The sequence below is a fragment of the Psychrobacter sp. DAB_AL32B genome, from assembly GCF_002224105.1.
Taxonomy (GTDB): Bacteria; Pseudomonadota; Gammaproteobacteria; order Pseudomonadales; family Moraxellaceae; genus Psychrobacter.
This window is the reverse complement of the sequence record NZ_NEXU01000017.1, coordinates 1-193226: the sequence shown is the minus strand read 5'-3', so window position 1 is coordinate 193226 and position 193226 is coordinate 1. Positions and strand designations below refer to the sequence as shown.

The window sequence follows — 193226 nt, the reverse complement described above, 5'->3', positions numbered from 1 at the left end:
TTATCTTGGCATTAATTTAGGTTTTTTCTCATTTTTATGATTCGGCTACGTTATCTGCTAACTTCTTATCAACTTAAATAAACCCTAGACTGGCAAAATTAGAGTAAAGAAAGCGCAAGATGCGAGAAACAAAGTTAATCTTGAAACAATTTGAAATAACTATTTAAAATCAGGGATTTACGGGTGTTAAGGACAGGTTAGAGTAAGCTTAAGTAGCATAAACTCACAAAGCACGTCTATATACTCAACAGATATAATATAAATGATTGCTATACTTATTCATAAGTTAAGAAGATAAAAAATCTTTAAAGTCTGTCAAAAGCATTAATGGTAAAAAAATATTAACGTTAAAAATAGAAATAAAATAAATAATTGTAAGAGAGGTATTTGATTTGGCTAAATTAGCAAAATTACATCGGTCACAGAATAATAAAATGATAGCTGGCGTGATGGGTGGCATTGCAGAATATGTCGGTTGGTCACCAACGTGGGTCAGGTTGCTATTCTTCATTGTCTCAACCTTAAGTGCAGCAGTACCGGGTATTTTAATCTACATTATCTTATGGATCATTATGCCGAAAGCAAACAGTCAGTCTTATCAGTGATTTCGTAATTAGTAATAGCTTTGATAAAAAATTCTTAGCAAAACAGATTTAATGTAAAAATTTTTAATAAGAAATAGCCGTTCCCCAAAAAACAAAAAGCCTGACTAATCAGGATACCAAGACATACTTTTCCTCCTGCCCAAATGCTCGCGCATTTGGGTATTTTTTTATCTATTGCTTTAATGGCTTTTATTGCATCAGTTTGCTTGTCAATAAGCCTTATTAGTGAATATTTCTGTCCACGAGATAAATTTAGTTCATGTAAATATAGATAAAATAGTCAATTTTTAGTAAGGTGAGCAGGCAAATAGCATCGTTGCCAAATAGGCTATACGAGTGCTATCAAAGATTTATTTATTAATACTAATTCACAGTGGTTTTGCTATGACACTTCAAACTATGATACCCGAAACTATGACATCCCAAGCGACAACCCCGATGATACAAGACAAAGATCCTCAACCGATGACGTTTCAAGATTTAATCATGACTTTGCAGAATTATTGGGCCGACAAGGGCTGCGTTATCTTGCAGCCTTATGATATGGAAGTTGGCGCGGGTACTTTTCATACCGCGACGTTTCTGCGCTCATTAGGTCCTGAGCGCTGGAATGCCGCTTACGTGCAGCCGTCACGTCGCCCAACGGACGGTCGTTATGGCGATAACCCAAACCGCTTGCAACATTACTATCAGTTTCAAGTAGTACTCAAACCTAATCCACCCAATATCCAAGAGCTATATTTAGGCTCACTTGAAGCCATAGGTATCGATCCATTGGTGCATGATGTGCGCTTCGTTGAAGACAACTGGGAGTCACCAACGCTTGGTGCATGGGGTCTGGGTTGGGAGATTTGGCTAAACGGTATGGAAGTGACTCAGTTTACTTACTTCCAGCAAGTGGGCGGTCTTGAGTGTTATCCAGTCACGGGCGAGATTACTTATGGTCTTGAGCGCCTAGCCATGTATGTGCAAGGTGTCGATAGCGTTTATGATTTGGTTTGGGCAGATGGTGAGTTTGGACGTGTTACTTATGGCGATGTCTTTCATCAAAACGAAGTTGAACAGTCTACCTATAACTTTGAACATGCCGATGTACCAATGATGGGACAGATGTTTGACTTTTATGAGCAGCAAGCGGATAAGTTAGTTGCTGAAGGTTTACCACTACCAGCCTATGAGATGGTGCTAAAAGCCTCACATGCCTTTAACTTACTTGATGCCCGCGGTGCGATTTCAGTGACCGAACGTCAGCGCTTTATCCTACGCGTACGTACGCTGGCTCGTAAAGTGGCCATTGGTTATGTCGAAGCACGCGCCAAGCTAGGCTTCCCACTGGCGGACGAGGCACATCGCCAAGCGGCGCTTGATAAGTATTTGCCAAAAGAAGACGTTGCAACTGAAAGTACAGACCACAACCAATCTACTAATAACCATAAATAGGAGCATCCCATGAGTACTATTTTATTTGAATTGGGGTGTGAAGAGCTACCTCCAAAAAGCTTAAAAATTTTACGCGATTCATTACAGCAAAGCTTCATTATACAATCAGCTGCAGCTAACATTACCTTTGATAGTATCAAAGCTTTTGCGGCACCGCGTCGTTTGGCGATTCAGATTCAAGGTATTGCTGATAAGCAGCCTGACCGTACTGAGGAAAAACGAGGGCCTGCGATTAAAGCAGCGTTTGATGCGGATGGTAATCCGACCCGCGCTGCGATGGGCTTTGCTAAAGGCTTGGGCATTGAAGCCAGCGAGCTGACGACTATCAATACCGATAAAGGCGACTACGTCGGTTATGTGCAAACCATTGAGGGGCAGGCGACTATTGAGCTGCTTCCTGCAATCTTTCAAACCGCACTTGATAACCTACCAATCGCTAAGCGTATGCGTTCGGGCGCCAGCCGCAATGAGTTCGTCCGTCCGGTACAGTGGGCAGTCTTGATGCAAGATGATGCTGTCATTGATGCTACTATCCAAGGACATCAGACCGGTAATCAAACGCGTGGGCATCGTTTCCATAGCCCTGATTACTATACTATCGCTCACGCCAATGATTATGAGCAACTTCTTGATGGCTTAAAAGTGGTGGTGGATTTTGATAAGCGTCAAATGCTGATTAAAAACCAAGTCAAAGCATTGGCAGATGAGGTTAATTCAGACGCGATTGTGCCACAAAGTTTGCTAGATGAAGTCACTGCCTTGGTTGATTTTCCAATTGCGCTACGTGCAAGCTTTGAGCCGCGCTTTTTACAAGTACCACAAGAAGCGCTTATCTCTACCATGCAAGCGGATCAAAAGTATTTTTGCTTGACGGATAAAGCCGGTACGCTACAGCCTTACTTTATTTTTATTACCAATATTGAATCTAAAGACCCCAATCAAATTATTGAAGGTAATGAGAAGGTTGTACGTCCGCGTTTGGCTGATGCTGAGTTTTTCTTCTTACAAGATCAAAAACAGCCATTATTTGCGCTAACAGAAAGCCTCAAAACTCGTGTATTCCAAGATAAGCTGGGTACTATTTGGGAAAAATCTGAGCGTATTGCTAAGCTTGCTGCTTTTATCGCTGCGTTAATGCAGCAGCAAGGACAGCAGATTGATATCGATGAGACAGTACGTGCAGCGATATTATCTAAGGCGGATTTGGCAAGTTCATTGGTCGGTGAGTATCCAGAGCTTCAAGGTATCGCGGGTACCTATTATGCCCGTCTAAATAATGAGCCTGAAGCGGTAGCAGCAAGTTTAGAAGAACAATATTTGCCCAAATTTAGCGGTGATGTATTACCGAAAACGCCGATTGGTATCTGTCTAGCGTTGGCAGATCGCTTAGATACGCTAGTGGGTATTTTTGCTATTGACCAAGCGCCTACTGGTTCAAAAGATCCCTTTAGCTTACGTCGTTCAGCGATTGGCATTCTACGTATTTTAATTGAAAAGCAATTGCCAATTAACTTGGTTGCCTTAGTTGAGCAAGCTATTAAAAACTATAGTACTGCTGACGGTAGCAAGATTACTAAGATGGGCGATACCTTTACCCAAGTATTGGCATTTTTAAACTCTCGCTATCGGGCGATGTATACCGAGCAGGGTGTCAGCGTTGATACCATTCAAGCAGTACAAGCCATTAATCCACACATGCCGCTTGATTTTGATCAGCGTATTCGTGCAGTACAAGCGTTTAGCGAGCTGCCACAAGCTTCAATGTTAGCTGATTCTAACAAACGTGTTGCCAATATTTTAGCTAAATCTGAAGGAGTAGTCGCCGATCAGGTTGACGCGTTGCTATTAACCGAGGACGCCGAAAAAGCGCTATATGAGGCTGTGCAACAAGCGCAGTCGAATGTCACGCCGTTACTTGAAACTGCCAACTATACGAAAATCTTGCAAACCTTGGTCAGCTTAGATGCGCCATTGACGCAGTTTTTTGCCGATGTGATGGTGAATAGTGAAGACGCGGCACTCAAAGCCAATCGCTTAGCGTTGCTTAAACAAGTACGTGCTTTATTTTTGACGGTGGCGGATATTAGTGAGCTGCAGTTATAATATTGTCAGCATAATTGCTAAATAATTTATTTTTTTAAAATGAAAACTGGCTCAATGTGGCCAGTTTTTTATGTGATTATTCTGAAGCGTTGAGTTTATAATGTATTCAGCCATATTTGAAGGAGCACTGCCGTGTTAGCCGTTATCATTGTAATCATCATTATCTGGATGGTAATGTGGGGGTTTTATAAGTTTATGTACCCACGTGCGCCCAAAAGCATGATGCCAAAAAAAGGCGATGTGATCACACTGCGTCAGTGCGATTTTTGTGGCAATAGCTTAGCTGAATATCGCGGTGTGCTTGAGAGCAATCCAAGCTTGGCTGTAGATAGTGAGAGCATTAGCAATAATAGCAACGTTGAAGATAACAAGGCGCTATTCTTTTGCAACTATGAGCACCAAGCAGATTTTCATGCGGGAAGGGTTTATAACTCAGATGTATAAATAATTATTTTACTGCTCGTAGCTAAAAAAGCGCTTAGTTTATTAAAGCTAAGCGCTTTCCTGTTTAATATATTGGGATCAACTTAATAGCAGTATTGACCTATAAGATAGAATGGGCGTCTTTTATAACTTTATTCAGCAATGCTTCAGATTGCTTGTTTTGCTGTAAACGGTCTTCTTCATTTCTTTTATTAGTCTGAATTTTCTCATGTAAATTTAAGCAGCATAGTACTAGTAAGCTTTCTTGGCTAAGACTCGGGGCATTTCTTCTGAGATTTAGCACGTAATCATTGATATAAAAAACCGCGGCACGCAATTCTTCTTCTTCATGTACTGGACAATAAATCGGATAGGTTACACCGGCAATTGCAATATCCACTTTTTTGACTTGTGGTTCAGGGGCGCTAGTGACTTTAGCCGCAGGTTTGGCAGCGTCACCTTGTGTGTTTGAATTATTTGAAACGACATTTTGTGATTTAAGCTCAGTCGTTTGTGCTTGGTTACTTTTTACTTGGCTCTCTTGCGGCTGTTTTTCTATAGATTTGGACTGGTTATCGGTCATGATAAATCCTACAATGTCTGGTCAGTAAAGTGGGTCATATAAGATATGACAGTGAATATCGTGCTAGCTTTATAGGCAAAAAACGATGCTGAATTGCTGTTGATTTAAGCTATCACTAACCTTCTGCTTGATCGATACGGGTTAAGCGCTGTAATACTACCTGCGTACGCTCAGCTGCCAATTCGTTTTTCTTTTTCAAATCACTATTTTGTTGTTTAATATCACTGTTTTGCTGTTTTAATTCATTATTATGTTGCTGCAGCTCACTATTTTGTTGTTGCAATTGGCTAATCTGCTTTTGTAGCTTATCTTGCTCTTCACCAATCATGTGGTGTGCTTCTGCTAGGTTTTGGTAGCGCTTATCGAGATCGTTTAATTGTTTTTTGGTACCATCGCGTTCTGTATAGCTGCTATCGAGTTTGGTTTTTAAGGCGGTAAGTTCTTGTGGATCGGTAAGGGGTTGTTGCTTGAGGCTGCTAAGTTCAGCACTGACAAGCTGATACTGTTTTTTGATGTCGAGTATCATTTTTTCTAATATTCTAAGTTGGTCATACATAGTCAGTTTTTATCCTTAACAAGTAAGCGTAAATGAATTTTGTTGTCTGCGTTTAATAATGCCATAGGTGACCGCATAATATCTATACCAACAAAGTAATTACCAGCATTGGGCTTAATCTCTTTATTTTTATTAGCCGCAGCCTTGTCGATGACATCGTGCTGCGTTTATTTTTATTTTATAAGCAATCATTAACAACCAACTATTAGGGCATCTATTATGAATGACAATATCTCTGGCTGGAATACGTGGCTAAAGGCGTTTGACGACTGGACTGATGTGTCTATCAGTGAGGTACATGGTCTAATGACAGGGCTGATGACCGCCTGCAATGCGCCTGACGAGCAGGTATGGGCAAAAGTATTTGAGGAGTTGAGTTTTGCGCCACTACCTGACGAAGCATTGACCTTGCTGACTGAAGAAGCAGAAGATACAGTGTTTCAGTTAAAAGACAAAGAAGATGCTTATTCTTATACGCCGCTTGTACCTGACGATGAACATGACTTATACGAGCGCGTGATGGCTCTGAAACAGTGGGCTAATGGTTTTATGACAGGCTTTGGTATTACTGATTGCGGTCTAAGTAGCGAAGAGAATGAGATGTTATCGGATTTGGCCAAAATTGGTGGAATTCGTCTAGAAGATGATGAAGATTTTGAAGGCGGCGAAGAGTCTTATCTTTATATTTATGAGTTTGCGCGTATGGTTCCAGTAAGTTTTGCCACTCGTCAACGTAAGCCGGTCAAAGATATTGCGCTGATCGCTGGACTTGCTATCGATGCCAAAACCACTAAAGAGCTACAAGCAGAAGGTAAGCTGCCAAAACCGATGCCACCAGTGATTGATATCATGAATCAAAATAATCCATCGTAAATGAAATGCATCATAAATGCTTCGATGCAATGCAAGATGGTGCGACGCAAGATAATGCGCCGCAATGTGGTGTAATATAAAGTGCAATAGGAACTGTGATTTACCATAAGGTGATAAAAGGAGATTGTGATGATAACTGACAATGATATGCAACATCTGCGTCGCTGCGTTGAGCTTGCCACCGAAGCTTTAGAGGCAGGTGATGAGCCATTTGGTAGCGTACTGGTCGATGGCGAGGGTCATGCATTACGCGAAGATCGTAACCGTGCCAATACGGTTGATGCAACGTATCACCCTGAGATTGCCGTCGCTCAATGGGCGGCAAAAAATATGACTGCCGATGCGCGTGCGCAAGCAGTGGTTTATACTTCCGGTGAGCATTGCGCTATGTGCTCAGCGGCTCATGCGTGGGCAGGGCTTGGTCGCATTGTTTATGTTAGTTCCTCAAAACAGTTGGGCGAGTGGATGAAGGAGATGGGTGTTAAATCCTCGTCACCGATCAATACTTTGTCTATTCAAGAAGTTGCGCCTGATGTCCCTGTTGAAGGTCCGATTGCCGGATTAGATGCAGAAGTAAAGGCGCTGCAACAACGCTCATTCCAAAAAGACTCATTCCAAAAAAACTGAGGTCTTTTTATTTTGTATCGTGATAAGGATATCTCATGACTGTCGCAACTCACAATAACGATAAAAAACAAGCTATGTTTAATGCTGATTATCCTAAAAACAGCATTGACTGGCTAACAAGGCTTATTGCCTTTGATACGGTTAGTCGCCATTCAAATTTGGCGTTAATTGAAGACGTGCAACGCTATTGTGAGCAATTAGGCTTAACAGTAGATTTGACCTTTAATAACGCCAAAAACAAAGCCAATTTATTCGTGACAGTACCAGCAGGGAAAAATGCGGATAAAGTAAATAACGGTCTTGTGCTATCTGGTCATACTGACGTGGTGCCAGTCGATGGTCAGGATTGGACATCAGAGCCATTTAGCGCAACGATACGTGATGACAAGCTATACGGGCGCGGTGCTTGTGATATGAAAGGTTTTATCGCTTGTGCTTTGACGCTGTTGCCAAAAGCGGTACAGCTATCGAATAGTGGTCAGCTACGTCGTCCTCTGCATTTGGCATTGTCATTCGATGAAGAAGTTGGCTGTTTGGGCGCGCCATTAATTTTGGCAGACTTAAAGGTACGCGGTATTACACCGGATTATTGTATCGTTGGTGAGCCGACCAATATGGCGATGGTGGTGGCGCATAAAGGTATTGCCGTCTACCGTTGCCGCGTGCATGGCAAATCTGCGCATTCATCACTGACAGCGACAGGGGTTAATGCTATCAGCTATGCCAGCCGTTTGGTGGGCTATGTTGATGAGTTGGCAGATGAATTAAGCCAGCGTCTTGATAATGATGTGCTGTTTGATGTGCCTTATTCGACATTATCTGTAGGAACGATACAAGGCGGTACAGCGACTAATATTGTGCCTAATTTATGTGAGTTTACCTTTGATTATCGCAATCTACCGCATATGACACAGGACGATATCCTCGCACCGATTCAAGCAAAAGTTGCAGAATTAACAGCACAAATGCAAGCACGCGCACCAGAAACCGGTATTGAACTGATGCAAGAGGAAAGCGTGCCAGCAATGACTGATAACGACAGTGGCGAGCTACAAGCGCTAATAGCCGCACTGACGGGGGATGATAAACGTCACAAAGTTGCCTATGCAACCGAGGGTGGACAATTTACCAATAGTGGTATTCCAACCATTATCTGTGGCCCTGGCAGTATTGAGCAGGCACATAAAGCCGATGAATATGTTGCGTTAAATGAGATTGAGCGCTGCGATAGTTTTTTACAGCGTCTATTAGCAAGTTGTACGGTGGAGAAATAAACTGCGCTTTCTCGGTATTAGTTGATATAAAATACACCGTCTTTATGGCGGTGTTTATTTTTTCGTGTAGTCAGTTAATTTTAAATAAAAAAGTAGGGGTTAGTTGATGTCTTGGCATCTGTTTGCGGTATTTTTTGCAAGTACGTTTTTTATCTCAGCGACTCCCGGTCCGAATATGCTACTGGCATTTCAGTATGGTCTTAATTATGGCGTCAAGCGCACCTTATGGACGCTGGCAGGTCTAAGCCTTGGGTTATTTATCCTGTTACTATCGACGCTATTGGGATTGGATGTTATCAGTCGGCAGTCGCCGTGGTTATTGACGGTCATTAAAACAGTAGGTGCCATCTACCTTATTTATTTGGGTATTTCATCGTGGCGTGATAATGCCGCTAACAACAGTTTAATGGATGATGCCAGTGTAATGAGCGCAATGAATGCGGAGGTTAGCGCAGAACTGGCAACGAGCTCTAATCGCCCTGATAATATCCAGCAACCTGATAAACTTAAGCCGCGCTCACTCTCTAGTGCAGCGGTTAGGGCAGCGCCTAGCGATTGGATGCTGTTTCGGACGGGTATGTGGGTGTCACTATCCAATCCGAAGGCGATTTTATTTTTTGCGGCCTTTTTTCCTAAATTTATCAATTTCAGTGCGCCGCTATGGCCACAATATATCATGCTAACGTTAGGGCTGTTTTTAAGTGAGACGATTTGGCAACTTATCTATACGATTGGCGGCAAAAAGCTGGCAGGTTGGTTGGATGTTGGCGAGCGTTTAGCTTGGCTTAATCGTGGTTGCGGGGTGATATTTATCTTAATTGCCGCGGCTTTATTGGCTGACGTCATCGCAAGCTTAATATAAAAGAGTGTTTATCTTAAAATGAGCTTAAAACAATTGTTCAAATCATTTAAAAGTCCTATAATTAACCATTTTTTTATTTAATGAGCTTTACTTTCATTAAAGCTGCTTTTTGCCCCAGTTATTTTCAAATCAGCCCAGTACAGCCTAAAAATTGACTACTACGTTATCCTTGATGCCATTATTACCGATGATTGAGCCAATCATTTTGCATAAAGCGTAAATGGTTTTAGTTCATTCAACTTTATTGCGACTTAATAATAATATGACTATTAAAGAAAGATTAACGACTTATGGATATTTTATCCTGATCAACTCTATTTTCGCTATTTTTATCGCCTTACGATACTTAAGGTTTTTACCTGAAGTACCGAGTGATATGCTAGGACTATTGTTTTTAGTCCTTTCGACATTCTCACATATGGTTGCTTTGACGGCTATTGTGAGCCTTATTCTGCTTCCCTTTTTCTTTTTACCTTATGGTTGGATACGCCGAATAATCGTTGCGACATTAGCATCGTTAATATTGGTTTATCTATTTATTGATACTGCTGTATTCGCAAGCTATCGCTTTCATATCAATCCTGCAATGTTAGATTTGATATTCGCAGGACAAATTGTTAGCTTATCTGTAGCGACCTGGCTAATGGTCATAGGTGCTGTGGTATTGGTATTTGCTATAGAATTAGGTGTTTTATATGCAATTGATGAAAGAAAGATTAGATTGCCAGCAAAAACAGGGCGTATTTTTAGCATTTCAGCAGTAACAGCTCTATTGCTAAGTCATCTAATCCATATTTGGGCCGCAGCGCACGCTTACCAATCAGTGACCCAGCTTAAACGCTATCTACCACTGTTCTATCCAATGACTTCTAATAGTTTAATGACTAAATATGGCTGGATTGATGAGGAAGCTTTAGAAAAGCAAAAATTGATGACTATGCAAAAACAAGGAGATTTTAAATTTCCATTACAACCATTGCAAACGCAAGTCGTAGCAAATCCTCCGAACATTGTCTTTTTAGTTATAGATTCTTGGCGAGCAGATACTTTTAATGCAGAAAACACCCCAAATCTTTGGAATTTTTCTCAAAATGGTACAATTTTTCAAAACCATCTATCAACAGGAAACGCAACGCGAGCAGGGATTTTTGGTTTTTTTTATGGTATTCCATCGACGTACTGGCACAGTGCAATAGATAATAAAACAAGCCCTGTTTTTATCGATCGTATGCAAGATTTAGATTACCCGTTAGGTATATTCGCATCTGCGCAACTACATAATCCTGAGTTTGACCAAACCGTGTTTTTAAAAGTGCCTAATCTTCGCAAAGAGTCCAAAGGCAGTACAGCGGTTGAGCGCGACCAAAATATTACAGAAGAATGGTTAAACTGGTTTGGACAAAGAGACCGCTTAAAGCCTTCATTTTCATTTTTATTTTACGATTCACCACATAGCTATGACTTCCCTAAAGACTATCCTCATCGCTATGAGCCAATGTTATCTGAAGTCAATTATTTAAAGTTAAATAATAAAACTGATCCTCAACCATTAATGAATCGTTATAAAACGAGCGTACATTTTGTCGACAGTCTTGCTAAGCAAGTATTAGATGAATTGAATGCCTCAGGAGAGATGGAAAACACTATCGTCATTATTACAGGTGACCATGGCGAAGAGATAAATGATAATAAGCAGAACTATTGGGGACATAACAGTAATTTTTCAAACCCTCAAATACACGTTCCTTTTGTTATCGTTGGTAAAAACGTGCCTACAAATGTCGATGGCTGGAATAACTACTTCACGAGCCATCAAGATGTTGTACCAACACTATTACAGAACTATCTTGGAGTGAAAAATCCAATACAAGACTATTCTATGGGAGTGGATTTATTGGGTAAGCCTGTTGATCGTGATTGGTTGCTTTCTTCTAGCTATAGCAAATACGCTGTAGTTGCTCATCAGGATATTATGGAGGTTGGCTCTGCAGGACAATTTTCATACATTGATAAGGAGTATAAGCCATTGAAAGAGGAACCCGATTACGCACTATTAAAGCAAGCAATGGAGCAAATTAGTCGTTTTAGTAAATAAGTTACGATAGTAGTCTCACCAATAAATAAGGGTAGTTTCAAATAAAGGTTAACTGCTAAAAATTTTATGCTGATAGAGAAATTCAATCAGGTTGCTTGCGATTAACTCTATTTATACGCTGTCTCAGGTTTGAAGAATTACTAAAAGGTGTTGTAAATAAAGCTTTTAAATAAGCATAAAAAAAGCCGTTCACTATTGAATAGCGAACGGCTTTTTTATTTACTCAAGATTATTTTCTAACGGTTATGCCAATATTTCGATTAGCTCGCCTTTTACCATATGCGGACTAACAAAGTCAGTCACGCGCACGCTGACGATTTTGCCAAGTAACTCGTCCATTTTATCAACATCATAAGGGAACATCACGGTACGAGTATTATCCGCCGTACCGATTAAGCAGTCAGGATGACGATTGGCGACTTGCTCAACCAAGACGCGGGTCGTAGTGCCAACCATCTCATGGGTTTTAGCAAGCGTTGAGTCGATAATCACTTGTTGAAATTCAGCCAAGCGCTCTTTCTTAGTTTTGAAGCTCACATCGTCTGGCAGTTCTGCCGCTGGCGTACCCGGACGCTTAGAATAAATAAAGCTGTATGAGTGATCGAAGTTTAGCTCTTTTGCCAAATTCAACGTCGCTTGAAAATCTTCATCGGTCTCCCCCGGGAAGCCAATGATAAAATCGCTCGATAAGTAAATATCAGGTCGAATGGCTTTAAGTTTATTAATCTGATTAATATAAACATCAATGGTATGGTTACGTTTCATCGCCGCCAAGATAGCGTTTGAGCCGCTCTGAACGGGCAGATGCAGGTGTGATACCAATTCTGGCAATTGTGCATAGGCATCAATGATGTCATCGGTGAATTCTAGCGGGTGACTGGTGGTGTAGCGAATACGCTCAACGCCATCGACGTGAGAGACATAGTGCAATAGCTCAGCGAAGCGGCAAATACTACCATCGTCTTTTTCGCCGCGATAGCCATTGACGTTTTGACCAAGTAGATTGATTTCACGCACACCTTGTTCGGCTAAGCTGTCGATTTCAGCCAATACATCATCAAGTGGGCGCGATAATTCTTCACCGCGAGTATAAGGCACCACGCAAAACGAGCAATACTTCGAGCAGCCCTCCATGATAGAAACAAAAGCTTTATAACCTTCTACTCTTGGCTCTGGTAAAAAATCAAACTTTTCGATACTTGGGAAAGATACATCCACAGTACCAATACGATTTTTAGGTGCAATCTCGCGTTGCTCATGTGATTGGTCATATAGCTCTGGCAAACGGTGTAAAGTTTGTGGACCAAAAACCATGTCAACATAAGGCGCGCGTTTTTGGATGTTGTCGCCTTCTTGTGAAGCGACACAGCCGCCAACGCCGATGACGAGGTCAGGACGTTTTTCTTTCAGTTTACGCCAGCGACCCAATTCTGAAAAGACTTTTTCTTGGGCTTTTTCGCGAATGGAGCAGGTATTCATCAGCAGTACATCGGCTTCATCGATATCATGGGTCACTTCCATGCCGTGTGAATCGCCAAGGACATCGAGCATTTTGCCCGAGTCATAGACATTCATCTGACAGCCTTGGGTGGTGATAAATACTTTTTTAGTTGCTGATTTTACCGGTGCTTCGGCTGAACTTGGTTCTTTGAGTGCAGTGACGGCAGGCGCAATAGCAGTGATGTCAGCGACAGCAGCGTCATCGAGGCGAGGATTGAATACAGTAACACTCATAAGGATAAGTCCATGATTGACTAAAAATATAGCGGGGTAGGCGATTAACAGGTGGCGTATTTTATCACAACCCCACGTCAATGTGAAAAATTAGCGTGTGCTAGTAATGATAATGGTAATAGATTATTTATAATAGTATCAATTGCTTATCGAGCATTATTTGGCTATAACTGGTATCAGTAATAATGAACAATGATTAATGCTCGATAACACCTCTGTGTTACACAGTGCTATCCAGTTTATTAATGAAAAGTAAAGCTTATGGTTGAAAGTGCAACGAGTATAGTATGATGAATGCAATCCTATCAGCACTATTCAATAAATTGCGATTCAAACCGTTTTAGAAAAATTATTTAAGACACATTACTTAGATGAATTATTTAGACATATTATAAAGAGAGTCAGTATGACAAAGCCGCAGGTTGCTCCTGGTATCATGGATAAGAATGCTCATCATCAAAATTATACGCCCGAACGGTTTAAAAAAACCGGGCTCAGAACCAGTGCGCTGAGTTTGGCGACAGCGGTAGGAGCGTTAGGATTTTCGCAACTTGCTTGCGCAGAATTGACATGGGGCGATAGTAGTACATACCAACAAGAAGGCAAGTATCAAGTAGAAAGCTACCAGCCTGAGAGCTATAAGCCTGACGGTTACACACAAAATAACGCTCAACAAAACAGCTCGCCACAAAATAGCGGTTATCAGCCAGACAATGGAGTGGGTTCATTCACTGCGGCGGCAATTGCGGCAGAACGCGGCGATGTTAATGCGCTTTATAATTATGAGCAAGCAATGAGTGGCGGCTTGTTTGCCATGTATCCAACTTACTGGCGGATGAATCTGGATCTTAATTCGCAAAGCTCAGCGGCCGTATCGCAGTTTGTACGCCAATATCCGGATACAGTGATGGCGGAAAAGCTGGTTGCTGATTTTGCTGAAACCAAAGCTGGGTCAAATGATTATGCCTCAGTACGGCAAGTTGCGAATCTAATTACCAACGCCGATGACAGTGAACGCTGTGCCGTTGCGTTGGGATTCAATAACGGCGGCGATACCATGCGCGCCATGGCAGCGAAGTCTGATGTGTGGCTGACGACCAAAAAGCAGCCTGCTCTATGTGATCAGTTGGCGCTAGAGATGAATAACAACGCGCTGATTAGTAATCAAGACCGTACCTCCCGTCTTAAACGTATGCTACGTAAAGGTAAGACCGGCGATATTATGGCGTTGTCTTCACGTTTGGGCACGCCTATTCCTTATTCGTCATTGAGTGAAATCCAACTAAGCCCATCGTCATTCTTCAGTCGTTTTGCCAGTGAGCCTGCTAGCCAAAACAATCAATATTTGTACTTGTATGCCATAGGGCGTATAGCAGAAAAGTCTTATCGTGAGGCCGCGCTACAGTTAGATTTTGATATCAAACAAGACGATCAGCGTTCAGCTAAATTATTGACGGATGATACTCGCCGCGCAGCCTATCGTACCCTTGGTGTACAGCGCATGAATCACAATACCGACGATGGCTTTAACGTTGAAGCCGTTGACTGGTTCCGTAATAGCTTAGACAATGACTTTAGTTTTGAAGAAGCAGAATATTATGCCATGGCAGCGATTCGTTTTAGTCGTTGGGATGATGTGGTTGAAGCCATCTCAAGAATGGATGCTGAGTCGCAAAAAACCAACCAATGGCAATATTGGCTGGCACGTGCGTATGAGCAGTCAAACGATTCAAGTAAGCGTAATACCGCTAAGAAAATGTATCAAAATTTGGCGAAGAGCAACGAATATTATGGTTTGATGGCAAAAGATAAAGTCGGTCAACGTTTTGATGCTAGCCGTTTGGGTGGTAGTAATTTACCAAATGTCAGCAGCGCTGATCGAGCTCGTGCGTTGCAAAATCCACATTTTGCCCGAGCATTTGCTTTATATAACGCCGATGCCAGTCGCGCCTATGCCAATCGCGAATGGAACTGGGCGGTGAAAAAAGCGCGTGATAATCGTGACAATAATTTGATTATTGCTGCTGCTCGCCAAGCGTACGACATAGGTTGGCTTGACCGTGCGATATATGCGATTGATAATACCGACAGCGTAAACAGCTTGGCGATATCGCATCCGATGCCGCATCAAAGTGCTGTAGTTCGCTATAGTCAATCAGCTGGTATTGATCCGGCATGGGCATACGGTATTATGCGTCAAGAGAGTCGTTTCGTACCCTCTGCGCGCTCTAATGTTGGTGCGAGTGGACTGATGCAAGTCATGCCAGATACCGCAAAATATATCGCTCGCAATTTGGGTGAGACCTACAGTGCTAGCCGCGCCAATAGTGGCGATACTAATATTCGTTATGGTACGTGGTATATGGGTGATATCTTTGGTAAATTGAACAGCCAACCTGTATTGGCAACGGCTGGCTATAATGCTGGCCCGAACAATGCCAAGCGTTGGCAGCCAGCTTATGGCTCATTGGCGGCAGATCAATATGTCGAATCGATTGCTTTTCCTGAAACGCGCAATTACGTCAAACACGTGATGGAAAATGCCACTATTTATAGCAGCCTATTAGGTCGTGGTCAGCCGATTAGTCAGCGTATGGGTACCGTGCCTGCCGGATTCTAACGCTTACTGATGCTACTAAAAAACCATTAACGGTAAAGACTGTTAGTGGTTTTTTCATATCTTTATTTTTGCGTCGCTATTCAATGATGATGAGAATAACGCCCAAATTAAATGACGCTTACGTTTTTGCTATAGATTAAAAAAAGCATTTTGCTACCATTGCTTTAATTATCATTTGCATTGCTCCGTGTATTCTTAGGTTATTAATTTAGGCGCTTTCAGCGCTAGCACCTAAGCTTATAAGCTACTTTTATCCTTGCTAAATGCTCTAACTCCTTATGATTAAAACATATTTCAATCTGCCCATATCGTCGCAAGCTAGGTGTCGGCTATCTATTCAGACCAAGGTGGGCTCGATGTCAAAGACAGTGCTATCAGATCATGTAAATAAGTGCTTGATGAGCGAAAAATATGTCAGTAAAGGCCGTACTGCTACCGGTATTGCCGCTTTGCTATTGCTGCAAGGGGCGACAATGCTGCCTGCGCAAGCTGCTAATGCTGCCAAAATCGGACAGCGCGTATTGATGATTGAGATGACGCCAGCCTTATGTAATTTACAACCAACGCGTTCTCGTATGCGCCAGTGCCTAGAAGGGTATTCTTTAACGGTATCAGGCTTAGATATGGGCTATGGTGAGCGCTGTGGGCGCGGTAGCGATCCACGTCTGACACCCCTACAGCTAAAAGTGGTTAACCGTATCATGCCTGATACGACGGTTCGTACCCAAGCTTGGCAGCGCTATGGCGCGTGTAGTCCGCTCAGCGCCAGCAGTTATTTTCGGCAAATCACCAACTATGCTGGTGCATTAAAGCTGCCTAATGAGTTAAATACTGGGAATAGCTATACGGTGCTAAAATCTCGTTTTATTGGGCAAATGACCCAGCTTAATAGTGGCATGTCTCCTGCTAGTGTTGATTTACTCTGTCAAGTCGGTAGTCGTCGTCAGATGATATTGACCGATGTGCATGTTTGTTATGAGGGTAGTCAATTCGGCACTTGTCATAATGTCGTGGATAACTGTGGCAGTAAATTTATTATTTCAGGCGGTAAATAATATTCCTTTATTAATCTAGTTATGGATTGCGTATCTAAAGCACGTCATTAGCCGGCAGCGCCAATCATTCAAAAACTCTTTTCAACGTTTTGATATTCATCGAAATGCTTCTGATAAAGCACACTTTAAATCTTATTCTGTCTTCCTCTATTACTTTATTAATATAGTTATCTATAACAATTGTCGATATTTTTTCGTATAAAATGTAACAATATAGTTATGGATAGCTTTCTCGCTTTCTCTAGACGGTTAATACGCTGAAGTGCTACACTAACCCTCGGTTTATGACTGCTATTATTCATCTAGCAAGTCGATATCTAAAATGATAATCATGAATTATCTAATAATCAATTAGGGAATATTCTATGAAACAGCCTGTACGTGTTGCCGTAACTGGTGCCGCTGGTAATATCAGCTATGCTATGTTATTTCGTATTGCATCTGGTGAAATGCTAGGTAAAGATCAGCCAGTAATCTTGCAATTACTTGAAATCGCTCCAGCACTAGACGCCTTAAAGGGTGTGGTTATGGAATTAGAAGACTGTGCATTCCCTCTATTAGCAGGTATCGTACAAACTGATGATGCCAATGTTGCTTTTAAAGATATCGATTATGCTTTGCTAGTAGGCTCACGTCCTCGTGGCCCAGGTATGGAACGTAAAGATTTGCTAGAAGCCAACGCTGCGATTTTCTCAGCGCAAGGTAAAGCATTGAATGACGTTGCTAGCCGCGATGTTAAAGTATTGGTAGTAGGTAACCCTGCTAATACCAACGCTGTTATTGCTCAGCGTAATGCACCAGATTTAGACCCACGTAACTTTACTGCGATGACTCGTTTGGATCATAACCGCGCAATGGCACAGTTAGCAGGTAAAACTGACAGCACCATTAATGACGTGAAAAAAATGATCATTTGGGGCAACCATTCATCAACTCAGTACCCTGATTTGACTGCTTGCACCGTAAACGGTAAGCCTGCATTAGATTTAGTAGATCGCGAATGGTATGAAGCGACTTATATCCCAGAAGTACAACAACGCGGTGCGGCAATCATTAAAGCTCGTGGTGCCTCTTCTGCAGCCTCTGCTGCAAACGCTGCAATTGCACACGTACGCACGTGGGTAATGGGTACTGATGATAACGACTGGGTATCTATGGGTGTTTACTCTAATGGCGAGTATGGTATCTCTGAAGGCTTGATTTACTCGTTCCCATGTACTTGTAAAGATGGCGACTGGTCTATCGTTGCTGACGTTGATGTGTCTTCAGCTTTCTCAAAAGAGAAGATGGCAGCCACTGAGCAAGAGCTTAATGAAGAGCGTGATGCAGTAGCACACTTACTACCATAAGTCGCTAAACAGCTAAAAATTTAGCCCTGTTTATTAAGCATATAATGTATAACACGTATATGATGTATGAAAAGCCCTCACAAACTTTGAGGGCTTTTTTGTGGTTTAGCATATATCTTTAGAATCTGCTGTTTTCTAATGCTTAACATAAGTTGCTTTCATAACTTCTCAGTTTTGTACCATCAACGCGAGACGGTTAATACAATTGATAACGTTAGATAAACGTTGATTAACAGCTATTATCATAAAGCTTGCTACAATAAAATGGTTAGTCTAAATAATAAGCACATACAAATCTGTGTCATTAATCTGTATCATTTAAGGAGAAAGTTATGTTGGGTGAACCTGAATATAATATGAATGAGCTATTTGCTCAGTTAGGGCTGGATAGCTCAGACGAAGCAATTGATAGTTTTATCGACAATAATAAATTGGCAAAAGAAGAGAAGTTAATAGAAGCTAAGATTTGGACGGACAGTCAACGAGCTTTTCTACAAGAAGAATGGGAAAAAGATGCGGAATGGGTTGAGGTCATTGATGACTTAAACGTGCGACTGCATCCAGATGCTTAGAAGAAAATGAGATTTTTATAAAAGCGCATTTATAAAAAGCCCACAACGATAAAATGTTGCGGGCTTTTTTTATTTATTAGCTATATTTTCTAGCGGGTTGTTTGCTTTGATCGCCACTCAAGTAATTCTTTTACATCGTGATGAATACCAGCTTTTAAGGCCTCTAGGCTCTCATAATGTCGTTCGCCATGCAAATAGTGCAAAAAGCGCACTTGCAAGGTTAGACCATATAAGTCAGCTTGCAACTCTGGAAAATGCACTTCTAACCGCCAATCGTGTTTTTTATCCACCGATGGTCTGGTGCCAAGATTGGCCGTACCAAACAAGCTATGCGGACGCAACCCTGCTACACCTTTATTCTCGCCATCCGTGCGAACTGTTAAGCCATTAGGTATGACATTACCACCCTCATCGAGGCTGACGACATCGACCGCAAAGATACCGTGTAGAGCAGGCTTTATGCGCTTTAAGTCAATATTGGCGGTAGGGAAGTCCATCGTTCGACCAATTTTATCACCACCGACGACCGTTCCTGTGATTGCATACTCGCGTCCAAGTAACGTATTAGCAGCATTAATATCACCGGCCAATAATAAATCACGAATACGGGTTGAGCTAATACGCGCCGCTTTATCGCTGCTATCTGTGACGGTATGTAGATTGGTCACATGCAAGCCATAATCACGCAAAAACTGGCTGTCACCGGTACGGTCATGACCAAATTTGAAGTCATCACCCAATACCAAGGCTTTTACATTGAGGCGTCGCGCTAAAATATCTGCAAATGCCTGTGCTGATAACGAGCGAAATTCGGCATCAAAGCCCGCTACAATCAAGGTTTCAACCCCATATTCTGCTAGCAACGCCTGCTTTTCAGCAAGATTGGTTAGGCGTGCCGGGGCAGTAGCTGGAGCAAAGAACTCACGTGGCTGTGGCTCAAATATCATGACCGCAGAGCCAAGATTACGCGCCTGTGCAATCTCGCGGACTTGAGCAAGCATCGCTTGATGACCTAAATGCACGCCATCGAAGTTACCGATAGTAAGCACGCAAGGCGCTAAAGCTATTGGGCTGGTGTTGTTATGCGAAGCGTCTGAAGACGTCATCAATTGCTCAAGAAAATAGGTGTTCATAAATTTTCAGCTATGATAAATAAGACCAGATAAAAAGTGAAAAAACACTTCTATATTTAAAATCGAGGCGTTTAAAATCAGCTATTATAAAGTAAAATAGCCATACTAACATCTTATAGTCTGCTGATAATAAAAGAACAACGCCAGCAACCTTAAAAGTTAGTGCTTTTATCTGATTGAGGTTTATTTTTTCATTCCGAGTTTATTATTAATTAACAATTTATCGCACATTCTCTATTACCAATTACCGTTAATCATGGAAATGCTATGTCTGATGTTGCTTCTAACGCCACTGCTAAGTCTGATGCTAATAATGTCTCTCATTCTATGCTGCATCTATTAGCAGCAAACAAGCTCAACGATAAATTTCTTGTGCAGCGCGCAAGCATAGACGACTTAGCAGAAATTTTAGCAATTTATAATCAAAGTATTGCCGGTAAGCAAGCGACGGCCAATCTAACGCCAGTAACTTCTGAAGAGCGCGAAGCTTGGTTTGAGGAACACCTCAACAGTGCAACACGACCTATTTATGTCGTTAGAATGGTAGATATAGTAGCTATCGACAGCGCGAAGCAAAAAGAATGTCCCCCAATAGTTGCGTGGGGCAGCTTTAGTGATTTGTATGCGCGACCGGCTTATCATATCAGTAGCGAGATTAGCATTTATCTGCACAAGGATTACCATGGTCAAGGGCTGGGCAGCTTATTGCTATACTGGATGCTGAATCAAGCGCCAAGCCTTGAGATTCATAATGTGATAGCGCTTATTTTTGCTCATAATCAGCCCAGTTTAGGTCTATTCGGTAAACTTGGCTTTGAGCAATGGGGCTATATGCCAAAGGTTTGTGACATGGATGGCTTTATCGCTGATGTGGTGATGCTTGGTAAGACCGTCATTCCAGACGATATAGTCGATTCACTTTAAAAATAATATAGTGTTGCTAATATGAATTTTGCGAAGCCTCTGTTTAGCGAAGCGCACAGCAAGCGAGAAAAATTTATATCAGCAGAATGTTGTGACAATCATAGGTGTTTTATTTTGCACTTACTATAGTAACAAGCGTTAAACCCGTTATTTATACTGAACAGTTTTAGCCCAATATTTTCCATTCACCATTGATTTTTTGTAGCTCATAAGTCAGGGGTGCAGGTTGTTTTTGGCCTTTGAGCATAAGCTCACCGATAACAGTTGCCTTTGTTTTGTCGCTGTTGTATTTGGTATCAATAATAGTGACGGCTTCAACCGTCTGCTTAAAGGCAAACTGAGTATTTTTTAACTCTTCAGCGAAATCTTCCATATCGACTTTATAATAAGTCGCAGCCTTTTCAATATCGCCATAATATAAAGTATCAAGTGCTAGCTTGACCGTATTTTCTGGTGTACCGACTTGGGTTTTATTGGTTAGTATACTTGGCTCTTTAACGGCTGCTGCGATAGGGCTGATATCGTGACTAACAATGTCCGTATCGGGTGTATCTGAGGCACTGTCGTCTATACTATTAGTATTAGCCTTATTAACATCAGCATTAGCCGCGACATCATCCGTACTCTTAGCAGTCTCTACGGCAGATGAACTGTCTGTCGTCTCGTTCGCTGGCTTGCTCTGCACATTATCATTATCGCTACAACCGCTTATCAGCAGTCCGGCACTAAATAAAGAAAAACCAAGTAAACCAGTCGCAACAATCTTAGGTAAGCGTCGAGCTGTGAGTTGCCGATTTATCATATAAAACCTTAATAGTGAGTGATTTAACAATGAGCCATTATGGCAACTATCAGCATCATTCATTGTCAATTCTCATATTGACCTTGTTTTGGTTTCGTAAGTTAAATCATTCTAACCATGCTTAAGCTGGCGAGGACGGAAGCCTGTTGCTAATAACACCACACCATAAATCAGTGCACCGACCGTGCACATAATCAGTAGCGCAACCAAACGTCGCCACTGAGCATCATCGGTTGGAAAGTAGGGTAGCATGACATAAAGCACAGCGACCATGGCACTGGTAGAAATCGCAAACTGCGCAAACAGCTTTTTCCAGTGACTGCCAAAACGGAAAATATCGCGTTTATGTAAGAAATAATACAATAAGCCTGCATTCACAAATGATGCGCCGGTCGTCGCAAGTGCCAGACCACCATGCAGTGGAATCTCAAAAAAGTAAAATATCCCGATGAAGATGACGCTAAAAATCATATTGGCAAAAACGGAAATAATACCAATTTTCACTGGCGTTCGTATATCTTGACGAGCAAAGAAAGCAGGGGCAAAGACTTTAATTAGCATAAAGCCTAATATGCCACCCGCCATACTACGTAACGCGAGCGAACTCATTTGCGCATCACGTAAGGTAAACTCACCACGTAAGAATAACGCTTGCATCAGCACATCAGACAGTATAAATAAGGCCGCCGATGCAGGTACACCCACCAAAATAATTAAACGTGCTGCCCAATCAATAGTCTTTTTAAAGCTAATATCGTCTTTTTGGGCTTCACTTTTCGATAGGCTAGGTAAAATAACCGTACCAATGGCCACACCAATTAAGCCAAGTGGCAGCTCACTCATGCGCTCAGCGGCATATAACCATGAAACCGAGCCACCAATCATCAATGAAGCAAAGATAGTATTTAATAGTAGATTAATCTGAGTAACCGACACCCCAAAAATAGCAGGCAACATCAGCTTTAATATGCGCTTGACACCTTCATGCTGAAAATCGATTTTAGGCAGAACTAATAGCTTTTGTTGTGACAACTGCGGTAACTGGAGTAATAGTTGTAATAAGCCGGCAATAGCGACCGCATAACCGAGCGCCATAATGGGCGTCTCGAACATGGGAGAAAATACCAACGCGCCGCCAATCATACATAGATTTAATAATACCGGCGCAAAAGCAGGGGCAGCAAAGCGTCCGTAGCTTTGCAAAATACCACTAGCAAAAGCAGTCATTGATATAAATAGCAAATAAGGAAAGGTTAGACGTAGCAATTCAGCAGTAATAGCAAACTTATCAGGCTGATCAGCAAAACCCGGAGCAAATAAAGTCACTACCCACGGCGCCATTAAAATCACCACGACAGTGAGCATGGACAAAATTAGCAACAGCGCACCTGAAGTACGGCTGACTAATATCTGTACCTCTTGTAAGCTATATTTCTCTTTATATTCTGATAGGACGGGCACAAAGGCTTGGCTAAACGCGCCTTCAGCAAATAGACGACGTAAAAAATTAGGTATCTTAAAGGCGACCAAAAAGGCATCCATCAGACCACCAGCGCCAAAGACGCCTAGTAATACGATATCACGTACCAGACCTAAAATACGCGACAGCATGGTCATGCTACTGACTACCATGGTTGAACGAAATAACCGACTTTTTGCCATGAGAACCTATTATGCTGAGTGGTTTGCTAATTTATTTATTGATGTACTAAGGTCAAAAAACTGACAGATTATAGCACTTTCATAGCAGCGGTAAATGAATTGGATGTGGAAATTAGGCGTGCTATTAACAGAGCTACTAATACGAGCTAGTCCTCAAGTTTGTTGGCTACCATCTCGCGCAATTTTACCCATTCAAAATAATCACCGGGGTCAGTCTTGCGACCAGGGGCAATATCGCTATGACCGGTTAGATGCCGGCGGGTTTTAGGGTAGGCGTCATAGATAGCGGCGACTACTTGTGCAAGTGCGGCATACTGCGCGGATGTAAAGGACACAAAATCTGACCCTTCAAGTTCAATGCCAATGCTATAATCATTACATTCAGGTCGACCAAGATAACTAGACCTGCCAGCATGCCATGCACGCTCATTAAAATTAACAAACTGAGTCACAGCACCATCACGCTCTATAAATAGGTGAGCTGAAACTTCTGCACCTTCAATCGTCTTAAAGTACGGATGCGCTTCCCAGTCTAATTGATTGGTAAATAAGGCCTTAACATAATGTAAACCGTCAGTGCCACAGGCGCCAAATTCACTCGGTGGTAAGCTGATATTATGGATCACAATAGTATCAATGCTTATTTTCTTAGGTCTTCTATTGCAGTTTGGGGATGCCAGCCAAGAGGCCGTTGATAATCGACCATCGTTAATAATCATTGCTGACGCTATGGACATAGTATTCTCTTTTATAATGTTATAAAGCAAGCATAGTAGAAATGCCTTTTATCATAAATTTTGTATACATTAATAGCAAACATACCTATAGAAAAGATAATTATTGAGAATATATATTCTGATAATTCGACAGACCTAATAACGCGATAAGCGTATGACTCCTACAGTGCGAGATTTTACCTCATGCCTATTAATTTAAAGTCTATTAACTTAAAGTCTATTAATTCGAACCTTATTGCAATAGAGGGTACGCCAACACAGCTGACTAGGCGCGCGCGTTTGCCACTGACAATTGCAGGGTTGCTTTTAACTGCGCAGGCGCAAGCGTTTCTACCGACGCCATCATCGCTCGTAACGACAGGTGAACTTGCCCCTGATACTAACCCAGATTTGATTGCTAAAAATTTAGCAAAATCTATAGATGAAAATAAAAAAGATACCCAAAATGTTCAAAAAATCCAAAACACGAATGCTGAGCAGTTATTAACAACGTGGCGTCAGCAAGTAAAACAGGACAATCTCGCCCAGCATATAACATGGCGTCGGTTACTATATTTTATCGATGATGAAAAAAGCTTGCTTGGCAAAAAGAAAAATAAAAGCGTGGTAGAAGACAGCAGTTTTTTCTTAACTAGCAATGGTCAGCAAGATTCAGCAGCGGAACTTGACGCCATGCTGGTTGCACTTACTCAGGAATTAACAGTATCTACGAGCAATAGTAGCAACAGTAGCAATGTTAAAACGAATAATAGCAATTCAGTACTTTGCCGTTTTCCTGCGCGCGTACAGTGGCTCACAGAGACGTTAAATATTGACAAAACAGCATTACAAACTGACTGCTCAGAGCTTGATGACTGGATGGCAATGCTAGCGCCTGAACAGTTGTCACTGATGTTTGCGCAAGAGTATTTAGACAATCCTATCTCTGCCTTTGGCCATACTTTATTGCGTATTGATTCAAAAGCTAGTGTGGCTGATCCTAGCCAGATTCATCATGCGTATGCGCTTAATGACACCGTCGATGGTGATGCGTCCGATAGCTTTTTGATTTATGCCGTTAAAGCGGCGAGTGGTGGCTATGATAATCTGATCGAAATTGATCCTTATCCTAAAAAGTTTGCAGACTATCTAAAAGAAGATGAACGTGATACTTGGACCTATCAATTAGACTTAACCCCAAGCGAGGTGCAGCAAATCATGCTGCATGTGTGGGAAACCAAAGACTTGAGTTTGCCCTATTACTTTGCGACTGATAACTGTGCTTCGGAGGTTTTACGTCTTATCGATGTGGTACGCCCCAATCTGCATTTGCTCAGCCAGCTGCCTTATGCCGTTATCCCCTCCGATGTGGTCAATTTACTTAAAGCTGAAAACTTGCTAGCAAGCACCCTTTATACGCCAGCAGACAGTAGCGTACGCCAAGCACAGCTAAATAAAGCCGTGCAAGCTGCCAAATTGGGTTATCAAGCTTTGACTAAAGAAGCGGTAAACAATATTAAATCAGCCGATATTAATTTGTCATCGAGCTTGAGCGCTGATGGTCAGACGTTATTGCCAGTGACTATTGCCCCACCTAATAATAATCCGCTTGATCGTCATGCGTTGCAGCGTGGTCAGGTTGGTATTGGCCAGCGCGGAGATAACAACTATATCGAGCTTGGTCTACGTGCCGGCTTCCATGATACGCTTGATCGTACCGCAGGGTTTGGGCAGTTCTTTGATTTAGAAGGCGTCAAAGCGACATTGCGTTTGTATGACAAGGATGAGAACCAGATTAATCAGCCAAAAAGTGTCGTTTTGCAGAATTTTACTTTAATTCGCGGACGTTCGTTTAACCCTGTCAATACTGCTAAAAAAGGCCAGACGTGGGGCGCGAGTGTTGAAGCCACGCGTATCAATGATGGCTCACAAGAAGGTGGGCGTGATCATTTAGTAGGAAGCACTACTTTAGAGTATGGTAAATCGTGGGCATTTGGAACGCCGCCTGCTAACTCTGGCGAGATGCCGCCGCAGCTGTGCTATACCTTGGCGACAGGAGCGGTGCAAGCAGGACGCGGTATTAATAAAGGCTACCGCGTGGGGGCAGGGGTAAATGCTGGCTGCCTATATCAAATTAACAATCAGTTACGCGTGCAAGCTGAATTGCAACTGCCGTATTGGTATCATGGCAGCAGCGATGAGCTCGAGGTAACTGGTCACTATTGGCAGCCGATTACCACGCTTGGGCTACAGTATGATATCGATAAAAAACAAGCGCTAAGGCTTAATGCCAGCTACGATTGGCAAGAGCGTGTCGATGCTAATGATGATATAAAACTGTCTTATATGCGTTATTTTTAACTAGCTGTTGCCTTTTACATTGAAGTAAACGTGCATTTTAAAGGCAGTTATTCGCATTATTGATTAACGATCATTATAAATAAGGATAAGTTATGTCCACTCAGAAATTACTTATTATTGGACAGGGCGACATTGGTTTACCGGTGACTAATAAACTTGCTCAAGACAATTTGTCTGTCACTGGGCTGGCGCGTCGTGAACGTAGCCATTATCAGTTAGATGATAGTGCGAAATTTATACAAGCGGATGCGCTGACATTGACTGTCGAGAAGTTAAAAGACTTTACGCGTATTGCTGTTATCGTAACGCCTGATGAGTATTCGACCAGTGGTTATAACGACAGCTATTTAAGTATTTGTCAGCATTTAGCAACGCTTGCAAGTGAGCTGACTAATCTTGAGCGCGTCGTCTTTATTTCTTCAACAGGGATTTATGGGCAAAATAAAGGGGAATGGATCGATGAGCATACCGCGCCTGTCAGCCCCGAACGTGATGCGTCAAAAATCATATTGCAAGCAGAACAAGCATTGCAACAAGGGTTTGGTGACAAAGCTATTATCATTCGCCCAAGCGGTATTTATGGCCGCGAAAGATTAATGCGTCTACGTAAGGCCAAAGAGGCACAGAAAGAACCGATTGCTGCCGAAGATTGGAGTAATCGTATTATGGATCGCGATTTGGTGACGATTATTATCAACGTACTGACCATAGATACGCCCAAGTCACTTTATATTGCCACCGATTATGCGCCAGTAACGACACTTGAGCTGACCACATGGTTAAGTGAGCAAGTAGGTGAAACGCTACCAGAAGTGGACGATAAAAAAACAGCGGTGACAGGAAAACGTTTACACAGCAACATTCCATTAGCTTGGCTCACTTATCCTGATTGGCAAGTAGGTTATCAAGATATCTTGCAGCATCAAGGCTAAGATAATGGTTATACCACAGGCGCTTTGATGCCGCTCATTTCACTCTGACTCCTATTCATATCGACTCAATGTTGTTTTTTTAAAGGTGTTGTTTGAGTGTTTTTATTTAAGCTTTTTATTTAAGTGCTTTGTTTTAAACGCGCTAGCCTATGGAGATTTCATGACCCAGCCTTCTACTTCTGATGACCGTTTATTCAATGCTGAGCTTGTAGCAGAAGAGGCTCAGCTTGCAGAAGTTAATGCTGAGCAGTCAGCAGTTTTATCCAATAGTAACCAGCCTGCGATTGTGCATCCTAATTTTGATCCGAGGCGATTGCCAATTGATCCTGCAAGATCACTAAGCGATATTCCAGAGCCGGCGCGGCGCCTAAACGGGCAGTTGCACCGATTATATGGCAATGCTGCGCATTTTTACCAGCCCAATGAAGACCACTTGTCGAAATGGCAGCTGATTGCTTCAGAAGTTTTGGCTGAGCATCTGTCACTACTGAGCGCGGCAAAGCTAATCGAGCTTCCGACTAGTTTTTATCATAATCATAGTGAGCAACCGTTACTATCATCATTAAATGAGATGACCCTGCTTGATATGTCCGATATTCAGCAAACCATTCGAACTTATCCAACACTAAGTCGTTATGGGTTTTCGGTAGTAGATGACTCGATAGTAGGTGACTTGATAGCAGGTGATATAGATGGCAATAAAGCTATTAACACCAAAGCCGCTACTAAAGCTAAGGCGTCTGCTGCTACATTATCTCTGCGCGCACTGATTAAAAACTATGATCCTGATGAGCTACTCAGTAGTCTTTATGCTGATGATTGGCAAGTGATTCTACAGCCGCAGCAATTTGAAACAGGCGCGGGCAGTTTAGCCACAGATATTATGGCGTGTAGTGTAGCGGTACATGCTTTAAAGCAGTGCAGCAGTCGCAAAAGCATCAATCATAGCTATAGCGCCGCACAAATTTGTCAGCATATACGCAGCTATCTGCTCAGTCAGATTATCTGCGAGCCAACACAGCGTCATGCGTACCGCCAAATTCGGATTTTTACAGGACATGTTATTGTTGCCGCCCATTATTTGGGTTGGGATATACAAGTGAGTCATGATGGTCAGTGCTACTTTAATATCTCATCACGTTGTGGTCTATTGACGCGTTATCCTGATATGCAAGATTATGATATCAATGGTTGGTCAAGTTAAACCACAACGCCTATAATGCGCATCATAATATCTGTTTTTAAATCTTCTCTTTGTTAATAGGAATGCTCAATGCCTAACGCCCAACATGCTAACAACGCTCAACATGCTAACAATGTTTCATTTTCATCTCATGACTTTATTCAGCTTGCTTTAGACAATCAGGTGCTGAAATTTGGTGAGTTTGTCTTAAAATCTGGACGTATTAGCCCGTATTTTTTTAATGCAGGTTTGCTTGCGTCGGGTGAAATGTTATCGTTATTAGCGCGTGGTTATGCTGATGCCTTAGCTGAACAAATGCAGCATGCTAATGGTTCTGATAATAAAGAACTGGTTATCTTTGGTGCCGCTTATAAAGGCATTCCTTTTGTAGCCGCTACTGCGCAAGCGTTATGGCTATATCATGGTATCAATGCTAAATGGGGCTATAACCGTAAAGAAGTTAAAACTCATGGCGAAGGTGGTAATTTGGTTGGTGCCGATGTCAGTGGTCAGTCGGTATGGATACTCGATGATGTCATCACGGCTGGCACGGCCATGCGTGAAGTAGTTGAGATATTAGAGCAAGCAGGGGCAAGCGTTGCCGGTATTATCGTTGCCCTCGACCGTAAAGAAAAAGGCTTGGCTGAGCATTCTGCCATCCAAGAGCTGGCAGCAACCTTAGAAGTACCAGTACGTGCTCTTGTCGATATCGATGATTTAATCAATTACCTAACAGACGCCAGCGGCCAGCATAAAGACGCGACCCAGCTTGCAAAAATGCAGCATTATCGCGCCCAGTACGGCGTATAATTTATTTCAGTCATTACTAGCTATAGTCAGTTCTCCAATAAAAGTGGCACGTTAAATATAGTGTGCTGTTGGTATAAATTTTCCTTGCTTGCTGTGCGCTTTGCACTCCAGAGGCTTCGAAAAATTTATCCCAGCAGCACTGTATTTTTTTCAATTTAATAGTCTATATCTTGACATACCAGCATATTGTTTGTATCCGTTTTACCTATTAATAGTACAACGTAAATGAGTCTTATTATGAGCCAAAAAAATCCAAAAAAATCTTTGAATATACTTGTAATTATGGACCCTATTGAGCAGGTTAATTATAAAAAAGACACCAGCTTAGCGATGATGTGGTCGGCGCAAGACCGCGGTCATAGCCTCGGCTACTGCCAAATCCATGATTTATGGTTGGATCGCGGGCAGTTGATGATAGATTCGCAGTCTGTCACCGTAAAGCGTGACCCTGAAGATTTTTATACGTTAGGGGATAAGACGACAGGTTCGGTCAGCGACTATGACGTTATTTTGATGCGTAAAGACCCGCCGTTTGATATGCGTTTTATTTATGCGACTTATATGCTCGATCATGCCAAAGCAGCAGGAGTGTTAGTGGTCAATGACCCACAAGCCATTCGTGACTGTAATGAGAAATTGTTTGCCACGTGGTTTAGCGACTATATGAGTCCAACGATTGTGACCAGTAAACAGGCACATATTCGTAAGTTTATCACTGAGCAGCAAGACGTGATTGTGAAGCCATTAGATGGCATGGGCGGCACTGGTATTTTCCGTCTAACTGCTGATAGCCCAAATATTGGCGTGACGCTAGAAGTATTGACCGAGCTTGAAACACTGCCAATCATGGCGCAGCGTTATCTGCCAGAGATTAAAGAAGGCGATAAACGTGTCCTTATCGTCGATGGCGTCGTGGTAGATTATAGCTTGGCACGTATTCCTGTTAAAGGTGAGACACGTGGTAATCTGGCTGCCGGTGGTAGCGGCGTGGCAATGCCACTGACTGATATCGAACGCCAAGTAGCTGAAGTGGTCGCACCCATCGTGAAAGAGAAAGGGCTGATGTTCGTCGGTTTAGACTTAATTGGCGGTCGCATTACTGAGATTAATGTCACCAGTCCTACGTGTGTCCGTGAGATTGATGATCAATGCGGTACGGATATTGCGACCGATTTCATTATCGCAATCGAGCAAAAACTGGCGATTTGAGCAAAGCAGTAATGATAGAGTGATTTATCACTAATCTATGTGCACAATGATCAAAAAATAGTTATGCTAAGATATGTCGTCGAAACATCGTTAAAACTGATGTTTTTATGATTGTTTAGCAGTAGTTATTTAAGCCAAGCCGCGATTGCTCACGGCTTGGATTTTTGTTATTGGTAAGATAGAAAATGCTGTATATCAGATAACGATTTACACTATACTATGCGGGCTTTACTGTGCGGGCTTTTATAGCGCTCTCACTGCTCGATGGCTAAGATGGTCAAGATAGCTATAGGATAATAAGTCCTTCATATAAATAAAGAAAAGATAGGCAGGCGTTCATGAAAACACCGCATATATTAATGATGGCTGCTGGTACAGGCGGGCATGTATTTCCAGCGCTTGCAGTTGCTGAGGAATTGACCCAACGCGGTGCAGTTATTCACTGGTTAGGGACGCCCAATGGCATGGAAAATGGCTTGGTTGCACCGACGGGTTATACTTTTCATGCTATTGCTATGCAAGGCTTGCGTGGTAAAGGGGTTGGGCGTTTGCTGAAAATGCCCGTTACTTTATTATCAGCGACGATGGCGGTAATTAAAATTATCCGCAGTAATCAGATCGATATGGTCGTTGGTTTTGGCGGTTATGTGAGTGCGCCCGGTGGTATTGCCGCCCGTATTACCAGCACACCGCTGATTATTCATGAGCAAAACGCCATTGCCGGTATGAGTAATCGTTATTTAGCTAAAATCGCCACCAAAGTGTTGCAAGCCTTTGAGAATACCTTTGCCAATAGCCAGCTTGATCGTAAGATTGAAACCGTTGGTAACCCGGTACGTAATGCCATTACCGGTGTAGCAGCGCCATCTGCGCGCTATGATATAAGTGACCACTCACCACTTAAACTGTTGGTCGTTGGCGGCTCCCTCGGCGCCCAAGCACTAAATAATACTGTGCCAAAAGCTTTGGCATTGCTTGAGCGTCCATTTGAAGTGCGTCATCAATGTGGACGCAATAATGAAGCAGCCACGCAAGCGTCATATGATAGTGAAGATTTAAGCGCTCATCAGTTTACTGTACAGCCATTCATCGATGATATGGCTGCTGCCTATAATTGGGCTGATATTATTGTCTGCCGTGCTGGCGCGTTAACGGTCACTGAAATCCAAAACGTCGGTATTGCGGCGATTTTTGTGCCACTACCAAGTGCGGTTGATGATCACCAAACGGCAAATGCTCGCACCTTAACGCTACATAAAGCAGCGGTTTTATTACCACAAAGCGAATTAACCCCTAAAAGTTTGAGTGATGAGCTTGCTCTGCTTGATCGATCCGCTTGCTTAGAGATGGCAAAAAAAGGTCATGCACTTGCCAATCGTGATTCCTGCCAACAAGTTGCCGATATTATCTGGCAAACATTATAAGTAATTAAGTAATGATGTAAACGCTCATTATTTTTCATACATTTTATCAGTCTTCTATAAAGAGAAAACGTTATGCCAACCTCCGCTAAAGCCCTAACTAAACGTTTGATTGAAATACCGGAAATGCGCCGTATTCAGCATTTACATTTTATCGGTATTGGTGGTTCGGGGATGTGCGGTATCGCTGAGGTAATGAAGAATCAAGGCTATCAAGTAAGTGGTTCTGATATTGCTGAGAGCCTCGTTACCAAACGCTTACAGCAGATTGGTATAAATATTACCATCGGCCATGATTCTAAAAATATCGCTCATGCGGATGTCATTGTCGTATCGTCTGCCATTGACCGTAGCAATCCTGAAGTAAAAGCGGCACTGGAAGCACGTCTTCCTGTGGTACGCCGTGCAGATATGCTTGGCGAGTTGATGCGCTACCGTCATGGTATCGCCGTTGCTGGTGCGCATGGTAAAACCACCACCACCAGCTTACTGACTACCATGATGGCTGAAGGCAATCTTGATCCGACCTATGTGATTGGTGGCAAGCTCAATGCGTCAGGTAAAAATGCAGCACTGGGTAGCAGTCGATTTTTAATTGCGGAAGCGGATGAATCTGATGCGTCATTTTTATCATTGCATCCGATGGCAGCGATCGTGACCAATATCGATCAAGATCACATGGAAACCTATGGCAATAGTTTTGATAAACTAAAAGCCGCCTATATTCAGTTTTTACAAAACATGCCATTTTATGGTTTAGCCGTTGTTTGCGGTGATGACCCTGAACTGTATGCGATGATTGATGATATTGGGCGTCCGGTATTAACTTTTGGTCTTGAGCCCTTTAACGATGTACAGGCCATTGATTTGGTTACCGAAGGTACAAAAACACATTTTACGGTATTGCGCCGTGATCATGAGCCATTACGTCTGACCCTAAATATTCCGGGTGTGCACAATGTCTACAATGCGCTTGCAGCTATTACTATGGCCACCGACGAAGGCGTCGATGATCAGGCAATTACCCGTGCGCTGCAAAAATTTGAAGGCGTCGGTCGTCGTTTTGAGCAGCATGCCTCTGTCACTATCGATGATGGCGATGTTTTGCTGATTGATGACTACGGTCATCATCCTAAAGAAGTCGATGCTACTATTAAAGCCGCCCGTCAAAGCTTTCCTGAGCGCCGTTTAGTCATGATCTTTCAGCCGCATCGTTATAGCCGTACGCGCGACTGCTTTGATGACTTTGTTGAAGTACTCTCAAGTGTTGATGAATTATTGTTGTTAGATGTCTATTCAGCCGGTGAAAGTCCGATTGCAGGTGCGGATACCAAAGCCTTGGCACGTAGTATTCGTTTGCGCGGTGCTGTTGAGCCGACGATTATTGATAAAGACAATATCGCCCCTGTAATGCAGCGCCTACTCAAAGCAAATGATATGTTAATTACCCAAGGTGCTGGTAATGTGGGACAAATAGCGATCGAATTGGCCGCTAACAATCTTTATATCAAATAATCTTTATAAGCATTGCTTTCAAAATATTAGGAGCACTAATGATGACCATGAATAATACGCAAAAAAATAACGATAATATAAACCAAGGCGTCGATAGTACTGAGCAAAACGCTAGAGGCAATATTAAAGATAGTATTGAAAACAACATTAAAGGTGATGCTCAAAATAACGCTGCCCCTATTATTAATCCAGAACCCGCATTAGCCGCAGCTGCACGAGCAGAGCAAGATAAAATAAACAACGATAGCCAAAGCGCGGATGTATTGCCAGCTATCAAAGAAAGCAAGGTAAAAGAGGCCAGTGAATTTGGTAAAGTCGCTGTTATCTACGGCGGCAGTGGCAACGAGCGCAGTGTTTCTTTAGATAGTGGTGCTGCTGTATTGCAAGCACTACAAAACCAAGGTGTTGATGCCAGCCATTTTGATCCTAAGCATCAAGATATTACCGAACTGCGTGATTATGACCGTGTGTTTAACGTCTTACATGGTCGCGGCGGCGAAGATGGTCTGTTACAAGGCGTGCTGCAATGGTTTGATATTCCGCAGACAGGTTCGGGTATTTTAGCATCGGCACTCGGTATGGATAAAGTGCGTACCAAGCAGCTGTGGCAAGGTTGTGGCTTATCAACGGCACCATTTTCGTTGCTTACCGCTGAGACTGACTGGCAGCAAGTGGTCAATATGTTAGGACTACCACTTATTATCAAACCGGTACACGAAGGCTCAAGTATTGGTATGACTAAGGTTAATCACCTTGATGAGTTGCCAGCTGCTTATGCGACAGCGGTACAGTGCGGTGATGTGGTAATGGCTGAGCGTTGGATTACTGGTCGCGAATTTACCATTGTTATTATTGATGATGAATCATACCCAGTGATTCGTTTAGAGCCTGCTGATATTACCAATTTTTACGATTTTGAAGCCAAATACAATCGTAACGATACCAGTTACTATATTCCCTGTGGTCTAAGTGCCGCTGATGAAAAGCATCTGCAAGATTTAAGCTTGGCAGCGTTTCGTGCCGTCGATGCTAAAGGTTGGGGACGTATTGATGCGATGCAAGACGAAGCAGGTAACTTTTGGCTGCTTGAGATTAATACCGTACCAGGTATGACCAGTCATAGTTTGGTTCCGATGGCGGCTAAAGCTCGTGGTATGGACTTTGATAGCTTATGTTGGCATATTTTAGCGCAAACATTATAAATACTTATCAAAAGCGTCAGCTTTTTGATTTAAAAATTGGTTAAAAAGCCACCCTGAAATAACTGGCAGAAAAATGTATTTAACACTTTTGACATAGTTTTAGATCAGATAAATAGTGGTGTTTAAAAAGGTTAATGTATCGCTAGAGCTGCTATACCACAGCTTCATGTAAACTTGTGTAAATTCGTTGTTAGTAGTAGGGGTTAGGCTATTGTTTAAAGGTAAAATGCGTTAATATTGTAACCACCAGTCTATTTTGGTGATATTTATGCAACTCTCTGTTAAGTCCTTCATTAATTGAGAAAAATGTTACGTTTAAATGGACATTATCACATTTTATATAGCCTTTTAGACAAGTAAATTGATAGCATATCTATCAAATAGATTTCTACGAATGATAAAGCGATAAGCAGGTCTACATTAATAAAAAGCATCATCAGCTCTATGCAATTATTAATCAGATATAAATATTCAGATATAAATATAGGGACGACGTTTATTATGGCTCAAACTGTCAATGACGTAGCTGACTTGATGAGTGATAAAACCCGTCAACCAAAACCGAACTTTCAAGTACCGACTACCGTCAAATACTTTTTTACCGTATTGGTGCTAGGTTTGTTAGTATTGATATTGATAATGGGTGGTAAAGCGTTACGTGATGCTCCTCCCGCTGCTATTCATGTCAGCAACCAAGGATTGACGGTTGCACAATATCGAACGCTACAGCAGGTTATGAACCAACAGAGTGTGAGCAGTTTTTTTACCTCTGATTTACAAGCGTTGCGAGATATTACGACCGGTCTGGCTTGGGTTGACCAAGTGAGTATTAGCCGTGATTGGCAGCGTGGTATTGTGGTCACCGCATTACCCAAACAGGCCGTGGCCAATTTTGGTACTGAGCGTTTGGTTGATGCAAAAGGCAGCGTTTTTGTCCCTGCTGATAGTAGGGACTTAACGCAGGAGCGCTTTGCGACTTTGCAAGGTGATATTGCTCAAGCGCCCGTTATTATGCAACAGATGCAGCAAGTAAATGATTGGTATGCACCGCTTGATCTGCAAGTTGCAGATATCATTCTGTCCCCTAGAATGACTTGGTTGATTCGTTTTGATAATGGGTTACGGGTTATCGTTGACAATGAAAATACAGCACAAAAACTGTTGAATTTAAGTCAGCTGCTTGATAACCAATTGAGCAATCGCCGTGAGGAGATACAGTCAGTAGATCTTCGTTACAAAAATGGATTTACCATTGCATGGAATATAGCGCCGCCACAAGATAATGAAACACCACCATAAAAGCACAGCAGAAATAAAGTAGTAAATTAGTAGTCAATACACTATATTTATCTACTTTCTTAGTATAAAGAATTACCCTACAATATCATCGTTTGATGATAACCCTTTTAATGATTTAATGGAGACATCATTTGGTCTCCTGTTTAGCGATAATTTGTCTGGTACCATGAAAAATACTGAAAATCTGGTTGTTGTCCATCTAAGTGCCACGGCAGTTTATGTCGTTATTGGCAGCGTTGTCTCTGCAAAAGACATTCGTATTATGGGTGTTGGGCAAGTTAAAAATAGTGACTTTTATCAAGGTCAAATAAAGCATCGCGAACGTTTGCAAGGCGCTATCAAACAAGCCATTCAAGAAGCGGAAGATACCGCCAATTGTCGCGTGCATAGTGTGTGGTTAACGATGGCAACACCTGAACTGTTGAGCAAAAACAGTACCGGTGATGTTAGAGTAGAAGACGAAGTCGTACGTACCAAAGATATGGTGCAGGCGTTATCGAATGCTAAGTCACAAGATTTGTCGTCGGATTACTATTTGATGCATTGTTGCCAGCAAGGCATTTATATTGATAATCAAGAGTTTATGGTGGATGACGCCATTGACATGGTGGCGCACAACATTGCCGTGATGTATCACATGATGATGATGCCGGTTGCGAGCCGTCAAAATATCCAAAAACTACTGCAAAGCTGTGATGTTGGTATTGACCATATCGTTTTTGATGCGGTGACCAGTGCAGAATATAGCTTGATGAGTGAAGAGCGCCAACAGGGCGTTTGTTTAATCGATATCGGCGCTAGTACTACCAGTATTTGTGTTTATAAAGAAAATAAGCTGATTTTTACGCATTGCATCGCGACCGGTAGTCATGAGGTGACGATGGACATTTCGGCAGATGTTGGTATCTCTATGATAGAAGCTGAAAAGCTAAAAAAATCGTATGGCACGGTCGATGTCAATAGTGTAGATCCAAGCTCATTTTTTATCTTTAAGCCACAAGGGTCAGGCGATGAAATTAATATCGGTATCTATAATTTAGCCCGTATTATTGAAGCTCGTTACGTGCAGATTTTTACTGAGGTGGTTCGCCAGCTGCATGAAGCTGACCTATTAAGCTATATTGATAAAGGCATTGTGCTGACAGGTGGTGGTAGTTCAATTAAAGGCATGATACCGTTTGCCAAGAAATTGCTTAAAATGCCAGTGGTATTGACCAATACCCATCCTGCCATTAGTGCTTATAACCATTTTGATAATGATGAATCATTTAAGCAGCTAAATCTTCAGGTCAATGATCGCGCTTATCAAACGGCATTTGGGACATTACTATATAGTCAAAGCGAGCAGTTTCGGCGTAGTGAAAAAAGTGAGCCTGAAGCGATTCAAAAAAACCGAGTGACTGGCGTCTTTCAAAGTGCAGGGCAACGTTTTGCTAGTGTATTAAAAAAGATACTATAATTCTGCGGGGATTCTGCTGGCAAAATATTTATAGCCTATAGATAAGTATTTTGCGCTTAAGACCATGCAACAATATTAAAAGTAATACCCTGTATAATAACGGCATATTTGGGCTAAGCGTTACTATTTAAGCCATTGCCCTGTTTTATTTCAATACATTTATATATAGTAAGTCGATAGCGCGCCATATGAGTGTGTTAACACGTATCGACCATCACGCTATCTGCAACTGGAGAAACCTTTTTATGTCAAAATACACCATGCCAGATGATAACCAGCTTCAAAATAATGGCCAGGCAAGCTTCACTGTATTCGGTGTAGGCGGCGGTGGCGGTAATGCAGTTGAACATATGGTACAACAAGGGATTAGAGGTGTAACGTTTGTCTGTGCTAATACCGATAAACAGGCGCTTGATCGTTTGACCGCACCGCATAAATTGCAACTTGGCGCAAAAACAAACCGTGGTCTAGGCGCAGGAGCGAACCCAGAAGTTGGTCGTGAAGCTGCAGAAAGCGACGAAGAAGCGATTCGTGCGTTACTTGAACACTCAGATATGGTGTTTATCACCGCTGGAATGGGTGGCGGTACTGGCACTGGTGCAGCACCAGTGGTTGCGCGTATTGCTAAAGAAATGGAAGTGTTGACAGTCGCAGTAGTCACCACACCATTTAAGTTTGAAGGTGGCAAACGTATCAAGGCTGCTAAAGCGGGTATTGAACAGCTAACCAACTTCGTCGACTCTATTATTACGATCCCAAATGATAAGTTAATGAGTGTCTACGGCAACATCTCTATGCAAGACGCTTTCAAAAAAGCGGATGATGTTCTGCTGCATGCGGTTCAAGGTATTGCTGAAACCATCGCCAGCGAAGGTATGATTAATATCGATTTTAATGATATTCGTACTGCAATGACAGCAAAAGGCCATGCGATGATGGGTATTGGTCGTGCCAGCGGTGATGATCGTGCGCGTCAAGCGACCGAAAAAGCCATTAGATCGCCATTGCTTGACGATTTGCGTTTAGAGAATGCTAAAGGCTTACTTGTTAACGTAATTTCTTCTGAGTCTTTGTCATTGGATGAAATGAGCAAAATCAGTGTCATAGTAGAAGAAATTACTGACATAGATGAGGCGCATATTTTCTATGGCTCTGTTATTGATGAAAAAATGGGCGACGATTTGCATGTGACCGTTATCGCAACAGGTCTGACCTTAGATGAAAATGCAGGTGATGAGCCTGAAGTAGTAGAGCAGCCTGTGCCATCTGTAAACAGCACACAGCCTGTTGATCCAAACTTGCATACCAGTGCGCTAAACAGTCAAAAACAGTCTCAAGCTCAATACCAAGAAAATCCAATCCGTTCAAATGCTGCGCCAGAACAGACTAAAACTAAGACTAATAGCATTCAAGACTATCTTAAGCGTCAACAAAACAAATAGTCATTTATAAATACTTATCATTAAAAAAGCCAGCGCTCAATCGCTGGCTTTTTTGTGTCTGTACATAACCAAGGTCTATTTATAAAATCGCTTAAGTAAAAGCTATAAATATCTATAAAAAGACATGGTTAAACAATTTCAGTGTAAGACACTTTATAGGATAAAACGTCCCTAAAACTCACTATTTCGTAGCGATTAATCAATTATTGAGACATAAAAGCCAGCAATAATAGAGTTATGATAAATGTTATTAATCAAAGAAATAAGGAAATTAACGCTTTTTAACGCTAGCGAAGCAGGGGCGGGTAATGCTACACTATGCCAATTGTAACAAAATATGTGAGAAGACAGCCATGAACCAACGAACCATAAAAACAGCAATAGCCGTTACCGGTACTGGTCTTCATAGTGGTCAACCTGTTGATTTAGAATTTCATCCGCAGCCAGTTAATACCGGAATCGTTTTTGAGCGTTCGGATATTGCCGGTAGCCTGCCCATTCCTGCGAGTGCATTTTTGGTACAAGATACCATGATGTCATCAAATCTTGTTTTTGGTGGTACGCGTGTCGGTACGGTTGAGCACTTGCTAAGTGCCATAGCTGGTCTTGGGGTTGATAACCTATTAGTCCGTGTGTCGGCTTCAGAAATACCGATTATGGATGGCAGTGCTGCACCGTTTGTGGGATTGCTATTACAAGCAGGTTTCCGTGAGCAGGATGCTTTAAAGAGATTTATTAAAATCGTAAGATCGGTACGCGTTAAAGTTGACGATAAATGGGCAGAGCTACGTCCTTATGAAGGATTTGAATTAAATTTCGAAATTGATTTTGACCACCCTGCGATTGATAAAAATTTCCAACATGCACAGCTACAGTTTTCTACCCAAAACTTCATCGAACAATTGAGTTCAGCGCGTACTTTTGGTTTTTTGCGTGATATTGAAACTTTACGTCAGAACAATTTGGCATTAGGCGGTAGCATGGACAATGCCATTGTCATCGATGAGGCCAATATCCTTAATGAAGAAGGATTACGTTTCAATGATGAGTTCGTCCGTCATAAAATTTTAGATGCGCTTGGCGATTTATATTTAATCGGCTATCCAATTTTAGGTCGTTTTAATGCCTACAAATCTGGTCATGCATTGAATAATTTATTGGTTCGTGAGATTTTATCGGATCATAATAACTTTGAAATTGTAACATTTGATGACAATGTAACTTGTCCTATCGAATATTTACCTTTGAATAGCTTAACTGTCTAAGGATGAATACAGGAATATACACGAAGTATCGAAACAATTACGCAATATTACATTAATTGGTTATAAGTAAGGTCAAACAATATTCGTTTAAATGGATGCTTTCCTAATAGTTTTATAAGAAATATGCTACATAGTAGGTAAGGTAAAAGCTGTAGAGAATAATGAAATCATCTGTTGGTTATGTTCACAATGTGAATAGCACTGACAGATGATTTTTTTTGTTTACGAGATTACAAAAACCCAGCGCTGGCGGTGTCAACTACTTGGTTTTTTTACATAACTTTACAATGGGAAATGAGAGTTTTTACTGACCTGCTAAGCGCAAAAGTGCTTTTTTAAGGTTTTCATCAGTGGTGACACTCTCTGCAGCCTGTGATATAGTCCGCTTTGTGTTTTGGCTAAAGGCCTGATTTTCATGGCCTTTATGAGGCTTTGATAAGGGTGCTGACAACGCTGATGATGATTTAGAATAATGATTATCAGCAGATATCTTGGCCACTACGACGCGAATTTGCTTGAGTTGTTTAAATGTAATTGACTGCTCTGTTAACACCTGCAAATAAGCACTCTGTAAATAGCGGATATGATTAGCAGCAGTCATTGAGCCTACACTGAGTATTAATTGCTCAGCGGTTAAACCCACAACCCAGCAGTTACTGAGAATTTCCTCTGGTAGACAATCTACCAAAAGCTCTTTTACTTCAGTGGTTGCTTGTATATATAAACGCATATTGTCTGCAAGAGTTTGAGGTAGCGCACTGCCAGCAAAAGCTTGATGATCAATAAGTTTAGCAAGTCGGTTAGGTTGTTTTTTTGACATCGTCATAACTCATCTAAAGCGATTGAAGAAGCACATGGCTAAGCTGTTAATAATTTCAGCGTTCGTCATTGAAGAAACAAGAGTGAGCTGTTCTATTAAAGATTTTATCATGTTTGTCTTATGATTATATTTTCTAAACTAATTCATGCTTCGTCACGGATGACGAGCAATCCCGTATTCACAATAGGTAGTAAATTTATGAAACAAGCTTTATTAATTTTGTCAGTATTGGGAATGGGCGTGGCACAGACAAGTGGTGCTGCCGAAACCACCTTTCAATCAAATAATACCTTGACTCATACCATCACAAATATCTCTGCTGCTTCGAACTATGGTTCAAGTCGTAATATCTACAGCACCAATAGCGGTGCTTATGTATCTAGTAACGATGAAATCAGCCAAGCGATTGATAACCTCAGTGCTCATGCAAAACAAAAAGAATATCAGCTTGCTTCGCTAACCAGTCGTTTGTCTTATGAGCAGCGTCAGCAGCAAGCAAATACAGTACCAGATCGTTATTCTGCGCCTGCTATTGCAGCAGCAAATGCATCACGAGTCGCTTTATCTAACAGCTCTGGTTACTGTGCTCGTTACGTACGTAAAGCGCTACAATCAGCTGGCTATGAATTTACCCCTAATCCTTCAGCCTATCAATATGCCTCTCGTGGCACATTGTCACAAGCAGGCTTTAGCAAAATTAGTAACAATATGCCGACCCAAGTTGGTGACGTTATTGTTTATGATCGTAGCTCAAGACGTCCACATGGCCATATCCAGATATTTGATGGTAATGGCTGGGTGTCTGATTTCCGTCAAAACGGTATCAGCCCATATAGCGGTGTTAATAGCTATACAACATGGCGCGATTCAAAATACGTTGATGATGCCTCAAACCGTGGTATCTACCTTGCAATGGCTGACAAATAAGAATCGTTTAGCTGCTTTTAATGGCTTTTTAAGTTAAGCGTTTTCTCCGAACTCAGTAATATCTTTTGTGATATTACTGAGTTTTTTTTTGCGCTTTGAATGATGGTATCAAACCTTCAAAAGTAGCTATTTAATCAGCGTCGATTTATGGTTAAATCTTGACCAATAATGACGATCGTGGAAGTCAGGCGGGGAGGCGTGTTTGGGAGCGAAATATAAAGCCGTGTTGCCAAAGTATAAAATGACACAAGGATGCATGTATTCGATGGCAGTATTCTTGATTCCCACTGTTTCGTTGGACAGTTGGTTTAATGGCACTCTAAAGCTGCGCTCGTAGTGATACAGTTTAGGAGATATGTTTTTAGGTGCTGAGCTTTTAGATGTTGTCGATAACTGGCTAGAAGCTTTGGTCTCTACTAAGGGCATTTGCTGATTTGAGGTATCAATCCAATCGATAGAGGCGCGTGTCTGTCCATCTGCTTGCAGCAAAGGTTTTGGTGGAAGTGTCGCAGGGTTACGATAGCTTTTAAACTGATACATTGCATAACGACCGTCAGGACTTGCGTTTATCTCGACATACGCCGTTGTTTCATGAGTGTTGGCTGTATTGTCATTATTTATTAAACAGTCACTATTTATCGAACGGTCGTTAACGATTAACTTACCTGTAAAGAAGTATTCAAGGCAAGTCTGTTCCCATAGATAATCAGTAAAGCCTACTTGCTCTGATTGCCACTTTGGCCAATTGAATTGAGTATCTAACGATTCAGTAGGTAGCGTCACAAAATACTCTAGCTCTAAGTAAGCGTTTGGCTGCTTTACAAGCGTTGCGGTTACTTGCACGCTAATGTTTTGTAAGGTTTCTACCGTCACACCAAGTTGCTGTGCATCCTCTGCTAAAGTTTCAGTTGCTAGACGTAAATCAAAACGCTGGCTCATGTCTTTATTACCTCAAATATAGGTATTATAATATTTGATACGCACTATTATTCATATCAAATACTCGATATCAGTAAATCCTAAGCGATAAATAACATAAAAGCCGCGAGCAAAGATGCATCACGGCTTTTATAATCTAAAAATCTAACTGGCATATCAGCAGGATAAGCTTGTTTTTAAGCGGCCTACCAATAATAAACGACTAAGCGTTACGGGCAAGATTCGATAGTTTAGGATTGGCGTTTGGATTTTTACGAAGCAATAGCGCCATGCGACCAATTGAGTGAATCAACGTCGCCTTAGCAGTAGCGGCAAGCTCAGCACCGATGACATCACGCTCTTCTTTGGTGCCAGCAGGCAGTTTTACTTTAATCAGTTCATGATCTGATAAGGCGCGATCAATCTCTTCTGTGATGCTTGGCGTGACACCTTTATTGCCAATCATAACAATAGGTTTGAGATCATGACCAATGCCTTTTAGGCGTTTGATGGTTGCGTTATCAAGTTGCATAGAATTCCTAGAGTTTGGTAAAAATAAAAAATGATGCGATTAAGCGCAATTAATGAGCATTATAAATAATCTATGACCATCTTGCATGAGAACAGCAGGATTTTGCACGATTTTACGTAATGAAAATGTTAAACTGCAAGTATGAGCACATTATAAACGCTACGGCCTTATAAAGCAGCGTTTTCACTAAGAAAATTTGACCGTTTAATCGTCTAAGACGGATGAATGGCTTAATTAATCGCTCAGTGAGAATAGTTGAGTACGTATTAAAAGCTGCTTATCAGAAAATTATTTAATGAAAGACCGTTTAATAGACGTTTATGAGTATTTTGCAAAATCATAGGAGCAGGAATTTTGGCCACACGTATTGAAAATAAAAAATTGTCAAAAAGCAGTAGTGCTTGGATGAAAGAGCACATTGATGATCACTATGTGCAAAAGGCTCAAAAGGATGGCTACCGTGCCCGCGCTGCTTATAAGTTGTTAGAGATAAATGAGAAAACCAACCTGATTAAAAAAGGTATGACGGTTGTTGATTTGGGTAGCGCCCCTGGTAGCTGGTCTCAAGTCGCAGGTCAACTGGTCGGCGAAAAAGGCATATTGATTGCTTCTGATATTTTGCCTATGGATACTTTGCCAGACGTCACCTTCATTCAAGGCGACTTTCGCGAGGCCGAAGTATTTGACCGTATCATGGCGGAAGTGGGCGATAGACAAGTCGATGTGGTGTTATCTGATATGGCCCCTAATACTGCCGGTAATAGCGCAATCGATCAGCCGCGTATGATGTACTTATGTGAGCTTGCGGTCGATTTCGCGCTTGCAACCTTACCAGAAGGTGGCGCGCTTATTATGAAAGTGTTTCAAGGCGAAGGTACACAAGAATTACGCAAGCAGATGCAGCTTGATTTTAGTAAAATCCGTAGTATCAAACCGGGCGCTTCACGACCACGCTCAAAAGAGATGTTTTGGATCGCTATTAAATAGTTTTAACGTCAATAAGTTGCGATAATATTACATGAGATAATGCGTCACCATATAATGTATTGATGTTTAAATGAAAACCGCTACAATCGTTAACTGAATAAATGCGAAACCTGCTTGAATTATTCAGGTTTATACCACATATAATGCTATATTAACTTTGTTTTAAACCTATGTTTAAGTATTTATGTTTTAAGCAAAGTCGTCTGATCGTAAGCGCCTTATAAACTCAGTTATCTATTGTTATTGTGCATGTTTATATGGCTTATTACTTCCAGTAAAAGTGTGAGGTTGTTTTTATGACCTCTCTTTTGGATGAATAAGCGATAATTTGCCAATAGCCCTTGAATAGTGAGACATACGTTTATATATAGACGTCACGTGTTTAGTAAACACACCAATAAGTAAGGGATGGGAATAACTAGTGAGCGACATGGTAAAAAATACCTTATTGTGGCTGGTGGTAATCGGCGTTTTAGTGCTGGTGTTTAGCGGCTTTGATAAATCATCTGAGCCGGATAGCCTTAACTACTCTGAGTTTGTGACCGCTGTGTCAGAAAATCAAGTAGCCAGTGTTGAAATTGATGGCGAGCAAATCATCGGTGAAAAGAAAAATGGTTCTTCATTTGAGACCATTAGACCAGCTGTGGCTGATGAGCAGCTCATGCCACTATTGCGCGAGAACCAAGTTGAAGTGCAAGGCACAGCGCCTAAGCGTCAAAGTGTCCTGATGCAATTGCTAATAGCCAGTTTCCCAATTCTATTGATTATTGGTCTGTTTTTGTTCTTTATGCGTAATATGCAAGGTGGTGCTGGCGGTAAAGGCGGCGGACCAATGAGCTTTGGTAAATCAAAAGCTAAAATGCTGACCGAAGACCAAATCAAAGTGAGTTTTGAAGATGTGGCGGGTTGTGAAGAAGCCAAAGAAGAAGTGGTTGAAGTGGTCGAGTTCTTGCGTGACCCTGATAAATTCACCAAGCTTGGCGCGACGATTCCACGCGGTATTTTGATGGTAGGTCCACCAGGAACAGGTAAAACGCTACTAGCAAGAGCCATTGCTGGTGAAGCAAAAGTACCGTTCTTTTCAATTTCAGGTTCTGACTTTGTTGAGATGTTCGTCGGTGTCGGTGCGTCACGTGTCCGTGATATGTTTGAACAAGCGAAAAAGAGCGCCCCTTGTATCATCTTTATTGATGAGATTGATGCAGTCGGTCGCCATCGTGGCTCCGGTATGGGCGGCGGTAACGATGAGCGCGAGCAGACGCTGAACCAATTATTGGTCGAAATGGATGGTTTTGAAGGCAACGAAGGCGTTATCGTCATTGCTGCTACCAACCGTGCCGATGTTCTTGATAAAGCATTATTGCGTCCCGGTCGTTTTGACCGTCAGGTTCAAGTTGGCTTGCCAGACATCAAAGGTCGTGAGCAAATTCTTAAAGTACATTTGAGAAAACTGCCCAATACAATCGGTGTTGATGCCAACGCACTTGCCCGCGGTACGCCTGGATTTAGTGGCGCGCAGCTGGCCAATCTTGTCAACGAAGCGGCATTATTTGCGGCTCGTCGTAACAAGAAAAGCGTCGATATGAATGACTTTGAAGACGCAAAAGATAAGCTATATATGGGTCCTGAGCGTAAATCAATGGTGATACGTGAAGAAGAGCGCCGTGCTACCGCTTACCACGAAGCAGGTCATGCTTTAGTCGCTGAGCTGCTACCGGGCACTGATCCTGTACATAAAGTCACTATTATGCCGCGTGGTTTTGCTCTTGGTGTTACGTGGCAGTTGCCTGAGCACGACCAAACCAGTATGTATAAATCAAAAATGCTGAGTGACATTGCGATTTTATTTGGTGGTCGTATTGCCGAAGAAGTCTTTATTAATCAGATGTCGACGGGTGCTTCAAACGACTTTGAGCGCGCAACTAAAATGGCGCGTGCTATGGTTACCAAATACGGCATGTCAGACGCACTAGGTATCATGGTGTATGAAGATGACGATAGCTCGCAAGGCTACTTTGGCGGTGGAACTCGCACCATATCAGAAGCCACGCAGCAAAAGGTCGATGAAGAAGTGCGCCGTATGCTAGAAGAGCAATATGACATTGCTCGTGAATTGATTGAAGGCAATCAAGAAAAAATGCATGCTATGGTTGAAGCTTTGATGAAATGGGAAACTATTGATCGTGATCAGTTGCAAGATATCCTAGCGGGTGAACAACCTCGTCCGCCAAGAGTTTATCAGCATAATGAAGTGAACTTATCGAAAGGCGATATGAAAACAGTTGGAACGACGCCTCCACCATTACCAGCGATGTAATATTTACTTCATCAACATTCAGTAGAAAAAGCCCTTTTTAGAAAGGGCTTTTTTGTTACCGCTATTTTAGAATCGTATAAGATTTACTGCTATCATAAGCTACTCTTTAAGACCGTTTTTTCAATCTTTTATATAATGGATGGGTCATGTCATTATTCCAACCTTTACCTGCCTATACGGTGACCAGCCGCGATAAAGTGTTAGACTTATCACAGCCCCATATTATGGGTATTCTTAATGTCACACCAGATTCATTTTCTGATGGTGGACAGTTTAATGGAATCGATAAAGCAGTTGCCCATTGTCAGCAAATGATAGAGGGCGGTGCAACCATTATCGATATCGGTGGTGAGTCTACGCGACCAAATGCGGACGCTGTGGCAACCGATGAAGAGATACAACGTGTTATACCTATTGTGCAAGCGATCAGAGAGCATTGTGGTGATAGTATTTGGCTCTCTATTGACACCAGCAATCCGGCGGTTATGCAGGTAGCTTTTGATGCAGGTGCTGATATTTGGAATGATGTGCGGGCGCTTAAACGTGCGGGTGCAGCAGTGATGGCAGCTCAGCTTGATATACCGGTTATGCTGATGCATATGCGCGGTGAACCAACAACTATGAATAATCTGGCGCAATATGATGATGTCATCAGTGAGGTACAGACAGAGTTAAAAGCACGTATCGATGAAGTCATAAGTATGGGTGTCAAATGTGAAAAAATAATTATTGATCCTGGGTTTGGTTTTGCTAAAAACTATGAGCATCACTGTGCATTATTAGGTCAGCTTAAAAATTTGCAAACACTTGGACTGCCGATGATGTTTGGTATTTCACGCAAACGATTTTTGGCAGAAGTGCTGACCAAAACTGGTGTGCAAGGGCTTACTACTACCCAACCGCCCGAGCGTGACACCGTAGGTACTGCTGCTGGTATTTTTGCGCTTCAGCAGGGTGCTAGCATTATCCGTACTCATAATGTCACTATGATGCAGCAAGCCGTGGCATTATGGAGCCAGCTATCTGCCTACGATAAAGACTAATAGCTGTGATTAGATGCTTATAATTAGATGGCTATGATTAAGTGATTAGGATCAAAAATAGATTTATTGCTGACAGTGATTTCTAACAATAGAACTGCCGAATCCTGATATTTATCTAAATACAATATACAATGTAAACCAATGAGAATATTTTTATGACGATTATAAATCAACCAGAGCCGACCAATGAGCAGCGTCGCATTATTTATCAAGCACGCCGAGGCCTCAAAGAGTTGGACTTTTATTTTGATCCGTATATCAAAGAGATATACCTAACGGCTGCGCCCGCAGAACAACAAACATTTGCTCAAATGTTGACTCATGAAGATCCTGATTTATTGGATTATTTCACCAATCAAAATCGTCCAGCAGATGAGGCGCTATGGGAATTGGTCAATAAGATTAAGACATGGCGCCATAGTAAAAGTTTGGTTTAATGATTAAAGGATAGTTTGAATACCAATAATCCTCATCTGGCGTTTAAAGCGCTTGATCTAATTTTCTAATTATCAAAGCCGCTTTAAACAATCTTAATTAATTAAAGCTATGCTGCGGTATCCAATATGACAACGCTAACCTCGCTACGTATCGACACCGCTATTAAGGCTACGGGCTATTTGCGCATGGTGTTTTATAGCGTCCTAGCTAGTGCGATCATTATATTAGCAGGGCTTGCATCATTGTCACTATGGCAATATGTTTTAATGCTAATCATCAGCGCCGCAGTCATAAGTTACTTAGCATTATCACGCCCAATATTATTACATATAAGCCAGCCGCCACTCGATAAGAGTGTGTATCAAAATTGGCAACTGTTAATACGTACAGGTCGCGGGGATGCATTATGGCAAGCAGAGCTTAGTACGCTCAATCATTATCGCTGGGTTATATGCTTTGATTTTATTGTTATAGAACCCTATCAACGCCGTTTATCTGTGGCTGTGTTTCGTGATCAAGTCAGCGCTGAGCAATGGCGAGAGCTAACTATCTTGGCCAATATGATTTCTAGTAAAACCGCTTAGACAAAGGTAAGTTAATTTTAAGGCTTCTACTCATTTATTCACTTTATCTGGTAATGTCAAAATATCTACTACATGTCATAACAAAACACCTATCTAGACAGAGAAAGAGATTTGATATATTAGAATCAATCGTTAAAAGTGGTTTACGAGATGTTGAGTAATGATATATACAGCAGTCGTTATTTCGATAAGTGAAACCTTTCGACAATGAATTTTATTATAATAAAAAGGAACAGACTATGAGTTTACTAGGAAATTTAGTGAGCCAAGTGGCACGTAGCGCGATGGATCCAGAGGATGCCCAACGTAATCCAGTCAATCAACGTATTAATCCGCGTCGTACTGGTGGGCTAGGCGATATATTGGGTAACGTATTAGGCGGTGGCAATCAACCGAGTGGCTATAACCCACAGCAGTATGAGCGTCGCTCAGACAATGGCTTTGGCTTAGATGACATTATCGGCGGTCTAACAGGTGGTGGTTTAACAGGAAATAGTCAGCGTGGTGGTATGAGCTCAGGTTCTGGTGGGCTGGGCGACATATTAGGTAGCGTATTGGGCGGTCAGGCTATGGGTGGTCAGACTAAGAGAGGCGGCTTCGGAGGTAAAGGAATGTTAATTGCTGCACTCATGCCAATGGTACTAAGTTGGATCAAACGTAATGGTGGATTGGGTGGTGCATTATCAAAAATTACTGGCATGGGTTATGAAAACCAAGCGCGTTCTTGGATGAGTAATCAGGAGGTCAATGACAATCTTGATCCTAATGAAATTAACCGTTTATTTGATGACAGCGAAATTCAGCAAGTAGCCGCTCACACGGGCGCTAATGAGATGGAAGTACGCCAAGGTTTGGCTGAGCTATTGCCTGAAGTAATGAATCAACTGACGCCAAATGGTAACTTAGATAATGAGCCTGAAGCCAATGAAGAGATTGATCAAATTATTAATCAGTTATCGAGTCGTCTGAATACCTTAAAATAGAATAACGCTTTTTATCCATCATTTCAAAAACAGAAAAAAGAGTGCATGTGAATGCGCTCTTTTTTCTGTTTTTTAACTGACGAATATGGTGGAAATATCTTGTTCAAGTGGATAATAGATATGTTAAAAATAGTGACAAGGCCACCAAGTAGATTTAAAAACTTTATGATAACTGTATAATTAATTTAATATTACTTCATAGCATCTGTTGACTTGAAGATGTTTTGCTTTAAAGATAGTTTTATCTGAGGGTACAAACATTTTATAAGGATATATTACTTATGCCATTTAAGCCTATACCTGCTGCGCTTGCGATTTTAGTCAGCCTTATCATCTGGTTTGTCATTCCTGTGCCTAATGGGGTCACACCTGCAGCGTGGCATATGTTGGCATTATTTATCGGTACTATTGTCGCCATCATCGGTAAAGTCTTGCCTATTGGCGCGATTGCCATTATTGCCGTCACCTTGGTGGCGCTTACTGGTGTGACCAACGAGAGTCCAAAAGAAGCGATCGCTGATGCGTTATCAAGCTATTCGAGCCCTCTGATTTGGCTCATTGGTGTTGCAGTGATGATATCGCGGGGATTAATAAAAACGGGTTTAGGTCGGCGTATCGCTTATTATTTTATTTCTATCTTTGGTAAAAAAACCATCGGGGTCGCGTATTCCTTGACTGCCGCGGAGCTGATGATCGCACCAATTACACCCTCTAATACCGCTCGTGGCGGTGGTATTATTCATCCTATCATGAAGTCGATTGCGCAAAGCTTTCATTCTACGCCAGAAGAAGGCACGCAGAAAAAAATTGGTCGTTATTTAGCCATGGTTAATTATCATGCCAATCCAATCACGTCCGGTATGTTTATTACCGCTACTGCACCGAACCCATTAGTGGTAGATCTGATCAACAAAGCTACTGGTAGTGAGATTCAGCTGTCATGGACGACGTGGGCAGTCGCGATGTTTATTCCGGGGATGCTCTGTTTATTATTAATGCCATTGGTTATTTATTTAATATATCCACCGGATGTCAAAGTAACTCCCGATGCGAAAAAATTTGCCAAAGATAATTTAACAGAAATGGGTCAGGTGAGCACGCAAGAAAAAATCATGTTAGGCGTCTTTGCGCTGATGCTGATACTGTGGGCAAATATTCCTGCTCTAATCTTTGGTGAGCAATTAAGTGTTGATGCGACCACCACCGCTTTTATAGGATTGACGACGTTAATACTGACTGGCGTACTAACTTGGGACGATGTGCTTAAAGAAAAATCTGCATGGGATACCATTATTTGGTTTGGCGCCCTTATTATGATGGCCTCTTACCTTAATAAATTGGGTTTAATCAGCTGGTTCTCAAGTAATATCGAATCAATGATTGGAACGCTAGGAGTAGGCTGGGTCGGCGCTGTAGTTATTTTGACCTTAGTTTATCTGTATATTCATTACTTTTTTGCTAGTACTACCGCTCATATCACTGCGCTATTTGCCGCTTTCTATGCAGTAGGATTGACTTTAGGGGCACCTCCGATGTTATATGCGCTGATTTTGGCAGCAGCAGGCAATATCATGATGACGCTCACTCATTATGCAACAGGTACCGCACCAGTTATCTTTAACTCAGGCTATGTGACGTTAGGAGAGTGGTGGAGTATTGGAGCCATCATGAGTGTGGTAAACCTTGTAGTATGGATAGGTGCAGGGTTACTTTGGTGGAAACTACTTGGTTATTATTAAGTTTATATTAATTTTTTATTAGATTTTTATTAATGACGGGCTATCAAATTAGCATTAAAAACGCTCATCTAAGTTATCTAACGTATAGTTGAGCGCTTGAAAACAAATATCAGTATTAAAGCCACGATATTGTAAAAAACGTAGCTGTTTTGCTTTGTTTTTTTGTTCAGTGGGTATGTCATCACCATATTTTTTGGTGCGTGCAGTTACTGCTAGTTTCAGCCAGTCTACGCCTTCGACCAAACTATCAGCGCTGTCATCTATAAATTCGCTGAACTCTTCTGATTCTGTATTAGCCATGTCAATGAGCTCATCGATATTGTCTGGCATGGTAATTTTTTTACGATAGAATTCCTGCTTAATATGTCCGCGCCCACGCCCTTTACGAATGCTTTCACGGATAAGCATGAGGGTCGTACGGTAATCGCTTTGATAGCCTTTGTCTTCAAACTCATCAAGTAGGGCATCAATCTTTTCTGAGTCTTGTTCTTTATCAATCAGCTTTTGCTTTAATTCAGCTTTACCATACTCGCGCCGTGATAAATAATAAAAAGCCAACCAACGCAATCGGCTTTCTGCTTTGATGGCATCAACCTCCGCTTGCCGTTGCTCAGGCGTGCGCAAATAAGCTTTAAGTGCAGAAGGTAAGTTGTCGATTTGACTATCTGCTTTACTATCCTTAGGAGCCGTTAAATCAGATAAACATTCTGAACTTTCTAAATGTTGCCCAACGCTAGCCTTATTATGAAAGTCTATATCGGCTCTATCGCCATGAACGTTGTGTTTAACTTCTGCCAACATCTCTTTAATGCTTTGCGCTTCTGGTGGCTGATAAACAGGCACATCATTAGGTTCAGCTGTAAAGTTAGCAGCTGGGTGAAAGTTTTTTTTGCGTTTTTTATACTTAAGTGGTTTTTTTATAGGGGAGGATACTACGTCAAACGATTCTACATTATAGGTAGATTCCTGATTTACTGAGTCGTGATTTATTGAGTCGTTAGCTGATGAAGGCTCTTTACTTGGATAGGCAGAACGTTTGCCAGTTTTACTGGGCTTGTTAGGCGTATCTTTATAGGAGTGTTTAGACGGTTTTTTGGGTCTAATATTAGTATTACTAGCTGAGTCGGCATCCGACTCAGCTAGAATTTCAGCTAAGGTTTTAATTTCCATAATAAATCATAGTTACTTATGACAGTTAATCATTAGACCGTTATTGTACAGGTTCAGAGGCCAGTTCTTCGTTAGCTTCAATAAGATCTTCTGCCTTGCTGTCACTTTTTACACCAAGCTTTTCAGCACGAATCTTAGCTTCAATCTCTTCAGCAATAACAGGGTTTTCTTTTAAGAACAGCACAGAATTGGCTTTACCTTGACCGATTTTTTCATCGCCATAGCTGTACCACGAGCCTGCTTTACCAACCGCACCAATCTCAACACCCAAATCAATGACTTCCGCTAAGTGATTGGTACCTTCGCCATAAGTAATCTCAAACTCAGCTTGGCGAAATGGCGGTGCCATTTTGTTTTTGATAACCTTGACACGGGTTTGGTTACCAATGATTTCATCACCGTTTTTGACCGCACCGATACGTCGAATATCCATACGTACTGAAGCATAGAATTTGAGTGCATTACCACCGGTTGTGGTCTCAGGGCTACCGAACATAACACCGATTTTCATACGAATTTGGTTAATAAACACTACCATACAGTTTGAGCGTTTGGCATTACCGGTGATTTTACGTAAGGCTTGGCTCATAAGACGTGCTTGCAAACCCATATGTGAATCGCCCATCTCGCCCTCAATCTCTGCACGCGGCGTCAAGGCTGCGACCGAGTCAATGACGATCATATCGATTGCACCTGAACGTACCAACATATCAGTAATCTCAAGCGCTTGCTCGCCATTATCAGGTTGTGAAAGTAGCAATTCATCAGTATTGACACCAAGCTTGCGTGCATATACCGGATCTAGTGCGTGCTCAGCGTCGATAAAGGCACAAACACCGCCTTGTTTTTGGCACTCTGCAATTGCCTGCAAGGTCATGGTCGTTTTACCTGAGCTTTCAGGGCCGTAAATCTCAACGATACGACCTTTTGGCAAACCGCCAATACCAAGTGCAATATCTAAACCTAATGAGCCAGTCGATACCACATCGACATCAAGTGCTGCTGAGTCATCACCCAAATGCATAATGGTGTTTTTACCAAACTGCTTTTCGATTTGAGCTAATGCAGCTTTAAGGGCTTTGGCTTTATTTTCGTCCATGCAGGACTCCTTATTATTAATCATTAATTCGGAACAGTAAGTATTATTGCTATCAAAAACTGCTTGCTCAATATCACTAATCATGACTTTAATCTTAAGTAACAGATATTTTTGAACAAGGTTGGGGGAGATTATAATGTTAGGTTTTAGACAGTAATATCGAATATATCACTCTACTATACAGTAAAATTAAGTGATGACAAAAGTAAAAAAAAGTTCATAAATAATGATAAATATAATAGTTGTTGATGCATTTATCATTTAATTATCAGTACATACTTCTTTATACTATTCTTGTTTAGATGAGGCAATTATAACAAAATCTAAGTCAAATGATTAGAGCAATAAGAGGCTATGCGACAGCTAGTGTCGTATAGTATAACGATGAAGTCTGCATAAAATATGCTCTGTTTTAGCTTAGCATTTAAACTTGATAACAAGGCTGTTTGTCAATAGGTTTATGAGTTGTCCACAACAAATAAAGCGACTTTATTTATGGTGTGTGAAACATCTGAGTAGATAAAATTAATATTAAAAATATTAAAAATAAATTAATTTTATTTTTAAATTGAGTATAAGATGTTGATATTTAATGAATTTTATATTGTACAAAAAATGAACGATTTTACCTTATCCTTTAAGCTGCCTAGGGAAATCCTTGTCAAGTAGCGACTTATACACAGGGTTATCCACAGCTTATGGGGAGAACTCACGAAGCCCTTATACTATCAATGTTTGCGCAGATAAGGAATATCATCCAGTCTGCCATTATTAGGGGTTTCTGTTTTTGCAAATTTAAATTTATCAATAATTTGCTTTGTAATCGCTATGTTTCACGTCAGGGTAGGCGGCTTATTTTTTTATGAAAGTATTTTATATTTTTAAAGTAGATAGCAGAGTAGGTTAGATTTTATACCTACCTCTATAAAACAGGCGCTTGAATAATGATAGCCATAAAAAAGCGGCTAAGGCACTTATAAATAGTTATAAGTATCTTAGCCGTTATATGGGGCGCTGTTAGGGTAAAGGCTTATCGGTATCAGTCTTTGAGATAGATTAAATCCCATACGCCATGACCACGCTCTAAACCACGGCGCTCGAATTTGGTCATCGGACGAAAGTCAGGACGGTCAGTGAAGTTGCCAACGCCAGCTTGATTGGTTAAGCCTGTAAAACCATCTAAAACTTCTACCATCCAAAAAGCATAATGCTCCCAGTCGGTAGCGGTATGGAACCAGCCACCTTGTTTTAAACTGCGAGTCACGATTGCCATGCGCTCAGGGCTGACGAAACGACGTTTGTAGTGACGCTTTTTTTGCCATGGGTCAGGGAAATACAGCTGGATGCGATCAATATGATTTTCTGGTAACTGCTTTAGCAATTGAATGGCATCGCCGTTGATGATTTTGACATTGGTTAAGCCTTGGGTGCCTGCCATATAAGCGCATTTGCCTATACCTGGCTCGTGTACTTCGACGCCAACGAAATTACGGTTAGGCTCTGCTACTGCCATCTCAATGAACGAATCACCGAGCCCAAAACCAATCTCTAACGTAAGTGGGGCGTCTCTACCATTAGGGCTATCGGTGAATAGCACACGCAAATCATCGATGCCATCAAGATTGCCATCGCCAAAACTGTTATTGACCAAATAATGGGCAAACTCTGGCGCAGTCAATGCCAGCTCGGCGTTTTTATTCATGTGCGTGCGTCGTTTCATAAACGTATTAACGATACGTAGATGTTTGTCATTCTCTGAAACGGCCATGGTATCGGAAGGAGTAGCAGTACTAGGCTCAGCTATTTGGTTTATATCGTTTGGACTATCGGTATTAGAAGGTTGGCTCATAATATTACTAAGACTTTATAAAGTTGCGAATATGAGCGTATTATAAGTTAAATCTGAGCAAGTGTGAACGTTGAATCATGAGGCATCTTCTAATTTCCTAAAGTCACCCTAAATCTCAACGCATAGTTTTAAACCTGTGCTAATGATATCGTTGATAGGAATTTTAACACCACTAGAGAGTGAATCTGTTTTAGGTTTTTCGGTATCTGCAGGAAAATCGAGCCAGACAGCATGTTCTGGGCGTAATAGTTTCATTTGAGTTTTATCGGGGTCTACGTTTGAATCAGTATTAAGAATATAACCTTCTCCAGTAGGTGTTGTCATAGAAACGATTGATTTATTATTGATGTCATCACACCTTATGACCACACTTTCGACAGCGAATGGCCACTGTCCTACAAAACTATTTTTATCAAAAACTAGCTCATTGGTATAAGGGTCAGAGATTGAGCTGATATTAGCCATAATGACTGTTAAAGCGATACCGATTAGTGCGGTAATAGCGAGGATTGATATTATTATATTACGTTTGAGTTTAGACATAAGAGAGTCACTGATCGTTTAATGATAAGAGTCTAGATACTCTATGATTGGCTTTTGCATAAGTTTATACTAAAGAAATACTATAAATATGGAATTATAATGAAAAATACAAAGGTGAGATTTGACATGATGGTTCACTATGGTGCGAGTGTTTTACTATAATCATCAATACGCTTTTTATTGAGAGCCTACTGCTATGTTATTTATCGAAACGGATACACCGCCTCCTTTTTATCAAGAACAACTGACCCCTGCCAGACGTACACAATTGGACAAATGGTTTATCAGTAATCGTAGCCAGCGCTATTATTTAAAACGCTTTGAGCAATTTGATAAACAAGGCTATCTCTCCCCAAAATGGCATTGGGCAGCGTTTTTTGTGACCTTTCCTTGGCTGCTCTACCGTAAGCGCTATATGGATGCGATTGTCTATAGCGTGGCAGGATGGTCATTTATCCAGCTCAATGTTGCTTTGGTATTGGTTACGGTGGAATTTTTGGCCATGCCTTATATCGCTGATGCTTATCAGATGACGATACGAGCAGCCATCGCTGCAATCATTTGGCTATTTTGGTCGTTTATGGTCGCACGCTGGACGGATGCTTACTATTATCGTATGGCACGGCGTGAGATTGCCGATGCTATTGATGACTATCCGCAAGATGAGCGCTTGCAACAAGCGCATTTGCGCCGAGAAGGTGGGGTTAGTTTGTTTGGATTAGGACTGGGCTTTGGATTTTTTGCATTTGCTCTAATGGTGATTAAGGTGCAGTTTTTGCCTATTATCGCCAAGCCAAAAGCAAATGAAGTATTGTTTGATGCCTATGATAGCGCTAAAACAGCACAGAATCGCGCAGCGCTGATATATCAGCAAACCGGACAATGCCCGATCAATCTGCCTATCAATACTGGCACTCAGCAAGTACGTATTGATATTGATACCAAGGCGGCGGGGGTAGCAGAAACCGACTGTGCCGTTATTGCGACGATTCAGAATGTTAAGTTCCCTATACGCTATCTAAATGATCATAATTTGGTTTTTTATCATGTACTAGGCGGTGATAATTGGGAATGTATAAGTTCACTGAATAAAAAGCAAGCACCTGAAAATTGTAGCGCTGATTAGTGTTTTATAAAGCTTAGTTTTTAGAATCAGTCGCGATATGGTCTTTATCATCGATTGGTACTGCTTGGCTTTTGAGCGCCTCATAAAAATCGCTCAAATCCATTTTACGGGCTTTATCAATGTCTTCATCAAATAAGCTTTCTAGCTCTGCCATCGCTGATTGGGTCGATTCAATCATACTGGCTTCATCGTCATAGATAGCTTGTTGGCGTTCAATCAAATCATCATCATAGTCGCGGAAAGTTTGTACCGTTTCGCGTGCTTTTTCTGGTGAAATACCAAGCAGCTGTAGCGACTCACGTGACATATCTAAAGAGGTTAAATAAGTCTCACGCCAAATATGACGGACGCCAACCTCGCGTAAACGATAGTAATGCTGGCGATCACGAGCTCGCGCTAATACAACCAAATCTGGATAGTTTTTACGCAGGTATTGAGCAGTGGTGATGGAGCGTTCTAAATCATCGATGGCAAGAATAAATACACGTGCTTTTTTGATACCAGCCGCCCGTAGTATCTCAGGGTTTTTTGGATCGCCATAGTAGACTTGATTACCAAACTTACGGACGAAATCGACTCGATTTGCAGAGCGTTCAATCGCTGTAAACTCAATATTGTGCATGCGCAATACACGACCGATAATCTGACCAACTCGCCCAAAACCAGCGATAATCACCTGATGCTCGTGGTCTGGAATCGTATCGTATTCGCGGCTTGGTTTACTTTTTGCAAATAACGGCTCACCGATTTTTTCTAATAATAAGAATGCCAAGGGCGTGAGTGCCATAGAGATGGTCACGACAAGGTTCAAGGTATTGGCAAGCTCAGGTCGCAAGACGTTTTGTGCCGTCGCCACGCTAAACAACACAAAGGCAAATTCACCGCCTTGGGCGAGGGTAACACCTAGCCGAATACTGGTCGGCCAGCGATTGCCTGATATTTTTGCGATCGCTGTAATGACACTGAATTTAATAAACATCAGCGCCATCGCACAGCCGATAATGAAGATGGGCTTTGCTAAGATGAGTTTGACATCGGTCAACATGCCGACCGACATAAAGAACAGCCCTAATAACAGGCCTTTAAAAGGCTCGATACTGGCCTCTAGCTCGTGGCGATACTCAGAATCTGCCAGCAATACCCCCGTTAAAAATGCGCCTAATGCCATCGATAGACCAATCTGACCCATTAAAATAGACACACCCATTACGATAAATAGCGCTACGGCTGTTAATAACTCTGACGCCCCACTTGACGCCACAAACTTAAAAAATGGTCGAACGACATAACGACTGGCGAAAATGAGTCCGGCAAAAACAGCGAATACCTTGCCAAAATAAATCAAGTCATAGCTTTGTTCGCGCACGCCTGATAAAAATGGAATGACGGCTAATAAGGGTATGACGGCAATATCTTGGAATAATAAAATCGTAAAGGCTTCACGACCATGAGTGCTCGAAAGCTGCTGTTTTTCAGTCAATATCTGTAGTACAAATGCAGTGGATGAGAGGGCGAGGCCAAAGCCGATGATAAATGCGGTATCGAGTGGTAAGGCGAAGAACTGATGTGAAAGCCACATTAATAACGTGCCAGTCAAACCAACTTGCAGACCACCCAACACAAATATAGAACGGCGTAGCGCCCATAATCGTGATGGCTGCAGCTCAAGCCCAATGATGAACAACAGCATCACCACGCCAAATTCAGAAAAATGCAACAGGCTCTCAGCGTCGCCTGCTACGTCTAAGACACTTGGACCCAATATCAGTCCTGTGATGAGATACCCTAAGACTGTCGCAATACCGAAGCGCTTACCAAGTGGTACAAAGAGCAGCGCTGCTCCCAAGAAAATGGTAGCTTGTAACATCAAATTTGGTGAGCCGGCGGCGGCAGCGAACATCTGGAATCCTTAGCAAGAACGATAAAATAAGCAGTAAAGCAAGATTACGCTAATAATAAAAACGATTTTAGTATAGTTTATTTTTTACGATAAATCTTCCATACGCCATTATCTGCCAGCGGATTACTATAAGCATCGTTACGGCGCTTACGCGGTGTCTGCCGACTGTCTACGATTTTAAAATCAGGTAGGGCATGAACGATAAGGCCCGTTCGATAAAAACGTACCCGTTCAGGCTCTAGCATCTCGCCCTTATTATCACGGCAAAACACATAAGCACGCAAATCAATAAACTCACGGTGGGCGACTAAACGCGTTTCATCATCATTATCAAACGCTACTGTCATACGCTCAATGTCATCAGCACTATAATCTCCGCATTTATCCGTAAGCGCACCGACCGAGCCGAAGCTTTTGGATTCTTTGGCGCGGGTCTTGGTCAGATGCAGCCTTTGAACATGATAGATAAACTGTGGTATCTCAAGGCTGGCGGGCAAGGGTAGATAATCAGGTGGCAGATTGGCAGCGGGGTAAAACGCCATCGCACGCTCGAGCAGATTGTGCCAACGTTGCTGGTATGCTTGGACTTCTGCTAAATTACCTTCATAAATAGGCATATCACGAACTTGACGTAGAATATCAGGCGGGAACTGCTCATCTCGAAAGCTAGCAATATCTTCTTGCAGCGTTGATAGCAAAACTTTGGCGTGTTTTTTGCCATCTTTTGAAATAGGATCGTCGATATAATCGGGGGCGACAAAAGGCGCTGAACGTCTAGACATGGCAGAAGGTCATCCATTGGTTACAAATTGGGCGGTACAGTTTTAAGTATACAGAATTTATATTAAAGATATGACCGCGAGTCTAAATTTCCCATCATTTTTAACATGCTATTACAATGCTAGAAATCAGCGGGATATAAGCTTATTTGAAATAAATATGCTTTATCTATTCATAACTGCTTATTTTAAGCGACCATGTAATACTAAATATAAAGAGTAACGGAAAGATGCAGAGTAATTTCTTATGAATACTCATTCACCAAATACGCCCAATTATCATAAATGGCGCGCTTTATTAAAAGGTATTGGCAACATAATATTAAGAATTGTCTGTGTAGGATTAGCAGTTACCGTTGGGCTTTGGTTAGTAATGGCATCAAATATGGGACCCGCTTATTTGCCTCATATCATGGATGGCGCATTAGATTTTTGGATTAGAATGATTCTGTTGGGGTCGGGGCTTGGGATTTGGATAAGCACAGCAGTATGGTTAATTTGGCTTATACTGCGTTATTTATATAGTCAGTTCAAAACAAAAGAGAAGCACTTATAATAACGCGCTATTGGTTATAAATTACTTTTGCTTGCTGTTCGCAGGCGTGACAGAGGCTGCAAAAAATTTATAACCAATAGCACTGTATCTTTTTTAAAGTGAATCCACTCTATGATGCAATAATCAATCTAGACGTCATTAATAATTGGCGACGTCTAGATTGATTATTGCATCATATTCTTAATGATTGTGACCAATATGGCTATTGCCCTCAACAGCTTGCTCTGAGATATTACAGACGAGGGCATCGCTATGCGTCTTGGTTTGCGGATGTGATGAGCTTTCAACCTGAATAGTGGCATGATGGATGTCGAGCTCAAGTAAGCTTTGTTCTAGATTGCCAATCAATATACTAGATTCACGAATGCTCATTTCACCATCGACGACCACATGACAAGATAAGGCATTTAGACCACTGGTAATACTCCAAACGTGTAGGTCATGTACTTTTTGCACCTGCGGATGGGCAACCAGTTTTTCTTCAACATTCACTAGGGATATGCCTTCTGGTGTGCCTTCCATTAAGATATGTACGGAATCACGCACGACACGGTAACCACTAAACAAAATTAGTATGGCAACAATCACTGACGCTGCCGCATCTGCCCACACCCAGCCAAAGCTCATCATCAATAGCGCAGCGATAATGGCAGCAACTGAGCCCATTAAATCACTCAATACATGCAAACAAGCACTTTGCATATTGAGGTTAACAGGTGCTTTAGTATCAGAAGTTGTGGAGTCATTTGAATCATGACTGTGTCCATGTCCATCGCCACTACGGCTACCTCGGTGCATAAGCCATGCAACCAAAATATTGACCAGCATACCGATAGTGGCGACAATCAGCATCCCTTGGGTAGCAATTTCAGGCGGTGAATTAAAGCGTTTAATGGCCTCATAAAAAATCATTAGGGCAATAATGACAAGCGTAGCACCATTGACCGACGCGACTAAAATCTCAAAGCGTTTATAGCCAAAGGTTTTTTGATGGGTGGCTGCTTTTTCCCCAATTTTGAATGCCATTAAGGTTGCGCCAAGTGCTATCGCATCACTTAACATGTGACCGGCATCGGACAATAGCGCTAAACTGCCAGTAAGCCAGCCACCGATTGCCTCAACAAACATATAGCCAGTAATAATAACAAAACTAAATAATAACGTGCGCTGATAGCCCTTCGTATCTCGCGGTGCGACTGTTTGCTCTAGATGTTCATCATGATCATGATTGTCTTGATTATCACCAGTGTAATTACTTTCCTCACCTTCCTGAACGTGTTCATGCGTATCAGCCGAAATACTCTGATGAGAATGGCCGTTTTTTTCAGGTTCTGGACGGTTTGGATTCATAACAACACTCAATTTTGCTGACAGTGGATTTAATGATCAAGATTTGCTTTATACAGGGTAGCGGTAGATTTTGGATTATAACAACCAAGTTACTATTATGAATTTACCATAGTTACAAACTTATCATAGTCCAATATTAGAAACTGTAATGACAAAGTAAAAATAATAGCGGCATCGTTCATTTGAAATAAAAAATATACTATAAAAGTGTTTTTCTAATATCAATTTATGATACTGCTAATAATTTGCAATTTTTAACTACCAGCCCACAGGATCGATGTCTAAAGTAAGCTTAAGATATTTCGCGCTTGGCAGAGCGAGTACAGGTTGCCACCACTGGCTCAATATATGGTGTAATTGTCGTCGATCTTTGGCTAAAAGCAACAGCTGCGAATGATAGCGGCTGTTCTTTTTACTCATCGGTGCATCGATAGGACCCAGTACAGCCAGATTATGCGCGTTTGGTAAATTGGCAATTGCATCTTTGAGCGCTTGCGTGGTGGCAGCAAGGGTTTTACCTTCACAACGTATCAGCGCGGCATGACTATGAGGAGGTAATCCCATCATCTTGCGCTCTTGCAGCAGTTCGCGAGCAAATGACAAGTAACCATCCTTCACCAATTTCAATAATAATTCATTGTCTGGTTGCAGCGTTTGAATCAATACACGTCCTGCTTTATCACCGCGTCCTGCACGCCCTGCTACCTGAATCATCAATTGCGCGGTATGCTCTGGCGAGCGAAAGTCTGCGGATAAAAAGCCGCGATCGGCATTGGGTAAGCAAACGAGCGTGACATTGGGAAAATGATGACCTTTGGCAACCATTTGCGTACCGACCAATATGGCAGGTTTACCTTTATTGATACGCTGATAAATATTTTCCCAGCTGTCTTTACGCCTTGTAGTATCGCGATCGATTTGAATAATGGGATAAAGCGCTTTACTGGTTTGCGGATTAGCAAAGATAGCGTGCAGATTTTCGCTTAGCCTTGTTGTGCCCATTCCTTTGGCATCTAGATTTTGGCTCGCGCAATCAGGGCATACAGTTGGAATATAGGCTTGCCAGTCGCAATGGTGGCATTTTAAATAAGAGTTGCTTGAATAATTGCTACGCTGAGCTTGGCTATTATAATGAACGGTTAAATGCGCATCACAACGCGGACAATCTGCCTGCCAACCACAAGCCTCGCATAATAAAACAGGGGCATAGCCGCGACGGTTTAAGAATATCAATACCTGATCACCAGCCTCTAGCGTTTGCCGTATTGCACCGATTAACGCATCCGTCAGTCCGGTATCATAGCGTGCGCCATCATCTTGCGTTTGTTGGTGGGTGCTTTGCAGGCGTGCATCGATGAGCTGCATGGGCGCAGGCTTAGCATTGCCAGGACGAGTCAGCAATAGGCATTCCACCAGCTTGCCTTCATCGACCAATTTTAGATGCTCAAGAGAAGGGGTAGCAGTACCAAGGACGACGGGAATTTTGGCTTGCAGTCCGCGATATAGAGCGACGTCAGCGGCATGATAACGCAGTGTATCCTGCTGTTTATAGGAGCCATCATGCGCTTCATCAACGACGATGAGCCCTAAATCTGCGAACGGATATAGTACGGCTGAGCGCGTACCGATGATGATTTGTGCATGACCAGTGCGGCAATCTTGCCATCCTTGTAGGCGATGAGTGTTATTCATACCTGAATGTAGCAAAACAATATGAGCAGCAAAGCGACTGGCAAAACGCGCGCGCGTCTGCGGTGTTAACCCAATCTCAGGCACTAAAATAAGCACTTGCTTGCCAGCTTCTAATACTGCTTGCATGGCTTGTAGATAGACCTCAGTCTTGCCACTACCAGTAATACCATTTAATAAAAAGCCTGTGTAGCGTTTGGCTTCATGCGCAGCAACAATCGCAGCAACGGCAAGCTGTTGCTCATCATTGAGATCAAGTGGCATTTTTGCCAATTTGACAGGAGTGGCTGCTTGTTTTGGTTCAATATAGCGCTCAATGAGTTCTTTTTCTTCCAGTGTTTTTAAAAAGGCTCGCTGCATACCTTCTAATAACAGTATATCCTCACTCGCGCCGTGCTCACCATGTAGCTTTAGCATATCAAATTGCTTCTTTTGCTTTTTTGCATTGGCACGAAAGTCATCATCAGTGATATGTGGCAAGATGCGCCAGTGGGTAATGAGCAAATCTAGCGGTTTACCTTGACGAACCAAAGTGGGCAAGATGACTGCCAAGACCTCACCAAGGGGGTAATGATAATAACGTGCCAGCCAATAGGCGAGCTTGAACATGCTGTCATCTAAAATAGCTTCAGCATCTAAGCATTTATTAATAGGTTTAAGCTTCTTGATGGGTACGCTGCTATCAGTTTGAGCAATATGAGCAACTACAATACCGATTAAGGTTTGATGACCAAATGACACTTCAACACGACTGCCAATTTGCGGTATTTGTGTTGAGCTATTGTTTGGCGAAGCATTTGGCAAAGTACTTATATCTGCCGGTAGGCTATAGTCAAACACCCGATAAAGGGGCACGGGTAGAGCAACTTGTACCAACATAAAAAGGCTTCGCAGTTTGATTGGGTTAATGTGAAATGAAAATAAAGAGGGAGAGACGAATAAGCTTAGCATGAGGCTAAGCTTATGATGGTTCAATATAAAATACTATTATTTAAGCAAGATTGAATATCAGACTTATTCAATATATAAAATAGACTCAATTTCGACCACGCCACCTTTAGGTAATGCCGCTACTTGGACGGCTGCACGGGCTGGATAGGGTTCGGTCAAATTGGCCATGAATACTTCATTTAATGCCGCAAAATCATTTAAATCGGTTAACGATACATTAAATTTGACCACGTCATTTAAGCTGCCACCAGCTGCTTCACAGATAGCTTTGATGTTTTCAAATACTTGCTTCGCTTGCGCATCAAAACCTTCTTTTAGCTCCATGGTTTTAGGATCAAAACCTAACTGACCTGAAATATAAACAGTATTGCCAACTTTTACCGCTTGCGAGTAAGTACCAACGGCTGCAGGTGCTTTATCAGTTTGGATGGTTTGACGGGTCATAATCTATCCTTATCATATTTTTGGGTGTTTAATGTACTAAAGCTACTTGCCAAGATATTGATAGAAGCGTTTAGCACGATTGAAATTTTCTAAAGTTCGAAATGATATATGCTTTAAGAGGCGACTTAAAAGACATAGGTTTTAACAGTTATTTTTATAAAAGTATTTATAGCTGATATAAGCGCATGATATTTGGGAAACCAAGTAACGAGCGTAGTTCGCGAATACCTTGGGCTAAGTGATTGCGACTACGAACCACAATATGGATGATGGTATCGCTGCTACGCACGTCGACTTTTTCAACGCCTATATTTAACTGCCGCAGATGATAAATAACTTTACTTATTTGCTCATCACTCAGCGCCACAGACAGTCTTAAGTAAGCGGGAAAACGAATTTTGTTACCGTGATCTTCTGAATCACTTTGTTTTATGGCTTTATCATTGCGCCAGCGCAGTTGGATAACTTGATAGGGATTGTCTTTACGAATCTCGTCAAGCGAGAAGCACTTATGCCGATGTACGACCAAACCATGACGGGATAAATGGCCAACGATAGGATCGCCATAAATGGGGTGACAACAATTGGCAAAATCAAGCTCAACGCCTGAGGCGTTAACGATCAGCTGCTGTGGTTGTGTCATATCATCGATACGTTCTTGCGATTGTATATCGCTAACTTCATCGCTAAATAAACGCGTTACCACCAGTTGCGGCAATAGCGTACCAGAGCTTATCTGCTCAAATAGCGCCTCTTTTTCTGTCAGTCCGCGCCATTCTGTTAGATTCTTCCAATCACTATCGGTTAAGTCATCCAAGCTTTTTTGATAGGTTTTTAGCGCGCGATCTAATGCTTGCATGCCATGATGTTGCTTATCAGCAGCAGATAAATCTTTGAACCAGCGCAAAATTTCTTCACGAGCTTTATTAGTTACCACAAAGCCAAGCCATTCAGCTTTTGGTTCAGAGTGACTGTTTACTTCGATTTCAACCAACTGTCCATTTTTAACGACGGTACCAAGCTTAGCAGGTTTGTTATCGATATTAGCACCAACGGCGACATTACCAACCATAGGTCCAACCGCATAGGCAAAATCTAGCGCGGTTGCCCCTTGCGGTAACTCATAAGCGCGCCCTTGCGGACTATAACAAATGATTTTGCTGGAGTGCAGATAGTCCATCAGTTCGTTAATGGTAGAAACCGCAGCAGCAAAATCAGGATTGCCTGCGTTTAAACAGTCTTCATCGACCAAATCTTTCATATTGCGCAATGATGCTTGTATGACTGATTGGCTAACATCAGAGGCGTGTTCAGCGCCAATGACGCCGAGCCTTGCCGCATTCTGCATTTGCTTTGTCAAAATAGTGACTTTGACAAAGTCATTATCACGCTCATAGATAAGGGTAAGCGATTGATTGCCACCAGGTAAGGGTCTACGGATATTATCTTCAATATGCCTGTCATCTATCTGGTATTTTTTAATCAGATAATAAGCCAACTTATCACATGCTTCGATATTATCTAGCACAATCTCAAAAGCATAATGGCGTAGCAAGGCATTAATCTCACCGCGATTTCGGAAAAACTGCCGATAGATAACCACGCGATTGTCCAAAACCTTAACGTGTCCACCACCAAGACCTAAATTGTTTAATACAATAGTCAGATAACCATGAATGGCTTCTCTTTGAAAATTACGTCCAAGCCCGTGTTGTAGCAGCTTATCAGAGATTTTATTATACATCTCAGAATCAAGGTTGCGATAACAGAGCACTTCGATATAATCGGCAATGTCATTGAGACCCATCAGACGTGCAAAGGGTACATAAAAATCCAGTGTTTCTTGAGCGGTGGTGCGTTGTTTTTCAGGGCGTACCGCATCAAGTGTTGACATATTATGCAAACGGTCAGCAAGCTTGATAATCAATACACGCGGGTCAGCGAGTGTGGCAGTCAGGATTTTATGAAAGGTGGCGGCTTTATTTTCTTGTTTATTATGCGTCGACGACTTTAATTTGGTTACCCCATCGACCAGTCTGGCGACCACTTTGCCATAGCGCTGTTCGATTTGTTCATCACTTACCTCAGTATCTTCGACCGTATCATGCAAAATTGCCGCAATGACCGTATCTCGATCCAAGCGAAAGCCAGCCAATATCTCGGCGACTGCAATCGGGTGCGTGATATAAGGCTCTCCTGATTTGCGCTTGTCTTTAATATGCGCAATATCACCGAACTCACAGGCATCAATAATATCACGACGCTCAGCGGCAGTGAGATAACCTACTGAACGTACTAGATTGTATTGAGCGTCATCAACTAAAGGATGACTAAGTTTAGGCAAGGTTTGACTCATAAAGTAACGATCCTATTTTCCATTACCTGTTTGCCTGATTATTTATTGAGGTAAAGAATCTATCAAGGTAAATAATGACTGAATAAATGCTGAGCTACTATAAAAAGCAGAAAAATATATATAGATAGACCACCCTCTAATTAATCTTAAATCGTCTTCAATGTCAACCGCTAAGGGGGTAGGCACTGCAAAAATTAAGAAATTCTCACTCAATGGTATGTTTTAAGTGGTCAACGGTTACTAAAACAGTAAAGGCAGTATCATTACAACCAAAAAACCACAGCCTATGCTGTGGTCTCTATCGTCAGTCAATCTGTCTATTTATTTTATAAAGCCATTAGGCGCTTTAGGTTTTTTATCTAATAGACCTTATCTAGGCGGTTTATTAAAAACTATGATCGCCTGATAGTGCTAAATCCATTGAGCTAGTAGCAAAGTTATGCTCAGGCTGGTTGAGGATATCGCGGGTGATTTTGCCAGCAGCAATTTCGCGTAATGCCAATACTGTTGGTTTGTCGTTATCGACGTCAACCAACGGCTCAGCAATACCTTTGGCTAGCTGACGGGCGCGCTTGCTTGCGACTAAAACCAGCTCAAAGCGATTATCAACATTATCCAAACAATCTTCAATCGTCACTCGTGCCATAAATAGCTACCTCGGTTGTTTTTATTAGTAACGGACTTGCCCGCCACTCAATAAAAATAATATCAAAAATATAAAGGGTGATAGCTAGGCATTATAGCATTTTTTGCTTATACGCGTAGTTGCTTTTTATGTCTAGTTACTGAAAGAGCCCAGAATAATAGTCGGCGTGCCAATTATTCTTCTACCTTCGGATTTAGCAAGTTGGTAATGGTGCGATGATAACGCTGCTGTTGACGACTAAGGGTCTGCCTATCCGCGACGATAATGGCTTTTAGCTCAGTCAAAGCGACCTCAAAACTATCGTTGATAATGACATAATCAAAATTGACGTACTGTGCCATTTCAGTCACTGCGCCGGCAAGACGCTGCTCTATCACTTCCACAGTATCTTGCCCACGCGTCGAAAGGCGTTGACGTAACGTTGAAAGACTCGGCGGTAAAATAAAAACCATCGTCGCTTCGGTAAATATCTTTTTGACCTGTAGCGCCCCTTGCCAATCAATCTCTAATATAACATCAACGCCTGCCTCTAGCTGCGTGCGTACACTTTGTTCTGAGGTACCATAGTAATTGCCAAACACTTCAGCGTGTTCTAAAAACTTATTTTCACCAATAGCCGTTACAAAGTTATCGACGTCAGTAAAATGATAATGATGACCATCAATCTCGCCAGGACGTGGCGTGCGTGTTGTGTGCGAGATACTGACGGTTAAATCATTGGTGGTGGCCAGTAGTTGCTTTACCAGTGAAGTCTTGCCCGTACCTGAGGCGGCGGTGATAATAAATAATGAACCTGTCATACAGTCTGTCCTAGTAAAGTGTGTCCTAATAAAAGACTAAAAAGTGCCTTAGTAAACGGCTAAAGGCTGGTAAAAAGAAAAAACACCATCATGTATGGTGATAGAAACTATAATCATAATTGAGGCATCATTATAAACTGCTTTGTCTACTTTTATTTTACTTAAAACGACTCTTATCAACGCGCTATTAGCATACTGCCGCTTCCATATACAACATTGCTATTAAGACACTGCTTTTTTCAAGGGCAATAAAAGCAAATTATGCTAAAGTAGAGCATCGATTTCATCCCAATTTTTGAATGGAAGCTTTTAAATCTAAGCTTTAACTATAAATTATCTAATGATAGGCCTTCTTATGCAAATTTATCTTGCCAATCCACGTGGATTTTGTGCTGGTGTGGATCGCGCGATTGCGATTGTGAATCAAGCACTAACACGTTTTGAGCCACCCATTTATGTCCGTCATGAAGTCGTACACAATAAATTTGTGGTTTCTGACTTGGCCAATCGTGGCGCGGTATTTGTTGAAGAGCTGCATGAAGTGCCGGATGGCTCGATCGTTATTTTTTCGGCTCATGGCGTCTCAAAAGCCGTTGAGGATGAGGCAGAGCGCCGTGATTTGACGGTATTTGATGCCACATGTCCTTTAGTAACTAAAGTGCATATCGAAGTTGCTAAGTTTGCACAAGAGGGAATGGATGCGGTACTAATTGGACATGCTGGGCATCCTGAAGTAGAAGGCACTATGGGACGCTTTAACCATCGTCATGGTGGACAGATACATTTGGTCGAAAATGAAACCGACGTCGAAGCATTGACCGTACAAGATGCTGAGCGTTTGGCATTTGTCACCCAAACGACCTTATCTATGGATGACACTGCTCGCGTTATCGATGCGCTTAGAGATAAATTCCCGAGCATTCAAGGTCCTCGCAAAGACGATATTTGTTATGCCACTCAAAATCGCCAAGATGCGGTTAAAGACTTAGCCGGTCGCTGTGAAGTGGTATTGGTGGTTGGTTCGCCAAACTCGTCAAATTCTAATCGTTTGCGTGAATTGGCAGAGCGTATGAATTGCAGTGCTTACCTGATTGACAATGCTACTGAAATGGATAGAAGTTGGTTCGATGGCATACAGAGTGTCGGTGTGACTGCTGGTGCTTCAGCGCCTGAAGTGCTGATTCAAGAAGTGTTACAGCAGCTGCAAGATTGGGGTGGTGATTTGCCGAGTGAATTGTCAGGTATTGAAGAAAATGTCATGTTTAGTTTGCCCAAAGCTTTACGTATCCCGATCACACAAGTGGGTAAGTAGTATTATTTCACGATCCATAATAAGACATAGAATATTTTAATAAAACAACCTCTAGGAAAGTCATGGCAGCTTATTACAACTTTATAAAACGCGAACAGCAAGCAGATGGTAGCAGTGTCGCCCATTATCAGCCAACCAAGCATGCCCAAGGTGCTTGGAATGAGCACGAGCAGCATATGGCACCAGCAACAGGCTTACTCACCGCTGAGTTAAAAAGTTTTGCGCCACAAGCTCATATGCGTATCGCTCGTATTAGCCTAGATATCTTAGGGTTAATACCGCTTGATGACTTTACTATTACTACGCGTTGTATCCGTCCGGGCAAGACCATTGAGCTTATCGAGGCAGTGATGAGCAGTCGTGGCCGCGATGCTATCATTGCGCGGGCGTGGCGATTAATGACCCAAGATACCAGCGAGATTGCAGGGCTTGAGGACCAAAAGGCAATGCATAAACCTGATGATTTGCCTGTTTGGGATGATATGAAAGGCTGGCCAGGTGGTTTTATCGAAAGCGTACGCCTAGTTGCCGAACCAGACCGTCGTCCCGGTCGCGGCATGATATGGATAACCAACGATGTTGAGATGGTTGAGGGCAAAGCCACTGATGACTTGGTACATTTATTAGGTATGGTCGATACCGCCAATGGCGTCGTGCCACGGCTTGGACTTGGGTTGTCTACGTTAGAATGGATGTTCCCCAATACGGATTTGCAAATCCACATGCATCGCGCGCCAAAAGGTCGCTGGTTAGGCATTGAAGCCGTGCAGCAGTATGGTGATGATGGGATAGGGCTCACCAGTGCAGTTTTGCATGACATACAAGGTCCTTTCGGTCGCAGTGAGCAGATTTTGACGATTCGTCCGATGCCACGCTAATGCTGAGAATTATTTAGTAGGCAGGTTTTATTGTCTTATTAGAAGTTACCCTGTGAATTCAAGCTATGGAATTAAAGCCATTTTGGTAAGTTCAAAATCAACATAAGTAGTTCTGAAAAACAAAACCAAAGCATGTAATTAATTAATTATACAAATCAATGGTAATCGGTTGTAATAGTACCTAACAAGGCAATATTATTGAAATTACAGGTTACTATGAACAAAAATAGTCATTTTTCGAAGAACAAAAATAGTCATTTTTCGAACAAACTTACTATTATTCTGGACATATTGATAGAGGCCTATTCAGAATAGATTTTGTACTTTAATCCATTTATGTTTCAAAGGAGTATAACTATGAGCAAAGACATGAGCGATAAAAAATGTCCATATGCACCCACTCAATTAACCATGAGTAATGGCGCACCAGTTGCGGACAACCAAAATAGTCTCACGGCAGGCAAGCGTGGTCCACTATTGGCACAAGATATCTGGTTAAATGAAAAGCTAGCTAACTTTGCCCGTGAAGTGATTCCAGAGCGCCGTATGCATGCAAAAGGCTCTGGCGCCTTTGGTACGTTTACCGTCACCCACGACATTACCAAATATACCCGTGCCAATATCTTCAGTGAAGTTGGTAAACAGACGGAAATGTTTGCGCGCTTTAGTACGGTGGCAGGCGAGCGCGGTGCCGCTGATGCCGAACGTGATATTCGCGGCTTTGCCCTAAAGTTTTATACCGAAGAGGGCAACTGGGATATGGTGGGTAATAATACACCAGTATTCTTTTTACGTGACCCACGCAAATTCCCGGATTTAAATAAAGCAGTCAAACGTGACCCGCGTACCAATATGCGCTCGGCGACCAATAACTGGGATTTTTGGACCTTGCTGCCAGAAGCCTTGCATCAGGTTACTATTGTGATGAGTGATCGCGGTCTTCCAGCTTCGTATAGAAATATGCACGGCTTTGGTTCGCATACTTATAGTTTTTGGAATACAGCCAACGAGCGTTTTTGGGTGAAATTCCATTTCCGCACTCAGCAAGGTATCAAAAACTTAACCGATGCTGAAGCAGCAGATATCGTTGGTGCGGACCGTGAAAGTCATCAAAAAGATTTGTATGATGCCATTGAAAATGGCGACTTTCCGAAGTGGAAAATGTATGTGCAAATCATGCCTGAAGCTGAGGCCGATCAAGTGCCTTACCATCCGTTTGATTTAACCAAAGTATGGCCAAAAGGTGATTATCCATTGATCGAGGTTGGTGAGTTTGAATTGAATAAAAACTCGGATAATTACTTTGTCGATGTTGAGCAAGCGGCATTTGCCCCTAGTAACTTGGTGCCAGGTATCAGCGTCTCACCAGATAAGATGCTACAAAATCGCTTGGTGAACTACGCCGATGCCCAACGTTACCGTGTTGGTGTCAATCATCAGCAAATTCCGGTGAATAAGCCACGTTGCCCTGTGATGAGCAATCATCGTGATGGTCAAGGGCGTGTCGATGACAACTACGGTAGCCGACCACATTATGAGCCAAATAGCTTTAGCCAGTGGCAAGAGCAGCCTGACTATGCTGAGCCACCATTGAAGATTAACGGTGATGCAGCACACTATGATTTCCGTGAAGACGATAGCGATTACTTTAGCCAACCTAGAGCATTGTTTAATCTCATGAGTGCTGAGCAGCAGCAAGTGGTGTTTGATAATACTGCCAATAATTTAGCGGGTGTACCAGACTTTATTCAGTATCGTCATATTCGTAACTGTAATTGGTGTGATGCCGCTTATGGCGCAGGCGTTGCCAAAGCATTAGGATTAAGTGTGGAAGATGCAATGGCAGCACGTGATTCAGATCCGGCTCGTCATTTACCTAGCTGTTTATAGCTATTAAACATAGTGATTAAATACAGCTATTAAATACAGCTATTAAATATAGCTATTGGGTATAACTACTAGCGTTTATTTAGTAACTATTATCTAAGTAAATGGCTTATACAATGACACCGCCTTAGGAAACTAGGGCGGTGTTTTTTATTGAATAAAGTTTTTGAGCTTGAAATTCTCTTCCGCGCCCCTATTAGTATAACCAGCTTAGCGGTATTCAAAGATTGGCTTCTCTAATATATATTTGAGCAAGTTTATTTTGATTATGGCTATTTGATAATAAATTTTTAGTATAAATTGAAGGAGTTTTTTATGAGTGAACAGACCCCAGTTGATAACCAGAAAGCTGATAGCAAAAACCCAGAATTAAAAAAACATACGTTTGAAGCGGAAGTGGCGCAGCTGCTGCATTTAGTAACGCATTCGCTATATTCTAATGCTGATATCTTTGTGCGTGAGCTGGTCTCTAATGCTTCTGACGCCTGTGATAAGTTGCGCTTTGAAGCCACCAATGACGACAGTCTTTATGAAAATGATGGCGAGCTGCGTATTCGTATCGCCGTCGATGAAGACTCTAAGACGATTACCTTTACTGATAATGGTATTGGCATGAATGAAGCCGATGCCATCGAAAACTTAGGTACGATTGCCAAGTCAGGTACCAAAGCATTTTTAGATAAATTGTCTGAATCACAAAAGCAAGAAGGTCAATTAATCGGCCAGTTTGGTGTCGGTTTCTATTCTGGCTTTATCGTTGCCGATACGATTAGCGTTGAATCACGCAAAGCAGGCGAGCCTGCGGATAAAGGCGTACGTTGGGTATCAGATGGTACCGGTAGCTTTACCGTTGAGCCAATCACTAAAGCTACTCGCGGCACTGCCATCACTTTGCATTTAAAAGAAGAGTATTCTGAAGGCGAAGACAGCTACTTAGACCGTGGCAAAATTAAGCAGTTAGTGAATAAATACTCAGACCATATCAGCTTACCGATTCAGATGCGTAAAGAAGTCTGGCAAGAAGATGAAGCGGAAGGGGGCAGCGACACACCTGCCAATGGACAAATGGTACTGACTGATGAATGGGAAACCATTAATAAAGCCAGTGCATTATGGACACGCTCAGCATCTGAGATTGAAGACGATGAGTATGTCGATTTTTATAAAAACATCACTTATGATATGGATGCGCCGCTGACTTGGACGCACAACCGTGTTGAAGGTCGCGTACAGTATACGCAGCTATTGTATATCCCGAAAAAGGCACCTGTCGATTTATATACTCGTGACCAGCAGCATGGGCTAAAGTTATACGTCAAACGCGTCTTTATTATGGACGAAGCTGAGCAATTACTGCCGATGTACCTGCGTTTCGTCAAAGGGGTGATTGATTCAGCCGATTTACCACTTAACGTCAGCCGTGAAATTTTACAAGAGTCACGTGACGTAAAATCTATTCGTGATGGTAACGCCCGTCGTATTTTGACTTTGTTGGCGAGCCTAGCGAATAGTGAAGACAGCGATAAGCAAGAAAAATTCGCCCAGTTCTACGCCGAGTTTGGTGATGTTATCAAAGAAGGCGTTGGCGAAGACATGGGCAATCAAGAGCGTATTGCCAAATTGCTCCGCTATGCGACCAGCACTCAAGATGGTGAGACCACCAGCTTTGAAGACTATAAGGCGCGTATGAAAGACGGGCAAAAAGCCATCTATTATTTAACGGCTGATAACTTAGCAGCAGCAAAAAACAGCCCACAACTTGAGTTGTTTAAGAAAAAAGGTATCGAAGTTATTTTGATGACCAGTCGTGTCGATGAATGGGCAATGAACTTCTTAACTTCATTTGATGAGACACCGCTACAAAACATCGCAAAAGGCGCGGTTGATTTAGGCGACTTGCAGGATGAAGCTGAAAAGGCTGAAGCTGAAAAGGCTCAAGAAACCATGAAGCCAGTCGTTGATAAGCTAAAAGCAGCATTAGGCGAGCGCGCCAAAGACGTGAAGGTATCTACGCGTTTAGTCGACAGTCCTGCTTGCTTGGTCGTTGGTGAAGGTGAGCTATCGCCACAGATGATCCAAATGCTTAAGCAAATGGGGCAGGATGTACCAGAAAGCAAACCAACGTTAGAAGTTAACCCTGATCATCCATTGATTAAAAAACTTGAGAGTAGCGAGCAGTCTGACGTCGATTTTGACAAGCTGGCGCAAGTGATTTTTGACCAAGCATTGCTAGCAGATGGTGGTCAATTAGAAGATCCAGCTGCTTACCTCAAACGCGTCAATGAGCTATTGATGAGATAATGTTTAGTGTTTGATATAAAAGGAGGTCTTGAGTCTAAGACCTCCTTTTTTAATGAATTTTTTAAGCGAATTTTACAATTCAGCCTTATGCTCTTGACCGACAATCCGTTACAATCGCGATAGATTAGCGAGCTAAACTATTAGTCAATAATATAGATGTGCGCTATTCGTCTCTTATAATCATTTCATAGTGAATTAAATATAAAACTGATAGTCGTATGCCGTGCAAAAAATGTAAATTAAACACGTTAAATGGCATCGATATCAAAATATTTATCATTGATGTGTTTTATTTCTCTCGATTGGCTAGAGGTCTAAGTCTTTGTCACTTGCGTCATTAAAAACCGTATCGCTTCAGCGCTTTTCGCTCAATTTCGCTGCCAATATTATTGCAACCTTGTGGATGCTAGTAGGGTCTACGCGGGCGTTTTCTTGGGTAAAACCAACCTTTATCCAGTTTGCGGTATTTGCACTGTTGGCGCTTGGTAGCAACGTGCTGTTTTCTTGGTTAGCCGCCCCAGACGGCAGTGTTTTCAATGAGCAAGGATTGGTCAGCTATCTAATTTGGCCGATGATTATATTATTAAGCGGTATTATTTTGGCACGGCGCGCTGGTAATCAAGCGCTGGTTTTCGTGCCTGTATTACTGTGGTTGGTGGCTGATACGTTATCAGCGTTGTTACAAAGCTTGGTGCAGTTTTTAGGTAGTTATGGTTGGTTGCCTGATTGGAGCTATTCGTTTTTACCTATCTTATTTTTAGTGCTGTTTTTATGGCAAACTTTAGCCTTATTGTGGATTTTTTCTCGTCGCTTGCGTATACCTTGGTGGGAGCGTGTCATTGTCATTATCGGGGCGGTGGCATTGTTGACGATATGGCAGCGTAACGTCGCTGACCAACCCATATTTAAGCAGATTCCTGTAGAGCCAGTATTGGAAGAAGCGGCATTGTACGCGCAGCCACGTCTACTGCAGGAAGCTTTGGAGCGTCTTGACCCAAGTGTAGCGGGTAAAAGCGACTGGTACTTTATGGGTGTGGCGGGGTTTTCCGATCAAAACGTCTTTCGCTCTGAGATTAATAAAGTACGTGAGCTGTTTGATGTGCGTTTTGGTACCAGCGGACATTCGCTGGCATTAATTAACAATACTTACACTTGGTTGGATGAGCCGATTGCGACTAAGACCAGTATATTGCGTGGTTTAAAAAGAATTGGTCAGCAGATGAATGCTGATGAAGACGTGCTCTTTATGACGCTATCGTCGCACGGCGATCAAGACTTTATCCATTTATCTAATCCACCGCTTGCGATGGATAATTTGGATGCTACTTGGTTGCGTGAGGCTTTGGATGCGTCAGGTATTCGCTGGCGGGTCATCGTGGTATCAGCTTGTTATTCAGGCTCATTTATCGATGAATTGGCGTCGCCAACGACGGTGGTGATTACCGCTTCGGCAGCTGACAAGATGTCGTTTGGCTGTACCAATACGGCAGAGATGACCTATTTTGGTCAGGCATTTTTTGCAGAAAGCCTACGTGAAAATACCAGTTTTTCTGCCGCCTTTAAAGATGCTGCTTATCGAGTACAAGAGCGTGAGCTTTACATGGGATTTGAGCCGTCAGAGCCGCAAATGGTTATCGGTAGTTTAATGGAAACCGCCTTGCCGGCATTTGAACAAGTATTGTTTGATAAAACACGACCGCCGATCGCTAGTATTACTAATAATCCTAATGCGACAAACTCTATTAATATCGTGCCTGATGCGGTTCCAAGTATACCTGTAAGTGTTGATAATACTAACGACTAAATCTTAAGCACTATTTAAATTTTTGTAAATGGTACTATTTCTTAACTAAGTACTTCTTATAAGCGATTGCTATTTTACCTTGGATAAAAAAGGATACTGCTCATGAATAATTCTTATAATCACAGTTTGTCAGCTAGCACACAACTTACGCAAAAAAGTGTCAATCGCTGCTTTGATGGTGAACAGCATTACTATAGCCATCAATCAACGTCTACCAAAACGGCGATGACGTTTAGTATTTATCTGCCTGATGAAGCGCTAGCAGGTCAACGTTGTCCGGCGATTTTATACTTATCAGGTCTCACTTGTAATGCCGATAATGTCACCCACAAAGCCCATTTTCAACAAAAGTGTAGCGAGCTTGGCATGATATTTATTGCGCCTGACACGTCTCCTAGAAGTAGTGGCGGCGTTGACAGTAGGGACAGCAATGAAGTGCCAAACGACGAGCGCTATTTTGTCGGTCAAGGCGCAAGCTATTATGTCGATGCGACGCAAGCACCTTGGGACAACAACTTTAATATGCAAAGCTACATCGTCGATGAGTTATACGATTTGCTGCGCTCAGAGTTTCCGATTCATAGTATCGGTATCACAGGGCACTCGATGGGCGGTCACGGGGCTTTATTATTGGGCTTTAAATTCCCAGGTAAGTTTGTCAGCGTTTCAGCTTTATCACCAGTGTGCGCGGCCAGTGAATCAGCATGGGGTAAGGCAGCTTATGCAGAATATTTCGGTGATGACACATCCTTGTGGTCGCAAGCAGATGCTTCACAGGTAATTGAACAAGTTGGTCAGCAGTATTCGAGTATTTTGGTCGACCAAGGTGCTGCTGATGAGTTTTTAGCAGAAGGTCAGTTGCAAACGTCTAAATTACAACAGGCTTGTGAAAAAGCCAAGCAGCCCTTAACTTTACGTTATCAGGCAGGTCACGACCATAGCTATTACTTTATTCAGAGCGTTATTAACGACCATATCGAACATCACTGGCGCAAGGCACAGCTTAACTAGGTTTTGATGTCGCATTATTTTTTCGCTATATTGTTCTATAGTTACAAGGTTGTTCTTATGGCAAGTTATCAGGATTTAACAGTCCTTAAAGCAGGCGTTCAGCTAGCAGATTCTAATTCTGCTCAATTAGCGCTTGCGACTATGCAAGCCGATATGGATGCGGCTTTAAAAAATAAGCAGCGTACCCATATTGATATTAATGCTAATGCCAATTTGAATGGCGAGCAAACCAATCCTATTAACTCAAATGAATTTATCGCCCAATCAGTCAATGAAGCTGGCGATAGAGTACTTGATGAATCGCAAGTTTCACGAGTAATAGAGATGGCGTGGGAAGATAGAACGCCGTTTGGGGCGATAGAGCATAGCTACGGTCTTAATGAAGCTGGTGTCATTAAACTCATGCGTCAGGAACTAAAACCATCGTCTTTTCGATTATGGCGTCAGCGCGTGAGCAATCGTGCTACCAAACACCAAGCAAAACGAGGCTTTGAAGTAGGTCGCGCCTACTGTAAAACTCAATATAAGCCGCGCTAGTTATTTAAATGCTCAGTTCTATTAATTTATAGTTATTTAGTACTTTTGATTAGCATGGTTACGTTAGATATGTAGAGATTACCAACACCGACAGCAGTTTTTTTTATTAAACTTTTATATAACTATCAATGTATAAACATCAATTAGGTAGCTCAATCATGATCAGTCCCTCTAAGCCATATCTAATCGCTCCTTCTATTTTATCTGCCGACTTTGCCAAACTGGGCGAAGAAGTAGACAGAGTATTAGAGTCAGGTGCCGATGTCATACATTTTGATGTGATGGATAATCATTATGTACCCAACCTAACGTTTGGTAGTATGATTTGCAAAGCGCTGCGTGACTATGGGATTGATGCGCCAATTGACGTACATCTTATGGTTAGCCCTGTCGATAGTATGATTGAGCAGTTCCTAGAGGCGGGTGCGAGTATCATCACTTTCCATCCAGAAGCCAGCACGCATATTGATCGCTCTTTGCAGCTGATTAAAGATGGCGGTGCAGAATGTGGCTTGGTATTGAACCCAGCGACCCCATTACATTATTTAGACTACGTTATGGATAAAGTAGATCAAATCTTACTGATGAGCGTCAATCCCGGTTACGGTGGTCAGTCGTTCATTGAAGGTACTCTAGAAAAAGTTCGCCAAGTCCGTCAACGCATCATTACCAGTGGCCGTGACATCAGATTAGAAGTCGATGGTGGTATTAAAGCCAGTAATATCCGAGCTATTGCGGAAGCAGGCGCTGATATGTTTGTTGCGGGTTCCGCGATATTTAATCAAGAAGATTATAAGGCTGCTATCGATGCCATGCGCGAAGAGCTGGCCTTGGCAAATGGCAATTCATAACCATTATATTGAATAATGAATCAATCATATTGAGATGTGTTGTCTGACTTATTATATATAACGATACATCACGTAAAGGTGAAATATGAATACCCAAAACGTTAAAATTCGACCTGAAACCAAGCAAGTGCCGCAATCACCTAGCTTAGTACCCAAAGGTATTACAATCGGCTTGGCAGTGTTTGCGCTTGTTTTAAGTCTAGCAGGCTACGGTTTTCGCTTGATGATAGGTGATGATACCGGTGAGGTATTACGCCACGCTGTGGTGATAGTGCCCGCATTTATGCTTGGTATTCCCCTGTTTTTCTGGGTGGGTTCACGCATACTTAACAAGATTAAAGGCATGCATATAGAAGGCTGGAATGCCATTAGCTTGGGTTATTTAACGTCTTGTATATCGATGCTATGGTTGATGGGTACTTATAGTTAAACCTTTATCAGCAAAGCTAAAGGTGCTTAATAAATATAGTATTGCAATGTTTTCTATAAGCCGTTTTTGATATACCTTTTAATCGTTAAGTCATGCTCTATAAGCGTGACTGGAATTTTATATGAGAATAGTACCGACCAATATTGCCAATATCATTTATCCAAAAGACTTACCAAATGGTTTATTCACAAGCTTAATTATTGGCTGTTTGCTGTTAGGACTGTCGTCGCTACGACATGGTAATGACCTGCAAGGCTGGTTACACGTATTTGAAAACTGGCTGTTGATGTTATTGATACTGCCAACGGCTACTGCCACTGTGGCGCTACCATTCAAATATCGCGACCCTACTCTTGAGCTAAAGCTTGTTTATTACCTTGGTATGTTTGTTGCGTTCTTATTCACCTTAGCAAAGCTGCGCTACTGGCGCTAATTAGTAATAGGTTTCTATAAAATTGAAACAGTTAAACCCTGTTTGTGCAAAAGACTTGTATGACAGCCCTTGAATTCTAGGCTCAAAGCGTCCATTGTATGAGTAAGATAGTTTTGCCCGCATCACTGTAAGACAGTAGCTTTAGGAAGTTAAATCAGCGCGTTTTTTACAGGTATAAAACGGGATAATAAGGAAAATATTAATGCCATACGATATTGATAATGAGATAGAAGTAGATAATGACAGTACAGATCAGTTCGCAGGATTTGCCAAAGAGACAACCCTTGAGCTGGTAGAAGCAGACGATGGCAAATTGCTATTACGTGACGCTGAACAAGATGAAGCGCCGCTGATGACGATCGATTTTTCTGATAAGCTAAAAGAGATATTAGGTAGTGATACCCAAGCGATTGGTCAGCATATGATTCATGCGGCGATTCAAGTAATCATGCAAAAGCAGATGAGCCAATGGCATGCCCATGTTTATGATAAAGAGCCAACGCATTATAGTTAATGCTGTATAAATTAGTAGCAAACAGCTAAATAGTAGAGAGTCAAAATCTCAGCAATAAAAAAGGGTTTATCCATTGATAAACCCTTTTTTTTGTTCAAATAAAACCATTTATAAAAATGGATATTATTTGATTTTTGCTTCTTTAAATAGTACATGTTGGCGAATTTTTGGATCGAATTTCTTCATCTCCATTTTGCCAGGCATAGTGCGCTTGTTTTTGGTAGTGGTATAGTAATACCCAGTACCAGCAGTTGATACTAATTTAATTTTATCTCTCATGATAGCTTTCCTGTAAATGAGCGGTCTTCAATCGATAGGTATGGATCCAAAATATTAAGTGGTGATATATCTACGAAATAAATATGAATTTCATAGATATATCACTTAAAGGCAGCCTAATTAAACTGCCAATAGTCACTTATACTTTTTGACCTTGTGCGCGTAAATCTACTAGCACTTTATCGATACCCAGTTTGTCAATGATGCGCATACCTTTGGTAGACACACGTAGACGTACAAAACGATTTTCTGACTCTACCCAAAAACGATGGTTATGAAGGTTTGGTAGAAAGCGACGACGGGTTTTGTTGTTTGCGTGCGAAACATTATTACCCACCATAGGGCGCTTTCCAGTCACTTGGCAAACTCTAGACATGGCGAACTCCTAATCTATGAGGTATGAGTTTTTCTCATACCAGTCTGGGCAAGTTGCACGTATTTGCGGCATGGACACAGCAAGCGGCAGCTTTGCACCAAACAAAACTATATGAATGTTGAGCTGATTTACTGTCATTAAAGGCAAATAACAGGCAAACCAATTCAGAAAATTTTAAAGCCGACATTTATACCATAAAAGTAATGAATACTCAAATATTTTTGTGATAGTTGTTGGTTTAAACGGTAACTATTATACCTTGAATTGAGCACGGTATGTGATTGATTATTTAATAATAAGGATTCACTTTTTAGTTGTAAGTTATGACAAAAGTCAGTAAAGTTGCAGTCATAAATTTAATACAATCTGTTAATATAACTGCTATTATTGTAAGTATATGTATCTTTACCAAGCTGATATGAGGCTACGTAATAATTGCATACATTTAACCAGATAAATTACTGCTGCTGCGGAGCTCCAAAAATGTCATACACCTCATTACCTGCTTTTAAGTTGTTTCAGCTTACCTCTTTATCTTGTGCCTTAGCGTTAGCAGGTTGTGGTGGTGATGGTGTTGACTCTGTCAAGCCACCTATTCCACCGGTTGGTGGCGGTGGAGGCAATAATGGTGGCGGTGGTGATAATGGTGGAACACAAACCCCTGTAGAAGATTTTAGCCTACAAAAATTATATACCGATCCAACTAACATCAAGCTCACAGATGAGGCTGTCACATTTAATGTTACTGTCAAAGCAGTAACGGCATCCGGTGGTGCAGCGATTAATAGATCGGTGAGCTTGAATGTTGATGACTCTAACAATACTGGTGTTACGATTCAAGGTGCGAGTGTTCAGAGCACTAATGACAAAGGTGAAGCGACCTATGAGCTTAAGCTTAACCCCTTAGTACTTAATGACGAACAAAAAGCGGACTTATTACTTAATGGCTTTGGATTAAAAGCAACTGCAAAACAATCCTCAAATGGTGCAGAGATAACGCAGGTACTTACTGTCCGTGTCAGTAAAGAAGGTAGTGGAGAGGGTGCACAAACTGAAATCAGTAAGCTCAACATAGAAAATAATCTGCAAACCACTTCTGTCTCTAATAATAAGCTGAATCCCTACGGTGATACGGCTAAGTTTAACGTAATAATTAAGAATACAGATGGCTCACGCGCCGCAGATGTCATAGTTGGTATGGGTCTTGCCGATATCAAAGGCATCGCTATCGTCGAAGGGAACAATAAAACGACTGATATAAACGGTATCGCCGTCTTTAAAGTCAAAGTTGATGAAAACTTAAGTAAAGCTGAGCGTGATAAGCTATTACAAGGCGTTGCTTACGCAATCAATATCAAAGAAAAAAATGGTGCAAGTAAGAAAAAAGAAGGAACGCTGCCAGTAGCAATACCAATATCAGATTATCAGCTTGCCATCTCTGGCAACTCAAATAAGATTAATGCATATGGTGATAGTCAAACACTTATCATTAATGCGAGTGCTATAAACGCCAATGTATCTACCAGTATCAATGGTGCAAAAGGTACTATTAAGTTCAATAATGCCATTCCCGGAGTTAAGCTAAGCACCGAAGCTCTGACCTTTGACGCTAGTGGCAAAGCCACCGTAAATCTAATAGTAGCACCAACACTTACTGCAGATCAGCGTAAAGCGATCGTGGAAAAAGGCGTGAGCTATACCGTGGTTTTATCAGAGCCTAACCGTTCAGTAACTACCCAAACGTATGTCAACGAAGCATATATTCCTGAGTCTCAGTATCAAATAAAATTTGCGACAAAAAATAAAAGTAGAATATCTAGTTTCGGCAGCGAAGTTACTATTAGCTTCCGCGTTAATGATAAAGCTGGTGGTGCTATTGCTAATCAAACCGTAACCGCTAACTTACCGATTGATTTGATCAATAAAGGATTGTTGAGCTTAGATAGTGCCGCTACTCAAGTAACTGACAGTAAAGGTATGGTTAGCTATAACGTCAAGGTGCCTGTAGGGTTAAATGCTGCTAATAGAGCGGAGCTTGAAAAAATTGGAGGTTTTGTTTTAACCGCTAAAGTAACAGAGACATCAGGAGCCACTAGCAGTATTGCTAGTGAGCGAATTCAAGTGACTGCGGAAAGTGAAACCATTTTAAGTGTAAAAAATGTTCCTAGTGCAGTTAATGTATTAAAAAATCAATTTCAAATTCAAGTAGCTGGCAAGCGTCCAGACGGTAGTGCCGCAGCTGCAAAAAAAGTAAAATTGACCATTAGTAATGTTGCAGGTATTAGTATTCAGGGTAGCGAACAAACGACAGATGAATCTGGTAACGCAGTATTTACGGTTAACTTAAGCCAAGATTTGACAGAAACACAGCGTCAAGCTTTGGTGAAGTCTGGTATTCCTTATACTGTTACTTTGACAGACGAAGATGGCGTAACTACTAATACCTATAAAGCACCGGTTATCATTCCAATAGCGGAGTATAAGCTAAACTTTGCAAACAGTAGCATTGATAAGCTACTGAGTACGGGTGGTGTCACAACTCTGAGTTTTCGCGTCAATGACAAAAATGGTGGCGTCATTGCCAATCAAACCGTAACAGCAAGCTTACCTAGTAATTTGACTCAAAAAGGTCTAATCACGCTTGAAAGTGCAGCGAGTCAAGTAACTGACGCTCAAGGTAGTGTCAGTTATACAGTTCGTATCCCTGCAGGGCTATCTGTTACCCAAAGGGCAGAACTTGAGAAGGCTGCTGGATTTAAACTGAATGCTCGTTTGGTTGAGTCGTCAGGTGCAAGTATCAATATAGACAGTAATCGTATTGTAGTGACTGCTGATCCTAGTAAAAGTAAAACTATCCTGACGTCAACGACTACTCCTAGTATTGTAAACCTCTTAAAAGATCAGTTTACGATTCAAGTATCTGCTAAGCGCCCGAATGGTAGTGCTGCTGCAAGTAAGTCTGTAAAGCTTGCAATCAATAATATCAAAGGCATTAGTATTGAAGGTGGTGAGCAAATCACGAACAGTGCTGGTAATGCAACATTCACTGTAAATATTGATAAAGGCTTAACTTTAGAGCAGCGTAAAGCACTTGAAAAAATAGGAGTTGCTTATACGGCAACAATGACAGATGACGATGGTGTTGCCACTGAAAATTACACTGTTAAAGCAGCTGTGCCTAACGCCGAGTACAAAATTAATTTTGGTAGTAGCAGCAATGCGCAGCTATCAAGCTCAGGTGGTAGCACTGTTGTTAGCTTCAGAGTCAATGACAAAGATGGCGGCGTTATAGGCAATCAAAAAGTGACAGTCAATCTTCCAGCAGCTTTGGTTAGTGCTGGGTTATTGACCTTAGATAGTGCTGCTACTCAGACAACGGATAACCTAGGTATCGTGAGCTATACCGTTCGCATTCCTAGTGGATTAACGACTGCCCAAAAAACGTCATTAGAAAAAGCCAGTGGATTTTTCTTGACCGCTAAGCTGATTGAAACATCAGGTGCTAGTACTAGTACCAATAGTGCGCCTATCGCTATCAGCAACAAGGTTCAGAAAAGCTTGACAGTATTATCTGCAGAGGCCAATCCTGAAGTAGTGAATGTCTTAAAAAGCCAGTTCACTATCAAAGTATCGGGTAAGCGCAAAGACGGTAGTGCTGCAGCTGATAAAGTTGTCAAGCTAGAGCTCAATAATGTAGCAGGCGTTGCAGTCAAAGATAACGAACAGAAGACTGATGCGTCAGGCAATGCGACATTTACTATAAATGTAAGCCAAGATTTGACCCAAGCTCAACGTGAAGCATTGGTAAAGTCAGGTATTACTTATACAGCGAGCTTGACCGATAACGATGGTGTGGTTACCAGTAACTATAATGCCTCTGTTATTATTCCAGCTGCGCAGTATCAGATTAATTTTGGTACCAGTGATAAAGTTCAGTTATCAAGTTCAGGCGGCAGCACTATCATTAGCTTCCGAGTAAACGATAAAAATGGTGGTGTGATCGCTAATCAAAGTGTCACAGCGATGCTCCCCAAATCTCTAGTCGACTCTAGCTTACTTACTTTAGATAGTGCTGCGACACAAACTACTAATAGTGAAGGTGTAGTCAGCTATAAAGTTAGTATTCCTGCAGGACTATCAACTGCAAAGAAAAAACAACTTGAGGAGGCTGGTGGTTTTATTCTAAAAGCTAACGCAGTTGAATCTTCGGGTGCAAGTAGCAGCATCAGTAGTTCTTCTATACGGATTACTGCAGCTGTAGAAAAGAGTGATATCAAACTAACCTCGATCAGCTCACCTAAAGTGGTCACTGTCACAGACAAACAGTTTACTATCCAAGTATCCGCTAAACTTTCTAACGGTAGCGTCGCAGCTGGGAAAAATGTAAAGCTTGTGATTAAAGATATGGCAGGTGTCAGCATTCAGGGCAATGAAAAGGTAACAAATGAAGCTGGAAACGCCGTATTTATAGTAAATCTTAGCCAAGATCTAACTAAGGAAGAACGTGCGGCATTAGTTGCATCAGGTATTAAATATAATGCTGTCTTGACAGATGATGATGGCACAGAGGCGAAAATTGAAAATGCAGTTGTTGAAGTAGTGCAGCCAGCAACTAGTTTAGAATTTGCTTCCATCCTTACGCCTTCTATTAGTGAGTTTGGTGGTAAAGGTACTGTTAGTATGAAGCTATTAACTAAAGCAAACCAAACGCCAGTTAAAGGGCAGCCAGTTGCTATACAACTAGGTAAGGTAGCGCTTGATTATGGTGTCACTGTCAATGCAGAGTCAGCGACGACAGACTTTAGTGGTGAGACAACATTTATAGTTAACATACCAGAAGGTTTGACAGCAGTACAACGTGCTGAGCTTAAGAAAGTTGGTATCAAGTATCAGCTATCTTATGTCGAAAAAGACGCTACTTATAATTCTCTAGCCCAAAAAGTTAATATTATTACGCCAGCTGTTGATTTAACGGTCATCAATGCACCTAACCTTATCAACAACCGTCCTTTTTATACTTTAAACGGTGAAGGCGATACTGCGATTATACAAGCAGCGCTTAGCACTCAAAATACTAGCTTTGCGATTGCAGGTCAGCCTATTGAGCTTGAGTTTAAAGACAAAGCATTAGCGGCACTATTGAATGTAAATGGTAAGCTTGGTTCAAACATCAATATTGTCAGCACAGGTGATAATGGTGCTGCTAGCTTTACGGTCACCGTACCAAATAACTTAACAGCAGACCAAAAAGACCAGCTACAGAATAAGAGATTAACCGCTACATTTACTGAAACTTTGACACGTAAAACTCAAGAGATTCAGTTTAATATACAGTCTACAAAAGCAGCTATCGATCTTATTGCTATTCCACCAAAAGCACTTAATCTAAATGGTGGAGAAACTCAGATTGAAGTGATAGCGCAAGATAGCAAAGACAATGTCATTGCGGGTAAACAAGTTTACTTAGCGCTTCCTGCTGCAATTGCGGCGCAAGGGGTTAGCTTAGTGACTAGTGGCACGCAAACTACAGATAATTCAGGTAAGGCGAGCTTCACGCTTGCTGTACCAGCCGGTCTCACTGATGAGCAAAAAGCAGCCATTGGATCAAGCTTTAAAGTTGTGCTAACAGCTGCTGATGCTAATGGTAATATTGCAACTAATACCAGTACTGTAACCACTTCTAAGCCAGCAGCAAGTGGTACGAAAGAGGATATCAGTATTGGTGCGAATAAAGTGATCAACACTAAAGGCGATACTTTCAAAGTTTTCGTACGTGTTACTAACGATAAAGGCAGTATTGCCAACCGCGATGTTCTTTTAAATGTTGATGATCCAATTAAAACTGGTATAACCATTACTAATAATACAGTTAAAACGAATGGTGACGGTGTCGCTACCTTTGATCTAAAATTTGTGCCGGGTGCAAGTGTTGATCTAGCTCTTTTAGAGTCAGGTATCCCGCTAACAGCAACCACAACAACTGCTGAAGGTTTTGATATAATAGAGAACTATATTGTCGCAGTAGATACAGCTACTGTTGATAGTTATCAGATATTGGCATCTTCTGACAAATCTACTCTAAACACTGGTGGTGATCAAACCAATGCTACTTTCCGTGTTACCGATAGTAGTGGGGGTATTCTAGTAGGTGTGCCTGTACAGTTAAGCATAGATAGTTTAGAAGCTAGCGGTGCAGCCTTAACAACACCAAGTATAGTCACGACGGATGCAGAAGGTAAAGTTGACGTTGGTATTTTACTAGGGGCAAATAGTATTAATGCGCGTCTTAATCATGAAGTTAAGATTACAGCAAAAATTGTCACACCGGTTTACGATGCTAACGGCAATGTAAGCATGGATGTCCGCGAAGAAAAATCATTGAGTCTATCAGCTACTGGTACAGTAATGACTCTCAATGCCTCAAAAACTCAGCTTAAAGATGCTGAAGTTACTACAATTAACACTACGCTAATAGATGGCGCAGGTCGTGCTATTGCTAATACCAAGATGGACTTGGTAAATGCCGATGGACAGTCTGTTCTTCCAAAAGACTCTTCTGGTGCCCCTATGTTTGCTACGACTGATGCAGACGGTAATGCAAGCTTTGAGCTTAATGAAGCAGCGCTCAAAACTGCCAATACCTTTGATGATAACGGTAATTTGCGCATTTATGCCAGAGCAATAGGTGAGAAGTCACTAAATACCCAGACTAGCATCAACAGTATTAACTTAGTTCAAGTATCACAAGCTGGTATTAGCTTTGGTAATATTGAAAATTTATATGACGTCAATGTAGCACAAACGATTAATGTACAAATCCGTACTGACTCTGCAGCTGAGGCTCTTGCTCTTGCTCTTCAAGGTAAGGTTGTTGAGGTACAGACAACCATTGGTACCTTTGGCAATAACGATGTAATTACAAGCAGACCGATTGCGGCAGGTGACATTACTGGTAATATTATTACTATACCTGTTGTTTTGACTTCTAAGCTTTCAGGGTCTGCAACCCTTGAGGCTAAAGTCCTTGGCATATTTGCCAATGGTAGTAGTGGCGCACTCAAATATCAAACCACAGCTGATACACGTTTCCGTGCTACTACTCCTGCGAAAATGTTATTCCAAGCAGTGAAATCCGTTATCACTCCAGGTAGCAGCACTGAGATAGTAGCGACTGTTAAAGATAAAAATGATGTACCCGTCGAAGGTCAAACCGTGGTATTTAGTCGTTCTGTAGATTCATCTGCTGGTCGTCTATCAGCGGCAACCGCGGTAACAGACCGCAAAGGCGAGGCACGTGTGGTTTATACCGCCAATGCTAGCTCACCTATTGGCGGCGTGGTTATTAATGGACGTTTATTAAATGATAGTGAAAATATCGGTACTAAAACCACTAACATTACAGTATCTGAAGAAGCTGTCTATACTACTTTAGCCTTTGCCAATAAACTATCCTCTGATGATATTTATTACACAGTACGTGGTTCTATCTCAGTGATGGATGGTTCAGGACGTGCTGTCCCTAATAAAGAAGTATCAATCAAGTCTTATGCTATTGAGTACGCGCAAGGTTTAGTATGCCTGCTAGATAGTACAACAACTTATCAAGCGGCTGATGAAGTATCGGCATCAGGTGCTACCTCTACACCAGAGCCTCAAACGAAATCTGAAAAGACTCCTATATTTTTACAGTCAGGCTGGAAACCAACAGAGGATAGTAATTACAATTACACCTTAGACAAAGATCCAATCTTAAATGAAGATAAAAATGGCAACGACAGCTTAGATGCTATAAACCCGGTAGCAATTATCGGCGGTACATTATCTGATGATGGTTACACTTTTGTGACTGATGATAAAGGTCGTGCTGACTTTGAAATTCGTTATCCACTGAATTATTCAAACTGGGTAAAAGTACGTTTTGATGCTACTACTTTCTTAAATGGTAGTGAAAACTCCCAAAGCATTAACTATACACTGCCTTCAGCAGAGAGTGACTTGGTTATTAATAACACAAGTATACAAACACCTTGGATTGATAATACTAGTCCATTTGGTCATGGCGGTGCGGTATGTACAAGTACCATGAATGTTAAAATTGATGCCCAAAATGACACAACACAAGTCATTCTTTCACCTTATCAGCCAAACCAACCAGGTTATTTTGTATCCATAGATGGCGTAAACTCAAATAGTTCATCGATAGCTTATAACAGCTTTGTTGTAGATTTTAACCAAGCATTCGACGAAGGCTCTAGAATCAATGTTAGACGTAATGGTTTTGAATTTTCTAAAAATATTATGTTTAAATAAAATTTAATTACTATTATTTACTAGCTTTAATAAAGCCCCCAACCGTGCGTTGGGGGTTTTTGTGTTTATAATCTCAATAACCAAATACAAGCAACTCAATCAGCAAATTTTTGCAAAAGCGATTAGAATAGTCGCTTTCCTTTGCTGCTGATAGTATCTAACATTAGCAGCAAGTTTTATTCTTGATTGGGCGAACTATGTCAGACACTGCAACGATAGCTTCACCGAAAACTTTATTCCAACAGGCGTCTAAAGTGCCACCTATGATCAATGCTATTGATACTGCAACACTATTGATTAAATGCCGTGATCAAGCTGGTATTGTACAGGCGGTATCCGAATTTATTCATCGCTATGGCGCTAATATCATTACTCTAGATCAGTATTCAACTGCTCATGAAGGTGGTCAATACTTTATGCGTTTAGAGTTTGTTTTAGCGGAATTGAGTGAGATTATTGATAATTTTGAGGCCAGTTTTGCCCATACCGTTGCTAAGCGCCATAATATGGAGTGGCGCCTACACGACAATGCCATTAAGACCAAAGTCGGTATCTTAGTATCCAAATTTGACCATGCGTTATTAGACTTATTATGGCGACATCAGCGCGGACTGCTTGATTGTGAGATTACTTCTGTCGTCAGTAATCATGAAGACTTACGTCAAGCGGTAGAGAATTTTGGCATCACCTTTCATCATATACCAGTGACCAAAGATAATAAGGTAGAGGCAGAAGAGCAGATTCATCAATTGATGGCCGGCAATGATTTATTGGTATTAGCGCGTTATATGCAGATATTATCGTCTGATTTTGTCAAGCGTTGGCCGATGCAGATTATCAATATTCATCATTCATTCTTGCCAGCGTTTGTTGGTGCAGATCCGTATCGCCAAGCTTATGATAAAGGGGTAAAGCTGATTGGAGCGACCGCCCATTATGTCACAGCCGAGTTGGATCAAGGACCTATTATTGAGCAAGATGTGCACCGTGTGACTCATCGCCAAGGAGTGACGGAGCTGCGTGCTATTGGTCGTGATATTGAGCGTAATGTATTAGCGCGTGCCGTAAATTGGCATGTACAAAATCGCGTGATTGTAGCGGGAAATAAAACAGTGGTTTTTAATTAGCTTTTAATTAGAGCTGTTTTAAATTGAGCAGAAATCGTTAAAAGAGATTTAATAAAAAAGCCGCCAGTATTATTATTTAATGATACTGGCGGCCATGTTTTTCTAATCATATTGCTGTTGCAAAACTGAGTTTATAACACCATCTCTAACACAAACTTACTGCCGACAAAGCCAATTGCTAATAAAATAAAAGCGTAAATGGTGATGTTGGCAGCGCGTTTGCCACGCCATCCAGCACGCCAATTGCCTAATAATAGCGCCCCAAATAACAGCCACGACAACACGCTAAACACCGTTTTGTGGGCAATGTGCTGCGCCATCAAATCTTCTACGTAAATAAAGCCAATCCCTAATGCGATGCTAAGCAGGACAAAGCCTACCAATAGCATATCAAATAATAGACTTTCCATACTTTGCAATGACGGTAGTTTATTAACCCAAAAACGGTGAATCGATTGGTGTTTAAGCTCACGTATTTGCAGACGCAAAAATAGCGCTTGCACCGCCGCCATCAGCAGCACACAATAGGCGGCAAGTGATAGTAATATATGAGCTTCAAGCCCCATACTGATATCAGTGAGCGGGCGATAAGGCGCGCGGCCAATATAGCCGATTATCATACCTACTAATGCGGTCGGTGCTGCTAAAATACCAAGACTCACGATAGGTCGGTACAAACAGAACATGACATAAAAGAATAAGAAAAATAAACTGATCAGGCTAATGATATTAAATAGGTTAAAATTTAACCCATAAAGAGTGACAACATGTGGGTAGAGTAGCGTCGCATGTGCCAACATACCCACCAATAATAAGCTTAAGCTTGTGCCTTTATGGATAGGTTTATCTTGAATCAGCGCCCAACCAATATGAATGCTGACTAAGAGGTAAGCCACACCAGCAAGTAAGAATGCAAGTTGCAAGATAAAAGACCTCATCTCATAATGAGCGCTCAATTTAATGCTAAAAAATGAGCGCTCAATTTAATGCTAAAATGGTATTATTAGAACAATCATCCAATTTATCATAAAATGGCAGTCAATTGAGTACCATCTTACGTATTCCTGATTGCAAAACGATTATAGGCAAAACCATTATTTGTAGACCGACTATAAATTTTGAGTCGTCTTAATGCTATAGTATTGATAATATGCTGTTTTTTATAGTGATTTTTATAACTGCTTTTATAAAAGCGCGACCCAATATTTTATAATATACGCTAATACTATTTATAGACCATTTGAATGGTTTAACTGAGAATTATTTTAACTGAGAGTTATTTATGTTTGATACCTTAACCGAACGCTTATCATCGAGCCTGCGCAATATCGCAGGCACAGGGCAATTGACCGAAGACAATATCAAAGACACTTTACGCGAAGTACGTATGGCGCTGCTAGAAGCCGATGTGGCGTTACCTGTCACCCGCGATTTTGTGAAGCGTGTCAAAGAGCAAGCGCTTGGTGCTGAGGTGCTTAAAGAGTTGGCTCCAGGACAGGCATTTGTCAAGATCGTCCATGATGAGCTGACTGAAATGATGGGCAGTGCCAATCAGCAGTTAGAGATGACTGGCAAGCCACCAGTGGTTTATATCTTGGCAGGTCTGCAAGGTGCGGGTAAAACCACCACTGCTGGTAAACTGGCAAAGTTTTTACAAGAGCGCCATAAAAAGAAGGTTATGCTGGTATCTGCTGACGTCTATCGTCCAGCAGCGATTCAGCAGCTTGAACAAGTCGCTGGGCAAGTGAATGCCAAGTTCGTTAATTCAAGTAGCGACGAAAACCCGATTGATATTGCGCTACGTGCTATTGAAGAGGCTAAAATTCAATATCAAGATATTTTGATTATTGATACAGCGGGTCGTCTGGCTATTGATGAGACCATGATGGATGAAATCAAAGCGCTGACCGCTGCGGTTAATCCTTCTGAGACGCTGTTTGTTGTCGATGCGATGACTGGTCAGGATGCGGCTAATACTGCCAAAGCCTTTAACGATGCGCTGCCATTAACGGGTGTTATTTTAACCAAGACTGACGGTGATGCGCGCGGTGGTGCGGCGCTTTCTGTACGCGCTATCACAGGTAAGCCGATTAAATTCTTAGGTCGCGGTGAGAAACTAGATGCCTTAGAGCTGTTCCATCCTGAGCGTATTGCCCAACGTATTCTTGGTATGGGTGACGTACTGAGTTTGGTGGAAGAAGTTGAGCAAAAGATTGACCGTGATAAAGCCGAAAAAATGGCGAAAAAGATGCAAAAGGGCGGCGAGTTCGACCTTGAGGATCTATTGACCCAGTTCCAGCAAATGAAAAGTATGGGCGGCATGGCGGGCTTCTTAGATAAGATGCCAGGTATGGGCGGCTCTGATATGCAAAAAGCCGTCGAAGATGCTAAGCCTGAAGAAAAAGTGCGTGAGATGGAAGCGTTGATTAATTCGATGACACCATTTGAGCGCAAAAATCCTGATAAGATTAACCCGAGCCGTAAGCGCCGTATTGCTGCTGGCTCTGGTCGTGAGATTCAAGATGTCAATCGTTTGCTCAAGCAGCACAAGCAAATGGCAAAAATGATGAAGATGATTTCAAAGCCTGAAGGCATCAGTAAAATGATGAAATCGATGCAAGGATTGATGGGCGGCGGCGCTGGAGCAGGCGGTGGCGGTGGTCCATTATTCGGCGGTGGTGGTCAACAAGGCGGCGTTAAAGATGTGAATCCGCAGCAAATGGCGAAACAGATGGGACTGGATCCAAACAACATGCCAAGTACCGAAGAGATGCAAAAACAGATGCAAGAGTTGCAAAATCAATCGCCAAAGAATTTTAAAAAACGTTTTTAATAGTAGTTAATGCTATTAGCAAAACCTTTGTCATGAAAACCTCAAAGCTAAATGGGCTTTGAGGTTTTTTATGTCTATCCTATTTAGATATATTCTCATGGATAAAGTATGAAAAATATAGAAAGTAATAAAATTAGTCTGCCCTAAATGCTATGATAGGCGCTGTTTTATGAAGCTGGTGCTTTTTACCGTACTAAGTTATCAAGCCAATTTAGAGCGCCAAGACTATAAGCCGAGGTTATGATGTTTTTAGCAATGGATACCGTGTTTGATCAGTGCTCGATCGCGATTTTAGATACCAGTGGTCAAGTGCTATCGAGTCATACCGAAACGGGTAAGCGTCAGCAGACGCAGCAAATCCTACCGATGATTGATGCCGCTTTATCTGAGGCTCAGTTGCGCCTCGCTGATATAAAAGCATTAATATTTAATCGTGGCCCCGGCGCATTTAGTGGTATTCGGATTAATACAGCGGTAGTGCAGGCGTTATCCGTGGCGCATGGCATTCCTTGCGTCGGTGTTTCAAGCTTGCAAGCGATTGCCCAATCTGCCCACCAGAAGTACGGCTTGACGCACGTATATAGTGCCCTCGATGCGCGTATGCAGCAGGTTTATTTTGGGCAATATCAATTAGAAAATACTATCATGCAGCCGATATATATCGAAAACAGTGAAAGCACTGAGCAGTTGCTAGATTATGACAGTCAAACAGCGCTTAACATTGCTATCGTCGGCAATGGTGCTGGTTTATTGAGCCTGCATGATGAACAAATAAGCCATGATGAGGTTTGGCCTGATGCAGTAGTAATAGGGCAGTTAGGCATCGCCCAGTTTATGACGTTAGGTGGTACAGATGCCGCGCATGCGCTACCACAGTATCTGCGCAATCAAGCGTGGAAAACGCTCAAAGAGCAAGGGAAAGCGTAGTTTTGCTCTATTAAGATAGAAGTTATTGATAATGACTAAATATGTCGTAACTATCAACTATTATAAAAGTAACAATAATATAAGACAGTCTGTAGGTCTGTTTTTAGGAAAATAATTGTGGATATACTCTTATTAATTCAAGCTGTCATCATGGGTATCGTTGAAGGTATCACTGAGTTTTTACCTATCTCTAGCACAGGATATTTAATTTTATCAGCCGATTTGATGGGCTTTTGGACCAAAGAAAAAGTCGATTTGTTTGTGGTGGTGGTACAGTTTGGCGCTATTTTAGCGGTCATTTATGACTACTGGGGCAGACTATGGCAAGCACTCATGGGTTTGCTGACGGGTAAAGCAGAGGGCATGAGTAACCCAAGGCAGCTTGGATTAAGCTTAATTGTTGCCACTATTCCGGTGATGATTGTTGGTTTTACCTTTGCCGATGAGATTAAAGCTTATTTATTTAATCCTATTGTCGTTGCGATTATGCTAATTATCGGCGGTCTGCTGATATTTTATGTCGAAAATCGTCCTAAGCCAATTATTGCGCAAGAAGCAGAAGACGTTAGTCTAAAGACGGCATTGATGATAGGTTTGCTGCAATGTTTGGCATTGATACCTGGTACCTCGCGTTCAGGAGCGACTATTATCGGTGCGCTATGGCTTGGGGTCTCACGTAAAGCTTCCGCTGAGTTTTCCTTCTTTTTGGGTATTCCGGTTATCATTGGTGCGGCACTACTAGATTTTATTAAGCATCGTGACGTTTTGACCAGTAGCGAAGATTGGTTAGTGCTAGGCATTGGTACCGTCGTGTCATTTATCGTTGCCTTACTTTGTATTCGCTTATTGGTCGCTTGGGTCAGTCGTCGTGACTTTAAGGTGTTTGCATGGTTGCGTATTATCACTGGTGTGTTGGTCTTAATAGCCGCTTGGGGTTTTGGTTATCAAATGGCAGGCTAAACTTTATAATGGAATGGTTTTTGTTAGCAATTCATGATGTGGTAAGTATGAGAAAGGAATGGCAGTCATGACCAATGTAAAGCACGTACCGACCGCTGCTATAAACTGCCAACTACTTTATGTTAGTCAGACGCAGGCAAATCAAGTCGAGAGCTTACAGGCGTTGATAGCTGAGCATGCGCTACCCATTATTTTAAATATTGAACTGGTGACAGAGAAATTAAATCAAAAACGTCGCCAGCAATTATGCCATACAGCCACTCAACCTATCTTATTATTAGATGAAAAAGATAAGCTCTCATGGCTGAGTGATGGCTTAAGCGTTGCACCTGAATGGGATAAGTTACAGCGGCGTGTGGTGAGTGCGGGACGCAAGTCTGAATTATTATTGCAAGCGGCAAAAATCACAGCGGACAGCAAGGTCATTGATGCCACTGCTGGCTTTGGTCATGATAGCTTAATCTTGGCCAGTACTGGTGCACAAGTAACAATGCTTGAGCAGCAGCCCTTAATGGCGCTGCTACTGTTAGCAGAGCAGCAGCGCATGAGTACGTTAGCAAATTGGCAAAAATTGATGTCACGTTTGCATATCATTAATACGGATGCACTTAGTTATTTTCAAAGCGTTAATAATGAACCAGTCGCTGATAATAGTAAAATCGTCGATATGGTGTATCTAGATCCTATGTTTCCAGAGGATAGCTACCAAGATAGTAAAACGGGTAAAGGCGCTAAAGTGGGTAAGCATATGCAAGCATTGCACCAATTGGCCAGCCCACCAACATTAGACGAAGAACGGCAATTGCTACAATCTGCGCAAGCAGTGGTCAGTCAAAATGGTCAAAAACAAGGCCGCGTCATTGTTAAGCGTCCACAATCTGCGCCGTTACTTGCTCATCAACAGCCAAGTGAGAGCTGGCATAACGAAGCGGTACGATTTGACGGTTATTTTGTTTAATGATATGAAATAAGACAGCTTATAAATTTAGGAGCAGGGAATGTCTGTATTAATCGTTTGGGTGATGGGTGCGGCGCTATTGCTAATTAATATTATGCTGCGTACCAGAATTTTGCGACTTGAAGCACGTCTAAAAGAGTTAAGTAATCCTAAAGAGCAATTGGCGTTTTTACGTCAGCAAGCCGCACAAAAAGAGAAAGTTGCTGCAATTAAAGCCTTACGCAAACAATATCCTGAGCTGTCACTTATTGAAGCAAATAAGATGTGGCAACACGTTTAGTGGCATTGATAGTATCAAAGCAGCGTACGCCAAGTTCTATAACCTAAATTGCTATGCACCCAAATTATTACTTAATACTTTCTATCTATGATAATTAAAACGCCATGACATTTAACGACAAACTACAAGCCTACATCCAGCTGACGCGCTTTGATAAACCAGTCGGTATTGAACTGCTGCTTTGGCCAACTTTATGGGGCGTATTATTAGCCGCAATGGGGCAGGCACAGCAGCAGGGTGAGACGGCGGGTCTGCCAAGTCTTAAGGTGTTTGCGATATTTGCCCTTGGGGCGATATTGATGCGGGCGGCAGGCTGTGCCATTAATGACTTTGCTGATCGTAAAGTCGATGGTCATGTCAGTCGTACTAAAGGTCGACCGCTTGCTGATGGACGCTTATCGGGTAAAGAAGCCATTGCGGCTTTTTTAGTATTGGTGTTATTAAGTGGCAGTCTGTTATTCTTTTTGCCCATTCAAGTATTTTACTGGTCGTTTGGTGCCGTTATATTGGCATTTATTTATCCGTTTATGAAACGCTATACGCATTTGCCACAAGTATTTTTGGCCGCCGCTTTTGGTTGGGCGATACCGATGGCTTATGTAGCGATTCAAGGCGTACCTGATATTTGGTGCTGGCTATTATTCTTGGCATATATGTGTTGGACAGTCGCCTATGATACCCAGTACGCCATGGCTGATCGTGAAGATGATTTAAAGATAGGGGTCAAATCAACAGCGATATTATTTGGACGCTATGATGTAATTATTATTTCCGTGCTACAAACTTTATTTCTACTCATCATGGGCGCGGTTATGTGGCATTATTTTGCCCCGACCAGCTTGGGCATTACGCCCGTATTTGGACTGGCTTTAGTCGCGATGATGTTTGCCAAGCAAAATAGCGCTTGTGCCAGCCGTAATGCTTTGGTCTGCTTTCAGGCGTTTTTAGCCAATATCTGGGTAGGACGTTATGTCTTTGCTCTCATAGCCATCGCTTGTATCTGGACGACTTTTAATGGATAAATTAAATAAATTTTCGAGATTAAAAGCGAGTAAATCATCTAATGCGCCTGTCGTAGATTATCAGGCAAGATTGGCTGCGCAAGGGCTAACCCGAGAGCAAGTCATCGAGACTGAGCGTAAATTGGCAAAGTTTGCCAATACCATGGATTCTCTCGTTCGCATTCCTTTTACTAAACAAGGCATGGGTGCCGATGCCGCACTTTCAACCATTCCACTGGCGGGTGATTTGGCGGGATTGGCGTTAACCAGCTATGCGTTCATATTGGGTCGTCAGCTGGGAGTACCGGCGCATAAAATGACACCAGCCGTCAGACTGGCGCTCATCGATATGGTAGTCGGGATCGTACCTGGTATTGGAACGTTGCTCGATATCTTTATTCGTCCCAGTCGTAAGACCTTGGGTATCGTGCATGAACATCTAAAAGACGAGTATGGCATCACCGAAACCATGCATATGGATCGACCATTTTTACATCAGTCATTAGAAGACAAGCAACAACAAAGTCGCTTTGGTTTCTTTTGGCGCAATCCAGTCGTCGCTTGGCTATATTTGCATATACCTGATATATTGGGATTAATGGTTATTATCATTATCGGTTGGGGTTTATGGACAGTAATAAGCTGGCTGGTGAGTTTGTTTGGAAAAACAACAGGCTTTGGTTAAATAAAATTAAAATAAGTCAAATTAATAGCAAAAAAGGCGGCAACGATATCAACGTTTGCTGCCTTTTTTATTGTCATCTTTTTACTACCTTTACCACATGGTTTTATGCTTATAAAGCTTACTCAGTAATCACTTCTGCATCGGCACTAATGGCATCAAAGCTTGTCATTTTATTGTTTTGAATAAAGTCGATTGTACCACCGCCAGCATGACTGACCAGCTGCATACTGCCATCGCTTGAGCGATAAGTGGGATTATTCCCTTGACCTTCAGGCGCACTCAAGGTCATTTTGGGTTTGTTAGGCAAGGTTACAACAGCGTTGAGCATACCTGCTGCCGACGTTTCAAAGACGACTGATAAAGATTCACCTGTTGCACTTTTATAACGGACATCAGTGATTTGGGCGCCTTTAATGGCTTGCTCTGGATTGGGCGCTGGAGCAGGGTTATTTGCTGCCAAGTCTGTTGCATCAAGGTCATTTTCTAGCTCAGCTAAGCTCATATCTTGCTCTGGGTTAATAGTAGGCTCAGCGGCATTTACCTCTTCATTAGTGACTGTAGGCGCATTGATGTTAGAAGTCACGGGTGTCGTTTGAGATGCCACTTCAGTGGTGGTCTCGCTAGCTGTCTCAGGCTCTGGTGCTTTTTGGCAAGCACTCAGTAGTAATATACTCACAAGAATGGCAGAAACAGATTCAAAGTCGCGCTTTGGTTTGGCAAAGGTAGCGGGAAGGTTTTTCATAATAAGATGGCTATCCATTAATAGGGTTTTATTTAAACATAGTGAACCACGTATAACTATCTCTTACTAAGAATCACTAATTACAGTCATGCCTATAGTAAATATAGTCTTTCACAGTTATTTGCTATTACCATCAATTTTTTACTCGTTGTTCGCATGTATTATTTACTTTAACTTTAGATTATCGGCTGCCATGCCACTTTCTTTATAAACATCATCTAAATATCGGCGGCTGGCAAGTAATTTATCAACGACACCACTTTGGCTTTGGGTATTAAGCTTTTGCGAGAAATCTAAAATCAAGTTTAGTTGACCTAGCACCATGTCATAGCTGGTATTTTGTTTATCGTTATCAATAATAACGGTTTTTGCATAATTTTGATCGAGGCTAAGATAGTCAGTAATCAGCTCTGGAACACGTGTGCTGATGAGTTTATTGAGGGTAAATAATTGTGATTCAGTGATTTGATCGTGATGAGTAGACTCATATTGCTGCCCAATATCATCCATAGTCGCTCGAAACGTTTTAGGCACTTGCTCGTTATAAAGTAGTCTAATAAAGGGATGCTGCGCTGAAAAATTAATGACAGTAAGCTCATTACTTTGTTCATTATTTACCTTTTCTCTTGATGCCATATTCGCTTGAGATTGGGCGGCAAGGTGACTTGCAGATGCTAAATACTCTTGATGACGTTGTATAGAGGCCGTTTGCGTGCGCTTAGATTTTTCTCTCATCACAAAAACGATGGGTACGATAATAATAAGGCTAAGTAGAATGAGTAAGGTAAAAAAAGACATGTTAGGACTCTGTCATTAAGACTGCTATTTATTTTAAAAATAATTTTAGATTACAATATAACATGCTTGTGTTATGTTAAGGCAAAACAGAGGTCGATAAAAGTTTATATGACTATCAAGTATTTGCTTATTTCTAATTAAGGACGATGATGAATAATGACACGATTACTAAGAGTCAGCTAGCCGCTTATAAACCAACGACCGCTTATGTCGGGACTTCTTGGGCCGTCATGTTGGTTGGTGTACTGGCATATTTGTTTGGATTATGGAATGCAAAAAGTATGTTGTTGAATGAGAAAGGCTATTATATCGCGGTGTTGGCGCTCGGTCTTTATTCAGCGATTAGTTTGCAGAAAACCCTGCGTGATCGTAGTGAAGGTATACCAACGACGAATATGTATTACTTGATTAGTTGGGCGGCTTTAGGATTGTCTGTTGTGCTTATTGCTATTGGTTTGATGAATGCGGGGAGTTTAAACCTCAGCGAAAAAGGCTTTTATATGATGGCATTTACCATGAGTCTGTTTGCTGCGGTGACCATTCAAAAAAACACCCGCGATGAAGCGCAAATCCAAACTTTAATTGCGCCAACGACGAGTATAAATAATGAGGGTGTGACAAGAATACCCACTCAAAAATCAGACTCAGGCAAATCATTATTTGGTGCGGTTAAATCTCGTATAGAGAGTCATGACGATACCGCGAATTAAAATACCGTTTGAAAGGTTAGCTCGATAATTTACTCACTTTATTACGCGCTTTATGCAGCCGCGCCCGATTGGGTGACAGCCGCGTCAACATAACGCTGGATAACGGCGTAAAACAGCCTAACATCATATCTGCTAGCGCTTCAGCACATATCGGCGCTAACGCATAACCTTTTGCACCCATCGCTGACAGTGTCCATAGGCGCTTGCTCTGTGCGAGTAGACCGACCAGTGGATGATAATCTAGCGTTTGGGTGCGAACGCCGGCACGCGCTTGCCATAAGCTAGGGTCAGTAATTAAAACATCAGCCAATTCAGGCATATCTTCAATCAATTTATCGTAATTCTGCTGGTTTTCCTCACTGCGAATATCGATATTGGCATCACCATCGACAAAGCTTGCACCAAGTAAAAACTGCGGCTGATTTTCGATAATATTATTCAACTCAGCATCACCGCTTTGTCCGATAAATGGTGCGCAATAGCCACTGTATTTGAGCGGTAATTTAGGCAGCTTGGCTATTTGTTCAGCAGTTGGCGTGAACCAAGACAGTTGCCCACGGATGGTACGGCATTCCACGATACGTTTATCTAGTTGATGGCTTTCATAGGCTGCGCAAATCACGACATTGTCAGCGATTATAGTGATAGGGCTTTGACTATTATTACCACTCACCGCAACTTTATCTTCTGTTTCTTTAATATCGGTAACACTAAACTGCTGATAATTGATATTCGAATGCGCAAGGATGACAGTTCTTAAAGCTTGTGGATTGACCAAACCAGATTGCGGTAAATATAAATTGTCTGCTAAGTCTTTAGCTTTTAAGCCGCTTAACCGCCGCGCTTTTTCAGTAGTAATCGTAGTTGCCATCGCATTTGGATAATCGGCAATCTGCTCAGTACCAATATTGGTTTTTACTAATAAATCTAGAGTACCGGTCTGCTCAAGTATCAACGGCGTATTTTGGATCGCGGCTTGCTTATTAAAGTCACGATATAATCTGACGCTGTATAAATAGCCAATAGAATGCAGGTGCTCATAGACGTGATGAATAGGCGTCATGTTTGGTGCGAGGAGGGCGCGTGGATTACCAGATGCCCCAGATAGAGGTGCGCTTTTGTCTAAAATAGTGACATTGATACCGCGATTGGCCAGCGTCCAAGCAGTAAGTAGTCCTGCAACACCGGCACCAATAACGACTGTGTGATTCGGATGGGTATATAAGGTGGGATGGTCATCCAGTGGTAAGGGCTCAGTCATGACAGCGGTGAGCATCTCGCGCTTGCGCCCAAACCCTTTGACTTTTTTAATCTCAAAGCCATGAGCTTGTAGTCCACGTTTGACGATACCGGCACAGCTATAAGTGGCGGCAGTCGTATCAGCGCGCGATAAGCGCTGTATCTGCATAAATATAATTGCTGCCCACAATGTCTCATTACAAGAAGGGGCAAAGCCATCTAAAAACCATGCATCAATATAAGGGCGCCTAATGACGCTCTCAAATCCTAAGCTTGTTAAGCTGTCACCGGCGTTACCCAACCAGATATCAAGGGTTATATTGTCCGCAAAGAAATTCAACCGATGACAGCCAGCAATAAGCGGTGGGTAGCTGGCTAAAAGCTGCTCAATTAATTCTGTTAGTTCAGGAGCGCGCTGTGCCCATCGTGCCAGTATCTGTGTTAAGTCTGTCAGTGATATGGGATATTTTTCGGTAGTAATAAAATGCAAGCGTGCCGTTGCTAAATGCGGTTGATCAGCGCGAAGTTGACGCCAAAGTTGCCACGTCGCCAAAAAATTCAATCCAGTGCCAAAGCCCAATTCAGCGACAGTAAAGCATTGCTTCGGTGCAAGATTTACCAGTCGCTCCGGCAATTGGTTATGCGCCAAAAATACATGACGTGACTCTGCTAAACCATCTGCATGCGAGAAATAGACATCGCCAAATTCGCCTGATACCGGCACTTTGTTACCAGCATCATCCGTTCGCCATTCAATCTGAGCAGGCACAATAACGTTTGGGGGTGCAGGGTTCTTAAGGAGTTTGGTGGCTTTATGAGGCGTACGCGTGGCGGTAGATGAGGGCTTAGGTATAGCAGACTTAGACATAGAGCATCGCATTTATAGAGGATTTACTACCAACGTTCACGGCGCACAAAGACCAACCATGAGATAAAAATACCGACTAATAAACTAATCAAGACGGTAAATGCCCCATATAAAAATATTTGACCTTTACTCTCGTACACCAAAACGTTTGCTTGAGTCTGCAAATCGTTGACTTGGCGCTGCAGCTGGGCATTGCGGCTAAGCAATTCTTGGTTGGCTGCCGATAGTGCTTTATTGGATGGTTGCAGCTGTGCCGCCAAGGTGTCGTTAAACTTTAAGGTATCGTTAATATTCGTCGCTGGCGCGGTATTTGTAGTGGTGGTCGCAGTCGTTGTTGGGGCAACATCATTGGGCGCTGTTATAGCCATTGCTGCTGTATCGGCAGTGGTAACCGTTGGCGCAGCTTGTACCGATATGGCAGCGAGTAATATAATGCTAGTAAAGCCAGTTTTATAGATATGACTATTTAATGAAAATAACTGCTGAATCACGATGCTGCTACCTTGTCTGATGGCTTATTTGCCGAACGGTCAGTAGCTGCTGGTAATGCTTGAATAAAAGGCTTGATATCTACATGACTGTATACACCGTCACGCAAGTATGGATCAGCGCTTGCCCAAGCTTGAGTCGCCTCAAGAGAGTCAAAGTCAGCAATAATAAGGCTGCCAGACATCTCGCTTTTGCCGTGCTCAATAGGCGTTGGACCGGCGATAATCAGTCGCTGCTCACGACTCAATACTTGTAAGCGTTCAAGATGTTCAGCGCGCGTCATCTGACGTTGGGCGCTGCTACCCGCAACATCGTAACCAATAATGGCAAATAAGGACATATTGCTTCCTCAATTAATAGTAAGAATAAAGCGCTATAATCAATAACAATACTTTTAATCACTCTACCTAATTAGACTATATGATTAATCATTGTCACAATGGGAATTTAGAAATAAGTGGTTGTTTATTATAAAGTAATAAATATTATGTGATGGCTTTCTATTTGATGGTCTTTTACTTAGCTGCTTTGTCGGTTAGTGCGGGATTGAGGTGCTTTTTTAACACTAAAAATTGGGCGACCACAAATACCAGCATAATTGGAATCCAGCCATAGGTTTTAAAGTTAATCCAAGCTTCATCTGACATCGTAAATGCCGTGATATAATGCAGCACGCCCATAAAGGCAAAAAACAATGCCCAAGCAACGGTTAACTTCTTCCAGCCACTCATCGTCAGCGAAAAAACATCTTTCATAGCCAATTGCATCAGTGGCTTATTAATAGCAGCACTCACCAAAAGCGTTATAGCAAAGATACCGTTAATAATCGGTGACTTCCAACGTAGGTAGATGTCGTCACGCAATAGCAGTGTGCCACCGCAAAAGACGATGGTTAATAATAGAACGACCCATTGTTGTTTATCAAACTTGCCTTTTTGACGCACAAAGTGGATAGCATAGATGATGATAGTGGCAACGAGCAATGCGCCTGCTGCTGCTAAAATACCATTGTAACGAGCGGCAATAAAAAATGCGATTAAGGGAATGAAGTCTAATAAGGCTTTCATAGCAAATAGGGTGTCCAACAAAAACGTATGGGGTAGTTTACACGTCTACTGCGCCAAAAAAAAGCAATCAACACGATAATCGTCTGATATAGCACGCCTTAGCCATTTTTACTTCATTTTACTGCTACCATATTCATTATCGAAGACACATTTAATTGACAATACATTCAAAATCTTAAGGCCAGCTTTATGAAAATCGATTTACATTGCCACAGCACCTGTTCTGACGGTACTTATGCGCCTGCAGAAGTGGTACAACGCGCCCATAGTGCGGGAATTAACGTGTTGGCTTTGACCGATCATGATACCTTATTGGGTATCGATGAGGCACGCGCGGCGGCTGAAGCTTGCAATATACAATTAATTAATGGTGTTGAAATCAGCTGTGAGCACACGCTTAGCGGCGGCTATGGTAAAAATAAATCCACTAATAAAATTATTCATGTACTTGGGTTGGATTTTACCGATCGCGAAAAAATGCATGCGACCTTACAACAGTTGCAAGACAGTCGTGCTACGCGTGGTCAACGCATCACTGAAAAACTCAGTGAGTTGCTAAACATTGATTATGATGAGCTGTGGCAAGCCGTTCTTTATAAAGCGGGTAACAATCCGCAAGCAGTTGGGCGTGCGCATATTGGACAAGTTTTATTTGAGCGCGGTGAGGTTAAGACGGTACAAAAAGCCTTTGATAAATATCTGGCTGACAATAAGCCCGCTTATGTGGCCATTGAAGCGCTGACGATGCAGCACGGTATTGAGCTGATTCAGGCTTGCGGCGGCAAGGCAGTGTTGGCACACCCCACGCGCTATCAGCTTTCAGCGACACGAGTCCGTAAGCTTATCGAAGAATTTGCCCAGCTTGGCGGCGATGCCTGTGAGCTACCTGCCAATAGTGAACCTGTAAGCACTCGTAGAATGGTTGATCGTAGTATCGCTGAGCACAATCTTGTTACCTCGATAGGTAGCGACTTCCATGGCAGTAATATGCCATGGCGCCGTATAGGCGATGTGCCAAACTTGCATCCTGAGCAGCAAGGTATTTGGCAGTCTTTTGCAGCCTTATCGTAGCCTAAAAATTTTTATCACTAAATATTGCTAAGTCGCAAACTTCGCATGAATGCCAGTATTCATTAAAATGTTGGTTAAATGCTTGCTAAATCAGGGTGTCATTTGATGACGCATAAATCACTTAAACGGATTGATAAATAAGATAAAAATTGCCACACTCAATGAGTAAGTTTAAATTTAATATAAGTCATGACGCTTGGTTGACTGTTCTGGTTTTAGCTCAATAACTTTCATTATTTGCGGTAGCCCATTATGGCTTTATCGATATCTCATCTAGGCTACAGAAAACTCTCTCGAGTGATTTTTGAGTGGCAAGCTGCTGATAGGGCATTACTGCTGGCATTGTTTGTTTTGATGGAAATCACATCACATTGGTTCTGGTGTTTATTTGTCTGGTGGCGCCAAGATACTTATGGTTCCTACGTAGATATGGAATTGTTTTACCCTTTGTGGATTGGGGTTACCCTGCTGGGTATCTTCTTTATATGGATGGTCAGCCGTTTATCACCGATGAGAAAAGACAATGGCTCACTACATAAGTGGCAGGCCATTTTAGTGGCGCTTTATAGCGTTTACATTGCTGTGGTCATTTTGGTTATGGGGCACAGTAGTTTGGTCGCTGGGATCTCGCTAGTCGGTGGAGCAATGCTAGGAATGATGCTCATACGGCGACGCTATGTATGGAAAGCCTTTTTAGGGCATATCGTATTAATTTTTCTGGTCACTCTGATTCCCTATTTTGGCTTTACCATACCCAATCTGCGCCACATGACGATTACCTCTTTTCCTTTAGATACTTATAGCTATCTCACCTATAGCGAAACGACAGCTATCGAAAATGCCATCTCCGCCTCTATTTTCAAAAACGGTACACTAAGCTGGGATACCCTCAATCAACTACGCTTTTCCTCAGCGTTCTTTTGGCGCAGCACCCATATTTATATGGCGCTACCAAAAGCGATTTTTATCATCTATATGTTTCGCACACTGTTATTGATATTAGATAATAGTAAAGCTGAGATCATGCAGTATGCCAATCAAGATGAGTTGACTCAGCTAAAAAGTCGCCGCTACGGCTTGACGCAAATGCAGCAGGCGCTTTTGGCAATGGGAGATAAGCAGGATTTCAGTGTTATTTTATTAGACTTAGACTGGTTTAAAAGTATTAATGACAATTATGGTCATGATGTTGGCGATCAAGTGCTGTCCGAAGTTGCACAAACGTTATCAAGGTCGTTAACAGAAGATGCGATTGTAAGTCGCTATGGCGGAGAAGAATTTTTGATTGTGCTGCCTGATACTCAGCATGATAGGGCGATGAGCATTGCTGAGCAGCTGCGTCGAGACATTGCTCAGCATGTCATCAGTAGTGATGACAATGCAGATTTTAACGTCACTGCCAGTTTAGGGGTTTATACCTTGACTCACGATGAGCGCGCTCGAATCCAAAGTGAGTATAAAGCGGTAGCGCTAAAAGAGAGCACACCGCCGTTAACAAGCTCACAAAAACAAAACGCAAATATCAAAGACTCGCAAGACAATGGTTCGAAGCAATCCAGCTCGAAGCAATCCAGCTCGAAGCAAAGTAGCTCGCAAAAAAGAGTTGCGCATAGAAGAAAACGAGTCGCCACAGAAATCGCAAAGGCACAATTGCCCATTGATATTTGCCAGCGTTTAATCTGTATTGCCGATAAAGCCTTATATGAGGCCAAGGATCGTGGTCGCAATCAAGTTGTCAGTGCCAATGATATGTTAGCTGCAGAAAGTAGTAAGGCTACCTCGCTTTATGCCATCATCTAGCAACTCAGCACTCTAACCTTTTGAGAATTTTGAGCATTCAATCAGTTGCTAGATAGATAATGGCGGTGTACTTAATTCTTGCACCAAACTTGCCAGTACGCTGGTGGCAAAGCTACCTGTCGTCAAAGTAAAGTTTAATACTAGCGCTTGTTCATCATCTTTATCCTGCCATTCCCAACTCAATGCTTCAATAGGTAAGCGCAGCGCTCGTCTTTGCGCCTTAATATCGCGCTGCTCTAAACCTGCCGCTAGCTGAGTTAATAGTGGGCTTTGATCTACGATATCAGTTTCAATTGCTGCCGCTATGTCGCTGACCTTATCATTACCCACGCCCCACAAAACACCTGTTGGATGAATGTCGCCGGTCTTAACTCGCGCCTGTAAAGTGTCGTCTAATTCTTCACTAGCAAATATCGACCCTGAGCCGTTGAGATTAAACACTTCACCCGCCAGTCCTGTATCCCAACTGCCATCACGTACGCGTGCTGCCAATATCTCATTGAATATCAAACTACGTGCGGCAGACAGCTCCATAGTATTTTGCTCTCGCGGTGCGCTTTTACGTTTGCTCTTTTTGGGTTGTGGTCGACTTTGCTGTGCTGGACGATCAAATAATGCCAAAGCGGTTCTAATATTATTGCCGTTACGTCCAAAACGCTGTGGACCAAAATAATTGGGCACGCCGCTGTGACTGATATTTGCTAAATATTGTTCGATGCTGCTCTTGGCACTTTGCTTAGCAGATAAATCCTGCTCAGGTGTTTCACTTTCTAAACTTGCAAACTCGATATCACGCAAGGTAATGATAAATTGATTGGCGCGATGCGTACCGCGATTGAGCTTTTTATTGTGCCACTGCTGGGCGAGAATAGTGACTGATTCATCGACGCCGATATCTACTGGCGCAAATTCTGATTCTGGCAATTGCTTTTTTGGTATCCGCAGGCTAAACCATTGTGTCGTTAATGCATGACGGTCTTTCAGCCCAGAATAACCGACATCGCGTAATGGTATTTCTGCCCACTCAGAGAGTAATTTGGCAAGATAAGCGGTGTTCATTCCTGACTTTTCTATATGCAGCCATAAATGCTCACCTTCGCCTGTAAAGTCGAGCGGCAATATCTCATTAACGATAAAGTCGGTTGTCTGGGCTTTATAAGTTGCGCGCTTTAAAGGTGGTTGTATAGGCTGCGGTAATTTGGCAGTATCAGCCGCTGCGATAATATCGATAATATCGATAATATCGATACTTGAGAGATTGGGCTGCTCGTTGGCAAGTGTTTCGTTGTCATAGGCAGCATTCTTCAAAGCAGACTCAGAAGTCGTGGTAACGTTTAAGTTGTCATATTGAGAAGTCATAAGGGAGTCTTTTTTTGTTTAAAAGCGGTGGTTTGAAGTAGCAAATGCCCAGATAAAAAGCCATGAAATTACGTTTTGCAACGCAGCGAATATACAAAGAAACATCGCAGGCTGAGTGGGCTTGCTACTATCAATTAATCTGATTTTTTAAATATAGAATTTTTTATGAGATATGACTGATTTGATAAAGTCATATCACCCCGTTTTCATCAGGAAATAATCATAATCGTTAAGGAAAACTTATGAGCAACACAACAATTAACACCGTCACCATTAGCAAAGACGATATTCCAAATGGCGGTATGAAGTCCTATAAACAGGATGATGATAGTATCATTTTAATTACCCGCGACGACAGTACATTTCATGCGTTCGATGGTAAATGCCCGCACGCAGGGGCAGATTTGGGTAATGGTTTACGTTGTGGCAATCGAGTCATCTGCCCGTGGCATCACGGTACTTTTGATAGCAGCGACGGCTCGCTATTAGAACCAGTTGCTATGACAGGATTGACCCAATACGAGCTGACGGATGATGGCGATAATTTGATCGTTAATATTGCCGCTAAAATAGATAAACGTATCAAAAACGACAAAATGACCGACACTCATACCATTATTGTAGGCGGTGGCGGTGCAGGATTTATGACTGCCAATCAGCTACGTCATACGGGTTACGGCGGCAAGATTACCTTGATTAGTGCTGATGACAAAGCTCCTTATAATCGTCCTTTATTGTCTAAAGCGTTTTTGGCAGGGAATATGCCTGAAGAAAAGCTCTTACTTGGCGGCGCAGATTGGGCGAGTAAAAGCGATATTGACTTACGCTTAAACCAAACCGTTAGTGAAGTGTTGCCCAATGAACGTACGATTGTCATTAAAGATAAAGATGGTAATAGGGATAAACAAACAGCCGATTTCTTAGTTGTGGCAACGGGTGCTGAGCCAAAAATACCGCCTTTTAAAGGTGTTAAGCTTGATGGTGTCTACACCTTACGCAGTATGGATGATGCCAAATTGATTAAAGCTGCCAGTCATGACCAGCGTGTGGTCATTGTTGGTACAGGTTTTATCGGTATGGAAGTCGCTTCAGCATTAGTGCAAGCAGGCACGACCGCTTCTATTACTATCATCGGACAAGACCATCGCGTGATGGGTAATATTGTTTCTGAAACCGTCAGTAATGCGCTTATTAAGTTGCATGAAGATAACGGCGTTAAGTTTATCTTTAATGCCAGCGTCGCTGAAATTACAGCAACCGAAAAAGCTACTGATGACAGCGGCAATGACAATAGTGAAGAGAGCTTCTCACAAGTTGGTGGCGTTAAATTAGCAAATGGTGAGCAGATAGACGCTGATATCGTGATTTTGGGGACAGGGGTCGCACCGCGTATCGAGTTATTGCATGACACAAATCATCCAGATGGCGTACAAGTCGATGAACATTTACAACTGCGCGATGGTGTCTATGCGCTTGGCGATATCGCCAAAGCGACCAATCAAATGGGGCGGATGCGTATCGAGCATTGGCGTGTCGCCTTGCAGCATGGCATAGTAACGGCAGCAGCGATATTGAATGATGAGCAAGTGAATTCCTTGGAGGAGCGAATTCCTTTCTTTTGGACGATGCAATACGGTAAAAGCCTACGCTATAGCGGACACGCGGCGACGCCAGACTATGGCATTCTACTTGGTACACCAGACAGCTTTGATTATATCGAATATTACTTCGATGATGAGGGTGAAGATACGCGCGCCCGTGCAGCAAGCTCGCTTGGTCGCGACAAAGCATTGGTTGCATTCTCTGAACTATTGCGCCGTGGGCATGCGCCAACACGAGCACAGATTAACGCAGGATTTAATATTATCGAACAAGCGCAGGTATTATCGCGCTAGTACTGAAAGCAGATAAATATTATTATTAAAGCTGAGCTATTTATTTAGGTCAGCCTTAATATTATGTCTATAGGAAAAGGACAACCAACAATATGAAGAAAAATGCTGTATTTTTACGTCAAGCCGAAGCAAGCGATATTGATGCGCTTGAACAATTATTAAACCGCTGCTACCGGCAGACAGAAGGCTGGACCAATGAAGCAGATTTGGTTGGTGGTATTCGTATCACTCAAGATGAGCTGGCTAATACCATCGCTAATCCAACACATTATCTTTTCGTTTACCCAAAAACCACCACTGGCGAACGCGACGGTGAAGAAACGGGCGAGCTATTAGGCTGTATCGCTGTCGATATGAAAGTTGATACTGATACAAATAACAACGGCTGTCATAAAAAAGCTTATATCGGTATGTTTGCGGTACATCCAGAGCTGCAAGGACATGGGGTTGGTCACCAGATATTGCAGGCCGCAGAAACTTTTGCCCAGCGCCACCTGCAATCAGATATAGAAGCAACTGATGAAAAACCTGCGCGTCTTACTATGTCTATTTTAAGCCATCGTCCTGAGCTATTGGCGTATTATCAGCGCCGTGGCTATCAGTTAAACGGTAATAAAATGCCATTTCCAAATGATGGTAATAATGGTGAGCCAAAACGTCAGGATTTAGAGTTATTAGAGTTAGAAAAAATTATTAACACATAAAGTCTGCTTTTATTGACCCCAAAAATGTCCAAAAGTCATAAACAGACCAACACTCAGTAAGATAAATGCCACAATGATTAAGCGCTTAAACCAGTTAAACGCTGGCAAGCGCGTGGCATTGTCATTGGACATCAGGTAGGCGAACAAAAACAACAAGCTTGCTGCCAAGGTCATGATACCTAGACCAATCGGTAAAATAAAAAAATACACCTGCCACATAGTTATCCCTCAACGGTCATCGTTAATCGCATCATAGCAGTATCTTGATGGCACTGTCTGTATCAGCTCAAATTCAAATACTCTAACGTTATTTAACATAAGCTATTTGAACATCATAATAAGTGTTATTAAATAAACTTAAGCAAATAACGTGAATTCAGTTGGGCTAAATGAAATAATTCTGTATAGTTCAAGTAACCTTCTAGACACAGAAAATAGCCACATTAATTTTATAAATACAGCGAGCGTGATATGAACCATTTAAAGAAATTGGCTGCGATAGCATTGTTAACCCCACTATTTGTCGCCTGCTCAAATGCGCCTTCTGAAAGTACGGTTGAAGGGCTAATCGAAGCGCAATATGAGCAAGCCAACAGCATGATGGATGATGCGATGGCGAATGCAGGGAATGATGAGATGGCAAAAGCCATGAGCGGCATGATGGAAGGCATGATGCCAAAGCTTGAAAGCGTCGAGAATATAAATTGTGATACCACTGAAGGCGATAATACGTATATGTGTACCGCTGATATCACGCAGACGATTGCGGGTACTAGTCGTACCAATAAAACGAATTTTAAAGTTTATCAGGTCAATGATGAGTGGGTGTTGGGTAATTAGAAGCCAGACCATCAGTTTATTTGGTTTTGGCAGCGGTGTATTAAACGTAAATAACCAGATAACGTAAACATGGTACTTTAATAAGGAGGATAAAATGCATATCGGCATCTTAACTCTGACTTTTTCCTTGCCCGGATGTGGCTCGTTAAAAGAAAAGCGCCAACGTATGGGCGGCTTGCATGCACGCTTTAGCAATACGCCAAGTATCGCGGTATGTGAAAGTGGCGAGCGTGATCGGCATGACGCCAGTGAATGGACGTTTGTGATCGTCGGGCTGTCCAAACGTGAGGTCGAGTCGCAATGCAGTCAGGTTGAGGAGAAAATAGAGCGTACAGTAGATGCGCGGGTGATGAGTGTTAAGAGAGAGTTTATTTAGGGGAGATTTGTTGCAGGATTCTCTCTGAGTAGCGACTCTAATTAAAAGAATAAAGTTGGATGCTTCAAATGTAGGTTGGGTGGAGCTTGCGACTCCAAACAAACAATATACTATATATTTAATAGACTTTTGTTTTCTATGGTGATAATCTTTCTCCCGATAATTTAGACACATTACTTACATTTTGTTTACATATTAGTTACGTTATCAATTACATATTGCTCTCCATTAGTCTAGTTCATGACGTAAATTTTGGTAGCAGAGTTTTAAATTTATCAATGCATTACCTTTAGTTTAGCTATTTAATTTAATTGTATCTCTCAACTAGGACGTCTAATGACCACTTTTAACAAAATAAAAAATGCTCTATTGCTTACTACGATTACTACTTTAGCGGGCTGTACTACTGTAGCCGATATGGCAGGGTACGATACGGCTACATTAAATACCGATGCGGCTAAAAATTACTCTCAAGTGGTTTCTAGCGCTAATAGTCAAGGCGCAGTAGATAATACCTCTGCCACCGCTATTCGAGTTAAAAGAGTCTTTAATCGTATGAAGCCCTACGCCGTTAGCGCTAATACAACAGGCGTCCCTTTTGATTGGCAGGTCACGGTTATACGTTCACCTGAATTAAATGCTTGGGCAATGCCTGGTGGTAAGATGGCTTTTTACACCGGTATTGTAGAAAAGTTAAAGTTAACGGATGCAGAGATCGCTGCAATCATGGGACACGAAATGACCCATGCGTTATCTGAACACAGTAAAAAAGATGCTGGGCAAAAAATTCTGACAAGCTTAGCGCTTCAGTTAGGTGGTGCTGCGATACAGCAAAAAACAGGGTTAAATGCTGAGGCAATGAGTTTAATTAGCGATTACGGACTTGACAAGCCATTTTCTCGTAGTCAAGAATCACAAGCCGATGCGGGTGGTCTACGCTTAATGGCGCAGGCAGGCTACAATCCAGAATCTGCAGTTTCAGTATGGCAAAAAATGGAGGCCGCAAACGGTCGTAGCAATACTCTAGTCACGTTGATGTCTACGCATCCAAACTCTGGGCAGCGTATCGCTAAAATTCAGGCACTCTTACCTGAAGTTACGCCAGTTTATAAAGCGGCTGCTAAAGCGCCTACTAGCGCAACTACTGGAGTAACTACTAGAACAATTAAACGTAAATAACTCAGTAAATATTATTAAATCAGTAAATACTAACAAAAAAGGTAAGTCAAACGACTTACCTTTTTTTGCGAAGGAATATTGAAAATTGGCTGATTTGAATTTTATCTTGCGTCAACCATTATTAATATAAGGTAGGTTGGTGTTAAAGAAAGATACTCAACTAGATAGTCTTATTGATATTGTGCAGTTGGATTTTACTCGTTGAGTTACCTTAAGGAACAAACAATGCGTTTTAAGATTTCTAATCACTCAGCAATATAAGGATAGTCAAACTCACGATGAAAGTCTACGTATTCTTCTTTTTTATCGTCTATTCCTCCAATTGCAACCACTACAGATTGTGTTTTAAAAGGTCTAAAAATTCTTTGTTTTAAGTTTGGATTGTCGGTATCCAAACAGATCTTTTGTCCTTTTTCTATAATATAATATTCTTCATCTATAGGCGCTATAGTTAGCATTGTACGACTTTGATCGTCAGGAACATCGTAATTATATATCTCTAATCTTCTCATTCTTATATATTTTATTTGTATAGGCTGATCATGTAATACTGTTGTTGCAAACAAGGGTTCAAAACACAAATCACCCTTATCATTGGTTGATATTTCGATATCACCTTCTATTGCAGAAGAAGGATGAGGAGTTTTAAAACAGCCAGAGATACTTACTATCAGTAACGAACAGATCGGTAATGCAAGACAAGATACAAATGGCTTCGACAGATTACTCATAAACATTTAGAATCCTTTTGATGATATCGGTAGAAGTTTCAATACAGTAAAAACTGCTTATTTCTACCATACTTTCGGGCTAGGTTTTTTAAAGTTATCTCCTATGACTGCTTCATAGTCTTGTAAACTAGGAGGTGCACTATTAGTAGCGTCAAGTGGAAGATTAAGTTTTTCACGTATTGCATAATAATCTCCAACGATAGCAGCCTGTTGTTCTAACCCGTAGTCACTTAAGTCTTTACGATTAGTTATGGCTCCTGAGATATAGAGTTTATAGATATAAGGATCTCCTACAGCAGCTAATACTCCTAAAGTAAGCCCGCGAGTTTTAACGGCTTTGCCGTGTTGGTGCTGCCAGACATGAACCATTTCATGTATGAAAGTGCGTCTATTTTCATCGGATGCACTTGAAAAATCTTGCTTATAAGCAGTTCCTGGAAAATATATATTTCCATTCGGTGCCATAGCTCTATTGTCCTGTTGAACAGGCTTCCATTTTCCGTCATAGATACCTACTCCATTTCCTTCTCCTTTTCCCCCAAAATTAATAGCATCCTTAAACACACTTTTAGCGATTGTTAGTTCGCCAGATGTCAGATCGCGTCTTATAGATTGTGGTTGATAGTGCTCTATTTGATCTCCAGGACCCGCCAAGCTAGCAAACAAACTATCTGGATCAGACTTCGGAAATACCAAAGGCTCAGGTTGCTCAACCCCAGACACCTCAAAGCCCGACTCTGCGAACGAATGCTGAATAGCTATTAGCTTAGCGCCGCAACTGGTGACATCGCCACCACGTGCAATAGGCGCACCATCTACAATAAAAGTAGGATCACCTGTGAGAATAGTAGTGAGCTTTTTGCACTTCTTACAAATGACCTTATCGCCTTTACGCGAGACTTGAACACCATTATGCGTGGTATATGGTGAACCAGTGATGACTTTGCCACCATGAGTGGTGGTTGCGCCCACTGTGATATAAGCTACCATAATACTGTCCTAAAATTATTATTCTAAAACCTTGTTTGCAAACAAGGTTTATTATTAAGAAATTAAACTTAGACTTAGTTAAGCAGGAAAGTCAACAAATATCAATTAAATTTTTGGTCACGTATCGGAAGTGATCATTTAAATGAATAGAGTTCGTCTCGTACAGCAAGTATTAAAAAACATTTCTCCCTTAAAGGATGAAGTGCATCTTACGTCTACAGTAAATAATGACAAAAGCGGGATTGGCTACAACAACCAAACTCAACCCAACAAAAAAGGCCACCCCCTAAAGAGTAGCCTTTCATCAATAATTAACTCGCGAAAAAATTAACTCACTTCTTTCATCGCTTGCTTAAGCATCGGCTTCAAGAACTCACCCGTATACGAGCCTTTCACTTCAGCCACTTCCTCAGGCGTACCTTCCGCAATAATCAGTCCACCACCTTTACCGCCTTCAGGGCCAAGGTCAATCACCCAATCTGCGGTTTTGATGACATCCAGATTATGCTCAATGACCACGATGGTATTACCTTTATCGCGTAGGGTATGCAAGATATGCAGCAGCTTATCGATATCATGGAAATGCAAACCAGTGGTTGGCTCATCTAAGATATAGAGCGTCTGTCCGGTATCACGCTTGGCAAGCTCACGCGCCAGTTTGACACGTTGTGCTTCACCACCTGATAGCGTTGGTGCAGATTGACCCAAGCGGATATAGCTAAGCCCAACATCCATCAACGCTTGCAGACGACGATAAATCGCTGGAATGGCTGAGAAGAACTCAGTGGCATCTTCCACGGTCATATCTAGGACGTCGGCGATGTTTTTACCTTTATAGTGAATCTCCAAGGTCTCGCGGTTATAGCGTTTGCCTTCACAGGTATCACACGGCACATACATATCAGGTAAGAAATGCATTTCGACTTTGATGAGACCATCGCCCTGACACATCTCACAGCGTCCACCTTTGACGTTAAAGCTAAAGCGACCCGCTTTATAGCCACGAGCACGTGCTTCTTGTGTTTGTGCGAACATCTCTCGTACTGGTGTAAAGACGCCAGTATAAGTCGCTGGGTTTGAGCGTGGTGTACGACCAATCGGGCTTTGATCGATATCGACCATTTTGTCCAAATGCTCAAGACCACTGATGCTGTCATGCTTATCCGCAATCAGCGTTGAGGCATTATTTAACTGCGTCGCGGCTAATGGCATTAAGGTACGATTAATCAGGGTCGATTTACCAGAACCCGAGACGCCAGTAATACAAGTCATGATACCTATTGGCAAGGTCAAATCAACGTCATGTAAGTTATTGCCTGAAGCACCTCTTAGCTCAATGGTCATTGGTACTTGTTTAGGCTTAGCTTTACCTTTGACTTCCAACTCGATAGTTTTGGCTTTATGACGAACGGTTGGAATCTCGATTCTTTTCTTGCCAGACATATATTGTCCAGTCAGTGATTCTTTATTCGCCATGATGTCATCGACCGTACCTTGAGCGATAATATGGCCGCCGTGAACACCTGCGCCTACACCGATATCGATGACATGATCCGCTTGGCGAATGGCATCTTCATCATGTTCAACGACCAGTACCGTATTACCCAAATCACGCAAGCGCGTTAGAGTTTTTAGCAAGCGATCATTGTCACGCTGATGCAGACCAATCGACGGCTCATCGAGTACATACATAACGCCCATCAGACCAGCACCGATTTGGCTGGCTAAACGAATACGCTGCGCTTCACCGCCTGATAGCGTTTCAGCAGATCGGGCAAGGGATAGATAATCAAGCCCGACACTGACGAGGAAGTTTAGACGCTCGTTAATCTCTTTAAAGATTTTTTCAGCGACTTCACCTTTATGACCGCCAATTTTCAGGGTTTTATAATAGTCAGCCGCGTCACCGATAGACAGTTTAACGATTTCGGCGATGGTGTGATCCTCAACACGGACATTACGTGAAATCTCGTTAAGACGCGCGCCATCACAGACGTTACAAGTAGTATCAGCTAGATATTTTGCCAGCTCATCACGGACAAGATTGCTTTGGGTTTTTGCATAACGGCGTTCTAAATAAGGCAATACGCCTTCAAATGGCACAGTCTTATTGGTTTTACGACCGCGCTCATCAGTAAAGTTAAAAGTCAGCTTTTCTTTACCAGAGCCTTGCATAATGAGGTCTTGCTGTTCTTTCGGCAGCTCTTGCCATGGTGCATCCATATCAATTTTAAAATGATTGCAAACGGTAGATAGCAAACCAAAGTAATAGGCATGACGCTTATCCCAACCATTAATCGCGCCTTGATTGAGCGATTTTTCATGATGGGTAATCAGCTTTTCGGCAGAAAAATACTGACGTTTACCAAGACCATCACAACTTGGGCAAGCGCCATATGGATTATTAAAACTAAACATACGCGGCTCAAGCTCAGAGACCGCGCGATCACAAACTGGGCATGAGTGCTTAGCTGACATCACTTGGTTTTCATCGCCGCCTTCTTTTGGATTGCCATCCATAAAGTGCAGCGTAACTAGTCCTTGACCTAAACGTAGGGCAGTTTCCAAACTTTCAGCAACACGGTTGCCCAAGTCATCACGGACTTTAAAGCGATCGACCACCACTTCAATGGTATGCTTTTTCTTTTTATCCAATGTCGGCAGCTCGTCGGTATCATAAACATCACCGTCAACGCGCACACGTACAAAGCCCTGACCGATTAATTGCTCAAGCAGCACCGTATGTTCACCTTTACGCTCACGAATCACGGGCGCTAGTATCATAATCTTGGTATCGTCTGGCAATGCCATGACTTGATCAACCATTTCAGTCACTGACTGCGCGACCATGGGCTCGCCATGCTCTGGGCAAAACGGCGTACCGATACGCGCATAGAGCAGACGCAAATAGTCATAAATCTCGGTAATCGTACCGACCGTTGAGCGTGGGTTATGGTTGGTGGATTTTTGCTCGATAGCAATCGCTGGCGATAAACCTTCGATACTATCGACGTCAGGTTTTTCCATCTGTGAGAGGAACTGACGCGCATAGGCCGATAAGCTCTCGACATAACGGCGTTGCCCTTCGGCATAAAGGGTATCGAATGCCAATGACGATTTACCAGAGCCTGATAAACCAGTAATCACCACAAATTTATCGCGTGGAATGTCTAAGTCGATATTTTTTAGATTATGAGTGCGTGCGCCGCGAACCTTAATATACTCGTGTGCCATCGTTGATAGATTTCCTATTTGATAAAAGGGTATATAAAAAATGTTTAAAATTTAAAGGGCTAAATAAAGTTGAGTTAAATGCTTAATTAAAAGCAATGATGAATCAAAAGCGTGGATGTGTTTAGAAATACTATTTAAATTAATATGGCTTTATAAAAACGTGCAGTTTTCACAAAGCGATAGTAATAATTCTCTCTTTTATATTATGCCTTTAGCACTTGAAATGAATAAAGGTAATCTAAATAAAGGGTAACTAATTATGAGCATTTTGTTATAGATTTAGTCGAATAACGTCTTTTTATAAAAATATTTCTCATACAATATTTTCGGACAATAACATTTCCAACGTCTTACTTTATTGTCATGATAGCTGCATTATTCAAGGTGCTATAACGCATGAAACGCACTTGGTAACAAAATTATCGCGTAAAATGAATAGCTTGAGTCAGTGTCCGCTATGATGGTGAAGCAGCAGGGTAAAAGTCTCGGCAAGCAAACGGCGAATGTCTTATACTAGTGAGCTTAATTTGTGGTCAACGCCTTGATAAAACAGAGTACAGCCGTGATGAACCAGCAATGATGAACCAGTGAGGCAAGTATGAATAGCGTAGAAAAACGGGCAATCCTCGGGGTAGGTGGTATTTTTGCCTTGCGGATGATTGGTTTGTTTATGATTGTGCCAGTATTTTCTGTGTATGGTAATAATTATGCGCATGCGACACCGTTTCTGATTGGTTTGGCGGTCGGTATTTATGGGCTAGGGCAGGCGATATTTCAAATTCCAATGAGTTTGGCGGCGGATAAATTTCCGCGTAAGCCTATTATATTTTTAGGTCTTATCTTATTTGCCGTCGGCGGTATCATCGCAGCAAATGCAACGGATATTTATGAGGTGATTATTGGTCGGGCGCTGGCAGGTAGTGGGGCGGTCTCTGCGGTATTGATGGCGTTACTAGCGGATGTGACTCGTGAGGAAATGCGCACCAAAGCGATGGCGACGATGGGTTTGACCATTGCGACCTCCATCATGCTCGCTTTTGCCTTTGGTCCCTTACTGGTCGGCTCGCTTGGTATTTCTGGACTGTTTTGGTTGACTGCCGGATTTGCAGTGTTGGCAATGCTACTGCTGCTTGTCGTACCTTCGCCCATGCGCGTGCTTAAGCATAATTTAGACAATAAATCGATTGGTCAACAGTTAGCAACAGTCCTAAAAATCGGTGATTTAAACCGTTTGCACATTGGTATTTTTGCCCTACATCTGACCATGACCGCCATTTTTGTCATTTTGCCGCACCAGCTTAGTGAGGTAATGGGTCTGTCGGTACGCCAGCAAGGGTTGGTGTATTTGCCTTTATTGTTTATTGGCTTTGCCGTCGCAATACCATTTATTATCATCGCAGAAAAGAAACGTAAAATGCGCCAAGTATTTTTGGGAGCAATTGTGTTAATGACCGTATCCTTGGCGCTACTTGCATTAGGTAGTCAGGTCGGTGTCGGTATTATATTAGGCTTATTATTATATTTTATGGGCTTTAATTTGCTTGAGGCAACGATTCCTTCGTGGATATCTAAGCGCGCCCCAGTCGCCAATAAAGCCACGGCGATGGGATTGAATTCCTCCAGCCAGTTCTTTGGTGCTTTTGTCGGCGGGGCAATGGGCGGATTATTATTAAGTCAGCCCAATCTTTTGGCCTGGGGAATATTGGCTGCCATCATGGGTGTAGCGTTACTCATTATTATTCCTATTGCCGATCCACCGTATTTAGCAAGTACCACTGTTACCATACCTAAGAATATCAATATTCAAGATTGGTCACGGCAAATGCTAGCAGTCGATGGTGTTGATGAGTTGGTGGTCATGGCAAAAGAGCAAGTGGCTTATTTAAAATTGGACAAGACACAGCTCACAGATACTTCGCGACAGGAGCTGTCGCATTTAGCCCAAAGCCCTCTAGATATTTAACAGAAAAATGGTTAAAGTAAAACCATATTACTGCTAGAATTAATGGTTTATATTAAATACTCGATTAAAGCTGGTAATCACATTATTCATAAGTAAAAGGACGGTATTATGCGCGGTGTAAATAAAGTTATCATCATCGGTAACCTCGGTGCAGACCCTGAGGCACGTCAATTCAACAATGGCGGTGGCGTAACCAATATTTCGGTCGCCACTTCTGAGCAGTGGACAGACAAGCAGAGCGGTGAAAAAAGAGAAGCAACTGAATGGCATCGTATTTCATTGTTCAATCGTTTAGGCGAAATCGCCGCGCAGTATCTTCGTAAAGGCAGTAAAGTTTATATCGAAGGTAGCTTGCGTACTCGTAAATATCAGGATCCAAATGGACAAGACCGTTATATCACTGAGATTCGCGCTGAACAAATGCAAATGCTAGACGGTGCGACTGGCGGTAGTAATGATGGTGGCGGATTTGGTGGCGGTCAGAACCAAGGTCAAGGTAGCTATGGCAATCAGGGCGGTGGGTTCGGTGGTCAAAACCAAGGTCAAGGTGGCCAGAACAGTTATGGTCAACCAGCAAACAATCAGCCAGCTCAACAAGGCGGTTATAACCAAGGTGGTGCAGCTCAAGGTATGTCACAAGGTAGCAATCAAAACAGCTTTAATAATCAGAATGCGCCCGCTCAGCAGAACCAATTTAATAAACCGACTCAAGCACCGGCGCAGTCTAAGCCTACCGCCATGCCTGACGGTCCTGTAGATGATGATATCCCGTTTTAAATCATATAAGAAAGGAAGTGTAAAGTATATGTTCTTGAAAACCCGCTACTAGCGGGTTTTCCTTTATTTATATTAATGAAATGACGTAAAACGTATACAAAGAAAGATGTCTAAATGCTGTATTTTGAATACTTGTTATATAGTAAAGATAGCTATTTTTATTTTAAGGCATTATCACATATGTGATTTGATTTATAATAAGCTATAAAAATAGTTGTTTGTTTATTTAATTCTCTTACCTATTATTGTGGATAGAAACACCAGCCAGTCATCGTTAACAGTAATTAGTCATTGTTATAGATAATATTTTTGTTTATATTGTCGCTACTTGCGGTTTTAAATGTTAATAGAAGATTAATCATTAACCAATCAATTGATTATTAACGTTCACAAGATTAGTTATTTGAGAAACACTCAGTTTTTAGTAATCAGCTATTAATAGAGATTCTATTTACTTTATATCCCTTATTTTAATATGGAAAATACTATGAATAAAAATAATGTTATTGATTTAAATGATTTAAATGTTGATGAGTTACGCGCCATTACTGAAAATGCGCAGCAACTTATTGCGCAAAAGCAACACCAGCGTTTGTATGATGCTTATACGCAGTTTGAGAAAATTGCGGAAGAAAGCGCTGCCAGTATTGAAGAGATTTTACAAGCGGGCGAGAAACTAGAAAAAAAGCGTAGCATTAAGTATCGTAACACCGATAATAACGAAGAAACTTGGACTGGCCGTGGTCGTAAACCAACATGGTTGGTAGACGCGTTAGGCGCAGGTCGTAAACTCGAAGATTTTGCTATCTAATTTTTTTATCTAATAACATAAGTCTGATTTGGCAACGTAACTAATGCTCTGACTACGTTGCCTGACTTATCGATAGGATTAAGCTTTATAATCAGTGCGTTTAATCATGATTGGATCGAAAGCTTATAAGTAAAGCGAAGCCATTATCTTTATTGCCAGTATTTTGGCGAAAAGATACTGGCTTTTTTTCTGTCATCTGTATGCTATTGTTTGCTATGATAATGACGTTTTTGTCTTATATAAGAGTTATGCAACCGTGCCCCAAGTATCTGCGTCGTCTCATAAGCGTCCCCGTAAGCTGTGGTGGCTGATTGGGCTTCTATTATTTGCGCTATTTGCCGTCTTGCAAATGCCAGCGGCGTGGTTACTTGAAAAATATGCACCAGAATCGCCTTATGTCCAGCACGTGTCAGGGAATTTGTGGCAAGGTTCAGCGATTTGGCAAATGCCTTTACCATCGACACCGTTGACAGGTGCCGCTGAATGGTCTTGGCAGCCATGGTATTTGTTATTAGGCAAGCTTGGTGCAGATGTCAGTATCAATTCCGAGCAAACGCGCCTCAACGGCCAAGTAAAAGTAGGCCTAAGCTCATGGGAGGTGAATGACATGAGTGGTAAGATTGCGCCTGAGACTTTGGCCAGTGTGGTTGATTGGCAATTGCCGAATACACCGATTCAGGTCAACAACGTATCGTTAAAACGTCAGTCTGACTCAAGTGCCGCAGACAATGACTCAGGTAAAAAGCTATCTGGTTTTAGTCAAGCAGATGGACAGTTGACATGGGTTGGCGGTGAAGTAGGCTATCCTAGCGGCGGTAAGGTTTTTTATATCACCATACCAGCGATGCGTGCCGAGCTAAGTGCTGAGCAGAAGAATAATAAAAAGCTGCTGCATATTAATCTAGTAAACAATCAGGATAAGCGTTTAGGCGACTTATATATCGATGGCGACAATATGCTAGATGTGAGCTTGACGCAGCGTCTGTTAGAAAATATGCCAGAATATAAAGGACAAGCGCCGCAAGATACGCCAGTCGTTAGTGTGCGTCAGCCGCTGATGAATGGGTTAGGGGCACGCTAGATGATGACTGTCTCCACAAGTTTAAAACCTGTGCTTAATATTTTGAATCGATTTTCAACTTGGTTGCTGTTATTGGCGATTGCTTGGTTATGCTGGACCGCCGCGCGGCTACTATGGTTGCTGCTCGCGCCCCCTTTAGCACCGACATTACCGCTCGTTCCTTTACAGAATAACGCCGCATCCAGCACAGATTATAGCAGTCTATTCGCTATTTTTGCCGATCCTGACCCAATCGCTGCTGCGGTACAGCCGCCGCCTAATATTGTGCTAAAAGGCGTCTTACTTGCCATACCAGAGAGTCTGTCTTCAGCATTATTAGACGTCAATGGTGAGGTTAAAAACTACCGAATTGGTGATACTCTAAAAGACAGTGATTATACGCTAGTCGCTGTCGCTTGGAATGAGGTTATCATTGCCGATGCCACTGATAAAGAAACGGTAATTAGAATGCCAGAAGCAATGCCACTTGACCAAAGTGCTATGATGGCTGGTGCCGTCAGTAATCAGCGTTTGCAAGATGGTAACATGTTACCTACGGCGCCTTTGCCTGACCAAACCAATAGCGATAGTCAACCAGCTACCGAAGCGACTGGCGAAAGTGCTCCCCAATCTGCCATTGATGAGGCGGTCACTGAATTGCAAGAAAATCCTGCCAGTTATTTGAGTAGAATGGGCGTTATGGCTGGTGGCGACAGCTATCAAGTCACGGCAGCCATGCCTGCCAATCTGCGTAATCGCTTAGGACTTGAACCCGGTGATCGGGTGCTGACGGTAAATGGGCAAAGTGTTGGTAGTAATCCTGGACAGGATGCTAATGTATTGCAACAAGTCAAACAAGCAGGTGAGGCACAGATAGAGGTACAACGTGGCGATCAAGTGATTACGATTCGTCAGCAGTTTTAGGTAATATAGGGTGGCTTAAAGGCATTCTTTTCCATGGTTATTTGATGAATGCTATCGTTAGCAATATGATAACCAACAATATTCAGTACACATTAAACTCAGTACATACCAAGCGCCATCACTGTAGGTAATTATCAATATGGTCAGTCTTTATAATTTTTCAGTCACGCCTTTGCATTATATCTTGCAGCGCTTGATGCGACTGTGTCGTCCTCTTTGTTTAGCAGTGCCACTATGGGCGGCTAGTACCGGACTGGTCAGTGCTGAGAGCTGGAAGGTCAATTTACAAGATGCCGATATCAAAGCGTTTATTAATGAAGTGGCGACCATTACCAATCAAAACTTCGTTCTTGATCCGCGCATCAACGGTAATGTGACGGTTATTTCTAATAAACCATTGTCGCGTGATGAGATTTATCAGCTATTTTTGAGTGTGATGCAGGTCAATGGTATTGCCGCTATCGATTCAGGAACAACGATTAAACTGGTACCAGATAATGTCGCCAAACAAACCGGTGTCGCTGTGGATTTACGCGGTAATAGTGTCGGTGAAGCCTTAGCAACGCGCGTGATTTATTTGACCAATACCCAAGCGGCAGAAGTGTTAGGAGTTATCCGACCGCTGATGCCACAATCCGCACATGCGGCTGCTGTACCTGGCGTCAATGCCTTAGTATTGTCTGATCGTGCTGATAGTCTAAACCAATTGACAGCGCTCATCCGTGATTTAGACAGCAATGTGAATGACAGTTTGCAAGTGATTCCACTACGTCATGTCGATGCCGAGCGTATGATGGAGTTGATTAGCGCACTGGTTGCGAGCGCTGGTAGCGGGCAAGCCCAAGGCGGCAACAATCAGCTTAAGGTCATCGCTGACACGGCTAGCGATAGACTGCTGGTTAAAGGCAGTCCTGAGATGATTGCTAAAGTTCTAGAGATGGTCAATCAGTTGGATACTACCCCTACAAGGCGTTTGAGTGGTCTACGTGTCTTCCGCTTAAAATATGCCAGCGCCGGTCATATTGCAGAAATGCTTCGCGGCCTACTTGCTAGCCAATCTATCAATAGCGCCGGCGCTTCGTCAACATTAGAATCTGCGTCATTGAACGATGCCGCCACGACAGGATCGACGCTAAATAGCGGTGCTAACGGTAGTGTTGGTAGTAACAGTGTGGGTAATACAAGTACCGCAGCTTTACCGAATAGTAGTTCAGGTGGTGCAAGTACAGGTGTCGGTGGTCGACCCTTTAGTATCATCGCTGATGAAACTCAGAACGCAGTCATCGTCAATGCGGCACCTGAGCTAATGTTTGAGATTGAAGATGCCGTCAATCAGTTGGATAGTCGCCGCGCTCAGGTATTGATTCAAGCTGCAATTGTCGAGGTTTCAGGCGATGATGCCACTCAGCTTGGGGTGCAATGGGCGCTAGGTAATGCCAATAGTGGCTATGGCGTGGTCAACTTTAATAATGTTGGCGCGAGTGCAACCAGTCTGGCAGCAGCAGCGTTAGGAGGAGGAGGAGCTATTAGTGCTGCTGCCAGCTCTATCGTTGGTGCTTTGGTTGGTATTGGCAGTAGTAGTAAGGATAGCCAAGGTAATGCACAGTTTTATGGGGCTATCTTACAGGCGCTTGATTCTTCGACCAGTGCCAATCTGTTGTCTATGCCCTCGATTTTGACGTTGGACAACGAAAAAGCCAGTATTTTAGTGGGTCAGAACGTGCCTTTTGTCACAGGTTCTTATACTACTGGTAGTGACTCTTCGACTAACCCATTTCAGACGATTGATCGCCAAGATATTGGTATTAATCTAAACGTCATCCCACATATTGGTGAAAATGGCACTGTACGGTTGGAGGTCTCACAAGAGGTTTCGTCCGTTGTACCAGGCAGTACTGGAAACGCCAGTGGTCTGATTACCAACAAAAGCCTGATTAATACGACCATTCTGGCAGATGATCAGCAGACCATTGCTTTAGGTGGATTGATGCGTGACAACTCCACCACGCGCCAACAAAAAGTCCCAGGTCTGGGTAATGTGCCCTTTATCGGTCGATTGTTCCGCTCGGACAATGACAACACCCAAAAGAGTAACTTGATCATATTTTTACAACCCACTATTTTACGTGATGGCGGCGCAGTAGCTAGCGTTACAGAGCGTAAATATAACCAAATGCGTGTGCTCCAGCTGGTCATCGATAAAAACGGTACGATTAAACAGCTGCCATTAAGCGGGACGGAAGGTTGGAATGGTAGCGTCAGTGCAGATTACGAATTGATGCCACTCAATCCCCTTATTCCTAAGCGCGATCAAACACCGAAATCGACGTCGCAAGGTTTTACGAGAGTCGATAGTCCAAGCAGTGGTATCACTACCTATCCATTAAATCGTTAATGGCTTTTATTCACTTTGTTAAAAGCCTGTCAAAGCATACTGTAAAATACGAATTCTAAGTGGTTATCATAGCCAAATGTACGGTGTAATAAATATACTGTACATTAGCTTGCGTGTTCATAACACAGATAAACACAGTGCGTTTCGTATACGAGTACAATAAAAACAGATAACCTATGTGTATCAGGCTTTTAATTGCAGCACTGCTTATAGCAATGCATAAAAATTGATATAATCATAAATATAAAGTCACAGCCTACTCATTTAAAAAGGCAAACACAATGACAGTATCTACCAATAAAAAAAAGTGGCTTACCTTAAGCGCAGCTGGCATTATTCTATTACTTGTCCCGCGGCGCAGTAGTAGAAAGGCAGATAAAGCGTTGTCGAATAAAGCTAAGAATAAAGCTAGCGGTTAAAGCGGGCGATTAAAATTAATAGCCAAAATAAATGCGCTTTAAAGTAGATAATCTATCTGTTTAGAGATTATGAAAGCTTATCTTTTAAAGATAGTTTTTTAAAATTAACGCTTTAAAGTTCATTATTTAAAAAGAAAAATTTCTATACCAATTATTAATTTTGGAGTCTATTGATGACTGCGATTAGGGCATCCTTTATCGATGATGAGACACTACCTACTATTTTCCCTTTAATTGACACACATACTCATTTCGACGCACCTGTGTTTGATTCTGATAGAAGCGAGCAGGCACAGCTTGCTTATGATCAGGGGGTGCGTCATCTGGTATTAGTCGGCTATTTGCACCGACATTTCGATCGGCTCTACGAGACTGAGAAATCATTAAATAAGGGATTACTTCTAAATGAAGAACTGCCAGCCATTATAGGGAAGGATGACAACCAAAAACAGTCACTTCCTAAGGCGCATATTGCGTTAGGCTTGCATCCTTTTTATATCGAGCAGCATACTGAAGCGCATTTAGAGAAGATGGCGCAAATGCTCAATAAAAAGCGTCCGCTGGCCATCGGTGAAATCGGTTTAGATAGTTTTACGGATGTCATGAAGCAGCCTGAAATGATTGCCAAACAGCAGCGTTTTTTTAATGCTCAGCTGGATATGGCAGTAGCTCATCAGCTACCGGTCATGCTTCATATCCGTAAAGCTCATGCTGAAGCCTTAGCCATCCTAAAAATGCATGATTACGATGCACATAAGCTTGGGGGTATTGCGCATAGTTTTAGTGGCGGTGTACAAGAAGCTAAGGCCTTTGTGAAGCTTGGTTTCAAGCTTGGAGTTACGGGTCAAATAACCAATCCTAATGCGAAAAAACTCCGCCTTGCTATTCAAGCAGCTGTTGATAATTATGGTATTGGATGCTTAGTCATTGAAACTGACTGTCCAGATATGACGCCTATTATGTGCCAGACTTCAGATAATACCTTAGACCGCCCTTTATACGGTAATGCGTCAGCACTCGGACAAAGCCCAGATAATGAATGGGGTGATACGCCTGCTCATAATAGAAACGTCCCTGCTAATTTATCTTATGTGTTACTAACTCTGAGTGAGTTACTTGATGTGCAGCCATCTACTCTTGCTCAGCAATTGTGGCACAATAGTTGCACAGCTCTACAAATGAAATGGCATTATCCAACCTAAAAAAATTAGCTCATACTCATTAATAAGCTGATGAATAAACAATGAAATTCTTTAAAAGAGTCTTTAACCTGTTATGACTGAAGAGATGCAATGGCAGCAAACCATTAACCAGCCGAATGCTATTGTACAACAGCAATCTGATATTGAAGAATCACAGATTGCTGATGATGCAGATGAGCAATATGAGCGCCGCTTTAAAGGCACAAAGACGCTGTATGGCGTTTCAGCAGTGGATACATTTGCCGCAGCGCATGTTTATGTGATTGGTGTTGGCGGGGTAGGTTCTTGGGCAGCAGAAGCCTTGGCTCGCACGGCAGTGGGTAACATTACGTTGATTGATTTGGATATATTGGTTGCCTCTAACGTCAATCGGCAGTTGCCTGCTTTAGATAGCACTTTTGGGCAAAGTAAGATTGCGGCGATGGCGACGCGTATTCGTGAGATCAATCCAAAAGTAACGCTGCATTTGATTGATGACTTTTTGACCGTTGAAAATGTAGCCACACTATTACCCAGTCGTGAGGAAGCCAAGGCGGCTGCGCAAAACAGTCCGATTGTAATTTTAGATTGTGTTGATGATATGAATGCCAAACTTGCCATTGCGCTGCATTGCCGCTTTAACAAATTAAAACTGGTCTGTGCAGGTGGGGCGGGCGGTAAGATAGATCCGAGCCAAATTAGAATCGGCGATTTACGCGATAGCTATCAAGATCCACTACTTGCTAAACTACGTAATAAGTTACGCCATGAAAAAGGCATTAATAGTGCTTTAAAAGAAAAATTTGGTATCAAGTGTGTCTATTCGATAGAACCACCGCGGGTAGACAAAAGCGCTCAGACAGGTGGTTTACACTGTGGTGGTTATGGTTCAGCCGTAGTCGTCACCTCGGTAGTAGCAATGCTTATGGTGAGTGAAGCATTACAATTATTGCTCAAGCAGGCGGCTGTTAAGCCAAGCGTCTGATATGAATTAATGGAGTCCATCTTGTCTACATCCAACTTGCTAGAGAATAGTTATCCCATCGCAATAGATGAAGTTGAGCGTATCAATAAGCTTAAAAAATATCAGGTACTCAATACTAATGAAGAGCCTGCTTTTGCGCGCTTAACGCAGCTGGCGAAACTGTTTTTTAATATGCCTGTGGTTGCTATTACCTTTATGGATGAGGAAACTCAGTATCTAAAATCTGTCCATGGACTTGGCGGTGTTTGTACGACGGTGCGCAAAGTTGCTATTTGTAATTATACGGTGCTCTCTGATGAGGTTTTTGTGGTATCAGATTTAGCCAAAGACAGCCGTTTTAGCCAAAACCCATTGATTACAGAGTCACCTCATCTGAGGTTTTATGCCGGCGCTCCCATCATCATGCAAGAAGATGGTAAAACCTATCGTTTGGGCTCTCTGTGTTTGATGGATATGCAACCTCATCATGACTTTAGTGACGAGCAAGAAAAAATATTAGCGCAGTTTGCGGTGATGGCTGCCGATGCTTTACAACTACAAGATCAGCAACGTAATGCTAAGCACGCCAATGAGATGAAATCAGAGTTTTTGGCCAATATGAGCCATGAAATACGGACGCCAATGAATGGCATTATTGGTATGGTTGAGATGTTAAGTGAAACTGAGCTTAGCGCTGAACAACAAGAGTATGTCCATAATATAAAAGTCTCAAACGAGCATTTGCTCGCCATTATCAACGGTATTTTAGATTTATCGAAAGTCGAAGCGGGCAAAATGACCATCGATTCTATTCCGATGAACTTATCGAGTTTATGTAATGAGGTGGTGAGCTTATTTGCGATCAAAGCCCGTCAGCGTAGCTTAATTCTAGATTATCATTATACCGAATCATTATCGCCTTATGTCAAAGGGGATCCGGTACGGCTCAAACAAGTCATGGTAAATTTGGTTAATAATGCCATTAAATTTACCCGTGAAGGCGGTCGCGTGACGATTGATGTTAAGCATATGCGAAACAATCCTTGTGAAGATAGCGATGATTGTCATCATGCTATGGCTCAAAATGCTATAGAAGGTCAAAACAGTAGCGTAGAGCACGGCATTTATGGCGTGGCTGATGATGTTAATTTTGTTGCTCATAAAGATATGACGCTGTGTATTGAGGTCACAGATACGGGTGTAGGTATTAAGCCGGAGTCATTGGATGCGATATTTGATGCTTATGATCAAGCAGATAAATCTACCCATCGCCTTTATGGTGGTACAGGACTCGGATTGTCTGTTTGTAAATCTTTGGTTGGTTTAATGGGTGGCTATATTGAAGTAGATAGTACGGTCGGTTTCGGTACTACTTTTAGGGTATTATTACCATTGCCACCTATTGATGAGGAAAGCTATGAGACATGGCAAGATTCTAATGACTTTACCATGACAATACCTAGTGACGAGCTTATCGGTCATATCCTATTGGTCGAAGATGATAGTGTCAACGCCATGATTGCCAAAAAAGCACTCAATAATAGCGGTCATACCGTCACTCATGTGACTGATGGGCAACAAGCGATCGAAATTTTTGCCTTGCATCCTGAGCTTTATGATGTCATTTTGATGGATCATCATATGCCAATTATGGATGGCGTACAGGCAACCATTAAACTGCATGAGCTTTATGATCCGCAAAAATTACCACCAATTATCGCTTTAACCGCCAATGCGATGGATGGCGAACGCAAAAAATACCTCGATGTTGGTATGCAAGATTATTGCACTAAGCCCTTTAAGCAAGAGCAACTCAATGCGTTGGTACAGTATTGGCTGATGCATAAGCGATCGTCAGAACAGTAGATTACTGTTTAAAATAGCCAACCATAAACCATTAAAAAAGCTTAACCATTCTATGAGTGGTTAAGCTTTTTTACTAATCTGATAATGAATAAAAGCTATCAGCTGACGCGCGTTTGGTAATCACCGGTACGGGTATCGACACGGACTATTTCACCTTGCTGTACAAATAATGGTACACGAACCACGGCACCCGTTTCTAACGTTGCAGGTTTGCCGCCGCCACCTGAGGTATCGCCGCGTAAGCCAGGATCCGTTTCGGTAATTTGCAACTCAACGAAGTTCGGCGGAGTAATTGATAACGGTACACCATTAAACAAAGTAATCACACATAAGGCGTTACTGTTGTCTTTTAACCATTTTACCGCATCACTAACAGCCGTTTTGTCTGCTTGCAGCTGCTCAAAACTCTCAGGGTGCATAAAGTGCCAAAACTCACCATCGTTGTACAGATAGTTCATCTCAGTATCTATAACATCTGCCGCCTCTAAGCTCTCGCCTGATTTGAAAGTCTGCTCGAGCTGTCTGCCACTGCGTAGATTGCGCATTTTTACGCGGTTAAAGGCTTGTCCTTTACCTGGTTTGACGAACTCATTTTCGAGGATGGAGTAAGGATTGCCATCAAGCATGACTTTGAGACCAGCTTTAAATTCATTGGTAGAAAAACTTGCCACGGAAGACTCCTAAGTGTTTATGAATAAGTGTTTATGAATAAAGGTTTATGAGTAAGGATTATAAGTATTGTCACTAAGAATTGGATATTAAACTTGTAGTGATAAAGTAGTGCTAAAAGTCCTTATCTCCCTCAGTGTTTAAAGGATAGGTTGTATGCTTTGATAGGCTACGCACTAAGAGCGTATAATATCGACTTTTGGCTACAGGTATTAGGTTGTCATGATAAACCATTTAATCACACAAAAAAACTGGCAAACGCAATTATCCGAAGCCATCACCTCTATTGATGAGCTGCTTGACATATTAAAGCTTGAATCACTACGCGCAGAAGTCTATGTACCGGAACATTTTGAGCTGCGAGTGCCGCGTGCTTTTGTGGCAAAAATGACAGTCGGTGATCGTAATGATCCTTTGTTAAGACAAGTATTGCCCAATCAAAAAGAGCAAATCGCAGTCACCGGCTATGTGGCAGATCCGTTAGCGGAAAACGCCCATAATCCGGTCAAAGGCTTACTGCATAAGTATCAATCAAGAGTGTTGTTAACGATTACTGGCGCTTGTGCGATTCATTGTCGTTACTGCTTTCGTCAGCATTTTGACTATAGTGCCAATATGCCAACCGCCTCCGCAAAACAAAGCATCATCGATTATATTAGTACCCATCCTGAGATTAACGAGGTAATTTTGAGTGGTGGTGATCCGTTAAATGTGACCAATAGACGTCTATTTGCTTGGCTAGAGACTTTGGAGGCGATTGCGCAACTGACAACCATTCGGATACATACCCGTCTGCCATTGGTGATTCCAGCAAGGCTGGACGATGCGCTATTAGAGCGTTTATCACAAAGTCGCTGTCAAATCGTCATGGTGATTCACTGTAATCATGCCAATGAGATAGACGCGCTCACCGCAGAGTATTTGCAGCGTGCTCGCGCTGCTGGAATCACCTTATTAAATCAAGCGGTACTTTTAAAAGGTATCAATGATAGCGTTGCTGCACAAACGGCATTAAGTCAGCGCTTGTTCGCGGCGGGGGTACTGCCTTATTATTTACATGTATTAGATAAAGTAGCAGGCGCTGCCCACTTTGATAATGATGAGCGAGCAGCAATTGAGCTTTATTGGTCATTATTGGCAGAATTGCCCGGCTATCTAGTGCCTAAATTGGTCAGAGAGTTGCCAAACAAACCTTTTAAGGTGCCGATTAATATTTACAACGCTATGTAAAGTGGGCAATATGGTGTATTGAGAATTTTAGTAAACAAAGAACGACTAAAAGAATCTAATCAATAATGCCTAATTAACCAAGCATAAATAGGGCAGTGAATGGTCATGTATGAGGTTAATATTCATATTTAAGAATGAATCTGTACACACCTATGAATAATTTGTGCAATTACTAAGGATAGTAATGGTAAATTTATCAACGTTCCAAGAGTTTTTAGCAGCTAATACACCCTTGGTGCAGACGTTAAATGACTCTGTGAGCAGCAATGAGCCGCACCTGCGTAAATGGGTGGCACTACTGCCCGCGCAAACAGAAGCGCAGCAAGCAGAGCAAATAGAACGAGTGCTGGCCGAGTTGCGTGTGGCTAATATAGATGATCGGCAACGTTTGACATTAACCAGTATTGTGATTGACGCTGCCAATCAATTGATTGCAACGTTACGCCAGTATTATATCTATGAGACAAAAGCTTTTAATGTCGCTCAACTTGGTTATGTTGCTCAAGTTAAGTCGCTGTATTATTTAATAGTTATGGCGTTCAACGGTATCATACATCGGGAAACTGCTTTTTTAAATGACAAGCAGCAGCAACCTTCAAGCAGTCTTTGGCAGCGCTATTTTACCAGCGAAAGATCGTCGCCTATCACCTTAGCTATTGCCATTTATCAAACGCTACTGATGTATCAAAAATTGCTGTTTGAAGATGCACTGTGCTATCAACAGCCATTGCCATATATATGGTCTAACATAAATCAGCTATACCGCGTGGCTTATCAGCAGCAGGCAGTTGATACCGATTTGAGTGTCCATATTGTGACTAATCGCGCTGATACTGTCCATCAATTATATTGTCAAATATGCTTGCACAGCTTATTAAATGTACGAGCGATGCGTCGGCCTCATGTTTTATTGGTACAGCGTTTACTACCGCAGTGGAATGAACATCTGGTCGCAACCATAGAGCCGCGTACGGCAACACGAGTGTTTGTAAATTTGTATAGTAAAGAGCCGCCGACTTATTTGACTGCCCATTCTAGTATTAACCCTTACGACGCGCATCATGCGTGCTTGTTTATAGAACTTGCGCCTATGATTAGCTATTTAAAATCGCGTATTGAAGAATTAAGCGATGTAGGTAGAGTCGGGGTGGAGTATTGTTTAACTAATCATATCTCGATGGCGTTAAGCTATCGTTATATTCAACCAAAGCTCACGCTACCTATTAAATATAGTGCAAAACAAAATGCGCAGGTAATGACTGGGTTTAATGAGATTCATTACCGTATTAGTAACGCACAGAGCCTAACAAGCCTGATTGAAGCTAAAACGCTGCCAAAACATCAGCAGCCTCGCTATGATACTTTGCCGAAAAAGCAATCTGCCAGTAAAGAGGTGGCGGTCGAAATTTTTGATCGTGATAATGAGTTGTCGCACTTTCGTACGCTACGCCTGCTATCTGATTCAGATGAGCCGAATTTTAGTGATGAAAATGACATGCTTGTTTCTATCACACCGCCACCATTACGACTAATGAGTCTTTTTCTATTATGTCGTCCTGATATTTCTAACTCTCCTAATTGGTCAGTTGGGGTCGTGCGCTGGCTCACTTTGGATACCGAAAAACCCGAGCTGGAATGGCAAGTCCTTGGGCACAAGCTCATCGCCTGCGGGATTCGTCTACAGGATAGAGGGGCTCGCAGTCGGCATTTTGTGCCAGCGTTCATCGTCGGAGGCGATGAGTGTCTACAAACTGCTGATAGTTTATTATTACCGACCTCTCGTTTCCAGACGGGTGATAAAGTGACGATGCGTATCAATGATAAACAAAAATCTTTGCGCTTAATACGCAGCTTAATGACGACTGATGAGTTTAGTCAATACGAAGTGGTGCAAGCTTAATTGATATAAATTTCATCGCTACCAATGTGCAGGTATAAGTATAGGCGCGACCATATAAATTTAACTGGCGCTTTAAAGCATCATCATTGATTCATATTATTTAATAATTGCCATTGTAAGTTAAGCAGCAGTCGGTTAAATTATTGTTTATAATGGCGACGCTGTTGTTCTTTTGTGTATTGGCTGCCGCCATGCGACGACCCATTAAATCATTTTATCAGATTAAAAAGGCTTTCTATGCGTACTCAGTCCATCTTAAACTTATTGGTTATCGATGACGACCAGCTTTATGCTGAGCGACTCGTACACTTGTTAGGTTCGTACTATGACAGTGTAAACTTAGGTTTTTTGGATGATAAAGACGAGTTGTTAAAATCGCTGCGACAGTCATGGGATGTGTTGGTTTTTGGTCAAGCGTACGATATGAGCTTTACTGATGTGGTTGGCATTATCCAAGAACAAAGTATTGATTTACCTTTAATTTGCTTGATGAACAAAGAAACGGCAGCCACCGCGCATAATGAGGAAGGGCTTCCTGCTGTCGTGAGTGGCACGATGGTCAAAGCACTTTGCGTTAACCAAGAGATGCCTGTCGTCATGGCAATTTGTTTGCAGCATGATAATTTACGTAGTCGCCGCCAACTTAAAGCCTTGCGTCATGTGCTGTCTGAGGCAGAGCAACGGGCAAATGTACTGATTAAAAACTCCAAAAGTGCAGTCGCTTATATCGATCAAGGTATTCATATTTTCGCCAATGATCCGTATCTGCAGTTATTTGGTTTTGAGGCAATGAACGACATCATTGGCATACCTATTATTGATTTGATTGCAGGTGGCGACAACGTCAAAGGCTTTAAACAGTTTTTACGTCAATTTGATAAAGGCAGCCGTAAAGACGTAGAGTTTAATTTTGAGAGTCGGCGTACTGACGGTAGTACGTTTGAAGCAAAGCTACAGTTGGCCGTCGCGACACTAGATGGCGAACCGGTTACCCAGATTATCATTCAACAAAATCACAGTAACAGCGCTGACGTTGCCAAACGTTTGGCTGAGGCTGAGCGTAAAGACAGTTTAACAGGCATTGATAACCGCCGCGGCTTTGAAGAGCAGCTGACAGAATTATATCAGCAAGCAAGACTGGGCTCTTTGACGGCGGGTCTTTTATATGTTCAGCTCGATAATATTGGTAAAATTAGAAGCAGCCTGGGTCTGCAAGGCATTGATAGCACGGTTAAACAAGTCGCTCAAGCGTTAGATGAGCTCGTGGCAGATGGTCATGTGAGTCGTTTTAGTGATACCGCATTTACCATCTTAGTAGAAAATCGAACAACGGCAGAGCTTGAACAGCTGGCTGAACAAATTGGTTTGAATATCAGTAAGATGTTTATCGAAGTTGATAAGCGTACAACCAATACTACGGCAAGTATTGCTATCGTTAAAATTGAAAAAAACACCCCTGAGCCAAGAGTATTGCTTGAGCGTGCGATGGATGCCATCAGTCAAATTATGATTGAGACATCCAATCATGGTGGCAAGTATCATCTGTACGATGCTAGCGAACACGCCAATAGTGACGATCATGCGCTTGCAGAATCTCTGGTCGATGCGATCACCAATAATCGCTTTGAGTTGTTATTCCAGCCAATATATGACATTAATAATGATCGTAGCGACTTATTTGAAGTTTATCTACAGCTACCACTGGCCGATGCGGACAATACCGTATTGACTCCCGACCAGTTTATGGCGGTTGCCAAATCCCACGAACTGCTTGAAAAAATTGACCGCTGGATACTGATTAACGCCTGTAAAAAAATCAATGAAGTACGTAAATCACATCCTGAAGCGCGGTTGCTAGTACAGTTGACCAGTGCTTCCTTGATTGATAAAAAGCTACCCAGTGTCGCCAGTCAGTTGATCAATGCAGTCGGTGGTAAAGCTGGCGCCTTGACGTTACAGTTCAATGAAAAAGATATCGCCGATCATTTAACGGTGGCGAAATCTCAGTTTTCAGCGCTCAACCAAGTGAGCTGTCAACTTGGTATCAATAATTTTGGCTCATCTGCGAAGTCGATTGAGCTTGCCAATTTTGTGCAGCCCGATATGGTGCGCTTAGCCCGTAGCTATGTAGAAGGAATTGATGCAGCAGACAATCTAGAAACGGTCAAATCGCTTATCGTCCGCACCAATGAGATTAAAGTCGATGTATTAATGCCTTATATTGAGGATGCTGCGACCATGTCCGTTGCATGGAGTGTGGGTGCGCGCTACCTGCAAGGCTATTATCTAGAAATGCCTAGTAATACCATAAAAGTATCTAGCGAGACTTAAGCTTAAGACCGTTTATACCAGCAGCACAGCTTCGCTTTTAAAGTGAATTGACTGTCGCTTTTTAAATATTAATAAACCGTTTTTTTATCTTATTTTATTCTCATGAGCAATAATTCATTTATTGTCTACGTACGGCTATGTATGTCCATCACTATTTGCATTGCATTATAGTTGATGTGGACGCATACATAGCCAATGCCCCTCAATTAAAGATTACAACAACATGTCTATGGTTAATAAATATCAATTGGGCGGTATATTTGCCGCTGTTTTAATGCTTGCTGCTTGTGAGCGTACGCCTCCTGATTATCGTGCGCCTGTTACGCTGCCACTATATACAGAAGGTGATGCTGATAACGGCGCTCTAATATATAAAGACGCTTGCAGTCAGTGTCATCAGCTGAACCCAGGTCTGAATAAAAAAGGCCCACAGCTGATGAATATTTATGGTGCACAAGCGGCGGAGCTAGCAGATTATACTTATAGTGAAGGCTTGCAAACCTCAGGTTGGGTATGGGATGCTAAGACACTTGACCCGTATATCGCCGATGCTGAAAAAACCATGCCAGATTCAAAGATGCTAGCAGATCCTATGCCTGATGCTAAAGAGCGTGCTGATGTGATTGCTTATTTGTCCACCCTTCGGGCTGCAGCGCCGGTAGTTGAAGATAATGCAAATTAACTTCCCACCATGATCCCTCTAAAAAAATGAGCCAGTAACTTACCATGACCCATGCAGCTACCGACTATCGGCATAATCAGCAAAAAATCGCCCAGTTAATGGCACAATTAAATCAAATCGTGCTGGATAAACCACAGGTGGTCAAGCTTGCGCTCAGTGGCATCTTCGCTGGTGGGCATTTACTGTTACAAGATTTGCCGGGTATGGGTAAAACCACCTTGGCGCAAGGATTGGCACAGTTATTGGGGCTAAGCTTTAGCCGAATACAATTTACCAATGATATGCTGCCTGCAGATATTTTAGGTATGAGTATCTACGATCAAAGCAAGCTGCAGTTTGAGTTTCGTCGCGGTCCTATTTTCACTCAGCTGTTGCTTGCCGATGAGATCAATCGCTCTAGTCCTAAGACGCAAAGTGCTTTACTCGAAGCAATGGAGGAGCGGCAGGTGACCCAAGATGGGCAAACCTACCCATTACCGCAGCCGTTCTTTGTGATAGCGACCCAAAATCCATTGCAACAAGCAGGTGTATATCCCCTTCCTGAGTCGCAGTTAGATCGATTCTTATTATGTTTGTCGCTCGGTTATCCATCGCCTGCGGCAGAGCGCGAACTCTTAAAAGGTCGGGATCGTCGCGAGTTGCTAAAAGAGTTGGATGCGGTGCTTGATACAGAGGCGGTTTTATTAGCCCAGCAAGGGGTCAAGCAAGTTTATGTCGCGGATGTGGTTTTAGACTATCTGCAAAGACTGGTCGCAAAAACACGAGCAAGCCACGAGTACCATGGTCTATCACCGCGTGGTGTATTGTCGTTACAGCGTGCCGCACAGGCTTATGCTTATGTATCGGGGCACATGGAGATGACTCCTGAAGATGTCCAAGCAGTATTTGCCGCGGTCACGGACCACCGTCTTGGTCAGCGCTTTGTACCAGCGCATATAACTGGTGGACAAGCAACGCAGACTATCGCACAACGTATTTTGGCTGAAGTGGCGGTATACCAATGATATTTTCGATTCTATGGTAAGGATAGGGTAGTTATGAGCCTTTTACCAAAAGCTTTTACCGTAGCAGTCACTTCAGCAGTTAGCCATTGGTTTGCTTCGCGCGCGCCCAAAAGTGACAGCGCCAAACTCAATTTGCGTAATGTTTATATCTTTTTTAGCCGTGAGGGTATGCTGTTTGCGGTGCTATTAATCATTACTTTTATTGCTGGTATCAACTATGGCAATAACTTGGTATTGGGCTTATGTTTTTATCTCATCAGTATTTGGCTCATCAGTTTTCATGTGACCTTTGCCCATATCTCAGGGCTACAAGTACGCCTGCTGGAAGTGACGATGGTAGAAGCGGGCGCTCCTGTTTGGGTTACCTTGCAACTAAATAGTGAGAGCCGACAACCAAGGCGGCAGCTGTTGTTTAGCTTTGAGCAGCCTGACAAAAAAATTGACCAAAAAACGAATAAGAAAGCTAATAAAAAAGTCAAAGCTAGCGCTGACGGTCACTATTCATTACTGGTGACACGGCTACAAGGTGAGCATGTTATTCACCTTCCCGTTCAAACCTATAATCGCGGTCAGCTTGAATTACCACGCCTAAAAATAAAAACAGTTTATCCTCTAGGTATTATGCGTGCATGGTCTTATGTCTATTTTTCGCGTACCGCTTGGGTTTATCCTAAGCCGGAAGTATTTGACTGGCAAGACCAGTATTCAACCGTAAGCTTAGAGGATTTGCCATTAGGCGGGCAGTATCGTCAAGGCCAAGATGATTTTGAACGGCTCGATAATTATATCGAAGGTGAGTCGCTGGCACGGGTATCTTGGGGTCATGTAGCGAGAGGTCAGGGAATGTTTACCAAGCATTTTGCGGATCCTGTCGGTCATGAGCAAACCTTGGATTATGCCGATATGCCAGCGGCACATCATGAGCAGAAGCTTGCGCAATTAGCGTATGGTGCGATGACACTGGGTCAACTAGGGGTGCCATTTAAAATGCGCTTAGCTAATGAGGCGCCGTCTGCTGCAGCGATGGGCGAAGGCGATGGTTTTGCACAAGCTTGCTTATTAAGATTGGCAAAAGCACCATGAATGACACTCAACACTTAACCAAAAACTCCTCTAAGAAGCCATCTATACAAGCGTCTATGGAAGCATCTACAGCCAGCTTTGAGCGCTTAGCATTGGGTCAAAATGTCAATGCTCATACGGGTATGGATGCCGATAATAAATGGTATCGTAAGCTATTGGCACTGCCAGCCTATTATTGGGTGTTAATCACTCAAATTATCGTTATTTTACCTCATGCTGCGCATTTGCCATTATGGTTAATGGGTTTTGCTGTTGTTAGTATTACTGCTCAGCTGCCGCGTATTAAAGCGAAGTTCAAAAAAGGTCGTCATTTAAAACGTGTTTATCAAGGCATGCAAATGCTTGGTTTCTTATTAGGGCTAGCAGGTCTGTGGCTGACTTATAATACGGCGTTTGGACTCGATATGGGCGTGGCGTTTTTAGTACTATGTCTTGTTAGTAAGCTGTGGGAATTGTACAAACGCCGTGATGCGTATGTGGTACTCAACTTATCGTTGTTTGTACTGGCGGCGCTGTTCCTGATGGATCAAGGTATTGTCACAACGCTAGAGGTAATGGTGGGGGTGGTCATTGTATTATTGGCGTTTATTGCGCTAAATGACGATGGCAATACTCGCGGTGATGGCCGTCTGCGTACCTTAGGGATGTTAGGTATTGGAGCGTTGCCGTTGTTGGTAGTGCTGTTTTTATTCTTCCCGCGCTTGCCACCGCTATGGTCAGTACAGTTATCTGGGCAGCAAGCGACCACTGGTGTTTCTGACAGCATGTCCCCCGGCGACTTTGCTAATTTGGGACAGTCAACCGAACTGGCTTTTCGCGTAGAGTTTAAAGACAATCGACCACCGCAGCAGCAACTGTATTGGCGTGGCTTAGTGTTTAGTGACTTCGATGGGGTTACTTGGCGTCCTAGCCCTCAGCAACGACAATGGCGACCTGAACTACAAACGCCGGTTTGGATCGAAAATGCATTTGCCACTGTTCCTGATGAGGCGAAAGCTACCCCTAATAGCTATCAGATTATCTTAGAGCCTACGCAGCAAAACTGGCTATTTGGACTTGATTACCCTTTTGCCCAGCAGCAAGATGTCAGTATTACCTCAGACTTTACCTTATTAAAAGATCAGCCTGTTACCCAGCAGCTGCGCTACGATGTATTGCAATTTGCGCCCATGTATATCGACCCTATTTTGAATGATGAGTCGCGGCGTCTAAATCTTGAATTTCCCAAAGATGGCAACCCCCAAGCACGAGCGCTGGCTCAGCAGCTTTTTGCACAATCAGGCTCAGACCCAGTTCGTTATATGGTGGCTATCGAGCGCTGGATTAATCAAACGGACTTTCGCTATACATTGTCGCCGCCACGGTTGAATACTAACCGTATTGACGAGTTTCTATTTAAGACCAAAGCAGGGTTTTGTGAGCATTATTCTTCAAGCTTTACCTTTATGCTACGGGCAGCGGGTATTCCTGCGCGAGTAGTGGCGGGCTATCAAGGCGGCGAGCTGAGTCGTAGCGGTAATGTCTGGGAAGTACGACAGATGGATGCGCACGCTTGGACGGAAGTTTGGCTTGAGGGTCAAGGTTGGGTGCGTGTTGACCCGACTGCGTTTGTAGCGCCTGAGCGGGTAGAACAAGGCATGGATGCACTGACACAAGCGCAAGGGGCAGCCATGTTTGGTAATGGCACTAGTGCACAAATCAGCTATCAGCAGTATCAAATGTTACAAACCTTACGGCGCTTATCAGACCAAGCCAGTTATTATTGGCAAAAAGACGTCGTCGGCTACGATCAGGACAAGCAAGCAGCCTCGCTATTAAAGTGGTTTAATATCCGATCAATCATGCAGCAAATTACTTGGTTAGCGATAAGTGCTATTACGGTCATGGCTATTTTAGTATTTATTATTTGGCAACGTCGCCGCAAACGCTGGCATCCAGCAGACTTGCCACTTGCGCAATTATCAAAGCGTATTGGCAAAAGTGATAAATCATTAGCGCGCACAGAAAATGAAGGACAGTTAGCATGGCTTGAGCGCTTGGCAGAAGCTATCGATTCGAAAGTTGCTCAAGCAAAAATTGTGCAAATTCAACAAGACTATCGCCAGCTACGCTATGGACGCTTAAGCACACTTGAAACTCGTGATAGTGAGTACCAAAAATTGCTCAAACAGCTAAAGAAAAATGTGCGTGAATTACTTTAATGGCAGTTATTGAAAGTCTTAGCCAGTAAAAACAGAACATAATGGCACGTAAATAATGTGAGTGATATAGAGTATTCAAGAAATAAAGTAAGTCGATAAACAAATCAATTAGGAAGTTTCATGCGTAACAAAAAAGACCGGATTCGCCACGCCTTAGGGTTTGAGATTATAGGTCTGCTTATCTTTGCCCCCCTAGCAAGCTTAGTATTTGGTTTTGAGCTACATCTGATGGGAGTTATGGCGTTGGTCGGCTCTATCGTCGCCACATTTTGGAACTACTTTTATAATATTTTGTTTGACCGTGCCATGCTCAGGTTACGCGGTGCGGTGCAAAAAACAGTTCTGATACGCGTGCTACATGCGTTGTTATTTGAAGGTGGATTGTTATTATTGTTTCTACCCGTCATCGCCTGGTATTTAAATATCAGCCTTTGGGAAGCGTTTAAGATGGATATCGCGATGGCGACTTTTTATCTCATCTATGCCTTTATCTACAACTGGGTTTATGACAAAGTATTTCCTATTCCTAAAAGCAGTTAGCACTCTAGATTAAAAATAACATTTATAGTAATAATGATTGTTTAATCAGCAATCTTCCTTTACTAAGGCTACATTGATGAGCTAGCCATCAATGTATTAGAGTAAATAGAATGTTTTAGAGGGTTTTATAGAAGGAATAAAAGGAGCTGCTATATGGCGATATATGTAGATTTTATGCAGATAGAATTTAAAGGCTATAAGTGGTGCCATATGCTAGCGGATACTTTGCAAGAGCTGCATGAGTTTGCGGCGTTGATTGATGTAGATGAGCGCTTATTCCATCGAAACGCCAGCTATCCTCACTATGACGTCACGGTACAAATGCGCGAAACAGCGATCGAACACGGTGCTATCCCTGCCAATCGTAAAAAGATTATCGAGTGTGCAAAGAAGTTGAAAGTAGAGTTATATGAACAAATAGCGCTGTCCGACTTTTCTAAGTAAAGACTTAAATTAACGGATAAAAACGCTTTGTTCGTACTGCATTAATCCAAACGCTCTGCTAGATAATCGACAAGCAGTCTAATCTTTGGCGATAAATGACGGTTATGCGGATAGATAGCCCAAATACCTTCTTCAGGTTCTCTATATTTGTCCAATAAGCTAATGAGCTGACCGGATTCTAAGTGTTTTTTGACATAATAATCCGGTAACTGCACAATACCTAGACCTTTTAAAGCCGCATCGACTAGGCTATAACCACTGTTATATTGCACCGTCCCCGAAACTCGCAGGTTTCTTTCTTTAGACGCTCTTTGAGCATATTTCCTAGTAACGTTTTTACTCGCTTCTTTATCAGTTTCGATAAAGTGCCAATAATCACGCGTGCCAAGTAAGCAGTTATGTTGACTCAGTTCGCTCAAAGAATGAGGTATGCCGTATTTATTCAAATAAGCAGGCGCTGCACAGACAAAGTTGGTGCGATGGCTGAGTTTTTTTGCCATCATCGTTGAGTCGCTTAATTTACCAATACGAATTGCTAAATCATAACCACCTTCAATCAAGTCAATCTTTTGATTGCTTAAAAAAGCCGTCACTTCGATATCGCTATATTGCACCATAAAATCATTGATCAGCGGCAACAATTGCTGCTCGCCATAAGTCACAGGCGCGGTCAGTTTAATCCTACCTTGCGGTTTTGATTGTAAATTGCTGACAGCTTGTTCGGCGGCATCTAAGCCATCGAGCACCCCGCGACAATGCTGATAAAACACACATCCTTCTTCGGTGAGCGATACTTTGCGCGTTGTGCGATAGAGTAGTTTAATATTAAGTCGCTTCTCTAAAGCGCTAATTTGACGACTGACTTGTGCGGTAGAAATGCCCAATTCTTTTGCGGCGCGCGTAAAGCTCTCATATTCTGCCACGTAAACGAACTCGCTAATCCCATCCCAGCGCATGATTATTACCAGTGTGTAAAAGATATTTGCAAATATAGCATATTGTTATCCTTATAGAAAAAACTATAATGGTCAGCATAAAATTAAATATTTTACAGACTGCTACAACTGTCGCTTGCCTCCATTCGGCAAGCAAGATAAGCTGAAGAGGTCTGTGTTTAATAACCAATAAAATACATTAAAAAAGAGAGATAACGATGTCAGATAAATTTATTAAATCTAAAGCCGCCATTGCTTGGGGTCCAAACCAGCCACTGTCTATCGAAGAAGTGGATGTTATGTTGCCACGTAAAGGCGAAGTATTGGTAAAAATTATAGCCAGTGGTGTTTGTCATACCGATGCTTTTACCTTATCCGGTGAAGATCCAGAAGGCGTATTCCCAGCAATTTTGGGTCATGAAGGCGGCGGTATCGTTGAGCAAATTGGCGAAGGCGTGACCAGTGTGCAGGTTGGCGATCATGTTATCCCTTTATACACGGCAGAATGTGGCGTCTGTAAAATGTGTACTTCAGGCAAAACCAACTTGTGCTCTGCCGTACGCGAGACCCAAGGTAAAGGCTTAATGCCAGATGGCACCACCCGTTTTTATAAAGATGGTCAGCCAATTTACCATTATATGGGCTGCTCAACTTTCTCTGAATATACCGTTTTGCCAGAAATTTCTTTAGCGAAAGTTAATAAAGAAGCGCCGTTAGAAGAAGTTTGCTTACTTGGTTGCGGCGTCACTACGGGTATGGGCGCTGTCATGAATACTGCAAAAGTCGAAGAGGGTGCGACCGTTGCTATCTTTGGTTTAGGCGGTATTGGTCTATCAGCAGTCATCGGTGCAGCGATGGCAAAAGCCAGCCGTATCATTGCCATTGATATTAATGAAAGCAAGTTTGAGCTGGCAAGAAAGCTTGGCGCGACTGATTGCATCAATCCAAAAGATTATGACCAACCCATTCAAGATGTCATCGTTGAATTGACCGATGGCGGTGTTGATTATTCTTTTGAATGTATCGGTAACGTCGATGTCATGCGTTCAGCGCTTGAGTGCTGCCATAAAGGTTGGGGTGAGTCGGTCATCATCGGTGTTGCCGGTGCTGGACAAGAGATTTCTACTCGTCCATTCCAGCTAGTGACCGGTCGCGTCTGGCGCGGTTCGGCATTTGGTGGTGTAAAAGGTCGCAGCGAGCTGCCAGGCTATGTTGAGCGTTATCTTGCTGGTGAAATTCCACTACAAGACTTTATTACCCACACTATGCCATTGGAAGATATCAACGAAGCTTTCGACTTAATGCACAAAGGCGAGAGTATCCGTACGGTTATTCACTTTGATGCTTAAGCTATAATACTCATTATTAGTTTTTTAAATATAAAAATGCTGCGCCTAATGGACGCAGCATTTTGTATTTTAGCAGAGTCATTTTAAAAGTTGAGCTGAAAAGGCAGCTTTAATATATTTATTATGATGCCAAAATTTTGAGGAAATCACCTTAGCAATATGTTCTAGTCTTTTTTAAAACTATGCATATCTTCTAAAATGGCTGTAAACCTATCGTATAACCAAGGTTCATTATCATCAATCATTTGATTGTATAAATGCGGGCCTATCTTTTCGATAATAAAATCCAATAAGAACTTAGCTGGTAGATTACCGATATCGACATCGAATTCATCACTCATATAAACCCTCAATTCGTCTAAAACGAGGGCTTCCGCCTCATCTGACAATGTCATCAGTTTATCTTTGCTCATATAAATAATCCTACTAAAAATATTGATTTAATCTTGCATACTGGCTAATTGCTCTAAAATATTGACATAATTGTCTACGCCTTGCGCGCCGCTAACCAAGTGCTGCTCATTAAAAATGATTGCAGGGACGCTTTGAACACCTTGCCGCTGCCAATGCTGCTCTACCTCACGTACATCATTGGCAAAGCGTTGGTCTTCTAAAACTGCTAGTGCTTCCTCGCGATTCAGCCCAATCTCTGCTGCGATATCCGCAAGTACCGTGATATCAGAGAGGTTTCTATTATCGGTAAAGTGCGCGGTAAATAACGCCTGCTTTAACTCATGCATGCGCCCTTGCTGCTCAGCCCAATGCAAAAGCTGATGCAGATTAAAGGTATTGTGCATACGCAGCTCATCAGTAAAATTAAAATCAAAGCCGACATCAGAACCTACCTTTGTTATTTGGGCGCGGCTGGCGTCTGACTCCGCTTTACTTGAGCCATATTTTTCTGTGATATGTTCACGCATGTTTTGACCATCGCTTGGCATATTAGGGTTTAGCTCAAACGGATGCCAGTGTATCTCATGGGCAGTATTGGTCTGCTCTAGTGCTGCTGCCAGTTGGCGATAGCCGACAACACACCAAGGGCAAACCACGTCTGATACGATATCTATACGTAGTGGTTTTTTTAACTGATTCATATTTTTCTACCTAATTTATTATTTATGTTTTATCTATTCGAATTTTTTCTGTTTAAATTTTGACGTCTCTAGTCTTAGACTTTATCAATCAATACTCATTCAATACGATCTAAGTCAATAAAGGCTAAGCCAATCAATACTAAGAGAAAGGTAGAGCGATTACAATGTGCTCTAAGTTACCAATGCACTGTGCCTTTAATTATTATCAATATGACTCAAAAGAAATTTTTATAAACCTAGGTCTGGTTAAAAAACTACCCTGCAATGACTACAAAGTAAAAACAAATTGACATTTTTAATAAGACATAATAAATCGGTTAGCGCTATTTTAACGGGCGTTTATTTTATCTCTTTTATGTTTTTCTGCCAGCGAGAAGCCAGCATGTCTACTTTGACGTTATCAATTAATAAGCAGGATTATCAGCTCGATAATCTCGATCCGCGCACAACATTGCTCGATGTCTGTCGTCAGCATCTACAAATTACTGGCCCCAAAAAAGGCTGCGATCACGGTCAATGCGGTGCTTGTACCATGCTCATTAATGGGCGACGAGTTAACGCTTGCCTAACCCTTGCGGTCATGCATGACGGTGATGAGATTACGACGATCGAAGGGATTGGCTTGCCGGAATCGCTTTCAGAATTACAACAAGCCTTTAAAGACCACGATGCTTTCCAGTGCGGTTACTGTACGCCTGGGCAAATATGTTCGGCGACTGCTTTGATAGAGGAGATTAAACAAAACTGGCCAAGCTATGTGACGACCGATTTGCAAAATCCTGATGGTCTGTTGGTACAAGAAATCTCTGAGCGTATGAGCGGTAATATTTGTCGCTGTTCTGCCTATCCAAATATTATTAATGCTATCTCGCAGGTTTTGGAGAATGAGATAAAAGGTAAAACTGCTTCGAAAGCGACGATAACGAAAGGTTCGGATGTCAGCGGTATTTGGTCGCCGCCGCCTAGTGAAGCGCAGCTCAGCAAGCCGTCGCAAAATAAAGCCAGTATGACTGTAGCAGGAGATCGTTCATGAAACGCTTTGAATATATCCGTGCTGATGCACCCGAACACGCCGCGATTTCGGCCAGTCCAAAAGAGGCTTCGTTTATTGCAGGTGGCACCAATTTATTAGATTTAATGAAGCTAGAGATTGAAACCCCTATCAAGCTGGTCGATGTGACTCGCTTAGAACTACAGCAAGTAGAAACGACTAATGACGGTGGGCTACGTATCGGTACGCTGGTAACTAATAGCGATTTGGCAGCGCATCCGCAAGTGATTGCCAATTATCCGATATTATCACGAGCGATACTGGCTGGCGCGACTGGGCAACTGCGTAATAAAGCCACCACGGGCGGCAATTTTTTACAGCGTACCCGTTGCTATTACTTTTATCAGACTGACAGTCCGTGTAACAAGCGCGACCCCGGCACTGGCTGTCCAGCTATCAATGGCGAGAACCGCACCCTTGCCATATTGGGTACTAGCGACGCTTGTATTGCTCAGCACCCCTCCGATATGGCTGTTGCGATGCGTTTACTCGATGCGACCATTGAAACGATTAAAGCGGATGGTAGTAAACGCAAAATTGCGATCAAAGACTTTTATTGCCTGCCAAAAGACACGCCTAATATCGAAACTGTTTTAGAGTCTGGCGAGCTTATTACGTATGTGGTCCTGCCAGCGCCTATAAAAGGCAGCCACACTTATGACAAAGTTCGCGACCGCGCCTCTTATGCTTTTGCATTGATATCGTGCGCTGCCGTGATAAATGTTAATGATAAAGGTGATTTAGAAACAGTACGTTTGGCGTTTGGCGGTATTGGCACTCAGCCGTGGCGTAATGAAGCGGTTGAAGCCTTATTAACGGATACTAAAGGCAATAACGATACTATTGAGCAGGCAGCAGATTTATTACTAAAAGAAGCCAAAGGTCATGGGCAAAACGACTTCAAAATACCACTGACACGCCGTTTATTAAAACAAGTTATTCAGCGCGCCTTAGCGGGCGAGGGAGCATAATCATGTCATTATTGGACTCAGTACTTCCATCAGAACCTACCAAAAAAATGATGATGAATGAGCCTGTCGAAACCTTGTTCAACAAAACGGCAAGTAATTTGGTGGGCAAACCCATTAACCGTGTCGACGGTTCGTTAAAGGTCAGCGGACAAGCGCCTTATTCAGCAGAAATACATCGAGAAAATCAAGTTTATGGTGTGTTAGTCAGTGCCAAGATTGCCAAAGGTTGGATTGAGAATATCGATAGTAGCGCTTTAGACGATATTCCTGGCATTATCAAAGTGGTGACTGATCCCAAGCACTTTTTGCGTAATGCTCAGCAAGGCGGCGAAACCAAAGCCCCAACACAGGGCGTTAGTGAGATTTTTTATCATGGTCAGCCGATTGCCGTGGTAGTTGCTGAAACCTTTGAAGCAGCGACAGAAGGCGCGAATGCTCTTAAGGTCAGTTATAAAGATGAGACTGAGCAAGCGGCCTTAAATTTTACCAAAGAGCTTACTAATGCTCATGATATTGATGAGAAAAAAGGCTCAGATAAAAATGCGATAAACGGTGACCCAGAGCAAGGACTGGCTGATTCAGCCGTTACCCTTGATCGCTTTTATCATACCCCAAGCCAAAGTAATTCTCCTATGGAACCACATGCTACTTTGGCTTATTGGGAAGATGATAAGCTCATCATGTACACATCAAACCAAATGATTGCTCCTTGCAAACAGCAAGTTATGGACGCCTTAGACTTGAATAAGGACCAAGTACAACTTATTTCTTATTATGTCGGTGGCGGCTTTGGCAGTAAGCTCGGTATTGCCCCTGAATCAATTGCGGCCGCTATTTCTGCAAAAGAGTTGGGTCGCCCTGTGCTAATTAGTATGACCCGTCCGCAAGTCATGGAAGCAACAGTAAGACGCTCAAATACCCGTCAGCGTATCGCGATTGGCTGTGATAAAGACGGCATTATCAATACCATGATTCACGATACCATTACCAGTAATTTACCGGGTGAGGCGTTTTTTGAACCAACGGCTTTGTCTACTAAGTATTTATACCGTGGCGAAAACCGCCGCGTCAATTATAAAAAAGTAGACATGAACCAAGTACTCTCAGGCTCTATGCGCGCTCCTGGTGAAGCAGTGGGCATGATTGCGGTTGAATGTGCAATGGATGAATTAGCCTCGCAATTGGATATCGATCCCATTGAGCTGCGCCGCCGCAATGAGCCTGAGCAAGACCCGAGCCAAGATATTCCGTTTTCGACGCGCCAGCTCATTGCTTGTATGGAACAAGGGGCAGAGCAGTTTGGTTGGGATAAACGTAATGCTAAGCCTGCTAGCCAGTTAGAAGGAGATTGGTGGATTGGCACAGGAATGGCAGCATCTGCTCGTGGTAACCAGTTGAAACCTTCGGAAGCACGGGCAACCCTGCAAGTAGATAGATCAAAAGAGCTTGGCATCAAAGCTATTATCGAAACTGATATGACAGATATTGGTACTGGCTCTTATACGGTGTTTTCTCAGGTAGCGGCTGATTTGTTGGGCTTACCGATAGATCATATCGAGATGAAGTTGGGCGATAGTGAACTGCCGCCTGCTTCAGGTTCGGGTGGTAGTGTGGGCGCAGCAAGTGCTGGTAGTGGTGTTTATTTAGCTTGTGAGCAACTGCGTGAAATGCTGGCAGACAAAGTCGGTCTTTATCCCGATACCATTCAGCTTGATAATGGGCAAATCAAGCAAGCAGGCGAGCACAATCCTAGCGTGACAGAAGCTGCTATTGAGAGCGTTAAAAATAAAGCTGAAGACTTAAAAGATAAAGTCGCTGAAAAAACTGGTTTACCCTTACCAACAGCAACAGATAAAAAGTTCGATTTTACCAATTTTCACTCTTATGCCTTAGCCGACGTCGTCGCTGATTATGATGAGCAAAAAATTAGCGCTAAAGGACAAATCAAACCCGGTAAAAATGGTAAAAGCCATCGCCAAGCATCTTTTGGTGCTAACTTCGCAGAAGTAGCAGTGCATAGAGTCACCGGTGAGATTCGAGTCAAACGAATGACCGGCGCATTCGCCGCTGGGCGTATTCTTAATCATAAAACGGCCACCTCACAGTGCTACGGCGGTATGGTGTTTGGCATTGGTTCAGCTTTGATGGAAGAGGTTATCCATGATAAGCGTGACGGTCGCTTATGTAATCATGACCTTGCTGAATATCATATTCCAGTCAATGCTGATGTACCCCAATTAAAAGTGATATTAGTTGAAGAAGACGACCCTTATACCAACCCAATGCATATCAAAGGAATAGGCGAGACTGCAATATCAGGCGCGGCTGCGGCTATCGCCAATGCTATCTATAATGCAGTTGGGGTTCGTGTTTATGATTTTCCTATCACGCTTGATAAGCTGTTATATGAGCTGCCAGAGTAGGTTTTATAAACTGATGATTATGGATACAAATAGTCGATAGTATATAAGAGGAATTATGAATCAGGTCGCTGATATTCTTAAGCTAGCAAGTGCCGCGCAGGAGCAAAACGTTGACGCGGTGCTGGCGACAGTGGTGCGTACCGAAGGCTCGGCATATCGCCGTGCGGGCGCGATGATGCTTATTTGTGCAGATGGACGCTCAGTTGGCATGATTAGTGGCGGTTGCCTTGAGCCGCATATTATAAAACGCGCCTTTTGGTTGACTCGCAATGGTGCAAATGTGCAGGTTTACCAAACGGGTGACGAACAGGCGGATGAAGACCATGAAATTGAAGAGCATGAACTTAGTGGTAATAGTTATTTAGACAATGAGCTAAATTTTGGTTTAGGCTGTAATGGAAAGATACACGTATTATTTGAGCGTTTAAAAGCTGCGCTACCATTCCTAGATATTATCCGCCGCGTTCGTCGTACTCAGCAGCCAGCAATGATAGCTACTTTAATTCGTTCGAATAGCAATGATATTAGACCGTTACCAGCTGGTATACGAGTTGATATAGAGACTTATATTAATAGCGGAAAACTCACTATTATTAAGGATGATAGTATTTCTAATCAAGCTTTGATGGAGGCTTCAAGTACGGTTACTGATGTGCTTAGAGATACAGTTGAAGCGCTATCAAAGCATGAGGTTTCTGATAAAAATACTGAATACGTTATCTTGAAAAATGGTGGTTTAACGGCAGAGTGGCTGCTACAGCGCTTACAACCACAAGTACGTTTGCTTATTTGCGGTGCCGGTAACGATGTGATGCCACTTGTGACCATGGCAAAGCTGCAAGACTGGCATGTCACTATCATCGATAGCCGCGCACAATATGCATCTCGTCTACGCTTTCCTCAAGCTGATATCGTAATGCCACTGTCATTAGATGATCACGAACAATTGCTTAAACTGAGTGATAATGCAGCGGTAGCTTTGATGTCACATAGTCTTACTCAAGATCGTGCTCGTCTTTCAGTATTATTGGAGCATTCGACCCATTATAAATACCTTGGTCAATTAGGTCCGCGTTATCGTACTGAACGCCTAATTAATGAGATTAATGCCGTCAAAAAAAATCCTACTGCCTTAAAGGATGGTATTAGCAAACTACACTATCCGATTGGTTATAAGTTAGGTGGAGACGGACCTGAAGCATTGGCACTTGGGATCATGGCAGAAATAAATGCAGTCATGCATCATAAAACATCGCCAGCAGACTTTTCAGCTGATGAACTTTCAGATACAGTAGCCATAAGTAATGCTGCAACGCTGAGCTGCGTATGAATAAATCGTCGGTAATTGAAGCTAACATGCAACAGCGAAACGATGTAAAGCAGCCACGCCACGCCATTATTATTCTAGCAAGTGGACTCAGTAGTCGCCTTGGTAAAGCTAAGCAACTACTTTGCAAAAATAGCGAACCTTTAATCAGTCATATGCTTAAATTGGCATTGAGCACTCAGCCACAAACTATCATCGTTGTCATTCCTAGAGAAAATCTGTGCATTGCTAATGCGATTGAACCATTGGCTGCTCAGAATACAGTGATTCATACGGTCATTAATCCTACGCCTGAAACAGGTATGGCACAGAGCTTGCATTTAGGTATCGATGCATTAACTGACCTTGATAATCGTCTTTTAAATCGAGTATTAATCATGGGGATTGACCAAGTACTCTTAGATCAGCAGCATTTAACCGCATTACTAGCAGGTAAGCAGGCTGTGGTGGCAAGCAGCTATAGTGGCGATAATGACTGGCAGCACTTTGATAAGGTGCCACTAGATAAAATGCCAATAGATAAAACGACACGCACTGAATCGCCTAAAAAAAATATCATCGGCGTGCCTTTGGTGATTAATTATGAGCTACTTAAACAGTGGCAGTCAGAATTAGTTGGTGATAAGGGGCTGCGTCATCTCATTCGAGGATTGTCACCCAAACAAATACAGGTAGTTATCAATCATCAGCTCAATTATGATATCGATACGCCTGAGCAACTTGTTTATGCTCAACAACAGGGCTGGCTTGATAAATAATAGTGATGAGTACTTTAATGAGCGCTATCGAGTATTAAATGACATGCTATATAGAAACAGAGCGTCTTTATCTTAGACAGTGGCAGCCAAGCGATTTTGCAATATTTGCTGAGATGAACGCCGATCCAGAAGTGATGAAGTATTTCCCCAATTTATTATCAGCTACCGTGAGTGATATCATTGCGACTAAATGCCAGCAGCTGATTAAAGATAACGGTTGGGGGTTTTGGGCCCTAAGTTTAAAAGACTGTTCAGAAAAGAGTGATGCCTTTATCGGTTTTGTCGGCTTGAATCAGACACATGCCGATATGTCTTTTGCACCTTGTGTCGAGATTGCTTGGCGACTGCGCAAAGAATTTTGGGGGCGAGGCTATGCTACTGAAGCCGCTCGTGCGTCTTTGGATTTTGCCTTTGCTGAGCTGGCACTTGATGAGGTAGTTGCATTTACTGCTGTGATTAATCAGCGCTCACAACTTATTATGGAGTGTATCGGCATGACTGATACGCAGGACAATTTTTACCATCCTGCGCTTAATCCAGATCATCCGCTTGCTGAGCATGTCTTGTATAAAATTACTCAGCAGCAGTGGAATAGTATTAATAAAGAGTAGAGTAATGGGGTTTATAGATAATCGATATAAGTAAGTGATAAGAAGAATAAAAATGATAGGTAATCTCAAACTCAAATAAACAAGTGAATAATTAGACATCATAGCAGAGCGAGCCTGAAGCTAAATAAATAGTTAGCAGGCTTATCAATACAATACAACGCCTAAGCTATTATATTAACAGGACTACTTGAATATACTACTAGTGTCATACAAGATAGAAAATACGCTACGATATAATCTGCTTTTTATTAAATGTAAATTAAGGTCGTTTTATGAGTCGTACATTGTGGCTGGTGGTTGGTATTATCAGTATTCTTGGCGGTATATTTGCGTTTTTTAATCCTCTTAGCGCCACTTTCGCTGCTGAACAGTTAGCAGGGTTTACCTTCCTTCTCGTCGGTATTTTACAGTTCATCGCACTATTTCGTGCGCATAGTACGACTGGTAAAGTACTTGCTGCCATCGGTGGTGTACTAGGTATATTGATAGGTGTTGAGCTACTACAAAACCCGTTGCAAGGCATATTAACTTTGACGATGGTGATTGCTATTTTGTTTATGGCAACAGGTATTGTTAGAGTCGTTGTTGCTTTTGGGCTACGCAAGACAGTGGCTTTCATACCCTTATTAATCTCAGGACTTATCTCGATTGCTTTAGCTATTATGATATTTATCGGCTATCCGCTGTCAGCGACCTATATCCTTGGTGTACTATTGGCAGTTGAGCTGATCTCTAATGGCATATCACTCATCATGTATTCACGTGTACAGCCGCTTTTGGTTCGAAACATGTAGGCTTCAGTGATAGCCAATTCAATATAAAAGAGGCACGTTAAAAATAGCATTATACTGGGATAAATTTTCCTCGCTTGCTGTGCGCTTCGCACTCCAGAGGCTTCGCAAGATTTATCCCAGTAGCACTGTATTCTTTTTAAGTTGAATCGACTATATAAAAAATATTAAAAGGCTCCGTAAAATGGGGTCTTTTTTTTGCTTATACGTTACTAATAAAGCTTCAATTTCATTAATACATTTTTTAATCTCATAAAAAATGCGCCTATTATTTATAATAAGGCGCATTTAATATAGTCAGGTCTAAATAAAAAAGTGTCATTTATCTTAACGTGCTACTGCTATAAATTTTTCTTGCTTGCTGTTCGCAGGCGTGACAGAGGCTGCGAAAAATTCATAGCAGTAGCACTTTATAGTTTTTAAATAGAATCGACTATAATTTGGATTCTTCGGTTTTATTTAACTCAGAAATCTAAGCCCAGAAGTTTTTAATGCCCAGACCAGCTCAACAAAGGCGCGATTATTGGTCAAAGGTTCGCCATCAATGATGAGCACGTAGCCTGAACCATCAATCCATAAGAACACAAAGCTGGTCTCAGGAATCAACAAATCAACTTGCTGAAAGAATGAGATAGCTTGGCTTTCTACGGCCCAGCCGCGTTGTTTTTGGCGTAGCATAAAGCCCGAAAAGTCAGCAGCAGCCACACTAAGCATGTCTGCTTCTTCTTGGCTATAGCCTATCCGCGCTAGACAAAACCCTTCATCAGAGCCGATCGCTGCACGGCGTTTACCGGACAAGCTTGATACTACATAAGGTAAAAACTGGTCTAATGGCAAGTTGGGAGCGGGCAAGAATAGCGACAGCTTCTCGATCCAGCCGTGTTCTAAAAAGCTATCTAACCACTCATCAGAATAGCGTTCGAGCCAGTCAGCGGCTAGCAAAGTTTCGCTATAGGACAATAAATCTTGTAATGATAGCTGTTCAGCAGTCGGCTCACTCTGTGAAAATGCCTCAAAAATACCGGCTGGAGTCAGGGTCAGATACGTTTTATCAGCGTTTAAATAAGAGGACATAACAGCTACCATTCAAATAAAGTTTTATGAGTCGTTTTAACAAAAGAGCAAATCTAAGCTTTAGTGGTTTGATCAAGTTTTTGTTGACAGTTATTCCAGCGATCATCGAATTGCCAGTCACTTTTGCCCAAGCGAAACCAAACCAAGGAAAATGCCAGACGGTCGTTGCGAGCAATACAATGGGCGAAGAACTCACTTTCGATTTGTTCTATCGTATCCCAGTCTTGATTGTCGCGTGCTAGCATAAGCTCGGCGGTGATATCTTTAGCGATTTCTTTGGCATCATCACTACTGATGCGTAAGCGCTGTGTTTGTTCGTTCAGTGAAGGCGATACCAGTACGCTCCAGCGGGTCGCCAGCATACTGTTTTTCTGAATATAGCTTTTTTTATCGATACAGTCGCGAAAGCCTTGTTCGACATGAGGCAGTAGACGACCTTGCAAGCGCGTAAACATGTTGGTGACATCGTAAGGGATATCATACCAGCAACCATAAAAGAAATCCGCGATGGCACCTTGTAGCGGCTCTTTTTCGTTTAATAACAGTGCTGCGTTGATACGTTGTTCGTGAAAATGGCGATTGTTTGGTGCCAAAAATATCTTACGCGAGTAGAGACGATATACGCCACGCGCGGCCATTTCACTTTCTTTGATAAGGTCTAAATCAGACATAATAGTGTCCTGTCAGTCATAGCCAATATGGTAGCGCAATAGGCTATGACCTAAGTCAGATGCCAGTGAACCTGCTAGTCAATTAAAGTTTCCATCAAGTCGATCATAAACTCAGCATCTTCTTCGTCCATAGCTTCAAAACCTTGAGGCATACCAAGTTCAGCCAATGCTTCTTTGCCATCATCATCGTTATGCAAATTCAGAATGGCATTCATCAAAATGTCTGTATCAGGAAAACCCTCTTTAATCAGCAATACATGGCTAATATCCGCCAAATCACTTTCGATTAATACAGTTAACTGAGCTTTGGTTAAGCGTGAAAAGCTGTGGAAAATTTCAGCTAAAAAGAACGCCGCTTGAGCATCGCCTTTGATGACTTGGCGTGCTGCTGCTTGATAGGTTTCGGTCACTGACCAATTCAAGTCCGCTTCTTCTAAATCAACCGCTTCTAGTAGGCGTAAACCAATCAGCTTAACATCACGGTTATTGGCCATAGCAATGGTCGCGCCATTAGCCAAGTCCTCTAGAGTATTGATGTCGCTATTTGCTGAAGCTGCAATCACCATCTCATCAGATTTACCGATAGGGCGCGCAACGGCACGGTAGCCTTGCTCACGGATGAGCGTTGCTGCATCAAAAGGGTTGGCATAAATAACTTGCATGTCGCCTGCGTCGATAAGCGCTTCTTGCTCAGCATGTGAGGCCGGCATATTTAAATGCATGTTTAGATTGGCACGTTTTTGAATCAAGATATTAAACATATGCCAGCCTGCAAAACGCTCAGGCGAAAAATCAGGGGCGATTAACATATTATGTGTCGTCATGATTTAACCTTCCTCGTTTTGTTTCATTTGGGCATACTGAGCGATAGCCGCATCAATTTTGCTGCGCGATGGCTTACGGCGTACAGAAGTATAGCCAACGGTTTCGCCGCGACGAACGTTGGGCACGACAGTCGCGTAAACCCAATAATGGCTGCCATCTTTACATAAGTTTTTAACGTAGCCATGCCATTTTTGTCCAGCCTCTGCGGTTGACCATAAATCTTTATAGGCAGCTTTTGGCATATCAGGATGGCGCAAAATAGATTGTGGCTGACCGATCAGCTCATCAGCAGCGTAGCCACTAATCTCAACAAAAGCATCATTAACGTGAGTCAAAATACCGTCTAAATCGGTACGCGAAACAATCAGCTTGCCATCAGGATAAGGGCGTTCGATACCAGTATCATAAATAGTACGCGATGCACCGTCATGATAAGTCAGAGTGATCTGCTCGGCTGGCAGGTCAGGCTTCATTGCGTCAGGTAGTGGAGAACCCATCGTAATCTCCTTTATTTATTGTTGTATGGATAGTCATTAAAAAACTTATTTAATTTACGTTTGTTTTTTAACGCGCTTATTTTTTAATAAGTATGGATATGTGATTCGCTAGGATTAGAATTTATAGATATTTAGAAGCTTTAATCACTCATTCAATAATCACTCATTCAATCTAAACAGTGTGCAATACCTTAAATAATTTTTATAAGACAGTGAGTCCGTTTTCATTTAAAGTATTATACACAGAAGGCATTTGTATTGTAGGCGCGGCATAGAACCGTAGCGTTAGCACTTTAAAACCAATTATTAGATAAGTTTCGAAAGCGCTTCAGAGGCACGTTTAATATCTAAGAATATTAAGCCAAGTTTGGCATTCGGTTTTGCCATAATGGTTAGTACTGCTTCATCACCCGATGAAGTCATGATCACGTAGCCCTTTTCACCTTGAATCATGATACGGTCAATGCTACCACGAGCCAATTCGCGACCTGCACGATCACCTAGTGATAATAATGCTGCTGACATAGCGCCAACGCGGTCTTCATCAACACCTGCTGGTAATGCAGATGCAATCATAAGACCATCGTTAGAAATGAGAGCAGATGCTTCAACATCGGCTGATGAGCTATTTAGGTCTTCCAAGATTTGCTGAAATGAATCAGTACGCATATCGTTTTCTCTATGACGGGTTATTAAATGAATAGAATAACGGTTGATAATATTTTAAAAAATAACGGTTAATAATATGTTAAATAGTTTTTGACTAATTAATGGGCAATATTATAAACCCTTACAATTAATAATGATATGGCAGGATATGAATGAAAGGCTAAATATTGATTTTTTTAACCTTTTATCGCTATTTTATAACCTTCCATCATTAACTTATTTATAATAGTAAATAAAAGTTTATTCTAATTTTCTTTGTTATTACTTTATATTTTGTTTCGATTTTTTTTCATAAAAATAAGTTATTAAAATCAATAACAATAAGGTGAAAGTGAGTTTTTCATCGTAAGGTAGTGCAAAAACAGTTAAAAAGTAGATATGGATTTTTGACTGTCGAGCTTTCATTACAGGGTCATGTATAGATTATCGTTATAAAAAACTTGCCCATAACTTTTGATGATGGCGATATTTACTAGACTTATACACCAAAAAAATGATATATAGATATGAGATAAAAATTGTTTGTGCTTCTGGGTTTAAGATTTAGAGACACAATCAGTTGGCTTCTAATCCCATCAGTTTCTATACCAAACACAAACAGCGTATAGGGGCGACCTCAATCCCACATCAACGTTTGCCATCCTATCGTTTGTGATTATGCGATAAAATGTCGATGTAAATCAGCACGATTACAATCTTTACCCTAAGGAATCTATATGAGTATCAGTCAGGCAATCAAAAAAATTGAAGCACGTTACGCTCACCAACCTGAATTCATTCAGGCGGTAAAAGAAGTTGCAATCACGATTGCTCCGCTATACGACACTCATCCCGAATATGATACGTTCCAAATTTTTGAGCGCCTTGTTGAGCCTGACCGCGTTGTGGCTTTTCGTATCAATTGGGAAAACGATCAAGGTGAAGTACAAGTAAATCGAGGCTGGCGCGTTCAGTTTAGTAATGCGCTAGGTCCTTATAAAGGTGGTATTAGATTTCACCCAACGGTAAATCAGTCTGTTTTGAAGTTTTTAGGCTTTGAGCAGATATTTAAAAATGCATTGACCGGTTTGCCTATGGGCGGTGCTAAAGGCGGTTCTGATTTTGATCCAAAGGGCAAAACAGACAATGAAATCCGCCGTTTTTGCTACGCGTTTATGCGTGAGCTGCATCCTTATATAAATAAGGATATTGACGTACCCGCTGGTGATATCGGTGTTGGTGGACGCGAAATCAGCTATATGTTTGCCATGTATAAAAACCTTACACGTGAATACGGTGGTGTATTGACCGGTAAAGGTGTGGGTTTTGGTGGTAGTTTGATGCGTACGGAAGCCACTGGTTATGGCGCGGTTTATTTTTTAGAAAATATGCTAGCGGCTCAAAACGAACACATAGACGGTAAAAGAGTACTGGTTTCAGGCGCTGGTAACGTCTCACTTCATGCTGCTGAAAAAGCTCACATGCTGGGCGGCGTTGTAGTCACGGTGTCAGACTCACAAGGTACCTTGTATGATGAAGCAGGTCTGAATCAAGAAAAAATCAACTGGTTAAAAGCGCAAAAAGCAAAAAGTAAACCTTTGGCCGATTACGTTGATGTCTATGGTGGTGAGTGGCTGGCTAAGCAAAAACCTTGGCACATCAAAGGTGACATCGCTATCCCATCAGCCACGCAAAACGAAGTGGATGAAGATGATGCTAAGCTTATGGTTGAAAATGGCATCAAATATGTCGTTGAAGGTGCCAATATGCCATTGACTGCTGAAGCGATTGATCATATTCGTTTGCATCGTGTGCATTATGCACCGGGCAAAGCGGCAAACGCTGGTGGTGTGGCGGTATCTGGACTTGAGATGTCACAAAACTCAGTACGCCAGTACAAAACCTTTGAGGAAGTTGATGAGCGTCTCAAATGCATTATGAAAAATATTCACGACTGTGCTGCTGAAGCCTCAGAAAAATACCATCAGACTGACAAAGGCTACATCGATTATATGACAGGCGCAAATATCGTTGGCTTTAAGCGTGTTGCTGATGCGCTGGTTGCCTATGGTATCCTGAACTAAATTTTTCATTATGGCTATTTACGATAGCACTAGATCACAATAATAACTGACATATAACGCGCCTACTTAAACAGTAGGCGCGTTTTTTATGCCACATAAAAAACTGCTTAATCAATATAGTCCGTGCAAGATAAAAACGCTGCTTGTTAAAACTATTACAACATTAGTATAATTCATCTTAAGTTAAATAAACTGATTTTTATTCATTAAAATAATCAGCTATGATTAATCCATCAAAATTATTCAGCTTAATTACAAAATAATGAATACGATTAATGGAGTAACACATGACTACCACAATCCCACGATCTAGAGTACCTAGCCATATCCTAGGCTACCCACGTATTGGTGATAAGCGCCAAACCAAATTTGCCTTAGAGCATTACTGGAAAGGTAAAAAAGATAAGGAAGTAACTCAAGCCGCTTTGCTAGAAGTATTTACCACCAATATCCAAGATCAAATTGATGCGGGTCTTGATATCATCACTACTGGCGACTTTGCTCATTATGATCTAGTGCTCAGCCAAGCAGTTTCCTTTGGTATGCAGCCACCACGTTTTGCTGGTGCCGAAACATTAGATACCTTTGATCGTCAGTTTTATTTTGCCCGTGGTCGCGACCATACCGGTCAGTATGAAGACAATGCGGCTTGGCAAATGACCAAGTGGTTTGATACCAACTATCATTACTTGGTGCCTGAATTAGAAGCCGATGAAGACTTCAGCAATACTGATTTTACCCAAGTATTTAAACAAGTAAGTGACGCTCAAGCCATTATTGAAAAAAAGGTGGCTATCAAAATGCCATTGGCCCAGGCGTCTATGACATTCATAGCCCGCGCGCCCCTGATAGCGACGCTATGCAGATTGTGATTGATGAAGCGCAAAAATATATTCCAATTGAGCGTTTATGGATTAACCCAGACTGTGGTCTAAAAACGCGTAACTGGGAAGAAGTGCGCCAACAACTGCGTAACATGGTCGAGATGACAAAAATTGTACGTAAAAAATATGTAGCATAAATCCTAAATTAAACTTGCACCTATAAATGTAAAAGCCCCAACCATGACTGTGATGGCTGGGGCTTTTTTTATTTAACACTTTCTAGCTGCTTTTAATCATCTAGCATTTTTAGAAATAATGTTAAGGCTATAAAGTCTTCTGCCACTGACCTTGACGCATAATACCAGTAATAGGATTAAGTCCAATTTGATAGCACAGATCCGCAGGGCGAGTGATATCCCACAGTGCTAAATCAGCATCACAACCGATTTCTATTTTACCTTTATGTGATAATCCTAATGCTTTTGCTGCGTTAACAGTCGCACCGGCTAGTACTTCTTCTGGCGTTAAATAAAACAGCGTACAGCCCATATTCATCGCCAGTAATAGCGAAGTTAGTGGTGAAGTGCCTGGATTACAGTCGGTCGAAATAGCAATAGCAACTTGATGCTTACGTAACGCATCTATTGGAGGTAACTTGGTATCACGCAACGTATAAAATGCGCCGGGCAATAGTACCGCAACAGTATTGCTGACTGCCATTTTTTTAATATCTGTTTCTGATAAATGCTCTAAGTGATCGCTTGATAGCCCTTGATATTCAGCAACTAAAGCACTGCCGCCTATATCAGACAGCTGCTCAGAATGGAGCTTGACGGGCAAATTTAATGAGCTGGCAACTGCAAAGACGCGTCTAATTTGCTCTGCACTAAAAGCAATATTTTCACAAAACCCATCGACTGCATCTACCAAGCCTTCTGAATGTAAAATTGGCAGCCACTCGCAGACTTGCTCAATATAGTCGTCTGCACGGTCTTTATATTCGGGTGGCAAAGCATGGGCAGCTAAATAGCTAGTGCTGACATGGACGTCGTATTTGTCACCCAGTTGACGCGCGACAGTAAGCATTTTGCGCTCAGTATCTAAATCCAAACCATAGCCGGACTTGATTTCGATACTGGTTACACCTTCTTTGAGCAGTGCTAACAGACGCTTTTCACTTTGCGCAAAGATTTCTTCCTGACTGGCTGCGCGGGTCGCACTAACGGTCGCAACAATACCGCCGCCTTGCGCTGCAATGTCTTGATAACTGGCACCGTGCAGCCGTGCTTCAAACTCATTGCTGCGGTTACCAGCATAGACTAAGTGCGTATGACAATCGATTAAGCCTGGCGTTATCCAGCCGCCTTTTACATCCTTGATTTGCTCCGCTTTATAATCATCAAGATGCGAGGTCATCTGTTCGTTCGAGCCAATCCACGCAATCGTGCCTTCCTTTATACCAATAGCGGCGTTTTCTAGCTGACCATAAGGTTTACTTTTTATTGAGGTGCTGTCTGCTGATGTTGATTTACCGTTTTCTTTACTGTTGCTATGCCCATTAAAACCATAATGCGTCGAAAAAGTGGCAAGATTGGCGTTGATGATAATTTGATCGAACGACATCATGGTTGCAGTATCAGTCGTCATCTTGTTTGTAGCGTTAGTCATAATATACTCCTGCTAGTTAGTAGCTATTTATATATCCGTGATAGGGTAAATCCGTGCTTATATAATTAATAAATGCTGTTCTATAATTATGGCTAAAAGTCGAGCAGCCACTTTACAGCTGCGTTGATTGCTATCATAGGTCGGATTAATCTCAGCAATATCCGCTATTTTTACTTTGCCGGATGCCATAATAGTTTTGACAGCGCGCTCAACGAAGCTCAGTTCGATACCGTAGGCAGCAGGTGCGCTGACACCAGGTACCACGCTAGAGGGAAAGCAGTCCATATCAATCGTCAAATAAAGTACATCAACCTGATTAATAAAACGATCAATCTGAGCAGCAAGCGTTGCCCACGATTGATAGTAACAGTCCTCGTCACTAATAACGTGGACACCTAGTTCGTCAGCACGATCAAAAAGCGCTGCGGTATTAGAGAAACGACTTACCCCAATACAGCAATAGTGAAAAGGCTGCTGATATTCGGTTAGATACTCAGCAATTTGGCGAAAGGGTGTACCAGACGTCGCAACATCAGATTGACGAATATCAAGATGCGCGTCAAAGTTAATGATGCCAATAGTGGGGATAGTCGGTATATCGGCTGTATTTTTTTCACCAATATCACTATTATCAGCCTGCTGAAGCGCTTGCCATAACCCTAAAAAACTACCGTAAGCCATCGCATGACCGCCGCCAAGGCCAATAGCCAGACTACTTTTTTGAATAACGTTACTAATAACATCAGCATACTGCTGCTGTGCTTGCTCAAGTAGTTGCTCGGCAAAATCATCGTTGTCTTGACAGTGAATATCACCGGCATCCCCTAGCAAGGTCGCCAATTTACCGTCAAAACGTTTTTGGAGCTCAGCGATAACCGGCAGTTTAGCAAAAGTACTGCGAATCAGTGGCGGTGCTGCTCTTGCGCCCACGCGTCCTTGATTGCGTCTAACGCCTTGATCGCAGTTAAAGCCAACTAGCCCAACATGCTGCTGCTCATAAGGCTGCGCTAGCTGATACCAATAGCAAGCGCGCTCGCTTTCAAATGGCTCAGCACGACCAGTCCATTGACTCATATTAGCAGCAGTGTGATTAACAGTTGTGATGGTCATCGCTGCTCTCCTTTAAAATGAATTTCAAGCTATTTACTTATTCAGAAAGGTACCAGTCACTGCGTATTTCCTGCCAATGTTTAGTTAAAGTGCGACTTAGTATTAATTGCTTTGCCGCCTCGATATCAGGAGCCAAGTAGCGATCTTTATCATAAAAAGTAACTTGCGCGCGTAAAAGCTTATGAGCGGCTGTTAATGGCTCTGATGTTTCAAGCCCACGATGAAAATCAATACCTTGACCAGCTGCCAACAGCTCAATCCCGATAATGGTCGCCGTATTTTGCGCCATCTCATATAAGCGTCGCGCACAATAAGTTGCCATTGACACATGGTCTTCTTGATTGGCAGAAGTTGGAATGCTGTCAACACTACCTGGATGTGCGATGGACTTGTTCTCTGATGCTAGTGCCGCTGCAGTGACATGAGCAATCATAAATCCTGAATTTAACCCAGCATTGTCAACCAAGAATGGCGGTAAGCCACCTGACAAAGTAGCATCGATCAGCAAAGCGATACGGCGCTCAGACATAGAACCAATCTCAGCAATGGCTAGAGCTAAAATATCGGCAGCAAAAGCTACTGGCTCAGCATGGAAGTTACCGCCAGAGATAGCGACAGGCCCATCTTCATTGTTAAAGATAAGTGGGTTATCGGTGACGGCATTTGATTCAATCAATAGCGTCTTTCCTGCTTGATTAATAATATCAAGGCAAGCACCCATAACCTGTGGCTGGCAACGTAAGCAGTAGGGGTCTTGAACTCTATCGTCTTGTTCGCCATTATGAGAGGCGCGAATGTCACTACCTTTAATCAGTTGGCGATGGGCTTTGGCGATTTCAATTTGCCCATGATGCCCGCGGACTTCATGGATACGAGCATCGAATGGCGCATCCGAGCCTTTTGCCGCATCGATAGACAGTGAGCCGACGATAGTGGCTGACTCTAATAAGTCACGCGCTAAGAAATAGCCTCGTAGTGCAAGGGCAGTTGAGACCTGAGTACCGTTAATTAATGCTAGCCCTTCTTTGGCAGCAAGTGTGATGGGCTCAAGACCATGCTGTGCTAAAGCGTCAGCGGCTGGCACGCATTTACCCTCGACATAAGCATCTCCTTCACCCATTAGCGCTAGGGTCATATGGGACAAAGGTGCTAAATCGCCGGACGCACCGACTGAGCCTTTAACAGGAATATGCGGGGTAATTTGATTGTTAATTAAAGCCAATAAGCCATCGACCACGACGCGGCGTACCCCAGAGACACCTTGTGCTAGACTGGCAACCTTCATGACCATAATCAATCGAACCACGCCATCTGGTAAGGGTTCACCAGTACCAACGGAATGCGATACGATAAGATTGCGCTGTAACAACTCAAGCTGATCATCGTCAATTCGCGTTTTTGCTAACAAACCAAAACCGGTATTAATACCATAAGCGCTTTTATCGCGAGCAATAATCGTACGTACATCTTCATGTGAGGCATCGATTGCCTTATATGCGCTATCAGGTAGGGTTAATGAGACGGGCTGATCATAAATACCACGCAGCATCTCAAAGCTTAACTGGCGTGGGTTCAATGTTAGGTGCTTAATATCGGTCATAGCAATGTCCCTATTTATATTGGTTATTTATTTTTATAAATGAAAAGTAGTTCGAGCTACTGAATCATCGGTAAATTCAGACCATAATCTTTAGCAGTTTTAATCGCTAGCTCATAACCTGCATCGGCATGGCGCATGACGCCTGAACCACAATCGTTGACCAGTACGCGTGCTAAGCGTTTGGCTGCGGCATCAGTACCATCAGCAACGATAACCATACCCGAATGCTGTGAGTAACCCATACCAACACCGCCGCCATGATGTAATGATACCCAAGTAGCGCCGCCTGCAACGTTGAGCATACCGTTCAATAGCGCCCAATCTGATACCGCATCTGAGCCATCTTTCATACTTTCAGTTTCGCGGTTTGGGCTGGCAACAGAACCGGTATCTAAATGGTCACGACCGATAACGATAGGACCTTTTAGTTCACCGTTTTTGACCATCTCATTAAAGGCAAGTCCTGCTTTATCACGTTCACCCAAACCTAGCCAGCAAATACGCGCGGGTAATCCTTGAAACTGAATACGCTCTTTTGCCATATCCAGCCAGCGATGGATATGTTGGTTTTCTGGGAATAGCTCTTTAATCTTTTGATCGGTTTTATAGATATCTTCTGGATCACCTGATAGCGCAACCCAGCGAAACGGGCCTTTACCTTGGCAAAATAGTGGACGAATATAAGCGGGAACAAAACCTGGAAAATTAAAGGCGTCTTTAACCCCTTCATCAAAAGCCACCTGACGAATATTATTACCATAATCAGTCGTTGGGATGTCCATCTCTTGTAGATCTAGCATCGCCTGTACGTGTACGGCACAAGACTGAGCAGCGGCTTTGGTTAGCGCTGCATGTTGGTCTGGGTTTTCTTGGGCCACTTTCCATTCTTCAACGGTCCAGCCACTTGGTAGATAACCATTAATTAAATCATGCGCTGAGGTTTGGTCAGTGACCAAATCAGGCTTCATGCCGCCTGCATTCGCATGCTTGACCATTTTTGGTAATATATCTGCAGCATTGCCAAGTAGGGCAATAGACACTGCTTCACCAGCGTCCGTATGCTGTTTGATAAGCTCGTAAGCGTGGTCTAAATTATCAGCTTGCTTATCGACATAACCGGTACGCAAGCGAAAATCAATACTGGACTGTTGGCATTCAATATTCAGTGAAGTCGCACCAGCAAAGGTTGCGGCCAATGGCTGCGCGCCGCCCATACCACCAAGCCCAGCGGTCAATATCCAACGTCCAGCCCAACTACCGTCATAATGCTGACGACCGGCTTCAACAAATGTCTCATAAGTACCTTGGACGATGCCTTGGGTACCGATATAAATCCAGCTACCTGCTGTCATCTGCCCATACATAAATAGATCTTTACGATCAAGCTCGTTGAAATGCTCCCACGTCGCCCAGCGCGGCACCAGGTTAGAGTTGGCAATTAATACGCGCGGCGCATTTTCATGAGTTTGAAAGACACCAACCGGTTTGCCAGATTGCACTAATAAAGTTTCATCGTCTTCCAACTCTTTTAGCGACTCTAGGATTTGATCGTAACTTTCCCAGTTACGTGCTGCTCGTCCGATACCACCGTAGACGACCAAGCTTTTAGGATTTTCAGCAACATCAGGATGTAGATTGTTTTGAAGCATACGATAAGGGGCTTCGGTCAGCCAGCTTTTACAATGTAAAGTACTACCAGTAGGCGCTGCAATATTACGGGTCTCATCACGGCGAGTAAATCCATTGTCATTGGTCATTCCATTACTGATAGTCATTGTCATTCCTTCCTTGTGATTGTCTTATTCGTGCCAGAAAAGGCAATTAATATAAAGTATTTAACATAGCCTCATTATTAATAAGGCGCAGTTAATGGTGTTAATAAAGCCACTAACGTATCAGTATTGCTCCATAAGTTGTATATACAAATTATCAGGGATTATTTCCTGTTGCAAGTACTTTTTTAATTAATTGCTTAATTGTTTGCAAAGGATTGGCAACAGATTCATGATTCTGATGATGCCATGATATTATGGCGGCATTACTCTAACTGAAGCTGACGGTTAAATTGGCCTGTTGAAGTTGACGGTTAAAGCAAATAGTTGACAGTGAAAATAACAAAGGTAAAGATGGACATGACAAAGAAAACTCCTGTGTATCAACGCATCAAAAATGCAATTTTAGATAATATTCATCGTGGTAAGTGGCAAGCAGGCGAGGCTATCTCTACAGAAATGGCACTGGCAGAAGAGTTTGGCGTCTCTCGTATGACAGTCAACCGTGCTTTAAAGGAATTAAGTGAAGAGCGTGTATTAGAGCGCCGCCAAGGATCTGGAACCTTTGTTGCACAGCAGCAATTCAATCATACTTTCGTTGAAGTCCGTAACATCGCGCAAGATTTAAAGTCGGCCAATCGCGATTATCAAGCACAGGTGGTGAGTAAGCGTTGTATCACGGCTGGCATGCTGGATGAGCTTCTGCGCCGCAAGTTTGATATTGAGCAAGCAGTTGAAAGTCAGCTAGATGACGAGGATGCGACTGTGCTCTACGAAGTAAAGATTATTCACTTTGCCGATGGTCAACCGATTCAGTTTGAAGAACGTTGGGTAGATGCGATAAAAGTGCCGAAGTTTATCGAGCAAGATTTTAATATCGTCAATACCAGTGATTATTTGATTGCCAAGATTCCGCTTGAGCGCGGTAGCTATACCATCCGAGCATTAGCAGCGCCGGATGAGGTTGCTAATGCCCTACAGATTGAGGTGCAGTCACCAACGTTAGTGCTGCGTCGTCAGACTTATTCGGCAGGGAAGGTATTGACCTTTGTCAGGATGTGGCATGCAGGGGATCGGTATCAGTTTTCAGGCGAGCTATAATATTCTTACGCATGCTCACTGTTTTTGTACGTTTATTCTTACTCAACTGCGTTAGTATATGAATGAGCAGGTGTTTAATCGGCAGCTTTAAAATAAGTATTCGTCATAAAATGCCATACAATGCCTCTAAAATTTAAGAATAAAATAAAACCAGTATTGAAAAATATACTGCGTATCCTCAAATTGAGCAGTCAAAGCCAAATAGTTTAAAGCAGATATTTATTATGATATCTGCATATTTTTTAGTAAGTTTTATTGGTACAACATAATTAGCACAACATATTTTGCTTTATTTGATTCAGTCACTTTCATTTACTCACTCTTATAAGGACGTCTTATGAAACGTCGCACGCTTTTAGCCCTTGCCGCAAGCACCGTATTACTTGCCGCTTGTGGACAGTCTAATACTAATGATACTGAAACCAAGGCAACCGACACCGCTGCAAGCAGTGGTTCTGATTTGCTACAGCGTATCAATAATGGTGGCACTATTAATGTCGGTACTGAAGGTACGTATCCTCCGTTCACTTATCATGATGAGAGCGGTAAGCTGACCGGCTATGATGTCGAAGTGACGCGTGCCGTTGCTGACAAACTGGGCGTTAAAGTAGACTTTAAAGAAACTCAGTGGGATGCAATGCTTGCAGGTCTTGATTCAAAACGTTTTGATATGGTTGCGAATCAAGTTAGCTTGACCACGCCTGAGCGTTTAGCAAAATATGACAAAGCCACGGCTTATAGCTGGTCAGGCGCAGTCGTTTTGGCGCCAAAGAATGATAATCGTTATAGCTCGTGGGAAGCGTTAAAAGGTCTGCGTAGCGCTCAGTCATTGACCAGTAATTATGGAGAGCTTGCAGAGCGTTATCAAGCTGAAATCGTTCCTGTTGATGGTATGGCGCAAGCTATCCAGCTGGTTAAACAAGACCGCGCTGACTTTACGATGAATGACAATCTTGCAATATTGGATTATCTAAAGAAATTCCCAGATGCGGCGCTTGAGATTAAACTGACTGCCCCTGTCAGTGAGCAAACTGGTTCAGGAATAGTGTTGATAAAAGGTGATGATGCGGTGTTAGCAAAATTAGACGAAGCTATGGCAGCATTGGCAGCTGATGGTACGCTCACCAAACTGAGCCAAGAGTTTTTTGGTGCTGATATAAGTCAACAAAAATAATGCTGGCTTCTATAACGTCAGTGTTAGCAGATTTATTGGCATTATTGCCGTTTATGAGTCCTGAGCGGGCGCAGATTGTTATCTCGTCCTTTTGGCCGATGCTCAAAGGCGGTATCTATTATTCGATACCGCTAGCATTGATCTCGTTTGCGATTGGTATGGCTATTGCACTGACGGTGGCGCTGATTCGTATCGTGCCACGTGCTGGCTGGATTCATGAGATTATTTACCGGCTTGCTCGCATCTATGTGTCTGCCATTCGCGGTACACCGATGCTGGTACAGCTGTTTATTATCTTTTATGGTTTACCGAGCGTTGGGGTCAAGCTTGACCCTTTTCCCTCAGCGATTATTGCTTTTTCGCTAAATATTGGTGCTTATGCATCAGAGACGGTGCGCGCTTCTATCTTGTCTATTGCAAAAGGACAGTGGGAAGCCGGTGCGACCGTCGGCTTGACGTATTTGCAGACCTTTCGCCATGTTATTTTGCCGCAGGCATTGCGTGTGTCCGTACCGCCGCTATCTAACACCTTTATTAGTTTGGTAAAAGATACCTCATTAGCATCGCTTGTGTTGGTGACTGAGCTGTTTAAACAAGCGCAGATTATTACGGCGCGTAACTATGAGTTTATGTTGGTCTATATCGAAGCAGCTGTTATCTATTGGGGTATTTGTCTGTTTTTGACCTTTATCCAAGGTAGGCTTGAAACGCGACTTGATCGCTATGTTGCCAAATAAATCATTTACCAGCCACACCGTATTGCTACTAATATAAGCACCATAATCAAGATACGCGTAATAGGAACTTTCATGATTCAAGTCACTAATATTCATAAAGCCTTTGGTAGCAATCAAGTGCTTAAAGGCATTGATTTGACCATTCATAAAGGTCAGGTGGTGGTGATATTAGGGCCATCAGGTTCGGGTAAAACGACGTTCTTACGTTGTATTAACGCGCTTGAGATTCCCGATCAAGGCATCATTGCTTTTGATGATGGGAGCTTGACGGTAGACTTTGCGGCCAAACCTAATAAAAAAACTTTACTAGCCTTGCAGCGTAAGTCAGGGATGGTATTCCAGTCTTATAATTTGTTTCCGCACAAGACTGCACTCGAGAACTTAATGCTTGGGCCTGTCGTTGTCCAAGGTACTAGCAAGGCAGCAGCACGTACGCAAGCATTGGCGTTACTCGATAAAGTAGGCCTTTCAGATAAGGCGGACTTATACCCATTTCAATTGTCTGGTGGTCAACAGCAGCGTATTGGTATTGCTCGTGCACTGGCTATTGAGCCGTCATTATTGTTATTCGATGAGCCGACGTCAGCGCTTGATCCAGAACTGGTACAAGATGTGTTAGAGACCATGAAGCAGCTGGCATCGGAAGGCTGGACGATGGTGGTCGTGACTCATGAGATTAAATTTGCGCGAGATGTCGCTGACCATGTGGTGTTAATTGAAGATGGTCAAGTAGTAGAAGAGGGTAGCGCTGAGCAGATGTTTGAGTTATCGACGCATCCGCGTACGCAGGCATTTTTGCAGCGTATTGAGCAATAACTTGCAAAAGGCTGACTTTTTATTCAAAAGTCAGCCTTTTTTATTACCCTATCAATAATCCATGATTTTTTTCAGATTACACCTGCAATAAAAAGTTCGTAAGCAAGCGCTTGGCACCTTCGGTCGCAAACGATTCAGGATGAAACTGTACGCCCTGAATGGGATAATCTTTATGCTGTACGCCCATAATTTCATCGCCTGCTAATGCTGATTCAGTTAAGCTTAACTGCGCATTGTCATCATTGCTAACGACTGAAGTGATGGTTAGGCAATTTGGTAGGGTATCCGCCTGTACCATCAATGAATGATAGCGCATGATTTCTATCTCTTGTGGTAAGCCTTGATAAACTCCCACACCATCATGGAGAATCGCTGAGACTTTACCATGCATCGGTACACTGGCACGTACCACGTCACCGCCAAATACATGGGCGATGCCCTGCATACCCAAGCAAACACCCAATAGCGGTGTCGTCTTGCCCATCACTTCAATCACTTCTGCACAAATACCAAAATAGGCAGGATCATCAGGCGCACCAGGGCCAGGTGAGATAATAATACGGTCGAGGTTCATTGCTTGCACCTCTGCTAAAGTCATCTCATTATTGCGTTTAACGATGACGTTTGCTTCTTTATCACTATCCATCGTCTGTAAAATCTCACCAATATATTGGTAAAGATTAAAGGTAAACGAGTCGTAGTTATCTATAATTAAAACATTCATTGGTTATCAACTCTTTGGCAAAAATATAATCAATTTACGGATTCATAAAACTGTCTAATACGATCTTCATGGCGGAAAGCTTACGCTGAATCTCTAAGTATTCGTCAGCGGGATTAGAGTCATAGACATTGCCACCGCAGGTTTGGGCGTAGGCTGATTCGCCATTGATGAATAAGCTGCGAATAGGGATGGCAAAGATACAATCACCGTTAAAGTTAAACGACCCAAGCGCGCCGCCATAAGCACCGCGACCATCTGGCTCTAACTCATTAATCACTTTAATCGCTTCAACTTTTGGCGCACCTGACAACGTACCAGCAGGAAAATTACTGGCAAGCGCACTAAACATATCCTCATTAGGATGCAAAATACCGACGATTTCAGAAGAGATATGCTGCACGTGTGAGAAACGTTTTATATCCATCAAATTGCGCACTTTTACCGTACCAAATCGTGCGACGCGCCCAATATCATTGCGATGCAGATCGACTAGCATATTGTGCTCAGCAATCTCTTTGGCATCATTCAGTAATGCTCTTGCAAGCTGACGGTCTTCGGCGACATCGATGCCGCGCTTTGCCGTACCAGCAAGTGGATAAGTCTCCATTTCGCCTTGACGCAAGCGAAACAGCAATTCAGGCGAGGCGCCTATGATGCACTGCTGAGCAAATTTCATAAAGTACATGTGCGGTGATGGATTGACCGCACGCAGCTTTTCATAAATCGGCATCTTATCGCCCGCAATGCGATACTTGGATTTAAAGCCGACTTCACACTGAAAGATACGCCCAGAAATGATGTCTTCTTTCACTTGCATCACTACTTTGGCATGTTCATCTTGACTCATACCATCACCCAAAAACTCAACTGTGGGTGGTTGGTAACTTGGAATTGATGTATCAAGCAAGGCTTTGATTTGCTCGATGCGGTTTTCTTGCTGTGCAGTAGGGTAATAAAAATAGAAAATTTCACCGGTCATCTTATCGAGCGTTAAGCCGTCTAGATAGACGCCAAATTTAAATGGCTCAAAGTCTTCGCTCGGCTTAGCATTCAAGCTTGGCTCAAAGAAATTGACACTGTCATAGCCCAAATAACCCACCAAACCGCCGCTTTGCTCACGGGCGATGACATGCTGTGGAGTAATTTTGCGTAGTAATTGATATGGATTGTCAGTCTGATAATGGTCAGTTTTAGCAGTTTTATTATCGGTAATCGCAAGGGTAGTGCGGTCAATAGCAGCAATGGTCATAATCGGATCAAAACCAATAGCATGATGGCGTGACATATGGCTATCTTCGCCCAAGGACTCGAGCAAATAGCAAGTGTCAAAAGCACGCTCAATGCGTTTGAATAAAGCAAGAAAATCAATATCCTGCGTGAGTTTTATGCGTTGCGGCTTGCTAGGAATATCAATAGCAGTAGGTTGATGTTGCTGGGGTGTCGAAGAGGTCATAACAATATCCGAATTGGTTCAATTATTAATAAAGTGAAAATATGAATAAGGCGAAAACAGACGACATACGCTGCCTGCGTTTGTATCTAATAAATGTTAAATACTCACAACGATTTTGCCACGTGCATGTCTGGTTTCTGTTTTTGCAAGTGCCTCAAGTGCTTGATCAAAACGATAAATTTTTTCGATAATAATTTTTACTTTTCCAGCAGTAATATTACCAATTAAACCATTAAGGGCTTCTTGCCAGCTGAGGAGGTGTTCAAATTGAGATACTGTAATGCCGCGTTCTGCAGCTATTGAATCGCCAGAAACCGTAATAACCGTGCCGCTGTTTTTTACAACGTCCATACTATCCTTCGCGGTATTAGGTTGAATGGCAAGCGCGATATCGACACCGTTTGGTAGGATTTTTAATAAAGATTCTTGCCAATCAGCATCCTTATAATCAACCGTTATGTCGGCGCCAAGCGCATGCATATAAGCATGATTGTTTTTGGACGCAGAAGCGATAACGCGTACCCCTTTATCTACAGCAAGCTGAATGACCAAGCTGCCGATTGCTCCTGAAGCGCCAGCAATAAATAGGGTATCTCCTTCGTTCAAATCAAGTGCGCCCATGCATTCCATCGCTGTTTTGCCTGCGACAGAGATGGTAGCCCCTTCATTAAAGTCCATCGATTCAGGTAGGAATATGAGCATATCGCTTGGCACGACGGTATATTCAGCCCAGCACCCTCCTTTAGGAAGACTGCTGCTATTTAAGATAACTCGGTCGCCAATGACAAAATCTCTGACGCCATTTCCGATCTTTTTGATGACACCTGACCCTTCTAAACCAATCGTATAAGGAAAGTTAGCATCGCTCGGTATGAAGTAGCGGTCATGAATGCCGACACCAAAGGCACTCATCTCGACGAGTACTTCTTGCTCAGCAACTTCAGGCACCGCAATATCTTGTAATTCTACCTCCATAGATTGTGCGTTTGTTCTTACATAAGCTTTCATTTGCCCACACTCCCTCTTTTAAATTCAATTTTTTACCAACATGCTATTTATTAATTAGCCATTAATTTCTCGATGCGTCGCTAATAAAGCACTAACATCGTGAATTTGCATGGCTTTAGCACCGCGAGAGACCGTTGCAATACCGACGCCTAACTGTTCAGATATTTCACGTTGGGTAACGCCGCGCGCTAATAAATCAAAAATACGAATACGATTGGCAATCTCAAATTGCTCTTTATCGGTTAGCAGTGCATTTAGCAGCATTTCGATATCGGTGCTGTCACTACAACTGGCTAAATGGTTTAATAAGCTACGGTAAGGGTCAGTACTCATAATATTTAATCTTCATAAAAAAAGAGATAAATGGCTATCCTGTTTCAGTATTCTAGTACAGTAGTACGTAAAAAACAAGTAAAGTGGTTAATGTTTTAGTATTGCTTGATGAAAGCGCTGTTTAAAAATACTAAATTTAGCATAAAAATAAAAAGCCAGCTAATCATAATTAGCTGGCTCTATTATTAAAAATTATAAATGACGTGTTCGAATTAACGATTATGGCTCTATACTATTTATTATTGTTCTGGTCATTATTCCATATTGCTTATTTTACTGGACGAATAAACGGCATATGACGGTTCACGTCTTTGTATAGTAAGTATCTGAATGGACCAGGTCCGCCGGCGTAACAAGATTGTGGGCAGAATGCGCGTAGCCACATAAAGTCACCTGCTTCAACTTCTACCCATTCACCGTTTAAGTGATAGACGGCTTTACCTTCTAGTACATACAAACCATGTTCCATCACATGAGTTTCATCAAATGGAATCACGCCGCCTGGCTGGAAAGTCACAATGTTTACATGCATGTCGTGACGCATATCAGACTGCTCTGTGAATCGAGTGGTTGTCCATACGCCGCCTGTGTTTGGCATCTCAATCGCTTCAACATCGTGATCGCTTGTTACAAAGGCTTCAGGCACATCAATACCTTCGCAATGTTGATACGCTTTGCGGATCCAATGGAATTTAACGTGCTTGTCGCTATTATTTTTCAATGACCATTTGCAGCCAGGTGGTAAGAATGCATAACCACCCGCTTCAAGATGATGCGTCTCACCTTCAATAGTCATATCCATTTCGCCTTCAACGATGAATACAACACCTTCGGCGTTGGCATCTAGCTCAGGCTTTTCTGAACCGCCATTAGGCTCAACTTCGACGATATACTGTGAAAAAGTCTCAGAGAAACCTGAAAGTGGGCGTGCCAGTACCCACATGCGCATACCTGTCCAAAACGGCAGATAGCTGATAACAATATCCGTTAATACGCGCTTTGGAATAATCGCATAAGCTTCGGTGAAGATAGCGCGATCGGATAGTAATTGTGTTTGAGGAGGCAAGCCGCCTGTAGGTGCGTAATAAGTACTTTTAGTTGACATAATTGGATTTCCTTGTTGTCTTCGTTAAAACAGAGTGTTGTTTCTCTAAAAATCTTGATAATCATTCTAGAGAATTTTATTTAATATTCTTTTATATCGATTGTTGTTATGTCTGCTACCAGTGAGCTTTTTAGAGCACAATAAAATTAGAGTGCAGTCAAATTAAAGCACAATCAAAATACTATTTATATAACTTCTAAACAGCATTAGCCTTTGCTCTATTTGACTTAGCTTCCTCAGTAGAGACATCAACGCAAACTTCCCAATTATCAATTTCGAACTCATGGCAGTTATTACCATCACCATTGATGCGATCGACCACTAAGAAGTCACAATCAGCTTTTAGCGCCAGTAGCGGATGATGCCAAACATTGGCATCATACTGTACACCTTGATACGAACGGGCATAAAAAACTTCTAAATCATCCGCTGATTTTGGTGGCTCGCCAGCTTTTGCCACCACGACTATATAGTCTGTGCTATTCATAGAAAAGAAGGCTTGCGTACCAAACGGATGATATTCCATCACCGATAAGGTAATGGGGCAGTCACGTCTTTTGGTACGGAAAATACTAAAGCCAACTTCACCGCCGTCATTTTGAACTTTTGAGATAGAATCATGACGACAGGCAAAGCCACGGTTAATATCCCAGCTGTTTTCAGGACATTTTTCTTCATCATCATAAGGCTCAATCACTGAGCCATAGGGTGCAAAAGCAGCTTTGGTTAAAGGTTGAGCAATTATTGTGGTTTTCATAAGTTCACCTTTATGTTAGTTAGTAATATCATTTATTCAGTTGTTTTAGTAACTTATTAAGTGATAGACCGGCAGCGGTCGCTAATGGCACTATGTTTTTATTCGTGGTTTTTATTCGTGAGCTTTTTCTAGCGCTTCACGATTGTTATCGTTAGTTAGCAAGACAGTTAGGCAGCAAGACAGTTAATCCGCAGTTTGAAATTTATAGTAACAAACAATCAAAGCCAGTGTCGCTAGCACTTACTGATTTAAACGAGGCAAATACAGGACACAAGATATGATTTTGGCGCAATGAAATGGCTGAGGTAATAAACTGCCTTGAGCGTATCATCACTTAGCTTACGTGGTTGCTACTACGTAGGTGCTGATTAATATGATGATACGTTTAGTAACTAGCTACATCCAGTTGGCGGTGTTATCAGCCGTTGCTGGATGATTTTCATACCAGTGCTTGGCGATTTCATCGCGGCGGCAGATCCAAACATCGGGTTTACTGGTGATGTATTGTAGAAATTGTTTGAGCGCTTTAATGCGACCAGCACGACCAATGATGCGGCAATGCAAGCCAATCGTTAGTATTTTTGGCGTGTCTTGACCTTCTTCATACAAGGTATCAAAGCTGTCTTTTAAGTATTGATAAAAAGGTTCGGCATTGGTGAACCCAGGACTTGAAGAAAAACGCATGTCATTGGTCTCAAGCGTATAAGGGATGACCAAATGCGGTTTGCGAGCAATTTTATTACCTTCTTCTACTTTGACATTGAGCCAGTACGGGAGCTCATCCGCATAAGAATCAGAGTCATAAATATAGCCGCCTTGTTCAGCGACCAGCTCGCGAGTATTTGGGCTATCGCGACCGGTATACCAGCCAAGCGGCTGCTTGCCGACCATACTCTCGAAAATTTCAGTAGCGCGGCGTACATGCTCACGCTCAGTTTCGCGGTACATATATTGATAGGTAATCCAGCGCAGTCCGTGACTGGCAATCTCATGACCGTCTTCTAATATGCGCTCGACGATATGCGGTGTTTTTTCAGCAGCGGCAGCACAAGTAAAGGTAGTAATGGGTAAACCATACTCTTTAAAGGTGTCTAAGACACGCCAAACACCAACACGGCTACCGTATTCAAAGGCTGATTCAATTGACTGGTGACGGTTGTTAAATTCTGGCGTACCTAAAACGTCTGATAAGAAACGCTCTGATTGACCATCGCCATGCAAGACACTGTTCTCTGCACCTTCTTCGATATTTAGCACAAACTGTACGGCAATCTTAGCGCCGCCCGGCCATTTGGCGTTTGGTGGATTTTCGCCATAGCCTTTTAAGTCACGCGGATAGCTCGCTTGATCAAAGTCGCTGGTTATTTTTTTTGTCATTGTCATTATCCTAGATAAACGAAAGCTGAAACGAAATAAGGTAAAGCTGGGGCAGGGGATACCGTTGTTGCTTGGGCAGTAATCATTGAATGATACATATCGATAAAATAGCTGTTGGTAACGCTGACTTTTAAAAATCAGCGTTACCAATCATTAGAACATTGTCTTTATAAACATCGTTTTTACAATCACTGCTTTAAGCATGGATACAGTATTTACTATAAACCTGAAGTGTAAGCGATAAGCTGCTGACGCTCTTCATCGCTTAGCTGAGTGATATTACCCAGTGGCATATAGTTAGTTTGCAATGCAGTGACTATTTTTGCCTTATTGATTTTCATATCTTCTGGCGTTTGTACAATAAAACCGAGTGGTGGCGCTGAAAATCCGGGTTGGGTAGGCTGCGCAGCATGACAAACGCTACATTTTGTATGTACCACTGCCATGATAGCGTCGTCAGCTGATGATGCAACAGGTACCACTGCGGCAGTCGTATCTGCACTAGGAGCAGGGCCAGCAGCAGGTGCTACGGCGGCTGTATCTCCGGCTACAGCAGGTGGCGTATCTGTCGGTGCTGGAGCAGCAGTTTCTGTTGCAGATGCCACAGGTATGACAGGAACTGGCAATGGCTTAATAGGTTCTGGACGCATCCAAATAATCAACAATACGGTTGCTATCGCAGGAATTACTAAGAATTTTGGTTTTTGGCGGCCCAAGTGTTTTTCGTTGAAGTAATGACGAGCCGTTGCAGTGATGATACCGACGAATACCAATACCAACCAACCATGCGCATGTGAATACATCATTGGATAGTGATTACTAATCATGATAAAAATTAGCGGTAGGGTAAAGTAGTTATTCATCAATGAGCGGTTTCTAGCCATCAATGCTAAAGCTGCTACATCTGGACCTGGTTTTACGCCACGACGTACACAATCTACCAAGGCGCGCTGAGCAGGCATAATCCCAAAGAAAACGTTACCTGCCATGATTGTACCTAAAATGGCACCGACATGGATAAAGGAAGCACGATCACTAAACAGCTGATAAGAACCCCACGTGGCAATGATCATTAGTATAAAGATAGTGATACTAAATGCCAGTTTATTTTTGCCGACATTGCTGCGTACAATGACTTCATAAATAAAGTAACTACCGAATAAGAACAATAGACTGGTCGATATAGCACCAACATTGCTACCAAAATCAACTTTGCTCGGATCAATCAAGTAAGCCGTCGCATTGATGTAGTAGACGATGATGAGCATCGCCATACCGGTCAGCCAAGTGGTATAGGCTTCCCACTTAAACCAATGCAGGGTTTTCGGCATCTCTTCAGGTTCGAGCTTGTATTTGGCAATTTCATAAAAACCACCACCATGAACTGCCCAAAGATCACCTGAAATACCTTTTTTGGCTTTCCATTCTGGTGGCTTCTGAAGACTCATGTCTAGCCATACGAAGTAAAATGATGCGCCAATCCACGCCACACCAGCGATAACATGAAACCAGCGGAAGAATAAACTTAGCCAATCGAGAAGATATGCACCCATGTTGTCAATGTCCTTTATATTATTATATCTTGGTAACTCGTAACGACTTTTGCTCACCTTCGTTATTATAAAAGATTGTGATACAACGTAGCGATACCAGCATTATTTATTTGGTCTTAAACCACTGACCTCACTGTCAGACGTTTAATTTTCCAGCGCTCGTTTAGCCTTATTTTTATAAGGCTTCGAGTAATAAAGCTATAAAATTATGATCCGCGATAGGTACCGTAGCCGTGTGCGCTAAGCAGTAGCGGCACATGATAGTGACCATTATCTTGTATCATAAAATCGATGACCACTTGCGGATAAAATACCGTTAGTTTTTGTGCATCAAAATACGCTTGGGTATCAAAGGTCAGCGTATAACGACCGATATCTAAATGATACTCGGCAATATCAATTTCTGGGTTAAATACCCAACCGTCGGTAGTCACGCGACCATCAGCGTTGGTAACACCGTTTGCCAATAATGACGGCTCGCCACTGGCGCTCACGCGATGTAGCGTCACTGCTATATCAGCGGCAGGTTTGCCAAGATGGGTATCTAAAATATGTGATGAGAGAGTACCTGACATGATAATTCCTTTTATATATGTTGGTCTAATTGGGCAAGATTTAAGCGTCGCTCAGCAGTTTTTGTAAACGTAAACGCGTGATTTTGTTTTGCTCAGTGGCTGCATTTAATAGTTCAGTATCGCGATCGTTTGGTAAACGTGCTTGCAATAAATCCAGCATTTGCTGGGCACTTTTACCGGTTGCAAAGACGATAAAGATAAAGCCAAATTTATCGAGATAATCCTGATTGCCTTGCGCCAACGCTTCAATCACAGCGTCATCAGCGTCATTGGCACCTGATTGCTCATGCGCCGCGCTGTCTTGCGTATTGCGATATTTTTCTTTTAATGAATCGACATTACCAATCTGTGGATGACCATCAAAGGCTTCTAGTAAATTGCCTTCTTCTGTTTGCGCTTGCTGCCATGCCGCATCGCTAGAGGTAAGTAAAGCGTCTAGATCTGCAAACGGACGTGCATCTGCTAAAGTATTTGCCCAGCTGGTGCTGGTACAACAGGTCAATAATTGTGAGGTCGCATCGGCTTGCGAGAGGGCATTAAATTGCGATAGTGATAAGCTCACGGTAACATCCTTGTTTTTTGATAAAGCATTTTGCTTAGTATGAATTGCTTAGTATGAATTTACAAAGAGAAGGTGATGTCTCTTGATTATATAAATGAGGGGAGAAACCCATGCTAAAGTAGTATCGATTCAGTGCTAATTGGTTTAATATTAACCATTCTGCTTAAACCTGACCAAATGGTCAACTACTTTATGCAAAATATTTTCTGTTATTGGCTATATTTCATAAAATTAGGACGATAATTTACTGTCTGTCCTAATAATATACTGGAATATGGTCGTTTATTCACCATAATGTCTAACGGTTTATTCCATGACTCAAAATTGCAAAGAAAACCCACCTACTTCCTCTGAGAATACCGTTCATCGTAATCAGCAGGATATTCGTGCACAAAATCAAGCGGTGATTTTGATAGCCGCTGAAGAAGAGTTCGTGCTGCAAAGTTATCGCGGTGCCACGATGCAAGGTATCGCGGATCGAGCAGGGCTACCAAAAGCCAATATTCATTATTACTTTAAAAATAAGAAAAATCTATACAAAGTGGTCTTGCGTTCTATTATTCAAGAATGGAATGAGGGGTTGGTGACCATGACGGTAGATAGTGATCCAAAAACGGTCATTGAAAAGTTCGTCCGTACCAAATTACATCAAGCGTTTGCCAATCCAAATCGCCATAAGCTGTTTGCCCTTGAGGTCATCGGCGGGGCACCGCATTTACATGATTTCATGTCAACGGTGATGAAAGACTGGGCGCTTGATAAAACACAGGTAATGAAAACATGGCACGAGCAAGGCAGAATCGCTATTGCCGACCCGTTGCAGCTATTGATTTTAATTTGGGCAACGACACAGCGATATGCAGAGTTTGAAACAGAAATCGTCGGCTTGATGCAAAAAGAGGCTTACGATGAGCAAGATGAAGCCCGTGCTGCTGACTTTTTAGTACCGTTTATCTTACGCGGTTGTGGCATCGAATAAGTTCATAGTTTTATTATATATAATTATCCTAAAAACCCTTTGATGATATAAGCTTTATTAAGGCTGCTATCATTAAAGCAGAGCTTAAGACTCAGCAGGATATTCTGCTGAGTCTTTATTTTATCTTATGGATAAAACTGCTATTGGGATACTTTTTTAAGAGGCTTTTTTGAGAAGGTTTATCTGTTCTTCAACTTTAGCATTTTGCTCTGGTGTGTCGTATTCAGACCCATAGTTCTTCGGTAAAATCATATCAAGGGTGATAGCGACTACACCCGCCATCGTTACGGCTGAACCAAAGATATTACGGAACAACTGCGGCGTTTGGGCGAATACATCAGGGACAAAGGCAATACCCATTGCTAGACCTAGTGTGGTCGCAATAATCAAGATATTACGATGGGTAAAATCAACCGTTGATAAAATGCGAATACCAGCAGTGGCTACCGTTGCAAACATCAATAGGGTCACGCCACCAACAACGGGCTTTGGTAGTTGGGTAAAAATAGCACCAAGGACAGGAAACAGACCCATCGTGAAGATGATAGCAGCGACATAAAGACCAACATAGCGACTGGCAATACCCGTCATTTGAATCACGCCGTTATTCTGGCTAAAAGTAGTCACTGGGAAAGTGTTAAATACGGCAGCAATCAAAGAGTTAACACCATCGCCTAACACCCCGCCTTTAATACGTTTTTCGTATACCGGACCTTTGATAGGTTCGCCTGAAATCATTGAGGTTGCGGTCAAGTCGCCTGAAGTCTCAATACTAGTGATGACATACATAAAGGCGATAGGAATAAACGCCTGCCAGTCAAAGCCAAAACCAAATTTAAAAGGCACTGGTATAGTAAGTAAAGGTGCTTCAGAGACTAACGAGAAGTCAATACGTCCCATAAACATTGCCGCGATTAAGCCTAGCATCAGACCAATAAAGATAGCACTAGAGCGAATGACTTTGTTATCGATGATACTGATCAGTACCACACTCACCAGTACACCACCGCCTAGTAATAGGTTCTCCATACTACCGAAGTTCTCAGCACCAACGCCCCCTGCCAAATCGGTCAAACCAGTCTTGGTCAATGACAGACCAATAGTGACAATGACACAACCGGTCACGATAGGGCTCATCAGCGATTTAAGCTTAGTAATGAACTGACTTAAGAATATCTCAATGAATGCGCCAAGGAATGAGACCCCAAAGATGACAGAGAGAATCTCGTCTGGACTACCACCCTTATTTTTTACCACAAAACCAGCGGCAAGTACGGCTGCTAAGAAACCAAAGCTGGTGCCTTGTAGTGCCATAAGGCCGGAACCTACCGGACCAACCTTACGTGTCTGAATAAAGGTTGCAACCCCAGATACCATCAAAGACATACTGATAAGGTAGGGAATGTGTTCCCCTAAGCCTAAGGCACCGCCAATGATTAAAGAAGGGGTAATAATACCGACAAAAGCGGCAAGTACGTGCTGTATAGCACCTAAAAATGCTTTGGCGGGGGCAGGACGGTCATGCAGTCCATACAGTAAATCGGGGTTCCCTTGAGTATGTTCACTCATCTTAACTTCCTTGTAAAGTGAGTTTTAGTCCAAACTCTGTGTAGATAATTAAGCAAAATTTCGAATAAACAAATGAGATAGGCAAATTGCTAGCTCTCTAAAGTTTCACATTGCTAATCCAACTACCAAAGCGTTGCACTTATCCTGATGTTAATAAATATAAGCAGATAGCTATTGTTTTTTAATCTGACTAATAGTCGTAATTTTAAACCTGACTAATTAGTCAACTATCTAAGGGTATAGGCAAACGACCGCATATTGCAATGATTTTTTTATATAAGAGGTTTATTGATCGAAATTGACTGATGGATTAGCACACCTTGTTGGTGGCTAAAATCACTGAGAGAGCCGTATCTTAAAGGTTTACATATCTAGCAGAGACAAAGTAAAAAAGCATGCATAATTTATCGATATAAATTTCTGACATTAATTATTGCCAAATTGTTAATACTTCGTTATTATGCCTCTCATTATTAAACGCTAATCATTATCATTAACATTAATAATGTTATTCGCGTATTGCCTTGGCTATTACTTAAATACCAAGCTTAGTTTTTATTCAAACACCAACCTTCTAAAAGGTTGTTTTGGTACAGACCATTGATAGACGGTCTTGAAATTAATTTTCAAACGTCGTTTTTAAAATCCTAATTTCTGATAGTAGATAAAGTGAGTGTGTTATGCGTGAAGTAAAGTTTTCTAGTCGATTGAGCGTATTGTCCATGGGCGTAGCAGCGGTACTATGGTCACAAGGCTCGCAAGCGGCGAGTGCAGCCGCTGTAGAAGATATGCCTAGTACCACATTACAGACCATCACAGTGACTGCCAACAGTTCAGTCCGTGAAAAAGCGCAAGAAGATTCTGTTTATATAGAGGACTATACGCCAGCGCAGCAAGCTAGCCATTTGAGCGATTTTTTGAATGTCGTTCCCGGGGTTACCGTAGGTGGTACCTCAGCGGTCAATCAGCGTATTCGTATTCGTGGTCTTGAAGATAGCAACCTAAAAGTCACTATCGATGGTGCTCGTCAAGAAGGCAAACTGTTTTATCATATGGGTGATTTAACCCTTGATCCTGACTTACTCAAGCAAGCGGATGTCTCAGTTGGTAATAACTCAGTGACGTTAGGAAACGATGCCATTGGTGGTGCAGTGGCTTTTACCACCGTTGATGCGGCCGACTTGTTAAAACCTGGCCAAAGAATCGGTGCTAAAGTTCATGCAGGATACGCTAGTAATAACGACGAGCTATTAACGTCAGCGACTGTGTTTGCCGCACCAACGGAGAATGTTGACTTACTGGCTTATTATGGCAAGCGTGATGCCGATTCTGGCGAAGATGGTAACGGTCGTGAGCTGTTTGAAGACAGTAAAACTGAAAGCATCTTATTAAAAGCTGGTGCGTATATTGCAGATGACCACCATATTGGCGCAAACTTTAGTAGCACTGAAAAGAAAGGTATTTTCCCATTCCGCCCAGACTTTCCAAGTAGTCCCAATACTGGAGGTCTTAAGGTAATCCCACAACAAGTAAAGCGCGATACGTATGGTATTGATTATAAGTTCAATCCTAGCAATCCATTGGTTAATGTAGATACCAATGTGTATCAAACCAAAACCCGTATTTTACGTGATTCCTCCTATGTAGGTAGCTTTGATTTTAACGCTGAAGTTCAAACCACAGGCGCAAAAATCCAAAACACCAGTAACATTGCTACCAATGTTGGCACCCACAAGCTGATATCTGGTGTTGAGCATTACAAGAAAGAATCAGAGATGGAGCGCGACTTCGTCAAAAAAGGGTCAGATCAGGCAACAAACACTTCTATTTATCTAGAAGACCAATGGCAAATGGGCAAATTTAGCCTAACACCAGGTGTTCGTTATGACCGCTACAAATCTCCTGACTTTATCGCTGGTGGAAAAACTTATGATAATGTCGTCGGCGCGCTTGCCGCAAGCTATGAGATTGCACCACTGACGCAAGTATTCGCTAGCTACACACAGTTATTTAATGGTCCTGATTTAAGCCAAACCATCTTTAATTCAGATGGTGATAAAACTTACGTTAATAATAACTTAAAAGCAGAAGAAGGCTCTAACGCTGAAGTGGGTATCGTTACAACCTTGCGCGACCTAACGGTAGCTGGAGATGCACTGCAACTAAGCGGTAAATACTTTGAAACTGATATCGAAAACTATATTGAGTTTGTTAGATCAGGTGGTACGCGTCCAGGTCTGAATTGTGAGAGTGGAACACCATTCCAAACTTATGACAAAGCTGACGATGGAAACCGTTGTCAAGGTACTGTCAATAGTACTGAAGATTTCAAGATTAAAGGTATTGAGCTTGCCGCTGATTATAAAATGAATGATTTTAGTATGGGTTTGAGCTATTCGCGCGCGCGCAGTAAAGGTGAAAATACGGGCTACAGCATTCCATCAGTGACCGGAAGCAGCTCAGAATCAGGTGATAAATATATGGTCAACCTGGCTTATAGCCCAACAGAAACGACAGATATTGGCTGGCGCAGTACGTATGTCGCTTCAGTGATGCCAAATACTGGCGCAAATGATATTGAAAAACCAAGCTATGACGTCCATGATATCTTTATGAACTATTCGCCAAGACAAATTGAAGGACTAAAAGCGACGGTCGGTGTTTACAATCTTTTCGATGAAGCTTATGCCAGTCATGCATCAAGATTGGATCCTTTAAAAGATGATAGCACTGACTTTGAAAAAGGTCGTAATATCAAAGCGTCATTGACGTATCAGTTCTAGTTCTAAAAAAAGCAAAGAGAATTGGATCGTGTTTAAAAAGTCAGCTCTTTATAGAGGGCTGACTTTTTTATTGCGCTTTTTTAGAGATAGTTTTTAACTTTTATTTAGTGGTATCACACCTATTCATCTACATTTATAAAGATTCAGCACTCATGATCTCATTTTCAATTCACCCGCGCCGCATTTGCCTATGGATTCACCGTTACACAGGGCTGGTAATGGCGGCTTTCTTAATCATGGCTGGAATCACTGGGGCGTTATTAGCGTTTCATGATGAGCTAGACGATGTGTTCAATCAGCGTTTGGCTTATGTTAAGCCAGCGCAGACACCAGTATTGTCTATTGCAACCCTTCATGACAAAGTAATTAGTAGCTATCCAGAATATAGTTTTTCAGCCTTTGCAGTGACAGTCGAGCCTAACCGCGCTGTTGTGTTTGTGGTTGATAAATACAAGGGCGACGTGAAAGTAGCGCCTGAGCCTCCCTTCCAAGAGGTCTATATAAACCCCTTTACGGCTGAAATAATGGGGACACGTGATAAAAACGAATGGGCTTGGCGCAATACCATGTACAAGGTATTTTGGCTGCACCGTGATTTATTGCTCGGTGATATCGGTAAGTTGATATTAGGTATTGTGGCGCTGGTTTGGACGCTTAATTGCTTTATTGGCTTTTATTTAACCTTTCCAAGAGCAGTTAAAAATAGCAGTACTAGCAACAAAATCTCTACTAAAAAACGCGCCTCTTTTTTTAAACGCTGGCTACCTGCATGGAAAATTCGTACCAAAACCAATATCTTTAAGCTGAATTATGATGTGCATCAAGCATTTGGCTTATGGTTGTGGATTATGTTGTTTGTGATTGCATGGTCGAGTGTAGGTTTTAATTTACAGCAGGTCTATAAGCCAGTAATGCAAGTGGTAGTCGGGCTTGAAGGTAAAGATGGTAAGGGAGGGAAATCGAAAAAAGCAGATAAAACCAGCGCGCAAATTCTGCCAAATACGATGCCAGTTAGCGTTAGTAGTAAAATAGGTGCTGATGCAATTAATGATGTAATCAATAAAGCCAATAGTATCGAATATGTCAGCAAGCAAGCAACTATTGCCGCGCAGAAAAACGGTCTAAGCGTACAGCAACTATTGGGAATTCGCTGGGTCGAGGAAGACAAGCAGTGGCAGATGCGCTTTAAAACCAATAAAGATATTGGCAAAAAAGGCGGCGCGTCATCGATTACGGTGAATGCAAAAACAGGCAGTGTCGAGCGCGTGAATTTTGGTTATCAAAACGCGTCATTTGGCAATAAAACCGACCAATGGCTCTCAACCTTGCACATGGGGCATATCGGTCACGGCATAGGTCATTTGGCATATCAGATATTCTTAGCATTGATTGGGTTAGCGGTCGCGGTGTTGTCTGGTACTGGGGTTTATTTGTGGTGGAAAGGACGACAACAACGCTTAAAAATGTCGCGAGATATAAAGAAAAGTATAATAAAAATTACTGACGTATAGCATTATTCAACCCCTAGCTGTTCATCAAAAACTATCGACAATCACTGGACGCCCTTGATGATTCAGCACCGTAACGTCAACATTGTATAGTTCTTTCATCGTTGCTTGCGTGATGACATCAACCGGTCGACCGACTGCCATGACTTTACCTTCTTTCATTGTTACTACCGTATCGGCAAATTGCGCGGCTTGATTGATATCATGTAAGACGATCACTACCGTTTTTTGCTGGTGATGACTTAACTCATGCAGCTCGCGCATCAAGCGTCCAGCATGATACATATCCAAATTGTTCAACGGCTCATCAAGCAATAAATACGGCGTATCTTGGCAGACAATCATCGCAATCAACACCCGTTGCCGTTGTCCACCTGATAAGGACGATAAAAAGCGCTCGGCAAGTGGCTCAAGCTCAAAGCGTTCGATTATTTCTTGCACTTTTTGCTGATCGTTCGCTGTTGGCTGCCCTTGGTGATACGGATAGCGCCCAAACATCAGCAGCTCATGCACGCGCAGTCGCCCTTGCACTTGATTGTCTTGCCCAAGCATTGCCACCGTTTTAGACAGTGTCCGCGCATGACAGCTGACGATATCATGCTCAGCAAAGCATACTTGTCCAGATTGCAATGGTTGCAGGCGTGCCATCAGTGAAAACAAGGTAGATTTACCAGCGCCATTGGGGCCAATAAGTGCAATCACTTGTGCGCTTGGCAACGATAAGCTGATGTCATGTAGAATCTGCTGTTTACCAATGTGATGCGATACGCCCGTTATTTTTATCATAATTATTCTTACTTTATTGTTTTTACTTCATTTTGAGTATCTATGAGCTGAATTTTAATAAATGTTTAGAGCTTTTAGCTCGAGCGGCGTTGGCTCATAAATATTAAGGCTAAAAATACCAAGCCGCCTGCCAATTCAATGACGACCGATAATACGCCTGCCATGCCCAGTACTTGCTCAAATATGGTCTGACCAAGTACCAAGCAAATCATCGCCACCAAGCTGACCAATATCAGCCGTTCACTATGATACATGTGGCGGGCAAGTCGATTGGTCAGGGCGCAGACTAATAGTCCGAAAAAAGTCACTGGACCGACTAATGCGGTGGCAGTGGCGACCAATACTGCAATGACGGTTAAGAGCCCAAATGCTAAGCGCTGATAATTAATACCCAAGTTAATCGCTTGTGCCTTGCCAAGCATCAATACATCACATTGATAGCGCCAGCGCCAGATAAACAGCGCACTAATAACACAGATAGAAATACTAATACCCAGTAGCTGCGGGTTGACGGTATTAAATTGTGCATAACTGGCAGATTGCACCACCACAAAGTCATCAGGATTAATCAGCCGTGCAATCAGTGCGGATAGGCTGCGAAACAATACCCCAAAGATAACACCCACTAATATCAGCCGCGTCAAATCCTGACTGCTTTTTGAAAACAGCAGTCGAAATAGCAATAATGACGCGCCAAACATTAAGATGATTTCAAGCGTAAATTTGACGATTGGGTTGATACTGGTAAAGCTAATTGCGCCTAAGAAAAACACCAATAAGCTTTGTAGCAACACATATAGCGAGTCAAATCCCAATAAAGAGGGCGTGAGGATAGGGTTATGGGTCAAGGTTTGAAACAATAAGGTTGATACGCCAATTGCATAGCCAACTACCATTAAAGCCAGCAGTTTTTTACCCCGTAGCGGCAAAGCAAAATCCCAATAGCCATTGACGTTAATGGTCAAAAATAAAATAGCTGAGATGAGTAAGATAATGGTAGCAATGGATTTTGGATGTTGAGTGATGGCTAGCCACAACCTTGCCCAAAATCCTGATAGCTTTGTATGCTTTGATGACTCACTATGAGTATCCGTATCTGTGGTGGTGGTGGTGGAGGCAGAATGTAAAAGCATACGCTAATCTTATAAAAGAGAATGGCAAGTAAGATGATCGATGATCAAAGTGTCATAGTTATGGCAAAAACTATGAGTCCGTTATAATGAGCCTGTCATAAATGTCATGACTCCGCAGGAGCACGTAATAACAGCCATAAAAACAATACCGTGCCGACCACCCCAAAAACAGTAGCAACAGGGACTTCAAATGGATAGCGGATGGAGCGCCCGATAATATCGCAGAATAGCACCGCTGAAGCACCCAATAGCGCGACCGCTGGCAAGCTTCGGCGCAACTTATCACCCATCAATCGGCTGACAATATTGGGTACGACCAAACCAATAAAAGGAATCATGCCAACCGTCACGACGACGACAGCGCTCATCATCGCCACCATCCCAACGCCCATCCACGTGACTTGCCGTTTACTAATGCCTAAATTGAGCGCTATATTATCGCCCAAACCGACGATGGTCAGTTTGTCGGCAATAATATAAGCGATGACACATAGCCCACCTGTTAGCCATAACAGCTCATAACGACCGGCTAATACACCAGAGAAGTCACCAAATTGCCAAACGCTTAGCATTTGTAGCGATTCTGTTTGATAGGCGATAAACGTCGTCACCGCTTCGATAATTCCACCAAAGACAATCCCAATCAGTGGAATCATCAAAAAATCAGTCGGCGGAATGCGGTGGATTAATAGCATAAATAGCATCATGCCAAATACGGCAGTAATGGTAGCCACGCCCATTTTGACAATGAGCGCACTGGCTGGAAACAGCAAGCTGACCACTAATAATCCTAGCGCTGCACTTTGAGTAGCACCGACCATTGATGGCTCAACGAAGCGGTTTTTTAGCACCACTTGAATAATCATCCCAGCCACCGCCATGGAAACACCGGTCAAAATGATCGCAATAGTACGTGGTAGTCGGCTGACCAGCAGCAGTGAGCTGTCGGAGTTGGCGCTATGATTGATAAGACTTTGCCATATACCCGACCACGAAAAGTCCGCCACGCCAATTGATAAACTTAATAACACCAATAGCCCCATGATAATGAGGCTAGCGGTATTTATCAGCCACGGCGGTATGGCGGCACGTCGATGGTTGGGATTAATGCTATTGCTGGTGCTTTGCCAACTTGACGAAGCGGCTGGCAAAGCAGCGCTGGCGTGAGCACGAGGTGAAAATAACGACATAACGGCTACTGGCTTAAAAATAAGGAGTGGCAACTGACATTAATAGTAGCTGCCCGAAAAGTAATAGCGTTTATTTAGCGCTAGCAAAGGCGTTTTTAATCGTGGTTAAATCCTGCATCCACTGATAATAGCCACCAAAGGCAAGGTAAGAGTCTGGGCTAAGGTAAACCACTTGATCTTTACTCCATGCATTGGTTTGCGCGACCAATGGATTATCCAATACTGCTTTGGCACCGGCACCATCTTCACCAATTGCTGCGCTGCGATCGATGACAAATAGCCAGTCTGGATTGGTTTTTTGGATATACTCAAAAGAGATGGGCTGACCGTGACGCGCATCTGAGATTTGGTCATCTGCCATTGGGATATCGAGTACCGTATGAATAAAGCCATAGCGCGACTTGTCACCGTAGGTGGATAGCTTATTGCCATTGACCATGACGACTAAGCCTTTACCCTTTTCTTTAGTCAAGGTTTTAGTCTCATCAATGAGACCGTCGATATTTCCTTGCAGCTTAGCCGCTTGATCGCTTTTGCCAAATAATGCGCCCAAATCATGCAAACGCTGCTTGCTTGATGCATAAATATTTGCAGTATCAATACTCATGTCCAACGTCGGCGCGATGCTTGATAGCGCATTGTATTTTTCTGCCATACGCGAGCCGACCAATATAGCTTGTGGCTGCATCGCATTTAACGCTTCAAGATTTGGCTCAAATACCGTACCGACATCTTTTGGTTCAGGCTGTGTCTTAGAATGTAAGTTATCTAATTTTAGACCACTTGGCATGCCATCGACAGCGACATCAAGTGCTGCTAAGTCCTGCATTAACGTCATGTCATAGACTACCAGCGGTGATGGATTCATTGCTAATTCGACATCTCCTTTCACCGTATCGACGGCGATAGTCGCCACAGAAACAGCGTCATTATTGGCGACATTCGAGGCATTATCAGCCGTTTGGTTTTCAGTCTTGGCATCTGCTGGCTCAGAGTCGTTTGACTCAGGTGAGCTACAACCTGCCAAACTGATAGTAGCAACGAGTGCGGTCATCATGGCAGCCAATAAGGGACGTTTAAAAACAGGGGTAGCTTTGTGGCTAGAAGAGAGGGTAGTAGACATAAATAACTCGGTATATCATGGGTTTGAGCAGTATTTTATAAAATCTGCTAGATAAAAAATGGTTTGTTTGACGCTAATAAAGTGTTTTTTTATGCTGACTTTCATCGATGGTTGGATATTTTATAGTCTTAATTTTTTCGACGATTCATTTGTAATTGGAATAACAAACGAGCAGCTATAGTAAAGTAATTGAGACTTATTATCAATATCAATGATAATGATTTTTATTAACAGTGATCGTTATCGAGGGTAGGTCTCACTATAAAAATCTATACCAAACTTAGTTTTAGTCCGAGAAACCGTATGCAATTGCTGAAATATTAGAAATTTACCATTGATAATAGTTATCGTTTGCATTATTATCACCATCATTCTATGACGGTTAAAAGTTAGGGTGTTATGAGTTCAACGGATTTAGACGCGCCACCACTTAAATTGATACTGGCGGCTATTGTTATAGTTGTGGGCTTGCACGTGCTGACAGCAGTCGCATTAGTGGCGATCAAGACTCCTGAGATAAAAGTTGAACCAGAAAAAGACACGCCACCTATCGAGATACAAATGGTGACGCTGCCTGCCGAGATTAAAGAGCCAGAGGTTGCGATGGATACAGCTGAGCCTGTAAAACCTATACAGCCACAGCCTAAATCTGTCGCTACCACTAAACCTAAAATAGCGAAAGAATCTCAGCCGCTAGCGAAGACTAAGCCAGCTATCAAACCAGCGGTAACATCAGAAAAGCCTAAAACGAAGACGCAACCTGATACAACCAAGGCTGTAGAAAACGAACCTTTTAAACATAAAGTAAAACCGCAAGAGTCAATATCAACAGTTCAAGCAGATGCTTTAGCCGCTGATAACGAACGTAAGATATTGGCAGCACAAGCTGAAAAAGCAGCACAGCAAGCTCATGCCAAAGCCGCTCAAGAAACTAAAAGATTAGCGGATGCAAAAGAAGCGGCAGAAGTAAGAGCGTCTAAAGAAGCAGAAGCTGCTGCCCGAGCAAAAGTCCAAGCAGACGCCGCTGCCAAAGCCGCTGCGGCTGCCGCAAGTGATACACCTGTAAACTTTACCGCCAGCGCTGCCAATTGGTCATCTGCACCGAACTTTAGCTTTCCCGATCGCGCAGCCCGTCGAGCTCATTCAGGTGATACTCTCAACGTTGTGCTGGTATTGAAAGTCAATAAACAGGGCGGCATTGATAGTGTGCGTGTCGCCCAATCTTCTGGAAATGCGGCATTGGATAAAGAAGCACAACGCCAAGTACGCTCTGGCAAATTTAAACCCTTTATGAAAAATGGTGCAGCGGTCGTCGGTAATGTCACGTTGCCCATCGCCTATACCGTCCCGTAGACATACGGCATAACATATTAACTCGCACTACTGTCATCAATAACAAAATAGCAAGTAATGCAATAACACCTTAAGGAGTCTGACATGGACTTTACAACCTATTGGCAATATAGCGACATGGTGACCAGAACCTTGTTCTTTTTGCTACTTGCTTTATCTATTATCTCTTGGGTAACCGGTATCATACGGATACTACAAAGCCGCAAATTGGCTGCCAATGTTGCCGACGATTTGAGTCAGAAAATTCAAGCCAAGCGCTCAGAATTGAGGGACGCAGATGCCGCAACGAGGCGTTTGGTGATAGAGCAGACCCTGCTCAAGCATATTGGTCGTTACCGTTTTGCCAGTGAGCGTGGATTACCTATCCTCGGTACGACGGCAGCGATTGCGCCATTTATTGGTCTGTTTGGGACGGTGTGGGGTATTTTTCATGCCCTGCATAATATTGGCGTGAGTGGACAGGCGGGATTGGGACAAGTTGCAGGACCAGTTGGCGAAGCGCTTATTATGACGGGTTTGGGGATCGCAGTTGCGATTCCAGCAGTGGTGTTTTATAACCTTG

General features: G+C 42.3%; 167 protein-coding genes. 103 read left to right on the top strand and 64 right to left on the bottom strand.

Features of this window, described 5'->3' with window-relative positions:
- Positions 1 to 392 precede the first annotated feature (392 nt).
- From CAN34_RS02420 to CAN34_RS02405, 4 genes are all read left to right on the top strand, one after another.
- A complete protein-coding gene (locus CAN34_RS02420) occupies positions 393 to 605 on the top strand; it encodes a PspC domain-containing protein (RefSeq protein ID WP_079692554.1) in 213 nt (70 codons plus the stop codon).
- A gap of 465 nt (positions 606 to 1070) precedes the next feature.
- Positions 1071 to 2045, top strand: a complete 975-nt coding sequence (glyQ, locus tag CAN34_RS02415; protein ID WP_089554284.1) for a glycine--tRNA ligase subunit alpha — start codon at positions 1071 to 1073, stop codon at positions 2043 to 2045.
- Between the two features lie 9 nt (positions 2046 to 2054).
- Positions 2055 to 4148 carry a glycine--tRNA ligase subunit beta gene (glyS, locus tag CAN34_RS02410; protein ID WP_089554275.1) on the top strand — a complete coding sequence of 698 codons (2094 nt, stop codon included), beginning with the start codon at positions 2055 to 2057 and terminating at the stop codon, positions 4146 to 4148.
- Between the two features lie 132 nt (positions 4149 to 4280).
- Positions 4281 to 4592, top strand: a complete 312-nt coding sequence (locus CAN34_RS02405; RefSeq protein WP_368039464.1) for a hypothetical protein — start codon at positions 4281 to 4283, stop codon at positions 4590 to 4592.
- 100 nt (positions 4593 to 4692) lie between these two features.
- Here CAN34_RS02405 and CAN34_RS02400 read toward each other — a convergent pair whose 3' ends face one another.
- A complete protein-coding gene (locus CAN34_RS02400; protein ID WP_089554274.1) occupies positions 4693 to 5154 on the bottom strand; it encodes a cell division protein ZapA in 462 nt (153 codons plus the stop codon).
- Positions 5155 to 5269: 115 nt separating this feature from the next.
- Positions 5270 to 5710 carry a hypothetical protein gene (locus tag CAN34_RS02395; RefSeq protein WP_079692550.1) on the bottom strand — a complete coding sequence of 147 codons (441 nt, stop codon included), beginning with the start codon at positions 5708 to 5710 and terminating at the stop codon, positions 5270 to 5272.
- Positions 5711 to 5929: 219 nt separating this feature from the next.
- Here CAN34_RS02395 and CAN34_RS02390 point away from each other — a divergent pair, with 219 nt between their 5' ends.
- From CAN34_RS02390 to CAN34_RS02370, 5 genes are all read left to right on the top strand, one after another.
- Entirely contained in the window at positions 5930 to 6583 is a 654-nt protein-coding gene (locus CAN34_RS02390) for a UPF0149 family protein (protein ID WP_089554273.1), read from the top strand.
- A gap of 129 nt (positions 6584 to 6712) precedes the next feature.
- A complete protein-coding gene (locus CAN34_RS02385) occupies positions 6713 to 7210 on the top strand; it encodes a nucleoside deaminase (RefSeq protein WP_089554272.1) in 498 nt (165 codons plus the stop codon).
- Between the two features lie 35 nt (positions 7211 to 7245).
- The gene (argE, locus tag CAN34_RS02380) at positions 7246 to 8484 is read left to right on the top strand and encodes an acetylornithine deacetylase (protein ID WP_089554271.1); all 1239 of its coding nucleotides are present in this window, start codon (positions 7246 to 7248) and stop codon (positions 8482 to 8484) included.
- Between the two features lie 106 nt (positions 8485 to 8590).
- Positions 8591 to 9346, top strand: a complete 756-nt coding sequence (locus tag CAN34_RS02375; protein WP_089554270.1) for a LysE family translocator — start codon at positions 8591 to 8593, stop codon at positions 9344 to 9346.
- A 262-nt stretch (positions 9347 to 9608) separates the two neighbouring features.
- Positions 9609 to 11441, top strand: coding sequence for a DUF3413 domain-containing protein (locus tag CAN34_RS02370; protein WP_089554282.1), 1833 nt, complete (start codon positions 9609 to 9611; stop codon positions 11439 to 11441).
- Between the two features lie 243 nt (positions 11442 to 11684).
- Here the strand turns inward: CAN34_RS02370 and miaB are convergent, their stop codons facing one another.
- Positions 11685 to 13175 carry a tRNA (N6-isopentenyl adenosine(37)-C2)-methylthiotransferase MiaB gene (gene miaB, locus CAN34_RS02365; RefSeq protein WP_089554269.1) on the bottom strand — a complete coding sequence of 497 codons (1491 nt, stop codon included), beginning with the start codon at positions 13173 to 13175 and terminating at the stop codon, positions 11685 to 11687.
- Between the two features lie 406 nt (positions 13176 to 13581).
- Here miaB and CAN34_RS02360 point away from each other — a divergent pair, with 406 nt between their 5' ends.
- The 4 genes from CAN34_RS02360 to CAN34_RS02345 all read left to right on the top strand — a co-directional run bounded on the left by CAN34_RS02360 (position 13582) and on the right by CAN34_RS02345 (position 18771).
- Complete coding sequence (locus CAN34_RS02360) at positions 13582 to 15795, top strand: lytic transglycosylase domain-containing protein (protein WP_089554268.1); 2214 nt, start codon at positions 13582 to 13584, stop codon at positions 15793 to 15795.
- Between the two features lie 356 nt (positions 15796 to 16151).
- The gene (locus CAN34_RS02355; RefSeq protein ID WP_254423049.1) at positions 16152 to 16850 is read left to right on the top strand and encodes a ribonuclease T2; all 699 of its coding nucleotides are present in this window, start codon (positions 16152 to 16154) and stop codon (positions 16848 to 16850) included.
- A 365-nt stretch (positions 16851 to 17215) separates the two neighbouring features.
- Positions 17216 to 18199 carry a malate dehydrogenase gene (locus CAN34_RS02350; RefSeq protein ID WP_089554267.1) on the top strand — a complete coding sequence of 328 codons (984 nt, stop codon included), beginning with the start codon at positions 17216 to 17218 and terminating at the stop codon, positions 18197 to 18199.
- Positions 18200 to 18531: 332 nt separating this feature from the next.
- A complete protein-coding gene (locus CAN34_RS02345) occupies positions 18532 to 18771 on the top strand; it encodes a DUF2789 domain-containing protein (protein WP_079692542.1) in 240 nt (79 codons plus the stop codon).
- An 89-nt stretch (positions 18772 to 18860) separates the two neighbouring features.
- Here CAN34_RS02345 and ribF read toward each other — a convergent pair whose 3' ends face one another.
- Complete coding sequence (ribF, locus tag CAN34_RS02340) at positions 18861 to 19877, bottom strand: bifunctional riboflavin kinase/FAD synthetase (RefSeq protein ID WP_254423052.1); 1017 nt, start codon at positions 19875 to 19877, stop codon at positions 18861 to 18863.
- Positions 19878 to 20171: 294 nt separating this feature from the next.
- Here ribF and CAN34_RS02335 point away from each other — a divergent pair, with 294 nt between their 5' ends.
- Positions 20172 to 20828, top strand: a complete 657-nt coding sequence (locus tag CAN34_RS02335) for a GNAT family N-acetyltransferase (RefSeq protein WP_089554265.1) — start codon at positions 20172 to 20174, stop codon at positions 20826 to 20828.
- 166 nt (positions 20829 to 20994) lie between these two features.
- Here the strand turns inward: CAN34_RS02335 and CAN34_RS02330 are convergent, their stop codons facing one another.
- From CAN34_RS02330 to ampD, 3 genes are all read right to left on the bottom strand, one after another.
- The gene (locus CAN34_RS02330; protein ID WP_089554280.1) at positions 20995 to 21630 is read right to left on the bottom strand and encodes a hypothetical protein; all 636 of its coding nucleotides are present in this window, start codon (positions 21628 to 21630) and stop codon (positions 20995 to 20997) included.
- Positions 21631 to 21741: 111 nt separating this feature from the next.
- Positions 21742 to 23292 (bottom strand): murein biosynthesis integral membrane protein MurJ, encoded by a 1551-nt coding sequence (gene murJ / locus CAN34_RS02325; protein WP_089554264.1) that lies wholly within the window; start codon positions 23290 to 23292, stop codon positions 21742 to 21744.
- A gap of 146 nt (positions 23293 to 23438) precedes the next feature.
- Positions 23439 to 24029: a 1,6-anhydro-N-acetylmuramyl-L-alanine amidase AmpD gene (gene ampD, locus CAN34_RS02320; protein WP_089554263.1), complete on the bottom strand. Its 591-nt coding sequence runs from the start codon at positions 24027 to 24029 to the stop codon at positions 23439 to 23441.
- A gap of 183 nt (positions 24030 to 24212) precedes the next feature.
- Here ampD and CAN34_RS02315 point away from each other — a divergent pair, with 183 nt between their 5' ends.
- The 12 genes from CAN34_RS02315 to lpxC all read left to right on the top strand — a co-directional run bounded on the left by CAN34_RS02315 (position 24213) and on the right by lpxC (position 40106).
- The gene (locus tag CAN34_RS02315) at positions 24213 to 26369 is read left to right on the top strand and encodes a DUF4105 domain-containing protein (protein WP_121509215.1); all 2157 of its coding nucleotides are present in this window, start codon (positions 24213 to 24215) and stop codon (positions 26367 to 26369) included.
- A gap of 92 nt (positions 26370 to 26461) precedes the next feature.
- The gene (locus tag CAN34_RS02310) at positions 26462 to 27301 is read left to right on the top strand and encodes an NAD-dependent epimerase/dehydratase family protein (RefSeq protein WP_089554262.1); all 840 of its coding nucleotides are present in this window, start codon (positions 26462 to 26464) and stop codon (positions 27299 to 27301) included.
- A gap of 160 nt (positions 27302 to 27461) precedes the next feature.
- Positions 27462 to 28505 carry a hypothetical protein gene (locus CAN34_RS02305; RefSeq protein ID WP_089554261.1) on the top strand — a complete coding sequence of 348 codons (1044 nt, stop codon included), beginning with the start codon at positions 27462 to 27464 and terminating at the stop codon, positions 28503 to 28505.
- Positions 28506 to 28574: 69 nt separating this feature from the next.
- Entirely contained in the window at positions 28575 to 29294 is a 720-nt protein-coding gene (gene pyrE / locus CAN34_RS02300; RefSeq protein WP_089554260.1) for an orotate phosphoribosyltransferase, read from the top strand.
- A 237-nt stretch (positions 29295 to 29531) separates the two neighbouring features.
- Positions 29532 to 30503, top strand: a complete 972-nt coding sequence (gene gshB / locus CAN34_RS02295; protein WP_089554259.1) for a glutathione synthase — start codon at positions 29532 to 29534, stop codon at positions 30501 to 30503.
- Positions 30504 to 30841: 338 nt separating this feature from the next.
- Positions 30842 to 31927 carry an undecaprenyldiphospho-muramoylpentapeptide beta-N-acetylglucosaminyltransferase gene (gene murG / locus CAN34_RS02290; protein ID WP_089554258.1) on the top strand — a complete coding sequence of 362 codons (1086 nt, stop codon included), beginning with the start codon at positions 30842 to 30844 and terminating at the stop codon, positions 31925 to 31927.
- 72 nt (positions 31928 to 31999) lie between these two features.
- Positions 32000 to 33439 (top strand): UDP-N-acetylmuramate--L-alanine ligase, encoded by a 1440-nt coding sequence (gene murC / locus CAN34_RS02285; RefSeq protein WP_089554257.1) that lies wholly within the window; start codon positions 32000 to 32002, stop codon positions 33437 to 33439.
- Between the two features lie 272 nt (positions 33440 to 33711).
- Positions 33712 to 34641 carry a D-alanine--D-alanine ligase gene (locus tag CAN34_RS02280; RefSeq protein ID WP_089554279.1) on the top strand — a complete coding sequence of 310 codons (930 nt, stop codon included), beginning with the start codon at positions 33712 to 33714 and terminating at the stop codon, positions 34639 to 34641.
- Between the two features lie 501 nt (positions 34642 to 35142).
- Positions 35143 to 35940, top strand: a complete 798-nt coding sequence (locus CAN34_RS02275; protein ID WP_089554256.1) for a cell division protein FtsQ/DivIB — start codon at positions 35143 to 35145, stop codon at positions 35938 to 35940.
- Between the two features lie 166 nt (positions 35941 to 36106).
- Positions 36107 to 37399 (top strand): cell division protein FtsA, encoded by a 1293-nt coding sequence (ftsA, locus tag CAN34_RS02270; RefSeq protein ID WP_217320604.1) that lies wholly within the window; start codon positions 36107 to 36109, stop codon positions 37397 to 37399.
- Positions 37400 to 37644: 245 nt separating this feature from the next.
- The gene (gene ftsZ / locus CAN34_RS02265; protein ID WP_089554254.1) at positions 37645 to 38841 is read left to right on the top strand and encodes a cell division protein FtsZ; all 1197 of its coding nucleotides are present in this window, start codon (positions 37645 to 37647) and stop codon (positions 38839 to 38841) included.
- A 353-nt stretch (positions 38842 to 39194) separates the two neighbouring features.
- Positions 39195 to 40106, top strand: coding sequence for a UDP-3-O-acyl-N-acetylglucosamine deacetylase (gene lpxC, locus CAN34_RS02260; RefSeq protein WP_174668332.1), 912 nt, complete (start codon positions 39195 to 39197; stop codon positions 40104 to 40106).
- A 304-nt stretch (positions 40107 to 40410) separates the two neighbouring features.
- Here lpxC and CAN34_RS02255 read toward each other — a convergent pair whose 3' ends face one another.
- Positions 40411 to 40926, bottom strand: coding sequence for a hypothetical protein (locus CAN34_RS02255; RefSeq protein ID WP_089554252.1), 516 nt, complete (start codon positions 40924 to 40926; stop codon positions 40411 to 40413).
- A gap of 198 nt (positions 40927 to 41124) precedes the next feature.
- Between CAN34_RS02255 and CAN34_RS02250 the strand changes: the two genes are divergently transcribed.
- On the top strand, positions 41125 to 41853 hold the full coding sequence (locus CAN34_RS02250; protein WP_079692527.1) for a CHAP domain-containing protein: 729 nt from the start codon (positions 41125 to 41127) through the stop codon (positions 41851 to 41853).
- Positions 41854 to 41979: 126 nt separating this feature from the next.
- On the opposite strand, the gene CAN34_RS02245 is transcribed toward CAN34_RS02250, so the two are convergent.
- Positions 41980 to 42792: a hypothetical protein gene (locus CAN34_RS02245; protein WP_089554251.1), complete on the bottom strand. Its 813-nt coding sequence runs from the start codon at positions 42790 to 42792 to the stop codon at positions 41980 to 41982.
- A gap of 202 nt (positions 42793 to 42994) precedes the next feature.
- Entirely contained in the window at positions 42995 to 43303 is a 309-nt protein-coding gene (locus tag CAN34_RS02240; protein WP_079692525.1) for a YhbY family RNA-binding protein, read from the bottom strand.
- 354 nt (positions 43304 to 43657) lie between these two features.
- On the opposite strand from CAN34_RS02240, the gene CAN34_RS02235 reads away from it, so the two are divergent.
- The 7 genes from CAN34_RS02235 (at position 43658) to CAN34_RS02205 (ending at position 51394) form a co-directional block, all read left to right on the top strand.
- Positions 43658 to 44290 carry an RlmE family RNA methyltransferase gene (locus tag CAN34_RS02235; RefSeq protein WP_089554250.1) on the top strand — a complete coding sequence of 211 codons (633 nt, stop codon included), beginning with the start codon at positions 43658 to 43660 and terminating at the stop codon, positions 44288 to 44290.
- Between the two features lie 421 nt (positions 44291 to 44711).
- Positions 44712 to 46607: an ATP-dependent zinc metalloprotease FtsH gene (gene ftsH, locus CAN34_RS02230; RefSeq protein WP_079692523.1), complete on the top strand. Its 1896-nt coding sequence runs from the start codon at positions 44712 to 44714 to the stop codon at positions 46605 to 46607.
- Positions 46608 to 46753: 146 nt separating this feature from the next.
- Positions 46754 to 47650 (top strand): dihydropteroate synthase, encoded by an 897-nt coding sequence (gene folP, locus CAN34_RS02225; protein ID WP_089554249.1) that lies wholly within the window; start codon positions 46754 to 46756, stop codon positions 47648 to 47650.
- A 155-nt stretch (positions 47651 to 47805) separates the two neighbouring features.
- Positions 47806 to 48087, top strand: coding sequence for a succinate dehydrogenase assembly factor 2 (locus CAN34_RS02220; protein WP_089554248.1), 282 nt, complete (start codon positions 47806 to 47808; stop codon positions 48085 to 48087).
- Between the two features lie 126 nt (positions 48088 to 48213).
- Positions 48214 to 48672 carry a hypothetical protein gene (locus tag CAN34_RS02215; RefSeq protein ID WP_089554247.1) on the top strand — a complete coding sequence of 153 codons (459 nt, stop codon included), beginning with the start codon at positions 48214 to 48216 and terminating at the stop codon, positions 48670 to 48672.
- A gap of 239 nt (positions 48673 to 48911) precedes the next feature.
- Complete coding sequence (locus CAN34_RS02210; protein ID WP_089554246.1) at positions 48912 to 49655, top strand: YidB family protein; 744 nt, start codon at positions 48912 to 48914, stop codon at positions 49653 to 49655.
- Between the two features lie 281 nt (positions 49656 to 49936).
- Positions 49937 to 51394: an anion permease gene (locus CAN34_RS02205; RefSeq protein ID WP_089554245.1), complete on the top strand. Its 1458-nt coding sequence runs from the start codon at positions 49937 to 49939 to the stop codon at positions 51392 to 51394.
- 54 nt (positions 51395 to 51448) lie between these two features.
- Here the strand turns inward: CAN34_RS02205 and CAN34_RS02200 are convergent, their stop codons facing one another.
- The 4 genes from CAN34_RS02200 to CAN34_RS02185 form a co-directional block, all read right to left on the bottom strand.
- Positions 51449 to 52564 carry a regulatory protein RecX gene (locus CAN34_RS02200; protein WP_089554244.1) on the bottom strand — a complete coding sequence of 372 codons (1116 nt, stop codon included), beginning with the start codon at positions 52562 to 52564 and terminating at the stop codon, positions 51449 to 51451.
- Positions 52565 to 52604: 40 nt separating this feature from the next.
- Positions 52605 to 53663 carry a recombinase RecA gene (gene recA, locus CAN34_RS02195; RefSeq protein WP_079692513.1) on the bottom strand — a complete coding sequence of 353 codons (1059 nt, stop codon included), beginning with the start codon at positions 53661 to 53663 and terminating at the stop codon, positions 52605 to 52607.
- A gap of 1039 nt (positions 53664 to 54702) precedes the next feature.
- Positions 54703 to 55431, bottom strand: coding sequence for a tRNA (guanosine(46)-N7)-methyltransferase TrmB (gene trmB / locus CAN34_RS02190; protein WP_254423051.1), 729 nt, complete (start codon positions 55429 to 55431; stop codon positions 54703 to 54705).
- Positions 55432 to 55620: 189 nt separating this feature from the next.
- Positions 55621 to 56055, bottom strand: coding sequence for a hypothetical protein (locus CAN34_RS02185; protein WP_089554242.1), 435 nt, complete (start codon positions 56053 to 56055; stop codon positions 55621 to 55623).
- Positions 56056 to 56251: 196 nt separating this feature from the next.
- Here CAN34_RS02185 and CAN34_RS02180 point away from each other — a divergent pair, with 196 nt between their 5' ends.
- Complete coding sequence (locus CAN34_RS02180; RefSeq protein ID WP_089554241.1) at positions 56252 to 57181, top strand: DUF2628 domain-containing protein; 930 nt, start codon at positions 56252 to 56254, stop codon at positions 57179 to 57181.
- Between the two features lie 13 nt (positions 57182 to 57194).
- Here the strand turns inward: CAN34_RS02180 and CAN34_RS02175 are convergent, their stop codons facing one another.
- Both CAN34_RS02175 and CAN34_RS02170 read right to left on the bottom strand, forming a co-directional pair.
- Positions 57195 to 59081 carry a monovalent cation:proton antiporter-2 (CPA2) family protein gene (locus CAN34_RS02175; RefSeq protein WP_089554240.1) on the bottom strand — a complete coding sequence of 629 codons (1887 nt, stop codon included), beginning with the start codon at positions 59079 to 59081 and terminating at the stop codon, positions 57195 to 57197.
- 77 nt (positions 59082 to 59158) lie between these two features.
- The gene (locus tag CAN34_RS02170; RefSeq protein WP_089554239.1) at positions 59159 to 59863 is read right to left on the bottom strand and encodes a hypothetical protein; all 705 of its coding nucleotides are present in this window, start codon (positions 59861 to 59863) and stop codon (positions 59159 to 59161) included.
- Positions 59864 to 60107: 244 nt separating this feature from the next.
- Here CAN34_RS02170 and CAN34_RS02165 point away from each other — a divergent pair, with 244 nt between their 5' ends.
- On the top strand, positions 60108 to 60416 hold the full coding sequence (locus CAN34_RS02165; protein WP_089554238.1) for a hypothetical protein: 309 nt from the start codon (positions 60108 to 60110) through the stop codon (positions 60414 to 60416).
- A gap of 180 nt (positions 60417 to 60596) precedes the next feature.
- Here CAN34_RS02165 and CAN34_RS02160 read toward each other — a convergent pair whose 3' ends face one another.
- The 6 genes from CAN34_RS02160 to gmk form a co-directional block, all read right to left on the bottom strand.
- Positions 60597 to 61766, bottom strand: a complete 1170-nt coding sequence (locus tag CAN34_RS02160) for a cation diffusion facilitator family transporter (protein WP_089554237.1) — start codon at positions 61764 to 61766, stop codon at positions 60597 to 60599.
- 258 nt (positions 61767 to 62024) lie between these two features.
- Positions 62025 to 64406, bottom strand: coding sequence for a primosomal protein N' (locus CAN34_RS02155; RefSeq protein WP_089554236.1), 2382 nt, complete (start codon positions 64404 to 64406; stop codon positions 62025 to 62027).
- A gap of 63 nt (positions 64407 to 64469) precedes the next feature.
- Complete coding sequence (locus tag CAN34_RS02150; RefSeq protein WP_079692499.1) at positions 64470 to 64850, bottom strand: RidA family protein; 381 nt, start codon at positions 64848 to 64850, stop codon at positions 64470 to 64472.
- A gap of 166 nt (positions 64851 to 65016) precedes the next feature.
- Positions 65017 to 67206 carry a bifunctional (p)ppGpp synthetase/guanosine-3',5'-bis(diphosphate) 3'-pyrophosphohydrolase gene (locus tag CAN34_RS02145; protein ID WP_089554235.1) on the bottom strand — a complete coding sequence of 730 codons (2190 nt, stop codon included), beginning with the start codon at positions 67204 to 67206 and terminating at the stop codon, positions 65017 to 65019.
- 385 nt (positions 67207 to 67591) lie between these two features.
- Entirely contained in the window at positions 67592 to 67852 is a 261-nt protein-coding gene (gene rpoZ, locus CAN34_RS02140) for a DNA-directed RNA polymerase subunit omega (protein ID WP_079692496.1), read from the bottom strand.
- Positions 67853 to 68025: 173 nt separating this feature from the next.
- Entirely contained in the window at positions 68026 to 68652 is a 627-nt protein-coding gene (gene gmk, locus CAN34_RS02135) for a guanylate kinase (protein WP_089554234.1), read from the bottom strand.
- Between the two features lie 355 nt (positions 68653 to 69007).
- Between gmk and ispH the strand changes: the two genes are divergently transcribed.
- The 11 genes from ispH (at position 69008) to CAN34_RS02080 (ending at position 80610) form a co-directional block, all read left to right on the top strand.
- A complete protein-coding gene (gene ispH, locus CAN34_RS02130; protein WP_079692494.1) occupies positions 69008 to 69964 on the top strand; it encodes a 4-hydroxy-3-methylbut-2-enyl diphosphate reductase in 957 nt (318 codons plus the stop codon).
- Positions 69965 to 70026: 62 nt separating this feature from the next.
- Complete coding sequence (locus tag CAN34_RS02125) at positions 70027 to 70842, top strand: thioesterase family protein (protein ID WP_089554233.1); 816 nt, start codon at positions 70027 to 70029, stop codon at positions 70840 to 70842.
- 357 nt (positions 70843 to 71199) lie between these two features.
- Entirely contained in the window at positions 71200 to 72732 is a 1533-nt protein-coding gene (locus CAN34_RS02120) for a catalase (RefSeq protein ID WP_302476507.1), read from the top strand.
- A gap of 312 nt (positions 72733 to 73044) precedes the next feature.
- Positions 73045 to 75030, top strand: a complete 1986-nt coding sequence (htpG, locus tag CAN34_RS02115) for a molecular chaperone HtpG (RefSeq protein ID WP_089554232.1) — start codon at positions 73045 to 73047, stop codon at positions 75028 to 75030.
- Between the two features lie 322 nt (positions 75031 to 75352).
- The gene (locus CAN34_RS02110; RefSeq protein WP_089554231.1) at positions 75353 to 76834 is read left to right on the top strand and encodes a C13 family peptidase; all 1482 of its coding nucleotides are present in this window, start codon (positions 75353 to 75355) and stop codon (positions 76832 to 76834) included.
- Between the two features lie 102 nt (positions 76835 to 76936).
- Complete coding sequence (fghA, locus tag CAN34_RS02105; RefSeq protein ID WP_089554230.1) at positions 76937 to 77845, top strand: S-formylglutathione hydrolase; 909 nt, start codon at positions 76937 to 76939, stop codon at positions 77843 to 77845.
- Between the two features lie 255 nt (positions 77846 to 78100).
- Entirely contained in the window at positions 78101 to 78382 is a 282-nt protein-coding gene (locus CAN34_RS14600) for a TIGR03643 family protein (RefSeq protein ID WP_274903994.1), read from the top strand.
- A gap of 158 nt (positions 78383 to 78540) precedes the next feature.
- Positions 78541 to 79233 carry a ribulose-phosphate 3-epimerase gene (gene rpe, locus CAN34_RS02095; protein ID WP_089554228.1) on the top strand — a complete coding sequence of 231 codons (693 nt, stop codon included), beginning with the start codon at positions 78541 to 78543 and terminating at the stop codon, positions 79231 to 79233.
- Positions 79234 to 79318: 85 nt separating this feature from the next.
- The gene (locus tag CAN34_RS02090; protein WP_089554227.1) at positions 79319 to 79663 is read left to right on the top strand and encodes a hypothetical protein; all 345 of its coding nucleotides are present in this window, start codon (positions 79319 to 79321) and stop codon (positions 79661 to 79663) included.
- A 121-nt stretch (positions 79664 to 79784) separates the two neighbouring features.
- Positions 79785 to 80096 carry a hypothetical protein gene (locus CAN34_RS02085; protein ID WP_089554226.1) on the top strand — a complete coding sequence of 104 codons (312 nt, stop codon included), beginning with the start codon at positions 79785 to 79787 and terminating at the stop codon, positions 80094 to 80096.
- Between the two features lie 202 nt (positions 80097 to 80298).
- Positions 80299 to 80610 (top strand): hypothetical protein, encoded by a 312-nt coding sequence (locus tag CAN34_RS02080; RefSeq protein ID WP_079692483.1) that lies wholly within the window; start codon positions 80299 to 80301, stop codon positions 80608 to 80610.
- Between the two features lie 123 nt (positions 80611 to 80733).
- Here CAN34_RS02080 and rpmG read toward each other — a convergent pair whose 3' ends face one another.
- Entirely contained in the window at positions 80734 to 80889 is a 156-nt protein-coding gene (gene rpmG, locus CAN34_RS02075) for a 50S ribosomal protein L33 (protein ID WP_062533708.1), read from the bottom strand.
- A 139-nt stretch (positions 80890 to 81028) separates the two neighbouring features.
- Positions 81029 to 81265, bottom strand: coding sequence for a 50S ribosomal protein L28 (rpmB, locus tag CAN34_RS02070; protein ID WP_011280972.1), 237 nt, complete (start codon positions 81263 to 81265; stop codon positions 81029 to 81031).
- Between the two features lie 483 nt (positions 81266 to 81748).
- Between rpmB and CAN34_RS02065 the strand changes: the two genes are divergently transcribed.
- Both CAN34_RS02065 and purU read left to right on the top strand, forming a co-directional pair.
- Positions 81749 to 89575 (top strand): Ig-like domain-containing protein, encoded by a 7827-nt coding sequence (locus CAN34_RS02065; RefSeq protein WP_089554225.1) that lies wholly within the window; start codon positions 81749 to 81751, stop codon positions 89573 to 89575.
- A 263-nt stretch (positions 89576 to 89838) separates the two neighbouring features.
- Positions 89839 to 90702 carry a formyltetrahydrofolate deformylase gene (purU, locus tag CAN34_RS02060; RefSeq protein ID WP_174668335.1) on the top strand — a complete coding sequence of 288 codons (864 nt, stop codon included), beginning with the start codon at positions 89839 to 89841 and terminating at the stop codon, positions 90700 to 90702.
- A 131-nt stretch (positions 90703 to 90833) separates the two neighbouring features.
- Here purU and ccsA read toward each other — a convergent pair whose 3' ends face one another.
- Positions 90834 to 91640, bottom strand: a complete 807-nt coding sequence (ccsA, locus tag CAN34_RS02055) for an inner membrane protein YpjD (RefSeq protein ID WP_089554223.1) — start codon at positions 91638 to 91640, stop codon at positions 90834 to 90836.
- 344 nt (positions 91641 to 91984) lie between these two features.
- Here ccsA and ffh point away from each other — a divergent pair, with 344 nt between their 5' ends.
- The 7 genes from ffh to CAN34_RS02020 all read left to right on the top strand — a co-directional run bounded on the left by ffh (position 91985) and on the right by CAN34_RS02020 (position 98346).
- Positions 91985 to 93535 (top strand): signal recognition particle protein, encoded by a 1551-nt coding sequence (gene ffh, locus CAN34_RS02050; RefSeq protein WP_089554222.1) that lies wholly within the window; start codon positions 91985 to 91987, stop codon positions 93533 to 93535.
- Positions 93536 to 93778: 243 nt separating this feature from the next.
- Positions 93779 to 94462, top strand: coding sequence for a tRNA (adenosine(37)-N6)-threonylcarbamoyltransferase complex dimerization subunit type 1 TsaB (gene tsaB / locus CAN34_RS02045; RefSeq protein ID WP_089554277.1), 684 nt, complete (start codon positions 93779 to 93781; stop codon positions 94460 to 94462).
- Between the two features lie 117 nt (positions 94463 to 94579).
- Complete coding sequence (locus tag CAN34_RS02040; protein ID WP_089554221.1) at positions 94580 to 95422, top strand: undecaprenyl-diphosphate phosphatase; 843 nt, start codon at positions 94580 to 94582, stop codon at positions 95420 to 95422.
- 67 nt (positions 95423 to 95489) lie between these two features.
- On the top strand, positions 95490 to 96380 hold the full coding sequence (locus CAN34_RS02035) for a class I SAM-dependent methyltransferase (RefSeq protein ID WP_089554220.1): 891 nt from the start codon (positions 95490 to 95492) through the stop codon (positions 96378 to 96380).
- Between the two features lie 40 nt (positions 96381 to 96420).
- Complete coding sequence (locus CAN34_RS02030) at positions 96421 to 96660, top strand: hypothetical protein (RefSeq protein WP_089554219.1); 240 nt, start codon at positions 96421 to 96423, stop codon at positions 96658 to 96660.
- A gap of 104 nt (positions 96661 to 96764) precedes the next feature.
- Complete coding sequence (ubiA, locus tag CAN34_RS02025; RefSeq protein ID WP_089554218.1) at positions 96765 to 97682, top strand: 4-hydroxybenzoate octaprenyltransferase; 918 nt, start codon at positions 96765 to 96767, stop codon at positions 97680 to 97682.
- Positions 97675 to 98346: a DUF4112 domain-containing protein gene (locus CAN34_RS02020; protein WP_079692474.1), complete on the top strand. Its 672-nt coding sequence runs from the start codon at positions 97675 to 97677 to the stop codon at positions 98344 to 98346. The genes ubiA and CAN34_RS02020 overlap by 8 nt, the downstream gene beginning before the upstream one ends.
- 118 nt (positions 98347 to 98464) lie before the next feature.
- Here CAN34_RS02020 and CAN34_RS02015 read toward each other — a convergent pair whose 3' ends face one another.
- Together CAN34_RS02015 and CAN34_RS02010 are read right to left on the bottom strand one after the other, a co-directional pair.
- The gene (locus CAN34_RS02015; RefSeq protein ID WP_089554217.1) at positions 98465 to 99088 is read right to left on the bottom strand and encodes a hypothetical protein; all 624 of its coding nucleotides are present in this window, start codon (positions 99086 to 99088) and stop codon (positions 98465 to 98467) included.
- Between the two features lie 165 nt (positions 99089 to 99253).
- Entirely contained in the window at positions 99254 to 99886 is a 633-nt protein-coding gene (locus CAN34_RS02010) for a hypothetical protein (protein WP_089554216.1), read from the bottom strand.
- Positions 99887 to 100035: 149 nt separating this feature from the next.
- On the opposite strand from CAN34_RS02010, the gene yiaA reads away from it, so the two are divergent.
- Positions 100036 to 100596 (top strand): inner membrane protein YiaA, encoded by a 561-nt coding sequence (yiaA, locus tag CAN34_RS02005; protein WP_089554215.1) that lies wholly within the window; start codon positions 100036 to 100038, stop codon positions 100594 to 100596.
- 16 nt (positions 100597 to 100612) lie between these two features.
- Here the strand turns inward: yiaA and mnmD are convergent, their stop codons facing one another.
- From mnmD to ispZ, 4 genes are all read right to left on the bottom strand, one after another.
- Positions 100613 to 102703 (bottom strand): tRNA (5-methylaminomethyl-2-thiouridine)(34)-methyltransferase MnmD, encoded by a 2091-nt coding sequence (gene mnmD, locus CAN34_RS02000; RefSeq protein WP_089554214.1) that lies wholly within the window; start codon positions 102701 to 102703, stop codon positions 100613 to 100615.
- Positions 102704 to 102729: 26 nt separating this feature from the next.
- Complete coding sequence (locus CAN34_RS01995; RefSeq protein WP_089554213.1) at positions 102730 to 103194, bottom strand: hypothetical protein; 465 nt, start codon at positions 103192 to 103194, stop codon at positions 102730 to 102732.
- On the bottom strand, positions 103191 to 103532 hold the full coding sequence (locus CAN34_RS01990; RefSeq protein ID WP_089554212.1) for a YciI family protein: 342 nt from the start codon (positions 103530 to 103532) through the stop codon (positions 103191 to 103193). The genes CAN34_RS01995 and CAN34_RS01990 overlap by 4 nt, the downstream gene beginning before the upstream one ends.
- A 175-nt stretch (positions 103533 to 103707) precedes the next feature.
- Positions 103708 to 104259 (bottom strand): septation protein IspZ, encoded by a 552-nt coding sequence (gene ispZ / locus CAN34_RS01985; protein ID WP_079692467.1) that lies wholly within the window; start codon positions 104257 to 104259, stop codon positions 103708 to 103710.
- Between the two features lie 189 nt (positions 104260 to 104448).
- Here ispZ and CAN34_RS01980 point away from each other — a divergent pair, with 189 nt between their 5' ends.
- Entirely contained in the window at positions 104449 to 105330 is an 882-nt protein-coding gene (locus CAN34_RS01980) for a PHP domain-containing protein (RefSeq protein ID WP_089554211.1), read from the top strand.
- Positions 105331 to 105582: 252 nt separating this feature from the next.
- A complete protein-coding gene (locus CAN34_RS01975) occupies positions 105583 to 107130 on the top strand; it encodes a diguanylate cyclase (protein ID WP_089554210.1) in 1548 nt (515 codons plus the stop codon).
- 48 nt (positions 107131 to 107178) lie between these two features.
- Here the strand turns inward: CAN34_RS01975 and truD are convergent, their stop codons facing one another.
- Positions 107179 to 108489, bottom strand: a complete 1311-nt coding sequence (gene truD / locus CAN34_RS01970) for a tRNA pseudouridine(13) synthase TruD (protein WP_089554209.1) — start codon at positions 108487 to 108489, stop codon at positions 107179 to 107181.
- A gap of 242 nt (positions 108490 to 108731) precedes the next feature.
- On the opposite strand from truD, the gene CAN34_RS01965 reads away from it, so the two are divergent.
- Positions 108732 to 110384, top strand: a complete 1653-nt coding sequence (locus CAN34_RS01965; RefSeq protein ID WP_089554208.1) for an FAD-dependent oxidoreductase — start codon at positions 108732 to 108734, stop codon at positions 110382 to 110384.
- A gap of 92 nt (positions 110385 to 110476) precedes the next feature.
- Positions 110477 to 111088 (top strand): GNAT family N-acetyltransferase, encoded by a 612-nt coding sequence (locus CAN34_RS01960; protein ID WP_089554207.1) that lies wholly within the window; start codon positions 110477 to 110479, stop codon positions 111086 to 111088.
- Positions 111089 to 111097: 9 nt separating this feature from the next.
- Here the strand turns inward: CAN34_RS01960 and CAN34_RS01955 are convergent, their stop codons facing one another.
- Positions 111098 to 111307 carry a hypothetical protein gene (locus CAN34_RS01955; RefSeq protein WP_165767596.1) on the bottom strand — a complete coding sequence of 70 codons (210 nt, stop codon included), beginning with the start codon at positions 111305 to 111307 and terminating at the stop codon, positions 111098 to 111100.
- A 252-nt stretch (positions 111308 to 111559) separates the two neighbouring features.
- On the opposite strand from CAN34_RS01955, the gene CAN34_RS01950 reads away from it, so the two are divergent.
- From CAN34_RS01950 to CAN34_RS01940, 3 genes are all read left to right on the top strand, one after another.
- Entirely contained in the window at positions 111560 to 111928 is a 369-nt protein-coding gene (locus tag CAN34_RS01950; protein WP_089554206.1) for a hypothetical protein, read from the top strand.
- 94 nt (positions 111929 to 112022) lie between these two features.
- Positions 112023 to 112304 (top strand): DUF503 domain-containing protein, encoded by a 282-nt coding sequence (locus CAN34_RS01945; protein WP_089554205.1) that lies wholly within the window; start codon positions 112023 to 112025, stop codon positions 112302 to 112304.
- A 336-nt stretch (positions 112305 to 112640) separates the two neighbouring features.
- Positions 112641 to 113483: a M48 family metallopeptidase gene (locus CAN34_RS01940; RefSeq protein WP_089554204.1), complete on the top strand. Its 843-nt coding sequence runs from the start codon at positions 112641 to 112643 to the stop codon at positions 113481 to 113483.
- Between the two features lie 245 nt (positions 113484 to 113728).
- Here the strand turns inward: CAN34_RS01940 and CAN34_RS01935 are convergent, their stop codons facing one another.
- The 3 genes from CAN34_RS01935 to uvrA form a co-directional block, all read right to left on the bottom strand.
- Positions 113729 to 114214, bottom strand: a complete 486-nt coding sequence (locus tag CAN34_RS01935; RefSeq protein WP_123891897.1) for a hypothetical protein — start codon at positions 114212 to 114214, stop codon at positions 113729 to 113731.
- A gap of 63 nt (positions 114215 to 114277) precedes the next feature.
- Positions 114278 to 115204: a PAAR domain-containing protein gene (locus CAN34_RS01930; protein WP_089554203.1), complete on the bottom strand. Its 927-nt coding sequence runs from the start codon at positions 115202 to 115204 to the stop codon at positions 114278 to 114280.
- A 327-nt stretch (positions 115205 to 115531) separates the two neighbouring features.
- Positions 115532 to 118438 (bottom strand): excinuclease ABC subunit UvrA, encoded by a 2907-nt coding sequence (gene uvrA / locus CAN34_RS01925; protein ID WP_089554202.1) that lies wholly within the window; start codon positions 118436 to 118438, stop codon positions 115532 to 115534.
- A gap of 598 nt (positions 118439 to 119036) precedes the next feature.
- Between uvrA and CAN34_RS01920 the strand changes: the two genes are divergently transcribed.
- From CAN34_RS01920 to CAN34_RS01880, 10 genes are all read left to right on the top strand, one after another.
- The gene (locus CAN34_RS01920) at positions 119037 to 120401 is read left to right on the top strand and encodes an MFS transporter (protein ID WP_089554201.1); all 1365 of its coding nucleotides are present in this window, start codon (positions 119037 to 119039) and stop codon (positions 120399 to 120401) included.
- 108 nt (positions 120402 to 120509) lie between these two features.
- Positions 120510 to 121178, top strand: coding sequence for a single-stranded DNA-binding protein (ssb, locus tag CAN34_RS01915; protein WP_089554200.1), 669 nt, complete (start codon positions 120510 to 120512; stop codon positions 121176 to 121178).
- Positions 121179 to 121665: 487 nt separating this feature from the next.
- Complete coding sequence (locus tag CAN34_RS01910; protein ID WP_089554199.1) at positions 121666 to 121989, top strand: H-NS family nucleoid-associated regulatory protein; 324 nt, start codon at positions 121666 to 121668, stop codon at positions 121987 to 121989.
- Positions 121990 to 122245: 256 nt separating this feature from the next.
- The gene (gene gspN / locus CAN34_RS01905; RefSeq protein WP_089554198.1) at positions 122246 to 123070 is read left to right on the top strand and encodes a type II secretion system protein N; all 825 of its coding nucleotides are present in this window, start codon (positions 122246 to 122248) and stop codon (positions 123068 to 123070) included.
- Positions 123071 to 123973 (top strand): type II secretion system protein N, encoded by a 903-nt coding sequence (locus CAN34_RS01900; RefSeq protein ID WP_089554197.1) that lies wholly within the window; start codon positions 123071 to 123073, stop codon positions 123971 to 123973.
- Positions 123974 to 124112: 139 nt separating this feature from the next.
- On the top strand, positions 124113 to 126368 hold the full coding sequence (gspD, locus tag CAN34_RS01895) for a type II secretion system secretin GspD (RefSeq protein WP_089554196.1): 2256 nt from the start codon (positions 124113 to 124115) through the stop codon (positions 126366 to 126368).
- A 281-nt stretch (positions 126369 to 126649) separates the two neighbouring features.
- Positions 126650 to 126787: a hypothetical protein gene (locus tag CAN34_RS14185; RefSeq protein WP_165767595.1), complete on the top strand. Its 138-nt coding sequence runs from the start codon at positions 126650 to 126652 to the stop codon at positions 126785 to 126787.
- Between the two features lie 173 nt (positions 126788 to 126960).
- Positions 126961 to 127989 carry a TatD family hydrolase gene (locus tag CAN34_RS01890; protein ID WP_089554195.1) on the top strand — a complete coding sequence of 343 codons (1029 nt, stop codon included), beginning with the start codon at positions 126961 to 126963 and terminating at the stop codon, positions 127987 to 127989.
- A 73-nt stretch (positions 127990 to 128062) separates the two neighbouring features.
- Positions 128063 to 128953, top strand: a complete 891-nt coding sequence (locus tag CAN34_RS01885) for a ThiF family adenylyltransferase (protein ID WP_089554194.1) — start codon at positions 128063 to 128065, stop codon at positions 128951 to 128953.
- A 21-nt stretch (positions 128954 to 128974) separates the two neighbouring features.
- Positions 128975 to 130798 carry a GAF domain-containing hybrid sensor histidine kinase/response regulator gene (locus CAN34_RS01880; protein WP_254423048.1) on the top strand — a complete coding sequence of 608 codons (1824 nt, stop codon included), beginning with the start codon at positions 128975 to 128977 and terminating at the stop codon, positions 130796 to 130798.
- Positions 130799 to 130896: 98 nt separating this feature from the next.
- Here the strand turns inward: CAN34_RS01880 and efp are convergent, their stop codons facing one another.
- Complete coding sequence (gene efp, locus CAN34_RS01875; RefSeq protein ID WP_079692445.1) at positions 130897 to 131469, bottom strand: elongation factor P; 573 nt, start codon at positions 131467 to 131469, stop codon at positions 130897 to 130899.
- Between the two features lie 220 nt (positions 131470 to 131689).
- On the opposite strand from efp, the gene epmB reads away from it, so the two are divergent.
- From epmB to CAN34_RS01830, 9 genes are all read left to right on the top strand, one after another.
- Positions 131690 to 132697, top strand: a complete 1008-nt coding sequence (epmB, locus tag CAN34_RS01870; RefSeq protein WP_089554192.1) for an EF-P beta-lysylation protein EpmB — start codon at positions 131690 to 131692, stop codon at positions 132695 to 132697.
- 184 nt (positions 132698 to 132881) lie between these two features.
- Positions 132882 to 134597 carry a hypothetical protein gene (locus CAN34_RS01865; RefSeq protein WP_089554191.1) on the top strand — a complete coding sequence of 572 codons (1716 nt, stop codon included), beginning with the start codon at positions 132882 to 132884 and terminating at the stop codon, positions 134595 to 134597.
- 237 nt (positions 134598 to 134834) lie between these two features.
- Positions 134835 to 136928, top strand: coding sequence for an EAL domain-containing protein (locus CAN34_RS01860; protein WP_089554190.1), 2094 nt, complete (start codon positions 134835 to 134837; stop codon positions 136926 to 136928).
- Between the two features lie 223 nt (positions 136929 to 137151).
- On the top strand, positions 137152 to 137610 hold the full coding sequence (locus CAN34_RS01855) for a cytochrome c family protein (RefSeq protein ID WP_089554189.1): 459 nt from the start codon (positions 137152 to 137154) through the stop codon (positions 137608 to 137610).
- 44 nt (positions 137611 to 137654) lie between these two features.
- Positions 137655 to 138614: a MoxR family ATPase gene (locus CAN34_RS01850; RefSeq protein WP_089554188.1), complete on the top strand. Its 960-nt coding sequence runs from the start codon at positions 137655 to 137657 to the stop codon at positions 138612 to 138614.
- A gap of 33 nt (positions 138615 to 138647) precedes the next feature.
- Entirely contained in the window at positions 138648 to 139697 is a 1050-nt protein-coding gene (locus CAN34_RS01845) for a hypothetical protein (protein ID WP_089554187.1), read from the top strand.
- Positions 139694 to 141898 carry a DUF3488 and transglutaminase-like domain-containing protein gene (locus CAN34_RS01840; protein ID WP_089554186.1) on the top strand — a complete coding sequence of 735 codons (2205 nt, stop codon included), beginning with the start codon at positions 139694 to 139696 and terminating at the stop codon, positions 141896 to 141898. Before CAN34_RS01845 ends, CAN34_RS01840 begins: the two co-directional genes overlap by 4 nt.
- 120 nt (positions 141899 to 142018) lie before the next feature.
- On the top strand, positions 142019 to 142438 hold the full coding sequence (locus CAN34_RS01835) for a PACE efflux transporter (protein ID WP_089554185.1): 420 nt from the start codon (positions 142019 to 142021) through the stop codon (positions 142436 to 142438).
- Between the two features lie 153 nt (positions 142439 to 142591).
- Positions 142592 to 142882: a DUF4031 domain-containing protein gene (locus CAN34_RS01830; protein ID WP_089554184.1), complete on the top strand. Its 291-nt coding sequence runs from the start codon at positions 142592 to 142594 to the stop codon at positions 142880 to 142882.
- A gap of 41 nt (positions 142883 to 142923) precedes the next feature.
- On the opposite strand, the gene CAN34_RS01825 is transcribed toward CAN34_RS01830, so the two are convergent.
- Positions 142924 to 143838, bottom strand: a complete 915-nt coding sequence (locus CAN34_RS01825; RefSeq protein WP_089554183.1) for a LysR family transcriptional regulator — start codon at positions 143836 to 143838, stop codon at positions 142924 to 142926.
- A gap of 197 nt (positions 143839 to 144035) precedes the next feature.
- Here CAN34_RS01825 and CAN34_RS01820 point away from each other — a divergent pair, with 197 nt between their 5' ends.
- A complete protein-coding gene (locus CAN34_RS01820; protein ID WP_089554182.1) occupies positions 144036 to 145166 on the top strand; it encodes an S-(hydroxymethyl)glutathione dehydrogenase/class III alcohol dehydrogenase in 1131 nt (376 codons plus the stop codon).
- Positions 145167 to 145330: 164 nt separating this feature from the next.
- On the opposite strand, the gene CAN34_RS01815 is transcribed toward CAN34_RS01820, so the two are convergent.
- Positions 145331 to 145579 carry a DUF2164 domain-containing protein gene (locus CAN34_RS01815; protein ID WP_089554181.1) on the bottom strand — a complete coding sequence of 83 codons (249 nt, stop codon included), beginning with the start codon at positions 145577 to 145579 and terminating at the stop codon, positions 145331 to 145333.
- 27 nt (positions 145580 to 145606) lie between these two features.
- Positions 145607 to 146260, bottom strand: a complete 654-nt coding sequence (locus CAN34_RS01810) for a DsbA family protein (protein WP_089554180.1) — start codon at positions 146258 to 146260, stop codon at positions 145607 to 145609.
- A gap of 382 nt (positions 146261 to 146642) precedes the next feature.
- Between CAN34_RS01810 and CAN34_RS01805 the strand changes: the two genes are divergently transcribed.
- From CAN34_RS01805 to CAN34_RS01775, 7 genes are all read left to right on the top strand, one after another.
- Positions 146643 to 147293 carry a 2Fe-2S iron-sulfur cluster-binding protein gene (locus tag CAN34_RS01805; RefSeq protein WP_089554179.1) on the top strand — a complete coding sequence of 217 codons (651 nt, stop codon included), beginning with the start codon at positions 146643 to 146645 and terminating at the stop codon, positions 147291 to 147293.
- Positions 147290 to 148282 (top strand): xanthine dehydrogenase family protein subunit M, encoded by a 993-nt coding sequence (locus CAN34_RS01800; RefSeq protein ID WP_089554178.1) that lies wholly within the window; start codon positions 147290 to 147292, stop codon positions 148280 to 148282. The genes CAN34_RS01805 and CAN34_RS01800 overlap by 4 nt, the downstream gene beginning before the upstream one ends.
- Before the next feature lie 2 nt (positions 148283 to 148284).
- Entirely contained in the window at positions 148285 to 150705 is a 2421-nt protein-coding gene (locus tag CAN34_RS01795) for a xanthine dehydrogenase family protein molybdopterin-binding subunit (protein ID WP_089554177.1), read from the top strand.
- 55 nt (positions 150706 to 150760) lie between these two features.
- The gene (locus CAN34_RS01790) at positions 150761 to 152035 is read left to right on the top strand and encodes an XdhC family protein (RefSeq protein WP_089554176.1); all 1275 of its coding nucleotides are present in this window, start codon (positions 150761 to 150763) and stop codon (positions 152033 to 152035) included.
- A complete protein-coding gene (locus CAN34_RS01785) occupies positions 152032 to 152790 on the top strand; it encodes an NTP transferase domain-containing protein (RefSeq protein WP_089554175.1) in 759 nt (252 codons plus the stop codon). The genes CAN34_RS01790 and CAN34_RS01785 overlap by 4 nt, the downstream gene beginning before the upstream one ends.
- A 38-nt stretch (positions 152791 to 152828) precedes the next feature.
- A complete protein-coding gene (locus tag CAN34_RS01780) occupies positions 152829 to 153401 on the top strand; it encodes a GNAT family N-acetyltransferase (RefSeq protein ID WP_089554174.1) in 573 nt (190 codons plus the stop codon).
- A 272-nt stretch (positions 153402 to 153673) separates the two neighbouring features.
- The gene (locus CAN34_RS01775) at positions 153674 to 154195 is read left to right on the top strand and encodes an HdeD family acid-resistance protein (protein WP_089554173.1); all 522 of its coding nucleotides are present in this window, start codon (positions 153674 to 153676) and stop codon (positions 154193 to 154195) included.
- 456 nt (positions 154196 to 154651) lie between these two features.
- Here the strand turns inward: CAN34_RS01775 and CAN34_RS01770 are convergent, their stop codons facing one another.
- The 5 genes from CAN34_RS01770 to CAN34_RS01750 all read right to left on the bottom strand — a co-directional run bounded on the left by CAN34_RS01770 (position 154652) and on the right by CAN34_RS01750 (position 157928).
- A complete protein-coding gene (locus CAN34_RS01770) occupies positions 154652 to 155266 on the bottom strand; it encodes a hypothetical protein (RefSeq protein WP_089554172.1) in 615 nt (204 codons plus the stop codon).
- 53 nt (positions 155267 to 155319) lie between these two features.
- Positions 155320 to 155937, bottom strand: a complete 618-nt coding sequence (locus tag CAN34_RS01765) for a hypothetical protein (protein WP_089554171.1) — start codon at positions 155935 to 155937, stop codon at positions 155320 to 155322.
- A gap of 74 nt (positions 155938 to 156011) precedes the next feature.
- Positions 156012 to 156761, bottom strand: coding sequence for a PhnD/SsuA/transferrin family substrate-binding protein (locus tag CAN34_RS01760; RefSeq protein WP_089554170.1), 750 nt, complete (start codon positions 156759 to 156761; stop codon positions 156012 to 156014).
- Positions 156762 to 156764: 3 nt separating this feature from the next.
- Positions 156765 to 157259, bottom strand: coding sequence for a PAS domain-containing protein (locus tag CAN34_RS01755; RefSeq protein ID WP_079692421.1), 495 nt, complete (start codon positions 157257 to 157259; stop codon positions 156765 to 156767).
- Positions 157260 to 157565: 306 nt separating this feature from the next.
- Positions 157566 to 157928 (bottom strand): roadblock/LC7 domain-containing protein, encoded by a 363-nt coding sequence (locus tag CAN34_RS01750; RefSeq protein WP_079692420.1) that lies wholly within the window; start codon positions 157926 to 157928, stop codon positions 157566 to 157568.
- 716 nt (positions 157929 to 158644) lie between these two features.
- Between CAN34_RS01750 and gdhA the strand changes: the two genes are divergently transcribed.
- From gdhA to CAN34_RS01735, 3 genes are all read left to right on the top strand, one after another.
- Positions 158645 to 159991, top strand: coding sequence for an NADP-specific glutamate dehydrogenase (gene gdhA, locus CAN34_RS01745; protein WP_089554169.1), 1347 nt, complete (start codon positions 158645 to 158647; stop codon positions 159989 to 159991).
- Between the two features lie 287 nt (positions 159992 to 160278).
- Positions 160279 to 160863, top strand: a complete 585-nt coding sequence (locus CAN34_RS01740) for a hypothetical protein (protein ID WP_089554168.1) — start codon at positions 160279 to 160281, stop codon at positions 160861 to 160863.
- The gene (locus tag CAN34_RS01735; protein ID WP_089554167.1) at positions 160797 to 161012 is read left to right on the top strand and encodes a hypothetical protein; all 216 of its coding nucleotides are present in this window, start codon (positions 160797 to 160799) and stop codon (positions 161010 to 161012) included. The genes CAN34_RS01740 and CAN34_RS01735 overlap by 67 nt, the downstream gene beginning before the upstream one ends.
- Before the next feature lie 127 nt (positions 161013 to 161139).
- Here CAN34_RS01735 and hutI read toward each other — a convergent pair whose 3' ends face one another.
- The 4 genes from hutI to hutU are packed head-to-tail and all read right to left on the bottom strand — an operon-like array spanning position 161140 to position 166950.
- A complete protein-coding gene (gene hutI / locus CAN34_RS01730) occupies positions 161140 to 162483 on the bottom strand; it encodes an imidazolonepropionase (RefSeq protein WP_089554166.1) in 1344 nt (447 codons plus the stop codon).
- A 57-nt stretch (positions 162484 to 162540) separates the two neighbouring features.
- Positions 162541 to 163593: a formimidoylglutamase gene (gene hutG / locus CAN34_RS01725; RefSeq protein WP_089554165.1), complete on the bottom strand. Its 1053-nt coding sequence runs from the start codon at positions 163591 to 163593 to the stop codon at positions 162541 to 162543.
- A gap of 37 nt (positions 163594 to 163630) precedes the next feature.
- Positions 163631 to 165193, bottom strand: a complete 1563-nt coding sequence (gene hutH / locus CAN34_RS01720) for a histidine ammonia-lyase (RefSeq protein WP_089554164.1) — start codon at positions 165191 to 165193, stop codon at positions 163631 to 163633.
- Between the two features lie 56 nt (positions 165194 to 165249).
- Positions 165250 to 166950, bottom strand: coding sequence for a urocanate hydratase (hutU, locus tag CAN34_RS01715; protein WP_217320605.1), 1701 nt, complete (start codon positions 166948 to 166950; stop codon positions 165250 to 165252).
- A 369-nt stretch (positions 166951 to 167319) separates the two neighbouring features.
- Between hutU and CAN34_RS01710 the strand changes: the two genes are divergently transcribed.
- The 4 genes from CAN34_RS01710 to CAN34_RS01695 all read left to right on the top strand — a co-directional run bounded on the left by CAN34_RS01710 (position 167320) and on the right by CAN34_RS01695 (position 170793).
- Positions 167320 to 168066: a UTRA domain-containing protein gene (locus tag CAN34_RS01710; protein WP_089554162.1), complete on the top strand. Its 747-nt coding sequence runs from the start codon at positions 167320 to 167322 to the stop codon at positions 168064 to 168066.
- Between the two features lie 337 nt (positions 168067 to 168403).
- Positions 168404 to 169240: an amino acid ABC transporter substrate-binding protein gene (locus CAN34_RS01705; protein ID WP_089554161.1), complete on the top strand. Its 837-nt coding sequence runs from the start codon at positions 168404 to 168406 to the stop codon at positions 169238 to 169240.
- On the top strand, positions 169240 to 169977 hold the full coding sequence (locus tag CAN34_RS01700; protein ID WP_079692410.1) for an amino acid ABC transporter permease: 738 nt from the start codon (positions 169240 to 169242) through the stop codon (positions 169975 to 169977). Before CAN34_RS01705 ends, CAN34_RS01700 begins: the two co-directional genes overlap by 1 nt.
- A 72-nt stretch (positions 169978 to 170049) precedes the next feature.
- Complete coding sequence (locus CAN34_RS01695) at positions 170050 to 170793, top strand: amino acid ABC transporter ATP-binding protein (RefSeq protein ID WP_089554160.1); 744 nt, start codon at positions 170050 to 170052, stop codon at positions 170791 to 170793.
- Between the two features lie 76 nt (positions 170794 to 170869).
- Here CAN34_RS01695 and CAN34_RS01690 read toward each other — a convergent pair whose 3' ends face one another.
- The 10 genes from CAN34_RS01690 to uraD form a co-directional block, all read right to left on the bottom strand.
- Complete coding sequence (locus CAN34_RS01690) at positions 170870 to 171517, bottom strand: aminodeoxychorismate/anthranilate synthase component II (protein WP_089554159.1); 648 nt, start codon at positions 171515 to 171517, stop codon at positions 170870 to 170872.
- A gap of 34 nt (positions 171518 to 171551) precedes the next feature.
- Positions 171552 to 172970: an anthranilate synthase component I family protein gene (locus CAN34_RS01685; protein ID WP_089554158.1), complete on the bottom strand. Its 1419-nt coding sequence runs from the start codon at positions 172968 to 172970 to the stop codon at positions 171552 to 171554.
- 96 nt (positions 172971 to 173066) lie between these two features.
- Positions 173067 to 173978 (bottom strand): NADP-dependent oxidoreductase, encoded by a 912-nt coding sequence (locus CAN34_RS01680; protein ID WP_089554157.1) that lies wholly within the window; start codon positions 173976 to 173978, stop codon positions 173067 to 173069.
- 54 nt (positions 173979 to 174032) lie between these two features.
- A complete protein-coding gene (locus tag CAN34_RS01675; protein WP_089554156.1) occupies positions 174033 to 174311 on the bottom strand; it encodes a Trp family transcriptional regulator in 279 nt (92 codons plus the stop codon).
- Positions 174312 to 174579: 268 nt separating this feature from the next.
- Positions 174580 to 175416 carry a bifunctional allantoicase/(S)-ureidoglycine aminohydrolase gene (locus CAN34_RS01670; RefSeq protein WP_089554155.1) on the bottom strand — a complete coding sequence of 279 codons (837 nt, stop codon included), beginning with the start codon at positions 175414 to 175416 and terminating at the stop codon, positions 174580 to 174582.
- A 196-nt stretch (positions 175417 to 175612) separates the two neighbouring features.
- A complete protein-coding gene (locus tag CAN34_RS01665) occupies positions 175613 to 176173 on the bottom strand; it encodes an ureidoglycolate lyase (RefSeq protein WP_089554154.1) in 561 nt (186 codons plus the stop codon).
- A gap of 396 nt (positions 176174 to 176569) precedes the next feature.
- A complete protein-coding gene (gene puuE, locus CAN34_RS01660) occupies positions 176570 to 177550 on the bottom strand; it encodes an allantoinase PuuE (RefSeq protein WP_089554153.1) in 981 nt (326 codons plus the stop codon).
- 218 nt (positions 177551 to 177768) lie between these two features.
- Positions 177769 to 179103, bottom strand: coding sequence for a urate hydroxylase PuuD (locus tag CAN34_RS01655; RefSeq protein WP_089554152.1), 1335 nt, complete (start codon positions 179101 to 179103; stop codon positions 177769 to 177771).
- Between the two features lie 206 nt (positions 179104 to 179309).
- Positions 179310 to 179678, bottom strand: coding sequence for a hydroxyisourate hydrolase (gene uraH / locus CAN34_RS01650; RefSeq protein WP_079692398.1), 369 nt, complete (start codon positions 179676 to 179678; stop codon positions 179310 to 179312).
- 40 nt (positions 179679 to 179718) lie between these two features.
- Positions 179719 to 180240, bottom strand: coding sequence for a 2-oxo-4-hydroxy-4-carboxy-5-ureidoimidazoline decarboxylase (gene uraD, locus CAN34_RS01645; protein ID WP_089554151.1), 522 nt, complete (start codon positions 180238 to 180240; stop codon positions 179719 to 179721).
- Positions 180241 to 180553: 313 nt separating this feature from the next.
- Between uraD and CAN34_RS01640 the strand changes: the two genes are divergently transcribed.
- Entirely contained in the window at positions 180554 to 181219 is a 666-nt protein-coding gene (locus CAN34_RS01640) for a TetR/AcrR family transcriptional regulator (RefSeq protein WP_079692396.1), read from the top strand.
- Positions 181220 to 181375: 156 nt separating this feature from the next.
- On the opposite strand, the gene CAN34_RS01635 is transcribed toward CAN34_RS01640, so the two are convergent.
- Entirely contained in the window at positions 181376 to 182788 is a 1413-nt protein-coding gene (locus CAN34_RS01635) for a uracil-xanthine permease family protein (RefSeq protein WP_089554150.1), read from the bottom strand.
- A gap of 680 nt (positions 182789 to 183468) precedes the next feature.
- On the opposite strand from CAN34_RS01635, the gene CAN34_RS01630 reads away from it, so the two are divergent.
- Positions 183469 to 185571 carry a TonB-dependent receptor gene (locus CAN34_RS01630; RefSeq protein WP_089554149.1) on the top strand — a complete coding sequence of 701 codons (2103 nt, stop codon included), beginning with the start codon at positions 183469 to 183471 and terminating at the stop codon, positions 185569 to 185571.
- Positions 185572 to 185723: 152 nt separating this feature from the next.
- On the top strand, positions 185724 to 187082 hold the full coding sequence (locus CAN34_RS01625; protein WP_089554148.1) for a PepSY domain-containing protein: 1359 nt from the start codon (positions 185724 to 185726) through the stop codon (positions 187080 to 187082).
- Between the two features lie 24 nt (positions 187083 to 187106).
- Here the strand turns inward: CAN34_RS01625 and CAN34_RS01620 are convergent, their stop codons facing one another.
- The 4 genes from CAN34_RS01620 to CAN34_RS01605 form a co-directional block, all read right to left on the bottom strand.
- Positions 187107 to 187865: an ABC transporter ATP-binding protein gene (locus CAN34_RS01620; RefSeq protein ID WP_089554147.1), complete on the bottom strand. Its 759-nt coding sequence runs from the start codon at positions 187863 to 187865 to the stop codon at positions 187107 to 187109.
- Between the two features lie 74 nt (positions 187866 to 187939).
- Positions 187940 to 188998, bottom strand: a complete 1059-nt coding sequence (locus tag CAN34_RS01615; protein ID WP_089554146.1) for an iron chelate uptake ABC transporter family permease subunit — start codon at positions 188996 to 188998, stop codon at positions 187940 to 187942.
- A gap of 104 nt (positions 188999 to 189102) precedes the next feature.
- The gene (locus CAN34_RS01610; RefSeq protein WP_254423047.1) at positions 189103 to 190188 is read right to left on the bottom strand and encodes an ABC transporter permease; all 1086 of its coding nucleotides are present in this window, start codon (positions 190186 to 190188) and stop codon (positions 189103 to 189105) included.
- A gap of 70 nt (positions 190189 to 190258) precedes the next feature.
- Positions 190259 to 191311 carry a siderophore ABC transporter substrate-binding protein gene (locus CAN34_RS01605; protein ID WP_089554145.1) on the bottom strand — a complete coding sequence of 351 codons (1053 nt, stop codon included), beginning with the start codon at positions 191309 to 191311 and terminating at the stop codon, positions 190259 to 190261.
- 399 nt (positions 191312 to 191710) lie between these two features.
- Here CAN34_RS01605 and CAN34_RS01600 point away from each other — a divergent pair, with 399 nt between their 5' ends.
- Positions 191711 to 192664 carry an energy transducer TonB gene (locus CAN34_RS01600; RefSeq protein WP_089554144.1) on the top strand — a complete coding sequence of 318 codons (954 nt, stop codon included), beginning with the start codon at positions 191711 to 191713 and terminating at the stop codon, positions 192662 to 192664.
- Positions 192665 to 192748: 84 nt separating this feature from the next.
- Positions 192749 to 193226, top strand: a 478-nt coding sequence (locus CAN34_RS01595; protein ID WP_089554143.1) for a MotA/TolQ/ExbB proton channel family protein, incomplete at its 3' end; no start/stop codon positions are given.

What these genes read in the sequence shown, in the direction of transcription:
- CAN34_RS01705 (WP_089554161.1), top strand. Translation starts at nt 168,404, where the DNA reads ATGAAACGTCGCACGCTTTTAGCCCTTGCCGCAAGCACCGTATTACTT.
- CAN34_RS01835 (WP_089554185.1), top strand. Translation starts at nt 142,019, where the DNA reads ATGCGTAACAAAAAAGACCGGATTCGCCACGCCTTAGGGTTTGAGATT.
- puuE (WP_089554153.1), bottom strand. Translation starts at nt 177,550, where the DNA reads ATGACAAAAAAAATAACCAGCGACTTTGATCAAGCGAGCTATCCGCGT.
- CAN34_RS01785 (WP_089554175.1), top strand. Translation starts at nt 152,032, where the DNA reads ATGAATAAATCGTCGGTAATTGAAGCTAACATGCAACAGCGAAACGAT.
- CAN34_RS01910 (WP_089554199.1), top strand. Translation starts at nt 121,666, where the DNA reads ATGAATAAAAATAATGTTATTGATTTAAATGATTTAAATGTTGATGAG.
- CAN34_RS01750 (WP_079692420.1), bottom strand. Translation starts at nt 157,928, where the DNA reads ATGCGTACTGATTCATTTCAGCAAATCTTGGAAGACCTAAATAGCTCA.
- CAN34_RS01640 (WP_079692396.1), top strand. Translation starts at nt 180,554, where the DNA reads ATGACTCAAAATTGCAAAGAAAACCCACCTACTTCCTCTGAGAATACC.
- CAN34_RS01820 (WP_089554182.1), top strand. Translation starts at nt 144,036, where the DNA reads ATGTCAGATAAATTTATTAAATCTAAAGCCGCCATTGCTTGGGGTCCA.
- htpG (WP_089554232.1), top strand. Translation starts at nt 73,045, where the DNA reads ATGAGTGAACAGACCCCAGTTGATAACCAGAAAGCTGATAGCAAAAAC.
- CAN34_RS01840 (WP_089554186.1), top strand. Translation starts at nt 139,694, where the DNA reads ATGAATGACACTCAACACTTAACCAAAAACTCCTCTAAGAAGCCATCT.
- CAN34_RS02215 (WP_089554247.1), top strand. Translation starts at nt 48,214, where the DNA reads ATGACAACGCTAACCTCGCTACGTATCGACACCGCTATTAAGGCTACG.
- CAN34_RS01860 (WP_089554190.1), top strand. Translation starts at nt 134,835, where the DNA reads ATGCGTACTCAGTCCATCTTAAACTTATTGGTTATCGATGACGACCAG.
- CAN34_RS02030 (WP_089554219.1), top strand. Translation starts at nt 96,421, where the DNA reads ATGTCTGTATTAATCGTTTGGGTGATGGGTGCGGCGCTATTGCTAATT.
- rpmB (WP_011280972.1), bottom strand. Translation starts at nt 81,265, where the DNA reads ATGTCTAGAGTTTGCCAAGTGACTGGAAAGCGCCCTATGGTGGGTAAT.
- CAN34_RS02090 (WP_089554227.1), top strand. Translation starts at nt 79,319, where the DNA reads ATGAATACCCAAAACGTTAAAATTCGACCTGAAACCAAGCAAGTGCCG.
- CAN34_RS02020 (WP_079692474.1), top strand. Translation starts at nt 97,675, where the DNA reads ATGGATAAATTAAATAAATTTTCGAGATTAAAAGCGAGTAAATCATCT.
- CAN34_RS01935 (WP_123891897.1), bottom strand. Translation starts at nt 114,214, where the DNA reads ATGAGTAATCTGTCGAAGCCATTTGTATCTTGTCTTGCATTACCGATC.
- CAN34_RS01630 (WP_089554149.1), top strand. Translation starts at nt 183,469, where the DNA reads ATGCGTGAAGTAAAGTTTTCTAGTCGATTGAGCGTATTGTCCATGGGC.
- CAN34_RS01755 (WP_079692421.1), bottom strand. Translation starts at nt 157,259, where the DNA reads ATGGGTTCTCCACTACCTGACGCAATGAAGCCTGACCTGCCAGCCGAG.
- uraH (WP_079692398.1), bottom strand. Translation starts at nt 179,678, where the DNA reads ATGTCAGGTACTCTCTCATCACATATTTTAGATACCCATCTTGGCAAA.
- CAN34_RS14185 (WP_165767595.1), top strand. Translation starts at nt 126,650, where the DNA reads ATGACAGTATCTACCAATAAAAAAAAGTGGCTTACCTTAAGCGCAGCT.
- CAN34_RS02210 (WP_089554246.1), top strand. Translation starts at nt 48,912, where the DNA reads ATGAGTTTACTAGGAAATTTAGTGAGCCAAGTGGCACGTAGCGCGATG.
- CAN34_RS01945 (WP_089554205.1), top strand. Translation starts at nt 112,023, where the DNA reads ATGCATATCGGCATCTTAACTCTGACTTTTTCCTTGCCCGGATGTGGC.
- CAN34_RS02185 (WP_089554242.1), bottom strand. Translation starts at nt 56,055, where the DNA reads ATGTCTAAACTCAAACGTAATATAATAATATCAATCCTCGCTATTACC.
- CAN34_RS01865 (WP_089554191.1), top strand. Translation starts at nt 132,882, where the DNA reads ATGGTAAATTTATCAACGTTCCAAGAGTTTTTAGCAGCTAATACACCC.
- CAN34_RS01950 (WP_089554206.1), top strand. Translation starts at nt 111,560, where the DNA reads ATGAACCATTTAAAGAAATTGGCTGCGATAGCATTGTTAACCCCACTA.
- folP (WP_089554249.1), top strand. Translation starts at nt 46,754, where the DNA reads ATGTCATTATTCCAACCTTTACCTGCCTATACGGTGACCAGCCGCGAT.
- recA (WP_079692513.1), bottom strand. Translation starts at nt 53,663, where the DNA reads ATGGACGAAAATAAAGCCAAAGCCCTTAAAGCTGCATTAGCTCAAATC.
- CAN34_RS01810 (WP_089554180.1), bottom strand. Translation starts at nt 146,260, where the DNA reads ATGAATCAGTTAAAAAAACCACTACGTATAGATATCGTATCAGACGTG.
- ubiA (WP_089554218.1), top strand. Translation starts at nt 96,765, where the DNA reads ATGACATTTAACGACAAACTACAAGCCTACATCCAGCTGACGCGCTTT.
- CAN34_RS01710 (WP_089554162.1), top strand. Translation starts at nt 167,320, where the DNA reads ATGGACATGACAAAGAAAACTCCTGTGTATCAACGCATCAAAAATGCA.
- CAN34_RS02200 (WP_089554244.1), bottom strand. Translation starts at nt 52,564, where the DNA reads ATGGAAATTAAAACCTTAGCTGAAATTCTAGCTGAGTCGGATGCCGAC.
- ssb (WP_089554200.1), top strand. Translation starts at nt 120,510, where the DNA reads ATGCGCGGTGTAAATAAAGTTATCATCATCGGTAACCTCGGTGCAGAC.
- CAN34_RS01795 (WP_089554177.1), top strand. Translation starts at nt 148,285, where the DNA reads ATGTCATTATTGGACTCAGTACTTCCATCAGAACCTACCAAAAAAATG.
- CAN34_RS02355 (WP_254423049.1), top strand. Translation starts at nt 16,152, where the DNA reads ATGTCAAAGACAGTGCTATCAGATCATGTAAATAAGTGCTTGATGAGC.
- CAN34_RS01635 (WP_089554150.1), bottom strand. Translation starts at nt 182,788, where the DNA reads ATGAGTGAACATACTCAAGGGAACCCCGATTTACTGTATGGACTGCAT.
- CAN34_RS01855 (WP_089554189.1), top strand. Translation starts at nt 137,152, where the DNA reads ATGTCTATGGTTAATAAATATCAATTGGGCGGTATATTTGCCGCTGTT.
- murC (WP_089554257.1), top strand. Translation starts at nt 32,000, where the DNA reads ATGCCAACCTCCGCTAAAGCCCTAACTAAACGTTTGATTGAAATACCG.
- hutU (WP_217320605.1), bottom strand. Translation starts at nt 166,950, where the DNA reads ATGACCAATGACAATGGATTTACTCGCCGTGATGAGACCCGTAATATT.
- argE (WP_089554271.1), top strand. Translation starts at nt 7,246, where the DNA reads ATGACTGTCGCAACTCACAATAACGATAAAAAACAAGCTATGTTTAAT.
- CAN34_RS01850 (WP_089554188.1), top strand. Translation starts at nt 137,655, where the DNA reads ATGACCCATGCAGCTACCGACTATCGGCATAATCAGCAAAAAATCGCC.
- yiaA (WP_089554215.1), top strand. Translation starts at nt 100,036, where the DNA reads ATGAATAATGACACGATTACTAAGAGTCAGCTAGCCGCTTATAAACCA.
- tsaB (WP_089554277.1), top strand. Translation starts at nt 93,779, where the DNA reads ATGTTTTTAGCAATGGATACCGTGTTTGATCAGTGCTCGATCGCGATT.
- CAN34_RS01930 (WP_089554203.1), bottom strand. Translation starts at nt 115,204, where the DNA reads ATGGTAGCTTATATCACAGTGGGCGCAACCACCACTCATGGTGGCAAA.
- CAN34_RS01620 (WP_089554147.1), bottom strand. Translation starts at nt 187,865, where the DNA reads ATGATAAAAATAACGGGCGTATCGCATCACATTGGTAAACAGCAGATT.
- CAN34_RS02400 (WP_089554274.1), bottom strand. Translation starts at nt 5,154, where the DNA reads ATGACCGATAACCAGTCCAAATCTATAGAAAAACAGCCGCAAGAGAGC.
- CAN34_RS02345 (WP_079692542.1), top strand. Translation starts at nt 18,532, where the DNA reads ATGTTGGGTGAACCTGAATATAATATGAATGAGCTATTTGCTCAGTTA.
- glyQ (WP_089554284.1), top strand. Translation starts at nt 1,071, where the DNA reads ATGACGTTTCAAGATTTAATCATGACTTTGCAGAATTATTGGGCCGAC.
- CAN34_RS01685 (WP_089554158.1), bottom strand. Translation starts at nt 172,970, where the DNA reads ATGACCTCTTCGACACCCCAGCAACATCAACCTACTGCTATTGATATT.
- mnmD (WP_089554214.1), bottom strand. Translation starts at nt 102,703, where the DNA reads ATGTCTAAGTCTGCTATACCTAAGCCCTCATCTACCGCCACGCGTACG.
- CAN34_RS02245 (WP_089554251.1), bottom strand. Translation starts at nt 42,792, where the DNA reads ATGAGCCAGCGTTTTGATTTACGTCTAGCAACTGAAACTTTAGCAGAG.
- CAN34_RS01615 (WP_089554146.1), bottom strand. Translation starts at nt 188,998, where the DNA reads ATGCTTTTACATTCTGCCTCCACCACCACCACCACAGATACGGATACT.
- CAN34_RS02175 (WP_089554240.1), bottom strand. Translation starts at nt 59,081, where the DNA reads ATGTTCGCTGCCGCCGCCGGCTCACCAAATTTGATGTTACAAGCTACC.
- hutH (WP_089554164.1), bottom strand. Translation starts at nt 165,193, where the DNA reads ATGACCGATATTAAGCACCTAACATTGAACCCACGCCAGTTAAGCTTT.
- CAN34_RS01800 (WP_089554178.1), top strand. Translation starts at nt 147,290, where the DNA reads ATGAAACGCTTTGAATATATCCGTGCTGATGCACCCGAACACGCCGCG.
- CAN34_RS01700 (WP_079692410.1), top strand. Translation starts at nt 169,240, where the DNA reads ATGCTGGCTTCTATAACGTCAGTGTTAGCAGATTTATTGGCATTATTG.
- rpe (WP_089554228.1), top strand. Translation starts at nt 78,541, where the DNA reads ATGATCAGTCCCTCTAAGCCATATCTAATCGCTCCTTCTATTTTATCT.
- truD (WP_089554209.1), bottom strand. Translation starts at nt 108,489, where the DNA reads ATGACTTCTCAATATGACAACTTAAACGTTACCACGACTTCTGAGTCT.
- CAN34_RS02330 (WP_089554280.1), bottom strand. Translation starts at nt 21,630, where the DNA reads ATGATAAATCGGCAACTCACAGCTCGACGCTTACCTAAGATTGTTGCG.
- ribF (WP_254423052.1), bottom strand. Translation starts at nt 19,877, where the DNA reads ATGACGTCTTCAGACGCTTCGCATAACAACACCAGCCCAATAGCTTTA.
- CAN34_RS01760 (WP_089554170.1), bottom strand. Translation starts at nt 156,761, where the DNA reads ATGACGACACATAATATGTTAATCGCCCCTGATTTTTCGCCTGAGCGT.
- ispZ (WP_079692467.1), bottom strand. Translation starts at nt 104,259, where the DNA reads ATGAAAGCCTTATTAGACTTCATTCCCTTAATCGCATTTTTTATTGCC.
- CAN34_RS02375 (WP_089554270.1), top strand. Translation starts at nt 8,591, where the DNA reads ATGTCTTGGCATCTGTTTGCGGTATTTTTTGCAAGTACGTTTTTTATC.
- CAN34_RS01845 (WP_089554187.1), top strand. Translation starts at nt 138,648, where the DNA reads ATGAGCCTTTTACCAAAAGCTTTTACCGTAGCAGTCACTTCAGCAGTT.
- CAN34_RS01680 (WP_089554157.1), bottom strand. Translation starts at nt 173,978, where the DNA reads ATGAAAGCTTATGTAAGAACAAACGCACAATCTATGGAGGTAGAATTA.
- CAN34_RS01675 (WP_089554156.1), bottom strand. Translation starts at nt 174,311, where the DNA reads ATGAGTACTGACCCTTACCGTAGCTTATTAAACCATTTAGCCAGTTGT.
- CAN34_RS01610 (WP_254423047.1), bottom strand. Translation starts at nt 190,188, where the DNA reads ATGTCGTTATTTTCACCTCGTGCTCACGCCAGCGCTGCTTTGCCAGCC.
- CAN34_RS01625 (WP_089554148.1), top strand. Translation starts at nt 185,724, where the DNA reads ATGATCTCATTTTCAATTCACCCGCGCCGCATTTGCCTATGGATTCAC.
- CAN34_RS01980 (WP_089554211.1), top strand. Translation starts at nt 104,449, where the DNA reads ATGAAAATCGATTTACATTGCCACAGCACCTGTTCTGACGGTACTTAT.
- uvrA (WP_089554202.1), bottom strand. Translation starts at nt 118,438, where the DNA reads ATGGCACACGAGTATATTAAGGTTCGCGGCGCACGCACTCATAATCTA.
- CAN34_RS01770 (WP_089554172.1), bottom strand. Translation starts at nt 155,266, where the DNA reads ATGTCCTCTTATTTAAACGCTGATAAAACGTATCTGACCCTGACTCCA.
- CAN34_RS01805 (WP_089554179.1), top strand. Translation starts at nt 146,643, where the DNA reads ATGTCTACTTTGACGTTATCAATTAATAAGCAGGATTATCAGCTCGAT.
- CAN34_RS01965 (WP_089554208.1), top strand. Translation starts at nt 108,732, where the DNA reads ATGAGCAACACAACAATTAACACCGTCACCATTAGCAAAGACGATATT.
- CAN34_RS02315 (WP_121509215.1), top strand. Translation starts at nt 24,213, where the DNA reads ATGCCTATTAATTTAAAGTCTATTAACTTAAAGTCTATTAATTCGAAC.
- CAN34_RS01695 (WP_089554160.1), top strand. Translation starts at nt 170,050, where the DNA reads ATGATTCAAGTCACTAATATTCATAAAGCCTTTGGTAGCAATCAAGTG.
- CAN34_RS02065 (WP_089554225.1), top strand. Translation starts at nt 81,749, where the DNA reads ATGTCATACACCTCATTACCTGCTTTTAAGTTGTTTCAGCTTACCTCT.
- hutG (WP_089554165.1), bottom strand. Translation starts at nt 163,593, where the DNA reads ATGACCATCACAACTGTTAATCACACTGCTGCTAATATGAGTCAATGG.
- trmB (WP_254423051.1), bottom strand. Translation starts at nt 55,431, where the DNA reads ATGGCCGTTTCAGAGAATGACAAACATCTACGTATCGTTAATACGTTT.
- ispH (WP_079692494.1), top strand. Translation starts at nt 69,008, where the DNA reads ATGCAAATTTATCTTGCCAATCCACGTGGATTTTGTGCTGGTGTGGAT.
- rpmG (WP_062533708.1), bottom strand. Translation starts at nt 80,889, where the DNA reads ATGAGAGATAAAATTAAATTAGTATCAACTGCTGGTACTGGGTATTAC.
- gshB (WP_089554259.1), top strand. Translation starts at nt 29,532, where the DNA reads ATGAGCCAAAAAAATCCAAAAAAATCTTTGAATATACTTGTAATTATG.
- CAN34_RS01765 (WP_089554171.1), bottom strand. Translation starts at nt 155,937, where the DNA reads ATGTCTGATTTAGACCTTATCAAAGAAAGTGAAATGGCCGCGCGTGGC.
- CAN34_RS02305 (WP_089554261.1), top strand. Translation starts at nt 27,462, where the DNA reads ATGACCCAGCCTTCTACTTCTGATGACCGTTTATTCAATGCTGAGCTT.
- CAN34_RS02165 (WP_089554238.1), top strand. Translation starts at nt 60,108, where the DNA reads ATGAATACTCATTCACCAAATACGCCCAATTATCATAAATGGCGCGCT.
- CAN34_RS01990 (WP_089554212.1), bottom strand. Translation starts at nt 103,532, where the DNA reads ATGTCCTTATTTGCCATTATTGGTTACGATGTTGCGGGTAGCAGCGCC.
- CAN34_RS02360 (WP_089554268.1), top strand. Translation starts at nt 13,582, where the DNA reads ATGACAAAGCCGCAGGTTGCTCCTGGTATCATGGATAAGAATGCTCAT.
- CAN34_RS02240 (WP_079692525.1), bottom strand. Translation starts at nt 43,303, where the DNA reads ATGCAACTTGATAACGCAACCATCAAACGCCTAAAAGGCATTGGTCAT.
- rpoZ (WP_079692496.1), bottom strand. Translation starts at nt 67,852, where the DNA reads ATGGCACGAGTGACGATTGAAGATTGTTTGGATAATGTTGATAATCGC.
- CAN34_RS02395 (WP_079692550.1), bottom strand. Translation starts at nt 5,710, where the DNA reads ATGTATGACCAACTTAGAATATTAGAAAAAATGATACTCGACATCAAA.
- CAN34_RS01605 (WP_089554145.1), bottom strand. Translation starts at nt 191,311, where the DNA reads ATGTCTACTACCCTCTCTTCTAGCCACAAAGCTACCCCTGTTTTTAAA.
- CAN34_RS02170 (WP_089554239.1), bottom strand. Translation starts at nt 59,863, where the DNA reads ATGTCTAGACGTTCAGCGCCTTTTGTCGCCCCCGATTATATCGACGAT.
- CAN34_RS02150 (WP_079692499.1), bottom strand. Translation starts at nt 64,850, where the DNA reads ATGACCCGTCAAACCATCCAAACTGATAAAGCACCTGCAGCCGTTGGT.
- gmk (WP_089554234.1), bottom strand. Translation starts at nt 68,652, where the DNA reads ATGACAGGTTCATTATTTATTATCACCGCCGCCTCAGGTACGGGCAAG.
- CAN34_RS01830 (WP_089554184.1), top strand. Translation starts at nt 142,592, where the DNA reads ATGGCGATATATGTAGATTTTATGCAGATAGAATTTAAAGGCTATAAG.
- CAN34_RS02370 (WP_089554282.1), top strand. Translation starts at nt 9,609, where the DNA reads ATGACTATTAAAGAAAGATTAACGACTTATGGATATTTTATCCTGATC.
- CAN34_RS02255 (WP_089554252.1), bottom strand. Translation starts at nt 40,926, where the DNA reads ATGTCAAAAAAACAACCTAACCGACTTGCTAAACTTATTGATCATCAA.
- CAN34_RS02335 (WP_089554265.1), top strand. Translation starts at nt 20,172, where the DNA reads ATGTCTGATGTTGCTTCTAACGCCACTGCTAAGTCTGATGCTAATAAT.
- CAN34_RS01825 (WP_089554183.1), bottom strand. Translation starts at nt 143,838, where the DNA reads ATGCGCTGGGATGGGATTAGCGAGTTCGTTTACGTGGCAGAATATGAG.
- CAN34_RS01740 (WP_089554168.1), top strand. Translation starts at nt 160,279, where the DNA reads ATGACTACCACAATCCCACGATCTAGAGTACCTAGCCATATCCTAGGC.
- CAN34_RS02310 (WP_089554262.1), top strand. Translation starts at nt 26,462, where the DNA reads ATGTCCACTCAGAAATTACTTATTATTGGACAGGGCGACATTGGTTTA.
- CAN34_RS01655 (WP_089554152.1), bottom strand. Translation starts at nt 179,103, where the DNA reads ATGGGTGCATATCTTCTCGATTGGCTAAGTTTATTCTTCCGCTGGTTT.
- gdhA (WP_089554169.1), top strand. Translation starts at nt 158,645, where the DNA reads ATGAGTATCAGTCAGGCAATCAAAAAAATTGAAGCACGTTACGCTCAC.
- CAN34_RS02120 (WP_302476507.1), top strand. Translation starts at nt 71,200, where the DNA reads ATGAGCAAAGACATGAGCGATAAAAAATGTCCATATGCACCCACTCAA.
- murG (WP_089554258.1), top strand. Translation starts at nt 30,842, where the DNA reads ATGAAAACACCGCATATATTAATGATGGCTGCTGGTACAGGCGGGCAT.
- CAN34_RS02250 (WP_079692527.1), top strand. Translation starts at nt 41,125, where the DNA reads ATGAAACAAGCTTTATTAATTTTGTCAGTATTGGGAATGGGCGTGGCA.
- CAN34_RS02155 (WP_089554236.1), bottom strand. Translation starts at nt 64,406, where the DNA reads ATGCTAAGCTTATTCGTCTCTCCCTCTTTATTTTCATTTCACATTAAC.
- CAN34_RS02205 (WP_089554245.1), top strand. Translation starts at nt 49,937, where the DNA reads ATGCCATTTAAGCCTATACCTGCTGCGCTTGCGATTTTAGTCAGCCTT.
- CAN34_RS01975 (WP_089554210.1), top strand. Translation starts at nt 105,583, where the DNA reads ATGGCTTTATCGATATCTCATCTAGGCTACAGAAAACTCTCTCGAGTG.
- ccsA (WP_089554223.1), bottom strand. Translation starts at nt 91,640, where the DNA reads ATGAGGTCTTTTATCTTGCAACTTGCATTCTTACTTGCTGGTGTGGCT.
- hutI (WP_089554166.1), bottom strand. Translation starts at nt 162,483, where the DNA reads ATGACTAACGCTACAAACAAGATGACGACTGATACTGCAACCATGATG.
- CAN34_RS02390 (WP_089554273.1), top strand. Translation starts at nt 5,930, where the DNA reads ATGAATGACAATATCTCTGGCTGGAATACGTGGCTAAAGGCGTTTGAC.
- miaB (WP_089554269.1), bottom strand. Translation starts at nt 13,175, where the DNA reads ATGAGTGTTACTGTATTCAATCCTCGCCTCGATGACGCTGCTGTCGCT.
- ftsA (WP_217320604.1), top strand. Translation starts at nt 36,107, where the DNA reads ATGAAAAATACTGAAAATCTGGTTGTTGTCCATCTAAGTGCCACGGCA.
- CAN34_RS01665 (WP_089554154.1), bottom strand. Translation starts at nt 176,173, where the DNA reads ATGAAAACCACAATAATTGCTCAACCTTTAACCAAAGCTGCTTTTGCA.
- CAN34_RS01600 (WP_089554144.1), top strand. Translation starts at nt 191,711, where the DNA reads ATGAGTTCAACGGATTTAGACGCGCCACCACTTAAATTGATACTGGCG.
- purU (WP_174668335.1), top strand. Translation starts at nt 89,839, where the DNA reads ATGATCAATGCTATTGATACTGCAACACTATTGATTAAATGCCGTGAT.
- CAN34_RS01920 (WP_089554201.1), top strand. Translation starts at nt 119,037, where the DNA reads ATGAATAGCGTAGAAAAACGGGCAATCCTCGGGGTAGGTGGTATTTTT.
- CAN34_RS02385 (WP_089554272.1), top strand. Translation starts at nt 6,713, where the DNA reads ATGATAACTGACAATGATATGCAACATCTGCGTCGCTGCGTTGAGCTT.
- ftsZ (WP_089554254.1), top strand. Translation starts at nt 37,645, where the DNA reads ATGTCAAAATACACCATGCCAGATGATAACCAGCTTCAAAATAATGGC.
- pyrE (WP_089554260.1), top strand. Translation starts at nt 28,575, where the DNA reads ATGCCTAACGCCCAACATGCTAACAACGCTCAACATGCTAACAATGTT.
- CAN34_RS01955 (WP_165767596.1), bottom strand. Translation starts at nt 111,307, where the DNA reads ATGTGGCAGGTGTATTTTTTTATTTTACCGATTGGTCTAGGTATCATG.
- CAN34_RS01890 (WP_089554195.1), top strand. Translation starts at nt 126,961, where the DNA reads ATGACTGCGATTAGGGCATCCTTTATCGATGATGAGACACTACCTACT.
- CAN34_RS01790 (WP_089554176.1), top strand. Translation starts at nt 150,761, where the DNA reads ATGAATCAGGTCGCTGATATTCTTAAGCTAGCAAGTGCCGCGCAGGAG.
- CAN34_RS02350 (WP_089554267.1), top strand. Translation starts at nt 17,216, where the DNA reads ATGAAACAGCCTGTACGTGTTGCCGTAACTGGTGCCGCTGGTAATATC.
- glyS (WP_089554275.1), top strand. Translation starts at nt 2,055, where the DNA reads ATGAGTACTATTTTATTTGAATTGGGGTGTGAAGAGCTACCTCCAAAA.
- CAN34_RS02035 (WP_089554220.1), top strand. Translation starts at nt 95,490, where the DNA reads ATGACCAATGTAAAGCACGTACCGACCGCTGCTATAAACTGCCAACTA.
- CAN34_RS01940 (WP_089554204.1), top strand. Translation starts at nt 112,641, where the DNA reads ATGACCACTTTTAACAAAATAAAAAATGCTCTATTGCTTACTACGATT.
- CAN34_RS02275 (WP_089554256.1), top strand. Translation starts at nt 35,143, where the DNA reads ATGGCTCAAACTGTCAATGACGTAGCTGACTTGATGAGTGATAAAACC.
- CAN34_RS01900 (WP_089554197.1), top strand. Translation starts at nt 123,071, where the DNA reads ATGATGACTGTCTCCACAAGTTTAAAACCTGTGCTTAATATTTTGAAT.
- CAN34_RS02125 (WP_089554233.1), top strand. Translation starts at nt 70,027, where the DNA reads ATGGCAGCTTATTACAACTTTATAAAACGCGAACAGCAAGCAGATGGT.
- CAN34_RS02085 (WP_089554226.1), top strand. Translation starts at nt 79,785, where the DNA reads ATGAGAATAGTACCGACCAATATTGCCAATATCATTTATCCAAAAGAC.
- ffh (WP_089554222.1), top strand. Translation starts at nt 91,985, where the DNA reads ATGTTTGATACCTTAACCGAACGCTTATCATCGAGCCTGCGCAATATC.
- CAN34_RS01960 (WP_089554207.1), top strand. Translation starts at nt 110,477, where the DNA reads ATGAAGAAAAATGCTGTATTTTTACGTCAAGCCGAAGCAAGCGATATT.
- CAN34_RS02010 (WP_089554216.1), bottom strand. Translation starts at nt 99,886, where the DNA reads ATGTCTTTTTTTACCTTACTCATTCTACTTAGCCTTATTATTATCGTA.
- CAN34_RS01780 (WP_089554174.1), top strand. Translation starts at nt 152,829, where the DNA reads ATGACATGCTATATAGAAACAGAGCGTCTTTATCTTAGACAGTGGCAG.
- epmB (WP_089554192.1), top strand. Translation starts at nt 131,690, where the DNA reads ATGATAAACCATTTAATCACACAAAAAAACTGGCAAACGCAATTATCC.
- CAN34_RS01775 (WP_089554173.1), top strand. Translation starts at nt 153,674, where the DNA reads ATGAGTCGTACATTGTGGCTGGTGGTTGGTATTATCAGTATTCTTGGC.
- CAN34_RS01815 (WP_089554181.1), bottom strand. Translation starts at nt 145,579, where the DNA reads ATGAGCAAAGATAAACTGATGACATTGTCAGATGAGGCGGAAGCCCTC.
- ampD (WP_089554263.1), bottom strand. Translation starts at nt 24,029, where the DNA reads ATGTCCATAGCGTCAGCAATGATTATTAACGATGGTCGATTATCAACG.
- CAN34_RS01670 (WP_089554155.1), bottom strand. Translation starts at nt 175,416, where the DNA reads ATGTCAACTAAAAGTACTTATTACGCACCTACAGGCGGCTTGCCTCCT.
- CAN34_RS02080 (WP_079692483.1), top strand. Translation starts at nt 80,299, where the DNA reads ATGCCATACGATATTGATAATGAGATAGAAGTAGATAATGACAGTACA.
- CAN34_RS01885 (WP_089554194.1), top strand. Translation starts at nt 128,063, where the DNA reads ATGACTGAAGAGATGCAATGGCAGCAAACCATTAACCAGCCGAATGCT.
- murJ (WP_089554264.1), bottom strand. Translation starts at nt 23,292, where the DNA reads ATGGCAAAAAGTCGGTTATTTCGTTCAACCATGGTAGTCAGTAGCATG.
- CAN34_RS02145 (WP_089554235.1), bottom strand. Translation starts at nt 67,206, where the DNA reads ATGAGTCAAACCTTGCCTAAACTTAGTCATCCTTTAGTTGATGACGCT.
- CAN34_RS02160 (WP_089554237.1), bottom strand. Translation starts at nt 61,766, where the DNA reads ATGAATCCAAACCGTCCAGAACCTGAAAAAAACGGCCATTCTCATCAG.
- CAN34_RS02220 (WP_089554248.1), top strand. Translation starts at nt 47,806, where the DNA reads ATGACGATTATAAATCAACCAGAGCCGACCAATGAGCAGCGTCGCATT.
- gspD (WP_089554196.1), top strand. Translation starts at nt 124,113, where the DNA reads ATGGTCAGTCTTTATAATTTTTCAGTCACGCCTTTGCATTATATCTTG.
- CAN34_RS01690 (WP_089554159.1), bottom strand. Translation starts at nt 171,517, where the DNA reads ATGAATGTTTTAATTATAGATAACTACGACTCGTTTACCTTTAATCTT.
- lpxC (WP_174668332.1), top strand. Translation starts at nt 39,195, where the DNA reads ATGAACCAACGAACCATAAAAACAGCAATAGCCGTTACCGGTACTGGT.
- CAN34_RS02015 (WP_089554217.1), bottom strand. Translation starts at nt 99,088, where the DNA reads ATGAAAAACCTTCCCGCTACCTTTGCCAAACCAAAGCGCGACTTTGAA.
- fghA (WP_089554230.1), top strand. Translation starts at nt 76,937, where the DNA reads ATGAATAATTCTTATAATCACAGTTTGTCAGCTAGCACACAACTTACG.
- CAN34_RS02180 (WP_089554241.1), top strand. Translation starts at nt 56,252, where the DNA reads ATGTTATTTATCGAAACGGATACACCGCCTCCTTTTTATCAAGAACAA.